Source organism: Candidatus Seongchinamella marina (assembly GCF_026262685.1).
GTDB classification, from domain to species: Bacteria; Pseudomonadota; Gammaproteobacteria; order Pseudomonadales; family Halieaceae; genus Halioglobus; species Halioglobus marinus.
In genome coordinates, this window is record NZ_SHNP01000005.1 from 1 (window position 1) to 230686 (window position 230686).

General features: G+C 53.0%; 209 protein-coding genes and 4 tRNA genes (1 of these 213 cut by a window edge). 127 read left to right on the top strand and 86 right to left on the bottom strand.

From position 1 onward, the window contains the following. Nucleotide 1 precedes the first annotated feature (1 nt). The 10 genes from tuf (EYC87_RS13675) (at nucleotide 2) to rpoC (ending at nucleotide 13475) form a co-directional block, all read left to right on the top strand. Nucleotides 2–1225, top strand: a complete 1224-nt coding sequence (tuf, locus tag EYC87_RS13675) for an elongation factor Tu (RefSeq protein WP_007228146.1) — start codon at nucleotides 2–4, stop codon at nucleotides 1223–1225. A 137-nt stretch (nucleotides 1226–1362) separates the two neighbouring features. Then, nucleotides 1363–1438: transfer RNA gene (locus EYC87_RS13680), tRNA-Trp, on the top strand. A gap of 118 nt (nucleotides 1439–1556) precedes the next feature. After that, nucleotides 1557–1919 carry a preprotein translocase subunit SecE gene (gene secE / locus EYC87_RS13685; RefSeq protein WP_007230803.1) on the top strand — a complete coding sequence of 121 codons (363 nt, stop codon included), beginning with the start codon at nucleotides 1557–1559 and terminating at the stop codon, nucleotides 1917–1919. 23 nt (nucleotides 1920–1942) lie between these two features. After that, nucleotides 1943–2476, top strand: coding sequence for a transcription termination/antitermination protein NusG (gene nusG, locus EYC87_RS13690; protein WP_279253380.1), 534 nt, complete (start codon nucleotides 1943–1945; stop codon nucleotides 2474–2476). 120 nt (nucleotides 2477–2596) lie between these two features. Continuing rightward, nucleotides 2597–3031 (top strand): 50S ribosomal protein L11, encoded by a 435-nt coding sequence (rplK, locus tag EYC87_RS13695; RefSeq protein ID WP_040542806.1) that lies wholly within the window; start codon nucleotides 2597–2599, stop codon nucleotides 3029–3031. A gap of 1 nt (nucleotide 3032) precedes the next feature. Further along, nucleotides 3033–3728 carry a 50S ribosomal protein L1 gene (gene rplA / locus EYC87_RS13700; RefSeq protein ID WP_007230809.1) on the top strand — a complete coding sequence of 232 codons (696 nt, stop codon included), beginning with the start codon at nucleotides 3033–3035 and terminating at the stop codon, nucleotides 3726–3728. A gap of 313 nt (nucleotides 3729–4041) precedes the next feature. Beyond that, a complete protein-coding gene (rplJ, locus tag EYC87_RS13705) occupies nucleotides 4042–4572 on the top strand; it encodes a 50S ribosomal protein L10 (protein WP_007230808.1) in 531 nt (176 codons plus the stop codon). Between the two features lie 42 nt (nucleotides 4573–4614). Then, nucleotides 4615–4989 carry a 50S ribosomal protein L7/L12 gene (rplL, locus tag EYC87_RS13710; protein WP_007230798.1) on the top strand — a complete coding sequence of 125 codons (375 nt, stop codon included), beginning with the start codon at nucleotides 4615–4617 and terminating at the stop codon, nucleotides 4987–4989. Between the two features lie 165 nt (nucleotides 4990–5154). Further along, on the top strand, nucleotides 5155–9228 hold the full coding sequence (rpoB, locus tag EYC87_RS13715; RefSeq protein WP_279253381.1) for a DNA-directed RNA polymerase subunit beta: 4074 nt from the start codon (nucleotides 5155–5157) through the stop codon (nucleotides 9226–9228). A 29-nt stretch (nucleotides 9229–9257) separates the two neighbouring features. After that, a complete protein-coding gene (rpoC, locus tag EYC87_RS13720) occupies nucleotides 9258–13475 on the top strand; it encodes a DNA-directed RNA polymerase subunit beta' (protein ID WP_279253382.1) in 4218 nt (1405 codons plus the stop codon). 130 nt (nucleotides 13476–13605) lie between these two features. On the opposite strand, the gene fusA (EYC87_RS13725) is transcribed toward rpoC, so the two are convergent. After that, a complete protein-coding gene (fusA, locus tag EYC87_RS13725; protein ID WP_279253383.1) occupies nucleotides 13606–15690 on the bottom strand; it encodes an elongation factor G in 2085 nt (694 codons plus the stop codon). A 300-nt stretch (nucleotides 15691–15990) separates the two neighbouring features. On the opposite strand from fusA (EYC87_RS13725), the gene rpsL reads away from it, so the two are divergent. From rpsL to tuf (EYC87_RS13745), 4 genes are all read left to right on the top strand, one after another. Beyond that, nucleotides 15991–16362 (top strand): 30S ribosomal protein S12, encoded by a 372-nt coding sequence (gene rpsL / locus EYC87_RS13730; protein WP_007230799.1) that lies wholly within the window; start codon nucleotides 15991–15993, stop codon nucleotides 16360–16362. A 111-nt stretch (nucleotides 16363–16473) separates the two neighbouring features. Next, nucleotides 16474–16944, top strand: coding sequence for a 30S ribosomal protein S7 (rpsG, locus tag EYC87_RS13735; protein ID WP_040542810.1), 471 nt, complete (start codon nucleotides 16474–16476; stop codon nucleotides 16942–16944). A gap of 36 nt (nucleotides 16945–16980) precedes the next feature. Continuing rightward, complete coding sequence (fusA, locus tag EYC87_RS13740; protein ID WP_279253384.1) at nucleotides 16981–19092, top strand: elongation factor G; 2112 nt, start codon at nucleotides 16981–16983, stop codon at nucleotides 19090–19092. A gap of 56 nt (nucleotides 19093–19148) precedes the next feature. Next, a complete protein-coding gene (gene tuf / locus EYC87_RS13745; RefSeq protein WP_007228146.1) occupies nucleotides 19149–20372 on the top strand; it encodes an elongation factor Tu in 1224 nt (407 codons plus the stop codon). 249 nt (nucleotides 20373–20621) lie between these two features. Here the strand turns inward: tuf (EYC87_RS13745) and EYC87_RS13750 are convergent, their stop codons facing one another. Next, nucleotides 20622–21107, bottom strand: a complete 486-nt coding sequence (locus tag EYC87_RS13750; protein WP_279253385.1) for a glutathione peroxidase — start codon at nucleotides 21105–21107, stop codon at nucleotides 20622–20624. A gap of 179 nt (nucleotides 21108–21286) precedes the next feature. Then, a complete protein-coding gene (locus EYC87_RS13755) occupies nucleotides 21287–22465 on the bottom strand; it encodes a fatty acid desaturase (RefSeq protein ID WP_279253386.1) in 1179 nt (392 codons plus the stop codon). Nucleotides 22466–22643: 178 nt separating this feature from the next. Here EYC87_RS13755 and EYC87_RS13760 point away from each other — a divergent pair, with 178 nt between their 5' ends. Beyond that, the gene (locus EYC87_RS13760) at nucleotides 22644–24035 is read left to right on the top strand and encodes an MATE family efflux transporter (protein ID WP_279253387.1); all 1392 of its coding nucleotides are present in this window, start codon (nucleotides 22644–22646) and stop codon (nucleotides 24033–24035) included. On the opposite strand, the gene EYC87_RS13765 is transcribed toward EYC87_RS13760, so the two are convergent. From EYC87_RS13765 to EYC87_RS13780, 4 genes are all read right to left on the bottom strand, one after another. Further along, nucleotides 24020–24394: a DUF5329 family protein gene (locus EYC87_RS13765; RefSeq protein WP_279253388.1), complete on the bottom strand. Its 375-nt coding sequence runs from the start codon at nucleotides 24392–24394 to the stop codon at nucleotides 24020–24022. The genes EYC87_RS13760 and EYC87_RS13765 overlap by 16 nt on opposite strands. A 7-nt stretch (nucleotides 24395–24401) precedes the next feature. After that, complete coding sequence (locus tag EYC87_RS13770; RefSeq protein ID WP_279253389.1) at nucleotides 24402–25235, bottom strand: endonuclease/exonuclease/phosphatase family protein; 834 nt, start codon at nucleotides 25233–25235, stop codon at nucleotides 24402–24404. Between the two features lie 106 nt (nucleotides 25236–25341). Further along, nucleotides 25342–26685: a glutamine synthetase family protein gene (locus EYC87_RS13775; protein WP_279253390.1), complete on the bottom strand. Its 1344-nt coding sequence runs from the start codon at nucleotides 26683–26685 to the stop codon at nucleotides 25342–25344. 107 nt (nucleotides 26686–26792) lie between these two features. Further along, entirely contained in the window at nucleotides 26793–27638 is an 846-nt protein-coding gene (locus EYC87_RS13780) for a response regulator transcription factor (protein WP_279253391.1), read from the bottom strand. A gap of 198 nt (nucleotides 27639–27836) precedes the next feature. Between EYC87_RS13780 and EYC87_RS13785 the strand changes: the two genes are divergently transcribed. Next, entirely contained in the window at nucleotides 27837–28883 is a 1047-nt protein-coding gene (locus EYC87_RS13785; protein ID WP_279253392.1) for an AraC family transcriptional regulator, read from the top strand. 3 nt (nucleotides 28884–28886) lie between these two features. Here EYC87_RS13785 and EYC87_RS13790 read toward each other — a convergent pair whose 3' ends face one another. Continuing rightward, nucleotides 28887–29474 (bottom strand): transglycosylase SLT domain-containing protein, encoded by a 588-nt coding sequence (locus EYC87_RS13790; protein WP_279253393.1) that lies wholly within the window; start codon nucleotides 29472–29474, stop codon nucleotides 28887–28889. Nucleotides 29475–29479: 5 nt separating this feature from the next. Continuing rightward, nucleotides 29480–31192, bottom strand: coding sequence for a proline--tRNA ligase (locus tag EYC87_RS13795; RefSeq protein ID WP_279253394.1), 1713 nt, complete (start codon nucleotides 31190–31192; stop codon nucleotides 29480–29482). A gap of 291 nt (nucleotides 31193–31483) precedes the next feature. Here EYC87_RS13795 and EYC87_RS13800 point away from each other — a divergent pair, with 291 nt between their 5' ends. The 25 genes from EYC87_RS13800 to EYC87_RS13920 all read left to right on the top strand — a co-directional run bounded on the left by EYC87_RS13800 (nucleotide 31484) and on the right by EYC87_RS13920 (nucleotide 53192). Then, nucleotides 31484–31963 carry an HU family DNA-binding protein gene (locus tag EYC87_RS13800; RefSeq protein ID WP_279253395.1) on the top strand — a complete coding sequence of 160 codons (480 nt, stop codon included), beginning with the start codon at nucleotides 31484–31486 and terminating at the stop codon, nucleotides 31961–31963. Nucleotides 31964–32158: 195 nt separating this feature from the next. Then, entirely contained in the window at nucleotides 32159–32452 is a 294-nt protein-coding gene (locus EYC87_RS13805; protein WP_279253396.1) for an FmdB family zinc ribbon protein, read from the top strand. A 44-nt stretch (nucleotides 32453–32496) separates the two neighbouring features. Continuing rightward, nucleotides 32497–34287, top strand: coding sequence for an aspartate--tRNA ligase (aspS, locus tag EYC87_RS13810; RefSeq protein ID WP_279253397.1), 1791 nt, complete (start codon nucleotides 32497–32499; stop codon nucleotides 34285–34287). Nucleotides 34288–34503: 216 nt separating this feature from the next. Continuing rightward, the gene (gene ruvC, locus EYC87_RS13815) at nucleotides 34504–35022 is read left to right on the top strand and encodes a crossover junction endodeoxyribonuclease RuvC (RefSeq protein WP_040541932.1); all 519 of its coding nucleotides are present in this window, start codon (nucleotides 34504–34506) and stop codon (nucleotides 35020–35022) included. Further along, a complete protein-coding gene (gene ruvA, locus EYC87_RS13820; RefSeq protein WP_279253398.1) occupies nucleotides 35023–35637 on the top strand; it encodes a Holliday junction branch migration protein RuvA in 615 nt (204 codons plus the stop codon). Beyond that, nucleotides 35634–36689, top strand: a complete 1056-nt coding sequence (ruvB, locus tag EYC87_RS13825) for a Holliday junction branch migration DNA helicase RuvB (protein WP_279253399.1) — start codon at nucleotides 35634–35636, stop codon at nucleotides 36687–36689. The genes ruvA and ruvB overlap by 4 nt, the downstream gene beginning before the upstream one ends. Next, complete coding sequence (gene ybgC, locus EYC87_RS13830) at nucleotides 36689–37096, top strand: tol-pal system-associated acyl-CoA thioesterase (protein ID WP_007229771.1); 408 nt, start codon at nucleotides 36689–36691, stop codon at nucleotides 37094–37096. The genes ruvB and ybgC overlap by 1 nt, the downstream gene beginning before the upstream one ends. 20 nt (nucleotides 37097–37116) lie before the next feature. Continuing rightward, nucleotides 37117–37827, top strand: a complete 711-nt coding sequence (gene tolQ / locus EYC87_RS13835) for a protein TolQ (protein ID WP_279253400.1) — start codon at nucleotides 37117–37119, stop codon at nucleotides 37825–37827. Nucleotides 37828–37863: 36 nt separating this feature from the next. Next, entirely contained in the window at nucleotides 37864–38250 is a 387-nt protein-coding gene (gene tolR / locus EYC87_RS13840; RefSeq protein WP_007229721.1) for a protein TolR, read from the top strand. Further along, entirely contained in the window at nucleotides 38250–38996 is a 747-nt protein-coding gene (gene tolA / locus EYC87_RS13845; RefSeq protein WP_279253401.1) for a cell envelope integrity protein TolA, read from the top strand. The genes tolR and tolA overlap by 1 nt, the downstream gene beginning before the upstream one ends. Then, the gene (tolB, locus tag EYC87_RS13850) at nucleotides 38996–40294 is read left to right on the top strand and encodes a Tol-Pal system beta propeller repeat protein TolB (RefSeq protein WP_279253402.1); all 1299 of its coding nucleotides are present in this window, start codon (nucleotides 38996–38998) and stop codon (nucleotides 40292–40294) included. Before tolA ends, tolB begins: the two co-directional genes overlap by 1 nt. 51 nt (nucleotides 40295–40345) lie before the next feature. Next, nucleotides 40346–40870, top strand: a complete 525-nt coding sequence (gene pal, locus EYC87_RS13855; RefSeq protein ID WP_007229787.1) for a peptidoglycan-associated lipoprotein Pal — start codon at nucleotides 40346–40348, stop codon at nucleotides 40868–40870. A gap of 7 nt (nucleotides 40871–40877) precedes the next feature. Continuing rightward, complete coding sequence (gene ybgF, locus EYC87_RS13860) at nucleotides 40878–41855, top strand: tol-pal system protein YbgF (RefSeq protein WP_279253403.1); 978 nt, start codon at nucleotides 40878–40880, stop codon at nucleotides 41853–41855. A gap of 19 nt (nucleotides 41856–41874) precedes the next feature. Next, nucleotides 41875–42543, top strand: a complete 669-nt coding sequence (queE, locus tag EYC87_RS13865; protein ID WP_279253404.1) for a 7-carboxy-7-deazaguanine synthase QueE — start codon at nucleotides 41875–41877, stop codon at nucleotides 42541–42543. 3 nt (nucleotides 42544–42546) lie between these two features. Next, complete coding sequence (gene queC / locus EYC87_RS13870) at nucleotides 42547–43221, top strand: 7-cyano-7-deazaguanine synthase QueC (protein WP_279253405.1); 675 nt, start codon at nucleotides 42547–42549, stop codon at nucleotides 43219–43221. Nucleotides 43222–43314: 93 nt separating this feature from the next. Continuing rightward, nucleotides 43315–43390: transfer RNA gene (locus EYC87_RS13875), tRNA-Lys, on the top strand. A gap of 318 nt (nucleotides 43391–43708) precedes the next feature. Then, nucleotides 43709–44434, top strand: coding sequence for a hypothetical protein (locus tag EYC87_RS13880; RefSeq protein WP_279253406.1), 726 nt, complete (start codon nucleotides 43709–43711; stop codon nucleotides 44432–44434). Nucleotides 44435–44447: 13 nt separating this feature from the next. Then, entirely contained in the window at nucleotides 44448–45905 is a 1458-nt protein-coding gene (locus tag EYC87_RS13885; protein ID WP_279253407.1) for a UbiA family prenyltransferase, read from the top strand. Next, a complete protein-coding gene (locus EYC87_RS13890) occupies nucleotides 45905–47200 on the top strand; it encodes an FAD-binding oxidoreductase (protein WP_279253408.1) in 1296 nt (431 codons plus the stop codon). The genes EYC87_RS13885 and EYC87_RS13890 overlap by 1 nt, the downstream gene beginning before the upstream one ends. Before the next feature lie 9 nt (nucleotides 47201–47209). After that, nucleotides 47210–47956: an SDR family NAD(P)-dependent oxidoreductase gene (locus EYC87_RS13895; protein ID WP_279253409.1), complete on the top strand. Its 747-nt coding sequence runs from the start codon at nucleotides 47210–47212 to the stop codon at nucleotides 47954–47956. Continuing rightward, entirely contained in the window at nucleotides 47956–48927 is a 972-nt protein-coding gene (locus EYC87_RS13900; RefSeq protein WP_279253410.1) for an NAD-dependent epimerase/dehydratase family protein, read from the top strand. Before EYC87_RS13895 ends, EYC87_RS13900 begins: the two co-directional genes overlap by 1 nt. Before the next feature lie 2 nt (nucleotides 48928–48929). Beyond that, the gene (locus EYC87_RS13905; RefSeq protein WP_279253411.1) at nucleotides 48930–50219 is read left to right on the top strand and encodes an NAD(P)/FAD-dependent oxidoreductase; all 1290 of its coding nucleotides are present in this window, start codon (nucleotides 48930–48932) and stop codon (nucleotides 50217–50219) included. Beyond that, a complete protein-coding gene (locus EYC87_RS13910; RefSeq protein ID WP_279253412.1) occupies nucleotides 50213–50626 on the top strand; it encodes a GtrA family protein in 414 nt (137 codons plus the stop codon). The genes EYC87_RS13905 and EYC87_RS13910 overlap by 7 nt, the downstream gene beginning before the upstream one ends. Then, nucleotides 50619–51281 (top strand): class I SAM-dependent methyltransferase, encoded by a 663-nt coding sequence (locus EYC87_RS13915; protein ID WP_279253413.1) that lies wholly within the window; start codon nucleotides 50619–50621, stop codon nucleotides 51279–51281. The genes EYC87_RS13910 and EYC87_RS13915 overlap by 8 nt, the downstream gene beginning before the upstream one ends. A gap of 195 nt (nucleotides 51282–51476) precedes the next feature. Then, complete coding sequence (locus EYC87_RS13920) at nucleotides 51477–53192, top strand: hypothetical protein (RefSeq protein WP_279253414.1); 1716 nt, start codon at nucleotides 51477–51479, stop codon at nucleotides 53190–53192. Here the strand turns inward: EYC87_RS13920 and EYC87_RS13925 are convergent, their stop codons facing one another. After that, a complete protein-coding gene (locus tag EYC87_RS13925) occupies nucleotides 53193–54341 on the bottom strand; it encodes a hypothetical protein (RefSeq protein WP_279253415.1) in 1149 nt (382 codons plus the stop codon). It lies immediately after the preceding gene. Nucleotides 54342–54468: 127 nt separating this feature from the next. Between EYC87_RS13925 and EYC87_RS13930 the strand changes: the two genes are divergently transcribed. The 6 genes from EYC87_RS13930 to EYC87_RS13955 all read left to right on the top strand — a co-directional run bounded on the left by EYC87_RS13930 (nucleotide 54469) and on the right by EYC87_RS13955 (nucleotide 60740). Continuing rightward, the gene (locus tag EYC87_RS13930) at nucleotides 54469–56001 is read left to right on the top strand and encodes an MBOAT family O-acyltransferase (RefSeq protein ID WP_279253416.1); all 1533 of its coding nucleotides are present in this window, start codon (nucleotides 54469–54471) and stop codon (nucleotides 55999–56001) included. A gap of 79 nt (nucleotides 56002–56080) precedes the next feature. Further along, nucleotides 56081–57085, top strand: a complete 1005-nt coding sequence (locus tag EYC87_RS13935) for an acyltransferase family protein (protein WP_279253417.1) — start codon at nucleotides 56081–56083, stop codon at nucleotides 57083–57085. Between the two features lie 6 nt (nucleotides 57086–57091). Further along, complete coding sequence (locus tag EYC87_RS13940) at nucleotides 57092–58018, top strand: phytanoyl-CoA dioxygenase family protein (RefSeq protein WP_279253418.1); 927 nt, start codon at nucleotides 57092–57094, stop codon at nucleotides 58016–58018. Nucleotides 58019–58152: 134 nt separating this feature from the next. Continuing rightward, the gene (locus EYC87_RS13945; protein ID WP_279253419.1) at nucleotides 58153–59133 is read left to right on the top strand and encodes a phytanoyl-CoA dioxygenase family protein; all 981 of its coding nucleotides are present in this window, start codon (nucleotides 58153–58155) and stop codon (nucleotides 59131–59133) included. 48 nt (nucleotides 59134–59181) lie between these two features. Further along, a complete protein-coding gene (locus tag EYC87_RS13950; protein WP_279253420.1) occupies nucleotides 59182–59964 on the top strand; it encodes a 2OG-Fe(II) oxygenase in 783 nt (260 codons plus the stop codon). 29 nt (nucleotides 59965–59993) lie between these two features. Then, complete coding sequence (locus EYC87_RS13955) at nucleotides 59994–60740, top strand: 2OG-Fe(II) oxygenase (RefSeq protein ID WP_279253421.1); 747 nt, start codon at nucleotides 59994–59996, stop codon at nucleotides 60738–60740. A gap of 23 nt (nucleotides 60741–60763) precedes the next feature. Here the strand turns inward: EYC87_RS13955 and EYC87_RS13960 are convergent, their stop codons facing one another. The 7 genes from EYC87_RS13960 to EYC87_RS13990 form a co-directional block, all read right to left on the bottom strand. Beyond that, a complete protein-coding gene (locus tag EYC87_RS13960; RefSeq protein ID WP_279253422.1) occupies nucleotides 60764–61522 on the bottom strand; it encodes a class I SAM-dependent methyltransferase in 759 nt (252 codons plus the stop codon). A 130-nt stretch (nucleotides 61523–61652) separates the two neighbouring features. After that, entirely contained in the window at nucleotides 61653–62765 is a 1113-nt protein-coding gene (locus EYC87_RS13965) for a glycosyltransferase family 2 protein (protein WP_279253423.1), read from the bottom strand. Nucleotides 62766–62881: 116 nt separating this feature from the next. Further along, nucleotides 62882–64048 carry a hypothetical protein gene (locus EYC87_RS13970; protein ID WP_279253424.1) on the bottom strand — a complete coding sequence of 389 codons (1167 nt, stop codon included), beginning with the start codon at nucleotides 64046–64048 and terminating at the stop codon, nucleotides 62882–62884. Nucleotides 64049–64052: 4 nt separating this feature from the next. After that, nucleotides 64053–65594, bottom strand: a complete 1542-nt coding sequence (locus EYC87_RS13975; protein ID WP_279253425.1) for an MBOAT family O-acyltransferase — start codon at nucleotides 65592–65594, stop codon at nucleotides 64053–64055. A gap of 69 nt (nucleotides 65595–65663) precedes the next feature. Further along, on the bottom strand, nucleotides 65664–66425 hold the full coding sequence (locus tag EYC87_RS13980) for a class I SAM-dependent methyltransferase (protein ID WP_279253426.1): 762 nt from the start codon (nucleotides 66423–66425) through the stop codon (nucleotides 65664–65666). Further along, complete coding sequence (locus tag EYC87_RS13985) at nucleotides 66418–67380, bottom strand: class I SAM-dependent methyltransferase (RefSeq protein ID WP_279253427.1); 963 nt, start codon at nucleotides 67378–67380, stop codon at nucleotides 66418–66420. The genes EYC87_RS13980 and EYC87_RS13985 overlap by 8 nt, the downstream gene beginning before the upstream one ends. Further along, a complete protein-coding gene (locus EYC87_RS13990; RefSeq protein ID WP_279253428.1) occupies nucleotides 67377–68291 on the bottom strand; it encodes a fatty acid desaturase family protein in 915 nt (304 codons plus the stop codon). The genes EYC87_RS13985 and EYC87_RS13990 overlap by 4 nt, the downstream gene beginning before the upstream one ends. A gap of 184 nt (nucleotides 68292–68475) precedes the next feature. Between EYC87_RS13990 and EYC87_RS13995 the strand changes: the two genes are divergently transcribed. After that, on the top strand, nucleotides 68476–70068 hold the full coding sequence (locus tag EYC87_RS13995; RefSeq protein WP_279253429.1) for a hypothetical protein: 1593 nt from the start codon (nucleotides 68476–68478) through the stop codon (nucleotides 70066–70068). Next, nucleotides 70065–71936: a sulfatase-like hydrolase/transferase gene (locus EYC87_RS14000; protein ID WP_279253430.1), complete on the top strand. Its 1872-nt coding sequence runs from the start codon at nucleotides 70065–70067 to the stop codon at nucleotides 71934–71936. Before EYC87_RS13995 ends, EYC87_RS14000 begins: the two co-directional genes overlap by 4 nt. Here EYC87_RS14000 and EYC87_RS14005 read toward each other — a convergent pair. From EYC87_RS14005 to EYC87_RS14015, 3 genes are read right to left on the bottom strand one after another with little or no spacing between them, the layout of a single operon-like run. Next, nucleotides 71917–72654 (bottom strand): class I SAM-dependent methyltransferase, encoded by a 738-nt coding sequence (locus EYC87_RS14005; protein WP_279253431.1) that lies wholly within the window; start codon nucleotides 72652–72654, stop codon nucleotides 71917–71919. The two genes, EYC87_RS14000 and EYC87_RS14005, sit on opposite strands and share 20 nt — an antisense overlap. After that, nucleotides 72651–73997 (bottom strand): hypothetical protein, encoded by a 1347-nt coding sequence (locus EYC87_RS14010; RefSeq protein ID WP_279253432.1) that lies wholly within the window; start codon nucleotides 73995–73997, stop codon nucleotides 72651–72653. The genes EYC87_RS14005 and EYC87_RS14010 overlap by 4 nt, the downstream gene beginning before the upstream one ends. After that, on the bottom strand, nucleotides 73987–74760 hold the full coding sequence (locus EYC87_RS14015; protein WP_279253433.1) for a sulfotransferase family 2 domain-containing protein: 774 nt from the start codon (nucleotides 74758–74760) through the stop codon (nucleotides 73987–73989). Before EYC87_RS14015 ends, EYC87_RS14010 begins: the two co-directional genes overlap by 11 nt. A 142-nt stretch (nucleotides 74761–74902) precedes the next feature. On the opposite strand from EYC87_RS14015, the gene EYC87_RS14020 reads away from it, so the two are divergent. From EYC87_RS14020 to EYC87_RS14030, 3 genes are all read left to right on the top strand, one after another. Further along, nucleotides 74903–76714 carry a hypothetical protein gene (locus EYC87_RS14020; RefSeq protein WP_279253434.1) on the top strand — a complete coding sequence of 604 codons (1812 nt, stop codon included), beginning with the start codon at nucleotides 74903–74905 and terminating at the stop codon, nucleotides 76712–76714. Next, on the top strand, nucleotides 76707–77468 hold the full coding sequence (locus EYC87_RS14025) for a class I SAM-dependent methyltransferase (protein ID WP_279253742.1): 762 nt from the start codon (nucleotides 76707–76709) through the stop codon (nucleotides 77466–77468). The genes EYC87_RS14020 and EYC87_RS14025 overlap by 8 nt, the downstream gene beginning before the upstream one ends. A gap of 85 nt (nucleotides 77469–77553) precedes the next feature. Next, nucleotides 77554–78522, top strand: coding sequence for a glycosyltransferase family 2 protein (locus EYC87_RS14030; RefSeq protein ID WP_279253435.1), 969 nt, complete (start codon nucleotides 77554–77556; stop codon nucleotides 78520–78522). 22 nt (nucleotides 78523–78544) lie between these two features. Here EYC87_RS14030 and EYC87_RS14035 read toward each other — a convergent pair whose 3' ends face one another. Further along, nucleotides 78545–79708, bottom strand: a complete 1164-nt coding sequence (locus tag EYC87_RS14035; protein WP_279253436.1) for a hypothetical protein — start codon at nucleotides 79706–79708, stop codon at nucleotides 78545–78547. Nucleotides 79709–79961: 253 nt separating this feature from the next. On the opposite strand from EYC87_RS14035, the gene EYC87_RS14040 reads away from it, so the two are divergent. The 3 genes from EYC87_RS14040 to EYC87_RS14050 all read left to right on the top strand — a co-directional run bounded on the left by EYC87_RS14040 (nucleotide 79962) and on the right by EYC87_RS14050 (nucleotide 83033). After that, on the top strand, nucleotides 79962–81404 hold the full coding sequence (locus EYC87_RS14040) for an MBOAT family O-acyltransferase (RefSeq protein ID WP_279253437.1): 1443 nt from the start codon (nucleotides 79962–79964) through the stop codon (nucleotides 81402–81404). A gap of 408 nt (nucleotides 81405–81812) precedes the next feature. Then, nucleotides 81813–82742, top strand: a complete 930-nt coding sequence (locus tag EYC87_RS14045; protein ID WP_279253438.1) for a ketoacyl-ACP synthase III — start codon at nucleotides 81813–81815, stop codon at nucleotides 82740–82742. A gap of 30 nt (nucleotides 82743–82772) precedes the next feature. Further along, nucleotides 82773–83033 carry an acyl carrier protein gene (locus tag EYC87_RS14050; protein WP_007229848.1) on the top strand — a complete coding sequence of 87 codons (261 nt, stop codon included), beginning with the start codon at nucleotides 82773–82775 and terminating at the stop codon, nucleotides 83031–83033. A gap of 24 nt (nucleotides 83034–83057) precedes the next feature. Here the strand turns inward: EYC87_RS14050 and EYC87_RS14055 are convergent, their stop codons facing one another. Next, nucleotides 83058–84290: a hypothetical protein gene (locus EYC87_RS14055; protein ID WP_279253439.1), complete on the bottom strand. Its 1233-nt coding sequence runs from the start codon at nucleotides 84288–84290 to the stop codon at nucleotides 83058–83060. Between the two features lie 270 nt (nucleotides 84291–84560). On the opposite strand from EYC87_RS14055, the gene EYC87_RS14060 reads away from it, so the two are divergent. Further along, nucleotides 84561–86039: an MBOAT family O-acyltransferase gene (locus EYC87_RS14060; protein ID WP_279253440.1), complete on the top strand. Its 1479-nt coding sequence runs from the start codon at nucleotides 84561–84563 to the stop codon at nucleotides 86037–86039. Here EYC87_RS14060 and EYC87_RS14065 read toward each other — a convergent pair. The 4 genes from EYC87_RS14065 to EYC87_RS14080 are packed head-to-tail and all read right to left on the bottom strand — an operon-like array spanning nucleotide 86036 to nucleotide 89294. Continuing rightward, nucleotides 86036–86887 (bottom strand): SAM-dependent methyltransferase, encoded by an 852-nt coding sequence (locus EYC87_RS14065; RefSeq protein WP_279253441.1) that lies wholly within the window; start codon nucleotides 86885–86887, stop codon nucleotides 86036–86038. The genes EYC87_RS14060 and EYC87_RS14065 overlap by 4 nt on opposite strands. A gap of 23 nt (nucleotides 86888–86910) precedes the next feature. Continuing rightward, nucleotides 86911–87633, bottom strand: a complete 723-nt coding sequence (locus EYC87_RS14070) for an SDR family NAD(P)-dependent oxidoreductase (RefSeq protein WP_279253442.1) — start codon at nucleotides 87631–87633, stop codon at nucleotides 86911–86913. Then, nucleotides 87630–89015, bottom strand: a complete 1386-nt coding sequence (locus EYC87_RS14075; protein ID WP_279253443.1) for a class I adenylate-forming enzyme family protein — start codon at nucleotides 89013–89015, stop codon at nucleotides 87630–87632. The genes EYC87_RS14070 and EYC87_RS14075 overlap by 4 nt, the downstream gene beginning before the upstream one ends. A gap of 6 nt (nucleotides 89016–89021) precedes the next feature. Then, nucleotides 89022–89294 (bottom strand): hypothetical protein, encoded by a 273-nt coding sequence (locus tag EYC87_RS14080; RefSeq protein WP_279253444.1) that lies wholly within the window; start codon nucleotides 89292–89294, stop codon nucleotides 89022–89024. 63 nt (nucleotides 89295–89357) lie between these two features. Here EYC87_RS14080 and EYC87_RS14085 point away from each other — a divergent pair, with 63 nt between their 5' ends. From EYC87_RS14085 to EYC87_RS14120, 8 genes are all read left to right on the top strand, one after another. Next, nucleotides 89358–90326 (top strand): glycosyltransferase family 2 protein, encoded by a 969-nt coding sequence (locus tag EYC87_RS14085; protein WP_279253445.1) that lies wholly within the window; start codon nucleotides 89358–89360, stop codon nucleotides 90324–90326. Between the two features lie 409 nt (nucleotides 90327–90735). After that, the gene (locus EYC87_RS14090; RefSeq protein WP_279253446.1) at nucleotides 90736–91773 is read left to right on the top strand and encodes a glycosyltransferase family 2 protein; all 1038 of its coding nucleotides are present in this window, start codon (nucleotides 90736–90738) and stop codon (nucleotides 91771–91773) included. A 291-nt stretch (nucleotides 91774–92064) separates the two neighbouring features. After that, nucleotides 92065–92709, top strand: coding sequence for a PaaI family thioesterase (locus EYC87_RS14095; RefSeq protein ID WP_279253447.1), 645 nt, complete (start codon nucleotides 92065–92067; stop codon nucleotides 92707–92709). 21 nt (nucleotides 92710–92730) lie between these two features. Next, entirely contained in the window at nucleotides 92731–93678 is a 948-nt protein-coding gene (locus tag EYC87_RS14100) for a cation diffusion facilitator family transporter (RefSeq protein ID WP_279253448.1), read from the top strand. A 474-nt stretch (nucleotides 93679–94152) separates the two neighbouring features. Then, on the top strand, nucleotides 94153–96396 hold the full coding sequence (locus EYC87_RS14105; protein WP_279253449.1) for a TonB-dependent receptor: 2244 nt from the start codon (nucleotides 94153–94155) through the stop codon (nucleotides 96394–96396). Between the two features lie 151 nt (nucleotides 96397–96547). Continuing rightward, nucleotides 96548–97777, top strand: coding sequence for an acyl-CoA dehydrogenase family protein (locus tag EYC87_RS14110; protein ID WP_279253450.1), 1230 nt, complete (start codon nucleotides 96548–96550; stop codon nucleotides 97775–97777). Nucleotides 97778–97918: 141 nt separating this feature from the next. Further along, a complete protein-coding gene (locus EYC87_RS14115) occupies nucleotides 97919–99085 on the top strand; it encodes an iron-containing alcohol dehydrogenase (RefSeq protein WP_279253451.1) in 1167 nt (388 codons plus the stop codon). After that, nucleotides 99082–99522: an acyl-CoA thioesterase gene (locus tag EYC87_RS14120; protein ID WP_279253452.1), complete on the top strand. Its 441-nt coding sequence runs from the start codon at nucleotides 99082–99084 to the stop codon at nucleotides 99520–99522. The genes EYC87_RS14115 and EYC87_RS14120 overlap by 4 nt, the downstream gene beginning before the upstream one ends. A 13-nt stretch (nucleotides 99523–99535) precedes the next feature. Here the strand turns inward: EYC87_RS14120 and EYC87_RS14125 are convergent, their stop codons facing one another. After that, nucleotides 99536–102097, bottom strand: coding sequence for a M1 family metallopeptidase (locus tag EYC87_RS14125; protein ID WP_279253453.1), 2562 nt, complete (start codon nucleotides 102095–102097; stop codon nucleotides 99536–99538). Then, nucleotides 102094–102900 (bottom strand): SDR family NAD(P)-dependent oxidoreductase, encoded by an 807-nt coding sequence (locus EYC87_RS14130; protein WP_279253454.1) that lies wholly within the window; start codon nucleotides 102898–102900, stop codon nucleotides 102094–102096. The genes EYC87_RS14125 and EYC87_RS14130 overlap by 4 nt, the downstream gene beginning before the upstream one ends. Before the next feature lie 70 nt (nucleotides 102901–102970). On the opposite strand from EYC87_RS14130, the gene ggt reads away from it, so the two are divergent. The 4 genes from ggt to greA all read left to right on the top strand — a co-directional run bounded on the left by ggt (nucleotide 102971) and on the right by greA (nucleotide 109672). Beyond that, nucleotides 102971–104632, top strand: coding sequence for a gamma-glutamyltransferase (gene ggt / locus EYC87_RS14135; protein ID WP_279253455.1), 1662 nt, complete (start codon nucleotides 102971–102973; stop codon nucleotides 104630–104632). 203 nt (nucleotides 104633–104835) lie between these two features. Continuing rightward, the gene (gene carA, locus EYC87_RS14140) at nucleotides 104836–105975 is read left to right on the top strand and encodes a glutamine-hydrolyzing carbamoyl-phosphate synthase small subunit (RefSeq protein WP_279253456.1); all 1140 of its coding nucleotides are present in this window, start codon (nucleotides 104836–104838) and stop codon (nucleotides 105973–105975) included. Nucleotides 105976–105977: 2 nt separating this feature from the next. After that, on the top strand, nucleotides 105978–109199 hold the full coding sequence (gene carB, locus EYC87_RS14145) for a carbamoyl-phosphate synthase large subunit (RefSeq protein ID WP_279253457.1): 3222 nt from the start codon (nucleotides 105978–105980) through the stop codon (nucleotides 109197–109199). After that, the gene (gene greA, locus EYC87_RS14150) at nucleotides 109196–109672 is read left to right on the top strand and encodes a transcription elongation factor GreA (RefSeq protein WP_279253458.1); all 477 of its coding nucleotides are present in this window, start codon (nucleotides 109196–109198) and stop codon (nucleotides 109670–109672) included. Before carB ends, greA begins: the two co-directional genes overlap by 4 nt. A 68-nt stretch (nucleotides 109673–109740) precedes the next feature. Here the strand turns inward: greA and EYC87_RS14155 are convergent, their stop codons facing one another. Beyond that, nucleotides 109741–110313: a YSC84-related protein gene (locus tag EYC87_RS14155; protein WP_279253459.1), complete on the bottom strand. Its 573-nt coding sequence runs from the start codon at nucleotides 110311–110313 to the stop codon at nucleotides 109741–109743. Nucleotides 110314–110464: 151 nt separating this feature from the next. On the opposite strand from EYC87_RS14155, the gene EYC87_RS14160 reads away from it, so the two are divergent. Both EYC87_RS14160 and feoB read left to right on the top strand, forming a co-directional pair. Beyond that, nucleotides 110465–110719: a FeoA family protein gene (locus tag EYC87_RS14160; RefSeq protein WP_007229726.1), complete on the top strand. Its 255-nt coding sequence runs from the start codon at nucleotides 110465–110467 to the stop codon at nucleotides 110717–110719. Beyond that, on the top strand, nucleotides 110712–112547 hold the full coding sequence (feoB, locus tag EYC87_RS14165; protein WP_279253460.1) for a ferrous iron transporter B: 1836 nt from the start codon (nucleotides 110712–110714) through the stop codon (nucleotides 112545–112547). The genes EYC87_RS14160 and feoB overlap by 8 nt, the downstream gene beginning before the upstream one ends. Nucleotides 112548–112615: 68 nt before the next feature. Here the strand turns inward: feoB and EYC87_RS14170 are convergent, their stop codons facing one another. Further along, nucleotides 112616–112957, bottom strand: a complete 342-nt coding sequence (locus tag EYC87_RS14170) for a hypothetical protein (protein WP_279253461.1) — start codon at nucleotides 112955–112957, stop codon at nucleotides 112616–112618. Between the two features lie 127 nt (nucleotides 112958–113084). Continuing rightward, the gene (locus tag EYC87_RS14175) at nucleotides 113085–113396 is read right to left on the bottom strand and encodes a YhbY family RNA-binding protein (RefSeq protein ID WP_007229749.1); all 312 of its coding nucleotides are present in this window, start codon (nucleotides 113394–113396) and stop codon (nucleotides 113085–113087) included. A gap of 97 nt (nucleotides 113397–113493) precedes the next feature. On the opposite strand from EYC87_RS14175, the gene rlmE reads away from it, so the two are divergent. The 16 genes from rlmE to pnp all read left to right on the top strand — a co-directional run bounded on the left by rlmE (nucleotide 113494) and on the right by pnp (nucleotide 130025). Continuing rightward, nucleotides 113494–114120 (top strand): 23S rRNA (uridine(2552)-2'-O)-methyltransferase RlmE, encoded by a 627-nt coding sequence (rlmE, locus tag EYC87_RS14180; RefSeq protein ID WP_007229754.1) that lies wholly within the window; start codon nucleotides 113494–113496, stop codon nucleotides 114118–114120. A 245-nt stretch (nucleotides 114121–114365) separates the two neighbouring features. Continuing rightward, complete coding sequence (gene ftsH, locus EYC87_RS14185) at nucleotides 114366–116282, top strand: ATP-dependent zinc metalloprotease FtsH (protein WP_279253743.1); 1917 nt, start codon at nucleotides 114366–114368, stop codon at nucleotides 116280–116282. A gap of 83 nt (nucleotides 116283–116365) precedes the next feature. Then, entirely contained in the window at nucleotides 116366–117166 is an 801-nt protein-coding gene (folP, locus tag EYC87_RS14190; RefSeq protein WP_279253744.1) for a dihydropteroate synthase, read from the top strand. Further along, nucleotides 117163–118512, top strand: a complete 1350-nt coding sequence (gene glmM, locus EYC87_RS14195) for a phosphoglucosamine mutase (protein ID WP_279253462.1) — start codon at nucleotides 117163–117165, stop codon at nucleotides 118510–118512. Before folP ends, glmM begins: the two co-directional genes overlap by 4 nt. Before the next feature lie 69 nt (nucleotides 118513–118581). Continuing rightward, nucleotides 118582–119325: a triose-phosphate isomerase gene (tpiA, locus tag EYC87_RS14200; protein ID WP_279253463.1), complete on the top strand. Its 744-nt coding sequence runs from the start codon at nucleotides 118582–118584 to the stop codon at nucleotides 119323–119325. A gap of 31 nt (nucleotides 119326–119356) precedes the next feature. Continuing rightward, on the top strand, nucleotides 119357–119746 hold the full coding sequence (gene secG, locus EYC87_RS14205; protein ID WP_007229761.1) for a preprotein translocase subunit SecG: 390 nt from the start codon (nucleotides 119357–119359) through the stop codon (nucleotides 119744–119746). 26 nt (nucleotides 119747–119772) lie between these two features. After that, a tRNA-Leu gene (locus EYC87_RS14210) sits at nucleotides 119773–119858 on the top strand. Nucleotides 119859–119984: 126 nt separating this feature from the next. Further along, entirely contained in the window at nucleotides 119985–120980 is a 996-nt protein-coding gene (locus EYC87_RS14215) for an MDR family oxidoreductase (RefSeq protein WP_279253464.1), read from the top strand. Between the two features lie 240 nt (nucleotides 120981–121220). Continuing rightward, nucleotides 121221–121297 (top strand) — tRNA-Met (locus tag EYC87_RS14220). Nucleotides 121298–121419: 122 nt separating this feature from the next. Beyond that, nucleotides 121420–121875 (top strand): ribosome maturation factor RimP, encoded by a 456-nt coding sequence (gene rimP, locus EYC87_RS14225; protein ID WP_279253465.1) that lies wholly within the window; start codon nucleotides 121420–121422, stop codon nucleotides 121873–121875. A gap of 29 nt (nucleotides 121876–121904) precedes the next feature. Continuing rightward, entirely contained in the window at nucleotides 121905–123398 is a 1494-nt protein-coding gene (gene nusA, locus EYC87_RS14230) for a transcription termination factor NusA (RefSeq protein WP_007229763.1), read from the top strand. Between the two features lie 52 nt (nucleotides 123399–123450). Beyond that, nucleotides 123451–126132 carry a translation initiation factor IF-2 gene (infB, locus tag EYC87_RS14235; protein ID WP_279253466.1) on the top strand — a complete coding sequence of 894 codons (2682 nt, stop codon included), beginning with the start codon at nucleotides 123451–123453 and terminating at the stop codon, nucleotides 126130–126132. A 22-nt stretch (nucleotides 126133–126154) separates the two neighbouring features. Beyond that, nucleotides 126155–126553 carry a 30S ribosome-binding factor RbfA gene (gene rbfA / locus EYC87_RS14240; protein WP_007229833.1) on the top strand — a complete coding sequence of 133 codons (399 nt, stop codon included), beginning with the start codon at nucleotides 126155–126157 and terminating at the stop codon, nucleotides 126551–126553. Between the two features lie 3 nt (nucleotides 126554–126556). Next, nucleotides 126557–127483: a tRNA pseudouridine(55) synthase TruB gene (truB, locus tag EYC87_RS14245; RefSeq protein ID WP_279253467.1), complete on the top strand. Its 927-nt coding sequence runs from the start codon at nucleotides 126557–126559 to the stop codon at nucleotides 127481–127483. Between the two features lie 99 nt (nucleotides 127484–127582). Then, nucleotides 127583–127852 carry a 30S ribosomal protein S15 gene (rpsO, locus tag EYC87_RS14250; RefSeq protein ID WP_007229748.1) on the top strand — a complete coding sequence of 90 codons (270 nt, stop codon included), beginning with the start codon at nucleotides 127583–127585 and terminating at the stop codon, nucleotides 127850–127852. A gap of 61 nt (nucleotides 127853–127913) precedes the next feature. After that, on the top strand, nucleotides 127914–130025 hold the full coding sequence (gene pnp, locus EYC87_RS14255; protein WP_279253468.1) for a polyribonucleotide nucleotidyltransferase: 2112 nt from the start codon (nucleotides 127914–127916) through the stop codon (nucleotides 130023–130025). Nucleotides 130026–130095: 70 nt separating this feature from the next. Here the strand turns inward: pnp and acs are convergent, their stop codons facing one another. The 11 genes from acs to dksA form a co-directional block, all read right to left on the bottom strand. Next, nucleotides 130096–132027, bottom strand: a complete 1932-nt coding sequence (acs, locus tag EYC87_RS14260) for an acetate--CoA ligase (protein ID WP_279253469.1) — start codon at nucleotides 132025–132027, stop codon at nucleotides 130096–130098. Between the two features lie 117 nt (nucleotides 132028–132144). After that, entirely contained in the window at nucleotides 132145–133029 is an 885-nt protein-coding gene (gene panC / locus EYC87_RS14265) for a pantoate--beta-alanine ligase (protein ID WP_279253470.1), read from the bottom strand. Nucleotides 133030–133277: 248 nt separating this feature from the next. Beyond that, on the bottom strand, nucleotides 133278–134069 hold the full coding sequence (panB, locus tag EYC87_RS14270; protein WP_279253471.1) for a 3-methyl-2-oxobutanoate hydroxymethyltransferase: 792 nt from the start codon (nucleotides 134067–134069) through the stop codon (nucleotides 133278–133280). 15 nt (nucleotides 134070–134084) lie between these two features. Continuing rightward, the gene (locus tag EYC87_RS14275) at nucleotides 134085–134765 is read right to left on the bottom strand and encodes a deoxynucleoside kinase (protein WP_279253745.1); all 681 of its coding nucleotides are present in this window, start codon (nucleotides 134763–134765) and stop codon (nucleotides 134085–134087) included. Then, a complete protein-coding gene (gene folK, locus EYC87_RS14280) occupies nucleotides 134761–135303 on the bottom strand; it encodes a 2-amino-4-hydroxy-6-hydroxymethyldihydropteridine diphosphokinase (RefSeq protein ID WP_279253472.1) in 543 nt (180 codons plus the stop codon). The genes EYC87_RS14275 and folK overlap by 5 nt, the downstream gene beginning before the upstream one ends. Beyond that, complete coding sequence (gene pcnB, locus EYC87_RS14285) at nucleotides 135300–136598, bottom strand: polynucleotide adenylyltransferase PcnB (RefSeq protein ID WP_279253473.1); 1299 nt, start codon at nucleotides 136596–136598, stop codon at nucleotides 135300–135302. Before pcnB ends, folK begins: the two co-directional genes overlap by 4 nt. Before the next feature lie 531 nt (nucleotides 136599–137129). Then, on the bottom strand, nucleotides 137130–138569 hold the full coding sequence (locus tag EYC87_RS14290) for a sigma-54-dependent transcriptional regulator (RefSeq protein ID WP_007229804.1): 1440 nt from the start codon (nucleotides 138567–138569) through the stop codon (nucleotides 137130–137132). Nucleotides 138570–138655: 86 nt separating this feature from the next. After that, nucleotides 138656–141607 (bottom strand): ATP-binding protein, encoded by a 2952-nt coding sequence (locus tag EYC87_RS14295; RefSeq protein WP_279253474.1) that lies wholly within the window; start codon nucleotides 141605–141607, stop codon nucleotides 138656–138658. Further along, nucleotides 141597–141773 carry a hypothetical protein gene (locus EYC87_RS14300; RefSeq protein ID WP_007229768.1) on the bottom strand — a complete coding sequence of 59 codons (177 nt, stop codon included), beginning with the start codon at nucleotides 141771–141773 and terminating at the stop codon, nucleotides 141597–141599. The genes EYC87_RS14295 and EYC87_RS14300 overlap by 11 nt, the downstream gene beginning before the upstream one ends. Before the next feature lie 74 nt (nucleotides 141774–141847). Next, nucleotides 141848–142738 (bottom strand): tRNA glutamyl-Q(34) synthetase GluQRS, encoded by an 891-nt coding sequence (gene gluQRS / locus EYC87_RS14305; protein ID WP_279253475.1) that lies wholly within the window; start codon nucleotides 142736–142738, stop codon nucleotides 141848–141850. 6 nt (nucleotides 142739–142744) lie between these two features. After that, a complete protein-coding gene (gene dksA, locus EYC87_RS14310; RefSeq protein ID WP_279253476.1) occupies nucleotides 142745–143200 on the bottom strand; it encodes an RNA polymerase-binding protein DksA in 456 nt (151 codons plus the stop codon). Nucleotides 143201–143412: 212 nt separating this feature from the next. On the opposite strand from dksA, the gene EYC87_RS14315 reads away from it, so the two are divergent. The 3 genes from EYC87_RS14315 to EYC87_RS14325 are packed head-to-tail and all read left to right on the top strand — an operon-like array spanning nucleotide 143413 to nucleotide 146003. Continuing rightward, on the top strand, nucleotides 143413–144615 hold the full coding sequence (locus tag EYC87_RS14315) for a pyridoxal phosphate-dependent aminotransferase (RefSeq protein ID WP_279253477.1): 1203 nt from the start codon (nucleotides 143413–143415) through the stop codon (nucleotides 144613–144615). After that, nucleotides 144608–145309, top strand: a complete 702-nt coding sequence (sfsA, locus tag EYC87_RS14320; RefSeq protein WP_279253478.1) for a DNA/RNA nuclease SfsA — start codon at nucleotides 144608–144610, stop codon at nucleotides 145307–145309. The genes EYC87_RS14315 and sfsA overlap by 8 nt, the downstream gene beginning before the upstream one ends. Beyond that, nucleotides 145302–146003 carry a M15 family metallopeptidase gene (locus EYC87_RS14325; RefSeq protein WP_279253479.1) on the top strand — a complete coding sequence of 234 codons (702 nt, stop codon included), beginning with the start codon at nucleotides 145302–145304 and terminating at the stop codon, nucleotides 146001–146003. Before sfsA ends, EYC87_RS14325 begins: the two co-directional genes overlap by 8 nt. A gap of 42 nt (nucleotides 146004–146045) precedes the next feature. On the opposite strand, the gene EYC87_RS14330 is transcribed toward EYC87_RS14325, so the two are convergent. Together EYC87_RS14330 and EYC87_RS14335 are read right to left on the bottom strand one after the other, a co-directional pair. After that, on the bottom strand, nucleotides 146046–146690 hold the full coding sequence (locus tag EYC87_RS14330; RefSeq protein WP_279253480.1) for an inorganic pyrophosphatase: 645 nt from the start codon (nucleotides 146688–146690) through the stop codon (nucleotides 146046–146048). A 201-nt stretch (nucleotides 146691–146891) separates the two neighbouring features. Beyond that, entirely contained in the window at nucleotides 146892–148154 is a 1263-nt protein-coding gene (locus EYC87_RS14335) for a 6-phosphofructokinase (protein ID WP_279253481.1), read from the bottom strand. 161 nt (nucleotides 148155–148315) lie between these two features. Here EYC87_RS14335 and mpl point away from each other — a divergent pair, with 161 nt between their 5' ends. The 4 genes from mpl to EYC87_RS14355 are packed head-to-tail and all read left to right on the top strand — an operon-like array spanning nucleotide 148316 to nucleotide 153154. Next, nucleotides 148316–149683 (top strand): UDP-N-acetylmuramate:L-alanyl-gamma-D-glutamyl-meso-diaminopimelate ligase, encoded by a 1368-nt coding sequence (mpl, locus tag EYC87_RS14340; RefSeq protein WP_279253482.1) that lies wholly within the window; start codon nucleotides 148316–148318, stop codon nucleotides 149681–149683. Further along, the gene (locus tag EYC87_RS14345) at nucleotides 149680–152280 is read left to right on the top strand and encodes an efflux RND transporter permease subunit (protein ID WP_279253483.1); all 2601 of its coding nucleotides are present in this window, start codon (nucleotides 149680–149682) and stop codon (nucleotides 152278–152280) included. The genes mpl and EYC87_RS14345 overlap by 4 nt, the downstream gene beginning before the upstream one ends. A gap of 8 nt (nucleotides 152281–152288) precedes the next feature. Further along, a complete protein-coding gene (locus EYC87_RS14350; RefSeq protein WP_279253484.1) occupies nucleotides 152289–152561 on the top strand; it encodes a YkgJ family cysteine cluster protein in 273 nt (90 codons plus the stop codon). Beyond that, complete coding sequence (locus EYC87_RS14355) at nucleotides 152558–153154, top strand: LON peptidase substrate-binding domain-containing protein (RefSeq protein ID WP_007229782.1); 597 nt, start codon at nucleotides 152558–152560, stop codon at nucleotides 153152–153154. Before EYC87_RS14350 ends, EYC87_RS14355 begins: the two co-directional genes overlap by 4 nt. Here the strand turns inward: EYC87_RS14355 and rnt are convergent. Both rnt and pyrC read right to left on the bottom strand, forming a co-directional pair. Beyond that, nucleotides 153151–153795, bottom strand: a complete 645-nt coding sequence (gene rnt, locus EYC87_RS14360; protein ID WP_279253485.1) for a ribonuclease T — start codon at nucleotides 153793–153795, stop codon at nucleotides 153151–153153. The two genes, EYC87_RS14355 and rnt, sit on opposite strands and share 4 nt — an antisense overlap. Further along, nucleotides 153796–154830: a dihydroorotase gene (pyrC, locus tag EYC87_RS14365; RefSeq protein ID WP_279253486.1), complete on the bottom strand. Its 1035-nt coding sequence runs from the start codon at nucleotides 154828–154830 to the stop codon at nucleotides 153796–153798. It lies immediately after the preceding gene. Between the two features lie 221 nt (nucleotides 154831–155051). On the opposite strand from pyrC, the gene EYC87_RS14370 reads away from it, so the two are divergent. The 7 genes from EYC87_RS14370 to EYC87_RS14400 all read left to right on the top strand — a co-directional run bounded on the left by EYC87_RS14370 (nucleotide 155052) and on the right by EYC87_RS14400 (nucleotide 161440). After that, nucleotides 155052–156272: an argininosuccinate synthase gene (locus EYC87_RS14370; RefSeq protein WP_279253487.1), complete on the top strand. Its 1221-nt coding sequence runs from the start codon at nucleotides 155052–155054 to the stop codon at nucleotides 156270–156272. Between the two features lie 7 nt (nucleotides 156273–156279). After that, the gene (locus EYC87_RS14375) at nucleotides 156280–157257 is read left to right on the top strand and encodes a CE1 family esterase (protein WP_279253488.1); all 978 of its coding nucleotides are present in this window, start codon (nucleotides 156280–156282) and stop codon (nucleotides 157255–157257) included. Nucleotides 157258–157431: 174 nt separating this feature from the next. Continuing rightward, nucleotides 157432–157575 (top strand): periplasmic nitrate reductase, NapE protein, encoded by a 144-nt coding sequence (gene napE / locus EYC87_RS14380; RefSeq protein WP_007229779.1) that lies wholly within the window; start codon nucleotides 157432–157434, stop codon nucleotides 157573–157575. Nucleotides 157576–157580: 5 nt separating this feature from the next. Further along, a complete protein-coding gene (locus EYC87_RS14385; protein WP_279253489.1) occupies nucleotides 157581–157898 on the top strand; it encodes a chaperone NapD in 318 nt (105 codons plus the stop codon). Beyond that, entirely contained in the window at nucleotides 157895–160381 is a 2487-nt protein-coding gene (gene napA / locus EYC87_RS14390; protein WP_279253490.1) for a nitrate reductase catalytic subunit NapA, read from the top strand. The genes EYC87_RS14385 and napA overlap by 4 nt, the downstream gene beginning before the upstream one ends. A gap of 10 nt (nucleotides 160382–160391) precedes the next feature. Then, the gene (locus EYC87_RS14395) at nucleotides 160392–160838 is read left to right on the top strand and encodes a nitrate reductase cytochrome c-type subunit (protein ID WP_279253491.1); all 447 of its coding nucleotides are present in this window, start codon (nucleotides 160392–160394) and stop codon (nucleotides 160836–160838) included. Between the two features lie 11 nt (nucleotides 160839–160849). Then, entirely contained in the window at nucleotides 160850–161440 is a 591-nt protein-coding gene (locus tag EYC87_RS14400; RefSeq protein WP_007229820.1) for a NapC/NirT family cytochrome c, read from the top strand. A 75-nt stretch (nucleotides 161441–161515) separates the two neighbouring features. Here the strand turns inward: EYC87_RS14400 and EYC87_RS14405 are convergent, their stop codons facing one another. Together EYC87_RS14405 and EYC87_RS14410 are read right to left on the bottom strand one after the other, a co-directional pair. After that, nucleotides 161516–163432 (bottom strand): DUF3604 domain-containing protein, encoded by a 1917-nt coding sequence (locus tag EYC87_RS14405; RefSeq protein WP_279253492.1) that lies wholly within the window; start codon nucleotides 163430–163432, stop codon nucleotides 161516–161518. Between the two features lie 162 nt (nucleotides 163433–163594). Further along, on the bottom strand, nucleotides 163595–166690 hold the full coding sequence (locus EYC87_RS14410) for an error-prone DNA polymerase (protein ID WP_279253493.1): 3096 nt from the start codon (nucleotides 166688–166690) through the stop codon (nucleotides 163595–163597). Between the two features lie 144 nt (nucleotides 166691–166834). Between EYC87_RS14410 and EYC87_RS14415 the strand changes: the two genes are divergently transcribed. From EYC87_RS14415 to EYC87_RS14455, 9 genes are all read left to right on the top strand, one after another. Continuing rightward, nucleotides 166835–167254 (top strand): MAPEG family protein, encoded by a 420-nt coding sequence (locus EYC87_RS14415; protein ID WP_279253494.1) that lies wholly within the window; start codon nucleotides 166835–166837, stop codon nucleotides 167252–167254. A 121-nt stretch (nucleotides 167255–167375) separates the two neighbouring features. After that, nucleotides 167376–168854 carry an amidohydrolase family protein gene (locus tag EYC87_RS14420; protein ID WP_279253495.1) on the top strand — a complete coding sequence of 493 codons (1479 nt, stop codon included), beginning with the start codon at nucleotides 167376–167378 and terminating at the stop codon, nucleotides 168852–168854. After that, nucleotides 168854–169288, top strand: a complete 435-nt coding sequence (locus EYC87_RS14425) for a GFA family protein (RefSeq protein WP_279253496.1) — start codon at nucleotides 168854–168856, stop codon at nucleotides 169286–169288. The genes EYC87_RS14420 and EYC87_RS14425 overlap by 1 nt, the downstream gene beginning before the upstream one ends. A gap of 80 nt (nucleotides 169289–169368) precedes the next feature. Next, nucleotides 169369–169749 (top strand): GFA family protein, encoded by a 381-nt coding sequence (locus EYC87_RS14430; protein ID WP_279253497.1) that lies wholly within the window; start codon nucleotides 169369–169371, stop codon nucleotides 169747–169749. 165 nt (nucleotides 169750–169914) lie between these two features. After that, complete coding sequence (locus EYC87_RS14435) at nucleotides 169915–170157, top strand: hypothetical protein (protein ID WP_279253498.1); 243 nt, start codon at nucleotides 169915–169917, stop codon at nucleotides 170155–170157. A 62-nt stretch (nucleotides 170158–170219) separates the two neighbouring features. Continuing rightward, nucleotides 170220–170531 carry a cupin domain-containing protein gene (locus EYC87_RS14440; protein WP_040541881.1) on the top strand — a complete coding sequence of 104 codons (312 nt, stop codon included), beginning with the start codon at nucleotides 170220–170222 and terminating at the stop codon, nucleotides 170529–170531. Continuing rightward, entirely contained in the window at nucleotides 170532–170951 is a 420-nt protein-coding gene (locus EYC87_RS14445) for a GNAT family acetyltransferase (RefSeq protein ID WP_007229863.1), read from the top strand. It abuts the gene before it with no gap. A gap of 29 nt (nucleotides 170952–170980) precedes the next feature. Further along, a complete protein-coding gene (locus EYC87_RS14450; protein ID WP_279253499.1) occupies nucleotides 170981–171319 on the top strand; it encodes a zinc ribbon domain-containing protein YjdM in 339 nt (112 codons plus the stop codon). A gap of 91 nt (nucleotides 171320–171410) precedes the next feature. After that, complete coding sequence (locus EYC87_RS14455) at nucleotides 171411–171827, top strand: YidB family protein (protein WP_279253500.1); 417 nt, start codon at nucleotides 171411–171413, stop codon at nucleotides 171825–171827. Between the two features lie 36 nt (nucleotides 171828–171863). Here the strand turns inward: EYC87_RS14455 and EYC87_RS14460 are convergent, their stop codons facing one another. The 19 genes from EYC87_RS14460 to miaB all read right to left on the bottom strand — a co-directional run bounded on the left by EYC87_RS14460 (nucleotide 171864) and on the right by miaB (nucleotide 193078). After that, nucleotides 171864–172259, bottom strand: coding sequence for an ACT domain-containing protein (locus tag EYC87_RS14460; RefSeq protein ID WP_279253501.1), 396 nt, complete (start codon nucleotides 172257–172259; stop codon nucleotides 171864–171866). A 52-nt stretch (nucleotides 172260–172311) separates the two neighbouring features. Continuing rightward, nucleotides 172312–173067 (bottom strand): ZIP family metal transporter, encoded by a 756-nt coding sequence (locus EYC87_RS14465; protein ID WP_007229827.1) that lies wholly within the window; start codon nucleotides 173065–173067, stop codon nucleotides 172312–172314. A gap of 15 nt (nucleotides 173068–173082) precedes the next feature. Beyond that, a complete protein-coding gene (locus EYC87_RS14470) occupies nucleotides 173083–173895 on the bottom strand; it encodes a universal stress protein (protein WP_279253502.1) in 813 nt (270 codons plus the stop codon). Between the two features lie 115 nt (nucleotides 173896–174010). Beyond that, nucleotides 174011–175435 carry a Y-family DNA polymerase gene (locus EYC87_RS14475; protein ID WP_279253503.1) on the bottom strand — a complete coding sequence of 475 codons (1425 nt, stop codon included), beginning with the start codon at nucleotides 175433–175435 and terminating at the stop codon, nucleotides 174011–174013. 158 nt (nucleotides 175436–175593) lie between these two features. Beyond that, a complete protein-coding gene (locus EYC87_RS14480) occupies nucleotides 175594–175944 on the bottom strand; it encodes a putative signal transducing protein (protein WP_279253504.1) in 351 nt (116 codons plus the stop codon). A 394-nt stretch (nucleotides 175945–176338) separates the two neighbouring features. Continuing rightward, a complete protein-coding gene (locus EYC87_RS14485) occupies nucleotides 176339–179506 on the bottom strand; it encodes an RHS repeat-associated core domain-containing protein (RefSeq protein ID WP_279253505.1) in 3168 nt (1055 codons plus the stop codon). 51 nt (nucleotides 179507–179557) lie between these two features. Further along, nucleotides 179558–181420, bottom strand: a complete 1863-nt coding sequence (locus tag EYC87_RS14490; protein WP_279253506.1) for a DUF6531 domain-containing protein — start codon at nucleotides 181418–181420, stop codon at nucleotides 179558–179560. A 116-nt stretch (nucleotides 181421–181536) separates the two neighbouring features. Further along, nucleotides 181537–182055 carry an O-acetyl-ADP-ribose deacetylase gene (locus tag EYC87_RS14495; protein WP_279253507.1) on the bottom strand — a complete coding sequence of 173 codons (519 nt, stop codon included), beginning with the start codon at nucleotides 182053–182055 and terminating at the stop codon, nucleotides 181537–181539. Then, the gene (locus tag EYC87_RS14500; protein WP_007229796.1) at nucleotides 182052–182168 is read right to left on the bottom strand and encodes a DUF2788 domain-containing protein; all 117 of its coding nucleotides are present in this window, start codon (nucleotides 182166–182168) and stop codon (nucleotides 182052–182054) included. Before EYC87_RS14500 ends, EYC87_RS14495 begins: the two co-directional genes overlap by 4 nt. Nucleotides 182169–182200: 32 nt before the next feature. Further along, nucleotides 182201–182638, bottom strand: a complete 438-nt coding sequence (locus EYC87_RS14505; protein WP_279253508.1) for an OsmC family protein — start codon at nucleotides 182636–182638, stop codon at nucleotides 182201–182203. Nucleotides 182639–182736: 98 nt separating this feature from the next. Continuing rightward, nucleotides 182737–183492: a translesion DNA synthesis-associated protein ImuA gene (gene imuA / locus EYC87_RS14510; RefSeq protein WP_040541869.1), complete on the bottom strand. Its 756-nt coding sequence runs from the start codon at nucleotides 183490–183492 to the stop codon at nucleotides 182737–182739. Between the two features lie 196 nt (nucleotides 183493–183688). After that, on the bottom strand, nucleotides 183689–184702 hold the full coding sequence (holA, locus tag EYC87_RS14515; protein ID WP_279253509.1) for a DNA polymerase III subunit delta: 1014 nt from the start codon (nucleotides 184700–184702) through the stop codon (nucleotides 183689–183691). Continuing rightward, the gene (locus EYC87_RS14520) at nucleotides 184702–185220 is read right to left on the bottom strand and encodes an LPS-assembly lipoprotein LptE (protein ID WP_007229735.1); all 519 of its coding nucleotides are present in this window, start codon (nucleotides 185218–185220) and stop codon (nucleotides 184702–184704) included. Before EYC87_RS14520 ends, holA begins: the two co-directional genes overlap by 1 nt. 19 nt (nucleotides 185221–185239) lie before the next feature. Further along, on the bottom strand, nucleotides 185240–187699 hold the full coding sequence (gene leuS, locus EYC87_RS14525) for a leucine--tRNA ligase (RefSeq protein WP_279253746.1): 2460 nt from the start codon (nucleotides 187697–187699) through the stop codon (nucleotides 185240–185242). 97 nt (nucleotides 187700–187796) lie between these two features. After that, nucleotides 187797–189320 carry an apolipoprotein N-acyltransferase gene (gene lnt, locus EYC87_RS14530; protein ID WP_279253510.1) on the bottom strand — a complete coding sequence of 508 codons (1524 nt, stop codon included), beginning with the start codon at nucleotides 189318–189320 and terminating at the stop codon, nucleotides 187797–187799. Nucleotides 189321–189329: 9 nt separating this feature from the next. Further along, nucleotides 189330–190175, bottom strand: a complete 846-nt coding sequence (locus EYC87_RS14535) for an HlyC/CorC family transporter (RefSeq protein ID WP_279253511.1) — start codon at nucleotides 190173–190175, stop codon at nucleotides 189330–189332. Next, a complete protein-coding gene (gene ybeY, locus EYC87_RS14540; RefSeq protein ID WP_279253512.1) occupies nucleotides 190172–190651 on the bottom strand; it encodes an rRNA maturation RNase YbeY in 480 nt (159 codons plus the stop codon). Before ybeY ends, EYC87_RS14535 begins: the two co-directional genes overlap by 4 nt. Further along, the gene (locus EYC87_RS14545) at nucleotides 190648–191682 is read right to left on the bottom strand and encodes a PhoH family protein (RefSeq protein WP_279253513.1); all 1035 of its coding nucleotides are present in this window, start codon (nucleotides 191680–191682) and stop codon (nucleotides 190648–190650) included. The genes ybeY and EYC87_RS14545 overlap by 4 nt, the downstream gene beginning before the upstream one ends. 64 nt (nucleotides 191683–191746) lie before the next feature. Next, on the bottom strand, nucleotides 191747–193078 hold the full coding sequence (gene miaB, locus EYC87_RS14550) for a tRNA (N6-isopentenyl adenosine(37)-C2)-methylthiotransferase MiaB (RefSeq protein WP_279253514.1): 1332 nt from the start codon (nucleotides 193076–193078) through the stop codon (nucleotides 191747–191749). Nucleotides 193079–193279: 201 nt separating this feature from the next. Between miaB and EYC87_RS14555 the strand changes: the two genes are divergently transcribed. Both EYC87_RS14555 and lon read left to right on the top strand, forming a co-directional pair. Further along, entirely contained in the window at nucleotides 193280–193624 is a 345-nt protein-coding gene (locus EYC87_RS14555; protein ID WP_279253515.1) for a DUF1820 family protein, read from the top strand. Between the two features lie 197 nt (nucleotides 193625–193821). After that, nucleotides 193822–196248 (top strand): endopeptidase La, encoded by a 2427-nt coding sequence (gene lon / locus EYC87_RS14560; protein ID WP_279253516.1) that lies wholly within the window; start codon nucleotides 193822–193824, stop codon nucleotides 196246–196248. Here the strand turns inward: lon and EYC87_RS14565 are convergent. Next, the gene (locus EYC87_RS14565; protein ID WP_279253517.1) at nucleotides 196240–197316 is read right to left on the bottom strand and encodes a phosphotransferase family protein; all 1077 of its coding nucleotides are present in this window, start codon (nucleotides 197314–197316) and stop codon (nucleotides 196240–196242) included. The two genes, lon and EYC87_RS14565, sit on opposite strands and share 9 nt — an antisense overlap. A gap of 145 nt (nucleotides 197317–197461) precedes the next feature. Between EYC87_RS14565 and EYC87_RS14570 the strand changes: the two genes are divergently transcribed. Continuing rightward, entirely contained in the window at nucleotides 197462–198751 is a 1290-nt protein-coding gene (locus tag EYC87_RS14570; protein ID WP_279253518.1) for a PilT/PilU family type 4a pilus ATPase, read from the top strand. Nucleotides 198752–198918: 167 nt separating this feature from the next. Here the strand turns inward: EYC87_RS14570 and EYC87_RS14575 are convergent, their stop codons facing one another. From EYC87_RS14575 to moaA, 4 genes are all read right to left on the bottom strand, one after another. Beyond that, nucleotides 198919–200670 carry a DUF1631 family protein gene (locus tag EYC87_RS14575; RefSeq protein ID WP_279253519.1) on the bottom strand — a complete coding sequence of 584 codons (1752 nt, stop codon included), beginning with the start codon at nucleotides 200668–200670 and terminating at the stop codon, nucleotides 198919–198921. A gap of 162 nt (nucleotides 200671–200832) precedes the next feature. Beyond that, nucleotides 200833–202263 carry a vWA domain-containing protein gene (locus EYC87_RS14580; protein ID WP_279253520.1) on the bottom strand — a complete coding sequence of 477 codons (1431 nt, stop codon included), beginning with the start codon at nucleotides 202261–202263 and terminating at the stop codon, nucleotides 200833–200835. Between the two features lie 2 nt (nucleotides 202264–202265). Beyond that, a complete protein-coding gene (locus tag EYC87_RS14585; protein WP_007229812.1) occupies nucleotides 202266–203207 on the bottom strand; it encodes an AAA family ATPase in 942 nt (313 codons plus the stop codon). A 59-nt stretch (nucleotides 203208–203266) separates the two neighbouring features. Further along, the gene (gene moaA, locus EYC87_RS14590) at nucleotides 203267–204277 is read right to left on the bottom strand and encodes a GTP 3',8-cyclase MoaA (RefSeq protein ID WP_279253521.1); all 1011 of its coding nucleotides are present in this window, start codon (nucleotides 204275–204277) and stop codon (nucleotides 203267–203269) included. Between the two features lie 62 nt (nucleotides 204278–204339). On the opposite strand from moaA, the gene EYC87_RS14595 reads away from it, so the two are divergent. From EYC87_RS14595 to EYC87_RS14610, 4 genes are read left to right on the top strand one after another with little or no spacing between them, the layout of a single operon-like run. After that, nucleotides 204340–204501 carry a hypothetical protein gene (locus tag EYC87_RS14595; protein ID WP_279253522.1) on the top strand — a complete coding sequence of 54 codons (162 nt, stop codon included), beginning with the start codon at nucleotides 204340–204342 and terminating at the stop codon, nucleotides 204499–204501. After that, nucleotides 204494–205864 (top strand): SLC13 family permease, encoded by a 1371-nt coding sequence (locus EYC87_RS14600; protein ID WP_279253523.1) that lies wholly within the window; start codon nucleotides 204494–204496, stop codon nucleotides 205862–205864. The genes EYC87_RS14595 and EYC87_RS14600 overlap by 8 nt, the downstream gene beginning before the upstream one ends. Before the next feature lie 46 nt (nucleotides 205865–205910). Further along, nucleotides 205911–206528, top strand: coding sequence for a paraquat-inducible protein A (locus tag EYC87_RS14605; protein WP_279253524.1), 618 nt, complete (start codon nucleotides 205911–205913; stop codon nucleotides 206526–206528). Continuing rightward, entirely contained in the window at nucleotides 206521–207054 is a 534-nt protein-coding gene (locus tag EYC87_RS14610) for an SRPBCC family protein (protein ID WP_279253525.1), read from the top strand. The genes EYC87_RS14605 and EYC87_RS14610 overlap by 8 nt, the downstream gene beginning before the upstream one ends. 1 nt (nucleotide 207055) lies before the next feature. Here EYC87_RS14610 and EYC87_RS14615 read toward each other — a convergent pair whose 3' ends face one another. After that, complete coding sequence (locus EYC87_RS14615; RefSeq protein ID WP_040541858.1) at nucleotides 207056–207535, bottom strand: peroxiredoxin; 480 nt, start codon at nucleotides 207533–207535, stop codon at nucleotides 207056–207058. 48 nt (nucleotides 207536–207583) lie between these two features. Here EYC87_RS14615 and EYC87_RS14620 point away from each other — a divergent pair, with 48 nt between their 5' ends. After that, a complete protein-coding gene (locus EYC87_RS14620) occupies nucleotides 207584–208228 on the top strand; it encodes a class I SAM-dependent methyltransferase (RefSeq protein WP_279253526.1) in 645 nt (214 codons plus the stop codon). Here EYC87_RS14620 and EYC87_RS14625 read toward each other — a convergent pair. The 5 genes from EYC87_RS14625 to hslO all read right to left on the bottom strand — a co-directional run bounded on the left by EYC87_RS14625 (nucleotide 208225) and on the right by hslO (nucleotide 212810). Beyond that, the gene (locus EYC87_RS14625; protein WP_007229835.1) at nucleotides 208225–208878 is read right to left on the bottom strand and encodes a TetR/AcrR family transcriptional regulator; all 654 of its coding nucleotides are present in this window, start codon (nucleotides 208876–208878) and stop codon (nucleotides 208225–208227) included. The genes EYC87_RS14620 and EYC87_RS14625 overlap by 4 nt on opposite strands. A gap of 18 nt (nucleotides 208879–208896) precedes the next feature. Next, entirely contained in the window at nucleotides 208897–209373 is a 477-nt protein-coding gene (locus EYC87_RS14630; RefSeq protein ID WP_279253527.1) for a phasin family protein, read from the bottom strand. 164 nt (nucleotides 209374–209537) lie between these two features. Continuing rightward, nucleotides 209538–210056, bottom strand: a complete 519-nt coding sequence (locus EYC87_RS14635) for a hypothetical protein (RefSeq protein ID WP_279253528.1) — start codon at nucleotides 210054–210056, stop codon at nucleotides 209538–209540. 167 nt (nucleotides 210057–210223) lie between these two features. Then, nucleotides 210224–211783 carry a phosphoenolpyruvate carboxykinase gene (locus tag EYC87_RS14640; RefSeq protein ID WP_040541855.1) on the bottom strand — a complete coding sequence of 520 codons (1560 nt, stop codon included), beginning with the start codon at nucleotides 211781–211783 and terminating at the stop codon, nucleotides 210224–210226. Between the two features lie 139 nt (nucleotides 211784–211922). After that, nucleotides 211923–212810, bottom strand: a complete 888-nt coding sequence (hslO, locus tag EYC87_RS14645; RefSeq protein WP_279253529.1) for an Hsp33 family molecular chaperone HslO — start codon at nucleotides 212808–212810, stop codon at nucleotides 211923–211925. 184 nt (nucleotides 212811–212994) lie between these two features. On the opposite strand from hslO, the gene EYC87_RS14650 reads away from it, so the two are divergent. The 3 genes from EYC87_RS14650 (at nucleotide 212995) to EYC87_RS14660 (ending at nucleotide 215676) form a co-directional block, all read left to right on the top strand. Beyond that, the gene (locus EYC87_RS14650; protein ID WP_279253530.1) at nucleotides 212995–213861 is read left to right on the top strand and encodes a TIGR03619 family F420-dependent LLM class oxidoreductase; all 867 of its coding nucleotides are present in this window, start codon (nucleotides 212995–212997) and stop codon (nucleotides 213859–213861) included. A 1-nt stretch (nucleotide 213862) separates the two neighbouring features. Beyond that, a complete protein-coding gene (locus EYC87_RS14655; RefSeq protein WP_279253531.1) occupies nucleotides 213863–215332 on the top strand; it encodes a thiolase C-terminal domain-containing protein in 1470 nt (489 codons plus the stop codon). Nucleotides 215333–215400: 68 nt separating this feature from the next. After that, nucleotides 215401–215676, top strand: coding sequence for a polyhydroxyalkanoic acid system family protein (locus EYC87_RS14660; protein WP_007229865.1), 276 nt, complete (start codon nucleotides 215401–215403; stop codon nucleotides 215674–215676). A gap of 1 nt (nucleotide 215677) precedes the next feature. Here the strand turns inward: EYC87_RS14660 and EYC87_RS14665 are convergent, their stop codons facing one another. Together EYC87_RS14665 and EYC87_RS14670 are read right to left on the bottom strand one after the other, a co-directional pair. Next, nucleotides 215678–216748 (bottom strand): patatin-like phospholipase family protein, encoded by a 1071-nt coding sequence (locus EYC87_RS14665; protein ID WP_279253532.1) that lies wholly within the window; start codon nucleotides 216746–216748, stop codon nucleotides 215678–215680. After that, complete coding sequence (locus tag EYC87_RS14670; protein ID WP_279253533.1) at nucleotides 216738–217736, bottom strand: AraC family transcriptional regulator; 999 nt, start codon at nucleotides 217734–217736, stop codon at nucleotides 216738–216740. Before EYC87_RS14670 ends, EYC87_RS14665 begins: the two co-directional genes overlap by 11 nt. 108 nt (nucleotides 217737–217844) lie before the next feature. Here EYC87_RS14670 and EYC87_RS14675 point away from each other — a divergent pair, with 108 nt between their 5' ends. Continuing rightward, complete coding sequence (locus EYC87_RS14675; RefSeq protein ID WP_279253534.1) at nucleotides 217845–219035, top strand: ferritin-like domain-containing protein; 1191 nt, start codon at nucleotides 217845–217847, stop codon at nucleotides 219033–219035. A gap of 75 nt (nucleotides 219036–219110) precedes the next feature. On the opposite strand, the gene rpsT is transcribed toward EYC87_RS14675, so the two are convergent. Beyond that, complete coding sequence (gene rpsT / locus EYC87_RS14680) at nucleotides 219111–219377, bottom strand: 30S ribosomal protein S20 (protein ID WP_279253535.1); 267 nt, start codon at nucleotides 219375–219377, stop codon at nucleotides 219111–219113. Nucleotides 219378–219625: 248 nt separating this feature from the next. Between rpsT and EYC87_RS14685 the strand changes: the two genes are divergently transcribed. Further along, complete coding sequence (locus EYC87_RS14685) at nucleotides 219626–220261, top strand: TetR/AcrR family transcriptional regulator (RefSeq protein WP_279253536.1); 636 nt, start codon at nucleotides 219626–219628, stop codon at nucleotides 220259–220261. Nucleotides 220262–220313: 52 nt separating this feature from the next. Next, entirely contained in the window at nucleotides 220314–221315 is a 1002-nt protein-coding gene (locus EYC87_RS14690; protein WP_279253537.1) for a tyrosine-protein phosphatase, read from the top strand. Between the two features lie 39 nt (nucleotides 221316–221354). Here EYC87_RS14690 and EYC87_RS14695 read toward each other — a convergent pair whose 3' ends face one another. Beyond that, nucleotides 221355–221627 (bottom strand): hypothetical protein, encoded by a 273-nt coding sequence (locus tag EYC87_RS14695; protein ID WP_007230756.1) that lies wholly within the window; start codon nucleotides 221625–221627, stop codon nucleotides 221355–221357. A gap of 253 nt (nucleotides 221628–221880) precedes the next feature. Beyond that, nucleotides 221881–222105 carry a hypothetical protein gene (locus tag EYC87_RS14700; RefSeq protein WP_007230753.1) on the bottom strand — a complete coding sequence of 75 codons (225 nt, stop codon included), beginning with the start codon at nucleotides 222103–222105 and terminating at the stop codon, nucleotides 221881–221883. 152 nt (nucleotides 222106–222257) lie between these two features. Here EYC87_RS14700 and EYC87_RS14705 point away from each other — a divergent pair, with 152 nt between their 5' ends. The 3 genes from EYC87_RS14705 (at nucleotide 222258) to EYC87_RS14715 (ending at nucleotide 226008) form a co-directional block, all read left to right on the top strand. Then, a complete protein-coding gene (locus EYC87_RS14705; protein WP_279253538.1) occupies nucleotides 222258–223406 on the top strand; it encodes a 1-acyl-sn-glycerol-3-phosphate acyltransferase in 1149 nt (382 codons plus the stop codon). Nucleotides 223407–223408: 2 nt separating this feature from the next. Next, nucleotides 223409–225541, top strand: coding sequence for an ATP-dependent DNA helicase DinG (dinG, locus tag EYC87_RS14710; protein ID WP_279253539.1), 2133 nt, complete (start codon nucleotides 223409–223411; stop codon nucleotides 225539–225541). 140 nt (nucleotides 225542–225681) lie between these two features. Next, nucleotides 225682–226008, top strand: a complete 327-nt coding sequence (locus tag EYC87_RS14715) for a YqcC family protein (RefSeq protein WP_007230761.1) — start codon at nucleotides 225682–225684, stop codon at nucleotides 226006–226008. Nucleotides 226009–226087: 79 nt separating this feature from the next. Here EYC87_RS14715 and fadA read toward each other — a convergent pair whose 3' ends face one another. The 3 genes from fadA to EYC87_RS14730 form a co-directional block, all read right to left on the bottom strand. Beyond that, nucleotides 226088–227269, bottom strand: coding sequence for an acetyl-CoA C-acyltransferase FadA (fadA, locus tag EYC87_RS14720; RefSeq protein WP_279253540.1), 1182 nt, complete (start codon nucleotides 227267–227269; stop codon nucleotides 226088–226090). A 28-nt stretch (nucleotides 227270–227297) separates the two neighbouring features. Continuing rightward, nucleotides 227298–229445 (bottom strand): fatty acid oxidation complex subunit alpha FadB, encoded by a 2148-nt coding sequence (gene fadB / locus EYC87_RS14725; RefSeq protein WP_279253541.1) that lies wholly within the window; start codon nucleotides 229443–229445, stop codon nucleotides 227298–227300. A gap of 216 nt (nucleotides 229446–229661) precedes the next feature. Next, nucleotides 229662–230231 carry a heme-binding beta-barrel domain-containing protein gene (locus EYC87_RS14730; protein WP_279253542.1) on the bottom strand — a complete coding sequence of 190 codons (570 nt, stop codon included), beginning with the start codon at nucleotides 230229–230231 and terminating at the stop codon, nucleotides 229662–229664. Between the two features lie 191 nt (nucleotides 230232–230422). Here EYC87_RS14730 and EYC87_RS14735 point away from each other — a divergent pair, with 191 nt between their 5' ends. Beyond that, nucleotides 230423–230686, top strand: partial view of a hypothetical protein gene (locus EYC87_RS14735; protein ID WP_279253543.1) — the 5' end (the start) only. The gene runs 414 nt beyond the window's last position; only the first 264 of its 678 coding nucleotides appear in the window; the start codon lies at nucleotides 230423–230425; its stop codon lies beyond the right edge, outside the window.

The following is a 230686-nucleotide window of genomic DNA, read 5'->3' on the forward strand; positions in this document are numbered from 1 at the left end:
AATGGCAAAAGAAACATTCGAACGTACTAAGCCCCACGTAAATGTGGGTACCATCGGTCACGTTGACCACGGTAAAACTACCCTGACAGCAGCCCTGACACGCGTATGCGCGGAAGTCTGGGGTGGCGAAATGGTTGCCTTTGACGGCATCGACAATGCGCCGGAAGAGCGTGAGCGTGGTATCACCATCGCGACTTCCCACGTTGAGTACGATTCGCCTGTTCGTCACTATGCTCACGTAGATTGCCCCGGACACGCTGACTACGTTAAGAACATGATTACCGGTGCTGCCCAGATGGACGGCGCTATCCTGGTTTGTGGTGCTACAGACGGCCCCATGCCCCAGACTCGCGAGCACATCCTGCTGTCTCGCCAGGTTGGTGTGCCTTACATCGTTGTATTCCTGAACAAAGCAGACCTGCTGGCTGAAGATTGTGGCGGTACGGACTCTGAAGAATACGAAGAGATGAAAGAGCTGGTTGAAATGGAGCTGCGTGAGCTGCTTGACCAGTACGATTTCCCTGGAGACGACACTCCGATCATCTGTGGTTCAGCGCTGATGGCGCTTAACGGCGAAGATGAAGGCGAGCTGGGTACAAGTGCGGTTAAGACTCTGGTTGAGACTCTGGACTCTTACATTCCTGAGCCTGAGCGTGCGATTGACGGTGCCTTCCTGATGCCGGTTGAAGACGTATTCTCTATCTCTGGTCGCGGTACCGTGGTAACGGGTCGTGTTGAGCGTGGCATCGTCAAGGTCGGTGAAGAGATTGAGATCATCGGTATCAAGGAAACTCAGAAGACAACCTGTACGGGTGTTGAGATGTTCCGCAAGCTGCTTGACGAAGGTCGTGCAGGCGAGAACGTTGGTGTTCTTCTGCGTGGTACCAAGCGCGAAGAAGTTGAGCGCGGCCAGGTTCTGGCTCACCCGGGTACAGTTAACCCACACACCAAGTTCGAAGCAGAAGTTTATATTCTGTCCAAGGACGAAGGTGGTCGTCACACGCCGTTCTTCAAAGGCTACCGTCCGCAGTTTTACTTCCGTACGACTGACGTAACTGGTGCTTGTGAATTGCCTGAAGGTGTTGAGATGGTAATGCCGGGTGACAACGTACAGATGGTAGCGACGCTGATTGCTCCTATCGCCATGGAAGATGGTCTGCGCTTCGCGATTCGTGAAGGTGGCCGTACCGTTGGCGCTGGAGTTGTAGCTAAAATCATCGAGTAATCGATACTAGTCGCTCCCGTTAAAGCGGGGGTCCAGTGACTTGAGATCACTGGTTTTCCGCTCCGGCAGAAATGACGAAAACGATAAGCCGAACCGCTGAAACAGCAGTTCGGCTTCGTCGTCTAGACAAGAAATTTAGGCCAGTAGCTCAATTGGCAGAGCAGCGGTCTCCAAAACCGCAGGTTGGGGGTTCGATTCCCTCCTGGCCTGCCATTTTATGGCAGGGGCGGCATTCGAAAAGCGGGTGACGTCTTCAAAAGTTTTGCAGGGATTCGCTCCCCGGTGGCTTGTTCGACCGAGGAGCTTTCTTGCGAGGTAAGGGTTTTTATAAATGAGTGTGGACACAACCGAAAGTCGGTTTGATGGACTGAAGTGGCTTGTCGTATTTGCCCTGGTGGGCGCTGCGGTAGTCGGTAATAGCATGTACGCGGACCAGTCATTGCTTTATCGCGTGTTGGGTATTCTTGCGCTGGGTGCCGTCGCTGGTTTGGTGGCGCTGCAAACTGCGAAGGGTGCCGCTTTCTGGACGCTGGTAAAGGGCTCCCGGACTGAAATTAGAAAGGTGGTCTGGCCTTCTCGCCAGGAAACTGTTCAAACCACGATGATTGTTGTTGTTTTTGTAGTGCTGGTGGCGTTGATGCTTTGGGGACTCGATTCGTTCCTGGGGTGGTTGGTTTCGCTGGCAATTGGATAAGACAGAGAATTAAGGGTTAGTCGATGGCAATGCGTTGGTATGTAGTTCACGCCTACTCGGGTTACGAAAAGAAAGTCGCGACTGCCCTGCAAGAACGCATTGAGTTGCATGGCATGCAGGATCGCTTCGGCGAGGTGTTGGTGCCTACCGAGGAAGTAGTGGAGATGCGAGGCGGTCAAAAGCGTCGCAGCGAGCGCAAATTCTTCCCCGGCTATGTGCTGGTTCAGATGGAATTGGGTGACGATTCCTGGCACCTGGTGAAGGAAACTCCCAGGGTAATGGGCTTTATTGGTGGCACGGCTGACACGCCAGCGCCAATCACTGAAGCAGAGGCAAATGCCATTTTGCAGCGAGTGGAACAGGGTGTAGAAGCGCCTCGTCCCAAGACATTGTTCGAGCCCGGTGAAATGGTGCGGGTTATCGATGGTCCCTTCAATGACTTTAATGGCGTTGTTGAGGAAGTTAACTACGAAAAGAGCCGCCTGAATGTGGCAGTGTTGATTTTCGGTCGTTCTACTCCGGTGGAACTGGAATTTGGTCAAGTCGAGAAGGCTTGATCTGAAAATGTCGTCCCTGCTTTTATGGGGATGGCGGCGTTAATGGCGACCACGGTCGCCCTGATAGGGGAGCTGAAGTAAGCGCAAGCCGAAACAGCGTTTGAACCCAGGAGAAAAGTCATGGCTAAGAAAGTCGAAGCTTATATCAAGCTGCAGGTGCCTGCTGGTCAGGCCAACCCGAGCCCCCCGGTGGGCCCGGCCCTCGGTCAGCATGGTGTGAACATTATGGAATTCTGTAAGGCGTTTAACGCCGAGACCCAGGGCACTGAGCCCGGGCTGCCGATTCCTGTTGTGATCACTGTTTACAGCGACCGCTCTTTTACCTTCATCAAGAAGACTCCTCCAGCGTCTGTGCTGCTGCGTAAAGTAGCCAAGATCAAGAAGGGTTCAGGAACCCCCAACACTAATAAGGTTGGCAAGGTAAACCGCGCCCAGTTGGAAGAAGTAGCTACCCAGAAGTGGCCAGACCTGACTGCCGCTGACATGGACGCCGCTGTGCGTACCATCGCTGGTAGTGCCCGTTCTGCAGGTATCGACACAGAGGGAGTTAACTAAGATGGCCAAGATGAGCAAGCGCCAAAAGGCATTTAAAGAGAAGGTTAATCCCGAGAAGACTTATCCGCTGGACGAAGCGGTAGGCATGCTCAAGGAACTGGCTACTGCCAAGTTCAACGAGACTGTGGAAGTTGCAGTAAATCTCGGCATTGACGCACGTAAATCTGACCAGGCTGTGCGTGGAGCCACTACCTTGCCTCACGGCACAGGTTCTGACGTTCGTGTAGCGGTATTCACCCAGGGTGACGCAGCTGAGAAGGCCAAGGCCGCCGGTGCTGACCTGGTGGGTATGGAAGATCTCGCTGAACAGATCAAGGGCGGCATGATGGACTTTGACGTTGTCATCGCCTCGCCCGACGCCATGCGTGTTGTTGGCCAGTTGGGCCAGGTACTGGGCCCCCGTGGTCTGATGCCTAATCCCAAGACTGGCACTGTGACTCCTGACGTGGAGACGGCAGTCAACAACGCCAAGGCTGGTCAGGTACGTTACCGAACCGACAAGAATGGCATTATCCACGGCGGCATCGGCAAGATCGATTTCGATCTGGATTCCATTCGCGGCAACCTTGAGGCAGTACTGGCAGACCTGAGAAAGGCCAAGCCCGCTGCATCCAAGGGCATATACATGAAGAAAATCAGCCTGAGCACCACGATGGGCCCAGGTGTAGTCATCGACCAAGGGTCGTTGGAGTCGTAATTGTTGGCTCGCCCTCACAAGGGGCGGGCTCTCATTGCTTTCCACGGATGGAAAGCGGTAGATCGGAGCGTGCCAATAGGCGTTAACCGATCCACTTTGAGGTCTTTGGACAAGGCAAGGGTATCAAAGCCCGTATAGCTGAAAACTAAAGGCCATCAAAGACCGTAGGTGCCAATGTCGAGGCAGTTGATTGACAGCGGTTTAATTGAGGCAGGTGCCGAAACCTACGCAGATGGTGAACGTGTTCACCACGCAAAAGCAGCAGTCGCATAGATTTGTTACTGCTTAACTTAGCAATCCAGGAGTAATTCCAGTGGCAATTGGACTCGAAGACAAAAAAGCGATCGTAGCTGAAGTTAACGAGACTGCCACCAGTGCAATGTCCCTGGTTATCGCCGATGCACGTGGCGTAACCGTGGATGGAATGACAGCTCTGCGCAAAGATGCGCGTGAAAACCAGGTAACACTCCGTGTAGTGCGGAATACCCTGGCCAAGCGTGCCCTGGAAGGTACCGAATACGAGTGCGTTAATGACTCGTTGGCTGGTCCCTCCCTGTTTGGATTTTCCATGGAAGATCCTGGCGCAGCGGCTCGAATCTTCAAGGACTTCTCGAAAGATAATGAAGCCTTTGAAGTTAAAGCACTGGCGGTAAGCGGCCAGATGCTGGGTGCTGAACAATTGGATGTTTTGGCTAAGTTGCCTACGCGTGACCAGGCACTCTCGATGTTGATGAGTGTTATGCAAGCGCCGGCGACCAAGCTGGTTCAGACAATGAACGAAGTACCTGGAAAACTGGTTCGCACACTCGCAGCAGTACGCGATCAGAAGGAAGCCACGGCGTAAGCCAGGGTTTCAACGTTTTTACAGCTAACGGAGATACAAGTCATGTCAAAAGAAGACATTTTGAATGCAATCGCAGAAATGAGCGTAATGGAAGTTGTTGAGCTCATCGAAGCAATGGAAGAAAAATTCGGCGTAACCGCTGCTGCTGCAGTTGCAGCCGCACCTGCGGCCGCTGGCGGCGACGCGGGCGCAGCTGCTGAAGAGCAGACTGAGTTTGACGTAATCCTGACTTCTGCTGGTGAGAAGAAGGTCAACGTCATCAAGGTAGTACGTTCAGTCACTGGCCTGGGCTTGAAAGAAGCCAAAGGTTTGGTTGACGGCGCTCCTTCCGCCATCAAGGAAGGCGCTACCAAGGAAGAAGCCGAAGACGTTAAGAAGCAGCTGGAAGAAGCCGGCGGCGCAGCTGAACTTAAGTAAGTTCAGCATTTGTTCGACGGGTGACTGTCGGGCACGGACAAGGCTGGTGAGGCATTTGCCCCACCGGCCTTTTCCCGCTTGAAACAAGCAAGATTTTGAGGCCGTAGTTTACGGTCTGAAGAGCCCTGTAAGTAGGGCTGGATTTAAATACGCTGGGGAGTACCGATGGCATACTCGTACACTGAGAAAAAACGCATTCGCAAAGATTTCGGCATGTTGCCGAAGGTAATGGACGTTCCTTACCTGCTTGCGATCCAATTGGATTCATACCGCAAATTCACCCAGCAAGGGGTTGCCCTTGATGAGCGTGGTGCCTATGGCTTACACGCTGCATTCAAGTCGGTTTTCCCGATCGTCAGCTATAGCGGCAACGCCGCTCTGGAATACGTGGACTATGCTCTGGGTACTCCGGTATTTGACGTTAATGAGTGTCAGCTGCGTGGTGTCACTTATTCCTGCGCCCTGCGTGTGAAGGTTCGTCTTATCATTTATGATAAAGAGTCTTCCAATAAGACCATCAAGGACATCAAAGAGCAGGAAGTTTACATGGGGGAGATTCCCCTGATGACCGAAAACGGTACCTTCGTTATCAACGGTACTGAACGCGTTATCGTATCCCAGTTGCACCGTTCGCCAGGTGTGTTCTTCGATCACGACAAGGGTAAAACCCACTCTTCCGGCAAGCTGCTCTATTCTGCCCGAGTGATTCCCTACCGTGGCTCCTGGTTAGACTTTGAGTTCGACCCCAAGGACATGGTTTACGTGCGAATTGATCGTCGCCGTAAGTTGCCAGCTACTATTTTGCTGCGCGCACTGGGCTATCAGGCTGAAGAAATTCTGGAAATGTTCTTCGACGTGAATACTTTCCACACCGCGGGTGAAGGCAATTTCACTATGACCCTGATCCCCGAGCGCCTGCGCGGGGACGTTGCTGCCTTTGATATCAAGGTAGGCAAGAAAGTAGTTGTTGAAGAAGGCCGCCGTATTACTGCGCGGCACATTCGCGAGCTGGAAAAAGCCAAGGTAACTGAGCTTGAGATCCCGGCTGACTACCTTTACGGTCGTGCGCTCGCCAAGAACCTGGTTGACGAAAAGACCGGCGAAGTTTTGGTCGAGTGTAATACTGAGCTTTCTGAAGAAGTACTGGCCGTGCTCGAAGAGGCCGGGGTCAAGGAAGTACAGACGCTTTACACCAACGAACTGGACTGTGGTCCATTCATCTCCGACACCTTGCGTCAGGATACTACTCGTAACGAACTGGAAGCATTGGTAGAAATTTACCGCATGATGCGTCCTGGCGAGCCACCGACTAAGGAGTCTGCTGAGAACCTGTTCCAGAACCTGTTCTTCTCTGCTGATCGCTACGATTTGTCAGCTGTTGGTCGAATGAAATTCAACCGCCGCCTGGGTCGCGAAGAAGTGACCGGCAGCGGTGTTCTTGATAAAGAAGATATCGTTGAGGTCCTCAAGACCCTGATCAACATCCGTAACGGTAAAGGCATTGTCGACGACATCGATCACCTGGGTAACCGTCGCGTTCGCTCTGTGGGCGAAATGGCTGAAAACCAGTTCCGCGTCGGTTTGGTCCGGGTGGAGCGCGCCGTTAAGGAACGTCTGTCCATGGCAGAGTCTGAGGGCCTGATGCCCCAGGATCTGATTAACGCCAAGCCAGTGTCTGCGGCAGTTAAGGAGTTCTTCGGTTCCAGCCAGCTGTCCCAGTTTATGGATCAGAATAACCCGCTGTCAGAAGTGACTCACAAACGTCGCGTTTCTGCTCTCGGCCCTGGTGGTTTGACGCGTGAGCGCGCTGGATTCGAAGTCCGTGATGTACACCCGACCCACTACGGTCGCGTATGTCCTATTGAGACACCTGAAGGACCGAACATCGGCCTGATCAACTCGCTGGCAACTTACGCTCGCACCAACGACTATGGCTTCCTCGAAAGTCCTTATCGCAAGGTTGTGAACGGTAAGGTCACCGACGACATTGAATTCCTGTCTGCGATTAACGAAGCTGAAAATGTGATTGCCCAGGCTTCTTCTCCTCTGGACAAGAACAAGAAGTTCACCGAGGAACTGATTGCTGTTCGCTACCTGAACGAATTTACCGTGAAGGCACCGGAAGACGTGAATTATATGGACGTGTCACCGAAGCAGGTGGTGTCGGTGGCTGCGGCCCTGATCCCCTTCCTCGAGCACGATGATGCGAACCGGGCACTGATGGGCTCGAATATGCAGCGTCAGGCCGTACCCACGCTATCCAGTGATAAGCCGCTGGTCGGTACTGGCATGGAGCGCTATGTAGCTTCTGACTCCGGTGTTTGTGTGGTCGCTAACCGTCCCGGTGTGATTGATTCAGTTGACGCTAGTCGCATCGTGGTTCGCGTCAATGATAAAGACGTAGGCGTAGACGAGGCTCCGGTTGATATCTACAACCTGACCAAGTACACCCGTTCAAACCAGAACACCTGTATCAACCAGCGTCCTATTGTTAAACAGGGCGAAGCGGTATCCCGAGGCGACATTCTTGCCGATGGCCCGTCTATTGATATGGGCGAACTGGCGTTGGGTCAGAACATGCGCATTGCGTTCATGCCCTGGAATGGCTACAACTTTGAGGATTCCATCCTGGTATCCGAGCGAGTGGTTAAAGAAGACCGTTTTACAACGATCCATATTCAGGAACTGACCTGTATTGCGCGTGATACCAAGCTGGGGTCGGAAGAAATTTCCTCTGATATTCCCAATGTTGGTGAGAGCGCTCTGTCCAAGCTGGATGAGTCTGGCATCGTGTACATTGGCGCTGAAGTTGACGCCGGCGATATTCTGGTCGGTAAGGTGACGCCCAAGGGCGAGACCCAACTGACTCCGGAAGAAAAGCTGTTGCGTGCAATTTTCGGTGAGAAGGCCTCCGACGTTAAAGACACCTCCCTGCGTGTGCCATCCAGCACCAAGGGTACTGTTATCGACGTGCAGGTATTCACCCGCGACGGTCTCGAAAAAGACCAGCGTGCCCAACAGATCGAGAAGAGCCAACTGGACGACTACCGCAAGGATCTCAAGGAAGAGTATCGTATCTTTGAAGAGGCCACGTTTGCCCGTCTGTCGAACCTGATCAAGAACAAGAGCGTTGTATCCGGCGCTGGCCTGACCAAGGGCACTAAGCTAACCGACAAGGTGCTTAGCGAACTGGAGCGTGAACTGTGGTTCAAACTCAAGTTGTCTGAGAAAGAACTGAACGAAGCTTTGGCTTCTGCCCAGCGTCAGTTGGAAGAGCAAAATACGCTGCTGGAAGAGCGCTTCGAAATCAAGAAAGGCAAGCTGCAGTCTGGCGATGACCTGGCTCCCGGTGTACTCAAAATCGTCAAGGTTTATCTGGCGATCAAGCGTCGCATCCAGCCTGGCGACAAGATGGCCGGACGTCACGGTAACAAGGGTGTTATCTCGGTAATCATGCCTGTTGAAGACATGCCCTACGATGAAAACGGCGAGCCCGTGGACATCGTCCTGAACCCGCTGGGCGTGCCCTCGCGGATGAACGTGGGTCAGATTCTTGAAACTCACCTGGGTATGGCTGCCAAGGGTCTTGGTGACAAGATCAACGTCATGATTGAAGAGCAGAAGAAGGTTGCAGAGGTGCGCAAGTTCCTTGAAGCAATCTACAACAATGGCGCTGGTCGAGTGGAGGACCTCAAGTCCCTGTCCGACAAAGAAGTCATGGATCTGGCAGAGAACCTTCGCGGCGGCGTTCCTATGGCAACGCCGGTATTCGACGGTGCAGCAGAATCTCAGATCAAGGACTTGCTGGAATTGGCTGACTTGCCTGAAAGCGGTCAGTTCACTTTGTATGACGGCCGTTCCGGCGAATCATTCGATCGTCCGGTCACGGTTGGTTACATGTACATGCTCAAGCTGAACCACCTGGTGGACGACAAGATGCACGCTCGTTCTACCGGTTCCTACAGCCTGGTCACTCAGCAACCGCTGGGTGGTAAGGCGCAGTTCGGTGGCCAGCGCTTCGGTGAGATGGAGGTGTGGGCACTGGAAGCTTACGGCGCAGCTTACACCTTGCAGGAAATGCTGACGGTGAAATCTGATGACGTGGCAGGTCGGACCAAGATGTACAAGAACATTGTTGATGGCGATCATCGCATGGAGCCGGGCATGCCCGAGTCCTTCAATGTGTTGGTTAAGGAAATACGCTCTCTCGGTATCGATATCGAGCTTGAGAGCGAGTAACTAACCAACGAATTTGCGGAGGAAATACTTTGAAAGACTTACTTAATCTACTGAAGTCCCAGGGACACAACGACGAGTTTGACGCCATTCGTATTGGTCTGGCGTCTCCTGAAATGATTCGTTCCTGGTCTTTTGGTGAAGTGAAGAAGCCCGAGACTATTAATTACCGTACCTTTAAACCGGAACGGGACGGTTTGTTCTGCGCCAAGATTTTTGGCCCGGTAAAAGACTACGAATGTCTGTGTGGCAAGTACAAGCGCCTGAAGCACCGCGGTGTGATTTGCGAAAAGTGTGGCGTAGAAGTAGCTCTGGCGAAAGTACGTCGAGAGCGCATGGGACACATTGAGCTGGCGAGCCCTGTGGCTCACATCTGGTTCCTGAAGTCCCTGCCGTCTCGTATCGGTCTGCTGCTGGATATGACGCTACGTGACATTGAGCGCGTACTGTATTTCGAGAGCTACGTGGTGACCGACCCGGGTATGACTACCCTGGAACAGGGCCAGTTGCTGTCTGATGAGCAGTACTACGAGTCCATGGAAGAGTTTGGCGACGAATTCACGGCCAAGATGGGTGCAGAAGCTGTTCAGGATCTTATGATTCAATTGGACCTGGAGCAGGAAGTTGCCCAGTTGCGTGAAGAGATTCCCGCTACCAATTCCGAGACCAAGATTAAGAAGTTGTCCAAACGCCTGAAGCTGATGGAAGCTTTCGCTAAGTCCGGTAACAAGCCAGAGTGGATGGTGCTTAACGCATTGCCCGTGCTGCCACCGGATTTGCGCCCACTGGTACCTCTGGACGGCGGTCGTTTCGCAACTTCCGATCTGAACGACCTGTATCGCAGGGTAATTAACAGAAATAACCGCCTCAAGCGCTTATTGGACCTGAACGCGCCGGACATTATTGTGCGCAACGAAAAGCGTATGCTGCAGGAATCTGTGGACGCGCTGCTTGATAACGGCCGTCGCGGTCGTGCGATCACCGGCTCCAACAAGCGTCCACTAAAGTCACTGGCTGACATGATCAAGGGTAAGCAAGGTCGTTTCCGTCAGAACCTGTTGGGTAAGCGCGTGGACTACTCTGGTCGCTCGGTGATCGTGGTAGGACCAACCTTACGTCTGCACCAGTGTGGACTGCCCAAGAAGATGGCATTGGAACTGTTCAAGCCGTTTATTTTTGGCAAGCTGGAAGCCCGTGGTCTTGCGACTACGATTAAAGCCGCCAAGAAAATGGTTGAGCGTGAACCACCAGAAGTATGGGATATCCTCGCTGAAGTCATTCGCGAGCACCCGGTACTGTTGAACCGAGCGCCTACCTTGCACCGTCTTGGTATCCAGGCGTTTGAGCCCGTACTGATTGAAGGTAAGGCGATTCAATTGCACCCGCTGGTTTGTGCGGCCTACAACGCTGACTTTGACGGCGACCAGATGGCGGTACACGTGCCGCTGACTATTGAAGCGCAGTTGGAAGCTCGTGCGTTGATGATGTCTACCAACAACATTCTCTCGCCCGCCAACGGTGAGCCCATTATCGTGCCGTCACAGGACGTGGTCCTGGGCTTGTACTACATGACCCGAGAGCGTATTAACGCCAAGGGAGAGGGCACTCGTTTCGCGAACATCTCTGAAGTGCACCGCGCATTCGTTGCCGGTCATGTGCACTTGCAGGCACGAGTGAAGGTTCGTATTAACGAGGTTGTGGTTCAGGATGAAGGTGATCCAATCGATCGTACCTTTATCGCAGACACTACTGTCGGCCGCGCCCTGTTGTGGGAGATTGTACCCAAGGGTATTGCCTTTGATATGGTCAACCAGGACATGGCCAAGAAGTCCATTTCCCGCATTATTAACCAGTGCTATCGCGCTGTTGGCCTCAAGGCTACGGTTATTTTTGCAGACCGCCTGATGTACACCGGCTACGAGTACTCAACTCGATCTGGCTCCTCAATTGGTGTTAACGATTTTGAGATTCCCGCTGAAAAAGCTGGCCTCATTGAGAGCGCCGAAGCCGAGGTACTTGAGATCGAGGAGCAGTATGCGGCCGGTCTGGTAACCCAGGGTGAGAAGTACAATAAGGTGATCGATATCTGGTCACGCGCTAATGACCTGGTTTCCAAGTCGATGATGGAAGGCCTGTCTAAAGAGACCGTGATCAACCGCGATGGCGAGGAAGAGCAGCAGGCTTCTTTCAACTCGGTATATATCTACGCGGACTCCGGTGCTCGTGGTTCCCCCGCACAGATTCGTCAGTTGGCGGGTATGCGTGGTCTGATGGCCAAGCCAGACGGCTCCATCATTGAGACGCCCATCGTGGCGAACTTCCGTGAAGGCTTGAACGTACTGCAGTACTTCATCTCGACTCACGGTGCTCGTAAGGGTCTTGCCGATACCGCACTGAAAACAGCGAACTCCGGTTACCTGACACGTCGTCTGGTTGACGTTGCCCAGGATCTGGTTGTGACTGAAGTCGATTGTGGCACCGACCAGGGTCTGTTGATGACACCGGTTATCGATGGTGGCGACATCATTGAATCCCTGGGTGACAGGGTGCTGGGTCGTATCGTTGCTCGTGACGTGATGAAGCCCGGTTCTGAAGACGAAATTGCGGTGACTGCCGGCACTATGCTGGACGAGCTGTGGATTAAGCGTCTGGAAGAAATGAGCATCGATGAATTTGAAGTGCGCTCACCGATTACTTGTGAGACTCGTCACGGTATTTGTGCCGCTTGTTACGGACGTGACCTGGCTCGTGGTCATCGCATCAATATGGGTGAGGCTGTCGGCGTTGTCGCAGCTCAGTCTATCGGTGAACCCGGTACCCAGTTGACCATGCGTACCTTCCACATCGGTGGTGCTGCTTCCCGGGCGACTGCCCAGGACAACATTCAGGTAATGAACGAGGGTACAGTGCGTATCCATAACCTCAAGACGGTTGAGAACTCTGACGGTAACCTGGTAGCGGTAAGTCGCTCTGGCGAACTTTCTGTACTGGATATTCGCGGTCGTGAGCGTGAGCGTTACAAGCTGCCATACGGCGCGGTGTTGAAAGTCAAGGACAATGACGATATTACCGCCGGTGCTATTGTCGCTAATTGGGATCCCCACACTCACCCGATCATCACCGAGGTGGCCGGTACTGCTAAGTTCAGCGGTATGGAAGAGGGCATTACCATTAAGCGCCAGACGGACGAACTGACTGGCTTGTCTTCTATCTCCGTAATGGATGCTGCTGAGCGCCCCGCGGCCGGTAAGGACATCCGCCCAGCGGTAACGCTTGTGGACGACAAGGGTGAAGAGCTTTGTCTTGCGGGTACCAATGTCCCCGCACATTACTTCCTGCCGCCCCACGCGATGGTGTCAATGGAAGATGGCGCCAACATCGGCGCGGGCTCGGTCATTGCTCGTATTCCACAGGAAGGTTCCAAGACTCGGGACATTACGGGTGGTCTGCCGCGTGTTGCCGACCTGTTCGAAGCGCGTAAGCCGAAAGAACCTGCCATCCTGGCAGAGATCTCAGGCACCGTGTCTTTCGGTAAGGAAACCAAAGGCAAGCGTCGTTTGGTTATCACTCCTACCGACGGTAAGCTGTTGGCCGATGGTTCCGATCACTATGAAGCGTTGATTCCCAAGTGGCGTAACATGAGTGTGTTTGAGGGTGAATTCGTTGAGAAGGGTGAAGTGGTTTCTGAAGGACCGCCCAGCCCGCACGATATTCTCCGCCTCAAGGGTATCGAGGAGTTGGCCAAGTACATCGTCAACGAGATCCAGGAGGTTTATCGTCTGCAGGGTGTGAAGATCAACGATAAGCACATCGAGGTGATTGTTCGCCAGATGCTGCGTAAGGTGGTCATTTCCTCCAGCGGCGACTCTACCCTGATCAAGGGTGAGCAGGTGGAATACACGACACTGCTGGAAGAGAACGAGCGACTGCTGGCTGAGGGCATGGTTCCGGCTACTGGTGAGCGCGAACTGCTGGGTATCACCAAGGCTTCTCTGGCTACCGAAAGCTTCATCTCCGCAGCCTCCTTCCAGGAGACTACGCGTGTGTTGACCGAAGCTGCGGTGACTGGCAAGCGTGACTACTTGCGTGGCCTCAAGGAAAACGTGGTCGTAGGCCGCTTGATTCCTGCGGGTACTGGTCTGGCTTATCATGAGGAGCGCAAGCGCACCCGTGATGCAGACTCCGAGATGGTCGTGTCAGCCCAGGAAATCGAAGCAGCGCTGACTGAGGCATTGCAAGCGGATAGCTAATCAGCACGCTTTCTGCCTGATACAAGGGGCGATGGGGATAACCTGTCGCCCCTTTTTTGTTGCAGCAGGTTAACGCAGACAAAAAAAAGGCCGGCATACATGCCGGCCTTTTTTAATGTGCTCAAAACACTTAGCTATTGGCTTTGCGTTCCTTCACTTCAGCAATGACTGTTTCTGAAACAGCAGAGGGACAAGGCAGGTAATGAGAGAACTCCATTGAGAACTGTCCGCGACCTGAAGTCATTGTGCGTAGGTGACCGATGTAGCCAAACATTTCAGACAAGGGAACGTCAGCCTTGATACGAACACCAGTAGTGCCGGCGTCCTGGTCTTTGATCATGCCGCGACGACGGTTCAAGTCACCGATAACGTCACCTACGTGATCGTCCGGGGTGAATACGTCGACCTTCATGATGGGCTCGATCAACTGAGCACCCGCTTTGGGCATCGACTGACGGAAGGCGCCTTTTGCAGCCAGTTCGAACGCAATGGCCGAGGAGTCAACAGCGTGGAAGCCACCATCGTAAAGTTCGATTTCGACATCCAGTACCGGGAATCCAGCGACGGTACCTTCGTTCATCATGCCCTTGAAGCCCTTCTCAATAGCTGGGAAGAATTCCTTGGGTACGTTACCGCCCACAACAGAGGACGAGAACACATAACCTGAACCGGGCTCACCGGGCTTGATTTTGTAGTCGATCTTACCGAACTGACCGGAACCACCAGACTGCTTCTTGTGAGTATAGGAGTCATCCACTTCCGTGGTAATAGTTTCACGGTAGGCAACCTGAGGCTTACCAACGTTCAGTTCAACACCGTAGGTACGCTTGAGGATGTCGACCTTCACGTCCAGGTGCAATTCGCCCATACCTTTAAGAATGGTCTCGCCTGAGTCTTCGTCGGTTTCAACACGGAAGGAGGGGTCTTCAGCAACCATCTTGCCGATAGCGATACCCATCTTCTCTGCGCCTGCCTTGTCTTTAGGGGCAACCGCGATAGAAATAACGGGATCGGGGAATACCATGGCTTCCAGGGTGCATGGATTCTTGGGGTCACACAGGGTGTGGCCAGTCTGTACGTTCTTCATGCCGACGATAGCGATAATGTCGCCTGCCTGGGCAGCGCTCAGTTCGTTACGGTCGTTGGCGTGCATTTCAACCATGCGGCCGATTCGCTCGGTCTTGCCTGTGAAGGTGTTGAGGATGGTGTCGCCCTTATTAAGGACGCCTGAATAGATGCGTACAAAGGTCAGTGCGCCAAAACGGTCGTCCATAATTTTGAACGCCAACGCGCGCAGTGGCTCTTCGGTCGCAACAAGGGCCACTTCACCCGTGGGCTCCCCTTCATCATCAGTCAGTGGCTGGGGATCAACTTCGGTAGGCGTTGGCAGGTAGTCTACAACCGCATCTAAAATGAGCTGAACACCCTTGTCCTTGAATGCAGAACCACAGTAGGTGGGGAAGAAGTCCAGCTTGCGGGTACCTTCGCGAATACAGCGCTTGATGTCTTCTTCTGCCGGCTCGTTACCGTCGAGATAGGCTTCCATCAGGTCATCGTCCTGCTCTACAGCCATTTCGATCAGCTTTTCACGCCATTCTTCAACGTCATCGACCATGTCGGCTGGAACGTCGGAAATCTCGAACTTTTCGGGATTGCCCGGATCGGGCCATACGTGGGCCTTGCGGCTCAGCAGGTCAACTACGCCAATGAAATCATCTTCACGGCCAATGGGAAGAACCATGACCAGTGGGTTGGCGCCCAGTACATTCTCTACCTGGTCGACAACGCGGAGGAAGTCAGCGCCAACTCGGTCAAGCTTGTTGACGAAGATGATACGCGCTACTTCTGATTCGTTGGCATAGCGCCAGTTAGTCTCTGACTGGGGCTCAACACCGCCTGAGCCACAGAATACGCCTACGCCGCCATCCAGAACTTTCAGCGATCGATAAACCTCAACGGTAAAGTCAACGTGTCCGGGTGTGTCAATGATGTTCAGGCGATGGTCTTTCCAGAAACAGGTCGTAGCTGCAGATTGAATAGTAATGCCGCGCTCCTGCTCCTGTTCCATGAAGTCGGTCGTAGCTGCACCGTCGTGCACCTCACCTGTCTTGTGAATTTTACCCGTGAGCTTCAAAATACGCTCAGTGGTGGTGGTTTTGCCGGCGTCCACGTGGGCGAAGATTCCGATGTTTCTATACAGCGATAAGTCAGACATTGTGCTTCTCAGTCGATTTTAAGATGGGCAGGAAAAAATAGGGCGCTAGGGTACAGGAAAAAGAGCTTCATTGGGAGTATTAAACCAGCATATTTCTACTGTATTTGATGCAATTAGACACACTATAAAGCACGTCCTTCGGGTTGACTCCCTCAGCACGCGTCTATAGAATGCCGCCTCCTCTTTTCGGGGGTGACTTCGCGCGTCTTTTATACTTCTAATTGACACGTTTTCCTTTCCGATTAGCGGTCATGGCCATAAGGCTATGAAATACAATATATTTTTTGGAGTTCTAACTGAATGGCAACGATCAACCAATTGGTTCGTAAGCCCAGGAAGCGCAAAGTAGAAAAAAGCGACGTACCTGCCCTGCAAAGCTGTCCGCAGCGCCGCGGTGTTTGTACTCGTGTCTACACCACTACGCCCAAGAAACCGAACTCTGCACTGCGTAAAGTATGTCGTGTACGCCTGACCAACGGTTATGAGGTTTCCTCATACATCGGTGGTGAGGGTCACAACCTGCAGGAGCACAGTGTAGTTTTGATTCGAGGCGGACGTGTGAAGGACTTGCCCGGTGTGCGTTATCACACCGTACGTGGCAGCCTGGACACCTCTGGAGTAGCAGACCGTCGTAACGGTCGCTCCAAGTACGGTGCCAAGCGACCCAAGTAAGTTCTGCTAGCGAAAACTGGCTGAAGATGTAAGTAAGGCCGAACCTCTGCCTCCCCCGCGAATGTGGCAGGTTGGTGTTCGGGAAACCTGAAGAGATAGAAGGGCAATATCATGCCGAGAAGAAGAGTAGTCGCCAAACGCGAAGTACTGCCAGACCCCAAATTTGGCAACGTGACTTTGGCAAAGTTCATGAACCACGTAATGATTAGTGGTAAAAAATCCGTCGCAGAGACCATCGTTTACGGTGCTCTGGACATTGTCCAGGACAAGTTGGGCAAAGATCCTCTGGAAGCCTTCGACGAAGCACTGGAAAATATTGCGCCCATGGTGGAAGTAAAGTCCCGCCGTGTTGGTGGTGCAACTTACCAGGTGCCTGTTGAAGTGCGTCCCGCTCGCCGTATCGCGCTGTCTATGCGCTGGTTGGTGGAATACGCCCGTAACCGTGGTGAGAAGTCCATGCGTCAGCGTCTTGCTGGCGAGATCATCGACGCCTCCCAGGGTAAAGGTAATGCCGTGAAGAAGCGTGAAGATGTTCACCGCATGGCAGAAGCTAACAAGGCGTTCTCTCACTACCGTTTCTAAGCAGCTGCTTAGTCACTTTTATACGGGGAATCTAACGTGGCACGTCAAACGCCTATCAACAGGTACCGAAATATCGGTATCTGTGCTCATGTGGACGCGGGTAAAACCACGACCACGGAGCGTGTTCTTTTCTACACTGGCTTGTCTCACAAGATCGGTGAAGTGCACGATGGTGCGGCTACCATGGATTGGATGGAGCAGGAACAGGAGCGGGGTATTACGATTACCTCTGCTGCAACGACCTGTTTCTGGAAGGGCATGGATGCCCAGTTTGATGATCACCGTATCAATATTATTGACACTCCGGGGCACGTTGACTTCACTATCGAGGTAGAGCGCTCCCTGCGGGTGCTGGATGGGGCCGTGGTAGTACTTTGCGGCTCGTCCGGGGTTCAGCCCCAGACCGAAACCGTCTGGCGCCAGGCCAACAAGTACGAAGTGCCGCGCATGGTTTTTGTCAACAAGATGGACCGCGCCGGTGCGGATTTCCGCATGGTGGTCAGTCAGTTGCAAGAGCGCCTTGGCGCTGTAGCAGTTCCCATGCAGATGACCATTGGTGCTGAAGACGAATTCAAAGGCGTTGTGGACCTTGTGAAGAACAAGGCCATTCTCTGGAGCGAAGCTGACCAGGGGATGACGTTTGAGTATGCCGATGTGCCCGAGGACATGGTCGACGAAGTCAACGCCATGCGCGAGTTCATGATCGAAAATGCGGCCGAGGCCACAGATGAGATGATGGAAAAATATCTCGACGGGGTTGAGCTCACCGAAGAAGAAATCAAGGCAGGCATACGCGCACGCACTCTGGCCAATGAAATTGTGCCTGTTCTGGGCGGCTCTGCGTTCAAGAACAAGGGCGTTCAGGCGATGCTGGATGCGGTGATTGAGTACATGCCGTCACCAACAGAAGTTAAAGCGATTGAAGGTACCTTACTGGACAAGGCCGAAACGGTCGAGACCCGTGAAGCAGACGACAATGCGCCGTTTTCATCGCTGGCTTTCAAAATTGCCACTGATCCTTTTGTAGGCACATTAACGTTCTTCCGCGTATATTCCGGCAAGCTGGAATCTGGCACTGCGGTTTACAATTCAGTAAAAGAAAAGAAAGAGCGCGTTGGCCGTATGGTGCAAATGCACTCCAACAGCCGGGAAGAAATCAAGGAAGTACTGGCCGGGGATATCGCAGCGGCAGTTGGCTTGAAGGACGTCACCACGGGTGACACCCTTTGTGACATCGACAAGCCTATTGTGCTGGAACGTATGGAGTTCCCAGAGCCGGTTATTTCGGTGGCGGTGGAGCCTCGCTCCAAGCCGGATCAGGAAAAAATGGGTATTGCACTGGGCAAGCTTGCCCAAGAGGACCCCTCATTCCGGGTCAAAACCGATGAAGAAACCGGTCAGACTATTATCTCTGGAATGGGTGAGTTGCACCTGGATATTTTGGTCGAACGCATGAAACGCGAGTTCAGCGTAGAGGCAAATATTGGTAAGCCCCAGGTGGCTTACCGCGAAGCGATTCGCAATATCTCTGAGATTGAGGGTAAGTTTGTCCGTCAATCCGGTGGCCGCGGGCAATATGGTCATGTGTGGATCAAGTTCGAGCCGGCAGAGGACAGCGATGCCGAAGGCCTGGAGTTCGTCAACGAAATTGTTGGTGGTACCGTTCCCCGTGAATATATTCCAGCGGTGCAAAAAGGCATTGAAGAACAAATGAAAAACGGTGTGTTGGCGGGTTATCCCCTGCTGGGCTTGAAAGCAACACTGTACGACGGATCATTTCACGATGTGGACTCCAACGAAATGGCGTTCAAAATTGCCGGTAGCCTGGCAACCAAGAAGCTGTCGGCTGAAGGTGGCGCTGTGCTGCTGGAACCGGTTATGTCCGTTGAGGTTGTCACGCCGGAAGTGAACATGGGTGATGTTGTTGGTGATCTTAATCGACGCCGGGGACTGATTGACGGTATGAATGAAAATCCTTCCGGCAAAGTGGTAACCGCGGAAGTGCCGCTGGCTGAAATGTTTGGCTATGCGACTGATCTGCGCAGCGCGACTCAGGGTCGAGCAACTTACACGATGGAATTTTCCAAATACGCGGAAGCGCCTGCCGCTGTCGCTGAAGGCATTATTTCTCGAAACACAATTAGGTAATTTAAAACCGGGAACAGAGCAAAACTCTTTTCCCTTCAATATAGAGGAGCCTGCAAATGGCAAAAGAAACATTCGAACGTACTAAGCCCCACGTAAATGTGGGTACCATCGGTCACGTTGACCACGGTAAAACTACCCTGACAGCAGCCCTGACACGCGTATGCGCGGAAGTCTGGGGTGGCGAAATGGTTGCCTTTGACGGCATCGACAATGCGCCGGAAGAGCGTGAGCGTGGTATCACCATCGCGACTTCCCACGTTGAGTACGATTCGCCTGTTCGTCACTATGCTCACGTAGATTGCCCCGGACACGCTGACTACGTTAAGAACATGATTACCGGTGCTGCCCAGATGGACGGCGCTATCCTGGTTTGTGGTGCTACAGACGGCCCCATGCCCCAGACTCGCGAGCACATCCTGCTGTCTCGCCAGGTTGGTGTGCCTTACATCGTTGTATTCCTGAACAAAGCAGACCTGCTGGCTGAAGATTGTGGCGGTACGGACTCTGAAGAATACGAAGAGATGAAAGAGCTGGTTGAAATGGAGCTGCGTGAGCTGCTTGACCAGTACGATTTCCCTGGAGACGACACTCCGATCATCTGTGGTTCAGCGCTGATGGCGCTTAACGGCGAAGATGAAGGCGAGCTGGGTACAAGTGCGGTTAAGACTCTGGTTGAGACTCTGGACTCTTACATTCCTGAGCCTGAGCGTGCGATTGACGGTGCCTTCCTGATGCCGGTTGAAGACGTATTCTCTATCTCTGGTCGCGGTACCGTGGTAACGGGTCGTGTTGAGCGTGGCATCGTCAAGGTCGGTGAAGAGATTGAGATCATCGGTATCAAGGAAACTCAGAAGACAACCTGTACGGGTGTTGAGATGTTCCGCAAGCTGCTTGACGAAGGTCGTGCAGGCGAGAACGTTGGTGTTCTTCTGCGTGGTACCAAGCGCGAAGAAGTTGAGCGCGGCCAGGTTCTGGCTCACCCGGGTACAGTTAACCCACACACCAAGTTCGAAGCAGAAGTTTATATTCTGTCCAAGGACGAAGGTGGTCGTCACACGCCGTTCTTCAAAGGCTACCGTCCGCAGTTTTACTTCCGTACGACTGACGTAACTGGTGCTTGTGAATTGCCTGAAGGTGTTGAGATGGTAATGCCGGGTGACAACGTACAGATGGTAGCGACGCTGATTGCTCCTATCGCCATGGAAGATGGTCTGCGCTTCGCGATTCGTGAAGGTGGCCGTACCGTTGGCGCTGGAGTTGTAGCTAAAATCATCGAGTAATCGATACTAGTCGCTCCCGTGAAAGCGGGAATGACGAACGCGAAGAGCCTGGCCTTAGGCCGGGCTTTTTTTTGCGCGTAATTTAGTATTTTCTGCAGATTCTGTTAATGAAGTACAGACCGTACTCATTGGGCGTTGAATCGAAGCGCCTCTAACCACGTCCAGAGTGTCAGTGTTGAGAAACTACTGGCCGATGCAGGACGTGGCGGCGATTAATCAGGGGTCTCGATAACGCCTGAGTGCCTTTAATCAGGCAAGCAGTTGCTTAATGTCTTTCTCAATGTCCTTGGGCTTAACCGTCGGTGCATAGCGTTTGACAACATTGCCTGAGGAATCTATCAGGAATTTGGTGAAGTTCCACTTAATTCCCTGGGTGCCCATGGTGCCGGGTGCTTCTTTCTTCAGGTGCTTAAACAGTGGGTCAGCGCCTGAGCCGTTGACTTCAATTTTGCCAAACATGGGGAAGGAAACCCCATAATTGAGCTGACAGAATTCCTGAATTTCGTCATTGGACCCCGGGTCTTGTTTGCCGAACTGATTGCAGGGAAATCCAAGTACCTCCAGTCCCTCTTCCTTGTACTTTTCGTAGGTTTCTTCCAGCCCACCAAACTGTGGTGTAAAACCGCACTTGGAGGCGGTGTTCACCACCAGCAGGACCTTGCCCTTGTAGTCAGCCAGGGGCTTGTCTGTGCCACCAGGGGTTTGGCAAGTGAAATCGTATACTGAGTCGCTCATGTTTTTGTTCCTGTCTGTGGGCTCGCGATTGCTTTTTAGTAGCTCGCGGCGAACCGATAGTAGTGCTGACGTTGCTTCGCTAATAGCCCAGTATATACGAGGTGAGACCCTGAACAGATTATAGACGCCAAAAAAAGGCCCCGGTCCTTGCGGAGCGGAGCCTGTGTTTTATTCCGGGATCAAGCTGGTTGTGCCTGCAACTGCATTTGCTCCATTAGCAGGTTCAATCGTTTGCGTTGCATTTTTAGTGAGTACTCCAATTCCTTGAACTTGGTACGCAATGCAGCGCTTTCCCAGCGCAGCTGGAGTTTTTGCTTCTTTTCACTCAGTGCTCCGCCGATCTCCGCTTTTTTCGATTCATAGCGCTCTGTTTGCAGACCGGTCCATTGGTTGATGGATTCGGTGAACAATTGGTATTCGCGCTCTAACGTGGCGCGCAGTGAGTCTGGGCTGCGGGACAGCTCCAGTTGATCGCGTGCGCGCTGGAACTGGGTGTCCAGAATAGCTCGCTGGATTTTGAAATCTGGCACACGGACCAGATTCTTGGCTAGACCTAACTGTGAGCAAGCGCTGATCAGCCACTTGGTAGGATCCCATTGCCACCAGCGAATGCCATTGCGGTAGTCTGTTTGAAAGATGTGGTGGTAATTGTGATAGCCCTCGCCATAGGTCAAAAATGCAAGGAAGCCGTTATCACGGGCGCTGTTGGACTCAGTGTAGGGCCGAGTACCCCAGTAATGTGCCAGAGAGTTAATGAAGAAAGTGACATGGTGGTTTACCACGAGGCGCAGCAAACCAACCAGCAGCAATGTCCCGATGATATCTCCGTGCCAGATTCCCAGCATCAGCGGTAGGGCAATGTTCATCAAGAGAGTCAAGGCGACGTAATGCTTGTCCTGGAATATAACGACAGAATCGCGCTGTAAGTCCTTTACGTTGCTAAAGTCCGGTTCATTGGTGTTGTAGTACCGCAACATCCAACCGATGTGACTGAACCATAGTCCGCGGCCCGCAGAGTAGGGATCGCGATCGTTATCATCGACATAGCGATGATGACGACGGTGGTCGGATGACCAGATCAGAATGCTATTTTGCAACGCACCCGCGCCCCAGAGCGCATAGAACCATTTCAGTGCCGGATGTGCTTCGTAAGCCTTGTGAGACCAAAGGCGATGGTAGCCACCGGTGATAGATAACCCATTGAAGTAAAGAAAGGCCAGGGCCCACAGCCACTGGAAGGCATCGTAACCATGGTAAACACCCCAGGCTGGAACCAGGACGAGGGCTGCGATCGGCAATCCCAGAAAGATAGCTGCATTGATAGGGTTTAAGGGTGGCTTTTGCTCGGTAGTGTTCATGGCGCGCGCCAGGTCTCCTGAGTTCGAAAAAGTTTGCGTAGCGTAACTTTTTTAACGCTAAAAGTCTCCCGTAACCAATGCCGTATATGGAACTTGTTTGTGAAACGGCCAGCACCACACACAGCCGGGGCAATCTAAAGTATGATGCCTGTCCCTCAAGCCAGTCTGAAAAAAGACCATGTCACAGCAGGCAGCGTTTACCCAAGGTTCCACCATGCGCCATGTGCTGGTGATGACAGGGGCGTCGGCGACAGGTTTGCTCACTATGTTCGGCGTGGACATGGTTGATATGTACTTTCTTACGCTGCTGGGCGAACAGGAGTTGGCCGCAGCGGTTGGCTTTGCTGGCACCCTGATGTTTTTTCTGGTGGCGATCAGTATTGGTTTGCAGATCTCCCTGGGTGCACTGGTCGCCCGTTCCGAGGGTGCGCAGCGACGTGATTTGGCTAGCCGCTATTGCAGTAGCGGTTTGTTATTCAGCGTGCTTTTTTCTGTGGTTATTTCTTTCTTTGGCTGGCTATATCTCGAAGAGCTACTGAGTTTGCTGGGTGCTTCCGGACAAACGCTTGAATATGCGACTCGCTACGCAGGTATTCTTTTGCCCAATATGCCGGTGTTAGTGTTGGGAATGAGCGCAGCGGCCGGGGTCAGGGCCTTGGGTGATGCCCGGCGCTCAATGTGGGCAACGATTGCCGGGTCACTGGTCAATGGGGCGCTCGATCCGTTATTTATCTTTACTCTGGGCTGGGGTCTTGAAGGCGCTGCCTGGGCTTCCGTGGTGGCCCGCCTGGTTGTGCTGGTTGTTGCCTGGCACGCTATTTATGTAGTGCATCGCTTGCCACGGCGTATCTCTCGGGAGGAATTTTTTGCTGACCTGAAACCGCTGTTAACAATTGCGACCCCTGCTGTGCTCACTAATCTTGCTACTCCCATCGGAGGCAGCTTTGTGCTGCGTGCGATCTCCCAGTTTGGCGATAGTGCCGTGGCGGGCGCTGCGATAATGGGTCGAATAACGCCCGTAGCACTTTGTGCGATTTTCGCATTATCCAGCGCGGTGGGTCCTATCATCGGCCAAAATGCGGGGGCTGGGCATTATGACCGCGTGCGTTCAACCCTGCGTAATGCCATGTTATTCAATGTTATTTATGTGTTGGTGGTCTGGGGGCTTCTAGCTCTTGCGGGCGACGGAATCGTCAGAGTTTTTTCTGCCAGTGACACTGCAGCGGAGTTGATCTTGTTTTACTGCCACTTTCTGGTGGGGGCGTCCCTTTTTAATGGTGCCTTGTTTGTTTCTAACGCCAGCTTTAACAACTTGCATCATCCCCAATGGGCCACAGGATTTAATTTCGGTCGCGTATTTTTGGGAACTATCCCCTTTGTTTATCTGGGCGCACATTGGTATGGCGCCAAGGGGGTTTTACTGGGGGAGGCGTTGGGGTCTGTAATTTTCGGCAGCCTGGCAGTCGTTGCCGCCTTTTACCTGATTCGTCGATTGGAGCGTGAGCATGTGGCGCTTCCAGAGCCTAACGGGCCTGATTGCCTTGAGGTTGATCGTCAGGCGCCACTCTGATTTTGACTGAGGGTTTTAGACTTTCGATGATCCTCCAGGGCCTCATGCAGCCAGGCGCCAGAGCCTTGTTTTTCGCTCTCACAGGTCACTGAGTATTCACTGCCTGTCCAGGAACTTTCGCTGGCAAGCCGGTCAATAAACTGCTCTGCACTTTTAACGTACTTACTCCCACGTCGGTACTTCAGGCGTAAGTGATCAGCGGCGTCAGCGGCATCGTGGTCGCTGCCGTTTCGATGGAAGATGCAGCCGCTACTTTCGACGAAGCTCAGCAGGTATTCCACTTCAGAATCGGTTTGATCGCCAGCCCAGCCTGTGCTGCTAAAAATGAGAATGAAAACTGTCGTTAATAGTTTGCTCACGTAAGCCTCACATCGTTAGCCTGAGTCGCGCACGCAGAGCATTGTGGTCGGAGCTGGTCACCGGGATGACTTCAGTGTACTCAGCCGCAAGACCACGGACATAGATGTGATCTAAAGCCATGCCGAAAACGGTGGTTCGCAAATCTGGCTCAAAGGCGAGAGGCTCCAGTCCATGCTGGAACAATACCTGATCAATCAGCCTTTGTCGGGCGGAACTCCAGGTATTGAAGTCACCAGCGAGTATCGCCGGCCCACGATGAGTGATTAGCAATTCTACCAGGGGTCGCAGCTGTTCCTGCAGATCCTCGAGGCCAAAAGTGAAGTTGACGGCGTGAAGGTTGATTGCCAGTAGTCTGTCGTCGCGCCCCTCCAATGCATGCTCGGTGACCGTTGCCGCCTTGGGTGTCCCCAACCAGGGCTCTGTGCGGGTAAAGTTGCACTGCATGGTTGGAGCGTGTGTACTTAGCGTCATCACTCCAGTGCGATCGCGGGCTGTGGTATAGCCCGGGGCAAACGACTGGTAAAGCGGACCGCCGAGCTGCACCTCACCGAGTTCAGCGCGCAATGTGGCTTCCTGAATGAAGGTGATGTGGCTCTCACCGCCCAGCATTAAAAGGTCTTCCATCCAGCCGCGGTTGCTCGCCTTTTGGATGTTCCAACTGAGGATATCCAGTGGCGCTGACAGTACCTGGCCTTCCGCCACTGGCAGTAGCCCAAGGTTGGCCGAGCAGGCCCGGGCTTGCTCGCTGAGCAGGGAGTTGCTGGCTTTGCCGCCGGCTACATGGAGAACGCCCAGGAACAGGCTAATGATTGCCAGGTGTAGCAGACTTTTCTTGGTCATAGTATTTTTCACAGGATAGATTCTGGCAGGCCTGCGGCTTCAGGTACATGACCAGAAACGTCAGAAATTACCTAGCGATGGCGCTCACAGCCATGGTCCGGCTTGGCTAGAGCTTTTCCAAAAAGGATTGATACTCGAGGGTGGTGATGCGACGCCGAAATTCATCGATCTCTTGTTCCTTACTCAGCGTAAAGATGCGCTGCATCTCGCTGCCCAGTGCATTGCGGATGAAATCGGACTCCTTGAACATACGCACAGCGTCGGGCATGTATATCGGCAAGCTCGCCTCTTCCTGTGCGTAGCCATCTCCGGAGATGGGGCCTCCCGGCGACAGGTTTTCATTAATCCCCTCCAGCATTCCCGATAAAATCGCCGCGAACAATAAGTAGGGGTTGGCATCGGCCCCGGCAACCCGGTGTTCGAGTCGCCTGGAAATCGGGCTACTAGCAGGCACGCGAATCGCTACGGTTCTGTTTTCATAGCCCCAGCTGGGGAAGGTGGGAGCATGGCAGCCCTTTTGGAAACGTCGATAGGCATTGTAGGTGGGGGCAAAAATGGCGACAGACTCGGCCATGTAGGTCAGGCATCCACCGATCGCCTGATGCAGAAGCGGCGTGCCCTTATCGGTGCCATCGTCAAAGATATTGATCCCTTTCTCGTTCAGCACACTGCAGTGAACGTGCATACCATTGCCTGCTTCGTTCTCGAACGGCTTGGCCATGAAGCTGGCGATTAACCCGTGTTTGGCGGCCACCCCTTTGATCAAGCGCTTCATCATGATGATTTGCCGAGCTGCTTTTACCGGGTCATCGACATGCTGCATGTTAATTTCATATTGGGAGGGTGCCGACTCCTTGACGACTCCGTCAAAAGGCAGATCTTGAATCTCGCAGGCGACCCGCAAGTCTTCCATCATTTGTCTATGGTGGTTGAGAACGTCCAATCCGTAGGTATTGCCTCCCACCGGACCGCTGCCCACGGGGGAGGGGCAGGTATGTGCGGGAATGTCGCGATCCCAGGTCACCAGACTAAACTCCAGTTCAGCGGCGACCACAGGGCGCCAGCCAGCCGCTTTAAAACGGCTGACTACCTGCATCAGTATGTGGCGGGGGTCGCCCATATAAGGAGCCCCGTCGCCGTCGAACATAGACAGCATGATCTGGCCATGCTGGCCGTCAGGCGACCAGGGAGTTGGCAGTAAGGAGCCTTCTACGGGCAGGCAGATGCCATCGGCATCGCCAGTCGCGAACACCAACTCTTCCACGTCTCTTCCCCAGATATCGAGGCTGAGCGCAGTTTTGGGCAGTTTTAGCTCACCGCCGAAAATCTTACCCAGTTTGTGTCTTGGTACCCACTTACCCCGCATTACCCCGTTACAATCGGGAAGTAACGCCTCGATTGTGGTGACTTCCGGGTGTGCTCGCAGGAACCAATCGGCTTCTACCGACATGCTACCTATCCATTTATATGTTAGCGGTCACTATCGCTCTGCTAACGATAATTGGCAATGCCCCCGATGGGGCACTAAATAGCTGAAATTGATAAAAAAATCCCTGTTCAGCGTGGAGCCATGTAAATTTTTAGCGGGTCTTCTCCAGCCGATGCCCCCAGGCAGGACATGGAGTTGAGGAAAAGCGAGAAAAGGTCGGTTTGTGAACATACGTCGAGTTTTCGGTAGATGCTCTTGCGATGACGGCGGACTGTTTCTACCGCAATTTCTAAACGCGAGGCTGAAGTGTCGGTGCCGTAGCCTCTCAGCATCAGCTCCAACACGTCTTTTTCGCGGGGCGACAGCAGTGATTCTCCAAAGGTGCGGAAGGCGAGATCGATCTGGTGGTCTATGCCGGGCTGGATCAGGTTAGTGACGGCAAAATCGTCATGTTCTGTGTGGGATTTGAGTAATTCTGAGACAGGTTCCGCCAGCAAGTAGAGGTTCTCGTATTCTTCTTCGGTAAAGGAGCCGTGCTGCGGCAGGCGCATCATGCTCAGGTTAATGACGTTTCCGGCATGCAGTCGCGCTAGGTAGACAGCCTCATCGACGGTGCCGGTGTCGGCGTAATATTGTCGGTAGTACTCTGTTTGCTCCAGATTCCCCAAGGTAACTCGAGATAGGCGGTACAATTTGGATTTGGGCTGTTGCATTGACGCCTGGTAGAAAGGGTCTTCCCGGTAAGGACCTTCCAGGTACGTATCTATTTGCGAGGCAATGGCTGAAGGCGGGATCTGGTGGTAAAGCGCGCGGGGCGGGAGGTCGCGATGATAAAGCCAGATCTGAGGGTAGTCGATTGGCACCTGGCCATTCACCGCCTCGATCAGCCTAGGGAAAAATTCATCACCACCGAGCGCGGCGATGGCTCTAGAGATATCCCGGTTCCACTTGCTCAGTTGGTTGATGTTATTCATCGTCTCTTATGCTTTGGTTACCACATCCCCTGCCCCATATTGGGCAGAGCGCAGCATGATGTCAAACCGGGCTCTTGAAGCTTTCATTTGCTGGGCGAGCGTACTCCTGTGCTTTTTGCTGTGTTGCTTGCAGGAGGGTGTTCTGTCAGAACACCGGGCATCCTATATACTATGGTCAGAGCAACCAGAGGTATTCACTTGCCAACCCCGAATGACAGCAATCAGTGGTTTAACGACACCGTTCCCATGGAATTTACCCGGGCGCTGTTAGTGCAGGCACATGCTTATGGAGAGGATGTAGACGCCATGCTTCGGGCTGCACGGTTTCCGTTTGACCCCCTGCGCCAGAGCGCCCAGACGGCTTTTGTGTCGCGTGAGCAGTACAGCCGTCTTTGTGTGGAGTTGGTGCGCGCGCTGGGAGATGAGTCCGGCGGAGTGATGCCGGACGTGCAGACCCCGGTGGGAACGACTCGCCTGATACTTCTCAGTATGCTCAATAGCTCAAACCTGAGCGCTGCGATTCGCCGCGCCATTGAGTTCAATGCCACTTGCCGTGTTCGTCAAGGTGTTGAGGTTATCAACCGGCTGAAGGTAGACGCTGACGGCAAAGAGGCGACGCTTAGCTATCTTTACGGCGAAGATCTTCCCGGTGTTCAACACAGCGTTTTATGCAATTTGGCAATGTGGCTGCGTTTTTGTGGCTGGCTTATTGGCCAGCATATCGACATCAGCAGTGCGACCTGCGCTGGTCCAGAGCCTGAGTTTACCGCCGGCGTAAGACACTTTTTTCCCTGCCCGGTGCAATACGAGCAGCCAACCAACTCGGTGAGTTTCAGCGCTCGTCACCTCGAGGCGGAGCTATTGCGAGATGAACCGCAGCTTCAGGAGTTCCTCAAACTCGCTCCCTACCACGTTATTATCGAGCCGCAGGCCAGTACCTTTAGCGTGACCCACCGTATCCGGAAGATTTTGGGAGATGATTTTCGTGCCGAAATGCCCAGTTTCGAAGAACTCACTAGTTTGTTAAATATGTCTGCCAGGACTTTGCGACGGCGGCTTGAAAAAGAAGGTACTTCGTACCAGCGTATTAAGGACAATGCCCGCAGAGACGCCGCGATTTCTTTACTGAGCAGAGAGGGTTTGACAGTCAGTGAAGTTGCCGAGAGAGTGGGGTTTTCTGACCCGTCAGCGTTTCATCGCTCGTTCAAAAAGTGGACTGGCCTGTCGCCGGGCTCCTATCGCTAGCCATTAATCAGCCCAATCCAGCGGTTCGGTCCGCCAGTGGTCCCTCCAGGCACGGTAAACTTTATCGGAATAAACGCGTCTGCCCACCGAACCGTTATAACGCGCCAGTCCTTTGTGTAAATCCCCTTTCTCCCGCTGCAAGTAAAACTGCAGAATGCGACAGCCGTAAGCAAAGTTGGTTTTGTTCAGGGTGAGGTTATCGTCTGGGCGGCCAATTTCATTTTTCCAGAACGGCATTACCTGCATCATTCCCTGTGCGCCTACTCTGGATATCGCAAAACGATCAAAATGACTTTCCACTTCGATAAGGGACAACACCAGTTCCGGGGGTAAATCCGCTTGCGCAGATGCCGCATGAATATCCTGAAGTAGCTCGAGGCGGTGCTTGGGGTCTTTAACAAAGCGCGCCAGGCGAGCGGACATGTCGACTAGCCATACCTCCGCATCGTATCGATCATCGAAGCTGCTGGCATCTGAAATGGTGTCTTCCAGGAAGCTGCGCAGCGCCTCTCGCTCCTGCGCATCTGCAGGCTGGCCAACTGCATGATTGGTCAGGATAAGCCAGAGCAGGGCGATAAAGAGGCCACGCACGATGTTCAGCTCCGCAGTTGTTCCTGGAGGAAGCTGACGATGTCTTCTTGCGGGATGAGTTGGGAATCCTCATCTCTGCGTCCCTTATATTCGATCTGGCCTTCGGCCAGGGCACGGTCGCCAATGACAATGCGATGAGGGATGCCAATTAGTTCCATGTCGGCAAACTTGACGCCAGGGCGTTCATTGCGATCATCCAGTAGCACATCGACGCCGACTGATTGCAGATTCGCGTAGAGGGCCTCGGCGCAGTTGGCCACGGCCTCGGACTTCTGCATGTTCAGCGGCACAATAGCCAGCTGGAAAGGGGCCATGGCCTCGGGCCAGATAATGCCTTTATCATCGTGATTCTGTTCAATGGCGGCCGCCACCACACGGCTAACCCCGATACCATAGCAACCCATGGTCATGGTGACGCTCTTGCCGTTCTCGTTCAGTACTTCGGCTTTCATGGCTTCACTGTATTTGGTGCCGAGCTGGAATATGTGACCTACTTCAATCCCTCGTTTAATTTGCAGTGTGCCCTTGCCATCGGGGCTGGCGTCGCCCTCAACGACCTCGCGCAAGTCCGCCACTTGGCTTAGCGGACAGTCCCGGTCCCAATTGACACCGATGAGGTGGAGTTCATCCCGATTGGCGCCGCAAGTGAAATTGGCGAGTACGGCAGCGCTTCGATCCACGATGACATCAATGTCCAGCCCCACAGGTCCCAGAGAGCCGAAGCTGGCCCCCAGCACTTTGTTGACGTCCGCTTCCTCGGCCATTTGCAAAGGGCTGGCGATGCTGGCGAGCTTTTCTGCCTTAACGCTATTGAGTTGATGATCCCCACGCAATACCAGAGCCACGAGTTTGCCTTCATCCTCACCTTTCACGATAAGGGTTTTCACCGACTGAGTAGCCTCTATGGAAAGAAAGTTTGCCAAATCTTCGATAGATTTCACCCCTGGGGTAGCCACTTCGGTCATTTCTTCGCTGGGGCCGGGGCGTTCAATAGCGGGGGAAATCGCCTCAGCCATTTCAATATTGGCCGCATAGTCGCTGCTGTCAGAAAATGCGATGTCGTCTTCGCCAGAGTTAGCCAGGACATGGAATTCGTGGGAGGCACTGCCTCCAATGCTGCCGGTATCCGCAATCACCGGGCGGAAATCCAGCCCCAGCCGGGTGAATACTTTTGTGTAGGCCCCATGCATGATCTGGTAGGTGTCCTCCAGTGAAGCCTGGCTTGCGTGAAAGGAGTAGGCATCTTTCATCAAGAATTCGCGAGAGCGCATAATGCCAAAGCGAGGCCTGATTTCATCTCTCACCTTGGTTTGAATTTGGTACATGTTCAGGGGAAGCTGTCTGTAGCTTTTTACCTCGTTGCGAATCAGGTCGGTGATGACTTCCTCATGGGTGGGGCCAAGGCAGAAATCGCGCTGGTGGCGGTCTTGTATTCGCAACAGTTCTGGGCCGTATTGTTCCCAGCGGCCTGATTCTTGCCATAGTTCGGCCGGCTGAACCACCGGCATGCTAACTTCCTGTGCTCCCGCTGCATTCATTTCTTCGCGCACCACATTTTCGACCTTGCGCAATACGCGCAGTCCCAGTGGAAGCCAGCTGTAGAGCCCGGCGGCGAGTTTGCGAATGAGACCGGCTCGCAACATCAATTGGTGGCTGATGACCTCGGCGTCTGCGGGAGTTTCTTTCTGGGTCGCAATTAAGAAGTTACTGGTGCGCATGGTGATAAGTTTATCCAGGATAAATAACAAGGGCGCCTATTCTAGAGCCGATAACCTCAGGGGTAAACGTTGGTGATTGGCATCATTGCGTTGTGCCGAACTGCAAAATTTCGCGGTGAGGCTTAAAAAATAGGGTTTTTTTTGCCCTCGATCTCGAAAAACACTTGTATTGCAGTGTTTCATGGATTAATACTATGCCCGTGGCTCGGTGAGACGCTTAGTCAGTAGGGACGCGGAGCAATGAGACACATACTCGTATCATAATCACTATTAGGGAAGGTCGAAAATAACATGGCGACTAAAAAAGCAGCGAAGAAGAAGGCTCCGGCTAAGAAAAAGGCAGTAGCCAAGAAAGCTCCAGCCAAGAAAGCCCCAGCTAAGAAAGCTCCAGCCAAGAAAGCTCCAGCCAAAAAGAAAGTAGCAGCCAAGAAAGCGGCTCCTGCTAAGAAGGCGACAGCGATCAAGGCCAAAATGACTAAAAGTCAGATTGTTGCGAGCTTGGCTGACAGCACTGAACTGAGCAAGAAGCAGGTCAATGCCGTTCTGGATGAATTGAATGCCCTGATTGAGCGCAGCATCAAAAAGCGCGCGGTCGGTGAGTTCACTATTCCAGGCGTTATGAAAATCACCACTGTGAAGAAGCCCGCCCGCAAAGCGCGCAAAGGTATTAACCCCTTCACCGGCGAAGCGACTGTATTTAAGGCGAAGCCAGCGAGTATTGCTGTGAAAGTTCGTCCTTTGAAGAAGTTGAAGGAATACGCCGCTTCCTAAGCGACGTACCCTGATTGATCGTCCCGTCTCTGTGGCGGGATGATCGATTGCTAAAATTTTTCGTTAGCACCGTAAGGTGCCGGGGTCTTGTACCCCAAAATAACCCGCCTTCCTAAGCTTGGACTCTACCTTCGCTTGGGGTAAAATCCGCGCCTCAATTTTCTCTACGTAACCGATTCCTGGTGGGTTAAGACCATGCCGATTTACGAGTACCAATGCCAAAAGTGTGGCAATGAGCTGGAGGCGCTGCAAAAAATCAGCGACGCTCCGCTAACAGACTGCCCGGAATGCGGAGCCCAGGAGCTGCAAAAGAAAATTTCCGCAGCCGCATTTCGCCTTAAAGGTGGCGGTTGGTACGAAACTGATTTTAAGACCGGCAACAAGAAGAACCTTCACGGAGCCTCTGAGTCAGGCTCCTCCGGCGACAGTAGTTCTGCTTCAGGTAGCAGTTCAGCCAAAGGTAGTAACGAAAGCAAAAAGACAGCTTAAGCCCCGGCCCGTAGGCCGGTTAGCCATTTAAACGGATACATATTATGCGCACCCATTACTGTGGCGTTCTAAACACAGCCAACATTGACGAGACAGTCACCATCTGCGGCTGGGTGGATCGTCGTCGGGACCACGGAGGGGTTATCTTCCTGGATATGCGCGACCGGGAAGGCATTGTGCAGGTGGTGTTCGACCCTGATACCGAGGAACACTTTGAGCGTGCGGACCGCGTGCGCAGCGAATATGTGCTAAAAATCACTGGTCGGGTCCGCGCCCGCGGTGAGGGCACGGTGAATCCGGCAATGGCCACTGGCGAAATCGAAGTGTTGGGCAAGGATCTGGAAATTCTTAATACCGCTGCCACACCTCCTTTCCAGTTGGATGAGCACACCTCCGTCGGCGAGGAAGTTCGCCTTAAGTACCGCTACATGGATTTACGCCGGCACGAAATGCAGGAGCGCCTGATTACCCGCTCGAAAATTACCTCAGCGGTGCGCACCTTTCTCGATCGTGAGGGCTTCCTCGATATTGAGACGCCAATCTTGACTCGCGCAACACCAGAAGGCGCTCGCGATTACCTGGTGCCCAGTCGCACTCATCCCGGGCAGTTTTTTGCGCTGCCGCAGTCGCCGCAATTATTCAAGCAGTTGCTAATGGTTTCCGGGTTCGATCGGTATTACCAGGTGGCCAAATGCTTCCGCGACGAAGATCTGCGAGCCGATCGTCAGCCCGAGTTCACTCAGATCGATATCGAGACCTCATTCCTCGAGGAAGAGGAGATCATGGGCATTACCGAGCGCATGGTTCGGGAATTGTTCCAGTCAACTCTGGACGTAGAGCTTCCTGAGTTTCCGCACATGCCCTACTCGGAGGCGATGGAACGTTATGGGTCTGATAAGCCTGATCTGCGTATCGATATGGAGCTTGTCAGTGTTGATGATCTGATGCAGCAGGTCGATTTCAAGGTTTTCCGTGGTCCTGCCGATGACGCCGCCGGTCGCGTTGCCGCTCTGAAAGTGACGGGTGGGGCGACCATTAGCCGTAAGGAAATTGACGACTATACTAAGTATGTCTCCATTTTCGGCGCCAGAGGATTAGCCTGGATCAAGGTCAATGAGCTGGCCACAGGCGTAGAAGGCTTGCAATCACCGATCCTCAAATTCATGCCCGACGAAGTCGTTATGCAGATGATGGAGCGCCTGAACGCTGCCGATGGCGATATCATCTTCTTTGGCGCTGACAAGACCCGCGTGGTTAATGAGTCGCTGGGCGCACTGCGCATTAAAGTGGCTGCGGACCAGAACATGATTCGCGAAGGCTGGGCACCGCTGTGGGTAGTGGACTTCCCGATGTTTGAAGAGGATGGAAATGGCGGTTTGACTCCACTGCACCATCCTTTCACCGCCCCTTCCTGTTCTGTGGAAGAGTTGGTGGACAAGCCGGCTGAAGCCCTGTCCAGAGCCTACGATATGGTTCTCAATGGTTGTGAACTCGGCGGTGGCAGCATTCGTATTCACCAGCGAGACATGCAGGAAGCCGTATTTAGGATCCTTGAAATTAGTGACGAAGAGGCGGACGAGAAGTTTGGGTTCCTGTTACAGGCCCTGCAATACGGCGCTCCTCCTCACGGTGGACTGGCCTTTGGCCTGGATCGCATCGTTATGTTGATGACTGACTGTGCATCCATTCGTGATGTTATCGCTTTTCCCAAGACCCAGACCGCCCATTGTGTGATGACTGATGCCCCAGGCTATGTGAATGCGGCGCAATTGCGTGACCTGAATATTCGTCTGCGGCAGAGCCGGGAAGAGGCGAAAGCGGAGGAGCAGGCCTGATTGACAGAGCCCCGGTACCTAAAAATAAGAAATAAGCGCAGGGGCTGATCTCTGCCACAGGCGGCTGATATGGCTCGCGGCGCCAGTTGCTGCTCTCGGACTGGTCGCTGGCCACCAAAAAATTACAGCTTATTCTGACCATCCGCCCGCGAAATACTGACCCCGCCTGTAAATTTGTACATAATGAGCCAACGGGGCACAGGGCGCAGAACTAACATGTCGCTAATATTGGGGATTGATCCAGGGTCCCGCAAAACCGGTTTCGGCATAATCAATTATGTATCTGGCCGCAGCGAATACGTCACCAGTGGCGTGATACGCCTGCCGGAGGGTGAGCTGGCGCCGCGGCTGAGAATCATCTTTGACAGCGTGTCAGAGCTGGTTGAGCAGTATAGTCCTCAGGAATTGGCGATTGAGCAGGTATTTATGGCTAAGAGTGCAGGTTCTGCCTTAAAGCTCGGACAGGCTCGTGGAGCCGCCATTGTTGCCTGCGCCAGCCGTGATATGGAAGTGGCAGAGTACTCCGCCAGACAGATCAAGCAGTCGGTTGTGGGAACCGGGGCCGCGGAAAAGTCTCAGGTGCAGCACATGGTTAAAGTCCTGCTTAAACTTCCTGGTGAGCCCCAGGAAGATGCGGCCGACGCTCTGGCGGCGGCACTGTGCCACGCCCACACACAACAAAGTATGATCAATATGGCTGGCGCCAAATCGGTACGCCGGCGGCGGATTCGATAAATGATAGGTAGAATTCGGGGCAACCTGGTCCACAAACAACCGCCGGTCATTCTGGTCGAGGTCGGAGGTGTTGGTTACGAGCTTCAGGTTCCCATGACCACGCTGTTTCAATTACCCGAGCTGGGGGCGGAAGTGTCCCTGGTCACCCATTTCGTGGTGCGCGAGGACGCCCAACTGCTTTATGGTTTTGCTCAAGAGCGTGATCGCGCCCTGTTTCGTCAGTTGATCAAGGTCAGCGGTGTAGGCCCGAAGTTGGCTTTAACCATTCTTTCCGGAATGGACTCGGCCAGCTTTGCTCGCTGCGTGCAGCGCGATGATATCTCCTCTCTGGTCGCTCTCCCAGGTGTCGGCAAGAAAACTGCTGAGCGCTTGTTGGTTGAGATGCGCGACAAGCTCAAGGACTGGTTGGGTCAATTGGACGGTGAATTGCCCAGTTCAGTTCCGGCGCAGTCGGCTGCGCCGGTAGATAGAGTGGCGGATGCCGAGGGCGCGCTGATTGCGCTCGGCTATAAGCCCGCGGAAGCGGCCAGGATGGTCGCCGCGGTTAATGATGATTCTGTAGAGAACAGCGAAGACTTAATTCGCCGGGCGCTCAAGTCAATGGTGAGCGGATGATAGAAACCGATCGCCTGATTGCTCCAGACCCGGTGAGCCCCAGGGAAGACGCACTGGATCGCGCTATTCGACCGAAGTCGCTGGCTGAGTACGTTGGGCAAAAAGTCGTTTGTGACCAAATGTCTATTTTCCTGCAGGCAGCCAAGGGACGTGATGAGCCCCTGGATCACACCCTGATCTTCGGCCCTCCGGGGCTGGGCAAGACAACCCTGGCCACTATTATCGCCAACGAGATGGGGGTGTCGCTGAAGACGACTTCCGGGCCAGTACTGGAAAAAGCTGGAGACATCGCTGCATTGATGACCAATTTAGAGCCCGGCGACGTCCTGTTCATTGACGAAATTCATCGCCTTAGCCCCTTTGTGGAAGAGGTGCTCTATCCGGCGATGGAGGACTACCAGCTGGATATAATGATAGGTGAGGGGCCCGCGGCTCGTTCTATCAAACTGGATTTACCGCCATTTACCCTGGTAGGTGCGACTACCAGAGCTGGGCTGCTGACCTCGCCGTTACGCGATCGCTTCGGGATCGTCCAGCGCCTGGAGTTCTACGAGGTCGCAGATCTGGCCCATATTGTGGAGCGCTCGGCCAACATTCTGGAGATTGGTATCGATACAAAGGGGGCCACAGAAATTGCTCGTCGCTCCCGAGGTACTCCCAGAATCGCCAATCGGCTGTTGCGCAGGGTCAGGGATTACGCCGAGGTGAAGGCGGATGGCTATATTACTGACGCGGTCGCTGATCGTGCTCTGGATATGCTGAGCGTAGATCAGCACGGTTTTGATCACCAGGATCGACGCCTGATGTTAACCATGATCGAGAAATTTGACGGCGGGCCGGTGGGAGTAGACAGCCTGGCTGCTGCGATTTCTGAGGAACGGGGGACTATTGAAGACGTGTTGGAACCTTACTTGATCCAGCAGGGCTTTATGGTTCGGACCCCCCGCGGCAGAATGGTCACTCGCAATGCTTATTTGCACTTTGGATTGCCGCAGCCCTCGGATCGGGATAGTGGTAATCTTTCCCTCAAATTGGACGGGGAAGAAAGCTGATGACGGCCCAGGAATTTTCCCTGCCTCTGCGTGTCTATATTGAGGACACCGATGCCGGGGGAATTGTCTACTACGTCAATTACCTGAAGTTTATGGAGCGGGCGCGCACTGAATTTATGCGTAACCTGGGCTTCGGCAAGGATTTTATATTCAATCACGACCTGATGTTCGTGGTTCGAGATGCGGCGATTAAGTATTTGAAACCAGCGAAGTTGGATGATCAGCTTGAGGCGACAGCCCGCATCGCTGGCCTTGGTGGCGCATCCATCACTTTTGAGCAGATAGTGCGGCGAGGTGGCGAAGACCTGGCCCGCGGTGAGCTGACAATCGCCTGTGTAGATCGAGGTGGAATCACTCCCCGGCGCATACCCAAAGCAATGAAGGACCGGTTGATTCCGGCACAATAACAATATCAAGGGGACTTGAATTGGAAGAGCAGTTAAGTCTGATAGACCTGGTGATCAACGCCAGTTTTACCGTGCAGATGGTCATGCTTATTCTGGTCGGGGCATCGATCCTGTCCTGGTACATGATCGTGCAGCGATTTCTTTATCTGCATAATGCGCGGGAGGAAATTTACGGCTTTGAAGAGCGCTTCTGGTCTGGTATCGATTTGTCCCAGCTCTATCGGGAAGGTAATGAGAAGGCGTCAGACGGGCAGGCGATTTTGGGCATGGAAAGTATCTTCAGGGCAGGTTTCAAGGAGTTTTCCCGCTTGGCCCAACAGTCTGAAATGGACTCAGAGGCTATTTTGGAAGGTTCTCGTAGAGCCATGCGCGTTGCGGTAATGCGTGAGGAGGAGCGGCTGGAAAGACATCTTGCCTTTCTTGCTTCCGTGGGCTCCACCAGTCCCTATATTGGCCTGTTTGGCACGGTTTGGGGCATCATGCATTCGTTTCGGGGCTTGGCTAATTCCACTCAGGCGACCCTGGCTACGGTAGCGCCGGGTATTTCTGAGGCATTGGTGGCAACCGCCATGGGACTGTTTGCCGCTATCCCCGCCGTGCTGGCCTACAACCGCTTTTCTGCCAAAGTGGAAGTCTTCGGTAATCGATACGACACCTTCGTAGATGAGTTCTCCAGTATCCTCTATCGCCAGGCCTATGCCCTGCGTGCTAAGGAAAAGAGAGCGGGGTAGGTAACGGTGAGCAGGAGTCGAGGTAAGCGTAAGCCCATGGCCGAGATTAACGTGGTGCCCTACATCGATGTGATGCTGGTGCTGCTGATTATCTTTATGGCCACAGCCCCAATGTTAATGCAGGGGGTGAAAGTGGACCTGCCTGAGGCCAGCTCCGATCCGGTTGAGAACCAGGACAGCGAGCCGCTGATTGTTTCGGTCAACGCTGGCGGCGAGTTGTTTCTCAATCTGGGCAACGAAAAGCAGGTACTGGCGCTGGCGACGATTAAAGACCGGGTCTCCAAGGTTATGAAGCGTAATCCCAATAAGCCCGTGCTCATTTGGGGTGACGAGGCCGTATCCTATGGCGAGGTAGTCACTGTTATGGTGGCCCTCCAGCAGGCCGGTGCCCCCAGTGTTGGCCTCGTCACAGAGAACCCCTAGTGAGCTCCGACTCCGTCTACGCTAAACCCGTTGCGCCGCGCATTATCGTGCGACCGGCGCTGGTCTCATTGACCCTGCATGCTCTGCTATTGGTTGCTTTAACTTTTAATTGGGCCAACTCTGAGTCCGAGGTGATAAAGGTAAAGCCTGCCCCCAAGGTGATTAATGCCCGTTTGGTGGATGTCAGTGAGTTCCAGCCAAAACCAAAACCTCGGGCAAAGCCTAAATCGACTCCCAAGGTCGCCGTTTCCAAGCCAAAACCTGTAGCCAAGCCTAAACCAAAGCCTGTGGCGAAAACTCCGGTCAAACCAGCGCCCAAGCCCAAAGTCGAACCTAAACCTGACCCTCGTATTACCGAGGAAGAACTTGCGGCTATCACTCGCGCCGATATGGCGCGGGCCATGGCTGCTGAAGACGATGTGCTTGAGGCTACTGCCACTGCGGATGAAATGGCGGCCAGCTACGCCTCTCTCATTCAGCAGACTGTAATTAACTACTGGAGTCGACCCCCCAGTGCGCGCAATGGCATGGAAACACTGTTGCAAATACAATTGATACCCACCGGTGATGTGGTAAGTGTCAGCGTGCTCAAAAGCAGCGGCAACTCGGCTTTTGATCGCTCTGCAATTAACGCGGTAGAGAAGGCAGGCAGTTTTCCGGAGTTGCAGAAGCTTCCTAACCGGGAATTTGAAAAAACGTTCAGGCGCTTCCGCCTGTTGTTCAGACCAGAGGATTTACGTTACTGATGAAACGGCTGATATTGGCCATCGTGCCCCTACTGTTTGCCTTGGCGGCACTGGGCGCCCGGGCAGAACTGACTATTGAAATTACCCAGGGCATGGATAACCCGACTGCGATCGCTGTGGTTCCTTTTGCCTGGCAGGGTCCGGGCACCGCACCTGAGGATATTGCCTGGGTGGTGGATTCAGATCTGGCACGTAGCGGTCAGTTTTCACCTGTATCTCGCTCCGATATGTTGGGCCGACCCAGCACTCAGAATGATATTTTCTACCGCGATTGGCGTGCTATTGAGTCTGAGTATCTGCTAATTGGGCGGGTTTCGGCCCAGGGAACCCAAATGCGCATAGAGTACGAACTCTATGATGTGCTACGTCAGAAGCAGGCCCACAAGGGGGTCGAGGTGGGTCCAGCAAACGAGGCTAGAATGCTGGCTCACCGGGTGTCCGATGCGATCTACCAGAAGTTGACGGGAATCCGCGGGGCGTTTGCGACACGGCTGCTCTATGTGTCGGTCACCCGTGTGCCCGGAGGCAATGACTACTATCGCCTGACGCTGGCCGATTCGGACGGTGCAAGGCCTATTGTTCTGCTGGAGTCCCGGGAGCCAGTAATGGCGCCAGGTTGGTCTCCCGACGGCACACAGATTTCCTACGTGTCTTTTGAATCGGGGCGACCGGCAATTTACCGTCAGAATCTGTCTACCGGTGCCAGAGAGCAGCTGACTAATTTCAAGGGACTCAACGGCGCGCCTGCCTGGTCTCCCGACGGCAATACCATGGCTATGGTGCTGTCTAAAGATGGTAGCCCGGATATCTACCTGATGAACCTGATGACCAAGAAGTTAACTCGGATCACCCGGCACTATGCTATTGATACCGAGCCTACCTGGATGCCCGATGGTCGCTCGCTGATGTTTACCTCGGATCGAGGCGGAAGGCCGCAGATTTATCGTTACGACTTGCGCACTGGTACGACTGAGCGGGTGACATTTGAGGGTGGCTACAACGCCCGGGCAAGGGTCGCTCAGGACGGTCGCAATGTGGTGCTGGTGCATCAGCAAAACGGGCAGTTTCACATTGCGCTGCTGGATTTAGTAACTAATCGGCTACAGGTTCTTACATCCACTCAATTGGATGAAAGTCCCAGTATCGCGCCCAATGGCTCTATGGTATTGTACGGAACGAAACACGCGGGTCGCGGCATTTTAGCAGCCGTCTCGGTAGACGGAGGTGTGAAATTCCGGCTGCCATCGCGTGACGGCGATGTGCGTGAACCGGCATGGTCGCCCTACATGAGTCGTTGATCGGGTTCACAATAAAAGTTTAAACAACCACGTATCTGAAGGAAGGGTATTATGAAGCATCTACCTGTTGCCGGTAAGGCTATCACATTGCTGTTCGCGGCATCACTTCTGGCGGCTTGTTCCGGCAGTTCCAAGAAGGAAGAGGAAGAAGCAGCCGCAGCCGCAGCAGCTGCTGCTGCCGCAGCACAGCAAGAACAGCAGGCCTCTGCCGCTGCCGCTGCCGCTGAGCAACAGCGTCTGCGCGACGCTGCTGCCGCTTACGGCAATGTGTTTTATTTTGACTATGATAGCTACAACCTGAATCCAGATGCGGTGAGTGCACTTGATGCACATATCTCCGCGATGCAGGGCAACGAAGCGAACGTGAGACTGGAAGGTCACACCGACGAGCGCGGTACCCGCGAGTACAACATGGCTCTGGGTGAGCGTCGTGCCAATGCCGTTCGCGACTACATGGTTGTCAACGGTGTTTCGAGCTATCGCATCGAGACTGTGAGCTACGGCGAAGAGCGCCCCATTGCTTACGGTTCCGGTGAGTCTAACTGGGCACAGAACCGTCGCGTAGAACTGAAGTAGTACGCCTATGGCAAACATGAGCAAGTTGCTTGTGGCGAGCGGGCTGGTCCTTGTGACTGGCCCGTTGTCATTACAGGTACCTGCACAGGATTATGTGGATGTCGAAGCTGAGCGCAGGGGCCGCACTACTCCCTCCGAGCCAGCCGCCGCTGCGCCAGGTACGACCGCGACCGATCCTTATGCCAGACCTTCTGAACCGTATTCTGCACCTGCCAGTATCGACCCCTACAGTGTGCAGCCGAGTCAAGCATACCCAGCGACTAGTTATGGCCTGAGTAATGCGCCAGCCGGGGCCGCGATAGCGGCGCCTCCAGTGGCCGCGCCTGCCTCCACCTCAGGGGGAGGCCAGAGTATGGGCACCCTGTATATCCAGATGCAACAGTTGCAACAGGAAGTGATGCGCCTCAATGGTATTGTTGAGGAGCAGGCCAATGAAGTGCGCAAACTGAAGTCACAGAGCCTGGAACGTTATGTAGACCTGGATAAGCGAGTCAGTGCCATGGGCGCTGGAGCAGTAGTAGCGTCAGGTGACGGCAGCCCTTCGTTGGCTGTGCCCGGTCCATCGGCCGCCAGTGCGACGGGACAGGCTTCTGAAATTCCCGGCGAAGGGGATGCCTACCGCGGCGCCTATTCCCTGGTGCGCAGTCAGCAGTTCGAGCAGGCCGTGGGTGCATTCCAGCAATTCCTGCGTAACTACCCTGATGGTAAGTACGCGCCCAATGCACACTACTGGTTGGGAGAGCTTTACCTGGTGATAGACCCTTCTGACCTTGAAGCGTCCCGACAAGCGTTTACCCTGCTACTTAACCAGTATCCGGATAATCCTAAGGCGCCAGATGCGATGTATAAACTCGGTAAAGTGCAGTTCCTCAAGGGTAACCGGGAAAAGTCCAAAGAGTATCTGGACCGCGTGATAAGCAACTACGGCAATACCAACAGCTCTGCTGTCCAATTGTCCAGGGACTTCCTCGCCGAGAATTTCTAGGCCGGGGCGGGAATAAGACATGTCGATCTCTCAGACCCACAGCGCTGATGCGCTGCGAATCACTGAAATATTTTACTCCCTCCAGGGAGAGGCGCGTACGGTGGGCGTGCCCACCGTTTTTGTGCGCCTGACTGGCTGCCCGCTGCGTTGTGTTTACTGTGACACCGAATACGCGTTCAGTGGCGGAGATCTCGTCAGTATTGACGATGTGGTCTCTAAGGTTGCTGCCTACCAGCCTCGATTTGTCACTGTTACTGGCGGGGAGCCGCTGGCTCAGCCCAATTGCCTGCTGCTTTTGACCCGGCTTTGCGACGCTGGATACGAGGTTTCGCTAGAGACTAGCGGAGCAATGACCGTCGCTGAGGTAGATTCGCGCGTGGTAAAGGTCATCGACCTGAAAACACCGGCTTCCGCTGAGATGGGTCGCAATGATTACGACAATATTCCCTTGCTGTTGCCCGCTGATCAGGTGAAATTTGTGATCTGTGATCGCGATGATTACGAATGGGCGAGGTTTAAACTGGACGAGTATCAACTGCCCGCCCGTGTTTCCGATGTGTTGTTTTCGCCCAGTCATGGCCAGCTTTCAGGCCGCGAATTGGCAGAGTGGGTGCTGGAGGATAACTTGCCAGTGCGCATGCAACTGCAATTACACAAAATTCTTTGGAACGATGAGCCGGGACATTAAGCGATGAACGAGAAGCGCGCAGTGATCCTGGTTTCAGGTGGCCTTGATTCAACCACGGTACTGGCTATGGCCAAAGCTCAGGGCTATGCCTGCTATACACTGAGCTTTGATTACGGCCAGCGCCATCGTGCTGAGCTCTTTGCTGCCGAGCGGGTTTCAGTGACGCTGGGGGACGTAGAGCATAAGGTTGTGACACTCAATCTTGACAGTATCGGCGGGTCAGCGCTCACCGACTCAGGTATTCCAGTGCCTGAGGAGGAGACCGAGGGTATTCCGGTGACTTATGTGCCAGCGCGGAATACGGTATTTCTTTCAATCGCCCTGGGCTGGGCCGAAGTGCTGGGAGCCCAGGATATCTTTATTGGGGTAAATGCCGTCGATTATTCTGGTTATCCAGATTGTCGCCCCGATTACATCAGCGCCTTTGAGGTGATGGCTAACCTGGCCACCCGAGCCGGAGTCGAAGGCAATCGACTGGGTCTTCACACGCCACTGATGGAAATGAGTAAGGGAGACATTATCGAAGCTGGTTTGGCGCTTGGTGTGGACTACGCGCTGACGGTGTCTTGCTACCAGGCAACGGATGAAGGCTTGGCCTGTGGCAAGTGCGACGCCTGCCGTCTGCGCTCGCAAGGCTTCCGCGACGCCGGTGTAGAGGATCCTACCCGATACGTCTAAGCTACTGATTCCGATCAAGTTTTGACGAGCAAAAAAAAACTCTCGAGGTCTTGAGTTTTAGATTCAAATCCGTAAGATACGCACTCCTTCTGGGGGTCGTTAGCTCAGTTGGTAGAGCAGTTGGCTTTTAACCAATTGGTCACTGGTTCGAATCCAGTACGACCCACCATATCAAAGAAAAAGGCCGGCATATTTGCCGGCTTTTTTTGCACGGGTTTTCGCCAAGACAAACCAGCCCCGCCTGTCATTACTGGACTTAGAAAAGACGCGTTGAGCAGTGAGTTAACAAGTCTTCAGATCCCTGGGCCTGCAGCGCATAGATCAATGCAGTCTACTGTGCTAATTGCTAGCGATTGATCATTACGGCAAATACAGGTTTTTTAGATATCTGCCCCCAGTAAGATATACTAAGGCGCCACCATAGCGGTGTCCGATTACTCGGCCCGGGTGTCTCGATTAAAACTTGGCGAGCGGAGCAGACAGTTCAGTGGAAGCAAGTTCTACATCTGGGTTACAAGGTGATCATCCAAGCCGGACAATTTGTGTCCTGGGCATGCATCGCAGTGGCACTAGTTGTCTCACCGGCTCTCTGCAAGAAGCTGGCTTGCAATTAGGCGACTGTCACACCTGGAACCCATTCAATTTAAAAGGTAATCGCGAAAATCAAGCATTTGTAGATCTGCACGATGCCATTTTGGAAGCGAATGGGGGCAGCTGGGATCATCCGCCTGCGAACGTGCAATGGAGTGAACGCCACTTAGCTATGGGGCGCGAACTGGTCGCAGCCCACTCTCACCTGCCGGTGATGGGGTTTAAGGATCCGCGAACTTTACTGGTGCTTGAGGGCTGGCAGCAGCTCGAGCCAAAAATGGAGTTTGTCGGTATATTCCGCCACCCCAATGCGGTTGCGGCATCACTGGCAAGGCGCAGCAAGATGAAAAGAAAGGAAGCGCTCCGCCTATGGTATGAGTATAACAAGCGTTTGCTGAATGCATTTCGTCGGACACCATTTCCTGTACTTTGCTTTGATGCATCGGAACAGGAGTTCCAGCAGCATCTCGCCGGAGTGATAAAGACTCTGGAGCTTCAGCCTGCAGAAGTGGGCGAGAATTTCTACGATGGCGATCTGAAAAATTTTGACCATCAGTCCTCAGGCCGGCTGCCACTTAAAGTCGGTTATCTGTATAAACGCCTGAAAGCAATATGCGTTTAATTAGTGCACGCTTATGACTGAGTCGCATGTTGCCGAGCTCGATGAGTTGCCACTGGCAGTCGATCTGGATGGAACCTTGTTGTTGACGGATGTTCTCCATGAGTCATGTTTGCAGCTGTTACGAAATCGCCCTGCATTAATCTCAGTATTACCCTTCAGGTTGGCTGAAGGAAAAGCAGAGTTGAAAGATTATGTCGCGGACCGAACTGACCTGAGCGTAGAAAACCTACCGTATAACCAGCCGTTGATAGAGTGGTTGTCCGAGGAGAAGAAACGCGGCCGTCAGTTGCTGCTCTGCACTGCTTCTTGTGAAAAATATGCGCAAAAGATAGCTGAGCATCTGCAGCTTTTTGATGAAGTTATGTCCACTACGGGGAGTAGGAACCTAAGTGGCTCAGAAAAGGCGTCAGCGCTGGTGGAGCGCTTTGGTCACGGTCAGTACGACTACATTGGTAATTCCAGTGCGGATCTTCCCGCCTGGGAGAGTGCCAGAAATGCTATTGTGGTAAGCCAGGATGAGAAATTGCTGAGTGCTGTCTCTGCCCGGGGCCAAGTCACCCGGCAATTTGCTCCGTCAGCACCAGATTCAACAGACTGGCGTGTCGAACTGCGCCTGCAGCAGTGGTTAAAAAATCTTTTGCTGTTTGCCCCGGTTCTCGCTGCTCATCGGGTTGACGAACCAGGCGCACTGGGATTACTACTGATAGCTTTCTTTGCTTTTAGTCTGTGTGCCTCCGCCACCTATATCATGAACGATCTCCTTGATTTGGAAAGCGATCGCATACACCCTCGCAAGCGACTGAGACCGCTTGCGAGCGGTCGAATTCCGATTTCCAACGCTATGGTGGTTGCCGCCGGTTTGTTGACTGCGGGTATTGGTCTGGGAGCGCTGATCGGATCAGGTTTTCTATTGTGCCTGTTGGCTTATCTCCTGCTCACTGGTGTGTATTCGTGGCGGTTGAAACGAGTCGTATTACTCGATTGCATCGTACTTTCTATGTTGTACACGTTAAGGATTGTGGCCGGCGCCGCTGCGGTTCAAATGGGCCTCTCCTTCTGGTTACTAGCGTTTTCAGTTTTCCTCTTTCTCTCCTTGGCTTTTGTTAAACGCTACGCTGAAATTGAAGTGCAGGTACTGGCTGGTCGAGACGAGTTGCACGGCCGAGGTTACAAGACATCAGATGGTCCCCTCATCCAAACACTGGGGGTGAGTGCAGGTTTTGTTGCAGTGTTGGTGTTTTCGATGTACCTCAACAGCGATCAGATTCTATTGCTTTACGGCGCACCAGAAATCGTTTGGGGAGCAGTGGTAGTGCTGGTCTACTGGATTAGCTGGATGTGGCTGCAGGCCCACAGAGGTCTGATGCACGATGATCCTCTGGTATTTGCAGTGAAGGAGCCGGCTAGTTTGATATCGGGAATGCTTTTTTTGGCAGTGCTAATTCTAGGTACGGTGAGTTTTCCTTGGTAATGCTTGATTCTTGGGGTCGGCTGGGCGCTGAGCAGCATCAGGCGCACTATCTTCATGATGCCAACTCAGTAAAAGACGTTGTCTCTGCAGGGCCCGGACTGGCGCGTGGAATGGGGCGCAGTTATGGAGATGTCTGCCTCAACCCGGGCGGCGCAGTTTGGGACTGTCTGGGACTGGATAAATTTATCGATTTTGACCCAGAGCGAGGCTTGCTTCGCTGTGAGGCTGGCGTATTACTGCGGGATATCCAGTTACTCGCCGTCTCCCGGGGTTGGATGTTGCCCGTGACACCCGGATCGTGGTTTGTAACGGTCGGTGGTGCCATAGCCAACGACGTGCATGGAAAGAATCATCATAGCTTTGGGACGTTTGGCGATCACGTGCGATCCCTAGTCATTCAGCGCACCGACGGGCAAAGGATGACCTGCTCGCGCGACACCAATCAGGATTGGCTGTCCGCTACCGCGGGTGGACTAGGTCTTACTGGTTTGATTGTTGAGGCCGAGCTACAACTGCGCCCGGTGACAGGACCCTTGCTCGATGTCGACACGCAGGCTTTCAGCGGCTTAGGGCAGTTTTACCAAATGTCAGAGGACGCGAAGGCCTCATGGGAATACGCTGTGGCATGGATTGACTGTGCACACCCAGGCAGTCGCCGCGGTATTTTTATGCGAGCAAACCATAGAGATGTCAGTGCAGATAATTTCGACTCCGGGATCCCGCGCCAGTTTAGTCTTCCTGTTACACCTCCAGTGTCGCTGGTGAACGCTTTGACGCTAAAGCCTTTTAATGCAGCATACTACCGGCTTCATAAATGGCGTGCGGGAAAGTCTGTGAGTCACTATCAGCCGTATTTCTACCCTCTGGACAAAGTAGGAGAATGGAACAGGATGTATGGCCCTAAAGGGTTTTACCAGTACCAATGCCTGATTCCGGGCACAAACACAGAAGTAGTGGTAGAAGAACTTCTGGCCGCGATCAGCGCTGCAAATTGTGGATCCTTTCTTGCCGTGCTAAAGACGTTTTCTAAGCGCCCAGCTGCTGGCCTGCTTAGTTTTCCCTCTGAAGGAACCACTCTGGCTCTGGATTTTCCAAATCGAGGGCTTAAAACGCACGATCTTTTTGCGCGGCTGGACTCAATCGTAGGATCAGTTGGCGGAAGGCTTTACGCTGCTAAAGACGCAAGAATGCCCAAAAGCTTGTTTGAGAGTGGGTATCCTCGACTTGAGGAGTTTCTGGCTTATCGAGACCCGGGTATTAGTTCCGGACTGTCTCGCCGACTACTGGGCGACTAGAATGGCGGTATGAAATTGAAAAAGATACTCGTGATAGGCGCGACCTCGGCTATCGCCACCGAATGTGTGCGGCGCTGGTCAGACCAGCCCGTCGAGTTAGTGCTGGTGGGACGCAGTGATGAGCGTTTGCAGCGACTCTCGCGGGACCTCAGTGTGCGCAGCCCATTATCAAAAGTGCAAACTGTGACTTTGGATTTTACGGCGCCTACCAGCATACAGACATTCATGGCTGATCAGGCCAAGGATGGTCCTATCGACCTGGCGATGATCGCCCATGGTTCACTTCCTGAACAGAATGAGTGTCAAGAGAATTTGAGCCGCGTTGATCAGGCGCTTGCATTAAATGGCGTTTCGCCGGCTTTGTTTGCCGAGGCTATTGCTGCCGAAATGATTGAACAGGGTCGTGGCACCTTAGTCGTTGTGGGTTCCGTGGCGGGAGACCGTGGCCGTAAGTCCAATTATATATATGGCTCTGCCAAAGGGCTCTTAGAACGTTATGTCGAGGGTCTTCAGCACCGATTACACAATAGCGGCGTCACACTTTGCCTGGTGAAACCCGGACCTACACATAGTCCAATGACGGCACACCTTGTCGATAGTGGGCTTCCACTGGCTGAGCTATCTGAAGTGGCAGACGTGATAGTCAAGGGGGTGGATAAGGGTAAAGCGGTGATTTACGCCCCGGGTAAATGGGCAGTGATTATGTGGGTCATTCGTCATTTGCCGAGATTTGTCTTTAACAGGCTTGATATTTGATGCCTGAGTCTAAAGACATGGATACGATGGAGGCTGAGGAAACCCGGGTAGTGCTTCCCGGCGGAGCAGGGCTTGTGGGGCAGAATCTGGTCGTCCGACTCAAGGCCCGGGGCTATCGTCACATTACTGTGCTCGATAAGCATGAGGCAAATTTAGCGTCTCTGGCAGCCCTGCATCCAGATGTGTTCGTCGAGCATGTCGATCTCTCTCAACCGGGCAGCTGGCAGCAGCATATTCGGGATGCTGATGTTTTAATCATGCTGCAGGCACAGATTGGTGGACTGAACCCAGAGGATTTCGAAAACAACAACGTGTCCGCTACCCGTCTAATCCTGGACGCGATCGACAGAGAACGTCCTCCTTACCTGGTGCATATCAGTTCTTCCGTGGTCGAGTCTGTAGCGGATGACTTTTACTCCCGCAGCAAGCGCGATCAAGAGAAGTTGGTTCTCGCTAGCGGTCTAGACTGCCCGGTGCTGCGCCCCACTTTGATGTTCGGCTGGTTTGATCGCAAGCATTTTGGCTGGTTGTCACGTTTCATGAAGCGCGTACCTGTTTTTCCTATTCCGGGGCGCGGTAACTATCGTCGCCAGCCACTCTATGTGGGCGACTTCTGCGACATAATTCTCAGCTGTGTCAAAAATAGGCGAGCGGCGGGGCTATACAATATTTCGGGCCAGGAGCACTTCGATTATGTCGAAATGATTCGCGAAATCCGCAAGGTTACCGGTGCCCACTCGATGATCTTGCACATTCCCTACCCGCTGTTTCACGTTTTGCTACGTGTCTGGGGCTGGTTTGACCGCGACCCGCCCTTTACGACGCAGCAACTGGAAGCACTGGTTGCTGACGACGAATTTGAGGTCATAGATTGGCCGAATATTTTTGGCGTCAGATCAACCCCATTCAGGGAAGCAATTGACGAGACCTTTAATAACCCGTCGTACAGCCAGGTCGTATTGGAGTTCTGACCATGAATAAACGTGTTGCCGTTCTCGGCGCCGGCCCTATGGGTCTTGCGGCAGCCTACGAGTTGGTGAATCAGGGCTATAAGCCAGTTATTTTTGAAGCGGACGACAGGGTGGGCGGCATGACGGCTGCGTTCGATTTTTCAGGCATGAAGATAGAGCGCTACTACCACTTTCATTGCACCTCCGATTCAGGCTTTCTGCAAATACTGGAGGAACTGGGTATTGCTGAAAAGATGCACTGGACGGAAACTAAAATGGCGTATTGGTACCGGGGTAAGCTGCAGCCTTGGGGCAATCCTATTGCGCTGTTGAAATTTGATGGCCTCAGCCTGATCTCCAAGATACGCTATGGTTTGTTTGCTTTTCTATGCACTAAGAGAAACGACTGGAGGCCACTGGATAAAGTTAACGCCAAAGAGTGGGTGATGCGTTGGGTGGGGCCTCAGGCCTATGAGGTCATGTGGCAACGATTGTTCGAATATAAGTTTCATGATTTCACAGATAATTTATCTGCGGCATGGATATGGAGTCGGATTCGTCGACTTGGACGCTCGCGTTATAACCTGTTTAAGGAAAAACTCGGTTATTTGGAAAATGGCTCCCAGACTTTACTGGATGCGATGGTTTGCCACATTGAGGCAGGAGGTGGTCAAATTCGCCTGGAGTCTCCGGTTACTGAGGTTCATATCCGCGATGGCTCTGTCCATGCCGTCGAGAGCGATGGTTTACTGGAAACATTCGACAGGGTCGTCAGCACAATCCCGCTGCCGTTTGTGCCGCGCCTGATACCCGATCTTCCCGCGTCAGTTCTAGACGCTTATCGCTCGGTCAATAATATTGCCGTCGTCTGCGTGATCGTCAAATTGGCTAGACCACTGTCAGGGAATTTTTGGGTCAATATAAACGATCCGGATATGGATATTCCCGGTCTGGTGGAATACACCAACCTGCAATCACTGGGCGAGCATGTGGTTTATGTTCCGTACTACCTGCCCGGGGACCACCCAAGTTTTGCGCAGCCTGATGAGTGGTTTAAAGAGCGTGTGTGCGGCTATTTGAAAGTTATAAACCCTGAGCTCACTGAGCAGGATATTATTGACGTGCGCAGCAGTCGTTATCGATTTGCCCAGCCTATCTGTGAGCCGGGCTTTAGCGAAAAATTGCCGCCAGTGGAGCTTCCGGTTAAAGGCTTGTGGGTGGCTGATACCTCCTATTATTATCCTGAAGATAGAGGTATTTCTGAAAGCATAGATTTGGGTCGTAAGTTGGCCTCTATGGTCACAGCATGTTGAAATATTTTTTATCGAGACAGTTTGCCGGCTTCTTGTTGGTAGGTGGCTCGGCTGCTTTTTTGCACTGGATTGCTCGTATTCTGTTAAGTCTCACCATGCCCTATGCCTGGGCAGTTTTTTTTGCTTATGGTGTTGGCATGGGTATCGCATTTGCTCTCAATAGTTGGTACGTTTTTCCGAAATCGGACAAACCGGTTCGCAAACAGGCGCGGGACTTCCTGGCGATCAACCTGCTGTTTTTGCCAGTGGTATGGATTGCGTCATTATTGTTAAAGCAGTGGTTGATAGGGCAGGGCTTCGTGCGCAACTCCGAAGAGATCGCTCATGCGATTGCAATCACGCTGCCAGTTATGGCAACTTTCCTCTTTTATAAGTTTTTTGCGTTTAGAGAAAATTACTATGGATGATAAGCATCTGGCCGAGCTCTACCGGAACCGCTTTCCAGAGGAAGACCTGATCAGGAAAGATGCGATATGGAAAGTCATCTGTGCCAATTATTTTCAGCAATTTGTTACGCTCTCCGATACCGTGGTAGATGTTGCTTGTGGCTACGGTGAATTTATCAATAATATCTCTGCAGGCGAAAAAATTGGCGTAGACCTCAATCCGGATTCCGAGCAGCACCTAGCTGAAAATGTGCGCTTTATTTCCATTAGTGCTACTGAGATTGCTTCGCAACTTCGAGGCCAGGCCGATGTAGTTTTTACCTCAAATTTTCTTGAACACTTACCGGATAAAACGGCACTTGAGCGTTTGCTGGACGAAATTTGGTTGACCCTTAAACCCGGTGGGCGTTATATGATTATGGGTCCTAACTTGCGTTATCTGCCGGGTGAATATTGGGATTTCTACGACCATCACTTGGGTCTGACTCACGCGTCGCTTTGTGAAATTCTGGCTATCAAGGGTTTTCAGATCGAACGGTGTGTCGATCGCTTTCTTCCGTATACAACACAGGGCGCCTTGCCCACGCATCCGTCGCTCGTCAGGGCCTACTTGTCGATCCCAATGGCCTGGAAAATTCTCGGAAAGCAGTTTTTCATTGTTGCTACAAAACCATGATGACGCCCTGTTCTCTGTTCTCTGGCCACTGGCTTTCAAGAGGTTTCCAAGGTGCTGTAGCCTGACTCGATTATGAATACCCGCCAAATCACAGTTGAGTTACTCGCACTGTTGCTTATATTTATCGTGTGTGTGCAGTTGGGCTTTTACGAACTCTTTTCTAACTATCGAGAATATGACGATGAGGGCTTGTTTATGTTGAGTAACAAGCTTTACCTCGATGGCTATATACCTTACAGCGAAATCACCTGGATATTTGGCCCACTGCAGTTGGCTCTAGTGAAGTTTGTACACGGCTGGTGCGAGATACCCATCTCAAATAGTTCGGTGCGCTTTCTGACCTTGGCTCATTGGTTGTTGCTAGCTTGTGTTGGCTACTGGTTAGTTAGGCGTTTTACCGGCTCGTGGCTGTGGTCGGCGAGCGCGTTTGTGCTGATTTTTTTGTATCCGAGATCTTTGGTTAATGAACCTGGCCACCCTCAGGTGCTTGTTGCGATACTCGCTTTGCTCATTCCTTTGATTGGATGCTGGTACGATGCTCGGGGCGGGCGTTTACCCTGGATCGTCATAGGCGCCGTAGCCGCAGCCATTATTAATGTCAAAATCAATGCAGGTGCATTCTGCGTTGCTGCTGTGCTTGTGGTGCTGCTCAGTCCGAGCAGGTTAAAGGCGAATTTTTATCCGCTCTGTACCATTGTCGTTGTTGCATCAATGTTGCTTCCGGTGCTCCTGATGTATCCATTGATATCCATCGAAAACTGTCTTTACTTTGCCATTATTGTTGGTTTCAGCACTGCCAGTTTCGCCCTTGTCGTTTCTTTTAAAAGCCAGGCAGGAGAGCTTTTAAACCATAACGCGGTAGCACTTGTTTCGGGTTTCACTGCTGTAAGCCTTTTCGCCTTGGGTTTTGCTGCGGCAGAGGGAATCAGTCCTCTGGATATACTCTTGAGCCTGATGCGCCTATCGAACAGTCAGGTTGAATTCTTTCATTTCTTTCGCGATTACTCTCTGGCACAAGTGTTCGTGGCAGGACTGTCTTTGGTCATGGCATTGGTTGCGGTTACCGTAAGAAATTCGACTATTGTTGGTTGGATATTATGGTTTAGCAGGGGCATCTTTCTAGTTGGCGTGATCTATGCGCTTGTGATTGATGGTCCGGCCAATTCGCAGGCTTTGATTGCTTACGCAACTCCCTGGTGTTGGGTGGCGGCGTTCAAAACCTCGAACGATGCCGCACCGCTAGGTCGCATGTTACTGGTCGCGATTGCTGTCTGGATGCCGCTGCTTGCATATCCCATTCCAGGAACCCAGCTGTACTTTGGGGGGCTTTTTGTTCTCACTGCATCGATAGTTTGTGCGGCTGATGCAAGTGCAGTATTGAATGCCAGGTTTAATGGAAGCTCGACTTTTCTGCGTGAAAAATTATTACCTATCTCGCTAGTGGTGGCAGTTACCACCCTGCTGCTATCGTTGTACGGGACAGCCAAAAAACAATATGCCAACTACCAGCCTTTACGGTTAGCGGGCACAGAGTTCATCAGGATTGAACCCGGTCGTGCCAAAATTTATCGTGAATTGGTGCAATCGCTTAATGGTGCTGATGTGGTTTTAACTAACTCTCGATTTAATAGTTTGTATTTTTGGACTGGTGCTCACGTTCCATCCCCGGGGTTCCTGTCCCAATACCCGTTAAGGCATGCAACACCTGAACAGCAACAGTGGGGAAAGGCCGGCGTGCTGAACGCATTACGACCGATGTTGGTTATCAAGAAATCAGGGCTTGTTGAATCAGATCCTGATGGGACCAATTGGATAGAGCTACATTTCGAAATCAGTGAGGAAATAGGTCCTTACACATTAATGAAAAAAAGGCTCACTGTCTCCGACAGCACCCAGCGTCTGCGCTATTGATCATAGAATCTTCGCCAGATATCGCGCAGTTACTTTTTGGTTATTGCTGAAAAAATACAGTTGCAGTTTATCGACGCTTTGCAGGTAATCATCGATGCTGCCCTGGCTGAGTTCGAACGACTGATGATGAGATGCTTCAAGCATCTGATCCATAAGTCTGATTCCTAGTTTGTTGTGAAAGTGTATGCCGTCACGAAACCATGCGCTTGGGTCGATATCGCCTGAGGGAAGTGGTTCGTCAACAATACCTTTCAAATGGTTAAATCCCCACAGTGGAAAAGGCTGCTGATCATATTGGTTGGCGGCCTTGCGATTGATATTCTTGAGGTCCCGATGAAACTTTTTCCAGTTGGAACGTGGATTGATGACTTTGCGCAAGCCAGTGAGAAAAATGTGCTCCGGGCTGATAAAAAGCGTAGTTTTGATATTCTCTCGCTGGCAAAATTCAACAATGTCTGCAAAGGTTTTCAGGTTCTCGCTGTAGATTGAAGATGCGCCTTTGGTCAGTCGGGCCATGTTTTTACCGACAGAAACATAGCCTGATTCGCCACGCCAAGCACGCGACTCGTTTTCCCAATGCCCATCGGGAAAGTATCGGGTTGTGATCGGCTTTCTGTGGTTAATGGCCATTGTGCTTCGCGTTATCGCCGAAGTGGTCAGTGTTGTTGTCAGGAAGTCTTGCATTACCTGCTGATAAAATTCTGCACTCGTGCTAGCAGCTAGTCGTTTTTCAGAAAATCCAATCCCAGCCTTGTAATCTCCGGCAATGAATGTTTCGTACTCGAGACCTATCACTAAGTCGCTCAGAGGGCCATTTGCATGGGCGTGCTCGATGGTACGCAGCATCTCGTAAAGTGTGAGACCGGGCATGGATAGGTTGAAAGGTTGTTTATCCAGCCATAGTGCGTGTTGCGGCGACATGGAGCCACTGCGAGAGCTGCCAATAACCGCTGCCGCAGCATTGCGCTGATGAACCTGCCAGGGTTTTGAGAGACGCATTGTCATGCCCTGATCGATTCTACTCATTCGCTGCATGTCTGCGGAGCCGAAGCGATAAATGTTGTAAGGATCGGCCCAGATATTAAATAACATTGTGAAAGCGACTAGGGCGATGAATGCGCTGAGGCTTTGCCTGATGTAGTGATTCATGCTCGCTGTGTCCGAAACAGATTAAAAGTGTTCAATGTTGCTCGCCCGGTAATGCTATTATGGAGTCTTCAGCGGTCGGCGTCACCCGCTGCTGCGTTCTGTATCGAGACAATAACTACAATAAACCATGCTTTTTAATTCAATAGAATTTCTATTCTTCTTCCTGCCAATGGTCGTGTTCGTGTTTCTATGGCTGCAGCGCCACGGCGACTTGCGTTTAGTGATGGGTTGGCTGGTTTTATCGTCATTGTTTTTCTATGCGTGGTGGAATCCGGCGTATTTACTGCTGCTGCTTTTTTCTGCATCTATAAACTACAGTTTGGGTCTGTTATTGGCACGATCCGAGCGCGGATCAGCCTGGTTGACGCTGGGAATCCTATTTAATCTCGGTTTACTAGCCTACTTCAAATATGCTGAATTTTTTCTCGGCAATATCAATACTGCCCTGGATCTGGGTTGGAATGTACGTCATATCATCCTTCCCTTGGCCATCTCCTTTTATACCTTCCAGCAAATCACCTATCTTGTCGATACGCGTAAGGGGCTGACCGAGGCGCATGGATTTTTGGAATACTGTCTATTTGTTAGTTTTTTTCCACAACTCATTGCTGGGCCAATCGTGCATCATAGCGAGATGTTTCTGCAGTTTAAGAAGCTTAATCAAGCGATGGATACTAGCCGCAATATCACCATTGGCGTGTCAATTCTGGTGATTGGGTTGTTTAAAAAAGTCGTGATTGCCGATAGCTTTGCGGGAATCGCGACACCAACTTTTAGCCTTGCCGCGGGACAGGCGGGATTGGGTACGATTGATGTAGTCGCTGGGAGCATGGCGTATGCACTGCAGCTATATTTTGATTTTTCTGGCTACAGCGATATGGCTATCGGTCTGGCCTGCCTATTTGGTCTGAAATTACCGGTAAACTTCTTCTCCCCTTACAGAGCGCGGAATATCAGTGACTTCTGGCGCATGTGGCACGCAACACTATCGAGGTTTCTTCGGGATTATGTGTATATGCCTTTGGGCGGCTTCCTTTGTAGTCCACGTCGTCAACGCTTTAATTTATTTCTGACCATGTTCGTCGGTGGAGTCTGGCACGGTGCGGGCTGGACGTTTGTGCTTTATGGAATATGTCATGGCTTATACGTCGTGATACATCAAGTTTGGCGTGTGCGTGTGTCAGGGCCTCTCGGGCTGGTCAATAAAAACGCTTATAAAGTGGGGTCCCAGATGCTTACTTTCCTGGTGGTGGTCCTCACTCTTATTTTGTTCCGCGCCGATAGTGTGGCTACCGCCGGCTATCTTTACAGTCAGGTGTTTCAGCCCACAGCTTGGGTGTTCGACCCTCAGCTTACGGCTTCGATTGAGCGCACCAATCTTCTGCAATTGATGCATATGCTTTCACCGGGTATTTCCGCAGTACAGTTGGTCTATAGCCTGATTTTATTTGCCTGTCTGGTTTGCTGGCTGCTGCCCAGTACATTCCAGTTGTTTAAACAATATGATGTCACCATTGACCAGGCTGATGCGTCTCGTTCAGCAAGGTTTACGTTTCGGTGGAAACCTAATGCTTTCTGGGCGTGCTTCCTGGCGTTTATGGCTATGGTTTGCTGCCTAAATCTGTCTGCTGTCAGTGAGTTCCTCTATTTTCAATTTTAGTTGAAGGCGCATGTAAATTGCTTAAAGGCTCAAAGAGTATTTTAATTAAAGACGTATCGACGGAGGTACACGACGCATTATGTTGGGCAGTTTTCGCTATCTGTTAGCCTTGTTGGTGACTCTCAGTCACTTGTGGAGCAGTATGGCCGGGTGGTCCGGTGTAGCTGCGGTATTTGGTTTCTATGTTATCAGCGGTTATCTGATGACCAGTGTCATTAACCGTATCTACGGCTTTACTCTTCCCGGCCTTGGTCGCTATGCGCTCAACCGATTTCTACGTATTTTTCCAACCTACTGGATTGTGTTGCTGTTGGCTCTTTGCATTGTTGCTGCAATTCCTCGTGAGGCCTTTCTCACTAATTACAAATTATCCATGCCGTTATCTGTAACAGACTGGTTAGCAAACGTATTTATTATCGGTTTACTGGATGGTCCATATAAGGTTCTGGTGCCTCCCGCATGGACACTGGATATCGAAATATTTTTCTATGTCTTGATGGGCCTGGGATTGTCCCGCAGTCGTTCCGTAGTCCTGATTTGGTTTGGTGGAAGCTTGTTGTACACACTTTGGCTTCTGTTTAATGGTGCTGAGTTTGTCGATCGTTACGCTAGTTATGCAGCTGCATCGCTCCCATTTTCCGCAGGTGCTATGGTTTACATGTATCGAAGTGCGCTTGCGCGTTTTCTTTGCTTGCCTTTGCCGATTTCGGCGGGGTTATTCTTGTTGGGGTTAATCGCATCGAGGCTGGGATGGCTGGGCGATCCGCTTGTGGCTGGTTTTTACATTATATTGATTTGCACTGTGCTCTTGTTGATTTCCCTGAATAATCTGGAAGCCAGAAGTTTTAGCCATGGCTGGCGAAAAATGGATCGTTTGCTTGGTGATCTCGCATACCCCATATTTTTATGTCACTGGCAGGTGGCTGCTGTCGTCCTTTACTTTTTTTGGTCCGGAGAAAAACCCGACGGGGGAGGGCTTTGGCTCAGTAGTATTGTATTTATTCATGCCGTTGCATTCGCGGTCTATCTAGGAGTGGATAAACGAGTCAATTTGGTTAGAGATCGGGTCCGTGGACAGCATTAACAGGGCATGACAAATCAATTCCAAAGAAGATTTAGCGGTAACTGGATGATGATAGATAATATTAAAGAGATGTCTGCGAAAAACCGAGTGGCCCGCGCTGCTGATTTGGAGCAAGAATTGCTGAGCCTTCGCATTCGTGGTGGTGAGGCTTTACGTAAAAATTGTAGCAATTTGCAGCCGATGCGGCCGAACTACCGGGACCTGTTTCCTCAGGAAAACGGGCTGCTCGAGATTTCTGCTGCGGAATTTGGCGTGAGCCAGTTGGCAGCGGGCTTACTCTACCAAGGTTGTCTGTTGGTCCGTGGCCTTTACAGTCTGAAACAAGTCGAGCGCTTACTAGCGGTGGCTGAGTCTCAAGAATATGCTAATCGAGAGGACAATGGTCCTCTGGGCTGTACTGCCCACACTCTTTTTGATTTGCTGGAAGTTTATCGGGAGTGTGGTTTGTTGGATGTAGTGAGAGAATACCTGGACGGTGAGCCTTTACTATTTGGCGAGCGCACAAAACTGCGTCACCATCGTGCTGACCGGGACAAATTTGCGGCTATTCCCTGGCATCAGGATGTCAATTTTTTCGGACAAAAATCTTATGGAGTCAATTGCTGGGCGGCCGTGACATCGTGTGGTGTGGATAACCCCGGTTTGAACATCATTCCCCGGCGCATCGAGGAACGGCTCGGCTGGGCTGAGGGAAAAGGTATAGCACCCTTGGACTATGGTCGAGCCATGCCTGAGGAATTGTTCGCCGAAGTCACCCGTCATCATGCTCCGGTAAATATTGAGCTCGAGCCCGGAGATGCCGTTTTTCTCGATGAAATGTCCGTTCATCAAACTGCGCTCAAGCCCTGGAAGTTACGCGAGCAAATCGTCACCATCAGTTGGTTTTTCAGGGCCAGTGGTTTTCCTGAATGGGGAACGCCGCTGATAGTCTAGCTACCTATTTTGTGAAACAGGTCGTCGCTAGAATTTGCCGCTCCATGGACCTATAATCAAACGTTGGATTTTGAACATTGGCCCTGATAGTTAGGGCTTGTTGAGATCGCTTTTTTACACCATCACGAGGCGAAATGAAGGCTTTTCTGAACTCATCCGAGCTGCTCCACGATCCCGGGGCTATGAAGCAACGATTCGATCGTGATGGCTACGTGTACCTATCCGGGCTTGTGGATACAGGACCACTGCTGGAATTGAAGCGCCAGATTGTTGCTATTTGCGATGACTGTGGCTGGCTAAAGCCGGGTGTTGAACCCATGACCGCCACAACCTGGACTGCTCCTAAGGTCGAGGGCGAAGAAGAGTATTTTCAAGTCTATGATCGTATTCAGCGTCTGCAGGACTTTCACGGTCTTGCCCACGATCCGGCGGTGATAACCCTGATGCAGTCTTTATTGGGAGAAACGGCGTTTCCCCACCCACTATCTATCGCGCGCCTCGTATTTCCTGAGAGTCAAGAATGGAGTACGCCGCCACATCAAGACTTCGTCAATAACCAGGGTACAAAGGACCTATACGCCTGCTGGATACCACTTTCCGACTGCCCTAAGTCCATGGGTTCACTGGCGGTGCTGGAGGGCTCCCATAAGCTGGGCCTGCTTCCGGTAGAGTATTCTCTGGGTGCTGGTCATAGACAGACCAGTATGCCGGCGGAGGCAGCATCCATGCAGTGGTTGTCCAGTGATTTTAAACTAGGCGATGTCATCGCTTTTCATAGTCTGGCGATTCACCGCGCCTTGCCCAATGACACCAATCGCATGCGAATTTCTGTGGACTATCGATATCAGGCTGAAGGCGACGAGATGATTGAGCGATGCCTGCGGCCGCACTTTGAGCGGGAGGGCTGGGCAGAGATATACCAGGACTGGAGCCGTGAGGAGTTGAAGTACTATTGGGAGGACAAGAACATCACCACCGTTCCCTTTGACGCCACGCTAGGGGATTTGCCTGATGATCATTTAAGCACCGCGATAAAATTGCAGCGGAGTTTTAACAAGTCGCGTGCGGCGCTGGCAGAAAAATATGGCACACCACCGGATAATGATAATGCGTGAGTCGCAACGCTTGGCATTGACTGGCTGTGAATTTTCGGAGAGAACAAGATGAGCCTATTAGCGGGCGCTTATCCAGAGCATGAAATTTTAGACTACGGTCGTATACGTCGACAGTTTATGGAAGGGCATGACGCCTATGTGGGAGCGGATCCGTTCCCGCATAGTGTATTCGATAATTTTATCGATTCGGGAGTTACAGACGCGGTTCTTGACGGTTTTCCATCACCGAAAGCTGATATCAATTGGCGCCAGCTAATGGCCACCGGCAGCGACGGAGAGAAAGTCCAGTTTAACAAGCAGGGTATGCCTCACCTCTTTAAAATTCCCGCCATTGCCCGTCAGTTAATTTGGGAGTTCAACTCCAGCACATTCATTCGTTGCCTGGAAAAGCTGACTGGCATAGAAAATCTGATTCCGGACCCCTCTTTGCGCGGAGGCGGCCTGCACCAAATTTTGCCCGGTGGCCTGCTTGGTGTGCACGCTGATTTTACTCACCATGTTGATTACGATCTTCAGCGACGCGTTAACCTGTTGTTGTACCTTAACAAGGATTGGCAAGATGAATACGAGGGGCATCTCGAACTATGGAGTCGGGATGCTAGTTCCTGTGTAAAGCGTCTTCGCCCATTGGCAGGACGCTGTGTCATTTTTAACACAGATGCAGATTCCTTCCACGGACATCCGCGCGCACTGCAGTGTCCTGAAGACATGTCGCGTAAATCGATAGCGATTTATTACTACACTTTGGGCCGGAACGATAAAGAGGTTGAACCTACCTCGCAAACGGACTGGCAAGTTCTGCCGGAAGTAGAATTGCCGCCTCTGCAGTGAAGCAAGGCCACGAGTAGGAATTCAACCCAATGACCGAAAAGCCAATAATTGATTACGACCGCTTGCATGCTGAGTCGGATGACATGGCAAAGAGTTTTGGCCACGCACAGCCCTTTTCTCATATCGTAATCGATGACTTTATTTCGCCAGAGTTTACCGAGCGCCTTAATCGGGAGTTTCCTGATTTGGCGGCGAAGAGGAAAGCAGGTTCAAAGCACATTCCTGTGTATTTGGATGATGGTAGCGAGGCGCAACAGGGTAAGGAGTGGCTTTCACGGGAGCGACTGGTGCCGCATGTTTATCGTCGGTTGTACTGGGAGTTGAATAACAACCCTTTCGTTGGTCTGCTGGAGAAAGTCACCGGTATATCCGGTCTGCTTGCCGACCCCCACATGGCAGGGGGTGGTGTCCATAATACGAGCACAGGGGGCTATTTGAAGGTTCACGCAGACTTCAACAAGCATCCCCAGTATGGCCTGGACAGGCGCCTCAATCTGCTCATTTATCTCAATGAGAACTGGCCGCCAGAATATGGCGGCGACCTGGAGCTTTGGACAGCTGATATGGGCAATATGGCGAAGAAAATAGCGCCAGTTGCTGGTCGTTGTGTCATCTTCCAAACAACCACAACCTCCTTTCATGGTCATCCTCACCCCATGACTTGTCCGCCTGATCGCGGGCGTCGATCTATCGCTTTATACTACTATTCTAATGGAAGGCCGCAGGAGGAAGGAGACATAGAGCACGGTACTCTTTGGCAGAGCACTCCCGCCTAGGTCGACGCGTACAAACGCCTGACTTATTTTTCAGCCGGGCGCTCGCGAGGGCCATTCTCATTGTTCTTCTTGCCATCGGCCCCGTGATTGGGTTTCCATTTGAGCCGTTTGGCTTTGTTCCGAGCCTCAATGTATTCGCTGTTGTAAATATAGATCTGACGCAGTTTGTGCTGCTCTTGCTCATCGCCGTGAAACATAATATCCATCAGAGGATGATCCAGATCGGTATCGGGCCCGCCCGGCTTGCGCAACACGCCAAGGCCGAACCCGTGGTGAAACGCAAAAGTGTCATATTTTGCTTCCAATTCCGCCCAGTACTTCCATACGCCAAAATCGGATTGCCGGGCGTCGATGTCGTGAAACAGGATGATCCCGCCAGGCCTGACCTTGGGGTACCAGTTGGTGAAGTCTTCCTGCACCGCCTCATAGGTGTGAAGGCCATCAATGTGCAGCAGGTCGATAGAGTCGTCTTCAAAATGATGGACCGCGTCGTTAAACAGCATCCGCATGAGGTAGCTGATCCCACGATAATTATCTCTGGCGTGATGGCGCACTTCTTCGAAAATTGATTCATCGTAATCGCCGGTGTGATCGTCGCCGCCCCAGGTATCTACGGCGTAGCAGAGGCCGTCAATGTTGTTTTCGATCATCGATTGGCAAAACACAAAGTAACTCATGCCGTTGTAGGCACCCAGTTCCACCAGCCGCTTGGGTCGTATCGCTTCAACCAGGTCGTAGCCAAAGGAAATATGGTCCATCCAGGTGCTGAACGCGCGGCGCAAAGGTTGGAATCCTCGCATGGAGGGCGGTAAGTAAATACGTGCGATGATAGTTCTCCCAGTTGGTGCCAGTAGCGGTTAGTTTACCCTGTTCATAAGGGGGACTCCAAGATGAACCGGTGGAGCCTGCGAATTAGTCTTCCAACACTAGCATGGCCTGAGTGGTGCCGTGATGCATGAATTTCATCGCGCTGTCAGGCAGGCTACCCAGATACACTGGGCGTTGGGTGGGCGATTTATAGGGTTCACCGCGCAGCGCTGCATACTGGTTAAAGTGATCATCCATGGCCTTGATTCGTTCTTCGCCCTTGGTGCCAGTGGTAATACCGCCGTGAAACTGATGAAAGCTGCCTTCGCCCATCAGAATTACCAGTAGCGTATCTGGCAACTCCACAGCGCGCTTATAAAAGTCCAGGTTGACCTGACCACCGCCGGTCTCAGTAAAGTCTGGATCGAACCCCCCCAGGCTATCCCAGATTTCTGATGGTACTGCCAAACAGTTACTCTCCCCGATGGGCTTAAAATACCCGCCGCAACTTGTACCGCTAAGGCAGGAAATTTCAAACAGGCGATAACCGTCGCTGGGCCAGTCGATAGATGCCAGCAATTCTACTTCGACCTCCTGGCAATAGCCCTCCAGCATGGATCTTTGTTGCAGGGTTGGGCCCAGATGATAGCCCGGGATGGCAATCAGAGTATGCGGATGCATTCGTGTGGCCGCGAGCATATAGCTGACGACGGAGGGGCTCAGCATACGGGCACCGTCTACCATAATGCTGATATGTGTACCTTTGGCCTTCTCGGCACCAAAGTTAACTGCCGGTACTGGAGTGGGCTGTGTTTCCTCGCGATAAAAGTAACGGACGTTATTGCCAAACTGGCAGGCTCTGGCCTCGCCCAGTACCGAGTCAGAAGAATTTTCCACCACGATGACTTCGTAGTCGGCCTCGGTCACCCCGCGCTGGTACCGCGTGCTGAGAGATAGCAGCGTTTTCTCGGCCTGATCTGGCATTTTGTAGACAATTACCACGAAGCTCACCATTGGCCTTGGTGCATCGGTATACCCCCCTGGGACCGCGACCTGGGGATCAAATCGATCCACGGGAATCGGGGCATTGGGCAGCTTGGGGGTGAGCGGTGGTAGCGGAGCTTCAGGCTGGTGCTCTGGCATCGCTGTGGTCTCGACGGACCGGGTTCTCTGCTGTTCGTCGGTTTTACTGAAAAGTCGCTGAACTAACTTGCGCATCTAAAAGTTTCCAAAAAAGGACTAGCGAGTTGTAATGATCTGGTCGTCAACATCTGCATACAATCGGAACTAGATTATACCGAACATATGGCAGCTAGGGGGTAATCTCATCATTGTCATTGAGCGCTTATTTTAGCTTGTAGCTGGGCAATCAGCTCCTGATTATCGCGCATGAAATTAACTCGCAGCGCATCAATACTATCCAGATATTGATCGATATTATCGCTGCTCAGGTTCTGCCCGAAATCCGAATGGGTGTCCCACACCCCTTTCATGAGGCCGTTGGCCATCTTGGCCCGATAATGCACCCCATCGTCGAACCATGCTCGCTCAATATTTCGGGCCAGGTATATGGGTTCGTCTGTAACCTGCGCTTCATTGCCAAAGCCCCGAATAGTAAATGCAGGTCTGCCATATTCAGTAGCCAGTGTTTCGTTGATGGCGAGTAGGCGGCGATGTGTATCACGCCACAATGCCTCGGAGGCCAGGCCAAACCAGAGGTCTACAACGAATACGTGCGTGGGGGTAAGAAAAAGTCGGGTGTCGATGTTGTTGCTATAGCAGAAGCGGAGTAGCTCTTCGTAAATGGCGAGGTTTGTGTCAGCTTCAAAGGGAGTGACATCGCGCGTCTTGAGGGTATTCTTCGCTGAGAAAATATAACCCCCGCGGCCCGTCAACTGATTGGTGATTGAGCGCCAGACACCGTTGGAAAAATATTTTCTGACCCTGGGGCCGGGAGGGGACAGGGCTGCCAGGCTTTCGCTGGCGATATCCAGGGAAAGTAAAGAGGCCTGGAGATCTGTCAGGTACTGGCCTAAGTAAGTGGCGCTGCGAAAGCCTGTGGCTGATGAGACCAGGCGATCCGGCTCATAGCCGGAGCGTGAGATTGGCAGGGGGCTAACGACAGCCTGATAATCTATGCCGATCATCAGCTTGTTCAGGCGATGATTGGCATGGGCATGTCGGACAGAGCGATTTATCTCGTTCAAGGTCATGCCAGGAAGTGAGAAGTTATAGCCTTTCAGTCCACGCCATTGCGCATGTTTCGGTATTATTGTTCCACTTCTGGACGAGCCGATGATAATGGCATCCGGCTTAATTTCGAGCACGTGATATGGCTTGGAGAAACGCATATTGTCGAACTGGTCGACGCGATTCAGCGTGGCATTACTCGAACCTTGTTGCTGATAGAGTAACAGTGGATCGACAAAATAATTGAACGTTCCAAAAGTGCCAATAAATAGCAGTAAAATGACGCCTACAGTAATCAGGTATCTCGTCATGTTGTCAGAACTGGAAGTAAATGAATCGAGTGATTGAAGACATGCTCATCAGTGAAGCGGCTAGCAGTAGGGAAGTGATCACAGCGTAGAAAAAGGTGGGCTGCCAGCTCATGCCTGCAGGTTTTATTGGAGCGTTGTCTGCGATGATGACGGGATCGTACTTGATCATAAGTTCCTGTGTGTTTGGCAGCGCCCAGCAGATGAGAACCGCCGCTAGCATAACGATAGAAACCTCACTGTAAGTGACGACTGGAACTCCGACAAATGTCAGTAGTCGCTGTAGCAGACCGTTGTTGAATGTTTCTTGCAGTATCAACGGTTGGCTGAAGTTAATATCCACGAACGCGGATTGAATGATAATCCAGCTGCTGGGCACATCTTCGGCCCTGAATACGATCACGGCGATAGTCCAGGCAGTGAAGGTTAGCAATACAAACATCGGCTGTAGCAACGCGGTCTGACAAAGTTTTTCTAGTCCAGCACGGTAGGTAAATGCACGCCAGGTGTGGTTAAGGCACAGAAATAGTCCATGTAACGCACCCCATAGCACAAAGGTCCATGCTGCGCCGTGCCATAATCCGCCCAGCACCATGGTGATCACCAGGTTGCGATAGCGTTTGAAGGCGCCCAGACGGTTTCCACCCAGGCTGAAATATAGATAATCCCTGAGGAATCGCGACAGGGTCATATGCCAGCGTTGCCAGACCTCGATGACGCTGCGTGACTTATAGGGCGACCGGAAGTTTTCAGGCAGCCTGATGCCAAACAAGCGGGCACTGCCGATAGCGATATCGCTATAGCCGGAAAAATCAAAGTAAACCTGAAAGCTGAATGCAAAACCGGCCAATAGCGCGTCGATGGTGTTTAGCTGGTCGGTTGCAGTGGCGGCACTGAATAGTGGGTCGGCAATCTGTGCCAGAGAGTCCGCCATCACCACTTTTTTGAACAGTCCTGCAGCTATAAACGTGATGCCGACTGCAAAGTCCGTGGGGATATTGGCGCGCGGCCGCATCGTACTGAACTGCGGCATCATTTCCTTGTGATGCACGATGGGGCCGGCAATTAACTGCGGGAAAAAAAGCACAAATAATGTGTAGTGACGAAATTGGTATTCTTCGCAGTCACGCCGCGAGACATCGACGAGATAGGCTATCTGCTGAAAAGTAAAAAATGAAACTGCCAGCGGCAGAGTGATTTCTGGCACCGGTATGAGCCATAAGCCAATAGCGTTCAGGCCGTCCAGGAAAAACCCGGTATATTTAAAATACCCAAGTAAGCCGAGGTTGAAACAGACACCAAGCGTTAGCCAGGGCAGTGCTTTGCCAGTGCCTGGTCTTGCCAGTTGCTTCCCCAGCAAGAAATTAATGACAACCGAGCTGATGATAAGTAGCAGATATTCCGGCTTCCAACTGGCGTAAAAAAAGAGCGAGGCAAGGACCAGCCAGGTGATTTGTCGCTCAGTGCTGGGTGCACGCGCCAAAATCAGAAAGACAAGTACGGTAATCGGTAAGAAAAAGAACAAATATTCGACAGAGTTGAACAGCATCTTGGCTATGTTATCCCCGAAGAGCGTGGCCAGTATAACTTAATGGACGCAAGCGGCAAGCGAGGCTCGTTAGCAATCAATATCGGTGGCTGAATTGTCGTTGCGCGACGCCACACAGATGATGGAAGAACCGGCTATCGCTCCTGGTATCAGTCGCGATTCCAGGCAAGTGAACAGCCCCAAAATACGATGGCAGAAGGCTTTGAAACCGCCCCGCTTGATGGCCTTGAACTCATTGCTCTTGCTGATTCGAAGTAGTTTCAATAAGAGCGAAGACAAATAGACCCAATGAAAAAAGTAGGCGCTCTTATCAATGTTATATCCCGCTGCAACGAGATCGTTTTCCAGGCCGTGCCGGTCGAAGCGTAAGTGGTGACCCCAGTAACGATCGTATTCTGACCAGATTTCCATTCGGGCGGGAACCGTCACTAGTAAGGTATGGCAATTAGGTAGTTCACAATAGATTTTTTGCAGGAACTCCCTGCGTTCCTGCATGTGCTCGATAACGTCCAGTAGCAGTACTGCCCTGATTTCATTTTTCAGGTCCGGGTCAAGGTCAAAAACGTTGGTTTCTGTACGTACATCGGCTGTGAGCCCGGGCATGATTGGCGCTGGCCCGAGTTCTACCCCTTGCATGTGCAGTCCCCTCGACTTGAGATCATTAACCACAATCCCGGTGCCGCAGCCGACGTCCATGATCAGTTCATGCTCCTTTAGCCGCGGCTGCAGCCACCGATATACCAGATCATTGCGCGCAATATTCCAGAAGTGTTGCTCAATACCGGAGGGATAGCCCTCTGTATACCCTGACTGGTTAAAGGTTTCAGTCATGGTCGCTATTGGCTAGGGGCTTTTGCGCGGTAAATTTTATGCAGCCGGACTTACGCATCAGGACACAAAAAATATTGATTGGTATGAACAATAAAAGCATTGGCACGTAGACCCTGCTTCTGCCGCTGCTTATCGCAGGGTTATGTTTCAGATCGGGCGCTTTGCGCTGGAGAAAGTTTTGCACTGAAAGTGCCCAATGACCGGTGTTGAGTTGGTGGCTAATCTGTATGTCCTGATAGCCTGCTGACTGTAGAATTTTATACAAAAAGTCAGTATTGAACTGGTAGGTATGGCGCGGTACATGATTGCCTCCCCAGTAACGCCCGAAGAGGCGACGTTCCCAGGAGTCGAAACCCGGCACTTCACCGACCAGGTGTCCGCCGCACCGCAGCAGGTCGAATGATTTTTCCAGTTCCTGCACCGGCGTCAGGGTGTGCTCCAGATAGTTATTCATCGAAATAAGGTCGTAGCTTTGGAATTCAGCGTCGAATTGGGGAAATGTGCCGCAATGTCCAGTGATTCCGCGAGCGTTCAGCTTGTCGATCATTTCCTGGCTGAAGTCGATACCTTCCAAGCGCGAGACACCCAGCGATTGCATATTGTCCAGAAAATCACCTGCGCCACAGCCTACGTCCAGTACCTTCGAAGACGGGTTCACAAATTTACGCATATGTCGCCGGAACAGTTTTTCTTTCGCTGCATACAGCGCCGAAAATAGAAGGCCGCGCTTCTGGCCTTCAGCATAGCCGTGATAGTCAATGTCGTAGGCCAGCTTGAGATCTTCCAGATTGGGAAACGGATTAAGCTGAACGCCTTCGCAGTGGCTGCACTGGTAGTAGTCATAGCTACCGGTCACGCCGTACTCCCAGTCGCGAATATTGTTAATCACCGGTGCGTAGTCTGTGTAGTGACAGTAGTTGCACTGGAAAATGGTTTGCTCTGTGGCCTGACTCACAGCGGAAGCTCTCTGAACCATTTTGACAATAGCTGGAAATAACCGCGCTGATACAGTTCATAGCGTGGCTGCTGTTCGTCGTTTGCAGTAAACAGGGTGTTCTCAAGTAATACATGAGCCTGTTTGAGCTGATTGTAGGGAACGCCAACGTATAAATGGTGTTCGGCATGGTAATGAAAGCAAAACACGCCGAAAATCTTCTCGCCAATATAACTGCCGGTGATGGTGCGAATTGTTGGTTCATTATCGGGGCTGGCGTGCTCGCAGAAAGCCCGCGTGGAGGTAAATAGCTTGCCGAAAGTCGCCAGTGGTACCAACCATAGCCAGAAGTAATAAATCCAGCCGACCGTGACGGAAAAAAGTAGCAGCACCAGTAGCTGCGCCCCCAGGAGTTTCAGCAATGGCCTTTTTTTCGCTGGCGCTTTCGCACTGTCGACGGGAATAGCATCGCCGCCCTGGTGTAAGCCAAGAAACTGCAGAAGCGCATACCAGCCGCACACATTCAGTAAAAAACGCCCTAGGAAGGCCCTTTTGCTGGTCGGGAATATGCCGTAATTGGGGTAATCGGGATCCCGCTGCGCGTCGCCAAAGTATTTGTGGTGATCCAGGTGGACCTGACGATAGGTCTCATCAAATCCGAGTGGGTATGCCGCCAGTGCATAAGACAGTCCTTCACGGTGGGGACGGCCAAATCGTCGATGCAGGCCTTCGTGTAACGCATTGAAGAGCGCGAACTGGCACCAACCTATAATTGCCCAAGCCAGCACCGAGGTGGTCAGGAACAGCACGGTGTCATTTGGATTTAGCCTGGAAACCGCGTAAATAGCGCTAACCAGCAGTGCATAGACCGCCGCCACCTGAATAAAAATGGTATTGCTCGGTTGCTTGAGGCTACCTACATTAACTGACATTTGCTGTTGCGACCGCTAGGCTTCGTTTCATTCCCCAGAATAATGCTCCTTAGCCGCGATTTCCAGCGTCAAGAATGGTGTAAATCCAGCCTGCTTGGCCGTAACTGTCAGATCGACGATGAGCCTGTATACTCTCGTGCGGGCTAGTCTCTCATTCACATTCCAGGGCCTGCGGGGCACAATTTTGATCGAGAATCTGTGGCGGTATTTTTATCCGGCGTCGGCTGCAGTCCTGCTGCTGGCGTTGTTCTGGCACCATTGGCAGATTATTGTCGCGCCGGTCCCGCTGGACTTGTACGAGGGCACGATGCTGCTGGTGACAGGGATTATTGCCGACGGGGGCAATCCTTATACTCGCGAATTCCAGCCTTACGCGGCCGACGTTTACCCACCGCTTTACAATTTACTGGTGGCGCCTCTGAGTCACGTTTTTGGTAACAGCTTTCAGCTGCACCGCTCTGTCTCCGCATTTTTTATTGTCTTTGCTGCAGCACTAGCGGCATTGGCAACCTGGAAAAAAAGCGCGTCGCGACAGCAGGGGTTCGCTGCAGGCGTTATGTTGTATGCCGCGTTATTGTTCTACGCGACCCCGGTCTCCAGCACCAATGCCGTGGGAATGGTCGTATTTTTGGCAGGTCTGATTGTTCCCTGGTGGCGCGGCTTCAGCAATGGCAGTCTGCTGTTTGCCCTGTTGTGCGGTTTGCTGGCCTTTTATGCCAAGCAGTACTTCATCTTGAACATGGCAATACTTTGCTTGTATCTCTTCCTCTTTGTTTCCATGCGTCGTGCCCTGATTCTGGGGGTAATGTATGCGCTGGCATTGGTACTGAGCTTGGTGTTAGTCCATCAATCCAGCCCGTATTACCTCGACAATACCTTGTTCGCCCCCTCTGCCGCCATTAGCGGGTTGCAGCACTGGGATATTCTCCTGCTGCAATTGCGTCTCTATCTGCATACTTATGCGGGATTACTGATAGTGTTGTTGTTTGTTTTTATTGGCTGGCTGGTCCGATTCGATGCGCGCAGCGTGCTGTCAACCGTAGAGGCGACACCACTGGCCAGTCATTGGCCGGGTTCACTCTTCAAGCATCCAGTGGACTTCTTTGCCTTCTGCCTGTTTTGGGCCACGCTGATCATTGTATTTTGGCTAGGCCGCAATCCAGGCAATTACATGACCTACCTGTTCCAGTTGATGTCGCCCTTTCTCCTGATAGGGGGATTTACTGTTGTGGCCGGAGCATCAGGGAAAGCACGACTCGCTTTGCCACTTTTGCTGCTGAGTTTTTACCAGAGCTGGGCGATCCTGCATAAAGACTTCAGCGCTGATATGAATGCCTGGGCGAGGGTGGACGGCATGGTCGCCGCCAGTGATGAGGTGTTGGCCAGTCAGATGCTGGTTGCTACGCTGCTGAAGCACGATAAGAAGGTGTATCAGGACGGACACACCTTTTACCTGCCCCTTGCGGTTAACAAGCCGAAGTGGATGCTCAAGGAGCTTGAGCAGGACAGGGTAGGCACTGTTTGGGCTGAATATATCGATGAACTTTACGGCAAAATAAAGCGGAAGGAATTTGACCTGATTCTGGTGTCGCCTTGGGAAATGCGAGGCATATTTTTGAGGAATCCACCACCCGATGAAGACATCACTGGCAAGAAATTCCTTGCCCGCTACTATGCGATCGACGAGAGGATCAAACTGTCGATGACCGACCGCCATGGGGGTGGAACCTACGATATCGCCGTGTGGCGACCTAAACAGCGACGCAGTGCGCCGTGACTCTATCACTCACTGTGTTAGGTCGCGGCACACCGCTGGTCTTGATGGCTCTGCTGATGATGCTGGCCGGGTGTCAGGTAGAGCATGATCAGGACAATAAAAAGCCTAACATCCTGCTGCTGGCCCTGGACGACTTTGGGTATAACGACCTCGCGATTAACAACGGTTCTGACTCTCCTACACCGCGCCTGGATGCAATTGCAGCCCAGGGTGTGCGTTTTACCCGGCACTACGCGGAGAGCAGTTGCACCGCCAGTCGGGTTGCCTTGCTCACCGGACGTTATCCCGCCCGTGTCGGCGCTCATCCTTACCTGAATGGCATCGACCATGAACTGATGACATTGCCCGATGCTCTTGGCAGTGAGGGTTATATCCGCCACATGGTCGGTAAATGGCACACGGGTGATTCTCACCGTGAGTCACGGCCGGAGTACCAGGGCTTTGACCATTGGTTTGGGTTTATTAATCAACTTTACCTGCGTGGGCCGCATCGTTCTGCTAATTACAGGCGCGGTAAACCGACCTACATTAATCCGTGGTTGGAAAATGAACTGGGTGACTTACAACAATACGAGGGTCATCTCACGGATATTTTGACTGACCGAGCGCTGGATGTGATTAAGAGGGAGCAAAATCCGTGGTTTCTATACCTGTCCTATTACGCGCCGCACACGCCGATAGAGCCCGCCGCCAGATTTTCAGAGCGTTATGCCGACGATCCTGCAGGGCGCTATCAGGCTATGAAAGACCAGTTAGACAGTAATATAGGGCGCATTATTGACTGGCTGACAGAGTCTGGAGAGATCGACAATACGATGATTATTGTGGTCAGCGATAATGGAGGCACCGCTAAATCCTGGCCTAGTAACCTGCCGTTTTATGGATCCAAGGCGACGTATACGGAGGGCGGGGTGCGCACGCCCCTGTTGCTGTCGTGGCCAGGGCACTGGCCTGTTGGGCAGCAAGACGACCAAATTGCGATGATATTTGATCTCTACCCGACCATCCTGGCCGCGTTGGGTAAGGCGCAGCCAGAAGGGCTTGATGGCGCAGACCTATTCGACTCAGATCGACCGCCACGTACTTTAAGGTGGTATAGCCACGGGCTTTATGGCGACCGTTACGGTGTGCTTTCTCCGGATGGGCAATGGCGCTTGAATAGTTGGCAAGGCGTCACTCATCAATTGTTTCATGAGAGTGATTTTGTGCGGGAGCAGCCTGAGAGTCGTACCGCCGAACATCCGCAGAAAGTGCTTCAGATGCGCGAATCCATGGAACAGTGGATTCGTTCAGTCACTCGCGTAAGCGGGCTGACTGTGACCGCGGCCGAAAACTGGACAGATTACACCGGCCAGGCCTTCCGGCGCAGTCCGATGGGTGGCACTCATACGCTGGGTCTGGCTTTTCAACGTGGGGCGGAGCAGGTTGCAAGCGGTCAACGCCAAACGCTTGCGTATCAAGAGGGCTATATTGATATCAGTGAGCTGGCAGGATCTTTGCGGGTACTTATCGATGGCCATGAGGTGGAGGTGGAATTACCGGTTAACGAGACATGTTTCAGTCTGGTGGTGCAAAGCCAGATGGTGAAGACCAATATGGTGTTCTATCGCAAGGAAAGCCCGAGCATAAAGGTGGTCTTTGTTGACGGCAAGCAGCTGGAACAATTCAGGTATTACAATCCAAAAATCAGCAGTGCTTCTCCCAAAAACCCGTTACGAATTGCTACTGGAAGTGCAGGGTGGTCCATGTCGTCGGAGATGGAGCCATTTGTTTCGACACGCGCGTTAAGCGAAAGAGAACTTCAGGAGCAGGTTGAACCCTTATTGAGAGCTTCGTGTCATGTTGACGTTAACAAGCCCGACAAATGAAGTGATGCTGGACCAACTCATTGGGCATGCAGAGCTCAACAATTTCCCATCCTGTGCCCTCTATTAATTCGAGGGCATGGTCACGCGAATAGAGAGCCCACTGCAGCGGTTTCCCCGGAAACGCGTCGCGAAACGGCTCGCCACTGGGCGTGAAAGGCTTGTTCTGCTCGAGGGCTATTTGTTCGATTAAACCGTGTCCGTTATTGGTAACTTCGTCCAGGTATAAACTAAAAATTAGTTGACTGCCTGGCTTGGCGTAACGTCGCATGAGTTTAAGCATGCTGCCATAATCAGAGGGTGCAAGGTGAGTAAAAACAGAGTAAAGGCAGATAATATCGCAGGAATATTCTTCGATAGGAAGGCGCGTATCGCTAGAGATTTTTTCCCCATCGGTGTTGTACATGTCATTGTGGGAATCAATGTGAAAGAAAGAAAATCTCGGATCGTTTGTACATTTTCCTAAAAAATCGATCATCTCTTCATAGACATCGACACCGATATATTCCCCTAATGGAATGTCGTATTCCAGAATCGCTTGAGTGAACTTGGTTCCGCAACCCATGTCCAGTACGCGGCTATCTGCGAGGGTCTCAAGCCCCAGTGCCTGAGCCATATATAGCAATAAACCCCGCCCGCTGTTGATATATTCCCATTGGTCGCTTTTTTTACCGCCGCGGCGTAAATTATTTGGGACTGATACTTTCGGTAAGATGCTCACTTTTGCTCCATCGTTTTGCCGGCACCTGATTTTGACTCAGACACAAATATAACCGGCTTTGGTAATGGCCTCTGGGGAGGGTGGTATATGCCTAGAGAGACCGCTTCTAATACTATGCCGTTGGTTTCTTTCATCGGACGCGTCCAAGCCCAGTATTTACCTTGATTGAAGTTCTGTACACGCTTTTCCACATAGGGCTGTAGCGCCACCGCATAGACTTTGTAGGAATTGATGCAATAAAGGGTTGCCAGCAACAAAGCTACGAGGAGGGGTTGCCAGGAAGCCAGTTTCAGTCGCGCTGCCAGAGTGACCCAGATCGTCGCCAGCATCAGCACCGAGGGGAAGCTGTAACGCGAAGACAATGCGTAATCCACACCAGAAAACGGTGCCCTGCCCAGCACCATGGCAGTAACTGATAAGACGATGAACCAGCAATAGAGCTCTAGGCGCGGATCTTGACTGCGACGGGAATGGATCGAACAGATCAGAACGGCAACTAACATCAAGGCGCCCACCAGGGCAGGAGGCCCTACGCTTTGCTCGCTGGCCGCATTTCCCAGCAAGGTTAGCGTATACAGTACATGGTGTCCCGGGGTGAGGAACAACTGTTGCAGCATGGCCCAAAGCGTATTGGGTGTTTCCAGTCCCACACGCCAAGCCACCAATACGCCCCCCGCCACTACTATCCAGCCAAGGACGTAGAGCCATGAAGCAGAGCGGCGCAGTAAAACCTGATGCAACAGGCTAACTAGTCCCACCACCCACACCACCTGGCCTGACGCAAGAGTGAAAGTCGCCATAATCGCGAACACGCAAGCTAATGCGAAGCGACGAGGATTAATTTCATGCAAAAAATGCAGGCTGGCAAAACCATAAAGAAAAACATAAAAATAGGCGAACGCTGCCATGCTCCAAAGTGTAATACCGTAGGCACGGAGCTGCAGCAGAAGCAGTGTCGCCGGGAGCAGGATAAAAAGTCGCGGCAGGCTTTTGGGCGTTGCCAGGTAGAGCAAGGTCAGCAATAGCGGCAACGCCAGGCTGGCAATAAAGGTCAGTGTACGAAAGTTGATTTCACCAGTAAGGAGATAAGTCGCGCCGTATACCAGCCGGGAGGCAAACGTGCGGTGGTCATTGTGTTGAGCGTAGAGGATGTCGAAACCGGAGCTCGCGTCAGGCGCATTGATCACTCCAGATAGTACCTGTAGCACATCGTAAAGATCGTCACCGAGGGGTACATTCAACGCGTGCTGGTACAGGAAAAAAAAGTAGTAGGCCACGGCCGCTGTGATCAACAGAGGCAGCAACCAGCGGCCTTGAGTACCTCTGGTAGCGCTAGTTGGCATGAAACGCTGTGGTCTGTGAGTTTAGGCGTTTGGCATGCGCGAGCAAGGCATAGTCCAGCCCAAGCCGGTCCTGAAGCGCGCTCAGCGCTGCATCAGACAAATGGTCTCTCGACAGTGGGTCAATGGTTTTGAACTGACGGGTTCGGGGCACTGGCTGGTCAATATCAAGATCAGACAAAATTTGGCGAAAATCACTGTCGAAACTTTCGGTGAGGCCGACATGGTCGAATTCCTCGAGGTGGGTCGTGGCCATGGCCAGTAATTCTTCGTCGCTTATACCAGCCAGGGCCTGCCTATCCTTATGCCAGTACATACGCGCCAGCTGCCAGGTCTGCTGGTTGTCGAGCATTTCACTGACCTCGGGTCGTGTGGACGTTAGAAACGCTTCCAGCCCCAGATCTCTGGCTGCCCTCGCTACAGCGAACTGTTTCTGCATATCGGCATGCATGCAGAATTTATACAGGGACAAGACCCTGTCTACGGGATCCCTCAGGAATGTAAAGGCATAGGACTCTTCCAATAACGATGCCACATCGCTGTAACCGAAATGACCTGACACAAACTGGTAGCGCCGCAGCTGTGACTCGAATGATGCCCTGTCTTTGGGGAACCGCAAGAAGTCGCCATGTGAACAGATCTGGTCTGCCGCCAGGCGTTGCTGAAAAAAATGGACAATGGAAGTGCCGGCTGTCTTGGCAATGTGTAAAAACACCACCGGGCGAGGGAGGTTCACGGATTTTAAGGCTGGCCGGGCATCAGGCATCGAATAAAGGTTCTTCCGGCGTGCAAAATGCCAGGTTGAGGATTACGATAGGCTCTTATTCTAAAGTTGGTTCCTGCTGGAGTCTAGCCCGCGCTATCTGCCAACTGCTTACGGCACTTCAACAGCGAGAATTTGCGAGCATATGAAAGAGCGTTCTCATCCGGGCCTCCAGCAGTACGCGCTTCTTTGTGCCGCAGCGATGTCCGTTGCCGCCGCGGTGCTGTTATTGTTCTGGACGCTGCTGTTCTGGTCCCGTTGGCATCCGCACCTCCCCTGGCGCGATGTATTTGTCATTCTTGATGATTTGCAACCCATACTGTCCGGCGACGGTAATTGGAGGAGTTGGTCATTCCTGTTTGAGGCGCATTATTCAGCGCATCGTATTACGCTTCCGCGCCTACTGGTGTTTTGGGATCTGACCTTGTTATCTGGGCGCGGACATTTATTGTACGCCACGGCTTGGGCTGGGCTGCTGGTCATTGTCGCGCTTTATGTTCGATTTGCCCGGGACTATTTTCGTGCTGACCAGGCGATCGCCTGGTTCTGCTATGGAATCCTGGGGGTATTAATGTTTGCGCCCGCCCACGCCTGGAATTCGGTCAACGCGATCAATAGTAGCTGGCACCTATCATTTGCTTTTGGTGCACTCGCTTTTTTCCTCTTGGTGAAAAAGTCCGACAACGCCTCCGGGCTTGATTGGCTAATGGCCTATGGCCTGGCCACAGTGGCTGCCTTTACCACGTTTGCGGGAGTCATAGTCTGGTTGCTATTGCCTGTTATCGCACTATCGTCTGGGCGACGTGTACTCTTGGTCACGGTGGTTTGCAGCACCTTACTGACTTCGGCATATCTCAACGGCATAGCTTCTGATGCGGATATCGCCGCTGCCTGGGATGCAGGCGATCCGACGATAGCCGCCAGCATACAGGAGGCGGGCCGGGCTGCGCTCGAGCAGAACTCCTTGCTGCGAATCGCACTGGGCGCTTCGAAAGTGCTGTGCTGGCCCATGAGCAGTGAGCATCCTTTACTGGCGGCAGTCTTCTTTGTGCTTTCGCTGGTTGCCCTCTTCGTTGGATGGATTCAGTTTCTCAGAGCCGCACGCGTGAGTCAGCGTCTTGCGCCCTGGGTTGAGTGGTGCCTGTTGTTAGCAACCATGGCCCTGGGAGTGGCACTGGCTATTCAATTGGGGCGGATGATAGAACAGCCCAATCATGCACATGGGCCCAGCTATGAGCGTTATAACACTGTTGTAGCCCTTTATTGGCTGGGGATTATTAGCCTAGTTATGGCTGTAGTACCTAGAATTTCTGCAGTGTGTAAAGGCATCACGATGTTGGTGGTCATGCTAATGGTTTCTTGGCTACTGGTGCCTAACGGCTCTTATTTACAGCAAGAGATAGGCAGCCTGGAAACCGCAGCGCGGCTTTATGCTGAGGGTGAAACGCCTGAGTTAAGGGAAGAAGTGGATGGCCGCTTACTGCGCTTTAAGCCTGAGTACGTTTTCACTTTTGACCCGCTGTTTGAAAGCCGCCAGCTGGCTTATCGACGGCCTGTGCAGTTCCCAACCTCGCTGAGGCAGCTGCCCGTGTGCTCTACCGATATTGTTAACTTCAGCGCAGGCGATAGCCCCAAAGTTGGTTTTGCGCAGATAATAGTTACTGTTCAGGGGATTGCAGCAATGCTCACTCGGGATGTTCTGCTGTCCCGTGATGGTAATCTGCTAGGACGACTGGTTGCCGGTCATCAGGGTAACTATTCACCCAGGCAGCTGATTGACCCTTCATTTAACTTCTGGATCGGTTATGTTGACCACAAGACATTACTGGATGGATATGTGCAACTAACAATGAATATGCCTGCAGGAACCTCGCGACAGTGCCTGGTGGAGGTTGATCGCCTGACAGCAGCGACTGCGTCGCAAAAAGATCTATCCGGAGTGCCTGGTGATGTATGAATATGACGAGGAGTTTTATCAATACATCAGCCAGGGTGCAGTGAATTCTGCGCAACAGTTGCTACCGGCTTTATTGGCGGTGTTGCCAGACCCTGTTGACTCAGTGTTGGATGTGGGTTGTGGCGCAGGGGCGTGGCTCTCTGTCTGGAAGTCCATGGGCGCAAAGATCGTTGGTCTCGATGGTGACTACCTGAATGCGGACCAGTTAATGATTGATGCGGAGGACTTCATGCCCTTGGACCTCAGCACCAGCTTTGATCTGGAACGGCGTTTTACCCTGGTGCAGAGTTTAGAAGTGGCAGAACATTTGCCAGAATCAGCGGCCGCCGGTTTTGTGGACAGCCTTTGTCGTCATGCAGACCTTGTGATGTTCTCCGCGGCTCCGCCAGGGCAGGGTGGGGAAAATCATATTAATGAACAGCCCTACGAATATTGGCGCCAACTATTTCGTGGTCAAGGCTATGATATGTATGACCCGATACGAGCTGCGTTGCAGGGTGCCAGCGAAGTTATGCCCTGGTACCGGTACAATACCTTCCTCTTTGTCAGGCAAACCGTGCCTGCGTCGGTCACTAACGCGCTGTTGCCTTATCGCGTTGGGGATCAGCAAATCGCGTCAGATATTTCACCGGCCCTGTACCAGCTGCGCAAAAAACTGATTCGGCTTTTGCCCTCGCCGATCAGTACTTTACTGGCAATCCTCAAAAAAACCCTATTTGGGTTATCATTGAAAGCAAAACGCAGGCAGGCTTGAGTCGGTTTGCGCAGCAAATTAACTGAGAAATAATAATGATACTTTTTGACGACCCTAATCAATTTGAATCAGGCACGGCAATCTGATGAATACGGTCACTAATCCAGTGATTGCACTGGTGCTGCCTTGTTACAACGAGGAACAAATACTTCCATTGACTGCCCGGAAGCTGGCCAGCGAGCTGCAGCGTCTGGTCGATAGCGGTCTGGTGTCGGCGCAATCAAAGATTGTCTTTGTTGACGATGGCAGCTGCGACAGCACCTGGTCTTTGATCGAACAGCTGTCCGCTGGGGATAGCGTCTTCGCCGGGATCAAGCTAGCGAGGAATTACGGACATCAGTATGCCCTTTATGCAGGTCTGATGGAGACCGAGGCAGATGCGCTGATCAGCCTCGATGCAGACTTGCAGGATGATGTTGCTGTTATCGAAAAAATGGTGACATCCTTTCGTGCAGGCAGTGAGATTGTTTATGGTGTTCGCAATAATCGCGAAAGTGACACCCGTTTCAAGCGTTACACGGCGGCCGCCCATTACTGGTTGCTGTCAAAAATGGGCATAGAAACCGTGCCAGACCACGCGGATTTTCGTTTGATGAGCCGCCGAGCCGTGAACTTCCTGGGCGAGTATCGAGAGGCTAATCTCTACCTCAGGGGTATTGTTCCCTTGTTGGGCCTGCGCTCTGACAAGGTCTATTTCAGTAGAGGGGTTCGCTTGGCAGGAGAATCGAAATACCCTTTTAGACGTATGCTGAGCCTGTCTTTGCAGGGCCTTACCTCGTTTTCCATCGTACCTCTGCGTATTATTTCGGTACTGGGAATGATAGTGTTTTTTATCGCACTGGGGCTGGGAGGCTGGGCACTGGCTGCGACCTTGTTCGGTCCGGGAACCGTGCCTGGGTGGGCCTCAACGGTTATACCTATTTACCTGCTGGGTGGTCTGCAGTTGCTGGCTATTGGTGTGGCGGGTGAATATGTGGGTAAAACGTTTATCGAGAGCAAGGGCCGCCCTTTGTATCAGGTTGAAGAGCGGCTGGGGGTAGAGAGGGCAGACTAGCCCTGCTGGTTCTCTGGCGTAACTACCGCCCGGCCTGAGCAGAAAGGTCCAGCCACTTTTGCACGCGAGCGAAATCCCTTGCATTGCTATGGCGATAATTTTCCATGATTCCCGTGACCGCGTCTAAGTAGGGCGTGCTGTTCGTATTGTTTAGGGTGGCCAGGTTGATTGTCGAATCGCAGTCGCTCCCAGCCAGACAAGCCATTATCTGCCGCCCGGCCTGGCTGGTGTAATGGACACCGTCCAGAAAAAAACGGCTGTCCTGATCTATTGCTTCCAGCACCAGGTTTGGGCTGTTTTCTAAAGCGAAGACGCGGGCGCTGTTAGAGTAGGTGGAGCTGACTTGGATGACCTGTCGTTGCCAATCGATATATTGCGGCCACTGTCCCGCCATATTCACACTATTCATGACACTGGCGTGAAGGGGTGATATCAGGACCCACGCCTGAATATCATGGTCATCGCAAAATTTCAGCAGGGCATTTAACTCTGCCATATCGAGTTGATCTGTTTTTTGAGTAAAGTCCTGATATTTTTGCTTCACCAGCATGGAGAAAAGCCAGGTACCGCGTTTTGGCCCATCTACATTAGCCTCCCAGGTACCATCGGACTTATAGTTTCGTTGGCTTTCTACTTTGACATAAAGCGTTTCCCAGGCATTAATCAAAGCATCTACTGATAAAAGGCTCTTCCAGTTATCCTCAAAACGCTGAAAGTAATGAGCCAGGTTTTGTTTGATGGTTGGTTGAATCTTGCGCAGGCGCGCAGCTTCGAAGTGCGCACTAATAGATGAGTAGCCCTGGCGAAACATATAGTAATCGATACCGATGAGCACTGACTTAAGTGGTTTAATGGCTTGCGCGTGTTCGACTAGTAATCGAATTTCACGGAGGGTCACGCCTGGCAAAGCTGCGTTATAGGATTGCTCATCGTTTGCTGCAAGAGAGTCTGGCGGCAGTCGAGCAGAGCGCGAGCTGCCTACAATCAGGTGATCTGGCTTAAGAGCTTCCATAGCGTAAGGCTTGTGCAGCCGCAGATGATAGAACAGGTCCGCTTCTTGCTCATTCTCATAAAAATTAAGGGATGGATATAAATTGTAGGGATCTACAAAAAAGCAGAACACAACGACCATAAGGGCGAGCAGCGTAGCGAAAACGGTGCTCATCAAAAGGTAGGTGCGGTACATAAGGTGTTTGCCAGTTGCGCCGGGTAGACATCGAGATTACGCATTGGATGTTAGCACAGGGTGACAGATACAGCGCGTATAGTGTCTAATGCGGGAAAACTTTCTGTATCGATTCAGGTATACGGACTTAATAGGCTGCGGGCTTTCGTCGAACTTAATGCTGTTCAACTCCATAGAATTTCTCTTCATTTTTCTGCCTGCCGTGTGGTTCGGCTTCTGGCTGCTGCAGCGCCTGGGCCGGCCACGTCTGATTATGGCTTGGCTGATACTTGCGTCATTTTTATTTTACGGCTGGTGGAACCCGATCTACTTATGGCTATTGGCTCTGTCAATCGGTGTCAACTACGGTTTGGGCGGTGCTCTGCAACGTTGGCAGGGATTGGTTAAGAAAGCCCTTCTGATCTGTGGCATAGCTTTTAACATCGGCCTGCTGGCCTATTTCAAATACGGCAATTTTTTTGTCGAAAGTATTGCTGTGCTAAACGACGTTAGTTTTAACTTTAGTCATATTGTCTTACCGCTGGCAATATCATTTTATACTTTCCAGCAAATCACTTACCTTGTTGATACGAGTAAAGGTTTGACTGATTCACACGGCTTTTTGGAATATTGTCTTTTCGTCAGTTTTTTCCCACAGCTGATCGCCGGACCTATTGTTCACCATCAGGAGATGTTGGGGCAGTTTAAGCAATTGGGAGCGCCGCAAGAGACGTCGCGCAATCTTGGTATTGGTCTTTCTATTCTGGTGATAGGTCTGTTCAAGAAAGTGGTTATCGCAGACAGCTTTGGTTTGTTTGCGACACCGATTTTCACCATGGCGGACAGTGGTGTGGCGCTTTATACGCTTGAATCTCTTGCGGGCACATTCAGTTATGCCATGCAGCTGTACTTCGACTTTTCCGGTTACAGTGATATGGCCATCGGTCTGGCCTGCCTGTTTGGCCTGAAGCTGCCGGTAAATTTTTATTCCCCCTACCGGGCGCAAAATATCAGTGACTTCTGGCGTATGTGGCACGCAACCCTGTCGCGCTTTCTTCGAGATTACGTTTACGCTCCCTTGGGCGGCTTTTTATGCAGTCCCCGTCGACAGCGGTTCAATTTGTTTATGACCATGTTCGCCGGTGGTGTATGGCACGGTGCCGGCTGGACTTTCTTTTTGTATGGCGTCTTTCATGGCGTTTATGTGGTACTGCATCAAATCTGGCGTATCAGAGTGTCTGGCCCTTTGGGCCTGGTAGGCAAGGGCTGGTACAAGGCTCTGGCTCAGTTGTTCACCTTTCTGGTGGTTGTATTCACCCTTGTCTTGTTTCGAGCGGAGACGGTGACTGCGGCTGCGGATGTCTATCAAGGCTTGATGAATGCCGATTATTGGGGCTTTTCTCCTCATTATTTGCAGGTGCTGCATGCCACTAATTTTTTTGCCATTGCGGATATGGTGGGCTTGGCTGGTCAGGCGGTTATATTGGTGTTTGGCAGCCTGGTGTTAGCTATCATGGGATGCTGGTTTTTGCCAAGCACCTGGCAGCTTTTTCAACCCTTCGATATAGCCTTGGATAAACCGCCCATCGGGCGAGCGGCGGTACTTTCTTTCAGTTGGCAACCGGGGAAGGTATGGGCGTTATTTATTGCCCTGCTTTTTACCGCCAGTTGTCTAAACCTGACTCAGGTCAGTGAATTCTTATACTTCCAGTTTTAAAAGCGCTGTATTCTGGCGTTAGTTGGGCTTGGTGACCTAAATGATCCGGGCGTCTAGAACAGACCGCCGGACCAAAAATTTCCGCACCTCACACGACGTCAGCATAGCCTCCCGGTTTGCTAATCTATGTGCGGTTTTATTTCGGTGCAATTCTTCATAGCGCTTTCGCGTCGTTGCTAAAAACTCGTTAGCGTCTCGCGAGACATATCTCTCGCGTGCTCGGTGTTCAAGCGGTGCTTACAGGGGTTTGTCCAGACCGATAGCGCGCTTTGAATGAAGTCAGGGGCGCGCTAAATCAACAAATGGTAGAATGTATTATGCAACACATGGGAAGGTGCTCGAGGTAAGATTTCTCCCGCCCTCTGGGAGCTACCTGTCTTTCTTCTCGTTAAAAAATCTGGGGTTTTAATGGTTGGTATAAAAGCGATTGCTAGTTATATTCCTGAGCGACGAGTCAGTAATGTTGATCGTGCGGAAGAGGTGGGAAAGGAGGTTGATTTCATCACCGGCAAAGTTGGTTTTACCTCTTTGCAGCGAAAAAGTGATGGCGAGGAAACCTCAGACCTCTGTGTTGGGGCTTTCGACGCTTTGCTCAAAAAGCAGCCAGACATCAAGCGGGAGGACATCGATTGTCTGATTGTTGTCACGCAGAACCCTGATGGCTTTGGCTTACCACACACCTCTGCAATTGTGCAGCATAAGCTAGGGTTATCAGAGAATGTCGCGGCTTTTGATGTTTCATTGGGTTGCTCCGGCTTTGTTTATGGGCTGGATGTTATTCAGGCCTTTATGAATGCCCAGGGCCTGCAACATGGCCTTTTGTTTACCGCTGATCCCTATTCGAAGGTAATTGACCCGCTGGACTACAATACTGAACTATTGTTTGGAGATGCTGCCGCAGTGACTTATATTGCGGCTCAACCGATATTCATTTCTCGCAAGTCCACATTTTCTACCAATGCCAGATTGTCGCATTCGATCAAAGTCAACGAGGATACTCGGGTACTCTCAATGCTGGGAAACAATGTGTTTAAGTTTGCGGTCACTAAAGTGCCAGCGCAGATCGAACAGTGTCTAGAGCAGAATGGACTGGAGAAGAGTGAGGTCGACCTGTACCTTCTGCATCAGGGAAGTAAATACATCGTGGATAACTTAATTACTGCACTTGGTGTGGAAGCCGACAAGGCTCCATTCCTGGCTGCGGAAATAGGCAATACCGTATCATCCTCGATTCCATTAATGTTAGAGCAGTATATGGAAACAGGGGAGAAAACGATTCTTATTTCGGGGTTTGGTGTAGGGCTGTCATGGGCCACATCGATACTTGAGCGTTTATGATGTTTAACAAGTACAAAAGCGAGGGGTTTTATGTTCACACTGGATGAATTCCGGGAAGCTGTGAAGGTTGGCATCAAAAAGGTGCTGAAAAAGACAGAAGACGTGGTAATTAGTGACGACGAGGACCTAGGTGATTATGGCCTCGATTCACTGGCTGGCATCAGTCTGGTACTGGAAGTGGAAAAGTCTCTGGATATCGACCTCGGAGAGTTCGACATCGACGAAGCAAATACCATCAATCTTTTTTACGCCAAGGCGAAACGGGTGCTGGAAGAGTTTGGTGACTGGTAAACGTCTCGGCCTCAGAATAATCGGCTATTTACGCCAGGCACTCGTCTTTTCTGCTTTTTCTCGAACCTCCTGCAGGTCTTTTGGAAACGATTTCGCATAGCGCTTCCGGTCAATGCGGGAGCGTTTTAAATGCGCATCGATAGTACGGCTATCTACTTTCTGGCCAAAATCGTGAACGCGCTCACCGTCGACACCCAATAAAACGGTCTGAATCAAATCACCTGTAGCCCGGCTTACGTGTGATGTGTCCAGGTGCCAGCGCATGCGGCTGGTCTTGTCTTTTTTTGCGGGTACTGGCTCGGTGGTAATGGAATTATAGCCACTGAAGTCCCACAGCGGGAATGGCGACTGTCCGGCTTTTGCGGCTTCCTTCTCCACTAATTGCACAACCTCTTTTTTCCACTGTTCAAAGTCATCCCACAGATCAACCGCGCGCATGGATTCCGCCAATCTGGCATGAAAGGGCATGAAGCCAAGTTTTATTTCGATACCCTCACTATAGGCGTCGGCCAGTATTCTCTGGAGATAAACCAGGTTAGAGGATTCGTCAGCCCTATGTAATGCGAACTTTTGATCCGGGCGCGGGAACCAGGTAAAAGTCATATATTGCTGCTCGATCTGTCGGAAGGCTGCACGCTGAGGCGCCTTGGGTTTTGGATCAGTAATCCAGAATCCGGTGGGAGTCAGAGTTGACTTGGGTATCTCTTTACGGGCAATACGGGACTGCGCCAGGACTGTGTTCCAACTCTCATGCAGCATCTCGAACGAAATCAAGGATGTCAGCGTGTCCTTAAAGAGTCGAACAGGGTAGCCGCTATTCTTTTTGAATTCAGGAGTAACAGCGAGGCGTTCCTCGTAAGTAGGTATAACGCCGGCCGTGGGACGCTGCTCCCTATGTATATTGAACATATAAAAATCCAGCATCAGCAGCGCTTGCTTGAGCTCCCCGCTGGCTTTCGCATGTTGATAGTTTCTCCAGATCAAGTAGGCAGTACTGCCGGCTATTGAATAGTTATAAACGGGGGCGCCGTTCCAGCCGGGGTGATCCGTGGCCATGGATGATCCAGCGCGGGAGACGCCTAGAATCACTGCTTCAGGTGCAAGCTTTCTGAGAGCATAAGGCTTGGAAACATGCTGGCCATAAAAGAATTTCTGCCTATACTCGTTGATTCCCGGTCGGTCGGTTGAGTTAAAAAAACGGTAGGGGTCGACAACGTAGTTGACTACTGCAACGCAGCTAAAGCCAGTTAGGGCCATAGCCAAAAACAGTGTTAGATAGGTTTTTGATCGCATTGCCGGCAGAGTATGAGTTACGCAAAAATCTCGCTAGGCAGTATACAGTAATTGTCACATCTTTATATAATCGACGATTCCAGTCACAAGCGGCGAATGATGGTCACAAGCCGCGCGGAAGATTATACTCGCCGACATAATCAGAAAAGCATTGTGTGGAAATGCTGGTTTACCAGATCCATTCCTATGAATGGAGCGCCTCGCGCCACACTAGCGCCCCGAAGTGACAATTGAATGCTTTTTAATTCCTACATTTTTATTTTTGCCTTTCTGCCGCTGGTATTGCTGGGCTATTACGCGCTCAATCACCTTGATTATTCGCGAGCCGGGAAGTTATTTTTGCTAGGCGGGTCTTGGCTGTTTTACGGCTGGTGGAACCCAATCTATTTGCCTTTGTTACTGGGCTCTATCGTAGTGAATTACACGATAGCTGGAAAAATCCAGTCTTACGGCCGCTCGAGAGAGATTATCCCGCCCAAGAAACGACTGATGATTCTCGGCGTTTGCCTCAATGTAACGTTGTTGGCGTATTACAAGTACATGGATTTCTTTATCTTCAATGTGAATCTTCTTCCCGGCGTTGAGTTGGATTATCTGAGACTGGCGCTGCCGTTGGGCATCAGCTTTTTTACCTTGCAGCAGATCGCCTTTATTGTGGACTGTTATCGGACGGGTCTAAGGGAGCGGGACCCAGTCGACTATGCATTGTTTGTGTCATTCTTCCCGCAGCTGATCGCCGGCCCGATCGTTCACCATCGGGAAATGATGCCCCAGTTCCGTGCCACAGATAATCGACGCTTTCATACTCGCAATTTTATCCTCGGTACTTTTGTGTTCAGCGTGGGCCTGTTCAAGAAGGTGGTCATTGCCGATTCGTTTGAAATCCTTGTCAATAATGGCTTTGATTCTGCCGAGACGCTCAATTTACTTGAGGCCTGGCTGGTCCAATACAGCTACACATTTCAGCTCTATTTTGATTTTTCTGCCTACTCTGATATGGCGATAGGCCTAGGCTTGATGTTCAATATTGAATTGCCTGTTAACTTTCGCAGCCCCTACAAGGGGACTAGTATTATCAATCTATGGCAGCGCTGGCACATTACGCTTACGCGTTTTATTAACACTTATGTTTACAAGACGATCCTGCGTTCTTTTCCAGAGCTCAACTTCAAAGCCGGCATGGTAGCGAGTTTTCTTGCCATGATAGTCAGCGGCATCTGGCATGGTTCCGCATGGACTTTTGTGGTTTTTGGAATGCTTAATGGCGCTGCTATTGTGGTCAACCACCTGTGGCGCAAGACAGGTATCAAAATGTCCAACTGGCTTGGCTGGTTGATCACTTTCCATTTTTTCAGTTTCACACTGGTGATTTTCAGAGCCACGGATTGGTCAGATGTGTTTAAAATCTACAAGGGTATGCTGGGCTTCACGGAAAACACATTTAGTGTAGCCGCGGTTAAGCTTATGGGGTCGGATGCACCCTGGTATTTCAATCTGGCATCTAGCCCCGTGCAGAGGGATCAATGGGCGACTTGGGTGTTGACTTTAGCGGTCCTGTTTTTCATCGGCATTGTCGCCCTGGCTCCCAATAGCATGGATCTGAAAGACCGGTTCAAACCAGGGAAGTCGGTATTGTTGCTACAGGTGGTTATTTTCGTAATTTCTGTGATGATGATTTCGAAAGCGAGCGAATTTCTCTATTTTCAGTTTTAGGCAGCTTTATATGCGGCGACAATCCCATAGCCCATGATGCCTTCTAGCCAGAGGCTTTCTAGTACATCGCAGGAGGCAAGAAACCGGCGAGAGGCGGTTTTTCCTATATGTCGCTCTACCCTGACACGATTATTCTGGGCGTTTGTCCGCCAGTGGCCAAAAGTGGCCAGGGTTTCTCGCGAAATGTCCCTGGCGTGCTCCACGTGCAGTTGATGGCCTTCCAACTGATCCTGGTAGAACGACAGGGTTTCCATTTTGGCGCGCCCGAAAGCATCTTTGAGAATAAGAAATTCGTCCCGGCGCGAGATAACTTGCGGCAGGCTTAGTTTGGCTTGCAGCATGACATCGCATAACACCATGCGACCGCCGGGTTTTAACACTCGGGAGCATTCGCTCAGCAGCGCCAGTTTGTCATCCATTAAGTGGGAGGACTCCATCACCCAAACCCGATCAAAGCTGTGATCATCAAATTGCAACTGCGTGCCATTGCCGTGCTGAAATTGTGCAGTGGTAGACAAGCCGAGTGATTCAGAAAGAGCAGATGCGCGGCCTACACAGGCGCTGCTGGGCGATACGCCAATGACCTGGCACTGGTGCTCACTGGCGATACGGCAGCCAGCTTTGCCCGTACCGCAGCCAATATCCAGGACTTCTAGCCCAGCATCCAATTGTGCCAGGGATAACATTTCATTGGTCAGTGCGTCAGTAGCATGAATTAGCGATTCATCACCCACGCGAAAGTAACCATAGTGCAGGTCTTCGCCGAGTAAGTGATCCCAAGCCTCCACTACAGTATCGTAGTGCTCGGTGGGGTCACCGCTGCTATTGCTGGGGGTTACGTTTGCCATTTTCAGTGTGTGTCCCGACCTGTTCAGCAGGTAATGCCGCCATCCACTACCAGCACCTGGCCAGTAATGAAGTTAGCTTGATCGCTACACAGGAAAAGAATCAGGCCAGTGATGTCTGCCGGATCGCCTAGCCGACCCAGCGGTGTGCGCTTGACTATTTGCTGGCTCTGGGCAGTGTTCAGCTCCTCGGTCATTTCCGTGGTCAGGTAACCCGGTGCTACCGAGTTGACTGTGATGTTGCGCGCACCCAATTCTCGCGCCAGCGCTCGAGTAAAGCCGTCTAAGCCTGCTTTAGTCGCTCCATAAACTGAGAGACCTCGGTAACCGGATAAGCCGATAATGGAGGATATGTTAATGATTCGGCCGCGCTTCAGGGATAGCATACTGCGCGACACCTGCCGGGTTAGTCTGAAGGTGCCTTTGAGGTTGAGATCGACCAGGTTATCGATAGCGTCATCATCGATTAACGGCAGCAGGCTGGTATGAGCCATGCCTGCGTTATTGACCAAAACCTCGATGGGGCCAAGCGTATCTTCTACCCGACTGACGAAGGCCTTGCATGCAGCATTGTCCGTCAGATCCATTTCTACGAACAGGAATCTATCCGGGAACTGCTGCTGCCATTCCTCCGTTTTCGATGTGCCCCGGCGGCTGAAGCTGGCAACGCAGTAGCCCCTGTCGAGGAAGGACTGCACTATGGCAGCCCCCAGACCCTTACTACCGCCACTTACTGCCACGACTTTCATGCTGTCTCGCTTCCTCGCCTGGTCAACTTAAAATTATTGGTATCGATACTATCAACAATCGTGACATTGCGCGGCATGCTATGTTTGGGCAGGCTGCGGCAGGCCGCTCGCACTGCCTCTTCGACCGCTTCAGCGTCGAACCCCTCATCAAGCACCAGATCCACAGCCACTATCTGACCCATAATAGGGTTGTCCTGGCCGAAAACTCGCGTCAGCTTTACTCCAGGCAAAGCGGAGACGATATTTTCGACCTCCAAAGGGTGTACTTTGACGCCGCCAACATTGATGACCTCTGACTCGCGCCCCATAAATACAATGCGGTCCTGCTCAATCTTCACCAGGTCGCCCGTGGCGAGCCAGCCGTCTTTGTCTCTGGGTTGTGAATCGGGCGCGTTGCGGTAGCCGAGCATGCCGTGATGGGTCTTAACCTGGAGTTTGTCATCGACGATGCGAAACTGCACTGCTGCGTCGTCCGGGCGCTGGAGTATAGATGCGGGCAGCCCGGCTCTGCCGTCACTGACCGAAATACACGAACCGGCTTCCGTGAGGGCATAAATATGCACGATGCGCGCTAATGGGAACAGTGCCGCCAGCTGCCCCAGTAGGTGTTCGGATACCGGCTCGCTGCCCAGGGTAATGTGCCGTAGGGGCGGCAGATCTTTTTCGCGGGCCATCAGCGCCAGGGCAAAGCGCCAGAACGTGGGCGTCGAGCTGACATGGCTGACGTTGCGGGAGATCATCGCGGTGACTGCATCAGCTACCCGAGTCGAGTCCGCGAGCACCAGACAACCCTGGCTGGACAGGATATGCGCCAGCATCTGGATGCCCGCAAAATGATTGAGCTTATAAGCGAGCAGCCAGCGTTCGTCATCCTGGCTGGGGCGGTCACTGACCTGCGCTAACAGGTCAGACCATTGATAACGCACACAGCGAGGTTGCCCGGTGGTGCCCGACGTGAAAATCAGTAACTCGGCATCGAGTTCAGGTAATTCCACAAGCGCAGCATCTTGGATCGTTACATATGAGTCTGCCGCTGGCATTGCGAGTTGCCGGCAGGATAAAGAAGCGGGCAACGGAGTGTCAGTGAAAAGCAGGTCTATATCGAGTTCGGCGGTTAGTGCCGAGACCTGTTCGTGATTGTAATCGCGATTCATAATAGCCAGTGGGAGACCGGCTGACGCAGCAGCGACAACCAGCAATACCAGTTCCGGGGAGTCAGGAAGGTAGCAGGCAAGTCGGCGTGCACCGGACTCGCGCAGAGTGAGTACCAGTTGCCCAGTAGCTTGGTGTGCTTGGGCGTAATTCCATTGGATCTTGCTAGTTATCAGGAAGGGTCGCTGAGCGTTTTTTTGGAGCGCAGCATTAAGCCTGGAGGCGATCATTTGAGGTCAGCTGTAAAAGTCGACGATATCCCGCACGGTCTGGGGCAGTATGCCACTGGTGTAGGGATCCTTGCCGTACTTTTTCTCAAGTACTGCAGACAGTTCTGCTACACACAGCGAATCCAGGCCCAGCCCGTTATCGTAGAGCGCAGCGTTGAGGTCAAATGCGTCCTCGCGAAAGCCCTGATGCTTGCGGATGGTTTTGATAATTTCGATGATATCGTTGCTGATGTCCACGGATTTAATCTGGCCCTGTAATGCCCAAAATAGCGGGCTCAATGTATCATCCCGGCTTAATAATTGGTACTGTTTCGCCCCCTGTCTCCTACGCATTGAGCAGTCATGAACCTCACACCAACACCCAAAGTCTCCGTTATCGTTATCGGCTATAAAATGCCGGGCCAACTGGAGAATACCTTACGTTCGCTGTATGCGGATTACCAGCGTGGTGTCAGCGAGGAAGACTACGAAGTTATTGTGATGGAGAACAGCTCTGTCGCTAACCTGCGAGAATCTTTCGTGCAGAACCTGCCGTCGAACTTCCGCTATTTACTGCGCGAGGAATCCGCTGCTACCCCGGTTTATGCGGTCAATGAAGCGTTTGCTTTGTGCCGCGCACCTTTGATCTGCCTGATGATTGACGGTGCCAGAATGGTTAGTCCCGGCATTATTCAAAACGCATTAATGGCATACGCGATCACCCCCGGCGCTATCGTGGCAGTGCCCGGTTATCATCTGGGGAATGATGAACAGCATATGGTAGATGGGGTGGAAGACCAACTGGCTTTTGAACAACAGTTATTGGCGTCGGTAAACTGGGAGGCAGATGGTTACGAGCTGTTTCGTATTTCGACTTTCAGTGGTGCCAACCGTCGTGGCTATTTGCAGCCAATTATGGAATGTAATTGTATTTTTGCATCGGCTGACAATTTCGCGGCGATAGGATTTGCTAATACGGACTTCCAATTGCCTGGTGGTGGCAGTATTAATCTGCATATGTACCGCAGCCTGGGGATGCTTCCAGGCACTCGCCTGTTTGTGACACCCGGAGAGGGATCGTTCCACCAGTATCATGGCGGGGTGACGACTTCATCCTACGAGGAGCGCGAGGCCGAGATTGAGAAACACCGCATACAGCTGCACAGTTATTGGCCTGAAGGTTTTCACAGTTTGCGGCGGGAGCCGACGTTGATTGGGGAAATTTCGCCGCAATCGGTAAGCTTTTTGCAAGATTCCCTGGAATTCGCCCAAAAGCGCACCAAGCGCCTGACTAACCAGGGTAGGCCTTTTTGGCCTGATGATACGGTTTGATGCGTTGTTGCAGATTTATCTGCTCTGGGTAACTCCCTTGCGGGATACAAACCCGCTATTGGCGCGAAATGCGTTCAATCTATATACTCGAGATATTGCAGTTCAAAATATAAGAGCATGGTTCGATCAAAATCGAATATAAGGCGCATGTAGCCGGCCGATTCGAGGGGCTTTGAACACCCTGGAATGTGCTTAGGCAGGTAGTTTGCCTGATTAGGCTGAGAATGTTTTTTTAAGTAGAGTGAATCTTGTTGTGGCGACCAGGGAGATGGTGCTACTGAAGGAAAAATTCACCACCATAAGCATTTTGGAATTAAATGCACTAAAGCCCGCCAACTAAAGGAAAGTGGACGGAAAATTCGTAGGACTTCAGGAAAATGGAGTTCCACTCGATAGAGTTGAGACTTGCATGCTTACGCAAATACGAAAGTTAATAACGTCCAGAGAGTCCCCGGAGCCTCGCTCTAATACTGGTGGGGCTCCCTTAGTCAGTTTCGTCGTTATCGTTTATGACATGCCTCAGCAGGCCGAGAACACCTTACATTCCCTCAGTGCCAAATTTCAGCGAGGCGCGAGCGAAGCCGACTATGAAGTTATCGTGGTGGAGAATGAATCCGCCAATAATCTCAGTCCCGCATTCATTGCAGGTCTGCCAAAGAATTTTAGCTACCATTTACGTGCAGAGCGTGAGCCGACCCCGGTGCATGCTATTAATCATGGCGTGGGCATAAGCCTGGGTCAGTACGTGTGTGTCATGATTGATGGGGCGAGAATGGTGACCCCTGGTCTGGTCAAAAATATTCTACGTGGGCATCGAATAGACGACAGGGCCGTTGTTACAGTGCCCGGTTATCACATTGGCGAGCAAGTTCAGCAAGAAGCAGTAGAAGATGGGTATGGGAAAGAGCAGGATCAAGCGCTCATTGCCTCCATTGACTGGCGAAACAATGGATATGAACTGTTCGATATCGCCTGTTTTAGCGGCTCCTGTGATGACGGCTTCTTTCGCCCATGCAGCGAGAGTAATTGTATTAGTGTCCCCCGAGCAATTTGGGCTTCCCTTGGCGGCCTTGACACTCGCTTCAACTTGCGAGGGGGAGGTTTGGTGAACCTCGATTTATACAGACGTGTGCTCGAGTATCCCCGTGTAGTGCATGTTTCACTGCTGGGCGAGGGCACGTTCCACCAGTTTCATGACGGCGTAACAACGGGTGGAGAAGAAAGAGAGGTTCGAGATGCGCTAATCGGAGAAATGAACCTTCAGTATGAAGCTATTCGCGGACAAGATTACCAGAGGCCCCAGACGACCCCTGTGTTCCTGGGCGAAATACCCTTGCAAGTTTTGACCTTTGTTCACGCTTCTGCTGAACCCCTGTTGGGGAGTAAGCGCCCAGTGACCTATCCACCTCCCATTTCAATTTTAAGCGCGAAAAGCGCGAAGAGTTAGTGTTGGGTGGCACTTGAGTTACACTGCCGTGCCTATCGTGGCGTTTTGGCCATGAGTCTACTGAGCATTAGGCAAATTTTTCTACACTGATACATTGGATTCTCAATGCTGGTCTGCTCGCTTCGGTCGCTCACTTGCGATGCATGTGCCGTATTATTGTGTTTCTCTTTCTCTACCAGAAGCAAGCGATGCCACTTTTATCCTGTAGAGGCCTGCAGACTCTGATCGGCATTAGACGCGCAGTCATTCGAACTTCTTTTACCCTGACGGACTTTTCTGGAGTAATGCACTATGACGTTTCATCAAGACGCTGAAGTGGGCGACAAGGAGCTTGTTGAGTCCATCAGTTCCGAGGCCGGAGAACTGATCAATCTGTTGCGTTGCAGTCACGCGCCCGATGACGTTCTGGCTGAGGCGACTGAGCACATCCGCGCTGCAATGGCTTCTTTGGCGCCTTATCTGCGGCAAGGGGAGGGTTGGTCTACGATATCCATCGCCAGCGATACACCCGGAGTGGGCTGGATGGACGATGATCTAACGCGCTGCATGCCATATAGCCCAGTCAGCGGCACTCGAAATCCTGTAGCCCCCCCCATAAAAATGTGGCGCGACGGTAATGAAGTGCGAGGTGAAGCCGTGTTCTCGCCGACCTACGCAGGGCCACCGGACTGTGTTCATGGCGGTATTATTGCTGCGGTCTTCGATGAAATGCTTTCCATGGCTAATGTCGTCTCAGGTTCTGCGGGCTTTACCGGTACATTGACGATAAAATACCACAAGCACACCCCCCTGGATTGTCCTGTAGAGTTATGGGCAGTGACTGACAAAAACATCGGGCGCAAGCAATTCAGTCGCGGTGAAATGAGGGTTAACGGTGAGGTCACCGCTAGTGCAGAGGGTTTGTTCATCCGCCCGGCTTCGCAAATGGATGCCTGATCAGGTGCAGCCCACTAAGCTATGAGCCAGTCACAACTCGCCCAGCGAGCTGGGCCGCAAGAGTCAGCGCGTTTGATGCGTTTGGCGACTTATGCTTCGGTTTCGGTGGCCCTGGTATTGATCGTAGCCAAGCTGATCGCCTGGCAACAGTCTGGATCTGTGAGCTTGTTGGCCACCTTGGTCGATTCGGGTCTTGATGCGTTGGCCTCGCTGGTCAATCTTATTGCAGTGCGTCACGCCCTGTCTCCGGCAGACCATGAGCACCGCTTCGGGCATGGTAAAGCAGAAGCTTTGGCGGGTCTGGGACAGGCGGCACTCATTACCGGTTCCTCGCTATTTTTGATGCATGAATCGGCACAGCGGATGTTGGCTCCGGTGCCTATGGAGTCTTTCAAGGTGGGAATGTGGGTGATGGTATTTTCTATTGCCATGACTCTGTTGCTGCTCACTTTCCAGCGCCATGTCATCTTACGAACGGATTCCACGGCCATTCGGGCTGATGCTTTGCACTACCGCACGGACTTGTTGGTCAATGCCAGTGTTTTACTGGCGCTGGGGTTGTCGCATTGGGGCTGGCCAGGATTCGATGCCCTGTTTGCCATAGCTATCGCGTTCTATATTCTCTACAGCGCCTGGGAGATTATTAGCCACGCCTTTGATCATCTGATGGACCGGGAGTTACCAGACGAAGATCGTGAGGCGATTGAGCGCACGGTGCTCGCTCATCGGGAGGTAAGTGGGGTTCACGATTTGCGCACGCGGCGCTCAGGTACGGCAGTTTTTGTACAAATGCATATTGAGCTGGACGACGATCTTAGTCTACTGGAAGCTCATCGAATCGCTGATGAAGTTGAAGGCGAGGTTGTGCTAGCTTACCCCGGAGCCGAAGTAATTATTCACCCTGATCCGCTGTCCGTGATTGGTGTTGAATCGCGGCAGGATTTTACAACTTCCGATCAAAAGGTATAGCTTAACCGCGCGAAAACGTTAGTGCCGGTTCCGGGTAATCTGTTTCACAGTGCAATATCAGGGTTTTGAACCCGATTGTAACCCGTCATATGATCGCGGAATTCGTTGTTTAGCACATTGTCTACGCCTGCAGCGAATTGCAGCCGCTATATTGCCTGCCGGGTGGCACTTAAATTCAACAAGCCATAGCCGGCAGTCTCCAGCTCACGATTGTTATCACTCACCTTGTCCTGCGACATGTTGTCGCACCTCGTGATGTATCACATGGGTCGGTTCAAATAGGCTGACCAGAGGCCCTCTTAGCAGGCGGTGGCGTCTTTGGTATTTGTAACTCGCTGTTTTTATTGAGAATAATAAAAGCTATGCGTACCTCTCTGTTAATAATTCACACACAATAGGCAGGGGAATTTCGTATATTGGGACGCAGGGAAGAGTCCGCACTCATTATTGATATAAAAATCTTGGAGTTCATACATGTTTACATACCGCAACCGCAAGTTGTTACCCGCAGCCGTGCTGCTCGCTTCGGGGCTAGCTGCCAGTAACGTTATGGCGCAGCTTGAAGAGGTGATCGTTACCGCCCAGAAACGCGAGCAATCACTGCAAGATACACCAATTTCAGTGACCGCCTTCGATACGGCGGCCATTGACGCCCAGGGCATCGCCAATATTAAGGACCTGGCCTCTTTCGTTCCCAACTTGCAAATTGTGGAATCACCCGGCGGTACCAGCGGGGCGACAATTTCGATCCGCGGTGCGGTTACGATTAATCCTGCGGTTACTTGGGAGCCCACCGTTGGTATGTATCTGGATGGCGTGTTCCTGGGCAAGAATCTGGGTGGAATATTTGAAATTGCTGAGCTTGAACGCGTTGAGGTGTTGCGCGGTCCTCAAGGCACGCTTTACGGCAAGAACACAGTGGGTGGCGCCATCAATTTGATCACGCGCTTGCCAGCAGAGGATTTTGGTGGCCGGGTAGACTTATCCGTGGGTAACGAGGGTTACCAGCAAGCCAAGCTGCGTCTGGATACAGGCGCCATGGGAGGCTTCCGGGCGTCTCTGGCTTACGCCAAAGCCGAGCGAGACGGATTTTACGACAATGTTGATAGCGATCCCACGGGCGGTCTCAATCCTTTTGTAACCCCTAAATCAAGCGATGAATTCAATAATCTTGATAGTGAGGTTTGGCGAATAGACGCCTTGTGGGATGTTACTGACAGTTTTCGAGCACGCTATTCCTATGACTCTAGTGAGCGTGACCAGGAGCCTTCCAAGGCCCAGTTGACCGATGTAAATCAATTTCTTTTTGACATTCAGGATCTCGGCTTCCTGGGTGACCTGATGAGCCTCTATCAGGTGTCTGAGGATAAAAACGCTTCCAGTATCAGCAATGACTATGCGCAGTATGAAGTGTCTGAGACTGACGGTCATGCACTGACTCTCGACTGGGATGCAGGCACGTGGGGCGTTATGGGAGATGTGGCCCTGAAGTCAATCACCTCATATCGTGAGCTCGATTACGGCGACTTTATCGATATCGACGGTACCAATATGGATTTGTTCCACTCGGCTCGTGATATTACCTACGAGCAAACCAGTCAGGAACTGCAGTTGTTGGGTACAACTGACACGATCAATTATGTGATGGGTGTTTACTACTTCGATGAGGAGTCGGATGTTGTTAATCCGATTACTTTCTTTGGCTTGTTCGGGTCCCCTACGGACAATAACACCTATGGCCTTGATAACGATTCCCTGGCCTTCTACGGTCAGGCCGACTGGTCACCTGCTTCTGTGCAACAGCTGACTCTAACGTTCGGAATGCGCTACACAGAAGAAGAGCGTTCCCAGTACATTGACCATCCCAATAGTTCTTCCGGTGGCGTCGGTGCGTTTTCTGAGAAAGACTCAGATACCTGGGACAACACTTCCGGGACGTTTACGGCCGCATGGGATTTGAATGACGATATCAACTTCTACGCGCGCTTTGCCCAAGGTTGGAAGTCCGGTGGATTTAATGGCGAGGCGCCTACAGGTGACGCTTTCCATCAGGGCTACGACGAAGAGACCGTCATGTCATATGAACTTGGTATGAAGTCACGGTTGGCCGATGATCGTATTCAACTGAATATTGCAGCCTTCCAGAATGATATAGAAGATATGCAGGTCTCGGTGTTCCTTGAGGGCTCCGGTGGCGCCGCCTCTAATGTTGAAAATGCTGGTGAGGCGACTTTTCAGGGAGTCGAGGTCGAGTTCATCTGGCAGGTTGTAGACGCCCTGCGTTTTTCGGTTAATTACGGCTATCTGGATGGCGAATATAATGAGTTCATAGAGAATGGCGTTGATCTAAAGAACTTCAAGGATTTGCCGTTTGCGCCGGAAAATACTGCCAACGTCGCCCTGGATTGGGCTGTTTGTAATTGCAACTGGGGCAGCCTCAATTTCCACCTCGACTGGAATTATAACGATGAGTACGTTCCCTATATCGAACCCACGCAGAATGCCACTAGCCAGATCGACGATTATGAAACGATCAACGCCAGCCTGATTGTGAGCGAAGTGAAAGTTGGTTCTGATATGAGCATGCAGTTTGGTCTATGGGGTAAAAACATTACCGATGAAGAATACCGCCAGCACACCATTCCCTTTGGTTTCTGGACGGCATCTTACTTTGGTGCTCCTGCTACCTATGGATTTGATGCTCGCTTGAACTTCTAGGTCTCTCTACCGCGCAGCAAAGGCCGGGCATTGCCCGGCTTTTGTTGTTATGGAGTGCAGCCAACCATGGAAATTTTTCGCCTGTGTGACATCTATCAGCTCTGGCAGCTGCTACACTCCACCTCCTTTCAAAACGTATAAAGGTAGAACTATGGATCTGGGAATCAGTGATCGTGTGGCGCCGTTGCTGGCGGAAGTCAAAGACTTCATCGACAACGAAGTACTGCCAATAGAGCAGGCATTTTTTCAAGAGATTGATGTAGGTGATCGCTGGAGCTTTACCGAGCGGCAGACCGAGATCATGACGGGCATCAAGGAAAAGTCACGGGCCCGTGGCCTTTGGAATTTCTTTCTTACCGATGGCGAAAGCGGCTCAGGGCTCAATACTATTGAGTACGCTTACCTCGCAGAGGAAATGGGTAAATCACATCTGGCCGCGGAAGCCTTTAACTGCTCAGCGCCTGATACCGGAAACATGGAAGTGCTGCACAAGTACGGTACCGAGGCGCAAAAAAAGCAGTGGCTGGAGCCATTGATGAATGGTGAAATTCGATCTGCCTATGCCATGACAGAGCCGGGGGTGGCCTCGTCTGATGCCACCAATATTTGTACCGAGGCGGTGCTCGATGGTGACCAATGGGTGATTAATGGTGAGAAGCACTATGTGTCTGGTGCTGGCGATCCTCGCTGCAAAATTATGATCGTAATGGTCAAGACCGACCCCGATGCACCCAAGCATGTGCAGCAGTCGCAAATACTGGTTCCTACCGATGCGCCTGGATTTACTAATGTTCGCCCTATGAATGTGTTCGCCATTGATGATGCTCCTCATGGTCACATGCATCAGAAATTCGATAATGTTCGGGTGCCCAAGGATAATATTATTCTGGGCCCCGGTCGTGGCTTTGAAATTTCCCAGGGACGACTTGGCCCAGGGCGCATTCATCACTGCATGCGCGCGATTGGCGCTGCCGAAAAGGCGCTTGAATTGCTCTGCCAGCGCTCTGTATCGCGCCAGGCCTTTGGAAAACACCTCGCCCGCCTGGGTGGTAACATCGACATCATTGCCAATGCGCGTATGGATATCGAACAGGCCCGATTGCTAACGCTAAAAACGGCGTGGATGATGGATAATGTAGACCCCAAGGAAGCGCGGATTTGGATTTCCATGATCAAGACCGCAGTCCCCAACGTCTCAATCCGCATCGTCGATCAAGCGATTCAGATGTTTGGTGCTCTGGGTGTTTCTCAGGATACGCCGTTGGCCGGAATGTACATGGCTCAGCGAACCTTGCGCTTGGCGGATGGCCCTGATGAAGTTCATCGCATGGTGGTGGGTCGCAACGAGCTGAAGCCATACATGGCGGAGGCGACGTCTTAGGGGGCGTGCCACCCTCAGGGAAAGTGGATTAACCAAGTTTTCTTGATCAACTGACGGGTGTAGGCGGGGCCACAGACGCTTGCATGGTCGTTGACCATAGATTAGCGTCAGCGTGACGTTCTTTCAGGGTGCAGAGGAAAAATGCAGGGATTTGAATTCAACACCGTCGGCAAGATCATCAATGGCTTTGGCAGTGCTCTGGAAGTAGCCGGGCAACTTTCTCGGCTGCGGGTAGAAAAACCATTACTCATTACTGACCCCGGGCTTATGAGCATCGGCCTGGTGCAACCTGTGGTCGAGGCATTGGCGGCCAAAGGATTGAACCCGGTAGTTTTTGATCAGGTATTTGAAGATCCTCCCGAGGCGACCGTGCTTGCTGCGGCGGAGCTTGGGCGCATGCAAGGCGTAGATGGAGTGATCGCCGTTGGTGGTGGCAGCTCTATGGACGTGGCCAAGGTCGCGGCGGTCCTGATAGGGTCAGACCAGCCTTTGTCAGCTCTGTATGGCGTTGATCAGGTGAAAGGAGAGCGCCTGCCTTTAGTATTGGTGCCGACGACTGCTGGAACTGGCTCTGAAGTAACGCCAGTAGCGGTTATTACGACCGGAGAAACCACCAAAGCAGGTGTTTCCTCGTCCGTGTTATTACCTGATGTGGCCGTGTTGGATGCACAGTTGACGCTGGGCCTGCCAGCCATGATTACCGCGATGACGGGGGTGGATGCCATGGTACATGCCATTGAGGCCTACACCTCGCGGCACCGGAAGAATCCAATATCAGACAATCTGGCACGGCAGGCATTGACCCTGTTGGCGACAAATATCCGCACTGCGGTGCGTGATGGCAGTAATGCTGCGGCGCGCGAGGGCATGCTGTTAGGGGCTTGTATGGCCGGGCAAGCTTTTGCCAATGCCCCGGTGGCTGCCGTCCATGCGCTGGCTTATCCGTTGGGTGGCCACTACCATATTCCCCATGGGCTCAGTAATTCCCTAGTCTTGCCGGCGGTAATGGATTTCAATATGCCTGTAGCGGCCGATGCTTATGCTGAACTGGCGGAGCTTGTTGTGCCCGGACTGCAGGTAGATGGCGAGGAAGCCCGTGCATCCGCATTGATCGCTGCGATGCGGCAATTGATCGATGATCTGGAATTGCCGGCAACACTGGCAGCTGCCGGCGTTTCTGCCGCTGACCTGGAAATGCTGGCGAAAGACGCGATGGAGCAGCAGCGACTGCTGGTCAATAACCCCAGGGATGTGAGCTACGAGGACGCACTGGGCATTTACCAGGCTGCCTACGGAGAGTATTCATGAGCAAAGAATTAGCACCCACCCGCGATGACTATCCGATTTTTTATCCCATCTCAACGCGTTGGGGAGATAATGATATCTATGGCCACATTAACAATGTTGTGTATTACTCTTACTTCGATACCGCAGCAAACCGCTACTTGATTGAGCAGGGTGGCCTGGATATAAACGACGGCTCAGTGGTGGGCTATGTAGTCAATTCAGGCTGTGCGTATCATGCGCCCTTAGCCCACCCGGACGAATTGGAAGCCGGTGTGAGGGTAGACAGATTGGGGACCAGCTCGGTGCAGTACGGTATCGCTATTTTTCGCAAAGGCGCTTCGACCGCTGCAGCAAACGGCCACTTTGTGCACGTCTTCGTGGAGCGAGCCAAAGACAAGTCAGTGCCAATTCCATTGAATATTCGCAGCGCTCTGGAGAAAATCCTGGTCTCTGGATGATCCTTTCCGGCGATTAGTCTGTGTGCTGATTGCTGATTTGATAATGGCTTGCTCGATCAGCCATGTCGATTGCCTGTAATATCTTCATGCGCAGCTGGGGGTTGTAGTCGGGCCTCTGAGCCAAAAAGTCATACACGGTTGTTACGGCTGTTGGCGATCGGTAGTTCAACAGAGTGTTGTTGAGCCAGCCACTGGGAAAGAATATATCTCCGGTAACTTGAATCTCTTCCAGTAATTCCAGGCTTGGCAGAATGTATTTTTCAGACTCGTCGAGCCGACTAGGGTGATGCAAGTAAGTCAGTGCATCCAGGACCCATTTCTCTGTTGTTCTATTTTGCGGCTCCTTCAGGCTGTGAAAGAAACGATCGCGAACACTGGCCTCTGGTGATAATGCCGGGGTCACGAAGTCAAAGCGCCGGAGTAAATCCGGATTTTTGATTTGCTTGCGTTGTGTGGCCAGAATTCTGGCGGCATTCTCTGGCTGGCGTAAGGCAAGTATTTCAGCCAGATGAACCAGGTCTGTTTCAGAGAGCGGCAGTGTTTCCAGTTGCTTACTACCTGTCCATAGAGCATTCAGATAGGCGAGCCCCGGTGAAGTGCGGGCTATATTGCAAAAAGCGTTAAAAAAGAGTCTGGACTGTCCCGCGTCGCGGGTCGACTCAAGTTGATTGAGCAGTGATTTTTCTAGCGAAATTTGGAGCCCGGCTTGCTCATCGATGCTAAGAAAACTGGTATGTACCCGGTACATTTGCGCTAAAGCCTGCTCCAGTATGAGTGAGTTTTTTTCTGCCACAGTTTGGGCTAGCAGCATTTCGAAGTAAGAACCCGCACCATTAAAACTTCCATTGAGAAAATTTTCCCAGGTATCGATCAGCAGTGCGCCTCTGGCCAGTTCATCGCTTGGGTTTTGATCACTCCATCGTTGTTTGTCCACAGGGAATAATCCATAGCCAAAGCCATCGGAGTTTAGTTGCAGCCAGGGAGTGGGAAGTACAGACGGATTGGTCCCGCTCATTACCCGCTCTGTTAAGGTCGCTGATACAACAGAAAACTGCTGGGGCCAGGTGCGATCCAGCCCGGCGGGGTCTTTTTGGCTCAGCACTGTGCCATTTTGATCGCTCGTTGCCAGTTGGAAATGAGGCCGGCCTGGCGTATTTACCCAAACGTCACTCCAGGCATGCAGGTCTTTTTCCGATAGTGTGTCCAGAATAGTAATGAGCTCGGGCCAGGTGGCGTTGGCAAAGCCAAAGCGCTTCAGGTACTTCTGTAATCCTGCGCGCAAGCTTACTTCGCCAAGCAGCAGTTCCAGCTGCCGCATCATGATGGGCGCTTTCTTATAGATGATAGGCCCGTACATTTGCCCTGCCTGGTTCAGGTTGGCCAGGTCCTGGCGTATCGGATTGCTGCCACCGCTGCGTTCCACTGTGTAGGCGCCCGGGTAGTGTCGTATCAAGAAATTCAGCTCGTGGTTGATTGTCGGGAAGGCCGGGTTAACAATTTTCGCCGCCATAAAATTGGCGAATACTTCTTTGGTCCATACATCGTTAAACCATTGCATAGTCACCAGATTGCCAAACCACATGTGGGCCGTCTCATGGGCGATCAGTCCTGCTCGATCCAAGAGCTGAGACTGAGTAGGGGACTCTTCCAGCAATAGCGACGAGGCTCGATATTGTATGGCGCCCGGGTGCTCCATGCCGCCATATTGGAAACTGGGGATCAAGGCAAAATCGAATTTCGCGAACGGGTAGGGAATACCAGTGTAGTTCTCCATCCAATGGATTGCGTCGTGATGCAGCGTAAAAATGGCGTCCAGATTGCGCGCGACCTTGGCATCGTCAGTTTCCCGATGCAGCAGGCTGATCTTGCGACCATCGATGTTTCTGGACACTCGCTGAAACTTTCCGGCGACGAATGAAAAGAGATAAGAGCTGGTAAGCTCGCTATTTTCGAAATGGTAAACAACTCCCTGATCGTCTTCCTTCCTCTCCTTAAGCGGCGCATTGGATATCGCTTCCCAGTCCGCCGGCACTCTCAGTGATAACTGGTAGTGAGCTTTAAGGTCCGGCTGATCAAATAACGGAAAGGCGGTGCGGGCACGGTCCGGAACGAACAGGGTGTAGAGGTATTCAGGGTTCCGATTGAGGGAGTTTTCACCGGCTATAAAGTCTATCTCCAGTCGGTTAGTACCCTGCTTCAGTGCGCCGGGCATAATGATCAGGTGTTCATTGCTGAACTCGTAGTCAATTGCTCCGAGTGCGTTGCTGATAGACTGAACGTGCTCTGGTGTTTGCTGAAAATCAAGCTGCAAGGGTTGCTGGTTATCTGCAAGGTCAAAATGAATTACGACCTTACCCAGTATTGGTGCTTTGTTATCGTCTTCTATACTGAGGTCAAGCTGGTAGCGGATGTTCGTAAGATCCTTAGCCCGCTGTTCAGCGAGTGCTTTGGAAACACCGGGTTCTACCATCACGGGCATACTCCAGCTGCTGCTTGCAATCACAATCGCGATTGCAAGCAGCAGCGCTTGTTCATATACAAATGTTCTCGCATCGGCCCGCTGGCGATGTTTCAAAAGTCGACCTTGATAAACAGCCCGAGCAATTTTGGATAGCTAACAGGTGCCAGCCAGCTCGCAAAGGTGACCAGCTTTGCATCCAGTCCCAGCAGAAGTCGCTTTTTACGCTTCTCCATGGCCTTAATGATTTGCGCTGCAGCTGACTCTGGCGAGGTGATCGCCATTTGCTGAAACTTCATGTCCTTATCTTCGGGTGAACCTTCTCCACCGCGACTGTCTCGCGCTATGTTAGTTTTTATCCCTCCCGGATGAACGCAGCAGACATGTACGTTGCTGTCCTGAAGCTCAATGCGCAGGGCCTCGCTGTAGCCGCGCACGGCGAACTTTGAAGCGTTATAGGCCGATTGTGTGGGTACCCCGACCATGCCGAACATGGACGATAGATTCACCAGGTGCCCACATGCAGAATTTCGCAATAAGGGCAGAAACGCTCTGGTACCGTGGACCACTCCCCAGAAATTAATCCCCATCAGCCACTGAATGTCCTCGTAGGGGTTTTCATCCGCTGGGCCAGTGAGACCGACGCCAGCATTGTTGACGAGAATATCGATTGCGCCGCGAGACGCTGAAACCTGTGCCGCCCAGTCCTGCATTGCCGCATTATCGGCTACGTCCAGCGTCTGCTGATCGCAGAATAGGTCTGGCCGTTTTAGCAGGGTAGCCGTCTCAGCCAGCGTCTCGGCGTTAATGTCTGACAGGAAAAGTTCGCAGCCCTCATCGTTTAGTTGCAGGGCTAGCGCCCTGCCGATGCCGGAACCTGCTCCGGTAATTACCGCGCATTTGCCATTGCTGTAAGCCATATTATTTCCTTTTTTAGCGGGTAGTGGGCATTATTGTCCCATCACTTATTGTTAGATTGAACAGATGTTAATGCGCGCACTTATTTTTATCACTGTTTTTGTTTTCGCTGCCAGAGGTTGGGCCGGCACAGCCGCCCTTGCGATGCCAGATCGCTGGTCTGCTGAGGTTGCTCAAGCCGTGTTAATGGACGGTGGCAATGCCGTGGACGCCGCGATTGCGGCGACATTTATGCTGGCCGTCACTCTTCCTGATGCCGGTAACATTGGCGGTGGCGGCTTTATGACCGCATATATGGATGACGAAGCGGTATTTCTGGATTTTCGCGAGCGGGCTCCTGCCAAGGCGTATCGGGATATGTTTCTCGACGAAGGGGGTAATTTTCAACAGCGTTTGTCCTTAGTGGGTGGCAAGGCTTCGGGGGTGCCCGGCACAGTGCGCGGAATGCAGGAGGCTCACTCGCGGTATGGAACTTTGCCATGGAGACGCCTGCTGGCACCGGCTATTGGTATCGCCAGGGACGGTTTTGCGGTGTCTGAAACAATATTTGAATTAGCGGTTGAAAAAATTGCCGAAGATGCCGGTGAGACGAACTTCCACCGTTACTTCGGTCGTATGCAAAAAGGTGAAATCTTTAAGCAAGCTGAGCTGGCAGCCACGCTGGAGTTGCTGGCACAGGATCCGGATGCCTTCTACTCAGGGGTTCCGGCAAGGCAACTGGTCGCGCAGATGGAGGCCACGGGTGGCCAAATCAGCCTGTCTGACCTGAAAACATATAAGGCAGTCTGGCGAGAACCGCTGCGCGATAATTGGCGTGAATTCGAGGTGTTGTCGGCGCCGCCACCCAGTTCGGGAGGCTTCGCCCTGGTGCAGTTGCTCAAATTACGGGAGTTTTCGGACCAGTACTTTAGCGGGCTCTGGCATAACGAGGCGCGCTACGTGCACTTGATGGCAGAGCTGGAGAAACGGGTTTATGCCGATCGGGCAGAGTATCTCGGTGATCCTGATTATGTGGCAGTGCCCATGGATAAGCTTTTGGAGGACGATTACCTGCGGGCGCGTGCCAGCAGCGTTAACCCTGAGGCTATCTCCCCCATTGAGACGGTGTCTGCGGGCCTTGAGTCAACGGAAACGACTCATTTCTCTATTATTGACGCCGAAGGTAATGCCGTTTCTTTGACTACTACCCTGAACTGGGATTTTGGCTCGGGAGTTGTGGTGGAGGGCGCCGGCTTCTTGCTCAACAACCAGATGGATGATTTCAGTGCCAAGGTTGGTGTGCCCAATAAGTTTGGTGTCGTTGGCAATGATCGCAACGCTATTGTCCCCGGGAAAAGGATGTTGTCTTCTATGTCACCCACTATTTTGCTGCGAGATGGAGAGCCGGCCCTGGTGATCGGAACTTCTGGTGGCAGCACGATTATTACCACGGTGTTTCAGGTCATCCTGAATATGCAAGATTTTGATATGCCCCTGCAGGAAGCGGTCGACGCTTTGCGCTTTCACCACCAGTTGCCCCAGGCACTGCTCATCAGGCATGACCAGCGGGAGGTGCCCGTGGCGACCCGTAAGGGTCTGGAGAAGCTGGGCTACGCCGTTGAGGAAAATAGCTGGGGGAACCTGGGCAAGGTTCATGCGATCTCCGCAGAAAATGGCAAGTTGACCGCCGTATCCGATATTCGAGCGCAGGGTGAGGGCAGGGTGATAGAGATTCCGGAGAGTGCCCCGAACTAACTGGACAGACACAGCTGGTTCACCTAGAATCTCCGGCCAGATTTCGCATGTCCGATGTGAACGTCGGATACTGTGTGTTCCCGTGAAAACCAGAGCTGAATTTATGTAAAAAGGCGAGATGTATTTACCCATCTCGTCTCTTTGTGAGCGCGCGAGCCAAGCGCATGAAGGTTCTGGGTTTCCCCTGATGATGGAGGCTTTGCTTGTCCAGTTCCGCTATATTAGTCCTCGAAGATGGCAGTGTTTTCAAAGGCTTGGCAATCGGAGCCAGCGGCATATCCGTTGGTGAAGTGGTATTCAATACCGCCATGAGCGGTTACCAGGAAATCCTCACCGATCCGTCCTATGCTCGCCAGATTGTCACCCTGACCTATCCACATATTGGCAACACCGGCACTAACACCGAGGACGAGGAATCGAGCAGCATCTGGGCCGCGGGCCTGGTGATTCGCGACCTTCCCTTGTTAGCCAGCAATTATCGCAACGAACAAAGCCTGTCTGACTACCTGAGTAGCCGCAATATTGTCGGTATTGCCGATATTGATACTCGCCGCCTGACTCGGATTTTACGAGAGAAGGGCGCCCAGAATGGTTGCCTGATGGCGGGTGACAAAATTGATGAAGCCAAAGCGTTGGCGCAGGCCAAAGCATTCGCCGGTTTGAAAGGCATGGATCTGGCGAAAGAAGTCACGGTAACGGAGTCTTATCGCTGGACTGAGGGTAGCTGGGAGTGGGGTCAAGGTCACAGCGAAAAACCTGCGGGTGAATTGCCCTGGCATGTGGTCGCCTTCGATTATGGCGTTAAGCGCAATATATTGCGCATGTTGGTAGATCGCGGCTGTCGCCTTACCGTGGTGCCGGCCCAGACACCTGCAGCGGATGTGCTGGCAATGAATCCTGACGGTATTTTTTTATCCAATGGCCCCGGTGACCCGGAGCCCTGCACGTATGCTATCGAGGCCATCCAGGAGCTCCTGAAAACAGAAATTCCGATCTTTGGTATCTGCCTTGGCCATCAGCTGCTTGCGCTGGCCTCTGGCGCAAAAACCGCGAAAATGAAGTTCGGTCACCACGGTGCTAATCATCCGGTACAGAACATTGACGATGGTACGGTGTTGATTACCAGCCAGAATCACGGCTTTGCGGCCGACGAGAGTAGTTTGCCCGATACTCTTCGTGTCACCCATAAATCGCTCTTCGATGGGAGCTTGCAGGGGATACACCGCACGGACAAGCCCGCCTTTAGTTTTCAGGGACACCCTGAAGCCAGCCCTGGTCCGCATGATGCGGCGCCCTTGTTTGATCATTTCATTGAGCTGATTGCAGCTCGCGCTGGGGAATAAGCATGCCCAAGAGAACCGATATCCAGAGTATTCTGATCCTTGGCGCTGGACCGATTGTTATTGGTCAGGCCTGCGAGTTCGATTACTCAGGTGCCCAGGCCTGTAAGGCTCTGCGCGAGGAGGGTTACCGGGTCATTCTGGTGAACTCCAATCCCGCCACTATCATGACCGACCCGACAATGGCCGATGCGACCTATATTGAGCCCATCGAGTGGCGGACTGTTGCGCGTATTATCGAAGAAGAGAAGCCCGATGCCTTGCTGCCGACCATGGGTGGCCAGACCGCACTCAACTGCGCGCTTGATCTTGCACGCCATGGTGTATTGGCTGAGCACGATGTAGAAATGATTGGTGCGACCAAAGAAGCCATCGATATGGCCGAAGACCGCCAACTGTTCGATAAAGCGATGAAGCGCATCGGCCTGGATACGCCGCGGGCCTCCCTTGCTCATACTATGGAAGAAGCTTTTCAGGTGCTCGATAGTATCGGCTTCCCCTGCATTATCCGTCCCTCCTTTACCATGGGCGGCTCCGGCGGTGGTATCGCCTATAACCGGGACGAATTTGAAGAAATTTGTATGCGGGGGCTGGATTTATCGCCCACCAACGAGCTGCTGATCGATGAATCGCTCATCGGCTGGAAGGAATATGAGATGGAGGTTGTTCGCGACAAAAACGACAACTGCATCATCGTATGTGCCATTGAGAACTTCGACGCCATGGGCGTGCACACGGGCGATTCAATTACCGTTGCTCCGGCCCAGACCCTGACCGACAAGGAATACCAGATTATGCGGGACGCCTCTCTGGCGGTACTGCGTGAGATTGGTGTAGAGACGGGCGGATCCAATGTGCAGTTTGGTCAATGTCCGGATACTGGCCGCCTGGTGATTATTGAAATGAACCCGAGGGTCTCCCGATCCTCGGCGCTGGCATCTAAAGCCACTGGTTTCCCTATTGCCAAGGTGGCAGCGAAACTGGCGATTGGTTACACCCTGGACGAATTGCAAAACGACATTACAGGCGGTGCTACACCGGCGTCCTTCGAACCGGCGATCGATTACGTAGTCACGAAGATTCCGCGCTTCGCCTTTGAAAAGTTTAAAGGTGCAGATACTCGCCTGACAACGCAGATGAAATCGGTTGGCGAAGTGATGGCGATAGGACGCACGTTCCAGGAGTCACTGCAGAAAGCACTGCGTGGTTTGGAGGTGGGCTCATCCGGCTTTGAACACATGATTGATGTGGATGACGAAGATTTGCGGGATGAACTTCTGTCGGAATTGGTTAACCCTACGGCAGAGCGTATCTGGTACATCGGTGATGCCTTCAGAGCTGGCATGAGCGTGGATGAGATTTACAAACTCTCCGGCGTAGACCCCTGGTTCCTGGTGCAGATAGAAGACATCATCAAGACTGAAAACAGTCTCAAAAGTATCGAGCTTGATGATATTGGTGCCGATCAAATGTTTCGTCTCAAGCGCAAGGGCTTCTCGGACGAGCGCCTGGCGGTGTTGCTGGCGTCGGATGAACATATTGTGCGCCGCCATCGTCACGGGCTGGGGATTAAACCGGTTTACAAGCGTGTGGACACATGCGCGGCGGAGTTTGCCTCTGCCACTGCCTACATGTATTCAACCTATGAGGAGGAGTGCGAAGCCGCTCCCTCTGATCGGGACAAGATTCTGGTGCTGGGCGGTGGCCCCAACCGAATAGGCCAGGGTATTGAGTTCGACTACTGCTGTGTACACGCGGTGCTCGCGATGCGCGAGGATGGTTATGAAACCATCATGGTCAACTGCAACCCCGAAACGGTTTCTACTGATTACGACACTTCAGACCGCCTGTATTTCGAGCCGGTAACTCTCGAGGACGTGCTGGAAATCGTAGCCCTGGAAAAGCCAAAGGGAGTGATTGTTCAATTCGGGGGACAGACGCCGCTTAAGCTGGCTCGTGCCCTGGAGGATGCGGGGGTGCCTATTATCGGCACGACACCGGATGCGATCGACCGTGCGGAAGATCGCGAACGTTTCCAGCACATGATTCAGAAGCTGGGCTTGAAGCAGCCCGCCAATACCACCGTACGCAGTACTGAAGAAGCCGTGGAAGCGGCCGCTTCAATTGGTTACCCGCTGGTTGTGCGCCCCTCTTATGTACTGGGCGGACGCGCCATGGAAATTGTTTATCGCGAGGAGGACCTGCTGCGCTACATGAAGCATGCAGTGCAGGCTTCCGACGATGCGCCGGTGCTTTTGGACAGCTTCCTGTCTGCCGCAATCGAAATTGATATCGATGCTGTGTCGGACGGTGAAGAGGTGGTAATTGGTGCCATCATGCAACATATCGAACAGGCTGGCGTGCACTCAGGTGATTCTGCCTGTTCTCTGCCTCCCTATAGTTTGGATATGGTGGTGCAAGATCAAATGCGTGAGCAGGTAAAGCAAATGGCGCTTGAGCTGGGTGTACGCGGATTGATGAACGTTCAGCTCGCCTGGCAAGATGATGAAATCTATGTGATCGAGGTCAATCCTCGAGCCTCCCGAACAGTGCCCTTTGTCTCCAAATGCATCGGTCGATCACTGGCGCAGGTGGCTGCTCGCTGCATGGCCGGCCAGAGCCTGGCTTCTCAGGGTTTTAACAAAGAAATAGTGCCCTCTTACTACAGCGTGAAAGAGGCCGTGCTGCCGTTTAACAAGTTCCCTGGTGTTGACCCGATTCTCGGCCCTGAGATGCGCTCTACTGGGGAGGTTATGGGTGTGGGTGACAGCTTTGCTACTGCTTTTGCCAAAGCCCAGTTGGGCGGTGGGGATTCTCCTCCTACCAGCGGCACCGTGCTGATCAGCGTTCGCGATGTAGACAAGCCGGGTGCTGTCGCGGTCGCTCGCGACCTGCTTGGTCTTGGATTTAATCTCGCAGCCACCGGTGGCACCGCCACAGCGCTGGAGGCGGCCGGGCTGAATGTCCGTCGGATCAATAAGGTACTGGAGGGTCGCCCCCATATCGTCGATATGATTAAAAACGATGAGGCAGACTTTATTATTAATACCACCGAAGGTCGCCGGGCTATTGAAGACTCCGCGCCAATCAGGGCCAGTGCCCAGGCGCACAGGGTGTTTTACACAACGACCCTTGCTGCCGCAGAAGCCATTACCATGTCAATGCAGCAGGAAGGTGATAAGAAAGTTCGCAGGCTGCAAGACCTGCACGGGAGTATTAGTGCATGAACAAGGTACCGATGACAGTAGCGGGCGAGGCTGCCCTGCGCAGTGAGTTGGAGCATCTCAAGAAGGTGGAGCGACCGCGCATTTCTGACGCGATCGCCGATGCGAGAGAACACGGTGACCTGAAAGAAAATGCGGAATACCACGCCGCTCGTGAACAGCAGAGTTTTGCCGAAGGTCGAATCATGGAGATCGAAGGTAAGCTGTCGAACTGTCAGGTAATCGATGTAACCCAAATTACCAGGACCGGCAAAGTCATTTTCGGTACTACCGTGGACCTGATTAATGTCGAGTCTGATGAGACCGTCACTTACACTATTGTTGGTGAGGACGAGGCGGATGTGAAGAACAACCGGATTTCGGTAGGTTCACCCATCGCTCGCGCTGTGATTGGCAAGGAGGAGGGGGATGTTGTTCTCGTCAAGGCGCCCGGTGGCGATATAGAGTACGAGATCGATCAGGTTCAGCACATATAGCGACTGATTTCACGGCGCAATAAAAAGCCCCAACTTCCGACGGAGAGTGGGGCTTTTTTGTTTACGCCCTATTTGGCAGCGTAGCTGTACTTCTGTCCGCCCAGGGTTGCTTCATACATCAGCCCACCCTTTGCGACAGTGAATATCGCCATTCCTTTGCGATAGCCACCAGAGACGGTGCCCGCGTCATTTTTGCCACCGGAAGCACCAGCCTGGGCGCCGCCGCCCGTATTTGCCGAGGCTCCTGCCGCTGCTGTAATTGCGACTGCGGTGGCCTGGGCGCCAAACTCGAAGTTCCCCGAGGTGAATTCTTCAAAGGCGCGCTTGTCTTCGAAGAAAATAATCTGGCTGTAGGCCTGTCCGCCGAGTTGGAAACCGATGGTCAGCTGGGTCATCTTGGTGTCGCCAGTGTGTTTTCCGTTAGCATAGACACGGCCTGAACCGTGAGCACCGCCGACGCCCATGCCGCCCTTGCCGATAGTAGGGAAAAGCGCATAGCCATAAGCCTTGCCAAAGAAGGTACCGCTTTCGCCTGCGTTTTCGAAAATGCCTTTTGCTTCGGTATAGCTGTCCGCCTGTGCGGTCTGGAAAGTTGCCAATACCAGCAGGGGTGCTAAAAGTGTTTTCATTAGTGTTTTCATGGTTGGATCGCCTCTTGGTTCCAGTGGGGTTGCGTTTGGACGCCGCCAAATACTAATCGAGTCTGGCTCCGAGGTCACTTCATTTTGATGCAAATCATTCTCATTACTGCTAGTATCGCTCGCTTCTTTGAGCTCTCACTGTGAGTACCCGGTGGCTATAAACCTCTCTTTGTGGTCCCTGAAAGCAGGCGATCACTGCGAAATTCTGGGCTATGACGATGCCCTGGCTGAAAAGTATAAAATTCGCCTGATGGAATTTGGATTCCATCCTGGGGAATCGGTGATCTGCCTGCAGTCTCCGTCCTTTGGTGCGCCCAAGGTTTATCAGGTCAGTAATACGGTTTTCTCCCTGGACGATGAGGTGGCCGCGCACGTTGCTGTGCGCCTGAGTGGTGCCAGTGAGTAAGATTATTCTTATTGGCAGCCCTAACTCGGGCAAGAGTTTGCTGTTCAACCGCTTAACGGGCCTGAGCCAGAAAGTGGCTAACTTCCCCGGGATCACCGTAGACGTGGGCTCCGGAAAATTACAGGCACTGCCTGACAAGACACTGATCGACTTCCCCGGCACTTATTCACTGCAGGCCATTTCCGCAGAGGAAGAAGTGGCAGTGGATTACTTCGAACGTGCGCTGGAAGATCCCGATGTAGAGCAGGTGCTTTGCGTTATTGATGCAACTCGTTTGGAGAAGAGTCTGCTGTTCACACTGCAGGTAATCCGCGACTGTGAACGTAATAGTAAGAAGATTACCGTGTTGGCCAACATGATGGACGTGCTTGAAAATCACGATTTGACCCTGGACGTGGAGGGGATGTCGGCAGCGCTGCACACCCGGGTTATACCTATATCGGCGCGCTCTGGTAAGGGTATCGATGAGGTGATCAGTGAACTCTCCGCGATCGCTTGCGAAGTGCGAGAACCGCGCGCTCACCTGGTGGACACGCCAGACGCAATTCTGCGCGGAGAGGCACACAAGCTGGCTCATCGATTCGGTCCTGAGGGCGATGTGCTGATTCGCACCCAGAATCGACTGGATAATTTTTTTCTGCATTCGCTCACCGGTGGCGTATCTTTTTTCCTGATTATGTATCTGCTGTTCCAGTCAATTTTTACCTGGGCAGCACCCGTGATGGATGCAGTCGAGGGATCACTGGCCTGGATGGCAGATGCCCTGGTCCCATTATTAGGTAATCAGGTGGTTAAAGATTTCACCTCTGACGCTCTATTTAGCGGTATCGGCGCTTTCCTGGTATTTGTGCCCCAGATTTTTGTACTGACTTTCGTTATCGGGTTGTTGGAGGACTCGGGTTATATGGCCCGTGCAGCCTTGATTTGCCATAAACCATTGCGTCTTTTCGGGCTCACGGGGAAGAGCTTCATTCCCATGTTGTCGGGAGTGGCCTGTGCTATCCCTGCGATTTACGCCGCGAGGGCGATCGATTCGCCGCGCAAACGGGTGCTCACTTACATTGCGATTCCTTTAATGCCCTGTAGTGCTCGGCTGCCGGTTTATACGTTGCTCATCGCCGCTTTTATTCCCGCACAAACGGCGTTGGGGGGCTTGGTGGGTCTGCAAGGCCTGGCGATGTTCGGTATTTATTTCTTCGGCATGATGACGGGGCTGCTGGTCACCGGCCTGATTTCGCGAACCAGCGAAGACCATCATAACGACCTGCCTTTCGTGCTGGAGTTGCCGCCTTATCGCCTTCCTGGGTTAAAGCCCATTGTTCGAAATGCCTGGAATCGGTCAAAGCACTTTGTCACCAAAGCCGGCAAGATTATTTTCACCGTTACCGTAGTGATCTGGTTGCTCGGTTACTTTCCAAACTACGGTGCCGACCTTGGTCAGTCCTGGTTGGGTCATCTTGGACATTTCATCGAGCCGGTATTTTCACCGCTGGGATTGGATTGGCGCTATGGTGTCGCGATTTTCACTTCTTTCGCGGCCCGAGAAGTATTTGTAGGTACGTTGGGCACCATCTTTGGTATCGAGGGCGCGGACGAAAATATGGTGCCCTTGGTTGAACATATCCAGGGCAGTGACCTTGCTCTGGGCTCAGGCCTTGCGTTACTCGTATTCTTTGCTATTTCTCTGCAGTGCGTTTCAACACTGGCAATTCTTGCCAAGGAGAGCGCCTCCCGCAGCCTGACTTTGAAAATGTTCGTCGGCTATTTTTTATTAGCTTATGCCGCTGCTGTTGTGGTCTATCAGGTAACGGGATTGTTGGTCGGATAATTCGGTTTGATGGACGCGTAACCTGTTGGCCACTTTTTGACAGTGGGTGCGCTCGCCCTGATGGCGTTTTAGTCGCGCTGCAGCTGGAATATTTGCACCTGGGCCAGAACCAGTTGTGCAACCAGCTCGATCATCAGCCCGTGGTTTTCCTTGCGAATTGTTTCCAGGCCGGCATCAATATCAATTTTCAACTCCGTACGCTTCTGTTCGCTCAAACCGTCTGGCAGGCGAATGCCAAAACAGTATTGCTCAGAGTCCTTAATGCGTTTGTAAATGCGGGTGAGCTGTTGCGCAGCGAAGTCGATGAGTTCATCGTCGGCGCCCTTACTGGTGAGAAGTTGGCGAATCTGGCGGTCGAGGAAAGCCAGCCCTTTTGCCTGTTCCGATGGAAACTCTAGAATATTCCCCATGCCGTGGCGCCTCTCCGCGTTGGGAATTCTCGTGTATCATAACCAATAACTGCGCTGTGGGGGAGTGCCTTGTCAGGTGGGTTAGCGGCCCAGGGCTACCCGGGCTAATAAACGCTGGTGCGGCAGCCTAGACCCGCCGGAGCAGGTTCGAGAGGCGTGGGTCTGGCTTGGTGGCCCGGCGCAGTAGCAATATGACATTGCCAATGCTTTGTACCACTTCTCCCCCGGAGCGCTCGCACAGCTCTTCTATAACGGCTGTTTTCGCGTCTTTACCGCCTACTGCCAGCTTTATCTTGATTAACTCATGCTGGCTGAGGGCGCGATCGACCTCCGCAACAACTGCCTCTGACAGGCCTTTACCTGCCACGGTGACCACCGGCTTCAGCTTATGGCCAATAGCGCGCAGTTGCTTGATTTCCTGGTTACTTTTCTTGCTCATAGTGAATCCACGGTACAATGGGCCACCCGGGCCCTTTCAGGGTCGCGTATTCTACACAAGGGGCCCTCGGCTCGAAACGTAACTATAGACATTATTTATGGCGAAGAAGAAGTCTTCCAGTAAGGCCTGGCTCAAAGAGCATCACGATGACCTGTTTGTGCAACAGGCGAAGCGCGATGGTTATCGCAGCCGAGCTTGTTATAAATTACTGGAGCTGCAAGACAAAGACCATCTGATGAAGCCCGGTATGACAGTGGTGGACTTGGGGAGTGCGCCTGGCGGATGGTCCCAGGTGTCAGCTGATCTGGTAGGGCACAAGGGTAGAGTGGTCGCTTCAGATATCCTGCATATGGATAACCTGGCTGATGTGGAGTTCATTCAGGGTGATTTTACCGAAGACGCGGTGTTTGAGCGTATCTTGCAGGCAATAGACGGTGAATCTGTTGATCTGGTGGTGTCCGATATGGCTCCCAATATGAGTGGGGTAGCGGCCGTTGACCAACCGGGATCCATGTATCTGGTGGAGTTAGCGCTGGATATGGCCCGGCGTGTGCTCTCCCCTGGGGGTAGCTTTGTCACTAAAGTGTTTCAGGGAGAGGGTTTTGATGAGCTGTTTCGCGATACCCGCGACTCGTTTGACAAGGTCCTGACCCGCAAGCCCAAAGCCTCCCGGCCGCGGTCTCGCGAGGTTTATCTGGTGGCGAGCGGCTTCAAAGGTCGATAAATGATGTCTATTGCACGATGAGTGGAGGGTTGAAACATGGCCGCCTGTCCCCATCTGTAGTACATTGCGGTGATATTTTTCCCGATTTCACCCGTAACAACAACAGGGTTTACCAATAGTCCCTGTGGTTCCCCGTCCCCGGCGGGGAGAGAAGCTATAATTGAGGAGTGCAGCTGTCAGGTACGCGCCAGTGGCGATGACCGGCCTGTAAGGTTAAATCCTGAGAGGATACAGCGTTGAACGATATGGTTAAAAATTTACTGTTGTGGCTGGTGATAGCCGCCGTCTTGTTGTCGGTATTTAATAACTTCAACATGCAGAGCCCCTCTGAGCAACTGCGTTATTCGGAGTTTATTGAGGAAATTCAACGAGATCAGGTGCAGAAAGTGACCGTCGATGGCCTGACCATCTCGGGTGAACGATTCGACGGCAGTCTCTTTGAGACCATCCGTCCGATGGTTGAGGACCCTCGGCTGATCGATGATCTGCTGGAACACAACGTGGTTGTGGAGGGTAAAAAGCCCGAACAACAGAGCGTGTGGACCCAATTGCTGGTCGCGTCCTTCCCCATCCTGATAATTATCGCGGTGTTCATGTTTTTCATGCGCCAGATGCAAGGCGGCGGCGGTGGCCGCGGCGGCCCCATGAGTTTTGGTAAAAGCAAGGCGCGCTTGCTTGGCGAAGACCAGATAACCACTACTTTTGCTGATGTGGCCGGAGTAGATGAGGCCAAGGAAGATGTACAGGAGCTGGTCGAGTTTCTGCGAGACCCCAGTCGCTTCCAAAAGCTGGGCGGGCGCATTCCCCGGGGTGTGCTAATGGTGGGACAGCCCGGTACGGGTAAGACACTGTTGGCCAAAGCGATAGCCGGTGAGGCGAAAGTGCCTTTCTTCTCAATCTCGGGTTCTGACTTTGTTGAGATGTTCGTGGGTGTCGGCGCGTCTCGCGTTCGTGACATGTTTGAACAAGCCAAGAAGCAGTCACCCTGTATTATCTTTATCGATGAAATTGATGCGGTCGGCAGACATCGTGGCGCCGGTCTTGGTGGGGGGCATGATGAACGTGAGCAAACCCTCAACCAGTTGCTGGTAGAAATGGATGGGTTTGAAGTGAATGATGGCGTTATCGTGATCGCTGCCACCAACCGCCCTGACGTGCTGGATCCGGCACTGCTGCGACCTGGACGTTTTGATCGACAGGTGGTGGTTGGTCTGCCTGATATCCGCGGTCGCGAACAAATTCTCAAGGTGCACATGCGTAAAGTGCCACTGTCGGAAGACGTCGAGCCTGCCAAGATCGCCCGCGGAACGCCCGGATTTTCCGGCGCCGACCTTGCTAACCTGGTCAACGAAGCCGCCTTGTTTGCCGCTCGCGCCAATGTTCGCACCGTGGGTATGCAGCATTTTGAGCTCGCCAAAGACAAGATTATGATGGGCGCTGAACGCAAGTCCATGGTGATGTCCGAGGACGAGAAGCGCAATACGGCGTATCACGAAGCAGGTCACGCGATTGTTGGTAGACTAATGCCTGAACACGACCCAGTATATAAAGTCAGCATTATTCCTCGGGGCCGGGCCTTGGGTGTCACTATGTTCCTGCCTGAGGAAGACCGCTATAGCCATAGCCGCAGGCATATTATCAGCCAGATCTGTAGCCTCTTCGGTGGCCGAATTGCTGAGGAGATGACGCTTGGCAAGGATGGAATTACTACCGGCGCATCTAACGATATCCAGCGTGCAACAGACATCGCGCGCAAGATGGTGACCCAATGGGGACTGTCTGAAAAAATGGGCCCTTTGATGTATGACGAGGGTTCTGAAGAGGTCTTTCTTGGACGCAGTGCTGGCCAGCAACATCAGGCATTGTCTGATGAAACGGCCAACCAGATCGACCAGGAAGTCAGGCGAATTATCGATGAATGTTATGTCGCGTCCCAACGCATGCTTGAGGAGAACCTCGACAAGCTGCATGCCATGGCAGATGCGCTAATGCTTTATGAAACCATAGGTTCAGATCAAATTGATGACATCATGGCGGGTCGGAAGCCTCGCGAGCCAAGCGGCTGGGATGGTGATTCCGATGGCAGCGCCCAGGCGACAGTCAGTGAAGCAGATGCCAATGATTCCAGTAGCCCCATCGGTGGTCCCGCCGGCGAACACTGAGCCGCCCCTTGGCTGTTAGTCACTCTTGCGGCCCGGCATTGCAATGCGCCGGGCGCGCACTCAATCTTGGTCGCCCCCTGGTTATGGGGGTGCTTAACACCACACCTGATTCATTCTCTGACGGCGGCACTCTGTATCGCAGCGACCAGTTGAACCTGGATCTCGCTCTTGAGCGGGCTAGGACAATGGTGGAGTCTGGTGCTGATATCATCGATATTGGCGGCGAATCTACCCGGCCCGGCGCTGCTCCCGTGGGAGAAACGCTGGAGATGGATAGGGTCTTACCGCTGCTACAGCGAATTTCCACTGAGCTGGATGTGGTGGTTTCAATTGATACCAGTACTCCGGCGCTGATGAGCGAGGCCGCAGCGCAAGGCGCAGGATTGATTAATGACGTCAGAGCGTTGCGGAGACCGGGAGCCATGGAGGCGGCGGCGCGCAGTGGTTTGCCTGTTTGTCTTATGCACATGCAGGGTGAGCCCGGCTCAATGCAACGGTCGCCTGATTACGGTGATGTGCTCACAGATGTCGGGGAGTTTTTAAAACAGCGAATCGCTGCCTGTTGCGAGGCGGGGATACCGCGGGAACGGGTGATGCTTGATCCCGGCTTTGGCTTCGGCAAGTCAGTGCAGCACAATCTCGCCTTACTTGCTGGTTTGCCGCAATTGGCAGCCATAGGGCTACCCTTGTTGGTGGGACTCTCGCGCAAATCGCTGATTGGTCAGTTGATTGGCCGGGACGTAGATCAGCGGATGCCAGCGAGCATTGCCCTGGCGGTGTTGGCGGCGGAGCGTGGTGCTGCCATTATAAGAACTCACGATGTGGCCGAGACCTGTGATGCACTGGCCATGTGCTCGGCACTGTCGGAACTGGAATCGCAATGACAAGAAAATACTTTGGCACAGACGGTATTCGAGGCGAGGTAGGCGAAGGTGTGATTACCCCGGACTTTATGCTCAAACTTGGCTGGGCCTGCGGACGCGTTTTTTCTCGGCTGGCTGACGACGACGGGCACTGCATGGTTATCATTGGCAAGGATACCCGCGTTTCCGGATATATGTTTGAGTCTGCTCTGGAGGCAGGATTAGTTGCCGCCGGAGTTGACGTAAAGTTGCTCGGGCCTATGCCCACTCCCGCGGTGGCCCTAATGACGCGCACTCAGGCGGCCGATGCGGGCATTGTGATCAGCGCCTCTCACAACGCTTTCCAGGACAATGGCATCAAGTTTTTTTCTGCCAGTGGTTCCAAGTTGCCTGATGAGGTAGAACTCGCCATTGAGGCTGAGTTGGACGAACAGTTGGTGACGGTAGGTTCAAAAGACATTGGTAAGGTTTTACGGGTAGTCGATGCTGCCGGTCGATACATCGAGTTTTGCAAATCTACGGTTCCCGAAGGCTTTAATCTCCGAGGTATGCGTGTCGCCGTGGATTGTGCTCACGGGGCCACTTACCATATTGCCCCCAGCGTATTTTCGGAGCTGGGTGCCGAGGTGATCAGCCTCGGCGTGCAGCCCGACGGCTTTAATATTAACGAGGGAGTCGGCTCAACGCATACCGAGGCATTGGCGGCCCTGGTGCAGGAGCAGGGTGCAGATTTTGGTATTGCATTTGATGGCGATGGCGACAGGGTTCTGTTCGTTGATGCCAACGGTGAACTGGTGGACGGCGATGAACTTATCTACATCATTGCCCGCCATCGCCTGGCGGCCGGCTCCAGCGACGCCGGCGTAGTCGGAACGCTGATGACCAATCTCGGCATGGAGATTGCCTTGCGTGAGGAAGGGTTGCAGCTGGTGCGGGCACAAGTGGGCGATCGCTATGTTAAAGAAAGAATGGAAAGGGAGGGCTGGCACCTAGGTGGTGAGTCTTCCGGTCATATCATCTGTAGCGATATCACCACCACCGGCGATGGAATCGTTGCGGCATTGCAGGTGCTGCGTGCCATTAGAGATTCCGGACAGACGCTCTCTGCCTTACGATCAGGAATGAAAAAGTATCCACAAACTATGATTAATGTGCGTGTCGCCGGAAAGGTTGATTTGAGCGCCTACCCCGATGTGCAGGACACAGTAGAGGCAGTAGAACAGCAACTCGGAGATCGTGGCAGAGTGTTATTGCGGCCCTCGGGGACGGAGCCTGTTGTGCGGGTCATGGTGGAGGGCGAGGACGATGCCCAGGTCAGTAGTCTATGCGAAACCCTGGCCGCAGATGTAGAGCGAATTCTCGGGTGAAGCGCATCTTCTTGCCAGCACCCGGTATCTTGGGTAAGATTGCGGCCGCTTTTTTAGCCCGGAGGTAAGATGCGTCAACCGCTGGTAGCAGGTAACTGGAAGATGCACGGTTCCCGAGAAAGCGTCGTCGCCCTGTTGGGCGCGCTGAGCACTAGCGTGAAGTGCGATGCCGTGGACGTTGCGGTCTGCCCCGCATTTGTGCATTTGCCTCAGGCGCTTGAACTGAGCGCCAGCTCGCCGGTTTCCGTGGGCGCGCAGGATTGTAGTGCCTTTGATGAAGGCGCATACACGGGTGAAGTCGCGGCAGCAATGCTGGCTGATCTGGGGTGCGAGTGGGTTATCCTTGGTCACTCTGAACGTCGCGCCTATCACCATGAGAGCGACGCGTTGGTGTCTGCGAAGTTGAGTGCGGCGATTGCGGCGGGTTTGAGACCAATTGTTTGCGTCGGTGAGACCAGGACGCAGCGTGAATCGGGTGAAGCGGAAGCCATAGTCGCCGCTCAATTGGCGGGTGCGCTGGCTGAGCATGGTAACTTGGCGGGCCTGGTGGTTGCCTACGAACCCGTTTGGGCTATTGGCACTGGCCTGACTGCCACACCGGAGCAGGCGCAGGATATGCACGCCTATATTCGTGCAGAGTTGGCCTCAATACCGGGCCTGGATGAGCAAGCCACGCGACTGCTTTATGGCGGAAGTGTGAAGCCTGGCAACGCAGACGAGTTGTTTGCACAGGTAGATATTGATGGCGCCCTGGTGGGCGGCGCGGCCCTAGTGGCTGAAGATTTCCAGGCGATCGTAAACGCGGCGGCCTGAACGCATAGCGTCCCGGAGGGACTGAAGTAAGATGGAACAAATAATTTTGATCGTTCACTTGTTGGTAGCGTTGGCCATTATTGGCTTGATTATGCTGCAGCAAGGTAAAGGCGCCGATATGGGCGCCTCTTTTGGTGCCGGCGCTTCCCAGACTTTGTTTGGTTCTGACGGCAGCGGCAATGTATTGACTCGTGCTACCGGCTGGTTTGTTACCTTGTTTTTTGCAACCAGTTTTGGGCTCGCGTTGATTGCCAGTCAATCATCCCAGCCAGTGAACGATTTGGGTATTGATATCCCCGGTGCGGCGATGCAGGTTCGCGAAGCGGTTGAGTCGGAGTTGCCGGTAGTGGAAGACGATATCCCTGCGGCGATTGGCTCAGGCACAGTTGAGCCGGAAGGCGACCTTCCGCAGCTCGACTAATTATCGGGACGAAGATACAAAAACAAGCCGAAGTGGTGGAATTGGTAGACACGCTATCTTGAGGGGGTAGTGAGCTATGCTCGTGCGGGTTCAAGTCCCGCCTTCGGCACCAACAAAAAAAGGGTTTCCAGCGATGGGGGCCCTTTTTTATTGACCCTGTATTACACACTTTGGTGGAGTGTACAGCGTCGGTTGCGCCAATTATGATTGTCGCCGTTTGAATTTATTGGAGAGCAATATGCCCGAGACCTTTAATGCCATTGTCGCTGAAGACGTTGATGGAAAAGCTGTAGCGAGTCTGAAAGCCATTAGTTTGACCGATTTGCCCAACGAACCGGTGTTGGTGGACGTCGCTTTTTCAACAGTTAACTACAAGGATGGTCTGGCGGTTAGCGGTGCAGCACCCATTTGTCGCAAGCTGCCGCTGATTTGCGGCATCGACCTCGCGGGTACTGTCTCTGAATCCAGTGATCCTGCCTACCAAGTCGGCGATAAGGTGCTGGTCAATGGCTATGGTTTATCTGAAGTCCATAACGGAGGTTACAGCCAACGCCAGCGTATCAACCCGGATTGGATAGTACGTGTGCCCGATGGCATGAGTCTGCAGCAGACTATGGCACTGGGGACTGCGGGCTATACCTCAATGCTCTGTGTGCAGGGTTTGCAGGATCAGGGCGTAAAACCCGAAGATGGTCCTATCCTGGTGACAGGGGCCGCTGGCGGTGTTGGTAGCGTGGCAGTATCACTATTGGCCACGCTGGGCTACGAAGTTCATGCCAGCACTGGACGGGTGGAGGAGCAGGGTGATTTTCTAAAACGCCTGGGGGCTTCGGCATTAGTGCCCCGTCAGGAACTGGCACGTGACGCCAAGCCCATGGAAAAGGAGTTATGGGCTGGTGTGGTTGATACGGTGGGTGACAAGGTGCTGGCCACGGCTATTGCGCAAACCAAATACGAGGGTGTGGTTACTGCCTGCGGTCTCGCGGGTGGAGCAGTGCTTAAGTCCACTGTCATGCCGTTTATTCTTCGCGGTGTCACTTTGCGGGGCATCGATTCAGTCATGGCCTCCCAGGAGCGAAGACAGCGGGCCTGGGATGGTCTGGCTGCGATTATGAATAGAGATCACTTAGAGCAAATTTCCGAGGTCGTGCCGATGGCGGAAGTACCGTCACTGGCGTCGAAGATTCTCGCTGGTGAAATTGCAGGTCGTCTGGTGGTCGATGTAAACGCCTGAACAACGGTTTAGGTGTGTTTTTTCATTTCTGTATTGTGTCGACTTAGCTACACTGCGCTGAGCGCTCAACAGGCTAAAAAATAAGCATTTTTTGCTGTTATATTTACCTTAAAAAGAGTCTTCATTTTGGTTGACCCGGCTAGGGTCGGTACCTATAATGCACAGCCTCGAATTTGGGCCGAGACGACGAGACCGACCCATCGTGATTGCCAAGGGGCTTTCACAACGAGACAGTATTGATGCGGGGTGGAGCAGTCTGGTAGCTCGTCGGGCTCATAACCCGAAGGTCGTCGGTTCAAATCCGGCCCCCGCTACCAACAATACGTCGCCAGTTCATAACGGCGTCGTGAACAAGAAAAAGCCCCTTTTTAGGGGCTTTTTTGTATGTGAAACAAAGACCCTGAACAGCGGTCTTTCATGCGCGGAGAAACTTGCCAGCGTGGCTAGTAGAGATCAACAGATCCAGCAGTTGCTGGAACCAACAGTGGAAGCGCTTGGTTTCCTACTGTGGGGTATAGAGTACTTGTCCCAGGGCAAGCACACGCTGTTGCGTATTTACATTGAACACGAGGGCGGTATCTCGATTGAAAATTGCGCTGCGGTGAGTGAGCAGGTCAGTAGTGTGCTGGACGTAGAAGATCCTATTACCGGGGAGTACACCCTGGAAGTGTCTTCTCCTGGCATGGACAGGCTGTTGTTTCAACTGACGCAGTACCCGGCTTATGTTGGGGAGATAATTGAATTGCGCTTACGCAGTGCCTTTGAGGGGCGACGTAAGTTCAAGGGTGTATTAAAAGGAATCGAGGGAGAGGATGTGGTTATCCAGGTGGATAATCACGAGTACCTGCTACCCCACAGCGCTATCGAAAAAGCGCGTGTAAAACCCCGCATATAAGTGCGGTATGTGAACTGGCGAGGCTAGAGATGACAAAGGAAATTCTGCTGGTAGCGGAGGCTGTATCCAACGAGAAGGGTGTGGCTGAAAGCATTATCTTCGAGGCGATTGAGCTGGCGTTGGCGACTGCTACCAAGAAACGCTATGACGAAGAATCCGATATTGAGGTGACCATCGACCGATCTACGGGCGATTACGTGACCAAACGCCGGTGGTTAGTCGTGCCTGATGATGAGTTGGCCTTGTTAGGGACACAATTCACTACCGAGGAAGCGGCAGAGCAAGACACGAGTTTGCAGCCCGGTGATATTTACGAGGAAGTGATAGATAACGTCGGCTTTGGCCGAATTGCTGCTCAAACGGCCAAGCAGGTGATTGTGCAGCGAGTGCGTGACGCTGAGCGCGAGCAGGTCGTAGAACAATACATGGGCCGTGTCGGTGAGTTGGTTGCCGGTACCGTAAAGAAAGTAACCCGAGACAATGTCATCGTGGACCTTGGCAATAACGCTGAAGGCCTGCTGCCTCGCAGTGAACTGGTAGGCCGCGAGACATTCCGTGTTAATGATCGAGTTCGTGCCATTCTCAAGGAAATAAGTACGGAAGCGCGTGGCCCACAGTTGATACTGAGCCGTGCATGCCCCGAGATGTTGATTGAGCTATTCAAGATTGAAGTGCCGGAAATCTCCGAGGAGGTTATCCAGATCCGCGCCGCAGCCCGTGATCCAGGTTCTCGTGCCAAGATCGCCGTTAAGACTAACGATCAACGTATCGACCCTGTTGGTGCCTGCGTCGGTATGCGCGGTTCCCGGGTACAAGCAGTATCTAACGAACTGGACAACGAGCGTGTTGACATCGTTTTGTGGGACGACAACCCCGCACAGTTGGTTATTAATGCCATGGCTCCGGCCGAAGTGGAGTCAATCGTTGTCGATGAAGACTCAGGCACAATGGATGTGGCTGTTTCCGAAGAAAATCTGGCTCAGGCCATTGGTCGCTCCGGTCAAAATGTGCGCCTGGCAGCCGAGCTGACCGAGTGGACCATCAACGTTATGAGCCTGGAAGAAGCCGCAGATAAGCATGAGGCGGAAGCAGGCGAAGTGATTGGCGTGTTCTGTAAAGCACTGGATGTCGATGAGGACGTTGCCGAGATTCTGGTGGAAGAAGGCTTCACCACACTTGAAGAAGTGGCCTATGTGCCGCTGGAAGAAATGACGGCCATCGATGGCTTTGACGAGGATATCGCAGAAGAGCTGCGTGCCCGAGCCAAGGATGCATTGCTCACTCAGGCGATTGCGTCAGAAGAGCAGTTAGGGGCCAATGAGCCGGCTGAAGATTTGTTGACCATGGAAGGCATGGATCGTCACCTGGCTTACATACTGTCCAGTCGCGAGATCGTCACTATGGAAGATCTGGCGGAACAGGCGGTTGAAGACCTGATGGATATTGAAGATATGACGGAAGAGCGTGCGGGTGAATTAATCATGACCGCGCGTGCACCCTGGTTTGCCGAGGCTGAAGAGTAAGCGGCTGCGGTAGGGCAGACACTAGAAGACAGGGTATCGAGGAGAAGATTGCATGGCGCAGGTGACAGTACAGCAACTCGCAGAAGTCGTGGGGGCATCCGCCGAACGTCTGCTGACGCAGATGAAGGAAGCGGGGCTGCCACACAGTGAGGCGGAGCAGGCAGTGTCCGACGAGGACAAGCAAACATTGCTGACTTTTCTCAAGCGTAGCCACGGTGAGTCCACGGACGCGCCCAAACGCATTACGCTGAAGAGAAAAACCATCAGCACCCTGAAGAGTTCTGGTTCCCAAGGTAAGAAAACGGTCAACGTAGAAGTTCGCAAGAAGCGCACCTATGTCAAGCGTGACCAGGAAGAGCTTGGTGCAGAAGAACTGGCTGCAGAGGACGTCGCAGGCGAAGATGTGAATGCAGAGCCGCTTGAAGTACAAGCTGCTGCCGCTGAAGTCGAAGCACAAGCCGCGGCAGAGGCTGCAAAAGCCGCTGAAGAGGCCGTCAAGGTAGCTGAGGCTGAGTTTGTTCCAGAGCCAGAGTCTGAGAGCGAAGAAGACCTCGCTAACCTGGATCCAGAGGTTCTGCGTCAGCGCGCGGCGGCTCGCCGTATGAAACAAGAGGCTGACGAGGCTGAAGCACGCAAAGTAGCCCTGGACGCACGCAAGGCTGAAGAGGAGCGTAAGGAAGCCGAAGCAGCAACCAAAGCCAAGGCTGAAAAGGCACAGGAAACTATCAAGCGCCCCAAGCGCCTTCACGACGCACCTACTGCCGCCCCGGGTGCAGATCAGCGCAAAAAGAAGCCAGGTGCTCGCGGCGACAGAGGCCCACAGGGTCGTGGCAAGCAAAGAGGGCACAACCTGTCTCTGTCCGACCTGGATCGCGCAGAGTCGGGGATGTCTCGCCGTCGTGGTCGCAAGAAGCTGAAAGCTTCACACGAGGAGCACTCCAAACACGGTTTTGAAATGCCCACCGAAAAGAAAGCGGTGGAAGTCGAAATTGCCGACATGATCTCAGTGGGCGACCTGGCCCAGCAGATGTCTATTAAGGCTGGCGAAGTGATTAAGCAGCTGATGACACTGGGCGTGATGGCTAACATCAACCAGATGATCGACCAGGACACCGCTACGCTGGTTGTAGAGGAGATGGGTCACGCAGTGAAAGCTGTCAGCGCAGACGCTCTGGAAGAAAGCCTGGAAGAAAGCCTGGCTCAAAACACAGATGAAGGTAATGCGGAGCCGCGTGCACCTGTAGTGACCGTTATGGGCCATGTTGACCACGGCAAGACCTCGCTGCTGGACTACATCCGCAAGAGCCATGTGGCTTCTGCCGAAGCTGGCGGTATTACCCAGCACATTGGCGCCTATCACGTGGATACAGACCATGGAATGATTTCCTTCCTTGACACGCCGGGACACGCAGCGTTTACCGCGATGCGCGCACGGGGTGCCAAGAGCACCGACATCGTTATTTTGGTGGTTGCAGCTGATGACGGTGTGATGCCGCAAACAGAAGAGGCAGTCATGCATGCGCGGGCGGCGGGTGTGCCGTTGATCGTGGCTATTAACAAAATGGACAAGGAGGGCGCTGACCCTGAGCGGGTCAAGAACGAATTGTCCGCCAAGGAAGTCATCCCTGAGGATTGGGGCGGTGATACCCAGTTTATTCCCGTTTCTGCCCAAACAGGCGATGGTGTAAATGAATTGCTGGAAGCGGTGCTGTTGCAGTCTGAATTGCTGGAACTGCAGGCGCCGAAAGACGTACCCGCTCAAGGTATTGTCATTGAATCTCGCCTGGACAAGGGGCGTGGCTCTGTTGCCTCCCTGTTAATCCAGAGCGGTACCCTGCGCAAAGGCGATATTGTTCTTGCTGGCCTGCAGTATGGACGCGTACGCGCCATGCTGGACGAGAATGGCGAGCCGATCGACGAAGCGGGACCGTCCATTCCAGTAGAGATCCTGGGTCTGGATGGCACGCCCGATGCGGGAGATCAGTTTGCGGCTGTGGAGAGCGAAAAGCGCGCCCGCGAAATTGCTGATTTCCGTCAGGAGAAGACGCGCGACAACAAGTTGGCTCGCCAGCAGGCTGCCAAGTTGGACAATATGTTTGAAAGTATGACCGCTGGTGAGAGAAAGACGCTCAACGTGGTGGTCAAGGCCGACGTTCGTGGTTCCCTCGAAGCGATTCAAACTGCTTTGCTGGATTTGGGTAACGAGGAAGTTCAAGTGAATATTGTCACTGGCGGCGTGGGCGGAATCGCCGAGACCGATGTAACGCTGGCGATGACTTCTAGTGCGGTTATGTTTGGTTTCAACGTGCGTGCTGACAATGCCGCACGCAGACTAATTGAGGGCGAGGGGGTAGACCTGCGCTACTACAACGTTATTTATGACTTGATAGACGATGTTAAGTCCGCCTTGTCGGGCATGCTGGCTCCGGAATTGCGCGAGGAAATTGTTGGCATCGCAGAAGTTCGCGACGTGTTCAGCTCGCCAAAGTTTGGCCAGATTGCCGGGTGTATGGTCATCGAGGGCACTGTTTACCGGTCCAAGCCGATTCGTGTTTTGCGTGACAACGTGGTGATCTACCAGGGCGAGTTGGAATCCTTGCGTCGATTTAAGGATGATGCTGCAGACGTTCGCAATGGTACCGAGTGTGGTATCGGCGTGAAGAACTACACGGATGTCAAAGCGGGCGACTTAATCGAGGTATTTGAAGTCAAGGAAATTGCCCGCTCTTTGTAAGCGGCAATAGAGACAGCAGACTATGGCCAAAGAATATGCCAGAACCCAGCGCGTAGCAGATTTTTTGCAGCGTGAGTTGGCGGCCCTGATTCAGCACGAAGTGCGCGATCCCCGGGTGGGGATGGTTAGCATCACCGGTGTGGACGTGAGCCGTGACATGGGTCATGCGAAGGTCTATTACACGTCCATGTCTGCCAATTCCACTGATGAGTCGAAAGAGTGCAATGAGGCATTGAACAAGGCCGCAGGTTTTTTGCGAAGTCAGCTGTCCCGCGAAAGCAGCATGCGCATGGTGCCGCAGCTGCGATTTTATTTTGATTCCAGTGTTGGCCGCGGCAGGGACATGGAAGACCTGATCCGCAAGGCTGCGGATTCTGATCGTGAAATGGGTCTGCGCGACGATAGCGCAGAGGAGCAATAGGCGGTGGCGAGACGCCGCCGGGGTCGCGCAGTTAGCGGCATCTTGGTGTTGGACAAGCCATTGGGAGTGAGTTCCAACCATGCTTTGCAGGCAGCGAAGCGGCTTTATTTTGCTGCAAAAGCAGGCCACACCGGCAGTCTGGATCCCTTGGCCACCGGCGTGTTGCCGTTGTGCTTTGGTGAGGCAACCAAGTTTTCGCAGTACCTGCTGGATGCAGACAAGGCTTACCAGAGCACGTTTGTGCTGGGTACGGTAACTGACAGCGGCGATGCAGAAGGCCAGATACTTGAGACCAATGACGCCAGTGACGTTGGCGAAGCGGATGTGCAACAGGCCCTTGAGGCTTTCCGCGGAGAAATAGAGCAGGTGCCGTCCATGTTCTCCGCGATCAAGCAGAATGGGCAGCCGCTGTACAAGCTGGCTCGCCAGGGTATAGAAGTAGAGCGCAAGTCGCGAACCTTGGTGATTAAAAAGCTGGAGTTGCTCGAGTTTCGCCCGGGTGAAAGGCCCGAAGTAGATGTATATCTGGAGTGCAGTAAGGGAACGTATGTGCGTTCTATTGCTGAAGACCTGGGGCGAGCGCTGGGGTGCGGGGCACATGTGAGTGCCTTGAGACGGACTAAAGCGGGCCCATTCAGTCTTGAAGACAGTGTGACCATGAATACTCTGGAAACATTGAAGCAGAACGATGCGGTGGCGCAGATGGATGATCTGCTGTTGCCCGCCGACACCGCCGTGAAGTCCCTGCCTCTGGTTGAGCTGGGTGAATCCGGTGGGTTTTATATACGCCAGGGCCAGCCGGTACTGGTGCCAAATGCGCCCGGTAGTGGTATGGTGCGCGTCGCGTTGGAGACCGGTGAGTTTCTGGGCGTTGGAGAGATATTAGACGATGGGCGTGTAGCGCCGCGTCGACTGATAGTCACCCAGTAAGGGGTGACACGAACCTGTCTGTTAATCTGCACGGATAGGCTCTTTTTTTTAAAAAAGGTGGTACGCCACCTCAGGCAGATTATTAAAGAGGAATAGAAAATGGCTTTAAATGCTGAACAGAAAGCAGCAATCGTAAACGACTACAAAGTGGGAGAAGGCGACACAGGTTCTCCGGAAGTGCAGGTAGCACTGCTGACGGCGAACATCGAGCAGCTACAGGGACACTTCCAGTCGCACAAGCACGACCATCACTCACGCCGCGGCCTGATCCGCATGGTTAACCAGCGTCGCAAGTTGCTGGACTATCTCAAGCGCAAAGATGCAGCGCGTTATACCGATCTGATCAAGCGACTCGGTCTGCGTCGATAAGTTGTAACAATAACCGGGGCCAAGGGGCCCCGGTCGTCATATATAGAATTGGAGAAATAAAGTGAATCCAGTAACAAAAACTTTCCAGTACGGTGATCAGACAGTCACTCTGGAAACCGGCCGCATCGCCCGTCAGGCGACAGGTTCGGTTCTGGTTACCGTCGAAAATACCTCAGTGCTATGTACTGTAGTGGCAGAGAAAACTCAGCGCCCAGGGCGCGATTTTTTCCCGCTGGCCGTACACTACGTTGAAAAAACATACTCAGTGGGCAAGATCCCCGGCGGCTTCTTCAAGCGCGAAGCTCGTCCTAGCGAAAAAGAGACCCTGACCAGTCGCCTGATCGACCGTCCTATTCGTCCTCTGTTCCCCAATGGCTTCATGAACGAAGTCCAGGTTGTTTGTACCGTGATGTCTGCCGACAAGCACATCGACCCGGATATTCCAGCCATGATCGGAACATCTGCAGCCCTGGCCATTTCAGGCGCTCCCTTTAACGGCCCTATCGGCGGTGCTCGAGTAGGGTTTAGCGACGAGAAAGGCTACATCCTTAACCCCACCTATGAGCAGCTGGAAGAAAGCAAGCTGGACATGGTTGTTGCCGGTACTGCTGACGCAGTACTGATGGTTGAGTCTGAAGCAAAAGAACTGAGTGAAGATCAGATGCTGGGTGCGGTTCTGTTTGCCCACCAGGAAATGCAGACTGTGGTTCAGGCGATTAACGAGCTGGTAGCCGAATCTGGCAAGCCCAAGTGGGACTGGCAAGCAGACGAAATTAACGAAGAGCTGCTGGCAGCGGTTGAAGGTCAGGTTAAGAATGACCTGGGTGAAGCCTATCGCATTACTGAGAAATCGGCTCGCTACGAGCGCGTCGGTGAAGTACGCAGTGCCTGTTTAGAAGCATTGGCAGTTGAAGGTGGCCCCTCAGCTGACGACATTAAGGATATTTTCAAGAGCGTTGAGAAGACCCTGGTTCGTAAGCGCATCCTCGCCGGCGAGCCTCGCATTGACGGCCGTGATACCCGCACTGTGCGTGCGATCGCGTGTGAAGTGGATGTATTGGCTAAAGCACACGGTTCAGCCTTGTTCACTCGTGGCGAAACTCAGGCTATCGGCGCTGTGACTCTGGGCTCTACCCGCGATGCACAGATTATTGATGCGCTGCACGGTGAGCGTCGTGATCCGTTTATGCTGCACTACAACTTCCCTCCCTATTCTGTGGGTGAAGCGGGTCGTGTTGGGTTTACCAGCCGTCGTGAAGTTGGCCATGGTCGCCTGGCACGTCGTGGTTTGGCAGCAGTCCTGCCTAACCAGGAAGAGTTCCCTTACACTATCCGCGTCGTTTCGGAAATCACCGAATCTAACGGCTCCAGCTCAATGGCCTCTGTCTGTGCCGGTTCCCTGGGCCTGATGGCTGCAGGCGTACCGCTGAAGGCACCAGTAGCCGGTATCGCTATGGGTCTGGTTAAGGACGGCAATCAGTTCGCAGTTTTGACCGACATTCTGGGTGACGAAGATCACCTGGGTGACATGGACTTTAAAGTGGCTGGTACTGCTGAAGGTATTACCGCGCTGCAGATGGATATCAAGATCGAAGGCATCACCGCCCAGATCATGGAAACTGCACTGGATCAGGCTCAGCACGCTCGCCTGCACATCCTTGGTCAAATGAATGAAGTGCTGGCAGAAGGTCGTACTGTGACTTCTGAGAATGCACCTAGCATGATGACGCTGAAGGTCGACTCCGACAAGATCCGTGACATTATCGGTAAGGGCGGCGCTACTATCCGTTCTATCACCGAGCAGTCCGGCGCCACTGTCGATATCGACGATGACGGCACTGTGCGTATCTTTGGCCAGGACCAAATGGCTCGCGACAAAGCGGTTGCCATGGTTGAGGAAATCACTGCAGAAGCTGATGTAGGCGCCGTTTATACCGGTACCGTTGCACGCATCGTTGACTTCGGTGCATTCGTCAACATCCTGCCTGGCAAGGACGGTCTGGTACACATCTCGCAGATCGCTAATGAGCGCGTTGAGAATGTGACCGACTACCTGAGTGAAGGCCAGGAAGTGAAGGTTAAGGTTCTGGACGTTGACCAACGAGGTCGCATCAAGCTCTCCATCAAGGAACTGTTGGAAGACGAAGCCCCTGCCGAAGAGGCCGCTGAATAAAGCGAGCCAACTTCACTGAAACAAAAAAGGGGTGCATCGACGATGCACCCCTTTTTTGTTTAGCGACAGGCTAAGCCGGTCGATTCCCAACCAGACTTTCTACTACAGAGGGATCTGCCAGTGTGCTGGTATCTCCCAGGCTATCCAATTCGTTCTCTGCAATTTTACGCAGGATGCGTCGCATAATTTTCCCGGAGCGCGTCTTTGGTAGTCCCGGCGCCCACTGAATAATATCGGGCTTGGCGATTGGTCCAATCTCCTTCACACACAGTTGAATCAGCTCCTGGCGTAACTCCTCGCTGAGTTCCACGCCGTGCATGGGGGTGACGTAAGCGTAAATGCCCTGGCCTTTAATATCATGAGGGAAACCGACCACTGCGGCCTCAGCGATATCGTCATGCAGCACCAGGGCGCTCTCGACCTCTGCGGTACCCATACGGTGCCCAGAAACGTTGAGCACATCATCTACGCGGCCGGTGATCCAATAGTAGCCGTCATCGTCCCTGGTGGCGCCGTCGCCGGTGAAGTAATAGCCAGGGTAGTTACTGAAGTATGTGTCTATCATTCGCTTATGGTCACCGTAAACACTGCGTATTTGTCCGGGCCACGAAGATTTGATGACCAGGTAGCCTGAGCCGGGACCTTCAACTTCAGAGCCATCCTCATTGAGTAATGCGAGATCAACACCGAAGAAGGGGAATGTGGCCGAGCCGGGCTTCAGTGCGGTAGCCCCGGGCAGTGGAGTGATCATATGTCCCCCGGTCTCGGTCTGCCACCAGGTGTCGACGATGGGGCAGCGACTGTCACCCACAACTTCGTGGTACCAGGTCCAGGCTTCGGGGTTAATTGGCTCGCCGACAGTGCCCAGTAGTCTCAAGCTGGAGCGCGAGGAACGGGTGACCGGTTCGTTTCCTACCGCCTGCAGTGCCCGGATGGCCGTGGGAGCAGTGTAGAAGATGTTAACCTGATGCTTGTCTACGATTTCCCAGCAGCGACCCGCGTCGGGGTAGGTAGGTACCCCTTCAAACATCAGGCTAATAGCTCCGTTAGCCAGGGGCCCATAGACAATATAGCTGTGACCGGTCACCCAGCCCACATCGGCGGTGCACCAGTAAACCTCTCCCTCGCGATAGTCAAAGACGTATTTGAAGGTCATGCTCGCCTGCAACAGGTAGCCTGCGGTCGTATGTAATACGCCCTTGGGCTTACCTGTGGAGCCTGAGGTATAGAGAATGAACAGCGGGTCTTCTGCGTCCATGGGCTCAGATGGACAATCGCTACTCTGGCTATCGACCAGATCTCCGTAGTAGACATCGCGAGATTCTGTCCATGTGACATCTCCGCCGGTGCGCCTGACTACCAGGCAAGTATGGACATTGGGGCAGGCCTCCAGTGCTTTGTCCGCGTTGTCTTTAAGTGGTACCGAGCGACCTCCGCGCACGCCCTCATCCGCGGTGATCACCGTCTGGCAGTCCGAATCCAAAATGCGATCCTTCAGTGCCTCTGGTGAAAAGCCACCGAAGACAATGGAATGAACAGCGCCGATTCGGGTGCAAGCCAACATGGCATAGGTCGCCTCGGGAATCATCGGCATATAAATGCACACGCGATCACCTTTCTTCACGCCGCGTGCTTTCAGTGCGTTAGCGAGCTTGCAGACGTGGTCTTTAAGTTCAGCGTAGGTGATGTGCTTGCTGTCTGCTGGATCATCGCCTTCCCAGATGAGGGCTGTTTGATCAGCGCGTTCTGGCAGGTGACGATCGATGCAGTTGTGACTGACGTTCAGTTTACCCCCGGCAAACCATGCAGCCTCTCCTTTGACGAAGTCGAACTCCACAACTTTATCCCAGGGTTTTTCCCAGCTCAGGAATTCGCTGGCCATTTCTCCCCAGAAGGCGTCTGGGTCTTCAATGGAACGCTTGTACATCGCCTGGTAACGCTCTGCGTTGATATGCGCATCGTTGAAATTTGCTGGAACCAAATGGGTGGGAAATTCGGACATGACGAATCCTTCGCTTTATGGGTAATGGGTGGGTACTGAATAGCTGATAATACGGGGCTATGGCAGTGATTCAAGCCGACTAAGGTCTCATGAGGGTTTTATTAATGCCCGGAGGGTTCAGCCGTCGGCCAGCATTCTCCAGTCGCCCACTGGGTTTAAGGACAGGCGGACATTGTCAATCAATCGGGTATTTCCAAGACTAGCAGCGGCGAGAATGGCAATTTCTTCGGTGTCTTCTGTGACGGCCCGCAGCGTGCGTGCGTCGCGAATGGCAAAGTAATCCGGTTCGAAGCCAGCTTGTAATAATTTCATTCGAGCATGGGATTCCAGTTGCAGGAAGTTATCGAAGTCACAGGCGATGGCTTCGCGGCAGGTGGTTAAGGTCTGGTGCAGGAGTGGAGCTATACTGCGTTCAGCCTGGCTGAGGTAGCCATTACGCGAGCTTTTGGCCAGGCCGTCCTCGTCCCGGGTAGTCTTTACCCCGACAATTTCGATCGCCATGCACAAATCCTTAACCATTTTGCGAACGATGGAGAGTTGCTGGAAATCTTTCTCGCCGAACACTGAAACATCGGGCTGAACGATATTGAACAGTTTGCTAACCACCGTCGTTACCCCGTCGAAATGACCGGGTCGGCTACTGCCGCAGAGAGTGTCTCCCAGTTCGGGAACACTGACGATGGTCTGCCGGGACATGCCATCAGGATAAATATCCTCTACCCCGGGGGCGTATAGCAGCTGAACGCCCTCAGCAAACAGTTTTTCCTTGTCCGCGGCCATGGTGCGCGGATAGCCGTCAAGGTCTTCGCCAGCTCCAAACTGAAGTGGGTTCACAAAAATAGAGACAACAACGATGTCACAGAGGGTACGGGCTTTGCGGACCAGGTCCAGGTGTCCCTCGTGAAGATTGCCCATAGTGGGCACAAAGACGATACTCTGACCTTCGCTGCGAAAGCGCTTCAGAGCTGCCTGTAACTGAGCATTGCTGTTGCAAGTTCGCATATCTACCTGACCCCGCGGTACGGATTGGCGACGCTAAACCAGTAGTCAAACCAGTCGAAAACCCCCGTCCAAATTAGTGCTTTTGGAGGGAAGGAAAGTATGCCCGATGCCCTGTTATCGGGCAACGGCATTTTCGGAAAAATTCATGCCGCATTTTCTTAGACGGGTAACGCGTGTCAGCAGTCTAGTGTGCAAAGCAAGGGTCAAGGGTGTCATGGGCGCAGTGGGCAGCTAAAACAGGGAGATGATCAGTTATAAGTGTGTTCTTCGCGCGGGTATTCGCCCGATTTTACAGCGTTGACGAAGGCTTGCAGAGCGCCCTGAATGCTACTTTGCCCGGCCATGAAGTCTTCCACAAAGCGGGCGGTATGCCCCGATAAACCCAGTAGGTCATGCATTACCAATACCTGGGCGTCGGTGCCGGCTCCGGCGCCGATACCAATAACGGGAATATCCAACTTGGAAGATATATCGGCTGCCAGGCCAGCGGGAATGCACTCCAGGACCAGCAGGCTGGCGCCAGCATCCTGGATCTCTACCGCATCGGCGAGAATAGATTTGGCTTCCTTGGGGGTGCGGCCCTGAACTTTGAAGCCGCCAAACTGATTGACCGACTGGGGGGTCAGGCCCAGGTGGGCACAGACAGGTATGCCGCGCTCAACCAGCATGCTGATGCTATCCGACAACCAGGTACCACCTTCCATCTTGATCATCTGGGCGCCCGCCTGCATTAGCGCGGTGGCATTGACCATAGTTTGCTCCGGAGTGGTGTAACTCATAAACGGCATGTCGGCGATGACCAGAGATTCAGGCGCTGCCCGGCACACGCACTCCGTGTGATAGGCCATATCATCGACAGTGACCTGAATGGTGCTGTCATGCCCCTGAAGCACCATGCCCAGAGAGTCACCTACCAGTATCGTCTCTGCACCCGCTTCGCTGATCATGCGCGCGAAGGTGGCGTCATAGGCGGTGATACAGACAAACTTCTCGTCTGCTGCCTTCATTTTGTCCAGAGTACTGATGGTGACCTTGCCCATGGGCTACCTTGTGTTCTATCCGAAAAATGTCGGGTTGAAATAGTGGCGGCCGCTGCGAATATCCAGCAGGTAGTCCACCAGGTGGCTGTAGTCTGTGTCGCCGCTGGCCAGGTCAATTTCACTGGCATTGACGATCAGCAGAGGGGCGCCATCGTAATATAGAAAGAACTCACTGTACACTTCGTTCAGGCGCTCAAGATAGTCGCGTTCGATGCCCTGTTCCACTGCAATTCCTCGGCTATTAATGCGGGACAGCAGGACATCTGTGGAGGCCTGTAAGTATATGACCAGGTCTGGTTTTGGGGCATCAATGGTTAGTTGCTCATAGACCTTTTGGTAGAGCTGGAATTCCTCTCTGTCCAGGTTGATTCGGGCAAACAGTGGATCTTTCTCTATCAGGAAGTCGGCGACCCGCACTGGTTCGAAGATATCCGCCTGACGCAGGTCCTGAATTTTCTGCGCCCGCTGGAACAGGAAGAAGAGCTGTGTGGCGAGCGCTGCCTGTTGCCGGTTGCGATAGAATTTCTCCAGAAAGGGATTTTGCTCCGCTTCCTCCAGAAGAGTCTGGTAATTGAATGTGGTCGCCAGGCGTTTGGTGAGGGTCGTTTTACCCACGCCGATAGGGCCTTCAACGGCAATGTATGAGGGGGGTGTGCGCCCTTTCAGGTCGATTTTAATGGCCGAGCTCTCCTTAATCCGGGCCTGTTTGATCAGCGTTTCTTGTATTGGCGCCGTTACCAGCGCAAAGCGAAAACGTTGTTTTTTGAAGCTTCCCTAAGGGGCATGCGGCTACTAATGTACCAAGTTCCGCGCCGTCCGGCAGCATCAATTTAGGTTGGCTGATTTCAAGTAGCGGATACAGCACGAAGTTACGCTCTTTCATCCGTGGGTGAGGGATTGTCAGGTGCAGGCTATCTACGGCCTGCTGGTCGTAGAGCAGTATATCCAGGTCCAGGGTGCGTGCCCCCCAGCGCAGGTTTCGCTCCCGACCCTGGGCACTCTCGATTTCCTGCAGTGCAGTGAGCAGCGCCATAGGCGTCAGGGTGGTTTCAAGCAGCAACACCGCGTTGAGGTAGTCGGGCTGTTCGCCAGGACCCACTGCGGAGCTGCGATAGGCGCTGGAAATCTGGATAACCGCACTATCGGAGAGTTGGTCTATACTGGCTGCCGCCCGCTGCAACTGGTCCAGCGGTTCTCCCAGGTTACTCCCCAACGCGATAAAGGCGCGACTCATGTCTGTTGGTTATTGCGCCGTTTGCGGGGGCGCCGGCGGCTGCCGGATTTACCATTGTGCTCTGCGGATTTGGCAAGACGCTGGTCCATGTCCAGAGTTTGGTACTCAGTCCACCACTCACCCAGGTCGCCGGTGTCTTCTCCCGCCTGTTCTCGCAGTAACAAAAAGTCATAGGCTGCGCGGAAGCGCCGGTGTTCCACTAACTCTGCGGCCTTCTTGCCTTGACGACGTTGCAGGCGCAGCTGGAATTCCCAGATCTCGCGCATCGGCTGGCTAAATCGGCGAGGAATTGATAACTGCTGGCTAGCCTCAGAAATGGTCTGTTGGGAAGCGTTGTGCATCGCTACCATCGGCGGGTCGCCGCGGTTCTCCTGCTGTGCTGCCGTGCGCACCACAACGGGCCATAGCAAAGCGGCCAGGATAAATGCAGGAGTTACCGGCTTGTCATCAGCGATGCGCTTGTCCGTGTTGGCCATCGCGGCTCGTACCAGGGCAAGTGACATTGCATCCTGATGCAATAGGTGACTGGTTTCGTCGAACAGAAATTGCAGGAGATCATGTTCCAGTAACTGTTCTAACGTGGCTGCAGCATAGCCGGACAAAAATAGCTTGAGGAATTCATCAAACAGGCGTGCCGATGGAATCTCTCGCAGCAGAGCAGCGCAAGCTGGTATGGCTTTGGCAGTGTTTTGCTCAATATCGAAGTTTAGCTTAGCGGCAAAACGAACTGTTCGAAGCATTCGCACCGGATCTTCGCGGTAGCGCACCGCTGGCTCTCCAATGATGCATATTTGGCGTTTCTCGAGATCCGTGAGTCCATTGACGTGGTCAAAAACCTCGAATTTCCCGGCGTCGTAGTAGAGGGCGTTTACCGTCAGATCTCTTCGTACGGCGTCTTCTTCAAGAGTGCCATAGACATTGTCTCTGAGTAGCAGGCCTTTGTCTGATTGGCGAGAGTGGCTACCGCCTGTAGCGGGGCTGGCTTCGTTACCGCCCTCGTGATGCCCCCGAAAGGTGGTGACTTCAATGATTTCACGGCCAAAGCGAACATGCACGATGCGAAATCGCCTGCCGATAATTCGTGAATTTCTGAATAGGCCGTGAACTTCCTCAGGGGTTGCGTCAGTCGCTATGTCAAAGTCCTTGGGGTTGCTACCCAGAAGCAGGTCGCGCACGGCACCGCCGACCAGATAGGCTTGGTGGCCCTGGGAGCGCAGGCGGGACATTACCTTGAGAGCACTGTCGCTAATATTTTTACGGGAGATGCAGTGCTTGTCCCTGGGGATAACATTCAATCGGGGGTACGCCTTACATTTGGGGCCTGTTGTGATGCGGCAGTCTACCACAAATGCGTTGTGGCTAGAGGTAAGAAGGGGGCAGATGAATAATGGGGAAGACAAAGTCTTCCCCATCCAGGTCTCACGTCAGGAGTTATTGTTATTTCTAAGGTGCTTTTATTGTTATAGACACACACACTCATGCTTTTATTTTCAAGCCCAAAGCAAAAAAGAGTAACTTATTACCAACCTCGGTCGACTACGATGAGCGTCTGTCGTTCAAGCCTTACCGGAAGTTAGGAACAGGAAATTGAAGGGGAAGGTTTCTTCCCCGTCCAGGTCCATAGTGTGATGTATTATTTTTATTGCAGCGTCTGTTATTTTTATTGGTGACACCGATCGATATTTTGCATTCTACGTGCCAACTACTATAAAGTTCATTAAAAACAACAAGTTGTGTTTTTATAGTCATTGTTAGGCTGTAGCTGTCGCAGTGTGTTGTTACCTTATTACCCTGGTTTTGGTACCTAGAAAGCGGCCGGGTAACGCCTATCCTGTCTGTGGTTCACTTTTTCTGCGCCTTCCTCCCGCCGTGCTTTTACTACGCGGAATGTCAAATCGTTGCCTGCGCTCCCATAAACATTTGCGACTGACGCCCAGTTTTTGGGCCAATTCGGTCTCGCTCATGGAATCCTGATGCTCCAACACAAAGCGTTGAAAATAGTCTTCGAGGGAGAGGTCTTCCTGGGGCTCATTGCTGCCGGTAATGCTGGAACGATTGGTGCTGCCGACAATGCCATCCTGGCCACGAATGCGGTTGATGTTGACCAACTCCAGGTCGATGCCGAGGGCTTCGTTATCAACTTCCTCAGACTCAGAGAGGATAACGGCTCTTTCAATAGCGTGCTCCAGCTCTCTCACATTCCCTGGCCATTGATAGGTGGTAATCGCCTGAATCGCCCTAGGTGAAAGGTGCATGCTGGCTTTGCCCAGTTTTTCGGTCTGCAATTGCATCATATGCTCGGCGAGGTGGAGGATGTCCTTGCCTCTTTCGCGCAGTGGCGGTAGTGATAGCCGCAACACGTTGATACGGTAATACAGGTCCTGACGGAACAAGCCCTCTGCAGACAACTGCTGCAGGTTGCGGTGAGTTGCACAGATAAGCCGAACGTTGACCTTGCGTGAGTGCACCGAGCCTATCCGGCGAATCTCCCCTTCCTGAATAAAACGCAGTAGTCGGGCCTGGGCCTCCATCGGCAATTCACCGATTTCATCGAGGAACAGGGTGCCCCCGTCGGCGGCCTCGATCAGTCCCATCCGGCTGGCATTGGCACCTGTGAACGCTCCTTTTTCATAGCCAAACAACTCTGACTCGATCAACGTGTCGGGAATTGCTGCACAGTTCACGGAGATCAGGGTTTTGTTTGCCCGGCTGCTTTGCTGATGCACGCTGCGAGCGACAAGCTCTTTGCCAGTGCCTGTTTCGCCCAGCACCAGCACGGTCGATTCGGTGGGCGCCATACGCTGGATGTGCCCGAATAGTATTTGTATGGGCTGGCAATTGCCTATGATGCCAGAGGTGCTGCTGGTATCGCCCGAGTTGGATGCCGTCGCTTTTTGCTCCTGCGCCTTTTGCGTAGGGTGATCGGCGATAATACGCTCTACCGCGTTAACCATGTCGCCGTGATCAAAAGGTTTGGCAATGTAATCCACGGCGCCCATCCGCATAGAGTCCACAGCGGAACGCAGGCTTGCATAGCTGGTCATTATCAGTACCGGTACATCGCCCGCCTTTTTGATGAGATCGGTACCCGGTGCGCCAGGCAATCGCAGGTCGGAAATAATCAAATCGAAGTCATTGAAGCTGTGGTCGGACTCGGCTTGCTGAACAGATCCGGCTTCGCTTACCCCGTAACCACTGCGTTCCAGAAGTCGGCGCAAGGCAGTGCGGATGACAGATTCATCCTCGACGACAAGTATCTGCTGCATAAAGTGTTACCTGAGGTGAAAAACCTACACAACATACCCCCACTGTGAAATTTTTACCAGTTTAGGGGGTAACGTGTGGTTATGGGTTACACATCGAAGGCGTCCCCGTAACTCGACTCGGGTAATTGCAAGGTAAAACGGGTCCCGGGTCTGGGTTCAGATTGCAGGGGGCTGGTGAGCTGTATCGACCCGCCCAGGTCTTCCATTATGCTATAGACCAGGGCCAGCCCTAGTCCGGTGCCGGCACCGGGGTCCTTGGTGGTAAAAAACGGTTCGAATATCTGGCTTTGAAGTTCTGCGGGAATCCCGCTGCCATTGTCATCAACGTCGACCAACACACGAGCATCGTCACGATAGGCTTGAATTTGAACGTGGCCATCCTCGTCACAGGCGTCCCTGGCATTAGCCAGAAGGTTGACGAATACCTGCAGGAGTCGCTGCGAATCGGCCTGTACCACCAGTTCCCGGTCGCAGTGATTACTGAACCGGACTTGCTGGGCTTCCCTGTCCAGGGCCAGCAGGTGAATGGATTCGTCGATACAGTCTGCCAGGTTGCAGGGTGCCAGTTGCAAACCTTGCGCGCTGGAGCCTATGTGAGAGAAATTGACAAGCGATTCGACGATGCGGGTAACGCGATCTGTTTGCTTCAGAATATCCTGAGCGGTGAGGGCGACTTCAGCAGGGTCCTCGGCATACGCCAGGTTCTGTGCCAGGCAGGCAATGCCAGTTACCGGGTTGCCGATTTCGTGCGCCACCCCGGCTGCCAGGCGACCAATGGATGCCAGTCGCTCGTTGTGCAGCAACTCTTCCTCCATGACCTCCATCGCACTGATATCTTCCACCAGAATAATAGTGTCACCATCAGCCGTGACAGTTTTGTGGAGGCTGGCCCAGCGGGGGTTTGCGGCGTCGGTGGTCACCTCGGCTTTGAGAATGATGCCACTGCTCTCGTCGTGAAAATTTTTCAGCAGTGCTCGCCATGGCTCAGGCAAGGCGGACAACAATGAACCCAATACATCTTCGGCGGCCACCTCGGTGAGGTCTCGCATGCTGCGATTCCACATCAGCAGTTCGCCGTCGGCGCCCAGTGAGCAAATACCTACCGGCAGAGTGTCCAGGGTTTCTCGATAGCGCCGACGTAAGGCATCCAGGTCTGCTGCCAGGCCGGTAAACTTAATATCAGGCGCGTCCAGGCTGCGTTCAATGAGGTTGATGTCCTCGGTGCCGCCGGCCTTCAATGGGATGCAGCGTTCAATAATATTGTGGGCCACCGCTGGACCCAATAGTCCGGAAAGGTTTGCTTCCACGCGCCTGCGCAGGCGACGCAGAGCGTACGGTCGGGTCTCGCTGCCATTAAATTGTAGCTGGGTCAGGGCGCGGTCGATCTCTGAGCGTGCCGTCCGTTCGCCGAGTGCGGGGGTCAGTTTCTCGGCAAACTCTTTAGCACTGCCCACAGGCAGTGTTTGGCGAATAGGACGAGAAAGGTCATCCATGGAACAAATTTCAGCGGCGACCAATTCCTCTTCGGTGGCACGACTCAAGAGTGAGATGCCGACAAACAGAGCGGTATTTATTGCCAATGCGAGCATTGTTGCCAGAGCCCAGAAGTTGCTGTCACCGAACAATGAGTCGAACAGTTGTGCAATTTCCGGAACGTATCCGCGGGTTGCTGGCAGCATCACGGTGAAAAACCAGAAGCCCAATCCGCACCAAAGTCCGGCGAGCAGCCCCTTGCGGTTGGCATTCGGCCAGTAAGGTGTGGCCACCAGCCCAGGCAGGAACTGCAGGGTGCCTGAGAATGCCACAAACGCCAGCTCTACCAGGCTTTGGCGACCGTTCAGGCCGATATAGAAAAGATAGCCAGCCAAAATCAGCACCGCGATTAGCACTCTGCGCAGCCATCTCAGGTTGCTGTAAATATCGCCACCCTGGCCCAGGTTCAGTATTCGAGAAGGAAGTACCAGATGGTTGAGACACATGTTGGCCAGCGCTAAGGTGGTGACCACGATGGTGGCGCTGGAGGCTGAGAGCGTGGCGACAAAAGCGGCTACGGCAACGGGTGTGGACTTCAGGCTAAGGCCCATTGAGAGACCCGCATAGGCCATAGGCAGGTCCTCACCCACCCGCATCCAGGCCCATGCCAGCGGCAGCACCGGCAAGCTCAGCAGCAGCAGGTAAAGAGGCATGCCCCAGGTTGCCCGACGCAAATCTTCGCTTTCAGTGTTCTCGGCAAAGAGCATATGAAAGATGTGCGGCATGCACACAGCCCCGGCAAAAAATACCACCAGTATCGCGTGAGCAATGTCTAGAGACACCCTCTGCGTCATTTGGGCCTTGGCCGGTGGGTATTGGGCAAGCCATTGCTGTATGTCTGCCGGCCCGTCGAACACCTGGTAAATTGCTACCAGCATCAACAGGCTCATGGCGCCGAGTTTGACCAGAGATTCAAATGCCATGGCCGTGACCAGCCCAGTATTGCGGTCCTGTGGTGAGACATGGCGAGTGCCAAACAAAATAGCGAAGATAATGATGATCAGGCAGGTCAGCAGAGCCACGCCCTGGTGGTGAAAGCCCTGTCCCTCCACTTCGCGATTGTGTCCCGCGAGAATGTGAACACTGTCTCCTATAGCCTGTATTTGCAGGGCCAGCATGGGCAACATTGCCAGGCACATAGCGATGGTGATCGCCGCACCGACCCGGGGGCTGCGAAAGCGAAAGGTCAACATGTCGGCGAGCGAGGCCAGTTGGTAAACCCGTGACAATCGCAACAAGGGAATCAAGAGTATTGCCGCGAGCACAAACGCCAAACCAACACCCGCGTAGTAGAGCAGGAAGTTGTAGCCATAGCGCGCAGCGACTTCAATCACACCATTACTGGCCATGGCACCGGCGAAGACACCCAGGGAAAGGACATAGGTAGCCGGGTGATGAGTGATGCGCCTGGGAATGATGCCGCGATCAGCCAACAGAGCAACAGCGAATAGTCCCGACAGGTAAAAGGCGACAGCCAGGAGGATTTGAGTGAGGCTAAAGCTCATCCGGGTGCCTAGAACGGTATGCCCACCAGGTGAAAGCGATGATTAGTACCCATATAGCATAGGGCCTGTACCATGCGCTGTAATCAGAGGTGAGCCAGTCTGCGAGCAAAGGGAAGGCCATCAGGGCGAGCACAATGCCAAGCACCAGGATACGGTTGACATACATGTTGAAGGGTCCGTCAGGTCTTGAGACAGCCGATACTACTGAAGCACCCGGGCAGGGTAAAGTGCGCGGTTTGTTTAGCTCGGTTGAGCAGCAATGCCCATAGCGGCGGGGATATTGCTCACAGACCATTGCCGGGTGGCGAACTGTAAGATTTCGGCGCAATGATTAAGCGTTTGTGGCGGCGCTGTTTGCTGCAGAAAAGCCAGCGCTCGGCGGAGGTTGGTCGCGGCCTCTTTGACCTGCAGGGCAGGGGCGTGATTTTGTTTGCTGAGCTTCTGCCCCTGATCATTGGTAATCACCGGTATATGGCAGTACTGGGGTTGTAGCAGCTGAAGTTGCTGTTGCAAGTAGATTTGTCGTCCGGTCGAGTCCAAGAGGTCACAGCCGCGCACGATGTGGGTAATCCTCTGAACTGCATCGTCGACAACCACAGCCAGCTGGTAGGCGAAGAGGTCGTCTTTGCGGTGCAGGATGAAGTCGGGTAGTTCGCTGCCCAGGTACTCCTGTTGTTGTCCCTGTAAACGATCCTGGAAATCGATAGTAGTGTCTTCTGCCACTTTCACGCGCAAGGCGCAAGGTTTGCCCACCTGTGCCTGACGTGGCCAACATCGCCCGCCGCAAGCTCCGCCCGGACCCAGTATTGCTCGAGTGCAATCGCATCGAAACAGTTGCTGCTGGTTGTCTAATTGCAAAAGCGCGTTGTTGTAGGCATCGCCACGCCGACTCTGCCAGAGCACCTCTTCGTCCCACTGCAGGCCATGGTCCAGCAAACTTTGCAGAATATCTGCGGCAGCGCCGGGTTCTTCTCTGGGGGGATCCAGGTCTTCCATACGCACCAGCCAACTCCCCTCGTTGTGACGGGCATCGAGATAACTCGCGACAGCGGCGATCAGGGATCCTAGGTGGAGAGGCCCGGTGGGTGAGGGCGCAAAACGCCCCCGGTAGGTGCTGGTCGTTGCAGGCAAGGAGCCTTAGCCCATTTCCTGCCTTTCCTTGATCTCATCGAGTGTTTTGCAATCGATGCACAGGTTGGCCGTTGGGCGCGCTTCCAGGCGCTTGATGCCGATTTCCACGCCGCAAGCGTCGCAGAATCCGTAATCATCATGCTCGACACGCTCAATCGTCGAATCGATCTTCTTGATCAATTTACGCTCGCGGTCACGGGTACGCAATTCCAGGCTGAACTCTTCCTCCTGGGTCGCGCGATCAGCGGGATCCGGGAAGTTGGCGGCCTCGTCTTTCATGTGGGTCACAGTGCGATCCACTTCCTGCATAAGCTCTGCTTTCCAGATTAGCAGGATGCCTTTAAAGTGCTCACGTTGTTTCTCATTCATGTACTCTTCGCCCTTTTTGGGCTTGTAGGGCACGAAGTTTTTGAAATCCGTGGAAGCTGCTTTATCGGCTGATTTTTTTGCTGCTCTAGGCATGGTGTTTTCCATACGGTAAAACAATCGGAACAATACTCACAGTGTCTTGGCGGGTGGAGCAAAGGGCCCCTCCGACCAAGGGCGGTGAAACTACCAGATTCACTTCAGCTATGCCACCGTTTTCAGCAAGCATTTGCACAGAATGTTGCAGAAGCTTCTCTCTTTGAGTCGGCTGTTGCTAGAATGTCGGATTGAAGTTTTCAGGATCCGATATGCCCGAGATGCAATTTCCACGCCGCTACGCGCAGCGAGTTGCTGAGATAGAGCCCTTCCGAGTGGTAGAGGTATTGCAGCGCGCGACGGCATTGCAGGCCCAAGGGCGCGATATTGTGCATCTGGCCGCCGGGGAGCCTGATTTTGCCACTGCAGCGCCCATTGTCGAGGCGGGACGAGCGTCGCTGGCGCGCGGCGAGACCTACTACACGGGAGCCGCAGGCATTCCCGAGTTACGTCGGGCTATCTCTGATTTCTATGCCAGTGAGTACAATCTCGACATTGCACCATCCCGGATTATGGTCACTCCGGGCGCTTCCGGTGCTTTACTCCTGATCTCTGCACTGCTGATGAATCCCGGGGACGGCATGCTAATGGCTGACCCTGGTTACCCCTGCAACAGGCATTTTCTGCGCTTGGTGGAGGGTCGGGGGCAATTGGTGCCGGTAGACGCCGATACTCGCTACCAGCTCAACTCACGATTAATTGAAACGCATTGGCAGCCCAACACGGTGGGGGTGATGGCGGCTTCGCCTGCCAACCCCACGGGCACGGTGCTGTCCATGGATGAACTGAGTGATTTGTCCCGTGCGGTCAAGGCCCGTCGAGGATACCTCGTGGTCGACGAGATTTATCACGGATTGGGCTTTGATGCAGCTACCCCCTCGGTATTGTCAGTTGATCCTGACGCCTTCGTGATTAACAGCTTTTCTAAATACTTCGGTATGACAGGATGGCGTCTGGGTTGGTTGGTGGCACCTGAGGATGCAGTGGCCGAAATGGAAAAACTGGCCCAGAATCTATTTATCTCCATGTCTACGATGGCTCAGTATGCCGCACTGGCGGGGTTTGAGCCCGCTACCCGGGCCATTTTAGACGAACGCCGTGACACTTTTCGTCAGCGCAGGGACTATTTGCTGCCGGCCTTGCAGGAACTGGGTTTTGGGGTGCCCTGTGCGCCACAGGGGGCGTTCTATATTTACGCCGATGCCAGCCGTTTTACCTCGGATAGCCAGGCTTTTTGCATGAACCTGCTGGAACAGCACGGAGTGGCAGTGACCCCCGGACTGGACTTCGGTCACCATCGTGCGCGAGAACATTTACGCTTCTCATATACGACCTCCATGGAGCGGCTGGAAATTGCGGTGGAGCGCTTGGCAAAGGTAGTTGGGCCAGACGGGCTAAGGGCTTTCGGTGAGTGACCTGATCAAGGGGCGACTGTTGCGCCGCTACAAGCGCTTCCTGGCAGACGTGGAGCTTGCGGATGGTCGGGAGATTACGGTGCACTGCCCGAATACCGGCGCAATGACCGGATGTGCTGAGCCCGGATCTGAAGTCTGGCTTTCAACCTCTTCATCCAAAACGCGCAAGTACCCCCACACCTGGGAGCTGGTCCACACTTCCACTGGTATGGCATGCATCCACTCTGCCCGGGCCAACAAAATTGTTAAAGCGGGTATTGAAGCTGGTCTGGTACCCGGGCTCGAGGCTTATCCGAACATTCGAAGTGAGGTGAAGTACGGCCAGAACAGTAGGGCCGATCTGTTGCTGGAAGGACCCGATGGCAGGGTTTTTGTAGAGGTGAAGTCAGTGACGCTTTGCCAGGACGATGGGCAGGGCCTTTTTCCCGACGCGGTCAGCGATCGCGGCCGCAAACACTTACGCGAACTGGCTGCGATTCGCGACGAGACAACCAGGGCGGTCATGTTTTTTTGTGGCCTGCATGAGGGGATAAACCGGGTGAGTGCTGCCGGTCAAATAGATTCTCGCTACAGGGATACCTTGCTTGAAGTGATAGAACAGGGAGTAGAGGTGTTGGCCTGGAGAGCGAACGTCACCCCCGAGGGTATTATAATGAACCGTCCCTTGCCCTTCAGTGTTGATCCCAGTGAGTAAACTTCTTACCGCAGCCCAATTGACCGGCCAGGTGGAGTCGCACCTGGTCACACTGGCAAATGGACATCGGCTTCATCCTGAGGCCGCTGCAGCCTTCGCGCTGTTGCAGCAAGATGCTAGTGCCGCGGGCTTTGAGCTCGCTATCGCAAGCAGTTTTCGTTCCTATGACAGGCAGTTGGCGATTTTCAACGGCAAGGCTTGTTGCCAGCGACCGGTGCATGATGAGAGAGGGCAGGTGGTGGATATGAATGCCCTGAATTCGATGGAGAAGCTCGCCGCAATTTTGCGTTTTTCTGCCTTACCGGGTGCGTCCCGTCATCATTGGGGCACGGATATTGATGTCTACGATGCGGCTGCGATGCCTGCCGCTTACCAGCTCCAACTCAGCCCAGAGGAGGTTGCTCCCGGCGCGATTTTTGACCCGCTGCATCGCTGGTTAGATCGACGTATGAATGCGGCCCAGTCACATGGCTTCTTTCGTCCCTATGCAGAAGACCATGGCGGGGTTGCGGTCGAACGCTGGCATCTCAGTTTTGCACCGATATCCGAGGGTTTGGAAACTGTGCTGGATGCCTCCACCTTGCAGCAGTGTTGGGGTGACGAGTTGTTGCTGCGCGAGGAGATAGCAAAGGATCTGGAGGCAATTATTGACAGCTATGTCAAAGTGCCGAAGGGTTGGTGTTCGATGTTCTAGGTAGCAATGAGTCCCGGCGCTGGCGCACCGGGACCGGAGGGCTTATTCCTTGGCTTTGGCCTGCTCGTGCAGGTGGCCATAGTGATTCCAGTAATCTTTCTCGGCTGCAGCGATAACGCGCAGAGCTTCATCGCGGCCATAAACATGGTCCACGCAAATCTCAATGTCCTTGCCCGGAATCATCTTGTAAGTCGAGAAGTAGTGCTGCAGTCGCTCGGTTTTGATGCTGGGCAGGTCGGAGATGTCTTTAACGTCGCCCCAGATATTGTCACCTTCCAGAACAGCGATGATTTTATCGTCGGCTTCGCCATCGTCGATCATCTGAATGCCGCCTACTACACGGGCATTGAGCACGATGTCAGCGCGGGTAATGTGTCGCTCGGAGAATACGCAGATATCCAGTGGGTCACCGTCAGCGACTTCCACAGAGGGACACATTTTGGCGACTTCTTCGGCGCAGTAGGTGCGCGGCAGAAATCCATATAAGGCCGGGGGGCTGGAAGTGGTGCGTTGTGGACGGTCAACCATCAGGAACCCGGATGCCTTATCCAACTCGTACTTGACCACGTCGTCTGGAGTCATTTCGATGTAAACCTGGAGAACGTCTTCAGGGGCCTCGTCGGCGCGAATGTGCAGGCCGTGCCATGGATGGCGTCGCCAGCGGTTGAAGTCGCGGTTGCTGTACATGCTAGTTCCTTAGTAGTTGCCTCAGAATGGAGGCGCGCATTGTACAGTGATTGATAGGCAAAATCCGCTCTCTCTAAGTCGAACTTTTCACGCTATCGATAACCCAAAAAACCTGCCCTGCTTATCGCCGTAACGCCGCAGATGCAGCTGGTGTGAGCGCTTCCGGACGAGCTATTAAAAAAGCGTTGAACGCGAGCAGAGCTAGACTTTAAAACCTTTTGCGAGCTTTTTTGGCACCAGCTGATTTTTCAGGCGTACGTACTTGGGCATGCCGTTTTTATACTCCGGGTATGCCTCTCCCTGAATTAGTGGCTCCAGGTACTCCCTCGCCGCTTGTGTGATGTTAAACCCATCCCGGGTGATGAAACTGCGTGGCATCATCTTCTCTACGTTGGCCACTTCATCCAGGGGGGCCTCGCCAATACTCCAGCGGTAGCGTTTGCCGTTGCCGCGCACGATACAGGGCATGACTGAGTTTTTTCCCTCTAGCGCCATTTCAACAGCTGCCTCACCGACTGCATAGGCCTGGTCCAGGTCAGTTTGGGAGGCAATATGGCGCGCCGCGCGTTGCAGGTAGTCGGCGACGGCCCAATGGTACTTGTAGCCATGCTCATCCTTTATCATTTGGGCCAGGTTGGGTGCAAGACCGCCCAATTGACTGTGACCAAAGGCATCTTTGAGTCCTGATTCCGCAAGGAAGCTGCCATCCTTATATTGCGCGCCTTCCGAGGCGATAATAACGCAGTACCCGTTTTTCTTGACGGTGCGCTTTACCTTAGCCAGGAATTTTTCCCGGTTAAAGGCAATTTCAGGGAATAGAATAATGTGTGGGGCGTCTCCATCCTGTTCAGCCGCAAGACCGCCGGATGCCGCAATCCAACCGGCGTGGCGTCCCATGACTTCGAGAATAAATACCTTGGTAGAGCTTTCGCACATGGACGCTACATCCAGGGCCGCCTCTCGAGTGGAAATGGCGATGTACTTGGCCACCGAGCCGAAGCCAGGACAGTTATCGGTGTGCGGCAAATCGTTGTCGATGGTTTTAGGTATGTGAATAGCTTGCAGCGGGTAGCCCATAGCTTCGCTTAGCTGGGACACCTTGAGGCATGTATCTGCAGAGTCACCACCGCCATTGTATAAAAAGTAGCCGATGTTATGGGCTTTGAAGACTTCAATCAGGCGTTCGTACTCGGCGCGATTCTCTTCAATAGTCTTCATCTTATGCCTGCAGGAGCCAAACGCCCCCGAGGGGGTGGTGAGCAAGCCGTGGATAGCAGAGCGGCTCTCCTTGCTGGTGTCGATCAATTCCTCGCGTAGAGCGCCGATAATGCCATTGCGCCCGGCATAGACTTTGCCAATTTCTGACTTGTGTTTGCGAGCTGTTTCAATGACGCCACAGGCCGAGGCGTTGATCACAGATGTGACTCCACCCGACTGGGCGTAGAAGGCATTCTTCTTTGGCATTTGCGGTTTCCCTTTTGGCGAGTGCGGCCATCGCACAGGCTGGGTTTGTGTTGGCGCAATCATACGGCATATCGCATCGTAGATGGAACGTATTGGCCCCAATTGCGTCAACACGAGTGGCAAAGTGATACCATTGGCGGCTAGTTAAAGGAGAAGCTTTTTTGAAAGGCCATATTCATATCCTGGGAATCTGCGGCACCTTCATGGGCGGTATTGCCCTGTTGGCTCGGGAACAAGGATTTACAGTGACAGGCTCCGACGCCAATGTTTATCCACCGATGAGCACCCAGTTGGAATCAGCAGGTATTAGCCTGATGGAAGGCTACAAGGCCGAGCACTTGCAACCTGCTCCCGACTGCGTGGTGGTTGGCAATGCCCTGGCCCGGGGTAATCCAGCAGTAGAATATATGCTGAACTCAGGGCTTAACTACACATCGGGCCCACAGTGGCTGGCAGAGAATGTGCTCGCAGGTAAGTGGGTGTTGGCGGCTTCCGGTACCCATGGCAAAACCACGACCAGCTCCATGCTGGCCTGGATTCTGGAATATGCCGGCATGGCACCGGGTTTTTTGATTGGTGGCGTCCCTGCCGATTTTGGTCTTTCTGCCCGTACCGGGAGCACAGATTTTTTTGTGGTCGAGGCCGACGAATACGACACTGCTTTTTTTGATAAGCGTTCCAAGTTTGTCCATTACCGTCCTCGTACGTTGGTGATCAATAACCTGGAGTTCGACCACGCGGATATTTTTCCCGATATAGCGGCAATTCAACGTCAGTTTCATCACCTTGTGCGTACCGTTCCTTCCGACGGAAAGATCGTGTACCCCCGCGCTACTGCCAGCATCGACGAGACCCTGGCGCAGGGTTGTTGGAGCGAAATGTGCGCAACCTCTATCGCCGGTGCGGGCCACTGGAATGCTGAGCTGATAGAAAACGACGGCTCAGTTTTCGAGGTTAGCTTTGGCGGGGGTGATCCAGCCCTGGTGCGCTGGAGCCACTGTGGCCTTCACAATGTTGAGAACGCGCTCGCCGCAATGGCAGCTGCTCATCATGTGGGTGTGCTACCCCGGGTTTCGGCTGAGGCGCTGGCGGAGTTTCGTGGCGTGAAACGACGTCTCGAGCTACTGGGTAAAGTTGCGGGTGTAGCCGTCTACGATGATTTTGCGCATCATCCCACTGCTATAGCGACGACGTTGCAAGGTCTGCGGGCGCGCGGTGAGAGTGGCCGGTTGATCGCGTTGATAGAACCGCGATCCAATACTATGCGCATGGGTGAGCATAGGGCCCGGCTGGCTGAGTCGACCCGGGATGCCGATAGGGTTTACTGGTTTCAGCCAGAGGGGATGGAGTGGTCCTTACAGGACGTGGTGGATAAGAGTTCGGTGGCGACCCTTGCTAGCGATATTGATGAACTGGTGGCTGACGTCATCAGCGAGGTGCAAACGGGAGACCAGGTGGTGATCATGAGTAATGGTAGTTTCGGCGGCATTCACGATAAAATTTTGGCAGCTATGGAGGTCATGGCGTGAGACCGTTCCTGAGTTCACTGTATGAACAACTGGTATTGCGTGCCCCATGGCTTTCGCTGTTCATGGTTGCCCTGCTGGTGGCTGGCTTTGCGACCCAGATACCCAAGATAAAACTCGATGCCTCGGCGGATTCCTTGATGCTTCAGGGCGATCCGTCTCTTGAAATTTATCGAGAGGTCAGCGGCCGTTTTTCATCAGAGGACTTTTTACTGATCACCTGGCAGTCTGGCGGGCCATTGCTGGCTGATGCGTCCTTGCTGCCGCTCAAAGCCATGGCAGATGAGCTGCGCCAGCTCGAAGGTGTGTCATCGGTGGTGACGGTGTGGGATGTGCCGCTGTTAGAGAGCCCCAGGGTTGGGCTTTCAGATATTACCTCTTCTGAACCACTGCCCAGCCTGAAGCAGGCGGATATTGACCGAGAACTGGTATTTACCGAGCTGACCACCAGCCCGATTTATGCTGACCTGCTTGCCAGTCGCGATGGCGATGTCACTGCAGTGCAGATAAATTTACAGCGAGACGAACGTTATTTTGATCTGCTTGCAGACCGCGAGGCTCTGCGTATCAAGAGCGACGAGCAGGGGCTGAGCGGCGAAGAAGCAAAAGAACTGGCCAGCACGGAGCAGGCGTTTAAAGCTCACACAGCAATGACACTCGAGGCGCAGAGCAATCTGGTTGAAGCGGTTCGCGAAGTTGCAGCAAATTACAGCCAATATGCACGGCTTTTCGTGGGAGGAGTGCCCATGATCGCCGCCGATATGGTGAGCTTTGTACGCAGCGACCTGGTGACCTTTGGTGGCGCCATCCTTGGCATTATGCTGGTGGTGTTGGCAATTATTTTCCGCCGCGTACGTTGGGTGGCGATACCGCTGGTGACTTGCAGTTCTACGGTGGTGGTCATGCTGGGTTTACTGGGTGCGCTGGACTGGCGTATGACTGTGATTTCCTCCAACTTTGTTGCGGTGTTGCTAATCATCACGCTGGCAATCTGTATTCACCTGGTGGTGCGTTACCGGGAACTGCACGCGGAGCAGCCCGATGGTGACTTGTATGAGCGCGTATTGCGCACAGTACAGCTGATGGCGGTACCGTGTTTTTACACTGGTATTACAACTATTGTGGCGTTTGTTTCGCTGGTGGTTTCCGGTATTCAGCCGGTGATCGATTTTGGTTGGATGATGACGGTGGGGATATCCGTCGCGCTGTTGCTATCTTTTATCGTGGTGCCCTGCATGATGCTGGTTTGGCCCGAGGGCCGGCCGCACCATCACACGGGTGCCGACCCTACCCTTACCGCCTGGTTTGCCAAAATAACCGATAAGCGCGGTGCGGCAATTCTGGGAGTGACCGGCGCAGTCTCATTGCTGATCATCCTCGGCGTTAGTCGACTGCAGGTAGAGAACCGGTTTATCGATTATTTTCATCACTCCACTGAAATCTATCAGGGCATGGAGCTGTTGGACTCCAAGCTGGGCGGCACTATCCCGCTGGACATTGTCATATCCCCACCCGATATGGATCAGCCGCTGCCGGGCCTGGCGCCGATGGTGGCAGCAGAGGATGCCGCGCCGGTGGACGTGGATGATCCGTTTGCCGAGGAGTTAGATGATTTTGCCAGCTCAGGGGAAGACCCCGGCGATGACTGGGATGACGAATTTAGCGACGACTTCGATAGTTTTTCCGATTCAGGCGGCGAAGACTTCCAGCCCAGCTACTGGTTCAGTCTGGAGGGCATGCGAGAACTGGATGCGGTTCATAACTACGTAGATTCGCTGCCGGAAACGGGTAAGGTGCTGTCGTTGTCGACGGTGTTCACCGTGGTCAAGAACCTTCTCGGTGATGATATCGGCAGCGTCGAGCTGGCACTGGTGCAGAAGAGCCTGCCTGACGACATCAAGGGCATGATGGTCGACCCATATTTTTATCCGGAGAATGAACAGGCCCGCGTTACAGTGCGAGTTAAGGAAACCAGTGAAAATTTGCGCCGCGATGAATTTTTGACGGACTTGCGCAATCATCTCACTACGCAAATGGGTTTCGCCGAGGAACAAATACAGTTCACTGGCATGCTGGTGCTCTACAACAACGTGTTGCAGAGTCTCTTTCGCTCGCAGATTCTGACTCTGGGGGCGGTTTTTTCAGCGATTCTATTGATGTTCCTGATACTTTTTCGCTCCCTGTCCCTGTCATTTATCGCGCTCGCGCCTAATGTGCTAGCCGCAGCGTTGGTATTGGGAGTGATGGGTTTGCTGGGCATACCGCTGGATATTATGACAATTACTATCGCCGCCATTGTGGTGGGTATCGGGGTCGATGACTGTATCCATTATGTGCATCGTTATATGCGAGAGTTCCAGGTAGACAGGAATTACCGCGCCGCCATGTATCGCTGCCATAGCTCCATCGGTCGAGCGATGTATTACACCACTCTGACCGTGGTGATTGGCTTTTGCACGCTGACACTCTCCAACTTCAATCCCAGCATTTACTTTGGGTTGTTAACGGTATTGGCGATGGTGGCTGCTGTGCTTGGTGCGCTATTGTTGCTGCCGCTGATGATCATCCTATTCAAGCCATTGGGCCCTGAGCAGGAGTAAGCGCAAGCGTGGAGTGCCGAACTCAGTGCGGCGCTTGCTGCATCGCTCCCTCGATTCATCAGGGCTTTTACGGTATGCCCCATGGCAAGCCAGCGGGTGTTGCTTGTGTGCACCTGGATGAGCAGATGAGCTGTCGTCTTTTTGGTGATTCCCGACGGCCAGCTTTGTGTGATGCTTTTAAGGCGGAGACCAGTATCTGCGCAGAAACTCGCGAGCAGGCCTTGCGCATTCTTGACGAGCTGGAAATTTTGAGCCAACCAAAAAGTGATGATGTTAAATGACGACTATTTCCCTGTTTCCGCTGTCAGGAGTGTTACTGCCCCACGGGAAAGTGCCCCTGCAAATATTTGAGCAGCGCTATATTGATCTTGTCCGCAGTAGTATGAAGACCGGAGATCCTTTCGGTATTGTGTGGATTCGCCGCGGTTCAGAAGTGGCAGGGCGAGGACGCGCGTCCTCAGAGTTAGGCGACTGGGGCACCCTGGCTCGCATCGTCGATTGGGATCAACTGCCCAATGGCCTGTTGGGTATAACTATCCAGGGAGAAGGGCGCTTCGATCTTTATGAAACCGAAACCCAATCCAATGGCTTGGTTCTGGGAGAGGTGGTTTATCGAGATAATCCTGCTTCGGTGTCTATGGAGGCCAAATGGCAGCCGATGCTGGACGTACTGCAGAGTCTTGAAAGCCATCCCCACGTGCAGCAGATGGGCCTGCAGTTGGACTATGGCGATGCCTGGAACGTCGCCTGGGCCTTGATACAGCTGTTACCTCTGGAGGAGTATTTGAAATACGAGTTGCTGGGCCTGGATGCTATCGACGAGGTGATGAGCGAGTTGGACTTGATTCTCAACCAGATCAGCGGCGAGGATTAACCGAAACTGGGCATCCAGCCGCCGCACTCCTTCCAACGATTAACGATCTCGCAAAATAATTCAGCGGTCCGCTCAGCATCGTATGCGGCTGAGTGAGCGTGTTCGTTATTGAAGTCGATGCCAGCCTCTGCGCAAGCTTTGGCTAGCACTGTTTGACCATAGGCCAGACCAGACAGCGTTGCAGTGTCGAAGAACGAGAACGGGTGAAAGGGGTTTCGTTTAATATCGCACCGCTCTACTGCGGCGTTAACAAAGCCTGCATCAAAGTGCGCGTTGTGCCCCACGAGTATGGCCCGACTGCAAGCTTGTTCGCGAATTTCTTTGCGTATGGCTCTGAATAGTTCACCCAATGCATCGGCTTCGTCCACGGCTTCACGGAACGGGTGCCAGGGGTCGATGCCAGTGAAGTCCAAAGCCGACTGTTCAATGTTGGCGCTTTCGAAGGGTTTCACATTAAATTCCAGGGTGCGATGAACAGCCAGCATGCCATCCTCGTCCATTCGCACCAGGCTTGCGGCAATTTCCAGTACAGCATCGGTGCTGGCGTTAAAGCCGCCTGTCTCGATATCGATGACGACCGGTAAAAAGCCGCGGAACCGTTCGCTGATTCGGTGGGGGCCATCGGCCATGGAATCGACCATTTAAATAACCTTCCAGGCGATAGTTTCACCTGCAGCGAGGGGGGTCAGCGTGTCTTTCCCCAGCGGTAGTTGTGCCGGCACTTGCCACTCTTCTTTCCGCAGAGTGACAGTATCGCTATTGCGCGGCAGGCGATAGAAATCGGCACCAAAATGCGAGGCAAACCCCTCCAGCTTGTCCAGTGCGCCCAGCTGATCAAAGACTTCTGCGTAAAACTCAATGGCGGCGTGGGCGGTATAAACCCCCGCACAGCCACAACCGGATTCCTTACTTTGTCGCGTATGGGGTGCTGAGTCGGTGCCCAGGAAAAATTTCGTATTGCCTGAGCTAGCTGCTTCCATCAGTTCATTTTGGTGCACATTGCGCTTCAGTATGGGTAAGCAGTAGTAATGCGGGCGGATTCCACCCACCAGCATATCATTGCGGTTAAACATCAGGTGGTGTGCGGTTATAGTTGCCGCAACATTGTTTCCTGCCTCACGCACAAACTGCACCGCATCGCGGGTAGTGATGTGTTCAAACACAATGCGTAATCCAGGAAAGCGCTTTGCAATGGGTTCGAGATGGCGGTCGATAAATACTTTTTCCCGGTCGAAAATATCAATGTGGTGATCGGTGACTTCGCCGTGAACCAGTAGCGGTAAATCTGCCTCTTCCATAGCCGCAAGCACCGGAAACAGACCGTCCAGCTCGGCTACACCTGCATCAGAGTTGGTGGTTGCGCCTGCTGGGTAAAGTTTCACGCCATGCACGAAGTCAGACGCTGCGGCCAGGTTGATTTCAGCGGCATCGGTCTGGTCAGTAAGGTAAAGCACCATTAGCGGCTCAAACTGCCTGGGCGCATTGCTCATGGCTGCGGTAATCCGGTCGCGGTAGGTCAATGCCTGGGCCACGCTGGTTGCCGGGGGTGTCAGATTTGGCATTACGATGACACGACCAAAGTAGCGAGCCATGTCAGCACAGGTTTGTTCTAGTGCCGCGCCATCGCGCAGATGGACGTGCCAGTCGTCGGGGCGGGTGATCGTTAGTTCGTTCACGTGGAGCCTGTTACAGGGTACAGAAGTGCGAATGCTACCGTAAAAGTGCAGCTGGGTCAGGTCTCTGGGAGCTGTGGGATTAAATAATGGCTAACTTAATGTCCCGGGAGCGAGCCAGTAAGGCAAGAAACCCGCAACAGCATCGATAGGAACCGATGAATTCCGCTCTCGCTTCCAGTAGAATGGCCGACCTTTTTAAGCAGGATTGAACGGAGCGAAACATGTCAGACGTAAACAAGGTCGTATTGGCTTATTCCGGTGGCCTCGATACCTCGGTCATCGTGCGCTGGCTGCAGGACACCTACAACTGCGAGGTGGTTACATTTACTGCGGATATCGGCCAGGGTGAAGAAGTAGAGCCAGCCCGCGCCAAAGCAGAAGCCATGGGCATTAAGGAAATTTACATTGACGACCTGCGTGAGGAGTTTGTGCGCGACTTTGTATTCCCTATGTTCCGTGCCAACACCGTTTATGAGGGCGAGTACTTGCTGGGTACCTCAATTGCCCGCCCGCTGATCGCCAAGCGACTGATTGAAATTGCCAATGAAACCGGCGCTAGCGCTATTTCTCACGGCGCCACTGGTAAGGGCAATGACCAGGTCCGTTTCGAGCTGGGCGCCTACGCGCTTAAGCCCGGTATTCAGGTTATTGCACCGTGGCGCGAATGGGACCTTGGCTCCCGAGAATCATTGATGAACTATTGCGCCGAGCACGATATTCCTGTCGATTTCGCCAACGCCAAGAAAAAGTCTCCTTACTCGATGGACGCGAATCTGCTGCATATCTCTTACGAAGGCGATCTGTTGGAAGACCCCTGGGCGGAGCCTGAAGAAGACATGTGGCGCTGGAGTGTCAGCCCCGAGGCAGCGCCAGATGAAGCAACCTACATTGAGCTGACTTATGAGAAGGGCGATATTGTTGCTATTAATGGCGAGACCATGAGCCCGGCGACGGTGCTTGAGACGCTGAATAAAATCGGTGGCGCCAATGGCATCGGTCGTGACGACATCGTCGAGAACCGTTACGTGGGTATGAAGTCTCGCGGCTGCTATGAAACCCCCGGGGGCACTATTATGCTTAAGGCACACCGCGCTATAGAGTCGCTCACCCTGGATCGTGAGGTGACTCACCTCAAAGACGAATTAATGCCGCGTTACGCCAAAATAATTTACAACGGCTATTGGTGGAGCCCGGAGCGTAAAATGCTGCAGGCCGCAATCGATGAGTCGCAGCAAGTGGTCAATGGCGTGGTTAAGCTGCGTCTTTACAAGGGCAACGTCATTGTTGCGGGCCGTCGATCTGAAGACAGTCTTTTCGATGAAAGCATCGCGACTTTCGAGGATGATGAAGGCGCCTATAATCAGGCTGATGCAGAGGGCTTTATCAAATTGAATGCTCTGCGCATGCGCATTGCTGCCAACAAGGGGCGCGATCTCCTGTAACTAGTCCATGAAACTTGCGCTCAAGATACTGCTTGTTATCGCAGTGGTCATTGTTGCCACTGCAGCATTTGCACGGTACTGGTATCTAAGTTGGGATGAAATCGCGCCGCCCGAACTTCCAGGTGTCGTCGAAAACGGCGTTTTACAGCACGATGGACAGCAGCGACAGTGGTTGTCCTATGCCCCCGCGTCGCTTGGTCAGCAAGCGCCGCTTCTCATTTTTCTCAGGGGTTCGGGTTCCGATGGCGCGATGGCCCGAGCGGGTTCCTATTACAGTTTTGACGTTCTCGCTGAGCGAGAGGGTTTTGTGGTCGTTTACCCAACGGGTTTCGAACGGCACTGGAATGATTGCAGAGCTGCGGCAACCTATGCAGCTAACCTGAATAAAATCGATGATGTCGGTTTTGTACGCCGGTTGATTGCTGAGATGAAAACTCGGTACGACATTGATCCAGAGCAGGTTTTCGTGGCGGGGATGTCTAACGGTGGTCATATGGTCTACCGCCTGGCATACGAAGCTCCAGACCTTCTGGCCGGGGCGGCGGTGTTGATGGCGAATCTCCCGGTGGAAAATAACTCTGAATGCAAACCCGCGGGTGAACCGGTTCCCATAGTCCTGCTGACAGGCACAGAAGACGCCATCAACCCCTATGCAGGCGGAGACGTCGTTGTTTTTGGTGAAAATCGGGGCGCCGTGCAATCGTCCCGGGCAAGTGCGGACTATTGGGCCAAATTGGCGGGGTATGCCGACGCTGGAGAACGGGTTAACAGGCCAGAAACAGATGTTGAGGACGGTACTGCCATTGAAATTTTAGAATGGGCTGAGACCGATAAAATGCCAGTGACACTGATTTCAATCGTGGGGGGTGGTCACACCTTTCCCAACCCAGTCTATTCAGCCCCTAGGATTCTCGGCGCGACCAGCCATGAGGCCGACGCTGCCGAACTGGTATGGGCGTTTTTTGAGCGAATTGTCCAGCGGTAAGTTGATATGGCGGGAACAGAGGCCAGAGTGTCAGCCCTGCAATGTAAACCGAGCATAAATGGGCTTTTCATGTCTTAGATCAAGGTTCCAATGCCTGAAGGGAGTTTTTTGTTTGCCTGTGAATGACGGAGGCCTATACTCCTCAGAGCACAAAGATTAAAGACAGGGAAGCCGGTGCAAGAAGTCGATAAAAAAACGGAGTTTCGCTCCTTTATTTTGCTGTGTGTGTTTTTAGCACCAGCACTCTCTATTGCTATCGTAGGCGGATACGGATTCATCGTTTGGATGAGCCAGATTCTTCTGGGCCCACCGGGCTAACCGCTATGCGTTTAACAAGACGCGCCTTGTTAAGAGGCGATACTGCCGGCGGAGGCGTGCATATCTCCAGCCTGGTGGTTCACTGCCGTCCTGAACTTATCGCGACCATTATCCCAGCTATCGAAGCTCTTCCCGATGCGAGCGTCCCTCAACACAGTGAAGCGGGAAAACTTGTGGTTTTGCTTGAAACCGCAAATGAGGGCGCAGTCATGGAACGCATTAGTGCATTGGAAGCACTTTCGGGGGTGATTAGCGTAGCGCTGGTCTACCACCAAATCGACGACGAGACCGAAACGGAATTAGAAACAGGGAGTCACGAATGAGCACTACCCGCCGAGATTTCATCAGGGCAAACGCGGTGGCTACGGCCGCAGCTGCTGCAGGCATTACGACAACGGCTGCAGCCACGAATATTATTACCTCTGATACCCAACTGAAGTGGTCCAAGGCGGCTTGTCGCTTTTGTGGCACTGGCTGCAGTATCAATGTGGCGACTCGAGATAATAGAGTTGTAGCCACTCACGGGGACATTAACTCTGAAGTCAATCGGGGCCTGGCCTGTGTTAAGGGTTATTTCCTGGCGAAAATTCTTTACGGTGAAGACAGGTTGCGCCAACCCCTGCTGCGCAAGAAAAATGGCAAGTATGACAAAGAAGGTGAGTTCACTCCGGTTAGCTGGAATGAAGCCTTCGATGTCATGGAAGAAAAATTCAAGAAAGCATTAAAAGAGAAAGGACCGCGTGGCATTGGCATGTTTGGCTCCGGACAATGGACGGTTTGGGAAGGCTACGCTGCGTCCAAATTAATGAAGGCGGGTTTTCTCTCTAATAACATTGACCCTAATGCTCGCCACTGCATGGCATCTGCGGTGGGCGGTTTCATGCGCACATTCGGTATTGACGAGCCTATGGGCTGTTACGACGATATGGAAAATGCCGATGCATTTGTGCTCTGGGGTTCCAATATGGCAGAAATGCACCCCATCTTATGGACCCGCATTACTGATCGCCGTCTCAGCAATCCTGGTGTGAAAGTGGCAGTGCTTTCAACCTTCGAGCATCGGTCGTTTGAATTGGCTGATATGCCAATGATTTTCACACCACAGACTGATATGGCGATCCTAAACTATATTGCCCACTACATAATTCGGGAAGGCAAAGTGAACAAGGACTTTGTCGGTAAGCACGTTAATTTCCGCAAAGGCGTAACGGATATTGGTTACGGACTGCGCCCGGAGCATCCTTTGGAAGCGAAAGCCGCCAACTCTGGTAGTGGTGGCTCCGAAGAGATTGACTTCGAGGAATTTGCTGAATTCGTATCCACTTACGACGAAGAATACGTTGCTGAATTGTCCGGTGTTTCACTCGAGCGCCTGCAGGCGTTGGCTGAGTTGTATGCAGATCCCAACACCAAAGTGATGTCATTGTGGACCATGGGCGTTAACCAGCACACTCGGGGAGTGTGGGTAAACAACATGCTTTATAACGTGCACCTGCTCACGGGCAAAATATCCGAACCAGGTAATAGTCCCTTTTCGCTGACAGGTCAGCCCTCAGCCTGTGGGACAGCGCGTGAGGTCGGGACTTTCGCGCATCGCTTGCCAGCCGACATGGTGGTCAATAACCCTGAGCACCGCAAAATTGCAGAAAAATACTGGAAGCTGCCCGAGGGCATTGTGCCTGATTGGGTCGGCTCTCACGCTGTGCAGCAAAACCGCGATTTAAAGGATGGCAAGATTAATGCCTACTGGGTGCAGGTCAATAACAATGTACAGGCCGCCCCCAACCTCAACGAGGAGACGCTGCCGGGTTACCGCAATCCCGATAATTTTATTGTCGTTTCCGATGCCTATCCGACGGTCACTGCTCAAGCGGCTGACCTGATTTTGCCGACCGCCATGTGGGTAGAGAAGGAGGGGGCTTATGGTAACGCCGAGCGTCGCACCCAATTCTGGCACCAGATGGTTGATGCTCCAGGAGAGGCTCGGTCTGACCTGTGGCAATTGGTCGAGTTTTCCAAGCGCTTTACTACCGACGAGGTTTGGCCAGCGGAGATTCTGGCAGCTAATCCTGAATTCAAAGGCAAAACCCTATATGACGTGCTGTATCGCAATGGCCAGGTAGATCGCTACCCCAACTCGGATATTGAGGAAGGTTATAGCAATCATGAAGCCGAAGACTTTGGTTTCTATTTACAAAAGGGTTTATTCGAAGAGTACGCTATGTTTGGCCGCGGCAAGGCTCATGATCTGGACGACTTCGATGTTTATCACCAGGTGCGCGGTAAGCGCTGGCCGGTTGTGGATGGCAAAGAGACCAAATGGCGTTTCCGGGAGGGCTCTGACCCCTACGTAAAAGAAGGTAAAGGTTTCGATTTTTACGGTAAGCCCGACGGTAGGGCGGTCGTGTTCGCGCTGCCCTATGAGCCACCCGCCGAAAGTCCAGGTGACGAATATGACCTTTGGTTGTCTACCGGCCGCGTGCTTGAGCACTGGCACTCTGGCTCCATGACTCGCCGTGTTCCGGAGTTGCACAAAGCCGTGCCTAATGCGCTGGTTTATATGCATCCCGATGATGCTCGTAAACGCAAGTTGCGCCGTGGTGACGAGGTCAAAGTGGTATCCAGACGCGGAGAAATCCGATCCCGATTGGAAACGCGAGGGCGCAACAAACCGCCAAAAGGCCTGGTATTCGTGCCCTGGTTTGATTCCAGTCAGCTGATTAACAAGGTGACCCTCGATGCCACCGATCCGCTGTCCAAGCAAACGGACTTCAAAAAATGCGCCGTCAAGATCGTCAAGGCATAGGAGGCAGAACATGAAATCACGTATGACAATTACTGTCTTGCTGGGTCTTGTACTGACCGCTGGTGCACTGGCACAGAATGTTGCTACGACTCGCGATGCAGCGCTGGATGTCGAACCGAATCCCCCAAAAATTAGTCGAGTGGAAAATGATGATGTAAAGCGCAAGCGTGCCTACCCCATGCAGCCGCCGACCGTCCCCCACAAAATCGACAATTATCAGATCGATACTAATGCCAATAAGTGTATGTCTTGCCATAGCCGCAGGCGTACTGAGGAAAGCCAGGCACCGATGGTCAGCGTCACTCATTACATGGACCGAGAGGGAAATTTCCTCGCTGATATTTCCGCGCGACGTTATTTTTGTAATCAGTGTCACGTCGTGCAAATAGACGTAGATCCGCTGTTGGATAACGAGTTTGAGGACATTGACGACCTGCTGCGCGCGGCGCGTAAATAGAGGCATTTCTGGTGATAGAAACAATTAAACGTTACTGGCGAGCAATCTCCACTCCAAGTAAGTATTACAGTCTGGGCTTTCTGACCTTGGGTGGGTTCATTATGGGGGTTATCTTCTGGGGTGGCTTTAACACCGCGATGGAGTTCACTAATACGGAGACCTTCTGTACCGGCTGTCATGAAATGCGTGAAAACGTTTATGAGGAGCTACAGTCAACGATTCACTTTACTAACCGCTCTGGCGTGAGGGCCAAGTGCTCCGACTGTCACGTGCCTCACGACTGGACAAATAAAATCGCGCGCAAGATGCAGGCTTCCAAAGAAGTCTGGGGCAAGATATTTGGCACCATTAACACGCGCGAAAAATTTGTGGCCAAGCGCCGTGAACTGGCAGAGCGTGAATGGAATCGGCTAAAAGCAAACGACTCTCTTGAATGTCGCAATTGCCACGATTTTGAGTACATGGATTTCACTTGGCAGAGTCAGCGTGCTGCCACACAGCACTCCACAGCGTTAGCCAACGGTGAAAAGACTTGTATCGATTGTCACAAGGGCATTGCACACCATCTGCCTGATATGTCCGGGGTCGAAGGCTGGGATTAGCCAGTGGTCAAGCTACAAAAAAGACCGGGTTTCCCCGAGCTTTTTTGTTTTACTGCCTGTCGTTGTTCCCGATTGCTAGGGGGTGTACCAGATTGGTGAAGTGTAGGCCCGTTCCTGAGTTGAAACAGGAGCACCTTCAGGAATGTCGATACCAAAACGTACCGCGTCGTGGGTTGACCAGCGAGGGGTGGGTATCTCCAGAACACGGGCATAATAGACCGCACGTTGTTTCGGGTTAAAGTCAGGGTCTGTCCAGACTGTACCCAGCTCAGGGGCACCAATGGTGTTGGTCCACGATGCGGTGTTGGCGTTCACAGTATTGCCAACAGCGGGTATCTTGCCATCTTCTCCTGCCTGACGATCATCAGACCAGCTGACGTTGTAGACCTTCTCCCTGGTCTCTTTGCCATCCTGCCAGGACTTTACGATCTGGATGCGGTCCAGATTTGCGCCGATTGGGTCACGTAAGGCATATACCATAAAGCTGGGAGCTGACTTACTCTTCTCGCCCCGCGAAGGCAGGTCGCCTCCCATGGGAACTCCCTTACTGTAGCCGGTAAAAGCCAGCTGACGGTTATTCATGTCTGCAAGCGTAAAGTTCCAGCCACCGAAAAGACGGACTCGCATTCGACTGCCGGTAGTGGCGTAGGTTTCTTTTCGCTCCATAGCATCAAAAATCGCAGCCCGGGTATTCTCCTTGGCCCAAACCGCCGCTAAGCCTGAAGCGACCTGCTGCCATCCCATGATGGAACCGCGTTCGGTAGCCATAAAGGGGTGAGCCATTCGCTCTGGGCTAGGCTCGGCGCCCGAGTGCTTGCCGAAGAAGTTGTCTTCCTGCGCCGTTGCGAGCGAGGTGTGGCTATCGGTAGAACCGATCATGCCAAATTTGTAGGGGTTGGTGCCCAGCTTGTCTTCGATGAGCAGGCCCCGCTTGAGCGCTTCCCTGGCGTATTCTGAGGCCAGCATAGCGTCTTCTTTCGCTTCCGATACATCCAGGTTGCCAATGTCCCAGGTTTCATAATCGGCAAACTCGTCATCTGGAGAGAGTAGGGGGTGAGTTTCGCCATCTCCCTTGATTTGGGTGGCTTCGTAGAGTGGTTCCCACTTGGATCTTTGCTCGACGTACTTAGCGTCCAAACGCCTGCCATCATATTGAGCTTGCATTGGGAACATAATGCCATTGGAGAGGTTGCCATTGTGGGCAATCGCCAGAACGTCGCCGCCGGTTTTCTCTTCGAAATTTGCGAGCCATTTCCACAAGTCCATCGGGTTGGCGCTGCCCTGAGGCTCAATGGTGGTGTAGGGCACCATTTGGCCGCCTTTGTCGGCTCCGTCACGGTAGATGACGACTCGGTGCATGTTTCCGCCTTTGACTAACGAGGTCCACTCATAGCCAATGAAGGCAGTAAACCGGCCCGGTTCGTTGAAACGTTCTGCTGCTTCTACAGTTCGCGCCCAGGCGTCTTTGTAGGGCTCTGAATCGGGGGTGTAAACAAGTTCAGGGTCGAACTGGCCCTGTGAAAACAGGCCAATCAATTCCAACGCAACTCCTACGCCTTTGCCTGCCTTAATTCGGTTGTACCAATCTTTACCCGTTGGATTGGACAGGATGTGGGGAGCTCCCGACAGCATATCGGGGAAAAATCCCATGTTGTCAGAGTGATCAGCAATCACCAGGAAATCGAGAGGCCGTGACAGGCGCACGGGCCCTGCGGTAGTGGACTGTACTTCTTCGCCACGGGCAAACCGGTAGGCAGCATTCAGGTCAAGGCGATTGCCGAAGGCACCTGCGTCCATAGACATATCGGTATGCAGGTGAGTATCGCCCCAGTAGACATCATTAGCGAAATCTTGGCCTGCGTATGGCGAGTAAGTTGAACCGGGGTAGACTTTGGATAGGGCGCCAACATCCGCTGGTGGCGGTACCTGGGACTGTGCTGTGGTCGCGGCGACCAGTGCGGTGGCGGCGATCAGGTATTTGGCAATGTGCATGTTGTTTCCTTCGGAGTCTAGATTTCTTCCAGACTATATTTTAGAACAGCAGGTCAAGCTCGCAAGCGCTGATTAACGTTTAGTCGCATTAAGTCTTGTTAGCAGGGTAGGGCATCGAAATAGAGCTGGTTGAATATTAAGCGGTTGTTTTTGAGAGCCGGATCAATGAAAGTTTCTCGACTTCACCCGCAGGTTGTCCAGTTCACTGGTGTAGTCGTAGAGTGCGCCAGCGATAACATGGGTGACGTTATCTTTTGTCTCGACAGTGCCAGTGACCAGTAATAACTGGGCCGACATCAGCGCCTGGCGAAAGTGCTGCTGGGTACGTTGCCAGACCACGACATTACTATTGCCGGTTTCATCCTCGAGAGTGAGGAATAGTACGCCCGAGGCACTGCCCGGGCGTTGGCGGCAGGTCACCAGTCCGGCGATGCGTACAAAGCGGTGATTGCCCAAATGTGGCAAATCTACCTGCTTCTTACAGCGGTTGAAGGGTGCCTGGTCGCGTAGCAGGCTTAGCGGATGAGCGCGCAGGGTGAGGCCAGTGGCGCGATAGTCGGACAATACTTCTTCAGCAACGGCTGGGGCGGATAGTTGTACCTTGTCATTGAAATAGTGCGCGTTTTGAAATTGCTCGTCCTGTAATAAAGGGCGTGCCTCTTCAAGCGCCATAATTTGCCATTGAGACTGATGGCGATGGCCGCTTAGGGAAACCAGGGCGTCTGCGTCCGCCAATGCCTCCATATCACGTTTGTCCAGTTGGGCTCTGCGACGCAGGTCGCTGATTTGACGAAAGGGAGATTGCTGGCGCCCTTCAACGACGCGCTGGGCACCGCCTCGGCTCAAGCCTTTTACCAGACGCAGGCCAAGGCGAACAGGTTTGTTGGTGCCCCGGTGTTGATCCAGTAACTGGTGGTCCCAGTCGCTTTGATTGACGTCTATGGGGAGTGCAACCACGCCGTGGCGGCGAGCGTCCTGAAGTAACTGTGATGCGCTATAAAACCCCATGGGTTGGCTGTTTAGCAGGCCGGCAAAAAATGCAGCAGGGTGGTGTCGCTTGAGCCAGGAGGAAATATAGGCCAGCAGGGCAAAACTGGCAGAGTGTGATTCCGGAAAGCCGTAACCGGCAAAGCCCTTGATCTGGTCAAACAGGCGACGGGCAAAGTCCTCGTCATAGCCTCTTTCTATCATGCCCTGAGTGAGCTTTTGCTCAAAACCAAGCAACTTGCTGTTGCGACCCCAGTTGGCAATGGCTCGGCGCAGTTGGTCTGCTTCTCCGCCGGAGAAACCAGCTGCCACCATGGCCAGGCGAATGACCTGTTCTTGGAAGATAGGCACCCCAAGAGTTCTTTCCAGTACGCCCTTTATTTCTTCCGAGGGATATGTGATTACCTCAAGTCCCTGCTTACGGCGCAAATAGGGGTGCACCATGTCTCCCTGTATAGGCCCTGGGCGGACAATCGCGATTTGAATCACCAGGTCATAAAAACACTCTGGCTTGAGTCTGGGCAGCATAGACATTTGTGCCCTCGATTCAATTTGGAATACGCCGGTGGTGTCGGCTTGTTGCAGCATTTGGTAAGTAGCTGCGTCTTCCTTGGGAATGTCACTGACAGTCGCAATCGCCGGGTTATAGCGATGTACCATTTGCAGGCTTTTTCTGATGGCCGAGAGCATGCCCAGAGCAAGAATATCGACCTTGAGCAGTCCCAGTGATTCGATATCTTCCTTATCCCACTGAATAACGGTGCGCTCAGCCATGCTGGCATTCTCTACCGGCACCAGTGTAGAAATAGGGCTGCGGGTAATAACAAAACCCCCTACATGCTGGGACAGGTGTCTGGGGAAACCCAGAATTTGCTGCACCAGGTTGTAGAATAAATCTGCCTGCTGGCTGTGGCCTGCCACGCCCTGCTCTTCAAAGCGTTTGCTTAAGTCGGCAGTGCGATCCCACCAGGCCAGCGATTTGGCCAGGTCGTCTACGAATACCGGGTCCAGCCCCAGCGCCTTGCCTACATCGCGTACAGCACTGCGTGAGCGGTAGGTGATAAGGGTAGCGGCGAGAGCGGCACGTCGGCGACTGTATTTGCGGTAAATGTATTGAATGACTTCTTCGCGCCGCTCGTGTTCAAAGTCCACGTCGATATCAGGAGGTTCGTCGCGCTCCTTGGAGATAAAACGCTCGAATAAAAGGGATATCTGCTCTGGAGATACCTCGGTAATGCCCAGGCAGTAGCAGACGACAGAGTTGGCGGCGGAGCCTCGACCCTGGCAAAGAATGTCCCGAGAGCGAGCGAAATCAACAATGTCGTAAACAGTGAGGAAGTAGTACTCGTAGTTTAGTTCTTCAATCAGCTCCAACTCCCTGTCGATACGTTGCTGAACAGGCTCGGGGGTGCCAGTAGGCCAGCGGCGCTTGCTGCCCTCATCGACCAGCTGTCGCAGGTAGCTATTGGCACTATGACCCTGGGGGACAACTTCCTCTGGATATTCATAGCGCAGTTCGTCCAGGCTGAAGTTGCAGCGCGATACGATGCGCTCAGTCTCCAGAATCAGCTCGGGGGGATAGAGTTGGTGTATTCGCTCCAGAGATCGCAAATGTTGCTGGCTGTTGCTCAGGCGTCGTCGACCCAGTTGGGCCACGCTGGTGTTGTAGTGCAGTGCGGTAAACACATCGTGCAATGGTTTGCGGGAAGCCAGATGCATGCGTACATCGCCGCAGGCGACCAGGGGAATATTCAGCGCGGTTGCCAGTGCCGAGGTATTTTCAAAATGCCGGGCTTCGTCATTGCCCAGTAAGTGACTAACGCCCAGCCAAATTCGATTTTTACACAGCCGTGCCAATTGCTGCCCATAGGCCTGGTCGTGATCATCGTTGTCTCGGGGTAACCAGATCAGCAGGCAACGCTTAAGGTGAAAGATGACATCTCGCAGATTGGCCCGATATTCCCCTTTGGGGCTGCGCCGCCGGGCCATACTGATTAACCCTGATAGCTCGCTATAGGCTGCGCGAGAGGGCGCTAGAGCTACCAGGCGAATGCCTTCCTCAAGCTTGAATTCACTGCCTATGATCAGTTTTAGCCCAGCCTCCTTTGCTGCTACGTGAGCCTTTACTACTCCCGCAAGAGAGCATTCATCGGTGATGGCCAGTGCGCCATAGCCCAGTTGCGCCGCCCGTTCTACCAGTTCGTGGGGGTGAGAGGCGCTGCGCAGGAAGCTGTAGCAGCTGAGGCAATGAAGTTCGGCGTAGCTTGACATATACTGTATATTTATACAGTATTCTGTAATTGTCAAAAGTCTCTCTCACCGTGCCCGGGCAAGCTGGTAATCCCTGTCGATATGACTAAAGTTGCTAGCGATGATAGCGTTGCATAAATATGGCTAATGAGGCTGGTGCGTCAAATGGAAGATAAATACATATTTTCTCCCGTTCTTATTCAGGTGATGCTCACGCTTTGTCTGTATATCTATCTCGCAGTTGCGAAAAAAAAGGCAGTGACATTAGGCCAGGTGAATGAAGAGCGTAGGGCGCTTCATGATGACGCCTGGCCAGACGGTGTTTTGCAGATTAATAACTGCATCCGCAATCAGTTTGAAGTGCCGCTGCTGTTCTATGTGCTGATTGGTGTGTTATGGAGCATCTCAGCAGTTAATATTTATGTGCAGGTGGCAGCCTGGCTGTTTGTTGTGAGCCGGATTGCTCATGCAATTATTCATATGGGATCCAATTACGTTCCTGTTAGGCGGCGCTTTTTTATGATTGGCTGCTTTATTTTAATCGGCCTGACTTTTTACGCAGGCTATGAGCTCTTAGCTAATTAATGGGGCAAGGTCAGCCAGTTAGACAGAAAAATAAGAATAGTCACGTAGGCAACTCGGCGGAGCGTTTGCCGCTCTATCAAGATATAGTCACAAGCGGGGGATGTCAGGAGAAACGAAAATTATGGCGCTTGATAGCCACAATTTGAAGTTAGCGAACCAGTTCAAGGCCATTGTGTTGTTGGTCAGTTTCATCGCGGTTCAGGTTAGCGCTGAAAGCAATAAAGCAGAAGCCGAGCCCTTGCTAATTCGAGGGGGTTGGCTGTTTGACGGCGTTAGCGATACGCGGCGGCGTAACAGCGGCATTCTGATTCGGGACGGAAAAATAGTCGATCTTGATATTCAGGCCAAAGCAGATTCTTCAGGTTACACAAAAGTCATAGTGTTAGCCGACTCCGATACAGTTCTGCCAGGCATGATTGATCTCCATGCGCACTATAACCTGGACCTTGTAGACAATGGTCGTGCAGAAGAGGTTGTGTATAACGGCATCGTGTTGCTTGCCAATGGTGTAACCAGTACCTGGTCCGCTGGAGAATTTTTTCCCGAACGCGTCATTGCCCAGCGTGACCGTATTGAAGCTGGAGAAGCTGTTGGTCCTCGTCTATTTGCATCGGGACCTTACTTCGGCGGCTTTCGTTGTGAGTATCAGGTCAAGGTGGCCGCTGATGAATGCATTGCCTGGCCAAATGATATTTCTGAACAAGAGATTCGAGACGAAGTTGATGCCTGGGCGCGACAAGGCGTGATCAGTATCAAGATAAAGCAAGCTACACCGGCTGAGGCAAAAGTCATTATTGATCAGGCGCACAAAAACGGCATGACAACGGCTGGACATCTTGCCAATTACAACGTTGAGTATGACCTTTCTACCCGCGACGCCATTCTGATGGGCATGGACCGTATTGAACATCAGCTGACACTCGCGCTGGAGCCTGGAGATGCACAAACGGCAGAAACCCATGAAATAGTAGCGCTAATGATCAAGCATCATGTGTACTACGATGCGAACTTACAGATGTACGGCGGCATTAACTTGCGCAGAGACCATCAAGCCGAAATGGTTTGGGAGAACGAGGCCAAATATTTTACGCCCTATGCTCAGGAGCTGCTTGAAAGGCGTGGTCCCCCGGAGCCGGAGTCTGGTCGGCCAGAGTTCAAGCAGCGAGTGATGGAGCTGAATGCACTCTATGAAGCTGGGGGTGACGATCTTCTGGTTGTCGGTACAGATGAGCCGGTTTACACCAGCCTGTTGCCGGGGTTTGCTTACCACCGCGAGTTACTGGCAATGACCTATGCAGGGCTTTCTCCGATTACTGCGTTAAAAGCGGCAACCATTAACGGGGCGAATGCTCTGGGCGTTGCCGATAAGCTTGGGTCCATTGAGACTGGAAAGTTGGCAGACCTGGTGATTGTTAAAGGTAACCCGTTGGAGGATATCAAAGCTACGCGTAATATTCGCTTTGTTGTAAAGGAGGGAGACGTTCATGATCCCCGTATTTTGCTTCGTTCGGCCGAGGGGAAGATTGGCCCAATGGGTCCGGCTGGCCACGCCAACTGGGAACTAAAAGTAGAGCCCCTAAGACAAGGAGAAAAATTATAATGCGCTATTCCTGCCAGTGTCCCTGCGGGACCACCAAGTACGAAGTTGAGGGTGAGCCGATTACGCGTTTTTATTGCCACTGTACTATTTGCCAACAGCAATACGATGCTTCCTTTGTCGATATCTCGCTGTTCAAATTGAATGACGTGCAATTGCCTGAGGGGCACGATATATCGTTTGCAAAGTACAAACGTATCGGTGCTGTCGATCGGGGGCGTTGCCCTGCGTGTGACAAACCTATCCTGTCCAAGATGGGTGAGGGGGAGAAAGCTTTCGCTTTTGTAGCGGCCAGAAATTGCGTGAACTCGGAGGATTTGCCCCCGGCAGAGATGCATGTGTTCTACGGTACCCGTAAGGAAAATGCGTCGGATGATCTTCCCAAGTATAAAAATGCAATTAGTAGTCGTTATGCGTTTATAAAACGTATGCTCTGAGCGAGCGTTTGAAAGTTGCTGGAGCAGCAATGAAAGTGTTTTGACTAAATCACGAAGACGTAACAAAGGAGAAGATCAGAATGATCTACCCAGGAAGTTGTCACTGTCAGGCTATTAAATTTGAGGTAGAGGCACCTGAAGAGGTTGAGTTGGAAAACTGCAACTGCTCACATTGTGCAAAGGCGGGTTATCTGCATCTTATTGTTCCCTTGAGTAAGTTCACATTGCTGGCCGGTGAGGAATGCATCGCGACCTATACGTTCAACACGGGTGTCGCAAAACACAGTTTTTGTAAGGTTTGCGGCATGAAGCCATTTTACATTCCCCGGTCAAACCCCGATGGCATTGATGTCAATGTGCACTGCCTGGATACCAAGCCGCCGAAAATGACTATTGTTGATTTCGATGGCCTGAACTGGGAAAAAAATGCTCATAAGCTTGCTCACAAAAGCAAAGAGTAGTCTGGAACAATTTTTGGTGCGCCATTGGTAGAAACATAAGCCCAAGCGATTTTGACAGCCCCGCCGAGACTGAGCTCTGGTTCTGATTACTGATGCCCTAATATGATTTGTCGATAGAGATTAATAACGCGCTAGACTGAGCGCATACACAGGGAGGTGTATGTGATGAAAAGTTGTTTGCTTTGCCTGGCTATCGTTATCGCTTCATTTTTTTGTCCTGTCGTATTAGCGCAGCAGGCAAGTCTTGAGGAATGTCGAAAACTGCAGCTGAAAATTGAGCGCTATGATGAGTTGCGCAGCAACGGTGGTAGTGGTCCGCAGATGGATGCATGGAAGCGCAGTCGAAGAGCGCTGGAGAAGCAGTTTCGAACCGGCGGCTGTCGTTATTATCGATGGGAGCTTAAATAGTGTGTTTATGAAGTTCTGCAATATTTGGAGGCAGTGGTTCTATCCGCAATGAGTTATCTAGCATGAGTAATTTCTTTTCTGATATACCACATGACCTACCCGAAGAGCTGTTCCAGTGTCTGGTTGAGAGAGAAGGCCTGCGCATCGAGCGAATTGTCTCCAGGGGGCATGCCTCCGCGCCCGACGATTGGTACGACCAGGAGCGAGCTGAGTGGGTGATGGTCCTGCGAGGCAGGGCGGTGATTGCTTTCGCCGATAAGGCGTCAGTTACCCTTGAAGAGGGCGATTACGTTAACATTGCTGCTCATGAGCGACATCGAGTGGAATGGACGTCGCCTGATGAAGACACGATCTGGCTGGCGGTGCATTACTGAATGAATATTCGAACCTATCAGGATTCTGATGAAGATGCGGTTATAGGCCTCTGGAACGAGTGTGGGCTTGTGGTCGCTCATAACGATCCTCGTAAAGATATTGCCCGCAAACTGGAGGTGGGCCGGGATCTTTTCCTGGTGGGAGTGGTTAATGACCAAATAGTGGCCTCGGTGATGGGGGGCTACGACGGGCACAGAGGTTGGGTTAATTACCTGGCGGTTAGCCCTGACCAACAGCGAAAAAGTTATGGCACCGTGATGATGCGCGCGATCGAAAAAATCCTGCTTGTGCGGGGTTGCCCAAAGCTGAACTTACAAGTGAGGCGAGCTAATACTGCAATTATCGATTTTTACAACAGTATCGGCTACGGAGAAGACGCCGTTGTTAGCATGGGTAAGCGCCTGATTCCTGATCACTAAGACCAGTTGATAAAATAAGAGACAAGTTTATGAGTGAAGTACCGAAGTGCCCTGAGTGCTCTTCTTCCTATGTCTACGAAGACCGAGATCAGTTTGTTTGTCCCGAGTGTGGCCATGAGTGGCCGCGGGATGGCAGTGCAGAAGACATCGACGAAAAAGTTGTTAGCGATGCTAACGGTAATCCCCTTGTGGATGGCGATACTGTCACGGTCATTAAAGATCTTAAGGTGAAGGGCTCATCCTCGGTGGTGAAAGTGGGAACCAAGGTGAAAAATATCCGTTTGGTAGAGGGCGACCATGATATCGATTGTAAAATTGATGGCATCGGACCAATGAAGCTCAAGTCTCAATTTGTAAAAAAAGCGTAATCAGTTTTATTGGTTCGTCTAGTGGCTTTTTGCGCATCTGGTCTATTCTTAATATAAAACTGAACCTTTAATTTAAGATAGGAATAGATCAATGGATGTCATTCAAATGGGTGCCCAATTATTGTCGGAAAAATTGGGCCTGCAACTTGATAGCGGTTCAATTGAAAATGCTTTGTATAGTCTGTTGGGCGATGGCAAGGGCGGCGTCGATCTCGCTGGATTGGCGAGTAAAATGGCTTCTAGTGGGGAGCTGGGTGGTATTGTCAGTTCTTGGCTAGGTGATGGGGGCAATAGCGCAATTTCTGCTGAGAGTATTATGGGGTTGCTGGGTGACAGCAAAGTGTCAGACTTTGCTTCTTCGCTGGGTACCGACACCGGAACGGCAGCCTCGGGGCTGGCGGATGTGCTGCCAAAGTTAATGGATAAGGCCAGCTCTGGCGGTAGTTTGCTTGACGCAGCTGGCGGTATGGGCGGCCTGATGGGCGCCGCAAAGTCTTTTCTAAGTTAGCGCGCCCTGGCTCACGTTACGCGCCAAGACGCAGGGCTAGGATAGCTCGCCAAGGGCAGCCATGGCCCTGCCTGCAAGCTCACTTTGGACAAAAATGTGATCGTGAAAATAGCCAGCGATGACGTTGGCGCTGATGCCGTGCTCGCCGAGTTTTTTGGCGAAAGCGGCAGTGAGCCCCACAGCCTCCAGACTTGAATGGACTTCCGGGGTGATGCGCTTGAACACGCAGTCGTAATGTATTTTATGGGCGTCGGCTTTGGCTTTGGCTATAACCAGTGTGAGCCCTTCAGGCTCCATGCAGCTGGCAATGGGTTGTAGTTCACTGTGGTCGCCATATTGTGCGTTTCCGGCGCTCCAGAATACGTAGTCTTCTTTATCCAGCTGCGGTGACATCGAAGCTAAAAGAGTGTCGAGGTTACTCTCGCCAGTCATTATCGAATCGTCCGCTGTTGGTGGTGATGGCCGGTGGCTCTAGTAGATAACCTCATCCAGCCAATTCCGTTAATGAAAATGAAGTCAGGAAGCCCAGCACCGCGATCAATCCCGTCCAATCGTGTGTCTCTGCAAAGGCTTCTGGAATCATGGTGTCAACAATCATGGTCAGCATAGCTCCGGCGGCGACGGCTGTGGTCGCTGCAACCACCATTGGAGAAAAGCTGTCGAAAACCACATAGCCCGCCAGCGATGACAACCCACAGGCGATGGCGATGGTTATCCACACTCCAAATACGTAACTTGCAGACCGACCGGACTTACGCATGCCAATGGAGCTGGAAATTCCCTCGGGCAGGTTTGATAAAAATATGGCAGCCACGGTGGCGATGCTGACAGCGCCGCCATGCAATATGCTTAAGCCGATGACAATAGATTCCGGAATCCCATCGAGCAGGGCTCCTAGAGCAATGGCTGCGCCGCTGCCGCTGTCTTCCTGCTCGCTGGGCTGTTGGTTTCCCGATCGCTTACGGTGTTTGGCGCCCTGGTTGGCCAGCAGACGGTTAGCGCCAGCATAGGCAATTGCACCCAACAGGAAACCGGTTGCGGTGGCCCCTAATCCAGCGATCTGGAAGGCTTCTTCCATCAGTTCGAATGACAGTGCGGATATCAGCACACCGCTGCCGAAGGCCATGATTGAGGCAGCCACTCGATTGGGTACCGAATAGTAAAAACCGATCGCAGCGCCCAGTATAAGCGCCCCACCGGAGAAGAAGCCCCAGAAAGCTGCTGAGAGCACGGGACTCATGGTGTATCGAAACCCTTAAGGCATGGCCAGTACATTGCAGTCCAACTTATCGAGAATTTTTTCCGCGGTATTGCCTTGCATCATGGCGGCAAGGCCTGACCGGTGTGAATTTCCGACAACTACCATATTGGCATTGAGTTTATTTGCCATTTCAACGATGACTCTCTCGGGCGGTCCCATCATGATGTGAATGCGGCTTTTGTCTAAGCCAGTAGCCTCAATCAATTTACGCGGGTCGGGAGTTATCCGAAAATCAGGAAAGGCATTGACTACGTGAATCTCGGCGATGTCGCTCACGACCAATTTTCGTCCCAGTTCCAGAATATGCTCATTGAGCTTTTCGTAGGACTGGGTTCTGACGCTGATGTCTATGGCTGCCAGAATGACAGGCACCTCGGGTCTCTTTACTTGCTTGATCAATAGCACCGGGCTCAGGCACTCCCTGATCAAGGTCCAGTCAGAAGTAGACTTGAGAATGCGCTGACTGGCGCTGTGTTTGTAAGAGGACTTATACACAATGTCTGCATGATTGCGAGCAGCTGCGCGAACGACGGCGTGGTACCAGTCTTTGTCCCATTCCACTTCTGTGCTTACCGTTAAACCGCTTGCGGCAATAGGCGCCACTGCTTCTTCTAGTATTTTTTTATGATCACCCAGGCGCTGTTTTACGGCTTCAGCTTGCTTGTCTGCGCCAGAGACATCGCCGTGAATGCAACCGAACAAATGCAGACCGGCGCCCAGCCTTTCGGCGACCATGGCCGCTCGTTCAAGGGCAGGCTGTTCTTCACGCGTTGGATCGTGAACGACCAGAAACTTGCTCAATGCCATGCGATGCTCCATTTCATTTATCACCAATACGTCTATTCTCACCCATGCCGTTAGAATAGGCACTCTAAAATAGACATAAATACTGTGAGGATTGGTGCTGTGTGGCGGTAACTTTCTAGGCGAAGATGCCGTGAATATACCAGCGGCGCGCTAAACGATCGTGAAAGACCCAATAGTGCTGGCCGGCCTCTCCCTTGGCGATGTAGTAATCGCGACTGACAGCCTGTTGCCACCAGTTATCTTCTATACGTTCGGGACCGTAAACCAGCTCAAGCCCTCCTTGCCAGTAAAGCTTGCTACGCCGCTCGGGCAGGTCCCTGGGAGAGGGCATTAACCAGAAGGGGCGCTGGGCACAGAGGCTGTTGCCAGCGTCGTCGGCTGGCCTGTCGACACAGCTATGTACTGCAAATTCGGGTAAATGCTCGTTGCGGCAGCCGACCTTTTTTACGGCCTGTAGTCCCAGACGGTTACGCAGGCGATCAAGCAGGCTAGCAAGGGGTTCACGCTGTTTACGGGGGCTGAACAAATCGATGTTTTCCAGCTGCCCACTGTTCAGGGTGTCGCAGATTAGAGCCAGGCCTTCTACCTCTACCTTCAGTTCCAGTCGCTCCAGGCGAATGCGCGTCAGTTGATACCAGTTCTCCCAGTCGCTGTGGCTGGAGCTGCTACGTACCCGAATTTCTTCAAGAGAGTGATCGATACCCACTAATTGCCAGAGAATTTCAGCCGTTTGCAATTGTGTGTTACGCAAAAACCGGCACAGGGATTGTAGCAATAGCTGTATGGCAGGCATGAGTTCTTCATTGCCGCGGACCTCATAGCCAAACCAGTATTCATCACTGAAGTTTGTTGGGGGCTGGTAGTCCGGGTGTATGTTTTCTCGTTGTCCCAGCACCTGCTGTAGGTGTCCGGTGAATTCAACGCCGCAGCGACGTCCCAATGCTGAGGGCGGCAAGGAAAGAATGTCGCCAAAGGTATGCAAGCCTGCTCGGCGCAGTGAATCGACCGTGGTGTTAAACCCTGAAAGTAAGCTAAGGGGCAGGGGGGCAAGCCGTTCCTGTAAAGGATGCTGGTAGTCACTGGCCTGATTTTCTTCGCTGAAGGAAAGCAACCAGGCTGCTCCAGGAGTCGGTGCCAAACCATACTCAACCCGAAAGCCACGGCTGGCAATACCGTTACTTACTTCTGCGAGCAGTGAATCCATTCCGCGAAACAAGGCCAGGCAACTGCCGATTTCCAGCTGCAAGCAATCGGCCTCGTGAGTATGGAGGCTGGGCGTAATACTGTAGGCCCAACAGCATAACTGTTGTAGGCAGCGTGCCTCGGCGTCGGTTTCACGCTCCAGTAACTGCACAGGCTCGTCTGCCAGTAAGGCACGAACTGTTGTCGCTCCCATACCTTCGCGAATACCCAGTGCGGCGGCACAGTCGTTGGTTCGCAGCACCCGTTGCTTGGCCAGCACTACTATCGCTTGTTCCTCAGAGCGACTAAGGCATTGCAGGGGCAACTGGTGAAAACGCAGGCACAACCAAAGGCTCACAGTGCCGCTCCGGCAGGAAACTGCAAATACACAGGGGGCATGTACCCCAGTTTAGATTTATTAATACTGTACATATATACAGTATTATTGAGATAAGCAAAAATGTCCAGTTGGGGAAATAAAACCCGTCGCCAGATCAGGCAGGTCTTGCTAAACGTTCACTGCGATTGACTGAACAGAAAAAACAGAACCAGGACAATCACCGCCAGTAATCCCCCCGACGCGTAGATGATGTGTTGGTAGTGCAGAGGCTGACTGGCTTCCAATAGCGCCATGTCTTCAGAAGGTAAGGGGTTTTCGGGGGTGTGGCGGCTATCAGCCAGCAGTGCCTGGGCGTCTTCCCACTGGGAGTCGAGGATCACCCAAACACGCACATCAGTGACCCCGGTAATGGCCCAGTAGTTGTAGGCATTGATGTCTGAAACTCGACAGAGAACACCTTTCTCACGCAAGCTGTTGGCTACGTGGTTGGCTTCAATAATAGAAGTGTAAGTGCCGAGGAGCTTCATGGCTCTATACAAGCACAAATTGGTTGTGATGGTCGATAGAGCTGGGTGCAGAATTGAGTTGGATTTAAGGGAGTGACATGACAAGCAGGTAAAGCGTGGTTGGCAGTAAGCTTATGACTGCATGGGCCGAGGTTAGTAAGTAGCACAGGTTTTTGTCGATCAACGATAGTCGGGAGCTAACCAAGCACCAGAAGAGACCAATCAAGAAACCACAAATTAAGGGCACTAAAGCGATTGCTATAAAATAGTTGGAGTGCCCGGCGACGATGTCAGCTTTATAGGTGAAATATAGCGCCGACAAAAACAATGTAAGCGCGAGCTGGATCAATAAGATCAGAGAAACTTTCTTTCCCGCTATAAGCATCGGTTTCCAACTGCGCATTTGGATGCGTATCTATAGTCCTGGGTTTAACCCCGGAGGGTTGAATCCCTGTACGAGTGAGCCGCCGGCATTGTTGAGTAACCTGTTTGTCGTGACATGACAGTTGCCCTTTGAGCCATTCGAACCTGGAAATATCGCGTAATCTTGAGGAGGCGTTAGCAAAAGCCGTTCCCCAGCTTGAATTACTGCATTGTCCCACTGTTTCTGTGTCATGCCTACAGGGGGAGGTATGACTATAGAATCGGTGATGGGTAGTCGGTTTGGGCCATGATCAGACGTTGCGTTTTTAACGACCTGATTCTTGCTGCCAATTTTATAGCTGGCGTAGGTTACCGACCTGCCGTCACTGGTGGTTATAGTTGTTGCAGTATGGGCACCAAATCCAGCGGTGCCAATCACGTCCCTGGCGTTTATCTTCACCTCTAGACCGAAAGGGTCTGTGTGTATCAAACTGTTGAGATTTGCATATGCATACGGATTTGCGCCACCAGATAATCCAATAGGATCGCTTTGAACATATCGGCCAAGCATCGGATCGTAGTCGCGAAAATAGTTTTGATGCAGCCCAGTCTCAATATCGTAGTACTGCCCGGGGAATCTCAGGTTATTGACGACGGTAGCAACATCGACCTGGGCCTCACCGAAAGGTTTGTAGTTAGCGTTCCAGACAATATTGCTGGATTCGTTGGTTAGGGTTTGTGGCGTACCCAGATGATCTGAGTGGATATAGAAGAGCTCTGTGCTGATCAATGGAGGAGGGGGCGGCAGAGTCTCTACCAGCCGAATGCCGTCTGCTGCTGTTTTTCCTCCTTCATCAGAGAGCTCTACATATTCATTTCCGTTGCCATTGAATGAATACGTTCCCAGGTAAGCCCATTGCTTACCTCGCCTGCCTTGATCCTGAACGCTGGTTGAAATTTGCCCTGAGTGAGAAATACGGAACTGGGCATTTCTATTATTCTTACGGACTTTGGGCCACCAGGCGTAGATTTCATAGTCGCTAGGGTTCATGTTTTCCAGGCTCCAGCGAAAATACTCGCCGGCGTCTTCAGAGCGATGGTAGTAGTCACCGTAGGCGCCTTTCTTTTTGACCTGGTTCCAGTTGCCAGTGGTGCTTACGGAGGTGTCGGTGTCGTCAAGTACGGTTTCTGGTCCTGCCTCAGCTGGATACCGTGTAAACACCGCTTGTGCCACCGCAATGGGTTTATCATTCAGGTATATGTATTCTCTGAGGGGAACTCCTGCATTGTTAATTTCTGTAAGCAGCTTGCCTTTGGGACTGTATAAGTAGTGGATTGTGTCCTCAGCGGTGACTTTTTTCGACCGCTGTCCTTTCGCGTTGTAGGTATAAGTGGCCAGCAATGTCTCGAGTTGAACGCCCTCGACCGTGGTGAGATTTTTGGCTTGCGCAAGGCGGTTGCGCTGATCATATAAATAATAAAATCCGTCTGCCTCAGTGCTTGCGGAGTCCACCTTGGCGATCATATTGCCATTATTATCATACCGATAATTCCAGCTGCTCTTACTCAGTAGGCGGTTGCTGGCTGTGTCATAGGTGTAGTTTTCGTTAGCGCTAGCGTCTGAGTAAGTGAGGCGGTTGCCATTCGCATCATAGCTGTAAGCGATGCTGCCATAACTTCCGGAGGCCGCACCGATTCGGTTTAGTGCATCGTAGTTGAGTGCTTGGTTGAATAGTGAGTTGCGTCGATCCTCAATACTCAGAATGTTGTCGGCATTGTCGTAAAAGTAGCCTCTGCCCAGCGTGTTTTCATGTTCCAGTGAAAGCATTTGATAATCCCTATCAAAAGCTGCGCTCATCTGGATGCCGTTGCCGTAGCTCATGGTGGTGAGTGGGCCGTAAGCCAAGTACTCAAGGTTTGATGCAATAGTTCTCACACCTTGCTCATCGGTAGTCTGGATGTCGCTCAACCTGCCAATGCTGTTATAACTGTATTCAACAATTCGTCCGCTGGGATAAGTTACCGTGGTGACTTTGTTGGCGAGGTCGTAGGTGTAAGCAAGGCTGAACACATGTTCACCGGTGTCTATACCTTGGTAAATAAGGTTACCTCGATGGTCATACTTCATTAATGTGGTGCCCGAGCTATCCTGGATTGAGGTAAGTCTTCCTTTTCCATAGCTGCCCTCATCGTAGCCATAGCTGATGTCCAGCTCTGGATTGGGATGCTCGATATGTGTCGGGCGATTCAGAGCATCATAAGCCGTGGTGACAGTAATTCCGTTAGCATCTGTCATGACAATCCTGTTGCCGGCGTTATCGTAGGTGTAGCTTGTCGTTCCGGTATCGGGGCTTTGGAGCAATGTCAGCTCATCGTGTACGTTGTAGCTATATCTCGTTGACAGACCCCTGGGGTCGGTGACCGTGGAAAGGTTGTCGCGGCTGTCGTGGAAGTAGCTCATATTATGAGAATAGGCAGCATTGCTGCCGGATTTTCGATTCAGGGCGTCGGTGAATTGAACCGTGAGGTTCCCATTGCCATCTGTCTCGCTGGCCTGATTGCCATTTCGGTCGTAACTAAATGAAGTCACCTGGCCTGATGCCCCTGTAATCGTGATCAGTCGATTAAGCTCGTCATAGGCTTTATGCGAACTGCGAGTCAGTGTGTTCAAGTTGTCATAAGTATGGTCGATAATCACATTCCCCGCGCTGTCCAGCGTGTACTCAATGCGATCTTCCTGATTATTGCTTAAAGCGATGAGACGATGCGCCGGGTCATATTCATTAGTCAGCTGTGTGTTATCTGCCAGCGTGGTCTGGAGTAATAATCCGTTATTGTCGTAGCTGTAACGCACGGTAGAGTTATCTGCGCTATTGCCCGACGGGCTGACTATGGTACTGGCAAGAAGCCAGCCTCGTGGGTGATAGCTGAGGCGTGTCTCAGTACCATTGGCATCAATGAGCACCTGTGGTTGACCGCGATCATTGTGGTTGCTCATGCGGGTGATGTGTCCCAGAGCGTTTTCTACGGATGTTCGGCGCCCAGCTCCGTCGTAGGTGTAACTTATACTGTCATCGATTTCGGTACGTGGGCCATCAGCAACAGTAACTTGTCCGCTGTTGTTGTATTGATAGTTCCAGCTTCTCTCCAGTGCCTGTAACTGTGAGGAGGCAATAAAAGCGAGAGTGCTACCTGCAATTGAAAGTGATAAATGGTTCATGATGCGTTCCTTGCTTCGTGATCCTGGGATTGTAATTAGCTGCCTGGGGTATCAGTGAGAGTCTGTTTCCACAATGCGTTTGCTCTTGAGGTTGCCGCTGCCGTCATAGTTGAAGTGAGTCTCACGACCTGGCTCAGTTAATAGACTGGGTAGATTGAAATCGACGTGCCATTCTGTATGAACTTCCCGTTCTTCGGCGGTATCTACCGCCTCACGGCGCATCAGTTCCCGTCCTTTGCTATCCCTCACATATTCGGTGACATTGCCGTTCCAGTCGGTTTGGGAGCGAATAAAGGCCCTGGAATCAAACTGGTATTGCTGGTTAGCAGCCACGCAGTTTGGGCTGGGGTGCCCCTCAACTTGAAATACACGCTGAACACCATTTATCTTGATGTAATAGTACGTTGTGCTTTTGCCAAGTGAATTGGTGACTGTGGTTCGACTTGTGCCTGGGCCGTTGAGGTTGCTGTAGTTAAAGGTGGTTTTTTCGGCTCCGTTGTAATGTTCCGAACTGGTCGCGCGGCCTGCAAGATCATATGTCCAACTGGCGTAACGGTCCCCATTTGCATCACTGATTCCAGTCAGCAGCTTGGGGTAGCTATTGTTTTCATAGTGGTAAGTTTTATGCCCTGTATTTCCCGGATAGCTGACTGAACTTAGCATTCCCTCTGAGCTGTAGGAGTATGAGTAGCGTTGTCCCAGTGGATCGGTGAACCCGTTGATGACGCCACTGGCATCAAGTTGATATCGAATCGCTCCGCCGAGACTGTGTTCGATAAGTATTTCATCGGCTTCATAGATGTAGTCATGGCTTATGCCGGAGCGCTGATGTACGCGAGTCAGACGGCCACTAGCGTCATAGTCTTCGACCTGATCGTCCAGCGTTTTGAACTGCCAGCCTACAATGTTGCCACTGATGTCGAACTGACTGCTTAGCTCACCTGTTAAATCAGTACTGGATTTTCGCCAGTTCCCGAAGCCCAATCCTCCGGTGTAAGTCAGTATTTTTCCGTCAGGTCTTGTTAACTGCGCCTCTACTGTGCCCTGCTGATGGTTAATGCTGGAATAAAAAGTCCATTTACTACTGATTGAGTTATAGGCTCGGTCTACTGCCAGTGGAAAAGTCCTGGCTCCCCGGTAGTCGCTCTCTAGTTGGACCTTGTTGCCCGCCGCCGGGTTAATGGGATTGCCCAGAGCACACTCAGTGAGGCCCATTTCGCGCCCCAGATCATCTTTTCCCGGAATTGAGAAAAATAGATTATCAATTCCAAATCCCGCCGGCTCTGTTGTGACCACGTACATTCGCCAGCTGGCAATGCCTATGTTGCCGCCTCTCGCAACGTAGCGAAAACTGCCTTCGTCGTGATTTTTGTAGGTGTAGAGCAGCTGCCCCTGGGGTCCGAAGAAATCCATTTGCACAGATTCAACAGCGTCGAAGTGACCGATGTCCCAGGTGAACTGGTAAACAGAAGAGGGCTGGTCAGTGCCGGGTACAACAAAGCGTCCTGTAATGTCCCCTTCAAACAGGGGCATGCCAGCCAATACCGGAGGTGTCGAAGAAGCCACGTCGGCTGTAGTGATGGGGGAGGATCCTCCCAAAACAATGCCCCTGTCCCGGTATTGGTCGCTGATGGTGGTCTCTAGCGGTAGTTCAGAAAAAGTGATGCGCTGTGAGTAGTTACGCTCTCCGGCTGACTGGGTCTGACTGCTAGTGGCAGTCTCGCTACCTTGGTTTGCAATAGCAGGCTGCTCATCACGGCTTGATGGGTTTATGAGTGTTGTGGAGTGACGCGGGAGAGTTAGCTCAACGGTTTCAATTATGGCCGAGTGGTCTGTGTGATCGGCAGAAGAGGATTGTCCTAGCGCCAATGTGGGAACAAGCAGCGCCAGGCTGCCGGCGAATCCATATTTCATCGCACTACCTCCGTGTAGTGATTTTCAGACGGCATCCATGCCACCCGGAAACAACTCTAGGCCGACAAAAGCGGACTAGCCAGCGACTGCCTGAAATTGGTTTCTTTTAGGTGGGGTTAAACTTTGGCTGGGTTGAAAACTGGCTGCCAGATCTCAAATATCCGATTCCCAAAAAGATAAAAGCTGATATCCAGCGATTTGAATTGTTGTTCGCTGCAAGTCGCGAAAGCCACCTCTGCAGCCGCGTCCAGGGGATACCCAAATACACCACAGGATATGGCGGGGAACGCAATCGATTGGCACTGGTTTTCCAGCGCTAGTAACAGGCTGTTGCGATAGGCGAGTGCGAGCAATTCTGCGGGGTTTTCTGCTTCATCGTACACAGGTCCCACCGTGTGAATCACGTAGCTTGCAGGTAGCTCGCCAGCGCCGGTAATCCGTGCCTGGCCAGTGGGGCAGCGTATGCCGTTCATCGCGGGTACTTTCCTGCATTCGGCTAACAGTTCGGGGCCGGCGGCGCGGTGAATGGCGCCGTCAACACCGCCACCGCCAAGCATCACTTCGTTGGCAGCATTCACAATAGCGTCTACCTCAGCGGTAGTAATGTCGCCAATAGTGAGTTTTATATTGTTCACTGTATGTCGCCGGCATTGCTGCGCTTGGCGAGGTCCCAAACAATAAAAATCATGAACAGGATGAGTGCTCCAACGCCAAGGGTGACGCCGTATTCTGTTAGCCACTCATCCATATTGCTCTCGCAGGCTGCGTCGCAGCGCTAATTTAAGAGGCGAAAACTATATCAGCATTAAGGTGGCACGGAGCCTTCATAGAATTGGTGATCATGCAGGCGCCCTCGGCTTTGTCCAGCAAGCGCCGGGCCTTTGCTTCATCTGTGCCTGCAGGCACAGTGAGAGTGGCTTTTACGGTAAATGCAGTGAACTGCGGTGCTCTTTCTACTTTATCCAACACGCCCTCTGCTGTTGCCTCTAGCGACACCCACTCCATTTTTGACGCGCTTGAAATAGCGCGAAAGGTGAGAATGAAGCAGTCGGCAACGGAAGCTACCAGCAAATGCTCAGGTGACCACTGGTCTCCCGAGCCGCCGAATTCCGCGGGTGGTGCGGAAACGATTTGCGGCATATTGTCGCTTTTCAGGGCAACTGTGCCTGCGGCTTCAGCGTTGGCGGATACGAGGTAGTGATGGGGAAAATCTTGCATTGCTTGGCTCCAATCTCTGTGCGTTTAAAAAAGTGCAGAGCGGAGTTTAGCAGAGCGGGGCTTGCGGATGTTTGACTTCTATCATGCCCCGCTTTTACTCAGGCAAATGAAAACGCCGGCTGGGCCTTTGGGCTCGCCTGCCCGGGGCTTGCCTGCCCGGGGCTCGCCTGCCACGAAGGTACTTCCCACAGCTGAGGATGCTCTGGCACGTCTTCCGACGGGGGCAGGGTCACGTCTATATACTGGTTGCCGCCGCGTTGCTTGAGAATATGTACCTTGCGGTATTCGCGCATTTGCAAGCGCAGGCTCGCGGGAGCGTGATTACGGGCGGCCTCCTGGGGGCGAAATAACACCGAAAGGCTGTCGCCGCTGGCGGCGGCCAGTTGCAGCTTGCGCAGTTCGCTATAGCTGTACTCATCTGCGCCAAGCCAGCTGAACACAGCGCTGCTGGTGGTGCTGCGTAGGGCTTGCTCGGTAGCCCACAACAGGTCTTCACGACTTTTGGGGTGTACCAGCAGAATCTGGTCGGTATCTATGCCCCTTGCCTTGAGCAAGGGTGCGTAAGGTGTGAAAGGTGGGGCAATAAATACCTGCCAGCGGCCTTCAGCGCTAAGTTTTTCCATGGCGGGCAGGAACAGGCCCATGGAGCCCAGACCGCAGCCATCGCTGAGTACTTCTACCGTGCTGCCAAGAGGCCAGCCATCGCTGCGCAGCTCTTTATCCAGCGTGCTGTAACCGGTGGAGAGACGATCCTCATCCCAGTGGCTGTCGCCGTTGGCGGAAAGTACCTGGCCGGCCAGGTGTCCCTGCCAGGTGTCGTTACGATTAATAACCTGCTGTAGTGCCTCATTCATGGCCGCGCCCTCTGCTGTATATTCATACACTGTTTGTATATACAGTAGTTGTGCTCAGCGGGCTTTGCAAGCGGTAAAATTTACATACTGCCAGCACCTGTCTCATTAGGCGACATGTGTAGATGAGTGCCACTGCACGGTGGCACCGGCATCGGCAGTGCCGGTTTCAGCCCTGTTTGTGTTGGAAAGTGGTTGTTTAACGAACGCTGGCGAGATCGAGTATTAAAGACTCTAAATTGTCCCAGGGCTTGCCCCCGGAGAAACCTTTGATACTGCCGTCTACCTCTGTGGCTTGCTCCATTAAGTGTGACAGCGAGTCGCGGCTGTGACGTCCCAGTGCCCCTTGCATCAGGCCTATGCGGTTTTTCCAGACTCTCAGTGAGCTCAATGCCTGCTGTGGGTTTTGACCGGAGTCAACGGACTGTTGTGCCTGATAGAGGGTGCGTATCTCACGCAGCAGTGCCCAAAGGGCCACGGCCGGTTCAGTGCCTTCGCCGCGCAATCCATGCAGCATTCTAAGGCTTCCTGCGGCATTGCCTTTTAGGGCGTTGTCGGTCATGTCAAAAAGGTTGTAGCGGGCGTTATTAGACACAGAAGTCGTTACAGTTTCTGCGGTAATCTGGCCACCCTCGGCCAGTAGTTTGAGTTTTTCCACTTCTTGCACCGCAGCCAGCAGATTACCTTCAACCCGATCGCACAGTAACTGCAGCGCATCATTGTCGATAGACATACCGGCGGCACTGACTCGTTGCTGTAGCCAGCGGGGCAAGTCTTTGGCATCCACTGGCCAAACCTGTACGGCAGCGCCAGCGTTATCCAGGGCTTTATACCATTTGCTGTTGGTCGATTGTTTGTCGATCTTGCCGGCGATAATTAACAGTACGTCTTCGCTACCAGCACTAATGTTCAGGTACTCCACCAATGCCTTGCTGCCCTCTGCGCCTGGCTTGCCCGTGGGAATACGCAGCTCTACCAGTTTGCGATCGGCAAACAAAGACATGCTGGAGGCGCTGCCGAGAATTTCGTCCCATTTGAAGCCAGGGTTACTTACGTCAATGACCTCGCGGTCAGTGCAACCGGCATTGCGCGCTGCCAGGCGCACCTGGTCGCAGCACTCCTGCACCAGTAGCGGCTCGTCGCCGCTGATGAGGTAAACCGGCAGCAGGTTCTGTTGTAGTTGTCCGGCGAGCTTCTCCGGGTAGACGCGCATCAGGATTCCTGTGCGGCGGCAAAGAAGGCGATGCGGCGTAAAATCTGCTGGGCCAGTTCGCCGCGCATTTCGGCTTTGAGAATACGAATTTCCTCAGCCTTGCCCACGACATTGCGAGGGTCATTTTCCATTTGTTTGACAACCGTGCTTGTGGTGTCACCAAGCACCGCTTTGCCTTCACTATCTTTGACCGAAAAAGTGGAGCGCATTGAGAGCTCAAATTCAGCAGCCCGGGCTTCAGAGTTTAGCGACAGGTTGCGTTGGTTGAATTGTTCAGGCCCAAGGACTACTGCATAGTTGGCGTTTTCCCTGTCTTCTTGCCACTCCACTCCATTGGCCGCGAATCGGGTTTTCACTTCCCGGCTAAATTCGCTGTTGGGATTGTTGGTGATGAGGTGCATGGAGCGCCATTCTTCGGAAACGGCTACATCGCCAGTACCGCGCAGCGCAAAGCCACAGGCTGAGAGCAGCAAGACACTACTGAGCAAGAATAAAGCTTGAATCAGGCGCTGCTGCATGGAGTGTTTCCCTGAGTGGTTAGTTGGCAACAATATTAACTAATTTGCCCGGCACTACAATCACTTTGCGTACTGTTACTCCCTCAAGGAAGCGCTGTACGTTGTCCTGTGCCAGGGCATCTGCTTCCACCGTGGCTTTATCAGTGTTGGTGGCAATTTCCATTTTAGCGCGTACTTTGCCATTAACCTGAACTACTATTTCAATGCTGTCGCGGGTCAGTGCTGCTTCGTCCGCAACAGGCCATGCGGCGTTAAGTACATCGCCTTCGCCGCCCAGCATGGGCCACAAAGTGTGGCAGACGTGGGGAGTGATTGGGCCCAGCATTAACACTACTGCACGCAGCGCTTCGTCCATTACCGCCCGGCTTTGTGCAGAGTCGTCCAGCTTGCCCAGTTCGTTGCAGAGCTCCATTATCGCGGCGATGGCAGTATTGAATGTCTGCCTACGGCCATAATCGTCGTTGACCTTGCCGATGGTCTCGTGAGTTTTGCGGCGAGCATTTTTTTGCTGGTCGGTCAGGGTCGCAGTGTCCAGGACAGGGGCAGGCTCCGCAGCCAGGTGCCTGTGCACCAGTTTCCAAAGACGCTTGAGGAAACGGTTAGCGCCTTCTACGCCAGAATCAGACCACTCCAGCGATTGCTCTGGTGGTGCGGCGAACATGGAGAACAGGCGCACCGTATCGGCACCGTATTGGTCAATCAGCGACTGCGGATCTACCGTGTTCCCCTTGGACTTGGACATTTTGGCCCCGTCCTTTAACACCATGCCCTGGGTAAGCAGGCGAATAAAGGGCTCATCAGAACTTATCAGGCCCTCGTCGCGCAGCAACTTGTGATAAAAACGGGAGTACAGCAAATGAAGAATGGCGTGTTCGATACCACCCACATACTGGTCCACCGGTGTCCAGTAGTCGGCTTCGCCATCCAGCATTGCCTGATCGTTTTTGGCGCAACCGTAGCGCGCGTAGTACCAGGACGACTCCATGAACGTGTCAAAAGTGTCGGTCTCGCGGATGGCATCGGCCCCGCAACTTGGACACGTCGTCTCATAAAACTCGGGCATTTTCTTGATCGGTGAACCCACGCCTTCAAACGCCACCTCGGTGGGTAAAATCACGGGTAGATCTTTTTCAGGGACAGCAACTGCACCACAACTGTCACAGTTGATGATGGGAATCGGCGCGCCCCAGTAGCGCTGGCGGGAAACGCCCCAGTCGCGCAAGCGATAGTTAACCGTGGGCTTGCCCTTGCCCAGTGCTTCCAACTTGTTGGCAATTGCATTAAAGGCACTCTGGAAATCTAGCCCGTCGAACTCGGCTGAGTTGATGGTGGTTGTGTCAGCCTTGTCAGCGTACCAGTCTTGCCAGGTGCTGGCATCGTAGCTGAATTCATCACCGGCTTTGTCGACGACCTGCACAATGGGCAGATCATATTTGCAGGCGAAGGCGTGATCGCGCTCGTCGTGGGCGGGCACTGACATCACGGCGCCGGAGCCGTAACTCATCAATACGAAATTGGCGACCCAGATCGGCACTTGTTTTCCGGTAAGTGGATGAGTGGCAAACTGGCCTGTCGCCATGCCCAGCTTTTCCATTGTAGCCATTTCTGCTTCGGCCACTTTGATGTTGGACTGCGCTTCAACAAAAGCCGCCAGCTCAGAATTATTGACGGCAGCGGCTTTGGCTACCGGATGCTGCGGCGCAACGGCCAGGTATGTCGCCCCCATTAAAGTGTCCGGGCGTGTGGTGTATACCGATAAAGCTTCGCCGTTGTGGTCGAAGTCCAGATCGACACCTTCAGAGCGTCCAATCCAGTTGCGTTGCATAGTGCGCACTTGTTCAGGCCACTGATCCAGCTTGTCCAGGTCAGTCAACAGTTGCTCGGCGTAATCTGTGATTTTGATAAACCACTGATCGATTTCCCGCCGTTCTACGGGGTTGTCACAACGCCAGCAGCAACCATCTACGACCTGTTCATTGGCCAGCACGGTCTGGTCGGTTTCACACCAGTTTACTTCCGCTTTTTTCTTGTAGGCCAAACCCTTTTCGAACAGGCGGGTGAAGAACCATTGCTCCCAGCGATAGTAGTCGGGGTCACAGGTCGCAATTTCACGGTCCCAGTCGTAGGCGAAGCCCAGTTGGCGCAGCTGCTCGCGCATGTAATCAATGTTCTGGGCGGTCCAGTGAGCGGGGGGAACATTGTTTTTGATGGCCGCGTTTTCTGCTGGCAGGCCAAACGCATCCCAGCCCATGGGCTGTAATACATTCTTGCCCAGCATGCGCTGGTAGCGGGCGATGACATCGGCAATGGTGTAGTTGCGCACATGACCCATGTGGAGCTTGCCACTGGGATAGGGAAACATTGCCAGGCAGTAGAACTTTTCCCGGCTGTCGTCTTGTTGTACGGCAAAGCTGTTGTTCGCAAGCCAGTGGTCCCGAGCAATCTGCTCCAGGGTATTTGGGTCGTATTGTTGCTCCATCACGGGCCTGATTGTGTCCTGTAGAGGGTGGAAAAAAGAAGCGCGAATTCTACCAGCAATTGGCGAGGGCTGCGATGCGCCAGGCTAAGCTTGTGAACTAGTCAAGATCTCGCCAGAAACCCAGGTACATAAGCACCATCAAGACCAGCCCAACGCCACTGCCGGCAATAATCGGGACTGAGCCGAAACTGCCGAATGGGGTATTACCCAGCATGGTCTCTACCTCTCCGGAGAGGCTGGTTTCCACAAACTGCTCAGTGGCAGCAACAATTTGTCCCCGGTGATTGATAATCGCTGAAACGCCGTTATTGGTGCCGCGAATCAGGTAGCGGCCGTTCTCCAGTGCGCGCATTTGCGCCATCTGCAGATGCTGCAGGGGGCCTATGGAGTCGCCGAACCAGCTGTCGTTGCTTATAGTGATGAGCAGATCCGCGTTGCGTGCGCTCTTGGCGACCAGGTCGGGGTAAACGATTTCGTAGCAAATATAGGGCGCCACCCGGAACCCGGCTGCCTGCAGTGGTGCCTGATTTTGTGGACCGGGGCTGAACGCTGACATGGGGAGATCGAAAAAGGCGATCAGCCCCCGCATGACGTCTTCCATCGGTACGTATTCACCAAAGGGAACCAGTCGCTGTTTGAAGTAAGCCCCTTCGCCCGCGCCCAGGGCCAAAATGCTGTTGTGATACTGCATACTGCCATCCGGCCGATAGGGAATGCCGGTGATCAGCGTAGTCTCGGCAATGGCGGCCTGCTCCGCAATAGGGTCGAGGAACTCCCTGGCATTTTGGTAGTAATTGGGGATCGCAGCTTCGGGCCAAACCAGAATATCGTGACCTAACAGAGGAAGGCTGTTGGACTCCAGCTGATTGAGAATGGGGCGATAGTACCTGCGATCCCATTTGTGCTGCTGGGGAATATTCGGCTGGTAAATGGCGACCTGCAATGGTTCCTCGCTGGCCCTGACTACCCATTGAATGGGTTTGAGCACACCGCCGCCCATCCACAGAATGGCCATGATGACCCCATAAGTCGCAATGGCGATGGGTTGCCGGCTGCGCCAGGCAAGAAAAATGCAGCTACCGGTGAGGGCACAGATAAATGACAGGCCAAATACGCCAAGAACAGGCGCCCAACCGGCGATGGGGGTATCGACATGAGCGTAGCCCAAAATCAGCCAGGGGAAGCCGGTCAATATCCAGCTGCGCAGCCATTCAAACAGTACCCAAAGCAGCGGAAAACCCATTAGCATGCCGCCGGGTAGTGGTCTTGTGTAGCGAACGTAGAGCCAGGCGAAGACTGCGGGGAACAGGGCCAGCCCCGCGCAAAACAGCGAGGTCAGCAATACAGCGAGAGGTATGGGTGCGTAACCGTGGACGTGAATACTGACGTAAACCCAGGAGACGCCACTGCCGAACATGCCCAGGCCATAGAGCCAGCCGCGCCATAGTGCCTGGCCTGGCTCGCAGGTGCTCAGCAACCAGGCAAATAGTGCGCAACTAAGGACGCCGGCAGGCCAGATATTAAACGGAGCGAGTGACAGCGTGACCAATGCGCCTGCGAGGGGCGCAAGTATCAATATTTGCAGAGGCGATAATCGAGATTCGCGCTGGCTGTCGGGCATGGTCGGTGTCTAGTCGTCCAGGGGCCGCATACGCAAGCTATGAATCTTGCGCTGGTCTGCGTTGATCACCTTGAACTCAAATTTGTCGATCACTGCCACCTCATTGCGACTGGGCATGTGACCCAGAGCCTGTATCACTAAACCGCCGATGGTGTCGAATTCTTCGTCTGAAAAAGTCGTTTCGAAATAATCGTTGAAATCATCGATGGGGGTGAGCGCTTTAATGAAATAGTCCGCATCCGAAATCTTACGAATAAAGCGATCTGCCTCGGCATCAGTTTCATCCTCGATTTCACCGACGATCTCTTCCAGCACATCTTCAATAGTGACAAGACCGGCGACACCACCGTACTCGTCAATAACAATAGCCATGTGGGTTCTTTTTTCACGAAACTCCCGCAGCAGGACATTGAGGCGTTTGCTTTCGGGAACGACCACGGTAGGGCGCAGCAATGATTCGATTTTGAAATTGCTGTGGTCCTTGTTGAGTATCTGCGGCAGCAGGTCCTTGGCCAACAGAATGCCCATAATGTCGTCCGGACTCTCGCCGATCACCGGGTAACGTGAGTGCGCAGAACGGGTGATCTGCGGAAGAATGTTTTCCAGCGAGCACTCTTCTTTGATGACCACCATTTGTGCTCGCGGAATCATAATATCGCGCACCTGCATGTCGGCAACTTGCATGGCTCCTTCCATAATGTTGCGCGCATCCTCGTCTATCACCTCGTTTTCTGCGGCGACACCGAGTATGTCCAGTAGATCCTTCTGGTTACAGGGCTCGCTCGAGAAGAGCTGTCCAATTTTCTCCAGCCAGGACTTCTCGTCCGAATCGCTGCCGGAATGTTCGTCGTTCATGCGTCCGCATGCTCCTTGGATTGCTCGCCCTGGTAGGGGCAGGGATAGTTGAGCGAGGTGAGAATTTCAGTTTCAAGTGCCTCCATGGCTAATGCCTCGTCCTCTTCGATATGGTCGTAACCGAGCAGGTGCAGGGTGCCATGTACGGTCATATGGGCCCAGTGAGCCTGCAGGATTTTTTGTTGAGACTTTGCTTCATCGCACACCACGGGCGCACAGATGACAATGTCTCCCAGTAGCGGTAGATCCAGATCTGGCGGAAGGTCTGAAGGAAAGGACAAAACGTTGGTAGGGCCAGATTTATCTCGATAGCCCTGGTTGAGTTTGGTCATTTCCTCAATATCCACCAGGCGGACACTGATTTCTGTATCTGCACTGCGGCGGCCGGACAGGACGGTGCTAATCCAGCCTCGTATGTCTTCCTCGTCGGGTGCGGATTCGCCACTGGCGTTTTGAATGTCAACTTGAAGGTTCACTGAATACTCTTGTCCAGCGGCGTGGCGCGTTCTTCGTGAGCATCGTAGGCCTGCACGATTCGCTGCACCAGAGGGTGGCGTACCACGTCCTTGTTGGCAAAGTAGGTAAAGCCAATACCGTCCACGCCATCAAGAATGTTACTGGCGTGAGTCAGGCCCGAATGAGCCCCTCTGGGCAGGTCAACCTGGGTGGCGTCGCCGGTGATCACGGCGGTTGAGCCAAAGCCGATGCGGGTGAGGAACATTTTCATTTGTTCCCGGGTTGTGTTCTGAGCTTCATCAAGAATAATGAACGCATTATTCAGGGTTCGGCCACGCATAAATGCCAGTGGCGCGACTTCGATAATGTTGCGCTCGATATACTTGTTGACGGTTTCAAAGCCCAGCATTTCATAAAGAGCGTCATAGAGTGGACGCAGGTAGGGGTCGATTTTCTGGCTCAGGTCGCCCGGGAGAAAGCCCAGTTTTTCACCGGCCTCGACGGCGGGGCGAACCAGTAAAATACGTCGAACTCGCTCTTCCAGCAAAGCCTCTACGGCGCAGGCTACTGCCAGGTATGTCTTACCAGTTCCTGCAGGGCCAATGCCAAAGTTAATGTCGCTGTGCTTGATGATGCGCACATAACCTTGCTGATTTTTCCCGCGCGGTTTGATCGAGGTGCGTTTGGTGCGAATGACCTGAATCGCTTCTACGGCTTCATTAGACTGCGCGGCATCTACCAGGTGTTCCATTCCGGCCTGCTGCAATTGCAAGTGCAGTGATTCCGGGCTTAAGTCTACGCCCTGACAAATCTCGGCATAGAGGTGGATCAGCAACTGTGCCGCCGTGGCCAAATTGACCGCCGGCCCACTTAATGAAAACTGGTTGCCGCGGTTGCTAATCTGGATGCCCAGGCGCTGTTCAATTTGGCGCAAATGACCATCTAACTGGCCGCAGAGCATGGCCAGATGACGGCCGTCATTGGGCTCAAGAGTGAGATTATGTTGCGTCGCGGGCTGGGGAGCCGTCGACGAATCGGGTTCGATATTCAAATTAGTCTTTGGCCCACCTTGGGCTGAGTCATGAGTAGGAAGCATATACGCGAATTAGCAGCCGTCAACCGGCCTCTAATACGCCGCGTAAAGAGTTTGGCAGGGCTTCGATGATTTCTACCTGGATAAATTCACCAATCAGCTCGTGATCAGTGCAGGAAAAATTCACTGCCCGGTTATTTTCGGTGCGGCCCTGCAGCTGTCCCGGATCTTTTCTGGAGACACCGGTGACTAGAATCGTTTGAGTACTCCCCACCATTCGCCGACTGATTTCCTGGGCGTTCTGGTTAATCCGCGCCTGTAAAATTTGCAGCCGTTGTTTCTTGGTGTCTTCACTGGTGGCATCGGGTAGATCTGAGGCGGGTGTGCCTGGGCGGGCGCTGTAGATGAAGCTGAAGGAAACGTCGAAGCCAATGTCTTCGATCAGCTTCATGGTATCGGCAAAATCCTTCTCGGTTTCACCGGGAAAGCCAATAATAAAGTCAGAGGAAATACTGATATCCGGGCGAATTCTTCGCAGATGACGGATTTTTGACTTGTATTCGAGGGCCGTATGCCCGCGCTTCATGGCTGCCAGTATCTTGTCTGATCCACTCTGAACCGGCAGGTGCAGGTGGCTCACCAGCTGCGGAATATCAGCATAGGCGTTAATGAGCGCATCAGAAAATTCCACCGGGTGAGAGGTGGTGTAGCGGATACGCTCAATACCGGGAATCTTTGCCACATAGTGCAGCAATTCAGCAAAATCGACGATCTCGCCGTCGTGACTGTCGCCGCGATAAGCATTAACGTTTTGGCCCAGTAGGTTAACTTCTTTCACCCCTTTGCCCGCCAGGTGAGCAATTTCAGCGATAACATCGTCCAGGGGGCGGGACACCTCTTCGCCGCGCGTATAGGGCACCACGCAGAAGGTGCAGTACTTGGAGCAGCCTTCCATGATGGAGACGAATGCGGTCGGGCCGTCTACCTTTGGCTCGGGAAGGCGGTCGAATTTTTCTATTTCAGGGAAGCTGACGTCCACAATCAAGGTGCCACCCGGACCTCGCTGTTCCATCATCTCAGGCAAGCGATGCAGCGTCTGGGGGCCAAACACCAGGTCCACGTAGGGGGCGCGCTTGCCGATAGCTTCCCCTTCCTGACTGGCTACGCAGCCACCCACGCCGATGATCAGGTCCGGATTCTTTTGCTTCAGGTGCTTCCAGCGCCCTAGCTGATGAAATACCTTTTCCTGGGCTTTTTCCCTTATAGAACAGGTGTTTAGCAAAAGCACATCGGCTTCTTCGGGGTTCTCGGTGGGCACCAGATCGTGGCTGTCCTCCAGCAAATCACGCATACGAGCGGAGTCGTATTCGTTCATCTGGCAGCCATGGGTTTTGATATAAAGTTTTTTGCTCACTGTGCCTCTAGGCCTGCGGATTTAGGCCGCGGGCGCTTTCATCATCGAAAGGGCAGCGGATTATACAGAGTTGATCTCGCGAAACCTAGAGCTGGCGCGGCTTTCGGGCTGGCAATTCCCGCTGATGGTGGTAATATTGCCGCCCCCTGAAATCCAGTGGCTGCTCAGGGCACGATTAATCCGCCATCGCACGAGGAAAACATGCCAGCTCAACCCGTTTATAAAGTGATTTTCCAGAACGGCAACCAGGTCTTTGAGGTGTTTGCCCGACAGATTTATCAGAGCGATATGTGGGGCTTTATCGAAGTGGAGGAGTTTGTCTTCGGTGAACGCTCCCAGATTCTGGTCGATCCCAGCGAAGAAAAGCTAAAGAATGAATTTAGCGGCGTTACCCGCAGTTATATTCCCTTGCAGGCCATTATTCGCATTGACGAAGTGGACAAGGAGGGTGCGGTGAAAATTTCTGAGGCCAAGCCTGCTGACAGCGGCAACGTGGCCAGTTTCCCATTCGCAGGCATCCCGCCGCAGCAAACCACGGAAGAATAACCCCTTCGCTAGCCGGTTTCAGGTAGCCTCTTGTTCAAGGCGCCTTGGCTCTACATGGCCCCTCTCTCCCGTGGCCTATAACCTGGGGTGACTCTGGCTGGCATACTCCCAAGCCCCGGGCGCCGTGACACTGCGCTTGAAAATCTCTTCCGCGACCGCATATAAGGACCATTGGCAGCGCAAATGAAGGGCACGGCATGGACCAACAAGACGAGGTGGTAGAGGCGGAAGTAATGGCGCCAGAGGAGGGCACTCGCCCGCCCGCGGTAGCCGATGATGTGCTGCCCGACACACTCCATCTGATGCCTATACCCAACCGGCCCTTTTTTCCGGGCCAGGTTCAACCGGTGGCGATCAACCCCCAGGAATGGGCAGAGACACTCAAAGGTGTGGGCGAGTCCGGGAGCGGGCTGATTGGCTTGTCTTATGTCCCCCAGAAGGAGAGCGGCAGCGAAATTGATCCTCGCCAGTTTCCGGAGATAGGTTGTGTGGTGCGCCTGCACAAACCGCCGGTCGCCACTGACCAGGAAGGACAGTTTCTGGCCCAGGGTGTTCGACGTTTTCGGATTGTTCGCTGGTTAAGTGACAAACCTCCCTACCTGGCTCAGGTCGAGTACCCGCGCAGTCAGGGCGACAAGGAGTCCGATGAGATCAAGGCCTACGCCATGGCGTTGATCAAGGAGATCAAGGAGTTACTGCCCCTAAACCCGCTTTACAGCGAGGAGCTCAAACAGTACCTGGCCAATTTTAGTCCTACCCAACCGAGCTTGTTGGCTGATTTTTCTGCTGCGCTGACCACCGCCTCTGGAGAGCAATTGCAGGAAATACTCGACACCTTGCCTTTGGTGTCGCGAATAGAAAAAGTACTCACCCTGCTGCGCAAAGAGCGAGAGGTGGCAGAACTGCAGGGACAGATCACCAGCCAGGTGAACGAGAAGGTGTCTGATCAGCAGCGGGAATTCTTCCTGCGCGAGCAGCTGAAAATCATTGAAAAAGAGCTGGGCATTTCCAAAGATGATCGCACGTCGGATTCGGAGATGTTTGAACAGCGTATCGCTGGCATGGAACTGCCTCCCGCGGTGGCTAAACGTATTCAGGAAGAGATGAACAAACTTTCAGTGTTGGAGACGGGGTCGCCGGAGTATGGGGTAACCCGTAATTATCTGGACTGGGCAACATCGGTACCCTGGGGAGTGCACTCTGAGGACAACCTGGAGCTGAAGAATGCCCGCACTGTGCTTAACGCGCATCATGAGGGCCTTGACGACGTTAAGGAACGCATTCTGGAATTTCTTGCTGTGGGCTCTTTCAAGGGCGAGATAGCTGGCTCGATCCTGCTTTTAGTCGGCCCGCCGGGGGTGGGTAAAACCAGCATAGGGCGCTCAGTTGCTGATGCGCTGGGCCGCGAGTTTTATCGTTTCAGCCTTGGTGGCATGCGCGACGAAGCTGAAATTAAAGGACATCGCCGCACCTATATTGGCGCAATGCCGGGTAAGTTTGTCCAGGCCCTGAAAGAAGTACAGGTTGCCAATCCTGTGATCATGCTGGACGAAATTGACAAAATTGGCGCGTCTTTCCAGGGTGACCCGGCTTCGGCTTTGCTGGAAGTTCTGGATCCGGAGCAAAACAGTGAGTTTCTGGATCATTACCTGGACCTGCGGGTAGACCTTTCCAAAGTCCTGTTTATTTGTACGGCCAACCAGTTGGACACTATTCCCGGTCCGCTGTTGGATCGAATGGAAATCACCCGGCTGTCGGGTTACGTGGCAGAAGAGAAATTGTCCATTGCCCGCAAGCATCTGTGGCCCAAGCAGTTGCAGCGCCATGGCCTGAGCGAGGATCAGCTCAAGGTTAACGATGCGGGCCTGAAGTACGTTATCGATTCCTATTGCCGTGAGGCCGGCGTGCGCTCACTGGAGAAGCAGATTGCCCGCATTATGCGTAAATCAATTGTGCGGATGCTGGATACGGATACCGAAAAAATGCGGGTGGCCAAGAAGGATGTTGATGATTTACTGGGCAGGCCCCCGTTCAGTCCGGATAAACCCCTGCGCGGTCTTGGTGTTGCAACGGGTTTGGCGTGGACTTCCATGGGTGGCGCAACTCTTGCCATTGAGTCCTCACAAATTCATACCCTTAACCGGGGCTTCAAACTCACCGGTCGCCTGGGAGAGGTGATGCGTGAATCTGCGGAAATTGCCTACAGTTACGTGATCGGACATCTCAAGGATTACGGCTGCGATCGGGACTTCTTTGATATGAGTATGGTGCATTTGCACGTGCCGGAAGGGGCGACACCAAAGGACGGTCCCAGCGCGGGCATTACCATGGCCACTGCATTGGTATCGCTGGCGCGCAAGGAACGCATCAAGCGGTCGCTGGCGATGACCGGTGAGCTGACTCTGACGGGTCAGGTGTTGCCGGTGGGTGGTATTCGCGAAAAGGTGATCGCTGCTCGCCGCAGCAAAATCATGGAGCTGATTCTGCCCCATGCCAATCGGAAGGACTTTGAAGAATTACCCGAGTACTTGCGTGATGGCATCAATGTACATTTTGCCCGTAACTATCGCGAGGTGTTCGAATATGTGTTTCACGAGCACAGATTAGATAAGTCCTTACATTGATGACAGCGCTCCGACGCGCTGTAGATGTTTCTTTAGCAATAAGCTGGCGAAGTTTTCCTGCACTTGATCTGCCTGGTCGGTGGCGAGCATGATTCGGGACAGAATCAGGCCGTAGCGCATCGCGGCGAATACCACGTAATAATCATAGTCACGGGCTGAATGTCCCGAGGCCTGTTGCCACTGGGCAACAGTGTCCTCGTAGGAGGGCAGTCCCGGTAATCTGGGCGCGCCCAGGCCCTCGGCAAAGGCGGAATCGATAAAGTTGAACCAGGCGATGTCCTGCACGGGATTACCCATAACCGCCATCTCCCAATCCAGCACTGCGGCCACATTTTCGAGGTTCTCACTGAAAATGATGTTACCGATCCGAGAGTCCCCCCAGCACAATACGGTGGGTTCGTTTTCCGGTTTGTTGGCCTGCAGCCAGTGGAGCGCCGCTGCGCCTATTTCGTGGTGCGTGCCTTCCATTGCCCAATCGTGATATTCCTGCCAATACGCCAGTTGCTGCTGCAGTGGTGTGTCGCCCTCAGCGATCGCTTCGTATCCCAGTACTTTGTGGTCCAGCTTGTGGTAACGGGACATCACATCTACTGCTGAGCGCCACATGACCTCGCGCTGCGCTTCGCTGGTCTCGTGCATCATCCAGCCATCCATATTATAAGGAGGCATATCGGATGGAATTCGCCCGGCTGTGTACTCCATGATGTAAAACTGAACCCCAAGCAACCCAGGGTCGGTCTCAAGGCCGAGCAGGGTGGGCACTGGAATGTCACTGTGGCGACCTACTGCCTCCATTACGTGGTATTGCTCGATAAGGTCATAACTGGGAAATACAGGCCGCTCGATTTCAGGCTGCAGCCTGGCGACGCAAGATTGTGAATGGTTTCGCCCATCCTGCTGCCAGTGAATATCAAAAAGTAAAGTAACGTTTGACATGCCCGTGCCTTCGGGGATGTCCAGGCCGGTGATGGTAATCGCAGTGTCACGGCGCTCGCTGAACCAGCCTTCCAGCTTCGTGCGGGTGCCGTCCAGATCTTCAACCAGGGGCGTGGGGCGTTCCTCTTTCACCGCAACTCTCCATTTCCGTCGACTATACGGTCGGATAGTAAGTGCCATATTGACTAATGTCTAACCTGGGCTATAGGAGAGTGATTCGCAAGCTGCTAGAGTATTGGGGTAGCGTAGTTGCTCTGTATCAGCGACCCGCTCATGGATGATAGGACTACAAGGGGAAAATGCGTTGAGAATCACCGAATGGCTCAAACACCTGGCAACCGAGGAAGGATCTGACCTCTATCTCAGCACGGGAGCACCGCCCTGTGCCAAATTTAATGGCGAATTGCGCCCCATCGATAGTGACATCCTGCGCCCGGGTGAAATAAAAGAAATCGCTTACGAAGTCATGGATGCTACCCAGCAGGCGGAGTTTGAGAAAGAGTTGGAAATGAACCTCGCCACCTCTATCGCGGGCTTTGGGCGGTTTCGAGTGAACATTTTCCTCCAGCGCAATGAAGTGGCCATGGTTTGTCGCAACATTGTGGCCGATATCCCAAAGTGGCAGGATCTGCGGCTCCCGGATATTTTACCCGAAGTCATGATGCGCAAGCGCGGCCTGGTGCTGTTCGTAGGTGCAACCGGTTCGGGTAAATCGACCTCCCTGGCGGCATTGATCGATTATCGTAATGCCAATAGCAGCGGTCATATCGTCACTATCGAAGACCCGGTGGAGTATGTACACAGCCACAAGAAATCGATTATCAACCAACGGGAAGTGGGCGTAGATACGCGCAGCTGGCACAACGCGCTGAAAAACACGCTGCGTCAGGCTCCAGATGTGATTCTCATCGGTGAGATTAGAGACAGGGAAACCATGGAGCATGCCATCGCTTTCGCCGAAACCGGGCATCTTTGCATTTCCACGCTGCACGCTAATAACGCCAACCAGGCGCTGGATCGTATTATCAACTTCTTCCCTGAGGAGCGTAAGCAGCAACTGCTGATGGACTTGTCCCTCAACCTGCAGGCGTTTGTGTCTCAGCGCCTGGTGCCGACTTTAGACGGCAAGCGCTGCGCCGCTATCGAGGTGCTTTTGGGTACGCCCAGAGTGACGGATCTCATCCTTCGCGGCCAGATAGACGGCATCAAGGAAGTCATGCAGAAGTCTGAAAATGCGGGCATGAAAACCTTCGATACGGCCCTGTTTGAACTGTATATGGATGGCCTGATCAGCGAGGATGAGGCATTGCGAAATGCCGATTCACCGAACAATGTTCGCCTCAAGATCAAGTTTGCCACCGGCGATGAAAGCGAGGACGTCACGCCGCCGGCCGGACCATTGGCAGCAGAAACTGATGAACTTCAGGAGTCGCCCCCTGTGGACGAAGTCGATGGCCAGGAGCCAGAGCAGGCTCAGGAGCCGGTACTATCGCCACCACCGGTGTTTGGCAGCAGCATGGACCTGACTCTTGAGGTGATTGAAGAAGAGGAAGATCGGCTTTTCTGACTCCCTTACTCGAGTTCGGCTATAAATTTAATCCAACGGCCGATGTCTGAATGCTCTGCCGGCAACAGGGCAAGGCCCGCCAGCCACTGCCGCGTCGAGTTCAATAAACACGCCAACTTCAGCCGGAAGTCGCAAATGCTTCCTATCTAGTGCCACCAGCATTCTCCCTAAGTCTGGTGTCGTTTCATGCGCTCGCGAGTACGTTCAACCTGCTCGCGGAAATTGGTTTTTGTCTCCAGAATGTCAACTTCGCCGTCCTGAAGTAGCGCCAGATACTCGTTTTCTTGCAGTCTGCGTTGTTCGATTCCCTTGCGATTAACGAATATGAAGAGGCGACGGACTTTGTCGTGTAGTGCGAGTTTTGCCAGTAGTGGGGGGTCCACATCGTGAAAGCCCAACCATGTGCCCATGGGCAGATCGGGTACGCCGGAGTCTGGCAGGTCTGGTGCAGTAGGCTCCTCACTTTCAATCTTTAAGCGCGGTAATTCTGTCCCCAGATTCGGCTCGGAGAGGGTGGCACTTGTTTCGCGCTCTTGCCCGGGAATAGTGACCCCTTTCAATTGGGCCAGTGCTTCCTGAGTATCTATGTTGACTACCGCTGCCAAAGCGCGGCTAAAACTGGCGTCGGACAGCAGCCGCGTCGCTTTTTTATCTTCCAATAGCTTGGCGAAGCTGGTGTAGTCCAATGACTGAACCTTTGCTCCGGCCTGGTTGCAAAATAGCAGTCGCTGCTCGTCTTCTTGCATCATGGCCAGCTGTATTCGCAGTGTGCCGCCTTCGCGGGCGTCCACCTGAAACCACTGCCCGATTGCGATGTCCTCCAGGTGGGTAGTCTGATCTCCAGAAACCCTCGCTTTTTCGGCTACAGAAATGGGGCTAGTCTGGGTTCTCTCTAGGTCTTCGCCACGAGCCACGCGTAAAAAGGTGTATTCGATGATGCTGATGGCCTGCTCGCAAGCCTGCTCGTCATGCTGCAGGCTGAGTAGCCATTGTTTTAATCCATTGCTGATTGCAGATGCCGATTCCAGCGCAGGGTTTCCACTTTCAACGGGCCGCAGAGAATGTATTAGTCCGGTAGTAGTTTCCGCAAACTGCTTCCATTGGTCAGATCTGTCGCCAAATTTAAGCAATACCAGCTGTGCGCTTTCATACCAGGGGCCCGTGAGAAAGCTACCGATCTCCGCGGGTATTGGGAAGCGGGCAATTTCGTTGTTAATCATCTGGGCCGCATTGATTCTGGCACGAGCCGCTCGCAACTGGCCGCGCTCCACGTCAGCGGCACGTTTACTCATCCTTTGCTGGCGAGCCTGCAGGCGCTGGGCTGACTCGGTGGCTGCGCTGAGTATTGCCATCAGGCCGGCGCCGTTCTCTTCAAGACTGGCCAGGGAATCGTTTACCGTCTGTTCGAAAAGTTTCTGCACCGGCTCGCCTGCTCTGCCTAACCCATCCTGCCACCCAACTGCCACCTCTTGTAGCGCGTCCATGGCCTGATGCAGGGGATGGATCCCAGGCGTGTAAAACTGAGGATCAGCCAGGGCCATTAAGGCCAGTACCGATTTGAGGCGCCGCAGCTGAGCCGCGAGAGTTTCATCCAACGGGTGATTTGTTTCCCAGTATTTATAGGCCGAGCCAATCCAGGCCAATGCGGCGCTGTCTTCCGGTATCGGCAACGCCGGGTCTCCGATCAGGTCGGTTTGTGTCAGCACGGCCTCAAGCGGGTCAAGTTCGTGCTTATCGTTGGCACGGATGTATCCAATCAGGTCATCCCTGGGCATGGCCTGTCCACCCTGTGAAGAAACAGCAGGATCGGCAAAGCTCTCTAGTACCAGGGGCTGCAGAGATACGGTAAGCGGGAATTGTTCTTTTGACAGTTTCAGTGGATCAGCTTCCAGATGATTAACACAAAGAGCAGCGACCATGAACTCACCAGAGCAATCTTATGCCACTTCGAGGGTCCTTTTTTCTCCGTGGGCTGCAGACGTCTTGCGGACAAATTAAAAGAGCCACAAGCGGCGCACTGTCCGCCGTGACCACTTGTTTTACCTAGGTAGCTGCAATCGTTGCAGTAGTAAGCCATAGTTTTATTGGGTGCTTTTGAGGAGCTGGTCTATGATGCGTTCCAACTGCTTTAGATTATTGCATTCAGCTGCAAAATGACAGGCGCTTTGATAGCGTTGCATTTCCGAGTCGCCTGTGGCCCAGGCGCGGCGTGACTCAGGGTTAAGCCAGATGACCTGACGCGAGCGCTGGTAAATACTCTGCATGATCTCCAGTTTTGGGTCGCCCTTATTGTTGCGAGCATCGCCGAGGATGATAACCGTGGTGTTGCTGTTGATGTCATCCAGTGCCAGGTTGGCAAAATCCGTCAGGGCAGTGCCATAATCTGTGGCTCCGCCGTATTTCCAGTTCACCAGCTCAATCGCTTTTTCCACGGGGTACTGCTCGAAAAGTTCGCTTACCTCCCCCAGGTTGCTGGAAAAAGCGAAGCTGCGCACTCGGGGCAGAACGTCCTGCAGGCTGTAAAGAAACAGCAGTAAAAACTTGGCGTAGGCTGCGACCGAACCACTGACATCACAAACGGCGAGTATCTGTGGTTTCTCCTTTCGGGTCCTGCGCCAGTGAACATCGAACATCAGCCCATCGTTGGCGATTCCGGCACGCATGGTGCGAGGCATGTTTAATTGACCACGCCGGTATTCGCGGCGTTTCTGGGAGTGCCGGGCCGCCAGCTTTTTGGCCATTTTACGCACCAGGTCGTGTACCCGATGCAGATAGGTATGTTCGATATTACTGAGCCGGGTTTTACTGAGCACGTCTTCCATAAACTGCTGGGTCTTCCCCTGGGCGTGCAGCAGGTACTGGCTCTCTACGTGATCTCTGACTTGTTCTCGCAATATGTCTCGATAGCGCTGAAGCTCGGATAGTGCGGGACTGTCGGCGCGCTCCAACTCGATGACAGACTTGCGGATCTGTTCTTCACCCATCGTATCCAGAATTTTCCTGGTGAACTGTCCCTTCTGGGTGAACATCTGAATCTGTTGCAGGCCGGCCGCCTCTCCCGCTTTGGTCATGGCCAAGCTGAGAGCGTTGCGATCGTTATTCACCAGTGCCTGCATCAGCTCGGATTGCATTAGCTCTTCCAGTGAGGGATCGCTCTGGGCGGCCTCTTCCAGCGGTGAAGATTCACTCGTGGTGTCTGATACGCTGCTATCTTGATCGGGAGTGCTGGCAGTATCGGCTTCACTGTCGTCGACTGCGGACTGTTCGTCTGGCTGTTGCTCTTCGGAGAAATCTGCAAGTTGACGATCAAAAAATCGATCAAAGCATTGTAGGAAGATTGCTTCTTCTTCTGGTGTCTTGGCCAGGGTCATGCCCAGGCCATCCCGCAGCAAAGTGCGATCGCTGTAACCCAGGGTAGTAGCGACATGCATCGCATCCAGAGTCTCAGCAGGCGAGATACGCACATCGTGAGTGCGCAGGACCTGGATGAAACTGACCAGGCTGTCCGGCATCTTTAATCCCTGGTGGTATCGCGAATCAGCTGGCGCAGCTCGCTATCTGTGGCGTCGATATCATCCTCGAACTTGAGTAGCACGTTGAGTGTGCTGCGCACTAGCTCCTCGTCCAATTTGTCTGCATGTAGCAGGAGGAGACTTCGAGCCCAGTCGATCGTTTCGGAAATCGCCGGTATCTTTTTTAAATCCATTTGACGCAGGGAGTGAACAAACTCCACTAGCTGGTGGCGCAGTTTTTCATCTACATCGGGCACTCTGCTACGTATAATTCTCTCCTCCAGTTCCACAGTGGGAAACGGAATATAAAGATGCAGGCAGCGGCGTTTGAGCGCATCGGAAAGGTCCCGAGTATTGTTGCTGGTGAGGAATACCATGGGCGTGGTGCGCGCTTTTACAGTGCCAATTTCGGGTATAGAAATCTGGTAGTCCGAGAGTATTTCCAGCAGCAGTGATTCAAATTCGTAGTCGGACTTGTCTACCTCATCGATCAGCAGAATGGCCCCACGCTCTTGTTGCATGGCTTTGAGCAGTGGCCGCGGCTCGAGAAATTCCTCAGAGTAAAAGATGTCGCCAAATTGATGCAGTCTTTCCACTGATTCAGCAAGGTCGTGGGTGCCTTGCAACAGATCGCCCAGCTTTTCCTTGAGCACCTGGGTGTAAAGCAGCTGCTTACCGTACTTCCATTCGTACAGTGCTTTTGCCTCATCCAGCCCCTCATAACACTGGAGCCGGATCAGCGGTGTTTCCAGTAGTTGTGATGTGGTTTTGGCCAGTTCTGTTTTACCGACGCCTGGTGGACCCTCCACCAGTATGGGCTTGCGCAACTGGAAGGCGAGAAAGACCGCAGTGGCGATCTTGTCTGAGCAAATATAGCCGAAGGATTCAAAGCCTTCTTTGATGCTCTCGACTGAGGCGAGTTGGGGGAAATCCTGATTGTGCACGTTGGGTCGGTTCCTTTTTGGCAGGCCGACATTGTACGTCAGTGATCGGGTGACGGGTACTAGCCACCCGTCATGTTCATAAAGCGAACAATTTGTGGGGCTTCACTGTTGTCGAAGTAGTGGCGCTCGGGTTTGATATCCATCGCATTAACAATGGCCCACTTGAGCTTTTCCAGGCTGTAGTCGTCCCCGCGCAAGATTTCCCGCAGATCGATAGAGTGCTCATTGCCAAGGCACAGTAACAGGCGTCCTTCCACCGTGACCCGCACTCTATTGCAAAGATGACAGAAGTTATTGCTGTGGGGTGAGATGAAACCGACCCGGGAGGCACTGTCAGTCATGCTGTAAAAGCGGGCGGGGCCGCTGAAACCTTGGGGATCACCTTCAGGGTGCAATGGGAAACTGGCAGCGATAATGTCTTGTAACTCGTTGCTACTGCAAAAGGTGAGGACCCGGTCATGATCATCGATCAGCCCCAGGGGCATTTCCTCGATGAATGCGATGTCGATTTCCCGTTGGCGGGCAAACTTCACCAATTCGACGACTTCGCCTTCATTGCGACCCTTTAAAACTACCGCGTTGATCTTAATGCCTTTGAATCCTGCTGCCACCGCAGCATCAATACCTGCAATGACCTGGTCCAGGTTGCCGTGCCGGGTCAGGTGGCGGAATTTTCGCGGATTCAGACTATCCAGGCTGATGTTGACCCTCTGCACACCGCTCGCTTTCAGCTCAGGAGCCAGACGCTGCAGCTGCGAGCCATTGGTGGTTATCGCCAACTGATCCAGTCCCGGTAATTCCCCCATGCGCTTAATGAGCGACATGACGTTGTTGCGAATCAGTGGTTCTCCTCCGGTGAGGCGTATTTTGCCCACGCCCAACTCAGTGAATGCTCGGGCTATCTGGTAGAGCTCCTCCAGGGAAAGTACCTCCGCCTTGGGCACGAATTCCATGTCCTCGGCCATGCAGTAAACACAGCGGAAGTCACAACGGTCGGTGACCGACAGGCGTAAGTAGGTGACGCGCCGCTGGAACTGGTCGATTAACGTGTTAGGGAGGGTGCTTTTCATGGCGCCAGTGTATTCGTTGATGTCTGCCAAAGCCAGCGGTGGGGCTTTACAGGAAGAGGGTCATGGGACAGGATTCTCTATCACTGCCCGGGGCAGGGCGAGTAGATCGGGTCAATGGGATGGAAAAAACGATTAACTGGGTACATACAATGAAAACGTCGCTAGCAGAGCTCATCGTCGATGACTTAGGGAACATGTTTCCGAGGGTTGGTGCGGATGCGTGACTGGGCAATTTGGGCGGGTCTGGGGCTGGCATCTGCGGCCGCCTATGGGCTCAGCCAAGCCGGACATGGCGGTGATATCGCCGTGGTGGGATTTGTTGCTGTACTGTGCGTGGTTTGGTGGGTGCTTGAGCCTATACCGATTCCAGTGACCTCCCTGTTACCGTTGGCAGTGCTGCCGCTACTGGGGGTGATTACCCCCGCTGAAGTGGGTCAGGCTTACGGTTCGCCACTCATTCTACTGCTGCTTGGTGGGTTTTTATTGTCACAGGCAATGGAACATTCAGGCGCACATCGACGCATAGCTATTGGCATGGTCAATCTGTTCGGCGCGCACAATGGCCTGCGTCTGGTCATGGGGTTTATGGTTGCCGCAGCGGTGCTCAGTATGTGGATCTCCAATACGGCCACGACGCTGATGTTACTGCCGGTGGTGTTGGCGGTACTGGAGGCTTCTCCAGACAAACAGAAGCTGGCGGCGCCGCTATTGCTGGGCGTGGCGTATGCGGCCAGTGTGGGTGGCTTGGGCACTCCCATTGGCACCCCGCCCAATTTGATTTTTATGCAGGTCTTTGAGGAAACGACGGGGCGGACGATTAGCTTCACCACCTGGATGGGTTGGGCTTTGCCAGTGGTGGTGCTCATGGTGCCGGCAATGGCGTTCATCCTGACTCGAAATATTCGCGGCGATATTGCAGTGACTTTGCCGGAAGTCGGCGCCTGGCGTACGGAAGAGAAGCGGGTGATGCTGGTGTTCTGTCTCACGGCCTTGGCCTGGATTACCCGCAGTGAACCTTTCGGAGGCTGGAAAACCTTGCTAAACCTGCCGCAGGCTAACGATGCCTCGGTGGCTTTGTTGGCGGTGGTGCTGATGTTTCTACTGCCAAATGGGAAAGGCGAACGTTTGCTCAGTTGGGAGCGGGCGGTCACTATTCCCTGGGGCGTATTACTGCTCTTTGGAGGCGGTATTTGCCTGGCAAAAGGTTTTGTCAGCTCAGGCCTGAGCGAGTTGTTGGGGGGGATGTTTGGCACCCTCGCCAGTTTGCCTATCTACCTGCTGATATTGCTTATCGCTTTGATAGTTACTTTTATGACAGAGACGACCTCGAACACGGCCAGCACCTCGCTGTTGATGCCGGTGCTGGCTGCGGCCGCTCTGACTGCCGGTATTGCCCCGGAAGTACTGATGGTGCCTGCGGCCATGAGCGCCAGTTGCGCTTTTATGTTGCCGGTGGCTACCGCGCCTAACTCGGTGGTCTATGGCAGCGGTATGTTCAGTGTTGCTCGTATGGCCAGGGAGGGCGTTGCGTTGAATTTTCTGGGAGCAGCGATTATTACCCTGGTCTGTTACCTGCAGCTCACTTGAGTCCGGGTTGGGGTATGATTCAGCCCTTTAATTGAGGAAAAATGTCATGTCGATGCAACGTCGCCTGCTGGTCTTACTGCTGATTGTAGTGTCGGTCGCTTTACTTTATCCGGGGGTTACCCAGCCAGTGATGACGCTGACGGGTACCCTGGAAAAATCTATGGTGGCTGAGTTAGGTATCGACATGGTCGCTGGTGAGGACGCAGATCCCCAGACTCGACAGATGCTCTCCATGTTCTCCAGCTTTCTGGGCTTTGATCAGATGGAGGGCCAGATTACCGCCTATCAAACCACCCGTTCCATTTGGGGGACGGTTAATGAACTTGCCACTACCGGGAATTTGCCCGTGGCATTCCTGATCGTATTTTTTAGTGTGATTATCCCTTTGTTGAAGTTGTGCTTGCAGGCAACTGCTTTAGTCTTGCCCAAGTCACAGTGGCGTGCGCCCTTGTGGTGGCTCAATGCCAGGCTCAGTAAATGGTCGATGGCAGATGTGTTTGTCATGGCTATGTTGGTCGCCTACATGGCGGGCAGTGCATCCGGGCAAATGGGTGACATGCTGACCATGAGTTCGGAGCTGGAAGTGGGTTTCTACTACTTTCTGGCCTACTGCCTTTTTTCTATTGCGGCGGGAAGTCTGATGGTGGAATCGGGCGATGAATGACCTCAACACCCAGCAAGCTTCGGTGTCTGTGCTGGTGGATGTGCCAGTGGGCCAAGCATGGGAGAGGCTGCAGGATTTCTCTTTGGCGCATAATTACGTGCCCAAGCTGACTCGCACCAAAATTGTATCAACAGTGAGGTCAGGTTTAGGTGCTCATCGACATGTATACACTGGCAGCAAATACATTGAGGAGACCATTGTTCAATGGAACGAGGGGCAGGGGTTCACCATTAAACTCCACAAGGGTGCGCGACCGATGCCACCCTTCCAGTTGGCGGAGTTTGATTACCTGCTCAGTGAGCAGTCTCTGGAGCAAACGCGTATTGAATTGACCCTGCGTTTCGCTATGCCCTGGGGCGGGATTGGAAAGTTTCTGGGTCGCTCGATGATGTTGCCAGTTATGCGCAAGCAATTGCTTCAGATAGCGGCGGGGATGAAATACTTCTACGAGACCGGGAATCCGGCAACGGATGCAGACAGAAAACGACTCGCGGGAACGGTGGAAACCGTCCCCGCGGTAAAATAGCTTAAAGCAGGGCCATCATTGTTTCGGCGGAGCTGACATCTACCCCGGCTCCAGGCTCAACGTTCAGGTGTTTGATGACACCATCTTCGGCGATCAGGGCGAAGCGCTGTGAGCGTGTACCGAGTCCGAAAGCGCTGCCGTCCAATTCCAGACCGAGTGCTGCGGTGAATTCACCCATGCCGTCAGCCAGCATCAGAATTTCTTCAGCGTTTTGGGCCTGGCCCCAGGCACCCATGACAAAAACGTCGTTCACCGACATACAGGCGATGGTGTCTACACCAGCCGCTTTGATCTTATCAGCATTGACAACATAGCCGGGCATGTGAGTGATGGAGCAGCCGGGTGTAAAGGCACCGGGAACAGCGAAAAGCAGTACTTTTTTACCGGCGAAAATGTCGGCAGTAGCGAGATCCTGTGGGCCCTCAGCGCTCATATTTTTAAGCGTAGATTGTGGAATTGAATCACCAACCTGTATGGTCATTAGACTATCCTCATGTTTGAGTTTGAAATTGAACACGGAATATAGCAGATGAACGGCTCATTGCACTGTCCTCTTTGCGATCACCGACAAATAGATCCGTTTTACCGAGACGCTCGCAGGGAGTATTTGCTCTGCTGCCACTGTGCATTGGTGTTTGTTACGCCCAAGGATTACCTGACGCCTGCAGAAGAAAAGGCAGAGTATGACCTGCATCAGAACGAGGTTTATGACGAGGGCTACAGGGGCTTTTTGTCCCGTTTGACAACGCCTTTGCTTGAGCGGATACCCGAGGGTGCCAGGGGTCTGGATTTTGGCTGCGGCCCGGGTCCCGCTCTGGCGACTATGCTGACGGAGGCGGGCTGCCAAATGCAGTTGTACGACGTATTTTTTTACCCGAAAGAGGCAGTGCTTGAGAAGTCATACCAGTTTATTACCGCCACTGAAGTGGTTGAGCATCTGCATAGGCCCGGCAGTGAGCTGGCTGCACTTTGGCAGCAACTCGAGCCCGGCGGTTATCTCGGGATCATGACCAAATTGGTGCTGGATGCGCAGGCCTTTGCCGGTTGGCACTATAAAAATGATTTTACCCATGTTTGTTTTTTTAGTGAGCAGACGTGGCGTTGGTGGGCAGAGCTCAATGACGCTGAACTGGAGAGATTCGGTGCCGATGTCATGCTATTGAGAAAGCCTTAGCCTGCTTCCTCGAGCATGCTGGCATAAATCGCTTCGCAATCGCGGTAGAAGCTTAATTGATCATCGCCCAGATAAGGGGCGACCATGGTCAGCAGTTGAAGTACGCCCTGGTGGATAGACACAGATGGGTCACGCTGGTCGTGCAGCAGTTGGTCATAGCTAAGCCAGAAAGTAAGATTCAGGGTCATGTTGTCTACCAGTCCCAGCAGCTGCTGTTCGCCGGTGTCTATCACCGATTGCTGTATTAATGTCTGGCAAATGGCATAAAGCGTGGCGCGTTTGAGCTGGATTAAACGTTTGAAATGACGGCGAATTTCCGGGTATCGCTGCAGGATATTGTCGAGGTTGTGATAAAAGAAACGGTATTGATACATCTCTTCCAGAACGACGTAGAGATAGTACCAGTTCTCCTCCACGTTTCCGGGGGAACTGAGGGGGCGCTCAATCGGTGCTGTCAAAGTGCCTGACAGGGCAACTTCGTATTGATGAAAAATCTCAGCAATAATCTGGTCTTTGCCTTTGAAGTGGTAATAAAGATTGCCCGGGCTGATGTCCATTTCATTGGCAATATCAACGGTCGTGGTCTGCTCTTCACCCTCTTCATTAAACAGCTGCAGGCTGGTATGGAGAATGCGATCCCGGGTTTTCATTAAGCTTGGTTAGACCTCCTACTTGCCGGATTTGGTGCTTGCTTTTGCAGCGGCTTTTTTTCGGGGGGCTGTTCGAGCGGCGGCTTTTTTCTTTGCGGCCGGCTTCTTTTTTACTGCCGGTTTGCTGACAGCTTGCTGTTCTTTCATTAGCCGGGTAAGTGCATCGACTTTGCGAGTCAGTTTGTCAACTTTACTGTGGAGTCCTTCCAGGTCTTCGATGCGCGCAAGTCGCTGCATGTGGAAGTTCTCTCGCACTTGGGAAATACGCTCCTCAACCGAACTAAGTGCTGCATCTCTTGCACCGGTAGCCTCTTCCTCGAGGGCAGAGCCTGCTTTGACAAGGTCACGGAAAAGTTTGGGAGGTGTTGGGGTGGCTTTCTTTAAATTAGTTTGCGCTTCGTCTACGGCCCTGCCGTAAGCGCCAACGCCAGCGAGCCAGATGTTCTTTGCTATTTCGCCCGCTTTGTCAGTAACTTTGCTCTTATCGTCACTCATGGTTCTACCCTGCAGCGTTGTATGGGTGGCCAGTGATTAAATCAGAATGGGGAAGAGTTTGCGAGACGGGGTTGAACCGGGCATAAAAAAAGGGGCTACAAAGTAGCCCCTAAAAAACCCCTGACGTGCAGGGATAAGTGGTCCTGGATGGGACCGCTACTTGGTTAAGCAGCGGTTTTGAAGCTTACTGAACCCTTCAACTCTTCAAAGCGCGCCTTGGCCTTGTCCAGTTGCTTGTCCAGCTTCTTGCGGTCAGTCAGGCTTTCCAGCTCAAACTTGGGCAGTTCAATATCGTCGACAGCCTTCTTGGCTTCCTTCTCAACTTTCTGGCCGCGCTTTACTAGCTCTTTGTAAGCTTTTTCAGCTTTCTTACGACGCTCTTCCAGCTGGTCCTGAAGGCTGGTGAACTGGTCTTGCACCTGGTCGTATGCCTTGCCGTAGAAGCCGAGGCTAGCCAGGAAAGCATTGCGGCCGTTTTCCTTCGCTTTGGCAGCGAAATCAGGAGCGGCCTTCTTGGCTGCAGTTTTCTTGGCAGCAGGCTTGCGCTTGGCAGCAGTCTTTTTAGCAGGAGTCTTCTTGGCAACGGCCTTACGCTTGGCAGGGGCCTTGCGCTTGGGGGCAGCCTTCTTGGCAGTTTTCTTTACAGTTTTTACAGCTTCATCAATGCTAATTTGCTCAGCCATGGTCTCACTCCTAAAGTTCAAAATGCGGCGGTATATCCCGCCAATGGAGGCAGATTACGAAATAAAATTAGAATAAACATACTAAAAGAGGTCGAAATTTTCTGGATAATGGCCCTACCAACAAAAAGGGGCCCAACGGGCCCCTGCAAATTGTCGCTGGGTTTGGTTTAGCCGGCGTTGGGGCCCGCTGCCACAATGGCGTCTGAGACATCGAAGTTTTTGATGTTCTCAGCGAACAGTGCCGCCAGCTTGGCAGCTTGCTCGTCGTAAGCCGCTTCGCCGCCCCATGAAGCACGCGGATTGACATACTTGGCATCAACGCCCGGAATTTCGGTGGGAAAGTCCAGGTTGAGTATATCCAGGTGCCCGGTATCAGCATTGAGCAGCGCGCCGCTCTGGCAGGCGTGGACGATTGCCCTGGTCACGGGAATAGGGAAGCGGGCACCAGTGCCGTCGGGCGCGCCAGAGCCCCCCGTCCAGCCGGTATTAACCAGATAAACCTGTGAGTCGAAGTCTTCAACGCGCTTCATCAGCAGCTCAGCATAGTCGCCAGCAGGACGGGGCATAAAAGGCGCTCCAAAACAGGTAGAAAAGGTGGGGTGGATACCAGCCTCTGCTCCAACTTCTGTAGAACCGACGCGAGCGGTGTAACCTGACAGGAAGTGAAAGGCAGCCGCTTCTTTGGAAAGTATGGAGACAGGAGGGAGTACACCGGTAACGTCACAGGTCAGGAAAATCACACATTTGGGCTCGCCCCCCGCATTGGTGTCAGTGCGCTTGTCCACGTGTTCCAGAGGATAGCAGCAGCGACCATTTTCGGTCAGGGAGGTATCATCGTAGTCAGCGTGGCGCTTGCCATCGACTACAACGTTCTCGACGATTGCACCAAAGCGAATAGCGTCCCAGATTATGGGTTCGTTTTTTTGCGACAGGTTGATGGTTTTAGCGTAGCAACCACCTTCCAGATTAAACACCGAACCTTTGGCCCAGCCATGTTCGTCATCGCCAACCAGGTACATAGCCGGATCAGCCGACAGGGTCGTCTTGCCCGTGCCAGAGAGACCGAAGAACAAGGTGGTCTCGCCCTCTTCGCTTACATTCGCTGAGCAATGCATAGGCATGACATCTTTTTCCGGCAGTAGGAAATTCTGCACGGCGAACATGGACTTTTTCATTTCGCCTGCATAGCGCATACCCGCCAGCAATACTTTGCGTTGAGCAAAGTTGACAATAACCACGCCCTCGGAGTTAGTCCCGTCACGCTCAGGGACGCATTCGAAGCTGGCAACGTTAAGGATATTCCATTCTTCCTTGCGCCCGGTGTTGTAGCTGTTCGGGCGGATAAACATATTGCGGCCAAACAGGTTTTGCCACGCAGTCTCGGTGGTTGTCTTCACCGGAATATAGTGATCAGCGTGGGCGCCGACGTGAAGGTGAGACACGAAGCGATCTCTTTCAGCTAAATAGGCCTCTACCCGATCCCATAGGGCATCGAACTTGTCCGGGTCAAAGGGGCGATTCACGCTACCCCAATCGATGGAATCCTCGGTGCTGGGTTCCTTGACGGTGAAACGGTCAGCCGGAGAGCGCCCAGTGCGCTTTCCGGTTGTTACCAGCAGGGCGCCAGTGTCCGTCAGCGTGGCCTCGCCTCGCGTCAGGGCTTCTTCAATCAAGCGAGAGGGCGCCAGGTCCAGGTATTCCAGGGCGGTCGGTGCGGTTGCGGTCATTGTGTGTCCTGTTTTTTTTAGCCAAAGCATCCGGCTATGGCCAACATTGCGGCTATTTTAGGGCGCCAATTATGTCAGAATCGTGATCCATTGCGAAACGTCTGCGGTATGATTTGTTTTATTCTCACTATAAATAAGACTAATGTAATGTGCTTGGGCCATCAGGTTCAAGAATGTCCCGCAGGTCTTGCTCGACATACCGGTACTGCTGGTTACAGAACTCACAATCCATGGTGATGCTGCCCAGTTCTTCCAATAGCTCACTGACTTCGCTAACTGGCAACGATTTGAGAGCATTGAAAGTGCGTTCCCGGGAGCAATTGCACTGAAAACGCAAAGGTTGGGTGTCAAATAGTCTCAGCGGGTCTTCATGGTAAAGGCGGTGGGCTAACTCAGGCGCCGACAGATTGAGTAACTCCTCGTCTTTGAGTGTGCTCGCGATAGTGGTGACGTGTTGCCATTGGCTATTTCTGTCGTTGCTGTCGGCTACTATTTGCGCCGGTAACTGCTGAAGTATCATGCCCGCGGCCGACTCGCCGTCGCAGGCGAGCCAAAAACGGGTCCCCAACTGCTCTGATTGCTTGAAATAGGCGTCCAGGCTGCTGGCGAGTGAGTCGTCGCTCAGCAAGGCAATACCTTGATAGCGCTGGCCTTTGACGGGGTCGATGGTAATTGCCAGTTGGCCACCCGTCAGCAATTGGTCAAAGCGATCTGAGGTGGCTTCCTGAGCACCCCTGGCGATGGCACGCAGTCGCAGTTGGCTGTCGCATTCCACCATTAGTAATGGTATTTGACCCTCTGAGCGCACTTGCAACACTAATTTGCCCTCAAACTTGAGGGTTGTCGCCAGCAGCACCGCCGCAGCCATAAACTCGCCCAGTAAGCGGCTGACACCAGGAGCATATTGATGGATAGCGAGGATTTCGCGATAGCTGCTATCTATTTGTGCGATTTCGCCGCGAATATCGGCCTCCTCGAAGAGGAAGCGCTGGGTACGATCTCTGCTGTGTGGCGTGTTTTCACTCATCTGGACTTTTCCAATGAAGGGTTCGATATCAGACTCGGGTCGTCATGAGCCAGTCAGGCGCTAGGGAACTTTCGCTGCTTCGGGTTCAGTATTTGAGGCCGTTGCCCTTAAAATTCAAGGTGCTGCAGACCCGCCCGTCGCCAGACGCTAGAGTGTGCTCTGCGATAATAACAGGAGAAGTAAAATGAGGTTCAGCTTACAGGTCGGCATGTGCGATCCCGGTCATTATTTTCCCTTGGCAAAGGCGGCAGAGGAGGCTGGGTTTGATGGTTTGACCATTCCAGACAGCATTTGCTACCCGCAGGAAGCCAGTTCCAAGTACCCGTATAACGCTGATGGCTCCCGGGAGTTCCTCGAGAGTGTTCCTTTTGTGGAGTCGTTAATCGCGGTTGCTGCCATGGCGGCGGTCACTGAACGCATTCGCTTTTCTACCTTCGTTTACAAGCTGGCCGTGCGCCAGGCAGCGGTGGTTGCCAAGCAGGTTCAGGGCATTCAGGCTCTATCGGGGAACCGTTTTGACTTCGGCATTGGGATTAGTCCGTGGGCAGAAGACTTTGCTGTCTGCGGTGTACCCTGGGAAAAACGTGGTAAGCGTTTCGATGAGCAGATAGCGATTCTCAGAGGGCTTGAGAGCGGTGAGTTTTTTGGCCATCAGGGCGAAATGTTGCAAATGCCTGCCAACAAAATGTGCCCTGCACCAACAGCGCCGACGCCGCTGTTAATTGGAGGCCATGCAGAGCCCGCTTTGAAACGGGCTGCGAAACTGGGTGATGGATGGATGTGCGCTGGAGCCGATATGGAAGAGCTGCAGCGATATCTGAACCGTATTGCAGACTTGAGAAAGGAATACGGCACTCAGGATAAGCCCTTCAGAATATTTACTACCGGGCAGAACGCGTTTACTGAGGCGGGTATCGAGGAACTGGAGCAGATCGGTGTCACCGATGTCGTTATTGGCTTTCGCAACCTCTATGCAATGGAAGCTGATAAAACCCTGGAAGAAAAAATAGGCATGCTGCAGTGGTATGCCAGCACGTTTATAAAGCACTAGTATGGACGACAATACCCCGGTTCTGGTTGGTGTCGCAGCGTTTCAGCAGCACAACCCTGATTTTAACGAGGCGCTGGAACCTGTTGCGATTATGGAGCGTGTTCTGCGTGAAGCGGCAGCAGATGCAGGCTGCCCGGAGCTGCTGCAGCGGGCAGGCGAAATCATTGTGCCAAGGGGGATGTGGGGTTACAGCGATCCCGGCAGGTTAGTGGCCCAGGCTCTTGACGTGCCATCAGCGAAAACAGTTTTTGCTGAATTTGGTGTTTCCCAGCAGACCTTGCTGACTCGCGCCTGCCAGCGAATCGCCGATAGAGAGCTGGATGTAGTGCTGGTGACCGGGGCAGAGGCCAAATATCGATCGCTGTTAGCGTCAAAGGCAGGTGAGCAGTCTTCTGAAACGCCTCAAAGTGATGCGCAGCCGGACGTCAAACTGGTGCCGGAAGAGGAGCTTTGGTCCGAGGTTGAGTCTGCTACCGGTCTGGGTATGCCGGTTGGTTTTTACGCCATCATGGATAGTGCACTGCGCTACCAGCAGGGCTTGTCGCCTGATGAGCACCGTGAGCAAATGGGTGCGATGTATCAACGTTTTAGTGAGATCGCCGCTGCCAACCCTGATGCCTGGTCGCGTGATCCGGTTGATGCCCGATTCATCAGCGAGGCTTCTGCTGGCAATAGGATGTTGGCATTTCCCTATACCAAATTGCACAACAGTCAGTGGAATGTTGATCAGGGTGCAGGCTTGATTTTGTGCAGCGCAGGACTAGCGGCTGAACTGGGCATAGATCCGACTCGATGGATTTACCCGCGAGCGTTTGCCGAATCGAATTTCATGTCGGTGGTCTCTAGCCGCAAAGATCTGGGTCGCTGTGCTGGTTTTCGTATTGCCGGTGAGACGGCGATGTCCAGAGCCGGCGTCAGCTTTGAAGACATCAGATTGCGTGAGCTTTACTCCTGCTTTCCTTTTGCCGTGCGTTCACAGTTGCAGGAATTTGGGATGAGTGGCGAGGGTGACCTCAGTGTGACCGGTGCGATGACTTTCGGCGGTGGCCCGGTAAATAACTTTGTGTTTCAAGCGACCGTAAGGATGGCGCAATTGCTGCGCGAGAACCCCGAAGAAGTGGGTCTTGTAACCACGGTGAGCGGCATGTTGACCAAGCAGGGTGTCGCCCTCTGGGCAGCTCAGCCCAATCCAGATGGTTGGGTATTTGATGATGTTACTGAGCAAGTGCGCAAGGCCAGTGATGTTTGCGATTTAGTTGCCGACTATACCGGCGAAGCGATCGTGGCTGGATATACTGTGCTGTATCAAGGGATGGAGCCATGGCGGGCAGTTGCGGTACTGGATTTACCTGGCAGCATACGCAGCGTCGCTTATAGCGAGGATCCTGCGATTATCGAAAGCATGCTGTCTGAAGAGTGTTGTGGGCGGACCTACTTTGTGGACGCCGGGGTATTTAGTCTCGCGGGCTGATTTTCACACTGGGAGCATGCCTCTGGGTGACGCATGCTCTATACTTTTAGAAAACAAGGGGTAAAACAGTGGCCGGATTTCGAATTACCAAAGCCTATACCATGTCCAGGGACGAGGTGCGCGAAGCCGCGGAAGAGCTTGCAGACAGTCTGGTCAAAGAGCATGGCGTGCGCTCTCGTTGGGATGGCGATCGGGTGAAAATCAAGGGCGCGGGGGTTGACGGAGTGATGTCCTTTGACGATGGCCTGATTGATGTCTCGGTCAAACTGGGTCTGCTTACTTCCATGTTCGAAGGCCCGCTGCGTCGCGAAGTAGAACGCTTTCTGGAAGAACACGTAAGCTGAATCAGGAGTGCACGATTGCGCCCTGCAAAGGATTGTTGTGTTCAATCAGAGCGGAAAATTCTTCTGCCAGTGCGCTACTGGCCTGTATGCAATGCTCCCAATATCTTATCCGTTCCTGCTCTTTCATTTTACTGAAATCAGTGCGGTCAGGAATCTTGCCATGAGGCAGAGCCGCGACAAATTCCTCGCTGGGGCATAGCAGCACCAGTTTTTCTGCTTCACTGATGCCGGCATGTCGCCAGGGCAGAAACTTGTCAAACCAGCCGGGGACAATGCCTGCCCGGAAATGGGGGTAGAGAATAAGTCCCTCATTTTGGAACTGTCCCAGGTCGAAATGATAATCGATGATTCCACCGTCCCAGTACTGGCCACGGGGGGCTCCCGAAATGTCTCTTTCGCCGCTGAGCACAAAGGGAATGGCGCCACTCGCATGCAGTGCTTCCAGTAAGTTGTTCTGCGTTAATGAACAATAAATCGTATCGAAGTCGTCCATGGATAAACCTGAGCTATGGTCTATGCCATTGTGGAAAACCACACGTTGAAAATGATGCTTCAGCAGTTTGCGACTTATTGTATTACCCACGGCTGCGACGCCCATGCCGGTCGCGAGCAGCGCTGAGGAGCGGGAACCCGAGGGCCCCTTCCCTCTGGCGGTAACAATGTGGCTGGTGATACGCGGGTGCTCGATAATGGCCGCGCGCCCGTCCGGGCCCAACACCGAGTTGATGATTCCCCTGCTGACAGCGCTGATCTCTTGCGGGCCAGGCCTGCTGCTCTCGTAGAACTGATAGAGGTAGCCTTTTTCCATCCTATCGACTGCCGCTATTGGGTCTGCCTGGGCCAGGCAAGCATGTCGCCAAGAGCCAATCGAGGAGCCCAGAGCCGCCAGCGGCTTTTGACTGCGCTGCAGGTAATCGCCAAACAGGAAGCGATCCAGTTGGCCAAGAATGAACCATTTGGGCCCACCGGATGCGCCTAAGAGTAGATTAAAAAGTGCTGGGTCCCAGCCATCTCTGGCGATACAGCGAGCGGCCTCTCGGCCCAGATGCACTGATAAAGCTTTAATGGTCACGCCGGGCTTTTCCCGGTGAGCGGCCGGTCCACTTGTGGTAAGCCCGGCGGAAGTTGGAGGGGTCATTGAACCCGACCATGTAGGCGATACTCGATAGCGGCAGGCGGGTGTTTTTTAGGTAGTGGGTAGCATGTTCTGCGCGCACCTGATCCAGCAAGTCCTGAAACGATTGTTCTTCCAGCTGCAGTCTTCGCCGATAGGTTCTGGGGCTAAAGTTGAGCATTTGGGCAATGATAGGCATTTGCGGATACTGGCCCTCCAATTTGCGTAACAGGCGCAGCGTTTGCAGCGCGACTGAATCCTCTTCCTGTAAATCCGCGAGAAGGCGCTCACACTCTTGCTCGTAAAGCGCCCGCAGGGCTGGATTGGAAGAGGGCAGCGGCGCGTGCATGAGGGCTGATGGAAACAGGATCCGGCCCTGTTTCGCGTCGAAGTAAACCTTGGGGCCAAACACTTCCCTGTACCGATCTCCGTGCTCAGGCTCCTGATAGGGAAGCTCCACCTGCAGTTGCAACCCGGGGGCGTTGAGCAATCCCCTTACCGTGTTGAGCATAGATGCAAATAGCAGCTCCGCACCGAAATCATGAGGCAACTCGTATGGCTGCTCGAGTTGAGTAAGAGAACACTCTTCGCCGTCATTTTCGAACTTCAACTGCAGGTTAGAGGACAGTAAATGATGGAATTTGAGGAAAAGCTCAATGGCTTCGCCCAAATTCCGGCAGGTCATGAAGGCCTGCCCAAGCACCGCGTGCGTCCCCAGGTTGAGACGTAAACCCAGGTGCAGGCCCAGTGATCGGTCGCCGGTGAGCTCAAGGGCGTTGTGGGCCAGCCGATTGAAGTCACTGTCGTCGACCCTGGCGCCAATGTTGTCGATTCCTGTTTCGGCCAGGGAGGTGCCCTGCAGTAGCTGCGAGCGCTCGCATCCCGCCTGTTCGGCGAAGTCGATCAGGATAAGAACATACTGTGCTGGTGTAGTGGGCCGTGGCATGGGTGTATTTGGCCACATATGACCGCAAATTGACAACACTTTACCTTGTTGGCTTGCAATTGATCGACCATAGTGGTGTTTTTAGGACAATAAGATCAGGTGGTGATGATGAAAATCGAATGGACGGAAGAAGCTCCTCGTAAAATACAGACGTTTGCCGGTGCTGATCGGCCCTGTGAGAATCCTGACCTGGAAGAATTGCTGACCGATGGTGATGTTGATCACATCGCTGAAATATTCCAGACCCCGTTAACGGGTTCCTACAATTGGAACTATTCGGTACAAGACGACCGGATCAAAAAGTTGTATGACCTGGGTAAGCAGCTTAACTGGGATCCGGAAATGGATATCGATTGGGATCGTCCTTGGCCTGAACTGGATTCTGCGTCTCAGGCAGAAATGATGAACCTGTCTGATTACCCACCCTATCTGGCTCTGTCAGAGGAACGTAAAGAAGAGTTTTGGCTGCACATGAACGCCTGGAGTCTTTCCCAATTCCTGCATGGAGAGCAGGGCGCCTTGTTGGTCGCCTCGCAACTGTGCTCCTGTGCGCCCACCCTGAACGCAAAACTTTATGCCGGTTCCCAAACGTTTGACGAAGCGCGTCATGTTGAGGTGTTCAACAAATACCTGCAACAGCGCCTGGGTATGATGTATCCCATCAATACGCACCTGAAGAGCATCTTGGATAAAATTCTCACTGATGAACGCTGGGACATGAAGTTTATTGGTATGCAAATTGTGATTGAAGGTCTGGCGCTGTCTGCCTTTAATACCACTCGGGAAACAACGCCTGATCCGGTATTGAAGGATGTGGTTTACCTGGTGACTCGGGACGAGGCCAGGCATGTCACCTTCGGGGTGAATTATCTTGAGGATTTTGTGAAGTCCTTGCCACAGGAAGAAAAAGAGGCGCGAGCGCAGTTTGCTTATGAGGCTTGCGTGATCAGCCGGGAGCGCTTGGTGGCGACGGACGTGTTTGCCTATTTTGGTTGGGACGTTGAAGAGGCTCGCGAGCGAGTGCTTGATGGATTTGTGATGGCGACATTTCGCAACCTATTATTCCAGCGCGTAGTGCCTAATCTCAAGCGGATTGGTCTGATGACCGATGCGATCAGGCCCAAGTTTGAGTCTCTGGGCATCCTGGAGTATGAAAATCTGGCCACTGACGGCGATATTAACTGGGCGGCACTGGAACGACCTCTGGATACCGAAGAGGCTCAATCCTACGAGCAGAGCATGCTGGAGGAATTTGCCAAGGAGCACGAAAGAATGGAGGCGGGCAGTTCAGCTGCTTGACAGTGACCTTGGCGCCCTGATTGAGGGCAAAAAAAAGCCGGCTTGAAAGCCGGCTTTTTTGTATCAGCAGAGAACTTATGCAGACAGTGCCTTCACCTGGTTGTTCAGGCGGCTCTTGTGACGAGCGGCCTTGTTCTTGTGGATAATACCCTTATCGGCCATTCGATCGATAACAGGCACAGCAGCGGCATAGGCTGCCTTAGCTTGCTCGGCATCGCCGGAGCCAATAGCGGCAACGACTTTCTTAATGTTGGTACGAACCAGCGAACGCAGGCTGGCGTTGTGAGTGCGACGCTTTTCGGATTGGCGAGCGCGCTTCTTTGCTTGTGGGGAATTGGCCACGGTGTTGGTCCTCTAAAGGGTCAAAAATTCAAGAGGCGCGATTATTCACATTCACCCCCCGATTGTCAACCGGATTAAGGCTTCTAGGGAATAATGCCGGGGCTAAATCTGCCTGCGAGCCGCACGTCTAGCCTGCGTTTGGATAGGGTTCAACGGTCGCCTGTGTCATGGCCTCTTCGCAGAGGGTATACTAACGGCTATTAGTTGTTATTCTCGGCAACGGGCAGTTAGGGGCATATTTAGCAACAATGAACAGCGAAGCATCAGTAAGCGCCAGCGTACCGTCTACCGCACAGAGGATTCTCGATGCGGCGGAAGATCTATTTGCCCAGAAGGGGTATAGCGCTACTTCTCTGGGCGATGTGGCAGACAGAGTCGGCATTCGCTCGCCCAGTTTGTACAACCACTTTCGCAACAAGGAAGCGCTTTACGAGGCCGTCCTGGAGCGATTGCTCGTCGAATTTGGTCGGCCCCTGCTGGAAATGCAGGAGAGCAGTAAATTGAGTCAGGAGCGAGTATTGGAATGGCTGGAGACGATTGTCCGACAGCACCATGCCAATCCCAACCTGGCCCGGTTGCTTCAGCATGCAGCGCTCTCTGGCGGCCCGCATACCAATGAGATTATTGAGCGCCTGTTTAACCCGATGTTTCGTTCCCCTGATCCGGCTGAGTTAGACGCGGATTACTTTGGCCAGCTGACTCAAATGGGCCTTCAGCCATACGCGGTCATGGCTTTTAACAACCTGGTTATGTCTTACGTCACCATGGCACCCATGTACCGAGACCTTTTGGGTCAGGATCCCTTCAGTGAAGAGGCCCTGGACAAGCAACTGGCACTGATTAACACCTTGCTCAAAGCAGTCTTCCAATACAAGCAGGTCTGATTTCCCGCATAACAGGTTGTCCGGTTAGCAATCTTTTTTAGAGAGTTTTTTCATGTTGATTTCCGATGCAGTTCAAATCTGGCGTGACTCCGGTGGCGATTATCACATTGAGTGGCAGTCCACTGAGCCCGATACCGAGGTTACCGTAGAGCCTTTGGGTGATGGCGTGGTGACTCATCGGGAAGAATCCCCCGGTGCGCGTGTAAGTGGTTTGCCGCTGGGGAATCGTCATTTCTTCCGCTTGCGGGATCAGCATGGTAATGAAGTGCTGGCCTCTGAGCGCAAACTGGGAATGGAAGGCACACCTAACTTCCGTGACTTCGGAGGCTATGAAACTCAGGACGGTCGTCAGGTCAAATGGGGTTACCTGTTCCGCTCGGGTCAGCTGTCTACTCTGAGCGATAGAGACCTAGAGCTATTGGCCAGTCTCGAATTGGATCTTGTGTGTGACTTTCGGCGCGAAGAAGAGCAGGCCAGCGATCCCAGTCGTTTTCCCCAGCAGCGCCAGCCCCGGGTTGCCAGTCTGCCGATCATCCCCGGCAGCAACTCGCGCTTTTTTGAAGAAGCAGAAAAACCAGGCGGTGGCCAGCTGGAGTTTGAGCGCCAGGCCATGTTTGATTTTATGGTGGAGATTAATCGAGACTTCGCCGAAGGCCAGCGCGAAACCTATAAGCGCATGTTTCGAGAAATTCTTGAGCTCGAAGAGGCGAGGTTCCTGGTTCATTGTGCTGCGGGTAAGGACCGCACTGGCTTTGCTGCTGCTCTCGTGCTGCAGGCATTGGGTGTTCCGCGGGATGTGGTGATGCACGATTACATGCTAACCGGTCGTTTCTTTAATCCTGATCGCGAAATGCATCGGCTAAAGAGTAAATATGGCATGGAACAGGTCGACGCCGATGCAGTGCGACCGATGCTGGAGGTGCATGAGGACTACCTGTCCCGGGCGCTGGTCAGCATAGAAGACAATTTCGGCTCGGTGGAGCGTTATCTAGAAGAGGCTTTAGGGGTGGGCGCCGCAGAGCGCGCCGAGCTAAAGGCGCGCTATTTGGGCTAGTCGCAAGTAGAGCGTTGAAAACGCGCTTTTAAATGCAGATCAGGAAGCTTTACAGGCCGCTTTGGCTGCCTTGATTTGCTTCTTTTCACACTGCTCACTGCCGGCGTCGCCGACACACCACTTCTTGCGGCTGTCCCAGGCGGTCAGCGGTACTTTTTTACCGTTCGAGCACTTCACCATATAGGCTGCAAAGTCGGTGCCCTCGGCAGTTTCACCGTTGCTGTCGAAGACGATACTGGTTGGCTTGGCAGCAAAGCTGGTGGCGGAGATGGTAGCCAGTGCGGTAAATGCCGCTATTTTGATGAAACTCATCACAATTTCCTTGTTTCTACTATGGATGTCAGCGCAGGCAGCTGCCTGGCTCGAATGTGTTCAGTATACGTTGAGAGGTCTAGGATTAGATGTTACTGATTGTTAATTACTTGGGAAACTAAGTAACAAGAAATTATTTTTCTTGGTTTTATATCGCTAACTTGTTGAAATTAAACAAATTAAAAATTCGCCCGATATGGGTCAGTAAGAAGCATTAAAAAGAATTAATGCTTCTTTCGTAACAGCGCAGACGCTAAATCGCCAGAAATATAAAAACCCAACCAACCACAGCTACCACAATAGCTTCACCGGCCTTGTCCAGACGCGTCAGCGCGTAGAGGTAGGACAGGGGAGGAAGGAACAGCGTGCATAAGCCCCAGGCGTAGTCTTCTTTCCAGGCAGTGACCAAAAGTAGTACCCAACTGGTCAGCAAAATTGCCGCACCGTAGGTGAGAAATGTAGCGGAACCGGCGTCCATAAATCCTCCAGAGTTATCAGGTTTAAAAATGCCGGCGCAGGGTAGCAGAATGATTGCAGCAAGTCAGTGCCTGAGGCCTGTTGTTGCGCGGCTAATGACTAGTGAGGCGAATTTGGGTAAGGTGAGGCGCTCTCCTACCCGAGGTAGTTTGCTTGACTGACCCCTTTGCCGATATCCGCCCCTACCGCGATGGGGAGGTGGCGGACGTGCTTGCCAGATTGCTGCGAGAGCCAGAGCTGACTGACTCTCTGGCGAAGCTGCGATTGCCGCGATTTTCTGCTGTGCTTCCAGGGCTTGCCCGCTGGCTGGTGCGCTGGGGGCTGGGCAGACAAGTGCGTGGCGTAAGCGATGTTTACGGGATGCAAATGATCATCAAAACCTATGTGGAGGGAGTGATAGAGAGCTCCACAGGAGGATTTAGTGTTTCTGGCCTGGATAAGCTGGATGCTTCGCGCCCTTACCTGTTTATGAGTAATCATCGCGATATTGCTATGGACCCCGCATTTACCAACTACGCCCTGCACAAGGGCGGCCACGACACCGTGCGCATCGCCATCGGCGACAACTTGTTAACAAAATCCTGGGTGTCCGACCTGATGCGTTTGAACAAGAGCTTTATCGTCAAACGCTCGGTGAGTGGTCCAAGGGAGTTGCTTGCAGCTTCAAAAAATCTTGCCAATTATATTCAGTACTCGCTTGGTACAGAAAACAGTTCTGTCTGGATTGCCCAACGCGAAGGGCGAGCCAAAGATGGCATTGATCGCACTGAGCCGGTGATTATCAAGATGCTGGGGATGAGTCGCAACAAGGCTGAGCAAAGCTTTGGCGAACATGTTGCGGGCCTTGCGATAGTGCCGGTTGCGATATCGTATGAGTTGGACCCCTGCGACGCGTTAAAGGCCCACGAGCTAAGTGAACTTGCCAGCACTGGCACTTATGAAAAAGGTGAACAGGAAGATGTGGCCTCGATTGGGCATGGTATTGCAGGCAGCAAGGGGCAGGTGCATGTGTCTTTTGGCGAGCCACTGGGTGACGGCTTTGAAAATGCGGACGATGTTGCTAACGAGATAGACCGCCAAATTGTCGATCAATACTGCCTGCATCCCACGAATCTGTATGCTTACGATCTGCTGTATGGCGAACACGCCCCCAAGCCAGAGAATGTATATGTGGAGCAGGGCGACTGCAGCAGGGAGTCCTTTGAGGAGCGTATTAATGCACTGCCCGAGGCACATCGCCCCTATGCCTTGGCAATCTACGCCAATGCGGTAGTCAGCAAAATGGATTATAAGACTGACTGACCTTGTTGACCGATGAATTAAAGGACAGGATCCGCGACACCTATACCGCGCTGATGGACAGCAAACAGCTGACGCCACGCTGGGGTCAGCGGCAAATGATCGCGGAGATTGCTAATACTCTGGGTCGAATCCCGGGGCCGGGTGAAGGACCGGCAAAAGAACCCGCCGTCTGCGTGATTGAGGCGGGTACCGGTACCGGCAAGACCATTGCCTACGCGGTGACAGCAATACCCATGGCCCAGGCCCTTGGAAAGCGGTTAGTGGTGGCGACAGCGACGATTGCCCTGCAAGAACAGTTTATTTACAAAGACCTGCCGGACATACAGCATCACAGTGGCCTGGACTTTACCTATGCACTGGCCAAGGGACGCCGTCGCTATATCTGTCTGTCCAAGCTGGACCGACTGCTGGCAGAAGGCCAGGGTGAAACGGGTATGCTCGCCCTTTACCCGGACGAAGTTGGAGCTGCGTCGGCAGCCGAAGCGACGCCGGTATATCACGGCATGATTGATGCCCTGGGGCGTGGCCAATGGGATGGTGATCGGGACAATTGGCCGGACGCCATTGCTGAGGAAGTCTGGTATCCGGTTACCACCGACCATGCCCAGTGTACTGGCAGGCGCTGCCCCAATATCTCCCAATGCAGTTTCTTCAAGGCCCGCGATGAGCTGCAAAATGCAGACATCATCGTGACCAATCACGACTTGACCCTCGCAGATCTCGCCCTTGGCGGAGGTGCAATTCTCTCGCCTCCCGAAGACAGTATTTACATCTTTGACGAAGGTCACCATTTGCCAGACAAAGCGCTGTCGCACTTTTCCAGCTTTTGCCGCTTGCACACGACCGCTGCCTGGTTGCAGGATTCAAAAAAAGCGCTGGCTCAGGGCGCCGCTTTTCTGGGATCGCTGGATTCTTTGGAGCGTCTGTTGCAAAAACTACCCGCTGATATGGACGAGACCATCAATAGTCTGCAAACGGCTGAACAACTGGTAGCGCAATTGTTTGAAGACGTCGATCCTGCGGGATCCAGAGATGAGCCGCAGGTGCGGTTTGAACACGGGGTTGTGCCCGATAAACTGCTGTCGTTGTCCGCTAGTCTGTCCAGTCAGTTCCAGACATTGGCCGGTTCGCTGGGCCGTATGGAAGCTGTTCTGGAGGACGCTCTGGATGACGACTTCTCTGGTCTGGATAAAAGTGAAATTGAAACCTGGCATATCAACCTGGGTGGAATGTTGGGTCGAGCTGAAGCTGCGCTGTCACTGTGGGAAGCCTATGCCGCAGGTGGCGAGCGAGCGACTCCGCCAATAGCGCGCTGGATTACCATGCTAACCGGTGGTGGTCAGTATGGCTTTGATCTGCGTTGCAGCCCAGTGCTGGCGGAGGATATTCTTCAGGAAAACCTTTGGAAGCACGCAGCCGGGGTCATTATTACTTCGGCGACCATCACTGCCCTGAATTCTTTCGAACGGTTTATTCTCCACTCTGGCTCGCCTCGCGAAGCCAATTACAAGCAGGTTGTCAGCCCCTTCGATTATGCCAATGCGGTATTTTCAGTCCCTCCGCTGGATTGCGAACCGGGTGATGCCCAGGCCCATACGGAAGCAATTATCGACTGTCTGCCGGACTTGCTAAACCCATCTGAAGGGGCGTTAGTGTTGTTTTCATCGCGACGCCAGATGCTGGATGTTTACGAGGGTGTTGCCGGCAGCATGGCAGATCGACTGCTGATGCAGGGCGATTACAGTAAGCAGGAAATTTTGCGACGACACCGTGAGCGCATCGACCAGGGAAGTGGCAGCGTTATCTTTGGCCTTGCCAGCTTTGCGGAGGGGGTGGATCTTCCCGGCGACTACTGTCGGCACGTAGTGATTGCCAAAATACCCTTTGCAGTACCCGATAGCCCACTGGAAGCGGCACTGGCAGAGTGGTTTGAGTCTCAGGGTAAAAATCCCTTTATGGAAATTAGTGTTCCCGATGCCGCACTAAGACTGGTGCAGGCATCTGGTCGCTTGCTGCGAACCGAGACAGATACCGGTCGAGTGACATTGTTAGACAAGCGCGTAATGACCAAGCGTTATGGGCAGGCCATTCTCGATTCGTTACCACCGTTTACATTGGAGCTTGGCAAGGCATAGGCGCAGCGGGTGGCTGAAAGGTCGCTGTCAGTCAAAGCGGTAAAGCACATTAGCGTCGGCATCCTTGGGTTAAACGGGGTAAAGTGTGTGGAGAAAAGTAAGGCGCGCAAGCGTCGCCCAAAGGAATTATTTAGCAATCAATGCAGACCAACATCGCAGAAGTACTGATCGATATTGAAGGCCAGCTGCGCCAGCTCGGCATGTGGGACAAAATTCCTCCATCCAGTCAGGCTCTGTTATCAACAGAGCCTTTTTGCGTAGATACCCTGACCCTGCCGCAATGGCTGCAGTTTATTTTCATCCCCACGATATACAGCATGCTTGAGCAACAGGAAGCGCTGCCCGAGCGCTGCGGTATCGCGCCGATGGCCGAGGAGTTTTTTCGTGGTACCGGTCTTGCGATTGGTGAACTGGTGACATCACTGGAGAGAATGGACGAGCTTTTATCAGCGGTTCCAGAGGACTAAAACAGCGGCGACAGGATGTCTTCAGGCATAAAAAAGCCCGCTGTAATGCGGGCTTTTTGGGTTGCGGGGTATGAGCGCTTTATACGCGCTCTACCACCGTGGTAATGCCCTGTCCCAGGCCTATGCACATGGTTGAGATGCCCAGGGTCATGTCCCTGTCTTCCATAACATTTAGCAGGGAGCCGGTGATGCGGGTGCCCGAGCAACCAAAGGGATGGCCCAGAGCGATCGCACCACCGTGTACGTTCACTTTTTCTTCCATTTGTTCGAGAAGACCAAGGTCCTTCAGCACAGGCAGAGCTTGTGCTGCAAAGGCTTCATTCAGTTCGACCATGTCGATATCATCGATGGTCAGGCCGAGCTTCTTCAGTGCTTTCTGGGTAGAGGGGACAGGACCGTAACCCATAATAGAGGGATCAACGCCTGCCAGTGCCATGCCTTTCACCCGGGCAATGGGTTTCAGACCGAGCGCCTGAGCTTTCTCCGCTGACATCATCAGCATTGCGGAAGCGCCATCTGAGATTTGCGAGGACTGGCCAGGCGTAACAGTGCCACCTTGCGGGTTAAAAGAGGGCTTGAGCTGAGCCAAACCTTCCAGTGTCGTCTCTGGACGGATGGTTTCATCAGTTCGCACCGAGACCAGCGCGCCATTTTCATCGTGGCCATCGATCGCAATGATTTCTCTATCAAATTTGCCTTCGATAGTGGCCTTGTGCGCCAACTGGTGCGAGCGCAGGCCTAACTTGTCCTGGTCTTCGCGGCTAATGCCGTGCATCAGGGCCAACATTTCAGCGGTCATGCCCATCATTCCTGCAGCTTTAGCGACCGAGCGACCCATGCGGGGGTTGGGGTCAACGTTGGCTGGATCCATCATCGGAAGGTGGCCCAGGTGCTCGACGCCGCCAACGAGGTAGACGTCGCCAATGCCTGCCATGATGTTGGCTGCCGCGGTTTGCAGGGCACTCATGGAAGAACCGCAAAGGCGGTTTACCGTTTGTGCGGGAATGGTGTGTGGTAACTCGGCATTGAGTACGATCATGCGCGCCAGGTTCATGCCCTGTTCACCGCGCTGGATAACACTGCCCCAGATCAAGTCGTCGATCTCGGCAGGATCCAGCGCTGTATTGCGACCCAGCAGGCCCTTGATCACTTCGGCAGACAAGTCATCTGCGCGTACGTTGCGAAAGCAACCGTTTTTGGAACGCCCCATGGCTGAGCGGGCGTAATCTACAATCACTGCGTCTCTTGGATTCAAACTCACAGTATTTCTCCTTTAATTAGCCCGTTGTTTAGTAGTAGGTCTTGCCGTTGGCAAGCATGTCTTTCATGCCGTCGGTCAGTTCATAGGCCTTGCCCAGATGAGCGAACTTTTCGGATGCCTCGGCGATGTGTGCCATTCCCACAGTATCCATCCAGCGGAAGATGCCGCCACGGAAGGGAGGGAAGCCAACGCCATATAGCAGTGCCAGGTCAGCTTCGGCGGGAGTGCCGACGATGCCTTCCTCGACACAGCGCGCCATTTCAATGGCCATGGGCAGCATCATGCGGGCGATGACGTCTTCGCGCTCGAACTCGGCGCGTTCGCCACAAACCGGCGCAATCAATTCGTAAACGTCTTCGTTCACTACCTTTTTTGGCTTGCCGCGCTTGTCGGTGGTGTATTCATACATGCCTTTGCCATTCTTCTGGCCCAGGCGATCATTTTCGAACAAGACCTCGGTGGCGCTCTTGTAGTCTGGCTGCATGCGATCCGGGAAGCCTTCTGCCATTACCTGGGCAGCGTGAACGCCGGTGTCGATACCCACTACGTCCATCAGATAGGCGGGGCCCATGGGCCAGCCCCAGCGCTCCATGATCTTGTCTACCGCCTGGAAGTCAGCACCATCGCGGAGCAGTGCATTGAAACCGCCAAAGTAGGGGAACAATACACGGTTAACCAGGAATCCGGGGCAGTCGTTAACCACCACAGCTTTCTTGCCCATCTTGTTGGCGTAGGCCACGGTGCGGGCAATCGCGTTATCCGAGGTTTTTTCGCCACGGATGACTTCCACTAATGGCATTGCGTGTACCGGATTGAAAAAGTGCATGCCGCAGAAATTTTCCGGGCGCTCCAAATTTTCGGCGAGGCGAGTAATCGAAATGGTGGAGGTGTTGGAAGCCAGCACCGCATCCTTGTCGATGTGTTTTTCAGTTTCGGCCAGGACAATGCCCTTCACTTTCTCGTTCTCAACAACCGCCTCAACCACGATGTCGACATCTTCAAAGCCGGCGTAGGTCAGTGTCGGGTCGATACTGTTGAGAATGGCGCCCATCTGGTCTGCGGTCATACGGCCTCGATTGACTCGCTTGGCCAGAAGCTTGTTGGCTTCATTCAAACCCAGATCCAGACCGTCCTGGTTGATGTCCTTCATTTTAATGGGAGTGCCTTTCAGTGCGCTCTGGTAGGCAATACCGCCCCCCATGATGCCTGCGCCCAAGACAGCAGCAGTCTCGATTTTCTTGTCGGCTTGCTTTTCCCAGCCCTTGGCCTTCTTGCCGAGCAATTGGTCATTGAGGAAAACGCCCACCAGAGCTGAAGCAACGGGTGTAGTGGCCAGTTGGGCAAAGCCATCTGCCTCTGCATTCAGGGCATCGTCCAGGCTCATGCTGCGAGCCTGCTCAATAACCTCCACAACTTTGACTGGCGCGGGATAATTCTTGCCGGCTTGCTGCGCCACCATGGATTTGACCGTAAAGAAAGTCATCATCGCCTCGGTGTCGTTTAACGGCAGGGGGCCGTGCTTACGGGCGCGACGTTCGGCATAATCGAGTTGGCCATCGATGGCGCCTTGCAGGGTAGTCAGGGTCACGTCGCGCAATTGCTCAGGGGCAGCCACTGCATCTACGGCACCCGCTTTGAGAGCATCGTCAGGGCGCTTGTCGGCACCGGTTGCCATCCACATCACGGCCTCGTCGACACCAATGATGCGGGGCAATCGCACGGTGCCGCCCCAGCCGGGAAGGATGCCCAGTTTGGTTTCAGGCAGGCCGATTTTGGCAGCGGTGCTCATCACGCGAAAATCGCAGGCCAGGCATACTTCCAGGCCACCGCCCATGGCAAAGCCATTAATCGCCACCGCACTAGGATAGGGAAGGGCAGCAATGCGATTGAAGTTCTTATTGTTACTACTGGTGAAAGGCTTGATTTCTTCCTGCGTCGCACCGAACAGACTGGTGAATTCGGTGATATCCGCACCCACGACAAAGACGGGCTTGCCGCTGGTGACCAGCAGGCCCTTGACGCCGCTCTCTGCCTCAAGTGCATCCAGGCCAGCGGTCAGGCTAGTAACCGTGGCATTGTCAAATTTGTTAACGGATTCGCCCTGTAGGTCGAAGTTGAGCTCGGCGATATCGCCTTCGAGGCGCTTGATCGTGAGCTGATCACTCTGGTAGATCATGTCGGTGTCCTGTCTCGGTAGGGTGGGATTATGACTCGGGCATGGAGTCTAGCGAATGCTCGCGCCGGGGGCCATAGCTGTTGTTGCTGGCCACTTTATGTTGGCCCCTGGAGGCCGCAACCGGTCCAAAGTTTACAGCGATTACATTTTTTGGTCTAGCTTGATTTTGACCTCCGATAACCTCCGCAAACCTTCCGGCCAGAGGGTCTAAAGGGCTTAATCATAGACCACTCGCTGGAGGGTATTAGCGTCAGTGTGGGCAAACTGCCGGCCGTAAATATCCAGTGAAGTGGTCTCCTCATAAACCATCTGGTCGCCTGAAATCTTCAGTGTCATGCGAAAAGCAGTGGTCTTTGCTTTTTCCAGCATGAACGGGCTTTGCACGATGCCAAAGCTGTCGCTTCCCGCCGTGGCCCTGACGTCAAATACGGCTTCGTCACCTACCTGTTCCAGCTTGCCGCCCGCGAGAACGCATACTGCCCGGGGAATCGATAGGGAATGGACAATCATTTCGGTGGCGGGCTCATAAATCCAATGACCCACCTGGTCATGAAATACCTTGCCGTTGTTACGCTTGCGAACAACCTGATGATATTTAACAGTCACCAGATTTTGCTCTTCAGCATTTTCTGCCGCGCCGGACGGAGTAAATTCGATTTCGTCGTAAAAAGCGTGCTTTTCCTCACCATCAGGTTCTGGGGAAAGATTCAGGCCTTTTTCACCGCGCCAACTGCCAATCAGCTGGTGCAGTGGGCCGTAGTCTACGCCGTTGATCATCGTGCTCATGCTATTTTCCTTTTGTCGTCACTCGATTTTGGTCGAAAATATACGCGGGTCTTTGTTGGTTGACCATAAGCTCCGTGTTTTGTCCGGGGTCAACTTCAGACTAGTACAGCTGTGAAAATTTAACAGGACAGGTGCTGATCGAAGTGCCAATTCCGGTTATCTTGTGTCCCACAGCTTTTGGAGGCCTGACGATGTCCGCAATCACTGCAACGGTACAAACCCCTTACCCCGGCAAAGGGATAACGATTACGATTTTTGCCGTGCTCCTCGTTGCTATGGCCTGTGCTATTGCAGTGCTGCTCAGTGTTGGTGACCCGGTGCAGTTGAAGGTGCTGATTGAGGATAGTGGCCCCGTGCAGTTGGTCGGGCAGACCGCGATCTTTATTGCTTTTGGTCTGGGGTGCTTGTTCGCAATGGTAGATAGTGAGCGACGCGTTGCTTATATACAGCTGAGC

Coding starts and splice junctions, on each gene's coding strand:
- tuf (WP_007228146.1), top strand. CDS start 2: ATGGCAAAAGAAACATTCGAACGTACTAAGCCCCACGTAAATGTGGGT.
- secE (WP_007230803.1), top strand. CDS start 1,557: ATGAGTGTGGACACAACCGAAAGTCGGTTTGATGGACTGAAGTGGCTT.
- nusG (WP_279253380.1), top strand. CDS start 1,943: ATGGCAATGCGTTGGTATGTAGTTCACGCCTACTCGGGTTACGAAAAG.
- rplK (WP_040542806.1), top strand. CDS start 2,597: ATGGCTAAGAAAGTCGAAGCTTATATCAAGCTGCAGGTGCCTGCTGGT.
- rplA (WP_007230809.1), top strand. CDS start 3,033: ATGGCCAAGATGAGCAAGCGCCAAAAGGCATTTAAAGAGAAGGTTAAT.
- rplL (WP_007230798.1), top strand. CDS start 4,615: ATGTCAAAAGAAGACATTTTGAATGCAATCGCAGAAATGAGCGTAATG.
- rpoB (WP_279253381.1), top strand. CDS start 5,155: ATGGCATACTCGTACACTGAGAAAAAACGCATTCGCAAAGATTTCGGC.
- fusA (WP_279253383.1), bottom strand. CDS start 15,690: ATGTCTGACTTATCGCTGTATAGAAACATCGGAATCTTCGCCCACGTG.
- rpsL (WP_007230799.1), top strand. CDS start 15,991: ATGGCAACGATCAACCAATTGGTTCGTAAGCCCAGGAAGCGCAAAGTA.
- rpsG (WP_040542810.1), top strand. CDS start 16,474: ATGCCGAGAAGAAGAGTAGTCGCCAAACGCGAAGTACTGCCAGACCCC.
- tuf (WP_007228146.1), top strand. CDS start 19,149: ATGGCAAAAGAAACATTCGAACGTACTAAGCCCCACGTAAATGTGGGT.
- EYC87_RS13750 (WP_279253385.1), bottom strand. CDS start 21,107: ATGAGCGACTCAGTATACGATTTCACTTGCCAAACCCCTGGTGGCACA.
- EYC87_RS13755 (WP_279253386.1), bottom strand. CDS start 22,465: ATGAACACTACCGAGCAAAAGCCACCCTTAAACCCTATCAATGCAGCT.
- EYC87_RS13760 (WP_279253387.1), top strand. CDS start 22,644: ATGTCACAGCAGGCAGCGTTTACCCAAGGTTCCACCATGCGCCATGTG.
- EYC87_RS13770 (WP_279253389.1), bottom strand. CDS start 25,235: ATGACCAAGAAAAGTCTGCTACACCTGGCAATCATTAGCCTGTTCCTG.
- EYC87_RS13775 (WP_279253390.1), bottom strand. CDS start 26,685: ATGTCGGTAGAAGCCGATTGGTTCCTGCGAGCACACCCGGAAGTCACC.
- EYC87_RS13780 (WP_279253391.1), bottom strand. CDS start 27,638: ATGAATAACATCAACCAACTGAGCAAGTGGAACCGGGATATCTCTAGA.
- EYC87_RS13795 (WP_279253394.1), bottom strand. CDS start 31,192: ATGCGCACCAGTAACTTCTTAATTGCGACCCAGAAAGAAACTCCCGCA.
- EYC87_RS13800 (WP_279253395.1), top strand. CDS start 31,484: ATGGCGACTAAAAAAGCAGCGAAGAAGAAGGCTCCGGCTAAGAAAAAG.
- EYC87_RS13805 (WP_279253396.1), top strand. CDS start 32,159: ATGCCGATTTACGAGTACCAATGCCAAAAGTGTGGCAATGAGCTGGAG.
- aspS (WP_279253397.1), top strand. CDS start 32,497: ATGCGCACCCATTACTGTGGCGTTCTAAACACAGCCAACATTGACGAG.
- ruvC (WP_040541932.1), top strand. CDS start 34,504: ATGTCGCTAATATTGGGGATTGATCCAGGGTCCCGCAAAACCGGTTTC.
- ruvA (WP_279253398.1), top strand. CDS start 35,023: ATGATAGGTAGAATTCGGGGCAACCTGGTCCACAAACAACCGCCGGTC.
- ruvB (WP_279253399.1), top strand. CDS start 35,634: ATGATAGAAACCGATCGCCTGATTGCTCCAGACCCGGTGAGCCCCAGG.
- ybgC (WP_007229771.1), top strand. CDS start 36,689: ATGACGGCCCAGGAATTTTCCCTGCCTCTGCGTGTCTATATTGAGGAC.
- tolR (WP_007229721.1), top strand. CDS start 37,864: ATGGCCGAGATTAACGTGGTGCCCTACATCGATGTGATGCTGGTGCTG.
- tolB (WP_279253402.1), top strand. CDS start 38,996: ATGAAACGGCTGATATTGGCCATCGTGCCCCTACTGTTTGCCTTGGCG.
- pal (WP_007229787.1), top strand. CDS start 40,346: ATGAAGCATCTACCTGTTGCCGGTAAGGCTATCACATTGCTGTTCGCG.
- ybgF (WP_279253403.1), top strand. CDS start 40,878: ATGGCAAACATGAGCAAGTTGCTTGTGGCGAGCGGGCTGGTCCTTGTG.
- queE (WP_279253404.1), top strand. CDS start 41,875: ATGTCGATCTCTCAGACCCACAGCGCTGATGCGCTGCGAATCACTGAA.
- queC (WP_279253405.1), top strand. CDS start 42,547: ATGAACGAGAAGCGCGCAGTGATCCTGGTTTCAGGTGGCCTTGATTCA.
- EYC87_RS13885 (WP_279253407.1), top strand. CDS start 44,448: ATGACTGAGTCGCATGTTGCCGAGCTCGATGAGTTGCCACTGGCAGTC.
- EYC87_RS13890 (WP_279253408.1), top strand. CDS start 45,905: ATGCTTGATTCTTGGGGTCGGCTGGGCGCTGAGCAGCATCAGGCGCAC.
- EYC87_RS13895 (WP_279253409.1), top strand. CDS start 47,210: ATGAAATTGAAAAAGATACTCGTGATAGGCGCGACCTCGGCTATCGCC.
- EYC87_RS13900 (WP_279253410.1), top strand. CDS start 47,956: ATGCCTGAGTCTAAAGACATGGATACGATGGAGGCTGAGGAAACCCGG.
- EYC87_RS13905 (WP_279253411.1), top strand. CDS start 48,930: ATGAATAAACGTGTTGCCGTTCTCGGCGCCGGCCCTATGGGTCTTGCG.
- EYC87_RS13910 (WP_279253412.1), top strand. CDS start 50,213: ATGTTGAAATATTTTTTATCGAGACAGTTTGCCGGCTTCTTGTTGGTA.
- EYC87_RS13915 (WP_279253413.1), top strand. CDS start 50,619: ATGGATGATAAGCATCTGGCCGAGCTCTACCGGAACCGCTTTCCAGAG.
- EYC87_RS13920 (WP_279253414.1), top strand. CDS start 51,477: ATGTTGAGTAACAAGCTTTACCTCGATGGCTATATACCTTACAGCGAA.
- EYC87_RS13925 (WP_279253415.1), bottom strand. CDS start 54,341: ATGAATCACTACATCAGGCAAAGCCTCAGCGCATTCATCGCCCTAGTC.
- EYC87_RS13930 (WP_279253416.1), top strand. CDS start 54,469: ATGCTTTTTAATTCAATAGAATTTCTATTCTTCTTCCTGCCAATGGTC.
- EYC87_RS13935 (WP_279253417.1), top strand. CDS start 56,081: ATGTTGGGCAGTTTTCGCTATCTGTTAGCCTTGTTGGTGACTCTCAGT.
- EYC87_RS13940 (WP_279253418.1), top strand. CDS start 57,092: ATGACAAATCAATTCCAAAGAAGATTTAGCGGTAACTGGATGATGATA.
- EYC87_RS13945 (WP_279253419.1), top strand. CDS start 58,153: ATGAAGGCTTTTCTGAACTCATCCGAGCTGCTCCACGATCCCGGGGCT.
- EYC87_RS13950 (WP_279253420.1), top strand. CDS start 59,182: ATGAGCCTATTAGCGGGCGCTTATCCAGAGCATGAAATTTTAGACTAC.
- EYC87_RS13955 (WP_279253421.1), top strand. CDS start 59,994: ATGACCGAAAAGCCAATAATTGATTACGACCGCTTGCATGCTGAGTCG.
- EYC87_RS13965 (WP_279253423.1), bottom strand. CDS start 62,765: ATGCGCAAGTTAGTTCAGCGACTTTTCAGTAAAACCGACGAACAGCAG.
- EYC87_RS13970 (WP_279253424.1), bottom strand. CDS start 64,048: ATGACGAGATACCTGATTACTGTAGGCGTCATTTTACTGCTATTTATT.
- EYC87_RS13975 (WP_279253425.1), bottom strand. CDS start 65,594: ATGCTGTTCAACTCTGTCGAATATTTGTTCTTTTTCTTACCGATTACC.
- EYC87_RS13980 (WP_279253426.1), bottom strand. CDS start 66,425: ATGACTGAAACCTTTAACCAGTCAGGGTATACAGAGGGCTATCCCTCC.
- EYC87_RS13990 (WP_279253428.1), bottom strand. CDS start 68,291: ATGTCAGTTAATGTAGGTAGCCTCAAGCAACCGAGCAATACCATTTTT.
- EYC87_RS14010 (WP_279253432.1), bottom strand. CDS start 73,997: ATGCCAACTAGCGCTACCAGAGGTACTCAAGGCCGCTGGTTGCTGCCT.
- EYC87_RS14015 (WP_279253433.1), bottom strand. CDS start 74,760: ATGCCTGATGCCCGGCCAGCCTTAAAATCCGTGAACCTCCCTCGCCCG.
- EYC87_RS14020 (WP_279253434.1), top strand. CDS start 74,903: ATGAAAGAGCGTTCTCATCCGGGCCTCCAGCAGTACGCGCTTCTTTGT.
- EYC87_RS14025 (WP_279253742.1), top strand. CDS start 76,707: ATGTATGAATATGACGAGGAGTTTTATCAATACATCAGCCAGGGTGCA.
- EYC87_RS14030 (WP_279253435.1), top strand. CDS start 77,554: ATGAATACGGTCACTAATCCAGTGATTGCACTGGTGCTGCCTTGTTAC.
- EYC87_RS14035 (WP_279253436.1), bottom strand. CDS start 79,708: ATGTACCGCACCTACCTTTTGATGAGCACCGTTTTCGCTACGCTGCTC.
- EYC87_RS14040 (WP_279253437.1), top strand. CDS start 79,962: ATGGCTTGGCTGATACTTGCGTCATTTTTATTTTACGGCTGGTGGAAC.
- EYC87_RS14045 (WP_279253438.1), top strand. CDS start 81,813: ATGGTTGGTATAAAAGCGATTGCTAGTTATATTCCTGAGCGACGAGTC.
- EYC87_RS14050 (WP_007229848.1), top strand. CDS start 82,773: ATGTTCACACTGGATGAATTCCGGGAAGCTGTGAAGGTTGGCATCAAA.
- EYC87_RS14055 (WP_279253439.1), bottom strand. CDS start 84,290: ATGGCCCTAACTGGCTTTAGCTGCGTTGCAGTAGTCAACTACGTTGTC.
- EYC87_RS14060 (WP_279253440.1), top strand. CDS start 84,561: ATGCTTTTTAATTCCTACATTTTTATTTTTGCCTTTCTGCCGCTGGTA.
- EYC87_RS14065 (WP_279253441.1), bottom strand. CDS start 86,887: ATGGCAAACGTAACCCCCAGCAATAGCAGCGGTGACCCCACCGAGCAC.
- EYC87_RS14070 (WP_279253442.1), bottom strand. CDS start 87,633: ATGAAAGTCGTGGCAGTAAGTGGCGGTAGTAAGGGTCTGGGGGCTGCC.
- EYC87_RS14075 (WP_279253443.1), bottom strand. CDS start 89,015: ATGATCGCCTCCAGGCTTAATGCTGCGCTCCAAAAAAACGCTCAGCGA.
- EYC87_RS14085 (WP_279253445.1), top strand. CDS start 89,358: ATGAACCTCACACCAACACCCAAAGTCTCCGTTATCGTTATCGGCTAT.
- EYC87_RS14090 (WP_279253446.1), top strand. CDS start 90,736: ATGCTTACGCAAATACGAAAGTTAATAACGTCCAGAGAGTCCCCGGAG.
- EYC87_RS14095 (WP_279253447.1), top strand. CDS start 92,065: ATGACGTTTCATCAAGACGCTGAAGTGGGCGACAAGGAGCTTGTTGAG.
- EYC87_RS14100 (WP_279253448.1), top strand. CDS start 92,731: ATGAGCCAGTCACAACTCGCCCAGCGAGCTGGGCCGCAAGAGTCAGCG.
- EYC87_RS14105 (WP_279253449.1), top strand. CDS start 94,153: ATGTTTACATACCGCAACCGCAAGTTGTTACCCGCAGCCGTGCTGCTC.
- EYC87_RS14110 (WP_279253450.1), top strand. CDS start 96,548: ATGGATCTGGGAATCAGTGATCGTGTGGCGCCGTTGCTGGCGGAAGTC.
- EYC87_RS14115 (WP_279253451.1), top strand. CDS start 97,919: ATGCAGGGATTTGAATTCAACACCGTCGGCAAGATCATCAATGGCTTT.
- EYC87_RS14120 (WP_279253452.1), top strand. CDS start 99,082: ATGAGCAAAGAATTAGCACCCACCCGCGATGACTATCCGATTTTTTAT.
- EYC87_RS14130 (WP_279253454.1), bottom strand. CDS start 102,900: ATGGCTTACAGCAATGGCAAATGCGCGGTAATTACCGGAGCAGGTTCC.
- ggt (WP_279253455.1), top strand. CDS start 102,971: ATGCGCGCACTTATTTTTATCACTGTTTTTGTTTTCGCTGCCAGAGGT.
- carB (WP_279253457.1), top strand. CDS start 105,978: ATGCCCAAGAGAACCGATATCCAGAGTATTCTGATCCTTGGCGCTGGA.
- greA (WP_279253458.1), top strand. CDS start 109,196: ATGAACAAGGTACCGATGACAGTAGCGGGCGAGGCTGCCCTGCGCAGT.
- EYC87_RS14155 (WP_279253459.1), bottom strand. CDS start 110,313: ATGAAAACACTAATGAAAACACTTTTAGCACCCCTGCTGGTATTGGCA.
- EYC87_RS14170 (WP_279253461.1), bottom strand. CDS start 112,957: ATGGGGAATATTCTAGAGTTTCCATCGGAACAGGCAAAAGGGCTGGCT.
- EYC87_RS14175 (WP_007229749.1), bottom strand. CDS start 113,396: ATGAGCAAGAAAAGTAACCAGGAAATCAAGCAACTGCGCGCTATTGGC.
- rlmE (WP_007229754.1), top strand. CDS start 113,494: ATGGCGAAGAAGAAGTCTTCCAGTAAGGCCTGGCTCAAAGAGCATCAC.
- ftsH (WP_279253743.1), top strand. CDS start 114,366: ATGGTTAAAAATTTACTGTTGTGGCTGGTGATAGCCGCCGTCTTGTTG.
- folP (WP_279253744.1), top strand. CDS start 116,366: ATGGGGGTGCTTAACACCACACCTGATTCATTCTCTGACGGCGGCACT.
- glmM (WP_279253462.1), top strand. CDS start 117,163: ATGACAAGAAAATACTTTGGCACAGACGGTATTCGAGGCGAGGTAGGC.
- tpiA (WP_279253463.1), top strand. CDS start 118,582: ATGCGTCAACCGCTGGTAGCAGGTAACTGGAAGATGCACGGTTCCCGA.
- secG (WP_007229761.1), top strand. CDS start 119,357: ATGGAACAAATAATTTTGATCGTTCACTTGTTGGTAGCGTTGGCCATT.
- EYC87_RS14215 (WP_279253464.1), top strand. CDS start 119,985: ATGCCCGAGACCTTTAATGCCATTGTCGCTGAAGACGTTGATGGAAAA.
- nusA (WP_007229763.1), top strand. CDS start 121,905: ATGACAAAGGAAATTCTGCTGGTAGCGGAGGCTGTATCCAACGAGAAG.
- infB (WP_279253466.1), top strand. CDS start 123,451: ATGGCGCAGGTGACAGTACAGCAACTCGCAGAAGTCGTGGGGGCATCC.
- rbfA (WP_007229833.1), top strand. CDS start 126,155: ATGGCCAAAGAATATGCCAGAACCCAGCGCGTAGCAGATTTTTTGCAG.
- rpsO (WP_007229748.1), top strand. CDS start 127,583: ATGGCTTTAAATGCTGAACAGAAAGCAGCAATCGTAAACGACTACAAA.
- acs (WP_279253469.1), bottom strand. CDS start 132,027: ATGTCCGAATTTCCCACCCATTTGGTTCCAGCAAATTTCAACGATGCG.
- panC (WP_279253470.1), bottom strand. CDS start 133,029: ATGCGAACTTGCAACAGCAATGCTCAGTTACAGGCAGCTCTGAAGCGC.
- panB (WP_279253471.1), bottom strand. CDS start 134,069: ATGGGCAAGGTCACCATCAGTACTCTGGACAAAATGAAGGCAGCAGAC.
- folK (WP_279253472.1), bottom strand. CDS start 135,303: ATGAGTCGCGCCTTTATCGCGTTGGGGAGTAACCTGGGAGAACCGCTG.
- EYC87_RS14290 (WP_007229804.1), bottom strand. CDS start 138,569: ATGCAGCAGATACTTGTCGTCGAGGATGAATCTGTCATCCGCACTGCC.
- EYC87_RS14295 (WP_279253474.1), bottom strand. CDS start 141,607: ATGAGCTTTAGCCTCACTCAAATCCTCCTGGCTGTCGCCTTTTACCTG.
- EYC87_RS14300 (WP_007229768.1), bottom strand. CDS start 141,773: ATGTATGTCAACCGTATCCTGGTGCTTGGCATTGTGCTCGCCCTGATG.
- dksA (WP_279253476.1), bottom strand. CDS start 143,200: ATGCCTAGAGCAGCAAAAAAATCAGCCGATAAAGCAGCTTCCACGGAT.
- EYC87_RS14315 (WP_279253477.1), top strand. CDS start 143,413: ATGCCCGAGATGCAATTTCCACGCCGCTACGCGCAGCGAGTTGCTGAG.
- EYC87_RS14330 (WP_279253480.1), bottom strand. CDS start 146,690: ATGTACAGCAACCGCGACTTCAACCGCTGGCGACGCCATCCATGGCAC.
- EYC87_RS14335 (WP_279253481.1), bottom strand. CDS start 148,154: ATGCCAAAGAAGAATGCCTTCTACGCCCAGTCGGGTGGAGTCACATCT.
- EYC87_RS14355 (WP_007229782.1), top strand. CDS start 152,558: ATGACGACTATTTCCCTGTTTCCGCTGTCAGGAGTGTTACTGCCCCAC.
- rnt (WP_279253485.1), bottom strand. CDS start 153,795: ATGGTCGATTCCATGGCCGATGGCCCCCACCGAATCAGCGAACGGTTC.
- EYC87_RS14370 (WP_279253487.1), top strand. CDS start 155,052: ATGTCAGACGTAAACAAGGTCGTATTGGCTTATTCCGGTGGCCTCGAT.
- EYC87_RS14375 (WP_279253488.1), top strand. CDS start 156,280: ATGAAACTTGCGCTCAAGATACTGCTTGTTATCGCAGTGGTCATTGTT.
- EYC87_RS14385 (WP_279253489.1), top strand. CDS start 157,581: ATGCGTTTAACAAGACGCGCCTTGTTAAGAGGCGATACTGCCGGCGGA.
- napA (WP_279253490.1), top strand. CDS start 157,895: ATGAGCACTACCCGCCGAGATTTCATCAGGGCAAACGCGGTGGCTACG.
- EYC87_RS14395 (WP_279253491.1), top strand. CDS start 160,392: ATGAAATCACGTATGACAATTACTGTCTTGCTGGGTCTTGTACTGACC.
- EYC87_RS14405 (WP_279253492.1), bottom strand. CDS start 163,432: ATGCACATTGCCAAATACCTGATCGCCGCCACCGCACTGGTCGCCGCG.
- EYC87_RS14410 (WP_279253493.1), bottom strand. CDS start 166,690: ATGTCAAGCTACGCCGAACTTCATTGCCTCAGCTGCTACAGCTTCCTG.
- EYC87_RS14415 (WP_279253494.1), top strand. CDS start 166,835: ATGGAAGATAAATACATATTTTCTCCCGTTCTTATTCAGGTGATGCTC.
- EYC87_RS14420 (WP_279253495.1), top strand. CDS start 167,376: ATGGCGCTTGATAGCCACAATTTGAAGTTAGCGAACCAGTTCAAGGCC.
- EYC87_RS14425 (WP_279253496.1), top strand. CDS start 168,854: ATGCGCTATTCCTGCCAGTGTCCCTGCGGGACCACCAAGTACGAAGTT.
- EYC87_RS14430 (WP_279253497.1), top strand. CDS start 169,369: ATGATCTACCCAGGAAGTTGTCACTGTCAGGCTATTAAATTTGAGGTA.
- EYC87_RS14435 (WP_279253498.1), top strand. CDS start 169,915: ATGAAAAGTTGTTTGCTTTGCCTGGCTATCGTTATCGCTTCATTTTTT.
- EYC87_RS14440 (WP_040541881.1), top strand. CDS start 170,220: ATGAGTAATTTCTTTTCTGATATACCACATGACCTACCCGAAGAGCTG.
- EYC87_RS14445 (WP_007229863.1), top strand. CDS start 170,532: ATGAATATTCGAACCTATCAGGATTCTGATGAAGATGCGGTTATAGGC.
- EYC87_RS14450 (WP_279253499.1), top strand. CDS start 170,981: ATGAGTGAAGTACCGAAGTGCCCTGAGTGCTCTTCTTCCTATGTCTAC.
- EYC87_RS14455 (WP_279253500.1), top strand. CDS start 171,411: ATGGATGTCATTCAAATGGGTGCCCAATTATTGTCGGAAAAATTGGGC.
- EYC87_RS14460 (WP_279253501.1), bottom strand. CDS start 172,259: ATGACTGGCGAGAGTAACCTCGACACTCTTTTAGCTTCGATGTCACCG.
- EYC87_RS14465 (WP_007229827.1), bottom strand. CDS start 173,067: ATGAGTCCCGTGCTCTCAGCAGCTTTCTGGGGCTTCTTCTCCGGTGGG.
- EYC87_RS14470 (WP_279253502.1), bottom strand. CDS start 173,895: ATGGCATTGAGCAAGTTTCTGGTCGTTCACGATCCAACGCGTGAAGAA.
- EYC87_RS14480 (WP_279253504.1), bottom strand. CDS start 175,944: ATGAAGCTCCTCGGCACTTACACTTCTATTATTGAAGCCAACCACGTA.
- EYC87_RS14485 (WP_279253505.1), bottom strand. CDS start 179,506: ATGAACCATTTATCACTTTCAATTGCAGGTAGCACTCTCGCTTTTATT.
- EYC87_RS14490 (WP_279253506.1), bottom strand. CDS start 181,420: ATGAAATATGGATTCGCCGGCAGCCTGGCGCTGCTTGTTCCCACATTG.
- EYC87_RS14500 (WP_007229796.1), bottom strand. CDS start 182,168: ATGGATGAGTGGCTAACAGAATACGGCGTCACCCTTGGCGTTGGAGCA.
- EYC87_RS14505 (WP_279253508.1), bottom strand. CDS start 182,638: ATGCAAGATTTTCCCCATCACTACCTCGTATCCGCCAACGCTGAAGCC.
- imuA (WP_040541869.1), bottom strand. CDS start 183,492: ATGAATGAGGCACTACAGCAGGTTATTAATCGTAACGACACCTGGCAG.
- holA (WP_279253509.1), bottom strand. CDS start 184,702: ATGCGCGTCTACCCGGAGAAGCTCGCCGGACAACTACAACAGAACCTG.
- EYC87_RS14520 (WP_007229735.1), bottom strand. CDS start 185,220: ATGCAGCAGCGCCTGATTCAAGCTTTATTCTTGCTCAGTAGTGTCTTG.
- leuS (WP_279253746.1), bottom strand. CDS start 187,699: ATGGAGCAACAATACGACCCAAATACCCTGGAGCAGATTGCTCGGGAC.
- lnt (WP_279253510.1), bottom strand. CDS start 189,320: ATGCCCGACAGCCAGCGCGAATCTCGATTATCGCCTCTGCAAATATTG.
- EYC87_RS14535 (WP_279253511.1), bottom strand. CDS start 190,175: ATGAACGACGAACATTCCGGCAGCGATTCGGACGAGAAGTCCTGGCTG.
- EYC87_RS14555 (WP_279253515.1), top strand. CDS start 193,280: ATGCCAGCTCAACCCGTTTATAAAGTGATTTTCCAGAACGGCAACCAG.
- lon (WP_279253516.1), top strand. CDS start 193,822: ATGGACCAACAAGACGAGGTGGTAGAGGCGGAAGTAATGGCGCCAGAG.
- EYC87_RS14570 (WP_279253518.1), top strand. CDS start 197,462: ATGATAGGACTACAAGGGGAAAATGCGTTGAGAATCACCGAATGGCTC.
- EYC87_RS14575 (WP_279253519.1), bottom strand. CDS start 200,670: ATGGTCGCTGCTCTTTGTGTTAATCATCTGGAAGCTGATCCACTGAAA.
- EYC87_RS14580 (WP_279253520.1), bottom strand. CDS start 202,263: ATGCCGGACAGCCTGGTCAGTTTCATCCAGGTCCTGCGCACTCACGAT.
- moaA (WP_279253521.1), bottom strand. CDS start 204,277: ATGAAAAGCACCCTCCCTAACACGTTAATCGACCAGTTCCAGCGGCGC.
- EYC87_RS14595 (WP_279253522.1), top strand. CDS start 204,340: ATGGGACAGGATTCTCTATCACTGCCCGGGGCAGGGCGAGTAGATCGG.
- EYC87_RS14600 (WP_279253523.1), top strand. CDS start 204,494: ATGCGTGACTGGGCAATTTGGGCGGGTCTGGGGCTGGCATCTGCGGCC.
- EYC87_RS14605 (WP_279253524.1), top strand. CDS start 205,911: ATGTCGATGCAACGTCGCCTGCTGGTCTTACTGCTGATTGTAGTGTCG.
- EYC87_RS14610 (WP_279253525.1), top strand. CDS start 206,521: ATGAATGACCTCAACACCCAGCAAGCTTCGGTGTCTGTGCTGGTGGAT.
- EYC87_RS14615 (WP_040541858.1), bottom strand. CDS start 207,535: ATGACCATACAGGTTGGTGATTCAATTCCACAATCTACGCTTAAAAAT.
- EYC87_RS14620 (WP_279253526.1), top strand. CDS start 207,584: ATGAACGGCTCATTGCACTGTCCTCTTTGCGATCACCGACAAATAGAT.
- EYC87_RS14625 (WP_007229835.1), bottom strand. CDS start 208,878: ATGAAAACCCGGGATCGCATTCTCCATACCAGCCTGCAGCTGTTTAAT.
- EYC87_RS14630 (WP_279253527.1), bottom strand. CDS start 209,373: ATGAGTGACGATAAGAGCAAAGTTACTGACAAAGCGGGCGAAATAGCA.
- EYC87_RS14635 (WP_279253528.1), bottom strand. CDS start 210,056: ATGGCTGAGCAAATTAGCATTGATGAAGCTGTAAAAACTGTAAAGAAA.
- EYC87_RS14640 (WP_040541855.1), bottom strand. CDS start 211,783: ATGACCGCAACCGCACCGACCGCCCTGGAATACCTGGACCTGGCGCCC.
- hslO (WP_279253529.1), bottom strand. CDS start 212,810: ATGAGTGAAAACACGCCACACAGCAGAGATCGTACCCAGCGCTTCCTC.
- EYC87_RS14650 (WP_279253530.1), top strand. CDS start 212,995: ATGAGGTTCAGCTTACAGGTCGGCATGTGCGATCCCGGTCATTATTTT.
- EYC87_RS14655 (WP_279253531.1), top strand. CDS start 213,863: ATGGACGACAATACCCCGGTTCTGGTTGGTGTCGCAGCGTTTCAGCAG.
- EYC87_RS14670 (WP_279253533.1), bottom strand. CDS start 217,736: ATGCCACGGCCCACTACACCAGCACAGTATGTTCTTATCCTGATCGAC.
- EYC87_RS14675 (WP_279253534.1), top strand. CDS start 217,845: ATGAAAATCGAATGGACGGAAGAAGCTCCTCGTAAAATACAGACGTTT.
- EYC87_RS14685 (WP_279253536.1), top strand. CDS start 219,626: ATGAACAGCGAAGCATCAGTAAGCGCCAGCGTACCGTCTACCGCACAG.
- EYC87_RS14690 (WP_279253537.1), top strand. CDS start 220,314: ATGTTGATTTCCGATGCAGTTCAAATCTGGCGTGACTCCGGTGGCGAT.
- EYC87_RS14695 (WP_007230756.1), bottom strand. CDS start 221,627: ATGAGTTTCATCAAAATAGCGGCATTTACCGCACTGGCTACCATCTCC.
- EYC87_RS14700 (WP_007230753.1), bottom strand. CDS start 222,105: ATGGACGCCGGTTCCGCTACATTTCTCACCTACGGTGCGGCAATTTTG.
- EYC87_RS14715 (WP_007230761.1), top strand. CDS start 225,682: ATGCAGACCAACATCGCAGAAGTACTGATCGATATTGAAGGCCAGCTG.
- fadB (WP_279253541.1), bottom strand. CDS start 229,445: ATGATCTACCAGAGTGATCAGCTCACGATCAAGCGCCTCGAAGGCGAT.
- EYC87_RS14730 (WP_279253542.1), bottom strand. CDS start 230,231: ATGAGCACGATGATCAACGGCGTAGACTACGGCCCACTGCACCAGCTG.